Source organism: Acinetobacter sp. ANC 4204 (assembly GCF_002135205.1).
Taxonomy (GTDB): Bacteria; Pseudomonadota; Gammaproteobacteria; order Pseudomonadales; family Moraxellaceae; genus Acinetobacter.
In genome coordinates, this window is the sequence record NZ_NEFZ01000006.1 from 1 (window position 1) to 230,686 (window position 230,686).

The 230,686-nt window shown below is 40.8% G+C and carries 212 protein-coding genes, 1 rRNA gene and 1 pseudogene (1 of these 214 cut by a window edge); 100 read left to right on the plus strand and 114 right to left on the minus strand.

The genetic code is table 11. The features are described 5' to 3' along the window. A 16S ribosomal RNA gene (locus B9T36_RS12570) occupies positions 1–172 on the minus strand; the annotation flags it as partial. Positions 173–723: 551 nt separating this feature from the next. Here B9T36_RS12570 and B9T36_RS12580 point away from each other — a divergent pair. The 6 genes from B9T36_RS12580 (at position 724) to B9T36_RS12605 (ending at position 8,316) form a co-directional block, all read left to right on the plus strand. Further along, entirely contained in the window at positions 724–1,623 is a 900-nt protein-coding gene (locus B9T36_RS12580; protein ID WP_086209817.1) for a VacJ family lipoprotein, read from the plus strand. 98 nt (positions 1,624–1,721) lie between these two features. Beyond that, the gene (gene gigA / locus B9T36_RS12585) at positions 1,722–2,690 is read left to right on the plus strand and encodes an RsbU family protein phosphatase GigA (RefSeq protein WP_086209818.1); all 969 of its coding nucleotides are present in this window, start codon (positions 1,722–1,724) and stop codon (positions 2,688–2,690) included. A 112-nt stretch (positions 2,691–2,802) separates the two neighbouring features. Beyond that, positions 2,803–3,324 (plus strand): anti-anti-sigma factor GigB, encoded by a 522-nt coding sequence (gene gigB / locus B9T36_RS12590; protein WP_086209819.1) that lies wholly within the window; start codon positions 2,803–2,805, stop codon positions 3,322–3,324. Positions 3,325–3,347: 23 nt separating this feature from the next. Further along, entirely contained in the window at positions 3,348–4,172 is an 825-nt protein-coding gene (locus tag B9T36_RS12595) for a carbon-nitrogen hydrolase family protein (RefSeq protein ID WP_086209820.1), read from the plus strand. A gap of 347 nt (positions 4,173–4,519) precedes the next feature. Further along, on the plus strand, positions 4,520–4,945 hold the full coding sequence (locus B9T36_RS12600) for an organic hydroperoxide resistance protein (protein ID WP_086209821.1): 426 nt from the start codon (positions 4,520–4,522) through the stop codon (positions 4,943–4,945). Between the two features lie 179 nt (positions 4,946–5,124). After that, on the plus strand, positions 5,125–8,316 hold the full coding sequence (locus tag B9T36_RS12605; protein ID WP_086209822.1) for a sacsin N-terminal ATP-binding-like domain-containing protein: 3,192 nt from the start codon (positions 5,125–5,127) through the stop codon (positions 8,314–8,316). 64 nt (positions 8,317–8,380) lie between these two features. Here the strand turns inward: B9T36_RS12605 and gspE are convergent, their stop codons facing one another. Then, positions 8,381–9,868, minus strand: coding sequence for a type II secretion system ATPase GspE (gene gspE, locus B9T36_RS12610; RefSeq protein ID WP_086209823.1), 1,488 nt, complete (start codon positions 9,866–9,868; stop codon positions 8,381–8,383). Between the two features lie 114 nt (positions 9,869–9,982). On the opposite strand from gspE, the gene B9T36_RS12615 reads away from it, so the two are divergent. Together B9T36_RS12615 and B9T36_RS12620 are read left to right on the plus strand one after the other, a co-directional pair. Continuing rightward, positions 9,983–10,795: a hypothetical protein gene (locus B9T36_RS12615; protein WP_086209824.1), complete on the plus strand. Its 813-nt coding sequence runs from the start codon at positions 9,983–9,985 to the stop codon at positions 10,793–10,795. A 9-nt stretch (positions 10,796–10,804) separates the two neighbouring features. Next, positions 10,805–11,728 (plus strand): mechanosensitive ion channel family protein, encoded by a 924-nt coding sequence (locus B9T36_RS12620; protein ID WP_086209825.1) that lies wholly within the window; start codon positions 10,805–10,807, stop codon positions 11,726–11,728. Positions 11,729–11,777: 49 nt separating this feature from the next. Here the strand turns inward: B9T36_RS12620 and B9T36_RS12625 are convergent, their stop codons facing one another. After that, a complete protein-coding gene (locus tag B9T36_RS12625; RefSeq protein ID WP_086209826.1) occupies positions 11,778–14,483 on the minus strand; it encodes a DUF2339 domain-containing protein in 2,706 nt (901 codons plus the stop codon). Between the two features lie 162 nt (positions 14,484–14,645). Between B9T36_RS12625 and polA the strand changes: the two genes are divergently transcribed. Further along, positions 14,646–17,411 carry a DNA polymerase I gene (gene polA / locus B9T36_RS12630; protein WP_086209827.1) on the plus strand — a complete coding sequence of 922 codons (2,766 nt, stop codon included), beginning with the start codon at positions 14,646–14,648 and terminating at the stop codon, positions 17,409–17,411. A 143-nt stretch (positions 17,412–17,554) separates the two neighbouring features. On the opposite strand, the gene B9T36_RS12635 is transcribed toward polA, so the two are convergent. The 5 genes from B9T36_RS12635 to ppx are packed head-to-tail and all read right to left on the minus strand — an operon-like array spanning position 17,555 to position 22,670. Continuing rightward, positions 17,555–18,124, minus strand: a complete 570-nt coding sequence (locus B9T36_RS12635; RefSeq protein ID WP_004979206.1) for a YggT family protein — start codon at positions 18,122–18,124, stop codon at positions 17,555–17,557. A gap of 25 nt (positions 18,125–18,149) precedes the next feature. After that, entirely contained in the window at positions 18,150–18,980 is an 831-nt protein-coding gene (gene proC, locus B9T36_RS12640) for a pyrroline-5-carboxylate reductase (protein WP_086209828.1), read from the minus strand. A gap of 28 nt (positions 18,981–19,008) precedes the next feature. Then, positions 19,009–20,355 (minus strand): tRNA lysidine(34) synthetase TilS, encoded by a 1,347-nt coding sequence (tilS, locus tag B9T36_RS12645; protein ID WP_086209829.1) that lies wholly within the window; start codon positions 20,353–20,355, stop codon positions 19,009–19,011. Further along, positions 20,292–21,116 carry an acetyl-CoA carboxylase carboxyltransferase subunit alpha gene (locus tag B9T36_RS12650; protein WP_086209830.1) on the minus strand — a complete coding sequence of 275 codons (825 nt, stop codon included), beginning with the start codon at positions 21,114–21,116 and terminating at the stop codon, positions 20,292–20,294. The genes tilS and B9T36_RS12650 overlap by 64 nt, the downstream gene beginning before the upstream one ends. A gap of 30 nt (positions 21,117–21,146) precedes the next feature. Continuing rightward, on the minus strand, positions 21,147–22,670 hold the full coding sequence (ppx, locus tag B9T36_RS12655; protein WP_086209831.1) for an exopolyphosphatase: 1,524 nt from the start codon (positions 22,668–22,670) through the stop codon (positions 21,147–21,149). A gap of 263 nt (positions 22,671–22,933) precedes the next feature. Between ppx and trxA the strand changes: the two genes are divergently transcribed. The 3 genes from trxA (at position 22,934) to B9T36_RS12670 (ending at position 25,527) form a co-directional block, all read left to right on the plus strand. Next, complete coding sequence (gene trxA / locus B9T36_RS12660) at positions 22,934–23,260, plus strand: thioredoxin (protein WP_086209832.1); 327 nt, start codon at positions 22,934–22,936, stop codon at positions 23,258–23,260. A 331-nt stretch (positions 23,261–23,591) separates the two neighbouring features. Beyond that, positions 23,592–24,860, plus strand: a complete 1,269-nt coding sequence (gene rho / locus B9T36_RS12665; RefSeq protein WP_004692266.1) for a transcription termination factor Rho — start codon at positions 23,592–23,594, stop codon at positions 24,858–24,860. A 409-nt stretch (positions 24,861–25,269) separates the two neighbouring features. After that, on the plus strand, positions 25,270–25,527 hold the full coding sequence (locus B9T36_RS12670) for a hypothetical protein (RefSeq protein ID WP_086209833.1): 258 nt from the start codon (positions 25,270–25,272) through the stop codon (positions 25,525–25,527). 134 nt (positions 25,528–25,661) lie between these two features. On the opposite strand, the gene B9T36_RS12675 is transcribed toward B9T36_RS12670, so the two are convergent. From B9T36_RS12675 to pheS, 3 genes are all read right to left on the minus strand, one after another. Beyond that, complete coding sequence (locus tag B9T36_RS12675; RefSeq protein ID WP_004649746.1) at positions 25,662–25,958, minus strand: integration host factor subunit alpha; 297 nt, start codon at positions 25,956–25,958, stop codon at positions 25,662–25,664. Continuing rightward, positions 25,955–28,336, minus strand: a complete 2,382-nt coding sequence (gene pheT, locus B9T36_RS12680; protein ID WP_086209834.1) for a phenylalanine--tRNA ligase subunit beta — start codon at positions 28,334–28,336, stop codon at positions 25,955–25,957. Before pheT ends, B9T36_RS12675 begins: the two co-directional genes overlap by 4 nt. A 154-nt stretch (positions 28,337–28,490) precedes the next feature. After that, entirely contained in the window at positions 28,491–29,471 is a 981-nt protein-coding gene (gene pheS, locus B9T36_RS12685; RefSeq protein ID WP_086209835.1) for a phenylalanine--tRNA ligase subunit alpha, read from the minus strand. A 157-nt stretch (positions 29,472–29,628) separates the two neighbouring features. Here pheS and B9T36_RS12690 point away from each other — a divergent pair, with 157 nt between their 5' ends. Next, positions 29,629–30,645, plus strand: coding sequence for a hypothetical protein (locus B9T36_RS12690; RefSeq protein WP_086209836.1), 1,017 nt, complete (start codon positions 29,629–29,631; stop codon positions 30,643–30,645). A 63-nt stretch (positions 30,646–30,708) separates the two neighbouring features. Here the strand turns inward: B9T36_RS12690 and B9T36_RS12695 are convergent, their stop codons facing one another. From B9T36_RS12695 to rpmI, 4 genes are all read right to left on the minus strand, one after another. After that, a complete protein-coding gene (locus B9T36_RS12695) occupies positions 30,709–30,921 on the minus strand; it encodes a KOW motif-containing protein (RefSeq protein ID WP_086209837.1) in 213 nt (70 codons plus the stop codon). Positions 30,922–31,065: 144 nt separating this feature from the next. Continuing rightward, on the minus strand, positions 31,066–31,605 hold the full coding sequence (locus B9T36_RS12700; protein ID WP_086209838.1) for an adenylate kinase: 540 nt from the start codon (positions 31,603–31,605) through the stop codon (positions 31,066–31,068). Between the two features lie 269 nt (positions 31,606–31,874). After that, positions 31,875–32,234 carry a 50S ribosomal protein L20 gene (gene rplT, locus B9T36_RS12705; RefSeq protein WP_004692276.1) on the minus strand — a complete coding sequence of 120 codons (360 nt, stop codon included), beginning with the start codon at positions 32,232–32,234 and terminating at the stop codon, positions 31,875–31,877. 11 nt (positions 32,235–32,245) lie between these two features. Further along, on the minus strand, positions 32,246–32,440 hold the full coding sequence (rpmI, locus tag B9T36_RS12710; protein ID WP_004278281.1) for a 50S ribosomal protein L35: 195 nt from the start codon (positions 32,438–32,440) through the stop codon (positions 32,246–32,248). A 221-nt stretch (positions 32,441–32,661) separates the two neighbouring features. Here rpmI and B9T36_RS12715 point away from each other — a divergent pair, with 221 nt between their 5' ends. Both B9T36_RS12715 and B9T36_RS12720 read left to right on the plus strand, forming a co-directional pair. Continuing rightward, positions 32,662–33,915, plus strand: a complete 1,254-nt coding sequence (locus B9T36_RS12715) for an MFS transporter (protein ID WP_086209839.1) — start codon at positions 32,662–32,664, stop codon at positions 33,913–33,915. A 105-nt stretch (positions 33,916–34,020) separates the two neighbouring features. Next, positions 34,021–34,752, plus strand: a complete 732-nt coding sequence (locus tag B9T36_RS12720; RefSeq protein ID WP_086209840.1) for an energy transducer TonB — start codon at positions 34,021–34,023, stop codon at positions 34,750–34,752. A gap of 101 nt (positions 34,753–34,853) precedes the next feature. Here the strand turns inward: B9T36_RS12720 and B9T36_RS12725 are convergent, their stop codons facing one another. From B9T36_RS12725 to B9T36_RS12735, 3 genes are all read right to left on the minus strand, one after another. Continuing rightward, the gene (locus tag B9T36_RS12725; RefSeq protein WP_086209841.1) at positions 34,854–35,282 is read right to left on the minus strand and encodes a YqaA family protein; all 429 of its coding nucleotides are present in this window, start codon (positions 35,280–35,282) and stop codon (positions 34,854–34,856) included. A gap of 1 nt (position 35,283) precedes the next feature. Beyond that, the gene (locus tag B9T36_RS12730) at positions 35,284–35,577 is read right to left on the minus strand and encodes a hypothetical protein (protein ID WP_086210013.1); all 294 of its coding nucleotides are present in this window, start codon (positions 35,575–35,577) and stop codon (positions 35,284–35,286) included. 114 nt (positions 35,578–35,691) lie between these two features. After that, positions 35,692–36,312 (minus strand): glutathione binding-like protein, encoded by a 621-nt coding sequence (locus B9T36_RS12735; RefSeq protein ID WP_086209842.1) that lies wholly within the window; start codon positions 36,310–36,312, stop codon positions 35,692–35,694. 119 nt (positions 36,313–36,431) lie between these two features. On the opposite strand from B9T36_RS12735, the gene B9T36_RS12740 reads away from it, so the two are divergent. After that, on the plus strand, positions 36,432–37,070 hold the full coding sequence (locus tag B9T36_RS12740) for a class I SAM-dependent methyltransferase (RefSeq protein WP_086209843.1): 639 nt from the start codon (positions 36,432–36,434) through the stop codon (positions 37,068–37,070). Between the two features lie 89 nt (positions 37,071–37,159). Here the strand turns inward: B9T36_RS12740 and infC are convergent, their stop codons facing one another. Continuing rightward, on the minus strand, positions 37,160–37,657 hold the full coding sequence (gene infC / locus B9T36_RS12745; RefSeq protein ID WP_395579355.1) for a translation initiation factor IF-3: 498 nt from the start codon (positions 37,655–37,657) through the stop codon (positions 37,160–37,162). Between the two features lie 59 nt (positions 37,658–37,716). Further along, complete coding sequence (gene thrS, locus B9T36_RS12750; protein ID WP_086209845.1) at positions 37,717–39,639, minus strand: threonine--tRNA ligase; 1,923 nt, start codon at positions 39,637–39,639, stop codon at positions 37,717–37,719. A 509-nt stretch (positions 39,640–40,148) separates the two neighbouring features. Between thrS and B9T36_RS12755 the strand changes: the two genes are divergently transcribed. Next, complete coding sequence (locus tag B9T36_RS12755; RefSeq protein ID WP_086209846.1) at positions 40,149–41,792, plus strand: acyl-CoA synthetase; 1,644 nt, start codon at positions 40,149–40,151, stop codon at positions 41,790–41,792. Positions 41,793–41,870: 78 nt separating this feature from the next. Here B9T36_RS12755 and yjgA read toward each other — a convergent pair whose 3' ends face one another. The 9 genes from yjgA to mazG all read right to left on the minus strand — a co-directional run bounded on the left by yjgA (position 41,871) and on the right by mazG (position 48,514). Beyond that, complete coding sequence (yjgA, locus tag B9T36_RS12760) at positions 41,871–42,404, minus strand: ribosome biogenesis factor YjgA (protein WP_086209847.1); 534 nt, start codon at positions 42,402–42,404, stop codon at positions 41,871–41,873. A 2-nt stretch (positions 42,405–42,406) separates the two neighbouring features. Beyond that, a complete protein-coding gene (locus B9T36_RS12765) occupies positions 42,407–42,676 on the minus strand; it encodes an HPr family phosphocarrier protein (protein WP_086209848.1) in 270 nt (89 codons plus the stop codon). Further along, the gene (gene rapZ / locus B9T36_RS12770; RefSeq protein ID WP_086209849.1) at positions 42,673–43,524 is read right to left on the minus strand and encodes an RNase adapter RapZ; all 852 of its coding nucleotides are present in this window, start codon (positions 43,522–43,524) and stop codon (positions 42,673–42,675) included. Before rapZ ends, B9T36_RS12765 begins: the two co-directional genes overlap by 4 nt. 26 nt (positions 43,525–43,550) lie before the next feature. Next, positions 43,551–44,393 carry a pantoate--beta-alanine ligase gene (gene panC, locus B9T36_RS12775; RefSeq protein WP_086209850.1) on the minus strand — a complete coding sequence of 281 codons (843 nt, stop codon included), beginning with the start codon at positions 44,391–44,393 and terminating at the stop codon, positions 43,551–43,553. A gap of 3 nt (positions 44,394–44,396) precedes the next feature. Continuing rightward, on the minus strand, positions 44,397–45,206 hold the full coding sequence (gene panB / locus B9T36_RS12780; RefSeq protein ID WP_086209851.1) for a 3-methyl-2-oxobutanoate hydroxymethyltransferase: 810 nt from the start codon (positions 45,204–45,206) through the stop codon (positions 44,397–44,399). A 4-nt stretch (positions 45,207–45,210) separates the two neighbouring features. After that, positions 45,211–45,732, minus strand: coding sequence for a 2-amino-4-hydroxy-6-hydroxymethyldihydropteridine diphosphokinase (gene folK / locus B9T36_RS12785; protein ID WP_086209852.1), 522 nt, complete (start codon positions 45,730–45,732; stop codon positions 45,211–45,213). Continuing rightward, complete coding sequence (pcnB, locus tag B9T36_RS12790) at positions 45,729–47,198, minus strand: polynucleotide adenylyltransferase PcnB (RefSeq protein ID WP_086209853.1); 1,470 nt, start codon at positions 47,196–47,198, stop codon at positions 45,729–45,731. Before pcnB ends, folK begins: the two co-directional genes overlap by 4 nt. A gap of 137 nt (positions 47,199–47,335) precedes the next feature. Continuing rightward, the gene (locus B9T36_RS12795) at positions 47,336–47,734 is read right to left on the minus strand and encodes a ComEA family DNA-binding protein (protein ID WP_086209854.1); all 399 of its coding nucleotides are present in this window, start codon (positions 47,732–47,734) and stop codon (positions 47,336–47,338) included. An 18-nt stretch (positions 47,735–47,752) separates the two neighbouring features. Then, positions 47,753–48,514: a nucleoside triphosphate pyrophosphohydrolase gene (gene mazG, locus B9T36_RS12800; RefSeq protein ID WP_086209855.1), complete on the minus strand. Its 762-nt coding sequence runs from the start codon at positions 48,512–48,514 to the stop codon at positions 47,753–47,755. Between the two features lie 118 nt (positions 48,515–48,632). Here mazG and B9T36_RS12805 point away from each other — a divergent pair, with 118 nt between their 5' ends. Beyond that, positions 48,633–49,400: an SDR family oxidoreductase gene (locus tag B9T36_RS12805; protein ID WP_086209856.1), complete on the plus strand. Its 768-nt coding sequence runs from the start codon at positions 48,633–48,635 to the stop codon at positions 49,398–49,400. A 40-nt stretch (positions 49,401–49,440) separates the two neighbouring features. On the opposite strand, the gene B9T36_RS12810 is transcribed toward B9T36_RS12805, so the two are convergent. The 4 genes from B9T36_RS12810 to cysM are packed head-to-tail and all read right to left on the minus strand — an operon-like array spanning position 49,441 to position 54,948. Beyond that, entirely contained in the window at positions 49,441–51,747 is a 2,307-nt protein-coding gene (locus tag B9T36_RS12810; protein ID WP_086209857.1) for a RelA/SpoT family protein, read from the minus strand. Positions 51,748–51,780: 33 nt separating this feature from the next. After that, on the minus strand, positions 51,781–53,169 hold the full coding sequence (rlmD, locus tag B9T36_RS12815; RefSeq protein WP_086209858.1) for a 23S rRNA (uracil(1939)-C(5))-methyltransferase RlmD: 1,389 nt from the start codon (positions 53,167–53,169) through the stop codon (positions 51,781–51,783). Between the two features lie 6 nt (positions 53,170–53,175). Continuing rightward, the gene (locus B9T36_RS12820) at positions 53,176–53,997 is read right to left on the minus strand and encodes a 3'-5' exonuclease (RefSeq protein ID WP_086209859.1); all 822 of its coding nucleotides are present in this window, start codon (positions 53,995–53,997) and stop codon (positions 53,176–53,178) included. 21 nt (positions 53,998–54,018) lie between these two features. Beyond that, positions 54,019–54,948, minus strand: coding sequence for a cysteine synthase CysM (gene cysM / locus B9T36_RS12825; protein WP_086209860.1), 930 nt, complete (start codon positions 54,946–54,948; stop codon positions 54,019–54,021). Positions 54,949–55,101: 153 nt separating this feature from the next. Here cysM and B9T36_RS12830 point away from each other — a divergent pair, with 153 nt between their 5' ends. The 5 genes from B9T36_RS12830 (at position 55,102) to rsfS (ending at position 61,024) form a co-directional block, all read left to right on the plus strand. After that, positions 55,102–57,915 carry an ATP-binding protein gene (locus B9T36_RS12830; protein WP_086209861.1) on the plus strand — a complete coding sequence of 938 codons (2,814 nt, stop codon included), beginning with the start codon at positions 55,102–55,104 and terminating at the stop codon, positions 57,913–57,915. 118 nt (positions 57,916–58,033) lie between these two features. Beyond that, positions 58,034–58,822 carry a crotonase/enoyl-CoA hydratase family protein gene (locus B9T36_RS12835; protein WP_086209862.1) on the plus strand — a complete coding sequence of 263 codons (789 nt, stop codon included), beginning with the start codon at positions 58,034–58,036 and terminating at the stop codon, positions 58,820–58,822. A 36-nt stretch (positions 58,823–58,858) separates the two neighbouring features. Beyond that, positions 58,859–59,734 (plus strand): NAD(P)-dependent oxidoreductase, encoded by an 876-nt coding sequence (locus tag B9T36_RS12840; protein ID WP_086209863.1) that lies wholly within the window; start codon positions 58,859–58,861, stop codon positions 59,732–59,734. A 15-nt stretch (positions 59,735–59,749) separates the two neighbouring features. Further along, on the plus strand, positions 59,750–60,544 hold the full coding sequence (locus B9T36_RS12845; protein ID WP_086209864.1) for a hydroxypyruvate isomerase family protein: 795 nt from the start codon (positions 59,750–59,752) through the stop codon (positions 60,542–60,544). 75 nt (positions 60,545–60,619) lie between these two features. Then, positions 60,620–61,024, plus strand: a complete 405-nt coding sequence (gene rsfS / locus B9T36_RS12850) for a ribosome silencing factor (protein WP_086209865.1) — start codon at positions 60,620–60,622, stop codon at positions 61,022–61,024. A 45-nt stretch (positions 61,025–61,069) separates the two neighbouring features. Here rsfS and B9T36_RS12855 read toward each other — a convergent pair whose 3' ends face one another. The 9 genes from B9T36_RS12855 to B9T36_RS12895 form a co-directional block, all read right to left on the minus strand. Further along, the gene (locus B9T36_RS12855) at positions 61,070–61,678 is read right to left on the minus strand and encodes a hypothetical protein (RefSeq protein WP_086209866.1); all 609 of its coding nucleotides are present in this window, start codon (positions 61,676–61,678) and stop codon (positions 61,070–61,072) included. 16 nt (positions 61,679–61,694) lie between these two features. Continuing rightward, positions 61,695–63,029 (minus strand): ammonium transporter, encoded by a 1,335-nt coding sequence (locus B9T36_RS12860; RefSeq protein ID WP_086209867.1) that lies wholly within the window; start codon positions 63,027–63,029, stop codon positions 61,695–61,697. Positions 63,030–63,382: 353 nt separating this feature from the next. Beyond that, positions 63,383–64,789: an efflux transporter outer membrane subunit gene (locus tag B9T36_RS12865; RefSeq protein WP_171264470.1), complete on the minus strand. Its 1,407-nt coding sequence runs from the start codon at positions 64,787–64,789 to the stop codon at positions 63,383–63,385. Then, positions 64,789–67,920 carry an efflux RND transporter permease subunit gene (locus B9T36_RS12870; RefSeq protein WP_086209868.1) on the minus strand — a complete coding sequence of 1,044 codons (3,132 nt, stop codon included), beginning with the start codon at positions 67,918–67,920 and terminating at the stop codon, positions 64,789–64,791. The genes B9T36_RS12865 and B9T36_RS12870 overlap by 1 nt, the downstream gene beginning before the upstream one ends. An 8-nt stretch (positions 67,921–67,928) precedes the next feature. Beyond that, the gene (locus tag B9T36_RS12875) at positions 67,929–69,104 is read right to left on the minus strand and encodes an efflux RND transporter periplasmic adaptor subunit (protein WP_171264471.1); all 1,176 of its coding nucleotides are present in this window, start codon (positions 69,102–69,104) and stop codon (positions 67,929–67,931) included. Between the two features lie 71 nt (positions 69,105–69,175). After that, positions 69,176–69,799, minus strand: coding sequence for a TetR/AcrR family transcriptional regulator (locus B9T36_RS12880; RefSeq protein ID WP_086209870.1), 624 nt, complete (start codon positions 69,797–69,799; stop codon positions 69,176–69,178). Positions 69,800–69,976: 177 nt separating this feature from the next. Further along, positions 69,977–71,431, minus strand: a complete 1,455-nt coding sequence (locus B9T36_RS12885; RefSeq protein ID WP_086209871.1) for an NAD(P)(+) transhydrogenase (Re/Si-specific) subunit beta — start codon at positions 71,429–71,431, stop codon at positions 69,977–69,979. A gap of 3 nt (positions 71,432–71,434) precedes the next feature. After that, positions 71,435–71,758: a proton-translocating transhydrogenase family protein gene (locus tag B9T36_RS12890; RefSeq protein ID WP_086209872.1), complete on the minus strand. Its 324-nt coding sequence runs from the start codon at positions 71,756–71,758 to the stop codon at positions 71,435–71,437. An 11-nt stretch (positions 71,759–71,769) separates the two neighbouring features. Further along, entirely contained in the window at positions 71,770–72,897 is a 1,128-nt protein-coding gene (locus B9T36_RS12895) for a Re/Si-specific NAD(P)(+) transhydrogenase subunit alpha (protein WP_086209873.1), read from the minus strand. Positions 72,898–73,959: 1,062 nt separating this feature from the next. On the opposite strand from B9T36_RS12895, the gene B9T36_RS12900 reads away from it, so the two are divergent. Beyond that, complete coding sequence (locus tag B9T36_RS12900) at positions 73,960–75,150, plus strand: MFS transporter (protein WP_086209874.1); 1,191 nt, start codon at positions 73,960–73,962, stop codon at positions 75,148–75,150. 52 nt (positions 75,151–75,202) lie between these two features. Here B9T36_RS12900 and B9T36_RS12905 read toward each other — a convergent pair whose 3' ends face one another. The 4 genes from B9T36_RS12905 to B9T36_RS12920 form a co-directional block, all read right to left on the minus strand. Beyond that, on the minus strand, positions 75,203–75,847 hold the full coding sequence (locus tag B9T36_RS12905; protein WP_086209875.1) for a HEPN domain-containing protein: 645 nt from the start codon (positions 75,845–75,847) through the stop codon (positions 75,203–75,205). Between the two features lie 173 nt (positions 75,848–76,020). Then, on the minus strand, positions 76,021–77,571 hold the full coding sequence (locus B9T36_RS12910; RefSeq protein WP_171264472.1) for an arylsulfatase: 1,551 nt from the start codon (positions 77,569–77,571) through the stop codon (positions 76,021–76,023). 128 nt (positions 77,572–77,699) lie between these two features. Next, on the minus strand, positions 77,700–78,962 hold the full coding sequence (locus tag B9T36_RS12915) for an anaerobic sulfatase maturase (protein ID WP_086209876.1): 1,263 nt from the start codon (positions 78,960–78,962) through the stop codon (positions 77,700–77,702). A 299-nt stretch (positions 78,963–79,261) separates the two neighbouring features. Beyond that, entirely contained in the window at positions 79,262–80,251 is a 990-nt protein-coding gene (locus B9T36_RS12920; RefSeq protein ID WP_086210016.1) for an NADP-dependent oxidoreductase, read from the minus strand. 820 nt (positions 80,252–81,071) lie between these two features. On the opposite strand from B9T36_RS12920, the gene B9T36_RS12925 reads away from it, so the two are divergent. The 4 genes from B9T36_RS12925 to B9T36_RS12940 are packed head-to-tail and all read left to right on the plus strand — an operon-like array spanning position 81,072 to position 86,085. After that, complete coding sequence (locus B9T36_RS12925) at positions 81,072–82,007, plus strand: hypothetical protein (RefSeq protein WP_086209877.1); 936 nt, start codon at positions 81,072–81,074, stop codon at positions 82,005–82,007. An 8-nt stretch (positions 82,008–82,015) separates the two neighbouring features. Next, entirely contained in the window at positions 82,016–83,977 is a 1,962-nt protein-coding gene (locus B9T36_RS12930; RefSeq protein WP_086209878.1) for a hypothetical protein, read from the plus strand. Continuing rightward, complete coding sequence (locus B9T36_RS12935; RefSeq protein WP_086209879.1) at positions 83,974–84,891, plus strand: hypothetical protein; 918 nt, start codon at positions 83,974–83,976, stop codon at positions 84,889–84,891. Before B9T36_RS12930 ends, B9T36_RS12935 begins: the two co-directional genes overlap by 4 nt. Positions 84,892–84,894: 3 nt before the next feature. Beyond that, positions 84,895–86,085 (plus strand): class I SAM-dependent methyltransferase, encoded by a 1,191-nt coding sequence (locus B9T36_RS12940; protein WP_086209880.1) that lies wholly within the window; start codon positions 84,895–84,897, stop codon positions 86,083–86,085. Between the two features lie 74 nt (positions 86,086–86,159). On the opposite strand, the pseudogene B9T36_RS12945 reads toward B9T36_RS12940, so the two are convergent. From B9T36_RS12945 to B9T36_RS12980, 8 genes and pseudogenes are all read right to left on the minus strand, one after another. After that, positions 86,160–87,077 (minus strand): annotated as a pseudogene (locus B9T36_RS12945) (IS5 family transposase). A 129-nt stretch (positions 87,078–87,206) separates the two neighbouring features. Continuing rightward, entirely contained in the window at positions 87,207–88,388 is a 1,182-nt protein-coding gene (locus B9T36_RS12950; protein ID WP_086209881.1) for a maltoporin, read from the minus strand. Between the two features lie 90 nt (positions 88,389–88,478). Continuing rightward, positions 88,479–89,546: a maleylacetate reductase gene (locus B9T36_RS12955; RefSeq protein WP_086209882.1), complete on the minus strand. Its 1,068-nt coding sequence runs from the start codon at positions 89,544–89,546 to the stop codon at positions 88,479–88,481. A gap of 9 nt (positions 89,547–89,555) precedes the next feature. After that, the gene (locus tag B9T36_RS12960; protein ID WP_086209883.1) at positions 89,556–89,921 is read right to left on the minus strand and encodes a nuclear transport factor 2 family protein; all 366 of its coding nucleotides are present in this window, start codon (positions 89,919–89,921) and stop codon (positions 89,556–89,558) included. A 253-nt stretch (positions 89,922–90,174) separates the two neighbouring features. Beyond that, a complete protein-coding gene (gene pcaF, locus B9T36_RS12965; protein WP_086209884.1) occupies positions 90,175–91,389 on the minus strand; it encodes a 3-oxoadipyl-CoA thiolase in 1,215 nt (404 codons plus the stop codon). A 152-nt stretch (positions 91,390–91,541) separates the two neighbouring features. After that, the gene (locus tag B9T36_RS12970) at positions 91,542–92,195 is read right to left on the minus strand and encodes a 3-oxoacid CoA-transferase subunit B (protein ID WP_086209885.1); all 654 of its coding nucleotides are present in this window, start codon (positions 92,193–92,195) and stop codon (positions 91,542–91,544) included. A 13-nt stretch (positions 92,196–92,208) separates the two neighbouring features. Further along, positions 92,209–92,889 carry a 3-oxoacid CoA-transferase subunit A gene (locus B9T36_RS12975; RefSeq protein WP_086209886.1) on the minus strand — a complete coding sequence of 227 codons (681 nt, stop codon included), beginning with the start codon at positions 92,887–92,889 and terminating at the stop codon, positions 92,209–92,211. Next, entirely contained in the window at positions 92,889–93,764 is an 876-nt protein-coding gene (locus B9T36_RS12980) for an intradiol ring-cleavage dioxygenase (protein WP_086209887.1), read from the minus strand. The genes B9T36_RS12975 and B9T36_RS12980 overlap by 1 nt, the downstream gene beginning before the upstream one ends. Positions 93,765–93,883: 119 nt before the next feature. On the opposite strand from B9T36_RS12980, the gene B9T36_RS12985 reads away from it, so the two are divergent. From B9T36_RS12985 to B9T36_RS12995, 3 genes are all read left to right on the plus strand, one after another. After that, complete coding sequence (locus B9T36_RS12985; protein ID WP_086209888.1) at positions 93,884–94,804, plus strand: LysR family transcriptional regulator; 921 nt, start codon at positions 93,884–93,886, stop codon at positions 94,802–94,804. Between the two features lie 180 nt (positions 94,805–94,984). After that, entirely contained in the window at positions 94,985–96,058 is a 1,074-nt protein-coding gene (locus tag B9T36_RS12990; RefSeq protein ID WP_228147003.1) for a Gfo/Idh/MocA family protein, read from the plus strand. A 57-nt stretch (positions 96,059–96,115) separates the two neighbouring features. Beyond that, on the plus strand, positions 96,116–96,406 hold the full coding sequence (locus B9T36_RS12995; protein ID WP_086209890.1) for a putative quinol monooxygenase: 291 nt from the start codon (positions 96,116–96,118) through the stop codon (positions 96,404–96,406). 122 nt (positions 96,407–96,528) lie between these two features. On the opposite strand, the gene B9T36_RS13000 is transcribed toward B9T36_RS12995, so the two are convergent. From B9T36_RS13000 to iolG, 4 genes are all read right to left on the minus strand, one after another. Then, entirely contained in the window at positions 96,529–97,719 is a 1,191-nt protein-coding gene (locus tag B9T36_RS13000; RefSeq protein WP_086209891.1) for an MFS transporter, read from the minus strand. A 264-nt stretch (positions 97,720–97,983) separates the two neighbouring features. Beyond that, positions 97,984–98,847 (minus strand): sugar phosphate isomerase/epimerase family protein, encoded by an 864-nt coding sequence (locus B9T36_RS13005; protein WP_086209892.1) that lies wholly within the window; start codon positions 98,845–98,847, stop codon positions 97,984–97,986. Positions 98,848–98,877: 30 nt separating this feature from the next. Beyond that, complete coding sequence (locus tag B9T36_RS13010) at positions 98,878–100,149, minus strand: sugar MFS transporter (protein ID WP_086209893.1); 1,272 nt, start codon at positions 100,147–100,149, stop codon at positions 98,878–98,880. Between the two features lie 109 nt (positions 100,150–100,258). Beyond that, positions 100,259–101,284: an inositol 2-dehydrogenase gene (gene iolG, locus B9T36_RS13015; RefSeq protein WP_086209894.1), complete on the minus strand. Its 1,026-nt coding sequence runs from the start codon at positions 101,282–101,284 to the stop codon at positions 100,259–100,261. A gap of 592 nt (positions 101,285–101,876) precedes the next feature. Here iolG and chvE point away from each other — a divergent pair. The 4 genes from chvE to B9T36_RS13035 all read left to right on the plus strand — a co-directional run bounded on the left by chvE (position 101,877) and on the right by B9T36_RS13035 (position 106,373). Then, positions 101,877–102,941, plus strand: coding sequence for a multiple monosaccharide ABC transporter substrate-binding protein (gene chvE, locus B9T36_RS13020; RefSeq protein ID WP_086209895.1), 1,065 nt, complete (start codon positions 101,877–101,879; stop codon positions 102,939–102,941). A gap of 103 nt (positions 102,942–103,044) precedes the next feature. After that, on the plus strand, positions 103,045–104,589 hold the full coding sequence (gene mmsA / locus B9T36_RS13025) for a multiple monosaccharide ABC transporter ATP-binding protein (RefSeq protein WP_086209896.1): 1,545 nt from the start codon (positions 103,045–103,047) through the stop codon (positions 104,587–104,589). Continuing rightward, positions 104,576–105,790 (plus strand): multiple monosaccharide ABC transporter permease, encoded by a 1,215-nt coding sequence (gene mmsB / locus B9T36_RS13030; protein ID WP_086209897.1) that lies wholly within the window; start codon positions 104,576–104,578, stop codon positions 105,788–105,790. Before mmsA ends, mmsB begins: the two co-directional genes overlap by 14 nt. Positions 105,791–105,875: 85 nt before the next feature. Beyond that, positions 105,876–106,373, plus strand: coding sequence for a heme-degrading domain-containing protein (locus B9T36_RS13035; protein WP_086209898.1), 498 nt, complete (start codon positions 105,876–105,878; stop codon positions 106,371–106,373). Between the two features lie 99 nt (positions 106,374–106,472). Here B9T36_RS13035 and B9T36_RS13040 read toward each other — a convergent pair whose 3' ends face one another. The 5 genes from B9T36_RS13040 to B9T36_RS13060 all read right to left on the minus strand — a co-directional run bounded on the left by B9T36_RS13040 (position 106,473) and on the right by B9T36_RS13060 (position 110,388). Then, a complete protein-coding gene (locus tag B9T36_RS13040; protein WP_086209899.1) occupies positions 106,473–106,703 on the minus strand; it encodes a helix-turn-helix transcriptional regulator in 231 nt (76 codons plus the stop codon). A 90-nt stretch (positions 106,704–106,793) separates the two neighbouring features. Then, positions 106,794–107,690 (minus strand): hydrolase or metal-binding protein, encoded by an 897-nt coding sequence (locus B9T36_RS13045; RefSeq protein ID WP_086209900.1) that lies wholly within the window; start codon positions 107,688–107,690, stop codon positions 106,794–106,796. Between the two features lie 183 nt (positions 107,691–107,873). Further along, on the minus strand, positions 107,874–108,917 hold the full coding sequence (locus tag B9T36_RS13050; RefSeq protein ID WP_086209901.1) for a YqaJ viral recombinase family protein: 1,044 nt from the start codon (positions 108,915–108,917) through the stop codon (positions 107,874–107,876). Between the two features lie 143 nt (positions 108,918–109,060). Continuing rightward, the gene (locus B9T36_RS13055) at positions 109,061–110,107 is read right to left on the minus strand and encodes a DUF932 domain-containing protein (RefSeq protein ID WP_086209902.1); all 1,047 of its coding nucleotides are present in this window, start codon (positions 110,105–110,107) and stop codon (positions 109,061–109,063) included. 65 nt (positions 110,108–110,172) lie between these two features. After that, complete coding sequence (locus B9T36_RS13060) at positions 110,173–110,388, minus strand: hypothetical protein (RefSeq protein ID WP_086210017.1); 216 nt, start codon at positions 110,386–110,388, stop codon at positions 110,173–110,175. A gap of 301 nt (positions 110,389–110,689) precedes the next feature. On the opposite strand from B9T36_RS13060, the gene B9T36_RS13065 reads away from it, so the two are divergent. From B9T36_RS13065 to B9T36_RS13100, 9 genes are all read left to right on the plus strand, one after another. After that, the gene (locus B9T36_RS13065) at positions 110,690–111,178 is read left to right on the plus strand and encodes a sigma-70 family RNA polymerase sigma factor (protein WP_086210018.1); all 489 of its coding nucleotides are present in this window, start codon (positions 110,690–110,692) and stop codon (positions 111,176–111,178) included. A 36-nt stretch (positions 111,179–111,214) separates the two neighbouring features. Beyond that, positions 111,215–112,219, plus strand: a complete 1,005-nt coding sequence (locus tag B9T36_RS13070) for a FecR family protein (protein ID WP_086209903.1) — start codon at positions 111,215–111,217, stop codon at positions 112,217–112,219. 126 nt (positions 112,220–112,345) lie between these two features. Beyond that, positions 112,346–114,820, plus strand: coding sequence for a TonB-dependent siderophore receptor (locus B9T36_RS13075; protein WP_086209904.1), 2,475 nt, complete (start codon positions 112,346–112,348; stop codon positions 114,818–114,820). Positions 114,821–115,344: 524 nt separating this feature from the next. Then, positions 115,345–115,485, plus strand: coding sequence for a hypothetical protein (locus B9T36_RS19090; protein WP_171264473.1), 141 nt, complete (start codon positions 115,345–115,347; stop codon positions 115,483–115,485). A gap of 68 nt (positions 115,486–115,553) precedes the next feature. After that, a complete protein-coding gene (locus B9T36_RS13085; RefSeq protein WP_086209905.1) occupies positions 115,554–115,832 on the plus strand; it encodes a hypothetical protein in 279 nt (92 codons plus the stop codon). Between the two features lie 11 nt (positions 115,833–115,843). Beyond that, entirely contained in the window at positions 115,844–115,993 is a 150-nt protein-coding gene (locus tag B9T36_RS19095) for a hypothetical protein (RefSeq protein WP_171264474.1), read from the plus strand. Between the two features lie 56 nt (positions 115,994–116,049). Continuing rightward, entirely contained in the window at positions 116,050–116,469 is a 420-nt protein-coding gene (locus B9T36_RS13090) for a hypothetical protein (RefSeq protein ID WP_086209906.1), read from the plus strand. Positions 116,470–116,481: 12 nt separating this feature from the next. Beyond that, positions 116,482–116,787, plus strand: coding sequence for a hypothetical protein (locus B9T36_RS13095; protein WP_086209907.1), 306 nt, complete (start codon positions 116,482–116,484; stop codon positions 116,785–116,787). A gap of 79 nt (positions 116,788–116,866) precedes the next feature. After that, positions 116,867–117,376: a hypothetical protein gene (locus tag B9T36_RS13100; protein ID WP_086209908.1), complete on the plus strand. Its 510-nt coding sequence runs from the start codon at positions 116,867–116,869 to the stop codon at positions 117,374–117,376. Between the two features lie 42 nt (positions 117,377–117,418). Here B9T36_RS13100 and B9T36_RS13105 read toward each other — a convergent pair whose 3' ends face one another. Continuing rightward, positions 117,419–118,363, minus strand: a complete 945-nt coding sequence (locus tag B9T36_RS13105) for a YagK/YfjJ domain-containing protein (RefSeq protein WP_086209909.1) — start codon at positions 118,361–118,363, stop codon at positions 117,419–117,421. A 710-nt stretch (positions 118,364–119,073) separates the two neighbouring features. Here B9T36_RS13105 and B9T36_RS13110 point away from each other — a divergent pair. Then, complete coding sequence (locus tag B9T36_RS13110; protein WP_086209910.1) at positions 119,074–119,940, plus strand: hypothetical protein; 867 nt, start codon at positions 119,074–119,076, stop codon at positions 119,938–119,940. 20 nt (positions 119,941–119,960) lie between these two features. On the opposite strand, the gene B9T36_RS13115 is transcribed toward B9T36_RS13110, so the two are convergent. Continuing rightward, positions 119,961–120,851 (minus strand): hypothetical protein, encoded by an 891-nt coding sequence (locus tag B9T36_RS13115; protein ID WP_086209911.1) that lies wholly within the window; start codon positions 120,849–120,851, stop codon positions 119,961–119,963. A gap of 149 nt (positions 120,852–121,000) precedes the next feature. Here B9T36_RS13115 and B9T36_RS13120 point away from each other — a divergent pair, with 149 nt between their 5' ends. After that, on the plus strand, positions 121,001–121,276 hold the full coding sequence (locus B9T36_RS13120; protein ID WP_086209912.1) for a pyocin activator PrtN family protein: 276 nt from the start codon (positions 121,001–121,003) through the stop codon (positions 121,274–121,276). On the opposite strand, the gene B9T36_RS13125 is transcribed toward B9T36_RS13120, so the two are convergent. Further along, complete coding sequence (locus B9T36_RS13125; RefSeq protein WP_086209913.1) at positions 121,260–122,408, minus strand: site-specific integrase; 1,149 nt, start codon at positions 122,406–122,408, stop codon at positions 121,260–121,262. The two genes, B9T36_RS13120 and B9T36_RS13125, sit on opposite strands and share 17 nt — an antisense overlap. 133 nt (positions 122,409–122,541) lie before the next feature. On the opposite strand from B9T36_RS13125, the gene dusA reads away from it, so the two are divergent. Next, the gene (dusA, locus tag B9T36_RS13130; protein WP_086209914.1) at positions 122,542–123,561 is read left to right on the plus strand and encodes a tRNA dihydrouridine(20/20a) synthase DusA; all 1,020 of its coding nucleotides are present in this window, start codon (positions 122,542–122,544) and stop codon (positions 123,559–123,561) included. A 138-nt stretch (positions 123,562–123,699) separates the two neighbouring features. Here the strand turns inward: dusA and B9T36_RS13135 are convergent, their stop codons facing one another. The 9 genes from B9T36_RS13135 to B9T36_RS13175 form a co-directional block, all read right to left on the minus strand. After that, on the minus strand, positions 123,700–124,809 hold the full coding sequence (locus B9T36_RS13135) for a DUF695 domain-containing protein (RefSeq protein ID WP_086209915.1): 1,110 nt from the start codon (positions 124,807–124,809) through the stop codon (positions 123,700–123,702). Positions 124,810–124,908: 99 nt separating this feature from the next. Continuing rightward, positions 124,909–125,676, minus strand: coding sequence for a ThiF family adenylyltransferase (locus B9T36_RS13140; protein ID WP_086209916.1), 768 nt, complete (start codon positions 125,674–125,676; stop codon positions 124,909–124,911). A 129-nt stretch (positions 125,677–125,805) separates the two neighbouring features. Then, positions 125,806–128,559: an aconitate hydratase AcnA gene (gene acnA, locus B9T36_RS13145; protein WP_086209917.1), complete on the minus strand. Its 2,754-nt coding sequence runs from the start codon at positions 128,557–128,559 to the stop codon at positions 125,806–125,808. Between the two features lie 127 nt (positions 128,560–128,686). Beyond that, positions 128,687–129,502, minus strand: coding sequence for a TatD family hydrolase (locus B9T36_RS13150; RefSeq protein WP_171264477.1), 816 nt, complete (start codon positions 129,500–129,502; stop codon positions 128,687–128,689). 12 nt (positions 129,503–129,514) lie between these two features. After that, the gene (locus tag B9T36_RS13155; RefSeq protein ID WP_086209919.1) at positions 129,515–130,465 is read right to left on the minus strand and encodes an RsiV family protein; all 951 of its coding nucleotides are present in this window, start codon (positions 130,463–130,465) and stop codon (positions 129,515–129,517) included. Positions 130,466–130,512: 47 nt separating this feature from the next. Then, positions 130,513–131,331, minus strand: coding sequence for a hypothetical protein (locus B9T36_RS13160; RefSeq protein WP_086209920.1), 819 nt, complete (start codon positions 131,329–131,331; stop codon positions 130,513–130,515). A 90-nt stretch (positions 131,332–131,421) separates the two neighbouring features. After that, positions 131,422–133,011 (minus strand): peptide chain release factor 3, encoded by a 1,590-nt coding sequence (locus B9T36_RS13165; protein ID WP_086209921.1) that lies wholly within the window; start codon positions 133,009–133,011, stop codon positions 131,422–131,424. Positions 133,012–133,180: 169 nt separating this feature from the next. Beyond that, positions 133,181–135,259, minus strand: a complete 2,079-nt coding sequence (locus tag B9T36_RS13170; protein WP_086209922.1) for an EAL domain-containing protein — start codon at positions 135,257–135,259, stop codon at positions 133,181–133,183. 265 nt (positions 135,260–135,524) lie between these two features. Beyond that, positions 135,525–137,720: a carboxy terminal-processing peptidase gene (locus B9T36_RS13175; RefSeq protein ID WP_086209923.1), complete on the minus strand. Its 2,196-nt coding sequence runs from the start codon at positions 137,718–137,720 to the stop codon at positions 135,525–135,527. 241 nt (positions 137,721–137,961) lie between these two features. On the opposite strand from B9T36_RS13175, the gene nagZ reads away from it, so the two are divergent. Together nagZ and B9T36_RS13185 are read left to right on the plus strand one after the other, a co-directional pair. After that, positions 137,962–138,978, plus strand: a complete 1,017-nt coding sequence (gene nagZ / locus B9T36_RS13180; RefSeq protein ID WP_086209924.1) for a beta-N-acetylhexosaminidase — start codon at positions 137,962–137,964, stop codon at positions 138,976–138,978. 155 nt (positions 138,979–139,133) lie between these two features. Then, positions 139,134–140,003, plus strand: coding sequence for a class I SAM-dependent methyltransferase (locus B9T36_RS13185; RefSeq protein ID WP_086210019.1), 870 nt, complete (start codon positions 139,134–139,136; stop codon positions 140,001–140,003). Positions 140,004–140,070: 67 nt separating this feature from the next. On the opposite strand, the gene B9T36_RS13190 is transcribed toward B9T36_RS13185, so the two are convergent. Next, positions 140,071–141,402 carry an alpha/beta fold hydrolase gene (locus tag B9T36_RS13190; protein WP_086209925.1) on the minus strand — a complete coding sequence of 444 codons (1,332 nt, stop codon included), beginning with the start codon at positions 141,400–141,402 and terminating at the stop codon, positions 140,071–140,073. Between the two features lie 306 nt (positions 141,403–141,708). On the opposite strand from B9T36_RS13190, the gene B9T36_RS13195 reads away from it, so the two are divergent. The 5 genes from B9T36_RS13195 (at position 141,709) to B9T36_RS13215 (ending at position 148,749) form a co-directional block, all read left to right on the plus strand. Beyond that, on the plus strand, positions 141,709–142,974 hold the full coding sequence (locus tag B9T36_RS13195) for a glutamate-5-semialdehyde dehydrogenase (protein ID WP_086209926.1): 1,266 nt from the start codon (positions 141,709–141,711) through the stop codon (positions 142,972–142,974). Positions 142,975–143,540: 566 nt separating this feature from the next. Then, positions 143,541–144,761 carry an acetate/propionate family kinase gene (locus tag B9T36_RS13200; protein WP_086209927.1) on the plus strand — a complete coding sequence of 407 codons (1,221 nt, stop codon included), beginning with the start codon at positions 143,541–143,543 and terminating at the stop codon, positions 144,759–144,761. 55 nt (positions 144,762–144,816) lie between these two features. Then, entirely contained in the window at positions 144,817–146,958 is a 2,142-nt protein-coding gene (gene pta / locus B9T36_RS13205; protein ID WP_086209928.1) for a phosphate acetyltransferase, read from the plus strand. A gap of 205 nt (positions 146,959–147,163) precedes the next feature. Then, positions 147,164–148,177 carry a hypothetical protein gene (locus tag B9T36_RS13210; RefSeq protein ID WP_086209929.1) on the plus strand — a complete coding sequence of 338 codons (1,014 nt, stop codon included), beginning with the start codon at positions 147,164–147,166 and terminating at the stop codon, positions 148,175–148,177. A 155-nt stretch (positions 148,178–148,332) separates the two neighbouring features. After that, the gene (locus tag B9T36_RS13215; RefSeq protein ID WP_086209930.1) at positions 148,333–148,749 is read left to right on the plus strand and encodes an NUDIX hydrolase; all 417 of its coding nucleotides are present in this window, start codon (positions 148,333–148,335) and stop codon (positions 148,747–148,749) included. A gap of 95 nt (positions 148,750–148,844) precedes the next feature. On the opposite strand, the gene B9T36_RS13220 is transcribed toward B9T36_RS13215, so the two are convergent. Beyond that, positions 148,845–149,348 carry a DinB family protein gene (locus B9T36_RS13220; protein WP_086209931.1) on the minus strand — a complete coding sequence of 168 codons (504 nt, stop codon included), beginning with the start codon at positions 149,346–149,348 and terminating at the stop codon, positions 148,845–148,847. A gap of 109 nt (positions 149,349–149,457) precedes the next feature. Further along, positions 149,458–150,363 (minus strand): DMT family transporter, encoded by a 906-nt coding sequence (locus tag B9T36_RS13225; protein WP_086209932.1) that lies wholly within the window; start codon positions 150,361–150,363, stop codon positions 149,458–149,460. 180 nt (positions 150,364–150,543) lie between these two features. Between B9T36_RS13225 and B9T36_RS13230 the strand changes: the two genes are divergently transcribed. Further along, positions 150,544–151,404, plus strand: coding sequence for an AraC family transcriptional regulator (locus B9T36_RS13230; protein WP_086210020.1), 861 nt, complete (start codon positions 150,544–150,546; stop codon positions 151,402–151,404). Positions 151,405–151,435: 31 nt separating this feature from the next. Here B9T36_RS13230 and B9T36_RS13235 read toward each other — a convergent pair whose 3' ends face one another. After that, entirely contained in the window at positions 151,436–151,714 is a 279-nt protein-coding gene (locus tag B9T36_RS13235) for a hypothetical protein (protein WP_017397121.1), read from the minus strand. An 861-nt stretch (positions 151,715–152,575) separates the two neighbouring features. On the opposite strand from B9T36_RS13235, the gene B9T36_RS13240 reads away from it, so the two are divergent. Further along, a complete protein-coding gene (locus B9T36_RS13240) occupies positions 152,576–154,102 on the plus strand; it encodes a fumarate hydratase (RefSeq protein ID WP_086209933.1) in 1,527 nt (508 codons plus the stop codon). A gap of 103 nt (positions 154,103–154,205) precedes the next feature. Beyond that, positions 154,206–154,754 (plus strand): DUF2059 domain-containing protein, encoded by a 549-nt coding sequence (locus tag B9T36_RS13245; protein WP_086209934.1) that lies wholly within the window; start codon positions 154,206–154,208, stop codon positions 154,752–154,754. A gap of 5 nt (positions 154,755–154,759) precedes the next feature. On the opposite strand, the gene B9T36_RS13250 is transcribed toward B9T36_RS13245, so the two are convergent. The 4 genes from B9T36_RS13250 to tig all read right to left on the minus strand — a co-directional run bounded on the left by B9T36_RS13250 (position 154,760) and on the right by tig (position 159,103). Then, positions 154,760–155,476 carry a DUF2846 domain-containing protein gene (locus tag B9T36_RS13250; RefSeq protein ID WP_086209935.1) on the minus strand — a complete coding sequence of 239 codons (717 nt, stop codon included), beginning with the start codon at positions 155,474–155,476 and terminating at the stop codon, positions 154,760–154,762. Between the two features lie 158 nt (positions 155,477–155,634). Beyond that, positions 155,635–156,945 carry an ATP-dependent protease ATP-binding subunit ClpX gene (clpX, locus tag B9T36_RS13255; RefSeq protein WP_086209936.1) on the minus strand — a complete coding sequence of 437 codons (1,311 nt, stop codon included), beginning with the start codon at positions 156,943–156,945 and terminating at the stop codon, positions 155,635–155,637. A gap of 28 nt (positions 156,946–156,973) precedes the next feature. Further along, positions 156,974–157,579 (minus strand): ATP-dependent Clp endopeptidase proteolytic subunit ClpP, encoded by a 606-nt coding sequence (gene clpP / locus B9T36_RS13260; RefSeq protein ID WP_086209937.1) that lies wholly within the window; start codon positions 157,577–157,579, stop codon positions 156,974–156,976. A gap of 192 nt (positions 157,580–157,771) precedes the next feature. Continuing rightward, positions 157,772–159,103, minus strand: coding sequence for a trigger factor (gene tig / locus B9T36_RS13265; protein WP_086209938.1), 1,332 nt, complete (start codon positions 159,101–159,103; stop codon positions 157,772–157,774). Between the two features lie 274 nt (positions 159,104–159,377). Between tig and B9T36_RS13270 the strand changes: the two genes are divergently transcribed. From B9T36_RS13270 to rdgB, 11 genes are all read left to right on the plus strand, one after another. Then, on the plus strand, positions 159,378–161,516 hold the full coding sequence (locus tag B9T36_RS13270) for a TonB-dependent receptor domain-containing protein (RefSeq protein ID WP_086209939.1): 2,139 nt from the start codon (positions 159,378–159,380) through the stop codon (positions 161,514–161,516). A 342-nt stretch (positions 161,517–161,858) separates the two neighbouring features. Then, positions 161,859–164,096 carry a TonB-dependent receptor gene (locus tag B9T36_RS13275; protein ID WP_086209940.1) on the plus strand — a complete coding sequence of 746 codons (2,238 nt, stop codon included), beginning with the start codon at positions 161,859–161,861 and terminating at the stop codon, positions 164,094–164,096. Between the two features lie 119 nt (positions 164,097–164,215). Further along, the gene (locus B9T36_RS13280; protein ID WP_086209941.1) at positions 164,216–164,899 is read left to right on the plus strand and encodes a Fe2+-dependent dioxygenase; all 684 of its coding nucleotides are present in this window, start codon (positions 164,216–164,218) and stop codon (positions 164,897–164,899) included. Between the two features lie 375 nt (positions 164,900–165,274). Next, positions 165,275–167,599: a catecholate siderophore receptor Fiu gene (locus B9T36_RS13285; RefSeq protein WP_086209942.1), complete on the plus strand. Its 2,325-nt coding sequence runs from the start codon at positions 165,275–165,277 to the stop codon at positions 167,597–167,599. 124 nt (positions 167,600–167,723) lie between these two features. Then, a complete protein-coding gene (locus tag B9T36_RS13290) occupies positions 167,724–168,407 on the plus strand; it encodes a Fe2+-dependent dioxygenase (RefSeq protein WP_086209943.1) in 684 nt (227 codons plus the stop codon). Continuing rightward, on the plus strand, positions 168,404–169,510 hold the full coding sequence (locus B9T36_RS13295; protein WP_086209944.1) for an alpha-hydroxy acid oxidase: 1,107 nt from the start codon (positions 168,404–168,406) through the stop codon (positions 169,508–169,510). The genes B9T36_RS13290 and B9T36_RS13295 overlap by 4 nt, the downstream gene beginning before the upstream one ends. A 357-nt stretch (positions 169,511–169,867) precedes the next feature. Beyond that, a complete protein-coding gene (leuA, locus tag B9T36_RS13300) occupies positions 169,868–171,565 on the plus strand; it encodes a 2-isopropylmalate synthase (RefSeq protein WP_086209945.1) in 1,698 nt (565 codons plus the stop codon). Positions 171,566–171,666: 101 nt separating this feature from the next. Next, positions 171,667–172,827: a homoserine O-succinyltransferase MetX gene (metX, locus tag B9T36_RS13305; RefSeq protein WP_086210021.1), complete on the plus strand. Its 1,161-nt coding sequence runs from the start codon at positions 171,667–171,669 to the stop codon at positions 172,825–172,827. Continuing rightward, on the plus strand, positions 172,827–173,420 hold the full coding sequence (gene metW / locus B9T36_RS13310; protein WP_004979039.1) for a methionine biosynthesis protein MetW: 594 nt from the start codon (positions 172,827–172,829) through the stop codon (positions 173,418–173,420). The genes metX and metW overlap by 1 nt, the downstream gene beginning before the upstream one ends. Beyond that, on the plus strand, positions 173,417–174,007 hold the full coding sequence (locus B9T36_RS13315) for a tetratricopeptide repeat protein (protein ID WP_086209946.1): 591 nt from the start codon (positions 173,417–173,419) through the stop codon (positions 174,005–174,007). Before metW ends, B9T36_RS13315 begins: the two co-directional genes overlap by 4 nt. 104 nt (positions 174,008–174,111) lie before the next feature. Continuing rightward, on the plus strand, positions 174,112–174,738 hold the full coding sequence (gene rdgB, locus B9T36_RS13320) for an RdgB/HAM1 family non-canonical purine NTP pyrophosphatase (protein WP_086209947.1): 627 nt from the start codon (positions 174,112–174,114) through the stop codon (positions 174,736–174,738). Positions 174,739–174,796: 58 nt separating this feature from the next. On the opposite strand, the gene B9T36_RS13325 is transcribed toward rdgB, so the two are convergent. Next, on the minus strand, positions 174,797–175,678 hold the full coding sequence (locus B9T36_RS13325; protein ID WP_086209948.1) for a permease: 882 nt from the start codon (positions 175,676–175,678) through the stop codon (positions 174,797–174,799). A gap of 185 nt (positions 175,679–175,863) precedes the next feature. Between B9T36_RS13325 and tatA the strand changes: the two genes are divergently transcribed. The 4 genes from tatA (at position 175,864) to B9T36_RS13345 (ending at position 179,452) form a co-directional block, all read left to right on the plus strand. Next, positions 175,864–176,082 carry a Sec-independent protein translocase subunit TatA gene (gene tatA, locus B9T36_RS13330; protein ID WP_086210022.1) on the plus strand — a complete coding sequence of 73 codons (219 nt, stop codon included), beginning with the start codon at positions 175,864–175,866 and terminating at the stop codon, positions 176,080–176,082. A gap of 12 nt (positions 176,083–176,094) precedes the next feature. After that, the gene (gene tatB / locus B9T36_RS13335) at positions 176,095–176,517 is read left to right on the plus strand and encodes a Sec-independent protein translocase protein TatB (protein WP_086209949.1); all 423 of its coding nucleotides are present in this window, start codon (positions 176,095–176,097) and stop codon (positions 176,515–176,517) included. Then, positions 176,514–177,290: a twin-arginine translocase subunit TatC gene (gene tatC / locus B9T36_RS13340; protein WP_086209950.1), complete on the plus strand. Its 777-nt coding sequence runs from the start codon at positions 176,514–176,516 to the stop codon at positions 177,288–177,290. The genes tatB and tatC overlap by 4 nt, the downstream gene beginning before the upstream one ends. 185 nt (positions 177,291–177,475) lie before the next feature. Further along, entirely contained in the window at positions 177,476–179,452 is a 1,977-nt protein-coding gene (locus B9T36_RS13345) for a PhoX family protein (protein WP_086209951.1), read from the plus strand. 40 nt (positions 179,453–179,492) lie between these two features. Here B9T36_RS13345 and B9T36_RS13350 read toward each other — a convergent pair whose 3' ends face one another. Continuing rightward, entirely contained in the window at positions 179,493–180,275 is a 783-nt protein-coding gene (locus B9T36_RS13350; RefSeq protein WP_086209952.1) for an NRDE family protein, read from the minus strand. Positions 180,276–180,368: 93 nt separating this feature from the next. Between B9T36_RS13350 and lgt the strand changes: the two genes are divergently transcribed. The 3 genes from lgt (at position 180,369) to B9T36_RS13365 (ending at position 182,037) form a co-directional block, all read left to right on the plus strand. Further along, positions 180,369–181,181, plus strand: a complete 813-nt coding sequence (lgt, locus tag B9T36_RS13355; protein ID WP_086209953.1) for a prolipoprotein diacylglyceryl transferase — start codon at positions 180,369–180,371, stop codon at positions 181,179–181,181. 100 nt (positions 181,182–181,281) lie between these two features. After that, entirely contained in the window at positions 181,282–181,665 is a 384-nt protein-coding gene (locus tag B9T36_RS13360) for a hypothetical protein (RefSeq protein ID WP_086209954.1), read from the plus strand. A gap of 3 nt (positions 181,666–181,668) precedes the next feature. Further along, positions 181,669–182,037 (plus strand): hypothetical protein, encoded by a 369-nt coding sequence (locus B9T36_RS13365; RefSeq protein ID WP_086209955.1) that lies wholly within the window; start codon positions 181,669–181,671, stop codon positions 182,035–182,037. Between the two features lie 29 nt (positions 182,038–182,066). On the opposite strand, the gene B9T36_RS13370 is transcribed toward B9T36_RS13365, so the two are convergent. After that, positions 182,067–182,576 (minus strand): CHAP domain-containing protein, encoded by a 510-nt coding sequence (locus B9T36_RS13370; protein ID WP_086209956.1) that lies wholly within the window; start codon positions 182,574–182,576, stop codon positions 182,067–182,069. A 485-nt stretch (positions 182,577–183,061) separates the two neighbouring features. On the opposite strand from B9T36_RS13370, the gene thyA reads away from it, so the two are divergent. From thyA to msrA, 5 genes are all read left to right on the plus strand, one after another. Continuing rightward, positions 183,062–183,904, plus strand: coding sequence for a thymidylate synthase (gene thyA / locus B9T36_RS13375; RefSeq protein ID WP_086209957.1), 843 nt, complete (start codon positions 183,062–183,064; stop codon positions 183,902–183,904). A gap of 107 nt (positions 183,905–184,011) precedes the next feature. Beyond that, a complete protein-coding gene (locus B9T36_RS13380) occupies positions 184,012–184,524 on the plus strand; it encodes a dihydrofolate reductase (RefSeq protein WP_086209958.1) in 513 nt (170 codons plus the stop codon). A gap of 25 nt (positions 184,525–184,549) precedes the next feature. Further along, positions 184,550–185,605 carry a DUF4105 domain-containing protein gene (locus B9T36_RS13385; RefSeq protein ID WP_416202565.1) on the plus strand — a complete coding sequence of 352 codons (1,056 nt, stop codon included), beginning with the start codon at positions 184,550–184,552 and terminating at the stop codon, positions 185,603–185,605. Between the two features lie 92 nt (positions 185,606–185,697). Beyond that, positions 185,698–186,156 (plus strand): META domain-containing protein, encoded by a 459-nt coding sequence (locus tag B9T36_RS13390; protein WP_086209960.1) that lies wholly within the window; start codon positions 185,698–185,700, stop codon positions 186,154–186,156. Positions 186,157–186,270: 114 nt separating this feature from the next. After that, on the plus strand, positions 186,271–186,798 hold the full coding sequence (gene msrA / locus B9T36_RS13395; RefSeq protein WP_086209961.1) for a peptide-methionine (S)-S-oxide reductase MsrA: 528 nt from the start codon (positions 186,271–186,273) through the stop codon (positions 186,796–186,798). A 60-nt stretch (positions 186,799–186,858) separates the two neighbouring features. On the opposite strand, the gene B9T36_RS13400 is transcribed toward msrA, so the two are convergent. The 5 genes from B9T36_RS13400 to B9T36_RS13420 all read right to left on the minus strand — a co-directional run bounded on the left by B9T36_RS13400 (position 186,859) and on the right by B9T36_RS13420 (position 190,527). Continuing rightward, complete coding sequence (locus B9T36_RS13400) at positions 186,859–187,263, minus strand: ExbD/TolR family protein (protein ID WP_086209962.1); 405 nt, start codon at positions 187,261–187,263, stop codon at positions 186,859–186,861. After that, a complete protein-coding gene (locus tag B9T36_RS13405; protein ID WP_086209963.1) occupies positions 187,263–187,886 on the minus strand; it encodes a MotA/TolQ/ExbB proton channel family protein in 624 nt (207 codons plus the stop codon). Before B9T36_RS13405 ends, B9T36_RS13400 begins: the two co-directional genes overlap by 1 nt. Before the next feature lie 19 nt (positions 187,887–187,905). Then, on the minus strand, positions 187,906–188,673 hold the full coding sequence (locus B9T36_RS13410) for an energy transducer TonB family protein (protein WP_086209964.1): 768 nt from the start codon (positions 188,671–188,673) through the stop codon (positions 187,906–187,908). Positions 188,674–188,887: 214 nt separating this feature from the next. Continuing rightward, on the minus strand, positions 188,888–189,754 hold the full coding sequence (purU, locus tag B9T36_RS13415; protein ID WP_086209965.1) for a formyltetrahydrofolate deformylase: 867 nt from the start codon (positions 189,752–189,754) through the stop codon (positions 188,888–188,890). A gap of 71 nt (positions 189,755–189,825) precedes the next feature. Continuing rightward, the gene (locus B9T36_RS13420) at positions 189,826–190,527 is read right to left on the minus strand and encodes a TetR/AcrR family transcriptional regulator (protein ID WP_086209966.1); all 702 of its coding nucleotides are present in this window, start codon (positions 190,525–190,527) and stop codon (positions 189,826–189,828) included. Positions 190,528–190,643: 116 nt separating this feature from the next. Here B9T36_RS13420 and B9T36_RS13425 point away from each other — a divergent pair, with 116 nt between their 5' ends. From B9T36_RS13425 to B9T36_RS13440, 4 genes are all read left to right on the plus strand, one after another. Further along, positions 190,644–192,092 (plus strand): coniferyl aldehyde dehydrogenase, encoded by a 1,449-nt coding sequence (locus tag B9T36_RS13425; protein ID WP_086209967.1) that lies wholly within the window; start codon positions 190,644–190,646, stop codon positions 192,090–192,092. 162 nt (positions 192,093–192,254) lie between these two features. Continuing rightward, entirely contained in the window at positions 192,255–192,491 is a 237-nt protein-coding gene (rpmB, locus tag B9T36_RS13430) for a 50S ribosomal protein L28 (RefSeq protein ID WP_000048256.1), read from the plus strand. Between the two features lie 12 nt (positions 192,492–192,503). Further along, complete coding sequence (rpmG, locus tag B9T36_RS13435; protein WP_003654787.1) at positions 192,504–192,659, plus strand: 50S ribosomal protein L33; 156 nt, start codon at positions 192,504–192,506, stop codon at positions 192,657–192,659. A 146-nt stretch (positions 192,660–192,805) separates the two neighbouring features. Further along, positions 192,806–194,521 (plus strand): cation:proton antiporter, encoded by a 1,716-nt coding sequence (locus tag B9T36_RS13440; RefSeq protein ID WP_086209968.1) that lies wholly within the window; start codon positions 192,806–192,808, stop codon positions 194,519–194,521. A gap of 58 nt (positions 194,522–194,579) precedes the next feature. On the opposite strand, the gene B9T36_RS13445 is transcribed toward B9T36_RS13440, so the two are convergent. From B9T36_RS13445 to B9T36_RS13510, 14 genes are all read right to left on the minus strand, one after another. Next, positions 194,580–194,858 (minus strand): hypothetical protein, encoded by a 279-nt coding sequence (locus tag B9T36_RS13445; protein ID WP_086209969.1) that lies wholly within the window; start codon positions 194,856–194,858, stop codon positions 194,580–194,582. A 105-nt stretch (positions 194,859–194,963) separates the two neighbouring features. Then, entirely contained in the window at positions 194,964–195,467 is a 504-nt protein-coding gene (locus B9T36_RS13450) for a DUF6586 family protein (RefSeq protein WP_086209970.1), read from the minus strand. A gap of 75 nt (positions 195,468–195,542) precedes the next feature. Continuing rightward, positions 195,543–195,905 (minus strand): ASCH domain-containing protein, encoded by a 363-nt coding sequence (locus tag B9T36_RS13455; RefSeq protein ID WP_086209971.1) that lies wholly within the window; start codon positions 195,903–195,905, stop codon positions 195,543–195,545. A 42-nt stretch (positions 195,906–195,947) separates the two neighbouring features. Then, complete coding sequence (locus B9T36_RS13460; protein WP_086209972.1) at positions 195,948–196,208, minus strand: RNA recognition motif domain-containing protein; 261 nt, start codon at positions 196,206–196,208, stop codon at positions 195,948–195,950. A gap of 98 nt (positions 196,209–196,306) precedes the next feature. After that, a complete protein-coding gene (locus B9T36_RS13465) occupies positions 196,307–198,295 on the minus strand; it encodes an ATP-dependent helicase (RefSeq protein WP_086209973.1) in 1,989 nt (662 codons plus the stop codon). 154 nt (positions 198,296–198,449) lie between these two features. Further along, positions 198,450–199,601 (minus strand): glycerate kinase, encoded by a 1,152-nt coding sequence (locus B9T36_RS13470; protein WP_086209974.1) that lies wholly within the window; start codon positions 199,599–199,601, stop codon positions 198,450–198,452. A 109-nt stretch (positions 199,602–199,710) separates the two neighbouring features. Beyond that, complete coding sequence (locus tag B9T36_RS13475; RefSeq protein ID WP_086209975.1) at positions 199,711–200,283, minus strand: HdeD family acid-resistance protein; 573 nt, start codon at positions 200,281–200,283, stop codon at positions 199,711–199,713. A 118-nt stretch (positions 200,284–200,401) separates the two neighbouring features. Next, positions 200,402–201,160, minus strand: coding sequence for a hypothetical protein (locus B9T36_RS13480; RefSeq protein WP_086209976.1), 759 nt, complete (start codon positions 201,158–201,160; stop codon positions 200,402–200,404). Positions 201,161–201,207: 47 nt separating this feature from the next. Further along, entirely contained in the window at positions 201,208–201,654 is a 447-nt protein-coding gene (locus B9T36_RS13485) for an NUDIX hydrolase (RefSeq protein ID WP_086209977.1), read from the minus strand. Positions 201,655–201,750: 96 nt separating this feature from the next. Then, a complete protein-coding gene (gene topA / locus B9T36_RS13490) occupies positions 201,751–204,393 on the minus strand; it encodes a type I DNA topoisomerase (protein WP_086209978.1) in 2,643 nt (880 codons plus the stop codon). Positions 204,394–204,429: 36 nt separating this feature from the next. Further along, a complete protein-coding gene (locus B9T36_RS13495; protein ID WP_086209979.1) occupies positions 204,430–204,879 on the minus strand; it encodes an ammonium transporter in 450 nt (149 codons plus the stop codon). A 70-nt stretch (positions 204,880–204,949) separates the two neighbouring features. Further along, the gene (locus tag B9T36_RS13500; protein WP_086209980.1) at positions 204,950–205,939 is read right to left on the minus strand and encodes a hypothetical protein; all 990 of its coding nucleotides are present in this window, start codon (positions 205,937–205,939) and stop codon (positions 204,950–204,952) included. A gap of 64 nt (positions 205,940–206,003) precedes the next feature. Continuing rightward, a complete protein-coding gene (locus B9T36_RS13505) occupies positions 206,004–206,819 on the minus strand; it encodes a hypothetical protein (RefSeq protein WP_086209981.1) in 816 nt (271 codons plus the stop codon). Between the two features lie 12 nt (positions 206,820–206,831). Then, the gene (locus tag B9T36_RS13510) at positions 206,832–207,077 is read right to left on the minus strand and encodes a SlyX family protein (RefSeq protein WP_004692513.1); all 246 of its coding nucleotides are present in this window, start codon (positions 207,075–207,077) and stop codon (positions 206,832–206,834) included. Positions 207,078–207,112: 35 nt separating this feature from the next. On the opposite strand from B9T36_RS13510, the gene B9T36_RS13515 reads away from it, so the two are divergent. From B9T36_RS13515 to B9T36_RS13530, 4 genes are all read left to right on the plus strand, one after another. Next, on the plus strand, positions 207,113–209,014 hold the full coding sequence (locus tag B9T36_RS13515; protein ID WP_086209982.1) for an ATP-binding cassette domain-containing protein: 1,902 nt from the start codon (positions 207,113–207,115) through the stop codon (positions 209,012–209,014). A gap of 164 nt (positions 209,015–209,178) precedes the next feature. Then, a complete protein-coding gene (locus tag B9T36_RS13520) occupies positions 209,179–209,691 on the plus strand; it encodes an FUSC family protein (RefSeq protein WP_086209983.1) in 513 nt (170 codons plus the stop codon). Between the two features lie 208 nt (positions 209,692–209,899). Continuing rightward, on the plus strand, positions 209,900–210,127 hold the full coding sequence (locus tag B9T36_RS13525; RefSeq protein ID WP_228147004.1) for a hypothetical protein: 228 nt from the start codon (positions 209,900–209,902) through the stop codon (positions 210,125–210,127). Positions 210,128–210,447: 320 nt separating this feature from the next. Next, complete coding sequence (locus B9T36_RS13530; RefSeq protein WP_086209985.1) at positions 210,448–211,395, plus strand: lauroyl acyltransferase; 948 nt, start codon at positions 210,448–210,450, stop codon at positions 211,393–211,395. Positions 211,396–211,673: 278 nt separating this feature from the next. Here B9T36_RS13530 and B9T36_RS13535 read toward each other — a convergent pair whose 3' ends face one another. Next, on the minus strand, positions 211,674–212,783 hold the full coding sequence (locus B9T36_RS13535; RefSeq protein ID WP_086209986.1) for an endonuclease/exonuclease/phosphatase family protein: 1,110 nt from the start codon (positions 212,781–212,783) through the stop codon (positions 211,674–211,676). Positions 212,784–212,968: 185 nt separating this feature from the next. On the opposite strand from B9T36_RS13535, the gene asd reads away from it, so the two are divergent. The 5 genes from asd to truA all read left to right on the plus strand — a co-directional run bounded on the left by asd (position 212,969) and on the right by truA (position 218,811). After that, a complete protein-coding gene (gene asd / locus B9T36_RS13540) occupies positions 212,969–214,087 on the plus strand; it encodes an aspartate-semialdehyde dehydrogenase (RefSeq protein WP_086209987.1) in 1,119 nt (372 codons plus the stop codon). A 140-nt stretch (positions 214,088–214,227) separates the two neighbouring features. Continuing rightward, positions 214,228–215,622, plus strand: a complete 1,395-nt coding sequence (locus B9T36_RS13545; protein WP_086209988.1) for a FimV family protein — start codon at positions 214,228–214,230, stop codon at positions 215,620–215,622. A 65-nt stretch (positions 215,623–215,687) separates the two neighbouring features. Continuing rightward, the gene (locus B9T36_RS13550; RefSeq protein WP_086209989.1) at positions 215,688–216,983 is read left to right on the plus strand and encodes a hypothetical protein; all 1,296 of its coding nucleotides are present in this window, start codon (positions 215,688–215,690) and stop codon (positions 216,981–216,983) included. A gap of 49 nt (positions 216,984–217,032) precedes the next feature. Next, positions 217,033–218,001, plus strand: coding sequence for an asparaginase domain-containing protein (locus tag B9T36_RS13555; RefSeq protein ID WP_086209990.1), 969 nt, complete (start codon positions 217,033–217,035; stop codon positions 217,999–218,001). A 12-nt stretch (positions 218,002–218,013) separates the two neighbouring features. Then, entirely contained in the window at positions 218,014–218,811 is a 798-nt protein-coding gene (gene truA, locus B9T36_RS13560; protein WP_086209991.1) for a tRNA pseudouridine(38-40) synthase TruA, read from the plus strand. Between the two features lie 86 nt (positions 218,812–218,897). Here truA and B9T36_RS13565 read toward each other — a convergent pair whose 3' ends face one another. Then, positions 218,898–219,905: an AraC family transcriptional regulator gene (locus B9T36_RS13565; RefSeq protein WP_086209992.1), complete on the minus strand. Its 1,008-nt coding sequence runs from the start codon at positions 219,903–219,905 to the stop codon at positions 218,898–218,900. Positions 219,906–220,135: 230 nt separating this feature from the next. Between B9T36_RS13565 and infA the strand changes: the two genes are divergently transcribed. The 3 genes from infA (at position 220,136) to B9T36_RS13580 (ending at position 221,435) form a co-directional block, all read left to right on the plus strand. Then, positions 220,136–220,357, plus strand: coding sequence for a translation initiation factor IF-1 (gene infA / locus B9T36_RS13570; RefSeq protein ID WP_004692529.1), 222 nt, complete (start codon positions 220,136–220,138; stop codon positions 220,355–220,357). Between the two features lie 156 nt (positions 220,358–220,513). Further along, on the plus strand, positions 220,514–220,888 hold the full coding sequence (locus B9T36_RS13575) for a hypothetical protein (protein WP_228147005.1): 375 nt from the start codon (positions 220,514–220,516) through the stop codon (positions 220,886–220,888). A gap of 118 nt (positions 220,889–221,006) precedes the next feature. Further along, on the plus strand, positions 221,007–221,435 hold the full coding sequence (locus tag B9T36_RS13580; RefSeq protein WP_086209994.1) for a hypothetical protein: 429 nt from the start codon (positions 221,007–221,009) through the stop codon (positions 221,433–221,435). 52 nt (positions 221,436–221,487) lie between these two features. Here B9T36_RS13580 and leuB read toward each other — a convergent pair whose 3' ends face one another. The 4 genes from leuB to leuC all read right to left on the minus strand — a co-directional run bounded on the left by leuB (position 221,488) and on the right by leuC (position 225,386). Further along, on the minus strand, positions 221,488–222,567 hold the full coding sequence (leuB, locus tag B9T36_RS13585) for a 3-isopropylmalate dehydrogenase (protein WP_086209995.1): 1,080 nt from the start codon (positions 222,565–222,567) through the stop codon (positions 221,488–221,490). A gap of 37 nt (positions 222,568–222,604) precedes the next feature. Next, the gene (locus tag B9T36_RS13590; RefSeq protein ID WP_086209996.1) at positions 222,605–223,165 is read right to left on the minus strand and encodes a hypothetical protein; all 561 of its coding nucleotides are present in this window, start codon (positions 223,163–223,165) and stop codon (positions 222,605–222,607) included. 100 nt (positions 223,166–223,265) lie between these two features. Next, positions 223,266–223,916, minus strand: a complete 651-nt coding sequence (leuD, locus tag B9T36_RS13595) for a 3-isopropylmalate dehydratase small subunit (protein WP_086209997.1) — start codon at positions 223,914–223,916, stop codon at positions 223,266–223,268. 21 nt (positions 223,917–223,937) lie between these two features. Beyond that, positions 223,938–225,386: a 3-isopropylmalate dehydratase large subunit gene (leuC, locus tag B9T36_RS13600; RefSeq protein ID WP_086209998.1), complete on the minus strand. Its 1,449-nt coding sequence runs from the start codon at positions 225,384–225,386 to the stop codon at positions 223,938–223,940. Positions 225,387–226,000: 614 nt separating this feature from the next. Between leuC and B9T36_RS13605 the strand changes: the two genes are divergently transcribed. Both B9T36_RS13605 and B9T36_RS13610 read left to right on the plus strand, forming a co-directional pair. Beyond that, positions 226,001–226,237, plus strand: a complete 237-nt coding sequence (locus B9T36_RS13605; RefSeq protein ID WP_086209999.1) for a DUF2061 domain-containing protein — start codon at positions 226,001–226,003, stop codon at positions 226,235–226,237. Between the two features lie 153 nt (positions 226,238–226,390). Continuing rightward, positions 226,391–227,248 (plus strand): LysR family transcriptional regulator, encoded by an 858-nt coding sequence (locus B9T36_RS13610; protein ID WP_086210000.1) that lies wholly within the window; start codon positions 226,391–226,393, stop codon positions 227,246–227,248. Between the two features lie 63 nt (positions 227,249–227,311). On the opposite strand, the gene B9T36_RS13615 is transcribed toward B9T36_RS13610, so the two are convergent. The 3 genes from B9T36_RS13615 to B9T36_RS13625 all read right to left on the minus strand — a co-directional run bounded on the left by B9T36_RS13615 (position 227,312) and on the right by B9T36_RS13625 (position 229,003). Further along, entirely contained in the window at positions 227,312–227,818 is a 507-nt protein-coding gene (locus B9T36_RS13615) for a DUF2628 domain-containing protein (protein WP_086210001.1), read from the minus strand. Between the two features lie 73 nt (positions 227,819–227,891). Further along, complete coding sequence (locus B9T36_RS13620; RefSeq protein WP_086210002.1) at positions 227,892–228,137, minus strand: DUF2789 family protein; 246 nt, start codon at positions 228,135–228,137, stop codon at positions 227,892–227,894. 215 nt (positions 228,138–228,352) lie between these two features. Then, positions 228,353–229,003 carry an HAD family hydrolase gene (locus B9T36_RS13625; protein ID WP_086210003.1) on the minus strand — a complete coding sequence of 217 codons (651 nt, stop codon included), beginning with the start codon at positions 229,001–229,003 and terminating at the stop codon, positions 228,353–228,355. A 182-nt stretch (positions 229,004–229,185) separates the two neighbouring features. Between B9T36_RS13625 and B9T36_RS13630 the strand changes: the two genes are divergently transcribed. Both B9T36_RS13630 and ptsP read left to right on the plus strand, forming a co-directional pair. Next, a complete protein-coding gene (locus B9T36_RS13630; RefSeq protein WP_004692547.1) occupies positions 229,186–229,668 on the plus strand; it encodes an RNA pyrophosphohydrolase in 483 nt (160 codons plus the stop codon). Positions 229,669–229,747: 79 nt separating this feature from the next. After that, positions 229,748–230,686, plus strand: partial view of a phosphoenolpyruvate--protein phosphotransferase gene (gene ptsP / locus B9T36_RS13635; protein ID WP_086210004.1) — the beginning only. Its footprint extends 1,359 nt past the window's final position; only the first 939 of its 2,298 coding nucleotides appear in the window; the start codon lies at positions 229,748–229,750; its stop codon lies beyond the right edge, outside the window.

Below are 230,686 nucleotides of genomic sequence, written 5' to 3' on the forward strand. Positions count from 1 at the left end.
GCGGTATTAGCATCCCTTTCGAAATGTTGTCCCCCACTAATAGGCAGATTCCTAAGCATTACTCACCCGTCCGCCGCTAGGTTAGGTAGCAAGCTACCTCCCCCCGCTCGACTTGCATGTGTTAAGCCTGCCGCCAGCGTTCAATCTGAGCCATGATCAAACTCTTCAGTTAAAATCATTTAGTGACTTAAGGTCACAATTCTGGCTCATCAATTTTCTGACTAAAAATTCGCTCAAATAAACTTCGAGTAATTTCTACCATCAATCAATGAAATATTTTCGATCAATCAATCAGTAAAAATCCACACAAGTTGTTCTTCATAATCTCTTAATGATCTTCTCAATGGTTCGTCACCATCAAGCTAGGTCGGCTATATTACTCTCAATCTCTTAAAAGTCAACTGGTAATTTAAATTATTTTAAACTCTCTTTCTAAAACCCAACTCAATCAATTTTAACTAAGTTGCTGTTTTATCAGAAGTTTTAATCTTCATCACCGCCGATGGATGTGCATTCTACAGCATTTCTATCCCCTTGCAACCCCCTTCTCTCAATTATTTATAAAAAAACTCCCACTTGTTTATTTATTCGACAAAAATACATCTTTTTACTAACATTTCTTAAAATTTGATTTAACAATGAGCAATTAAGAGCTGTTAATATAGTTAAAAGATTATATTTTTAATTCAATCTGCTGATTATAAAGTTCCGGAACTCTTTTATATGCAACACATTCGCCATTTATGTGCAGGTCTTCTGTTTATAGGCTTCACGACTTTTGCATTTGCTGAAGATGTAACTACAGCTTCAAGCGAAATAGATACCAGTGCTGATCCACAAGCAGCTTCATCTTCTTCGCTTAAAGAATTGAAGAACATTAAAGCGAAAGATTTAAAAGTAGATGCCAATGCAGCACAACCCGATAGTGTAAAAGATCCACTTCAACCCTTAAATCGGCAAATTTTTGCTGTTAATGATGCATTAGACCGTGCAATCGTTCGCCCTATTGCTGTTGAATATAAAGAAAAGATTCCCTCAACTGTTCGTGATTCGTATAGTGGCTTTCGTAAAAATCTTGGTGAGCCTTGGAATGCAGTCAACCAATTAATTCAGGGAAGACCTGGTCGTGCGGCAAAAACATTAGGTCGATTCACTATTAATACAGTGACTACTTTAGGCTTTGCAGATCCTGCTTCGCGCTTAGGTTTAGAAACGGAAGATGAAAACTTTGGTACAACACTTGGCTATTGGGGCGTGCCTTCTGGCCCATACCTCGTACTCCCAGTTTTTGGACCTAGTACTTTCCGTGATGGTTTTGGTTTGGTCGTTGATGGTTATGCACGTCCGCAACGGTACATTCTAGAAGATGAAGAAGGCCTATATTGGTCCGAACAAGTTTTACGTGGTATTGATGTTCGCTCACAACTCATTGATATTGAAGGTGCGATTCAAGGCGACAAATACTCTTCAATTCGTGATATTTATTTACAACGTAAAAACTTCATTATTGCTGAGAAAAAGGGTGTAGAAGCTGAAGGTATGTTTATTGACGATGTTGGTGACGATGACTCTACCGACTCCCCTTCTTCTAATCAATCACATCAAATGTTAGATACGGAATAACAATGGGTTACAGCTAGAGCTGAATTTTCTTTCTCTAGCTGTAATTTGCTTGTTATAGTAAAGCTATAGCTTAATGCTAAGGATAAGCCAATTTTTTTATGTATTTCATTCAACCCTCTCGCCATATTCCATATTTAGAACAGGTGCTAGACACACTGCCCAGTGTGCAAATGATTCGCATAGAAGATATTGATCTTTATGACCCAACGATTATTGCGATTGCTGATATCCAAGATTATTTAGAGCACAAATGGGTACTCCCAACGATCGTGCTTGCCTTTGAAAATGAAGGAAGTGCTTTAGCTCAAGCTTGGGAGCTCGGTGCATTAGCTGGTTGGATGTGGAATAAACTGCCCAGTAACCCACAGCAATCCTTACTTAAGATTGATGCACAATATAAACGTAACCAAGATAGTCGAGATCTACCTTCTGCAGCCGAATTGCAAAAACGACTTTTGCCTAATCCCATAGAATTACAAAACTATACCGTTGAAACCTTTTTTCAGCCTTCTGCTTATTTGTCTGGCGATTGGTTTGATTACTGGAAAATTAGTGACAAAGAACTGATGTTCTATTTGGCTGATGTTTCTGGACATGGTGTCACCAGTAGTTTATTAACCTCTTGGATGGCGGCTTTTCATGGTCGTGCCAAAACACCACGTGGGCTCATTAAGAAACTTAATGGCATGTTGGTGCAAGAAAATATTGAAAAGCACATTACCATGATTGCAGGAATTTTAAACCTCGAAACCCACCAACTACGATGGTCGAGTGCAGGACATTATCCCCCTGCCATTGTGTTTGAACCAAACCAAGCACCTAAAATATTAAACACCAGCAGTTTTCCTCTTGGCCTTACCGAAGAGCTAGAGGTTGAAGAGCATGAATGTGTGCTCAACCGTCATGCCCGCTTCATTATTTGTTCCGATGGAGCTCTTGAACCGTTCAGTGGTGGACTAAATGATCAATTCACACAATTGGTCTATCATTTGCAAAATCAATCCTTTGAAGCACCAGAGCATGTTGCAGACGATATTGCTATTTTAAGTTTACGTCGAATGAATTAATCAAATTATCAATAACTTATTACAATATCCTAGTTTCTAAGACTGTTAGATACTTGAGTAAGTATTTGCCCTATGGGATAATTTCCTATCCTTCTCTGCAAATGGCATTTATATGTCAACAGGTCATGTTGAATATGCAAGCTTGAATGGAACGCATATTTTTAAGCTTATTGGCGAAGTGCGTGCCCAATCTTGTATCAGTCTAGACAAACTTTTAAACCGTATTGAACAACAGTCAAATGTTGTTGGTGCAATCGTAGATTTAACTCAAACTACATTCATTGACAGCACTGTGTTAGGCATTTTGGCGAAGTTAGGCTTAAAGCTTAAACAGATCCATAATATCCAAGCTGTCATGTTGTCCACCAACTCAGATATCACGACCTTGGCCAATAGTATGGGGCTAGGGCAAGTTTTTGTGATTTTAAATTACTGCGGTGATCCAAACGTTTGCACCCTTGAACTTACAGAAGAACATATCACGCATCGTAATATGTTAACTACTGTGTTGGATGCACATAAAACGTTAATGGAACTCAACCAAAGTAATCAAAACATGTTTGAACCTTTAGTTAAACAATTGCAAAAAGAACAAGACAGCCTCGACCAAGTGTCGCAGCAACAAAACGCATAACAACAAATTCTACAGGCCCATTTATGACTTTACTTTCTGCTGTACAGATGAATTCTCAAAATGACATTGACGCAAATTTCATTGTCATTGAGTCTCTGATTCAACAAAGTAAAGCAAATGGTGCTGAACTCATTGTGTTTCCAGAAAACTTCGTGTGTTTTGCAGCAGGCAAACAGCGTGAGACTGCGGCACAGTTCGAAGATATTCAAAAACGTTTAGAAAAATTGGCGCATCAATACCAAACGTGGATTGTTGCCGGAACGTTGCCATGCCCCTTTCGTCCAGATGGTTCAGTGATTAAGGATGGTCGTGTACGTACAGTGAGTCTTTGTATTAGTCCTGAGCGTACCGAAGCACGTTATGACAAAATTCATTTGTTTGATGTGCAAGTTGGCGATGCTGTAGGTGGTTACCAAGAATCTAAATTTTTTGAACCTGGTACAGATGTCGTTGTAGCGAAAACACCTTTTGGTGATATCGGCTTAATGGTGTGCTATGACTTACGCTTTCCTGAACTGGCTTTAACTTTACGCGCGAAAGGTGCAAATATCTTGACGGCGCCTGCTGCATTTACTTACACCACAGGTCAAATGCATTGGCAATTATTATTACAAGCACGTGCGATGGATAGCCAATGCACTGTATTAGGCGCTGCGCAACAAGGTTGGCATGGTGAAAAAAGACAAACTTGGGGGCATACGGCAGCAACCAATAGCCGTGGTCAAGTTTTGGATTTGATTCATACTCAAGGTGCTCAGCTAATTACCGTCCCTTTTGACTTGGCAGAACAAGCTCATATCCGTGAAAGTATGCCATTGATGCAACACCGAAAATTAATGCAGTTTTAAATCAAGTCACAATCTTTAAAAACTACTGACTTCTTCGCACCAAATTATCTTGATGAACATCTACTGTTCTTCTACGGAAGAAATCTCCAATACTAAAAATACATAACTCTATTTACCTTTAAATGGTGAATAATGTCACTGATTACATTCCGTTTGCGTTCACATGAATAAGCCACAGCTAGGAAAGCTTTGAGAACTAGCAATCGAACCTATATGATTGATTTTTAATAGACTAAAGTCTCAATTTAATCATAACGATTTTCTGTGTAAATTTACAAAAACACTGCTTATTCTTTCTATGATTTAAGACAGGATAAGGACTCAAATACAATATTTAGGGAATCAAAATGTCTTTAGAAAAAGTCGTTTATACAGCACACGCAAAAGCAACAGGTGGTCGTGATGGTAGCGCAACGTCATCAGACGGCATTTTAAATGTTAAATTAGCAGTGCCTAAAGAAATGGGCGGTGCAGGTGGTGGCACCAACCCTGAACAGCTTTTTGCCGCAGGTTATTCTGCATGTTTTCTGGGTGCGATGAAGTTTGTCGCAAACCGTGACCATTTAAAAATTACACCTGACGTATATATCGAAGGTGATGTTGGGATTGGTCCGATTCCAACAGGCTTTGGTATTCAAGTGACTTTAAATATTCATTTAGAAGGTTTAGAGCAAGCCGAAGCGCAAAAATTGGTGGATGCAGCACATATCGTTTGTCCTTATTCAAATGCAACGCGTGGCAATATTGATGTGACATTGAATGTAATTGTTTGATTTTTCTCATAAGAATCTACCTAAAAATACAATTTTATTTTTAGGTAGAAATAATTTTATTTTGATAGAACAGCACATCACTATTGAAAAATATAGCTTATATTCATGAAAGTTTATATATTCACAAACAATACAGTAAAGAATACAAAATCTAAACTTCAAAATAACGTGAAACAAAAATGAGTGAAATGCAAAATATAAACCGTAATGAAATATTAGAAAATGCAAAGACAGAATCAGAATTATCAGATTTGAAACAACACGCAGACAAGATGATAAGAGGTTTTGAGAGTTTTAATAATTTTTCGTCAAATCGTGCTGTATGGGAGCTGGTTCAAAATGCTTGCGACCTTACAACGGAATGTGAAGTCGTTTTAGATTACAAGGACGGGTTTTCATTTACTCATAACGGAAAACCATTTACGACAAAATCGTTCATTTCTCTAATAAAGCAAGTAAGCGGAAAATACGGAGAGGAAACAAACATTCCAGAAGTTGGAAAATACGGAACAGGTTTTTTGACGACACATACATTCGGGCGTAAATTTCGTATCAATTCAACTCTTGAAGCAAACAACACATTTTTTGAAATTAAAGATTTTTTAATCGACCGTAGCCCGAAAGAGTGGAAAACGTTAAGTGAAAACATTAGAACGCAAAAAGAAAATGTTTATGAGCTTATACAAAAAGGTGCAATTCTTGCCAACCCTGAAATAAAAACGACATTCACTTTTTTACCCGAAACCGACCAAGAACGAAATTACATTGCAGAATCAAGTAAAGACTTAGAAGACTACATTCCTATTGTTTTAACGATAAATGACCGACTCAAAAAAGTAAAAATCGTTTTAAATGATTCTGAAACTTCGTTTGAACGAATTAAAAAAATAAAAGTAGAAAATGACAAAGGAATAGAATTATACAAAACAACTATTTCAAAAAATGGAACAAACAAAATAATTTATTCAATCATTGAAACTGACGACCAAATTGAAGTAATTCTTCCAATCAACGAAAATCTCGAATTGTTTCAGTTTTCAGAAAGAATTGCCCGATTATTTTTATATTATCCTCTAATTGGTTCAGAGGATTTTGGTTTAAACTTCGTTATCAACTGTAATAAGTTTTTGCCAACAGAACCAAGAGATGGAATACATTTAAAAAGCAACAAAGACCAAGTAAAGGAGCAAGAGGAAGCAAACCGAAAAATAATAGAAAAAGCATCACAACTAATTTTTGAATTTTTAAAAAGTAACCTATTAAACGTTTCAAATCCGCTTTTATATGCTCAAATAAATTTCCAAAGAAATACAAACAATAGCTTATTAAACGAGTATTTTGAATCACTGCAAAAAGTTTGGATAGAAGAATATAAGTTTTTGCCTATTGTTGAAACCTCTGACGGTTTTAAACCCGTTAACCAAGTTTATTTTTTTGACGAGGAACTATTAAACAACACAGAGTTTTTTTATGACATTTACACTTTGGTTTCGACATTTTATAACAACATTCCGATAAAAGAAAAAATTGTTTTATGGAGCAAATTTGCAAGTGAATGGACAAACGAAAAAACAAAAGGAAAAGCTGACTTTATTGGACATAAGGATTTAGTTGAGAAAATATCAAAAGAACATTTATCTAAGTTTGACAAATATTGCTTAATCAACTACTACAAATATCTAATCATAGAAGAAAAGATAAATTATTTTTCAGAACATACTTTATTACCAAACTTAGACGGGAAATTATGTTTTCTTTCGTTGCTACTTACGCCTAAAAATTTAAACGGAACACTTATTGAGATTGGGAAGTCTTTAATCCCAGATTCTATTGAACGAATAATTCATAAAGATTTTTGCTTTGAATTCCATTTTGACAAATTCAATAGAAAAGACTTTTCAAATAGCGTTAAAACAAAATTGGACGAAATGCAGGCTTCAACTGGTATCTATTTTCCTGAAACTATCAATGAACAAATTTACAATGTTCAATCATTTGACAAAACTCAAAAACTTAATGCTAATTTCTTTGAAAGTTTATTGAAGTATTGCAAGCTGAACAACAATGTAAATTCACAAAGCAAACCTTCATCATTAGTAAAAATCATCAGCAAGTATTATTCTTTTGGAGAAAATTTAATTCAATTATCTAACATTGAAAACCAAGAAGAAAATTTAGACATTCGTTCATCAAGGAAGATATTAGTTCAAATTTTCTTCAACTTAATTCAATATCACAACGAAAATTGGGTAAAAGAAAACATTAACTTGTTACTTGAAATTGCAAACTGCAATGAAGACAGCCTTAAAGAGGTTTATTTGGCTTCAAAAATTTATCCTAATCAAATAAACCAACTAAAAAGCATTAGTGAACTAAAAAGAGATCTTGAAATAATTCCTGAAATTAAAGGCCTTTACAATAAGGTGGCAAAGAACGAAATCAGAAAAGAATTGGTTTACATAGAATTTAATGAATTTGTTGCGGAGGATAGATTTGTAACAAGCAAATATCTAACCACAGAAATTGAAGACATTTTCTTTGGGACAGACATTAACAACATAAACGAACACCCTTTCAAAGTTGAAATACTAAACATCATAAAATCCTTGAGAGAAAAAAAATATGCAGAACTTTTTCCAAGACTTGATGATAAAAAGGCAAATGTAATGTTGGAAGTTGTTACTAATGAAAATACCAAAGACGATATTTTTTCAATTGTGACTTTAGGAGAATCAGATCTAAAAAAACTCGGAAAACTTGTGCAAGAAAAAAATTTTTCAGCGATTTTAAACGCTGCAACCATCTTGCTTCAACAGCAAAGGGAAACTGAAGCCGATTTTCACCATAAATACGAAATTGGAACATACATTGAAAAGCTAATTAGAGAAAAATTATCTAAGGAATTGCAAAACAGAGTTTCATTTGGCGACAATGAAACAGAAACAACCAATATACAAGGCGGTCAAGACATCGTTATTTTCCTTGACAAAAATCCCGTTTATTTCATAGAGGTAAAATCGAGGTGGAACTCACAAAATTCCGTTTCTATGAGTAAACTACAATTACAAAGAGCAGTTGAAGAAAATAGGCGTTATGCTTTGTGTACGGTGGACATTACACGCTATCCAGGTAAAAACGATAGATACAAACTTTCAACAGATGAAATTTTACCACTTACAAAATTTGTAACGAACATCGGAGACACAATAAAACCGCTAATTGAAGACAACTTAGAGGCAGAAAAACACCAAGAAAAATCAATACACCTGATCGAATACAGAGGTATAATTCCTCAAGACATTATTCAAAGAGGTAACGATTTTAAAAGTTTCATCGAAATCCTTTTTACAATAATTACTGAAAAAACATGAAGTAAGTAAATGATCATAAATATTAACTTCTTGATCAAAATATCAACAAAATAAATAAAGTGGCTTATTCAGCCGCTTCATTGGTCACACGCAATACTTCTTCCAACGTAGTCTTCCCTGCCAATACTTTACGCAAACCATCATCGCGAATAGAGCCTGAATGTTGTCGTGCATAAGCTTCTAGCTCAAATTCAGCTGCGTTACCATGAACTAAACGTCGCATTTGATCATCCACAGGAACAATTTCATAAATTGCGGTACGCCCTGTAAAACCTGTATGTGAGCAACGCTCACAGCCATTTGGTTGTGGCAATTGTAGTACTGCTTTGGGATTCAAATGCTGAAATAATTGTGTTTCAAACGCATCGGCTTCATGCCAAGTGGTACAATGGCTACATAATGTACGTACTAAGCGCTGTGCGATAACACCAATCAAAGAACTCGATAACAAAAATGGCTCAATGCCCATATCTTTTAAACGAGTGACCGCCCCAATGGCTGTATTGGTATGCAGTGTAGATAATACCAAATGCCCTGTGAGTGACGCCTGTACCGCAATTTCAGCCGTTTCTAAGTCACGGATTTCCCCCACCATCACCACATCAGGGTCTTGGCGCAGCATGGCCTTTAAGGCTCTCGCAAAAGTCATATCGACTTTGGTGTTGACTTGCGTCTGTCCAATTCCTTCCAGTTGATATTCGATCGGGTCTTCGGCGGTCAAAATATTTTTAGAGCCGTCATTGAGGTCTGAAAGTGCTGCATAAAGTGTCGTGGTTTTACCCGAACCTGTCGGCCCTGTGACCAAAATAATACCGTGTGGTCGATGCACCAATTGAGTCAAACGCTCATAGTCAGGCTTCAATAAGCCCAAATGAGTCATATTCAAACGACCCGCTTGTTTATCGAGTAAACGCATCACCACACGTTCGCCATGTGATGATGGCAAAGTTGATACCCGCACATCGACTTCACGCCCAGCTAAACGCAATGAAATACGTCCATCTTGTGGAATCCGTTTTTCCGCAATATCCAATTTAGCCATGACCTTAATACGTGATACCAACAGCGGTGCCAACTCACGGCGTGGTTGGACAATTTCACGTAATTGCCCATCGACACGTAAACGCACCGACAGTTTCTTTTCAAAGGCTTCAATATGAATATCAGATGCGCCAACACGAATCGCTTCAGACAATAAGGCATTAATTAAACGAACAATTGGAGCATCATCTTCTTGATCCATCAGATCTTCAGCTTCAGGCACTTGGTCGGCTAAGCTGAGTAAATCAGGATGATCTTCTAAACCTGCGGCCACTTGCTGTGATTCACCACTGTCGCCTGCAAAGCTACTACTCAAAAGCTGATGAAACTCTTCATCACTACACAATTGATGTTGTGCTGCCACACCTAAAAAACGACGTGCCTCTTGCAAAGCCAACAAAGGGGTACTTTCACGGCGCACAATATAAGCTTGATCGCCTTCGTAGCGTAGTAGCACGCCATGTCGTTTAGCAAAACTATAGGGAATTTGTAATTGTTTAAGCACTTGCATCTTAAAATTATAATAATGATGAAAAATATTATTTTGAGTGTACTCTAAGCGTATGACAGCGTGAAGTCTGTTTTTCACTGATTTGCAATATAAGGAAATGTGCTGTTGCCTAATATGAATGAACTGTTTGAATCGGATAGCCCCAATTTAAAATGGTGGGGCGAATACAACTTTGAGCTGAATCAAGCCCGTGCATGGCAATTTGGCTCATTACTCTTTCGCCTCACTCGTGGTCTACAAGAGTGGCGTTTAGAGTTTCATCGTCCTCAAGTTCAGTATGACTATGAGCAAAAATGGCATGCGATAGAAGACCCACATTTCGCCTTTCCACACCCTGTCGAAATCAAACGCTACATGTTTAAAAACACCCACTCTACGATTCAACTGATGCCACGTTTAGCTGATCGTTCAGTGGTGATTAAGCCTGTCGATCCGATTTACATTCCTGCGGGGCAACGTGGGACACTTTATATCAGTACACCTTTGTCAATTTCAGGTTTTATTGAAGGCCAGCGTGACCCTTTATTTGATATTCCTGTGATTTTACCCAAAGAAACGTGGTTTGGCCCAAATCATCGTACTGGGGAAATTGCTTATGCGACAGCCGTCGATGGGAGGACTGAATTACATCAGTTAAAACCACGCGCTTTCCGTGCAGTGACGCCTATTGAGTTTCAAAACACCAGCCATTTACAACTACGTTTTGATCGAATGAATGTCCCCGTTCCTGCATTACCACTCTTCTATAGTGAAAGTACGGGACGACTTTGGACTTCACAAATTAAAGTCATGCATGAAGGAATTGATCGACCACCTCGTATCCGTATCGAAAACCGAACACCACCACATGCAGGTAAAGTCATTTATATGCATCCGCCACGCTCTTCGGCAAGTGCACTGTTTAATATGTTTGATTCATTCTTCTAGGGGGAACATATGCCAAATTCAAATATTCCCCAAGAGATTAGCAGTAGCCTAAAAGGCATTTTCACCAACATCAACACAGAGCGATTAACCGAAATACTAATTGCCTTAGTATTGTGTTTTGTTGGTTTTGTCTTGGCACGTTTAGTTTCCAATACTTTTATCCGCACCATTGGGACTAAGTTTAACGCCCATCAACGACTAGTTTGGCGGCGGGGTATCTTTTACTTCATTTTCTTGATCTTTGTGATGGCAAGTCTCAAAGAAGCAGGTTTTAAACTGAGCGTCTTTTTAGGCGCCGCGGGTATCTTAACAGTAGCTTTGGGTTTTGCTTCGCAAACCTCTGCATCCAACTTAATCAGTGGTTTATTTCTTATTGGTGAAGGTTCTTTTGAAATTGGCGATACCATTCAAATTACCCTCATTCGCGGACATACCATTGAGGGTGAAGTCATCTCAATTGACTTACTCTCAGTTAAACTATTGACTCAAGACAATATTTACGTTCGACTCCCCAATGAACAACTGATTCGGGCACCTGTCCACAACCTCTCCAAGTTTCCAATACGGCGTATTCCGATCACCTTAGCGATTAACTTTCATGAAGACATCATTAAAGTCCGTGAAGTACTGATTGATGTTGCCAACAAATACCCTTTGGTGCTTGCAGATCCCAAACCTGCTGTGACCGTCACCGCCTTTCGCGAATCGTCAATTGAGTTACTGTTTGCTGTGTGGTGCCAGCAAGATCACTATCTACAAGTCCGTGATGAAATGCAGGAACGGGTTCGTAATGGGTTCTTAGAGAACCAAATTGAAATTCCTGTACCAAAAATGGGTTTTGTTGATCACCCACTTTCACGTCCTTTGTCTCATGAAGATATTGATCAATATACCAATGCCCAAGCTCTAAAACGTGAGCCGAATATCAAATAAATCAATGCAGCTCCTTATGATTCATACCGACATAAGGAGCTGAACTTGTTTAATTAGTCTTTTCTTCAAGTTCAGGCATCGGCGCAATATACGCGATTACCAACATCACCAAACCTGCACCTAAAAATGAAATCACGCGGGTGAGTGTCCCAATGTGAGATAAGTCAAACAAGACCAATTTCAGCGTCACAAGAACTAAAATACACCCACCAAAAATCCACAATGAACGTAAATTACGCTTGGTTGCCGTCAGCATACAAATGAATGCCAAACTGACCCAAAGCAAAGTAAAGCTCAATTGCACCAACGCATTTTCCCACATTTGCCAGTCATTATAAGGTGTTAGGAAGTAGACATGCAGCGCACGTAGCACCACATAACTACTCAGCCAAAGGAGACTCGACATCATCAAAATAGCACCCAGACTTTTTTCCAAGCCTGCTTTCATCTGTAAATTCAGCATCCAAATAAACCCGATCAGCATCGCAATACTGATCAAGTCGAATGGGTTGAATATCGGCAACCAATATAGTTGAAAAGCTTGCTGGCTAAAGATCTGAGAACAGACGATCCAAAACAGCATAAGCACTAAGGTATTACGCGCCTGCCAAAACTTTCGCCACAAGTTTGGAGTGGGCTGCGCATAACACCATACGGCAAAGGCGAGCGGTAAAATAACGATGCTCAGATATGGCATACTTGGAATGAAGGTTAAACTGGTCAGCGCCAAACTCAATAAAGCACCCAAACTCACCCATTCCAGCTCATCCTCCACACCCTGTAGCGGGCGTAACCACAGCAAGGTGAGTAATCCGCTCGTTAAAGCAAACAATAGACGGTCTAAGCCAGAATGCCACATAATGATGCCATCATGGCTCAGGTCAACCAAGAAAATAAAGGCAACCGCATACAACGGAATCAGGCCAACCCATTTGGGCAATAGCCATGACCAACTTGCTTTGCGGTAGAGTAGCCACTCATTCAACACGCTATATAAAAGTGTAATGATCAGTAGCGCTATTGTTACCTGACTTTTACTGTCGATTTCATCTAAAAGCAAAATAAACAACATGCTGGTTGCTGAAAGCAGTTGTAAGCAAAAAAAGGCAATCGTGGCAAAAGACAGCTGTTGTCTAAAACGCTCTACACTGTTGGCAACGGCAACCACAGTAAAATAACTCAGACACAACGCCCAATAAACTTCCGTTGGAAAACGATTGAGCTCGACCACATAGTAGAGACTCGACAGTCCTGCTACCGCCAATAAGCCCATTGCCAAATATCGACTCAAGCTCGAGGTACGATACAAAGCGTAGATAAAGATCAGCGCACCCTCGACACTCCAACCCACCACACCCCACTGATCAGGCAGTAAAATGGGAGGTATCAACGCCAAAAAGACCAAGGACAAACTGAGATAACTTTGTGCAATCAGCTCAACACTGTGAGCTCTTTTTATAAGTTGATAAAACATGGCATAGAGCGCTGCGAAGCCTAGACTGAAGCCTGCCTGCCAAGTCGTTTCCTCAAAATACATCACATACAAAAAAGCAAAAGCAACAATGGGTGCCGCAAAAATTAGAGCCACATCCAAGATCGGGTTCAACTTGAATTGAGTTAAATCCTCACGTGCCAACAGTTGACTATAACGAAAACTCAGCCAAATAAAGACGGCACTATGGGCCAAAACCAACAAGGCAAGCATGTCACGCTCAGGCGCTTTGCCTTGATAAAAAGCATACGCTCCACCTACGACCACTGTCATTAAAAAGGCAATTTGGTTAAGGACTTTCCACGGTCTGAACGTGCTTAAAACAGCAACCGCAATATTGATGACCAAATAGTAGGCCACCAGCTCTATCGCAGTGGCATTCCGTACAGGTAAGGTAAAAGGTGCTAAATATGCAATGACCATCGCCATTAACGCTAGTTCAATCGACTGCTGTCTTAAACTAAGCCAAAGTGTCACTGCCATCACCACCACAAAGCACAGGCTTGCAATTGCTAAACTTGCAATCACGGCGTTGTAGTAAGCAAAAAACAAAGTCAAAAATAAACCTGACAGTCCAAGTGCTTCCAAAGCCAAAGCAAAACTGCGGTTTTTGTGTTGAAGCACATAACCAAAGACCACGACACCTACACTTACCGCAGCAACGAGGCTGAGCTTGACCGCAAGACTCAACTGCCAATGCTCGGTGGCAAAGCGTAATAATAAAATAAGCCCTATCAGCAGTACCACAATCGCGACTTTTAACACAGGATTGCCCCGCCACAGCCAGTGTTTCACTTGTTCAGTGAGACTTAAATCATCTGTGTTATTTAGAACGGTGGACTTCGTGGGTAAAGGGAGAGAGTTTTCAAATTCTGGGAAACGGTCGGATATACCCTGATGTGGCTGTGCTTGCACAGATAACAATAGATATTCTAGGCGACGCAACCAGCGAAAGAAAAAGAACAACCAACCACTGATCCCCAACCCAATGAGTCCGCCCCATTGCCCCACCATCCCGATTAAAATAATGAAAGACGCAAGGTAAAGCGGCACTTTTGACGTTGGCTGAAAAGCAATGCCCCGTTGTTCCGCCAACGTCGTACTGGGTTTTTCAATACTATCAACATAGTGCATGACACTCATGACCCAAGCGATTCCACACAATGCACTTAATAGTGGCACAGCTAAAAACCATGCTGCAATTGCAACAATGGTCAGCCCCATCAACCACATCATGCGAATTTCACGCTGTCCAGTTTGCATCCGTTCTCAATCTCTTTTTCTCATCTTCAAATAATACATCAGCTTGGCGTCACTATTTAAGCGCTGAACGGTAACCATCTATGCCAATCGGTACATCAATACACTTTGTTCTGTGGCAAAATCACGTACAATGAACAGGTTATTTGGATAAGGAATCTTGCAATGCCACCATTTGTCTTGGTCGATGGCTCATACTTTTTATTTCGTGCTTTTCATGCTTTGCCACCGCTCACCACGTCAACTGGCTTACATACCAATGCAATTCGTGGGGCAATTTCTGCGATCCAGAAACTGATGCGTCGTACTCAACCAACGCATATGGCTGTCATTTTCGATACCCCTGAACCGACTTTCCGTCATGTGCTGTCGCCCATTTATAAAGGTGACCGCCCAAGCATGCCTGATGAATTATCGGAACAAATTCCATACTTGCATGCCTTGATTCGTGCCTTAGGTATTCCTTTATACATGCTCCCAGGTGCAGAGGCAGATGACATCATCGGGACTTTAGCCAAACGTGCAGAAGCCGCAGGACAGCAAGTGCTGATTTCCACAGGCGATAAAGACATGGCTCAACTGGTGACAGATAAAGTCACCTTAGAAGATAGCTTTAAAGACAAGCCGATGGATGTGAATGGCGTGTTTGAAAAGTTTGGGGTGTGGCCAAACCAAATTATTGACTATCTGACCCTAATGGGCGATGCCTCTGACGGCATTATGGGCGTTCCAGGTGTTGGTGCCAAAACCGCAGCAAAACTGTTAACAGAATATGGCTCGATTGGTGGCATTTTAGAAAATGTCGATAAAATTAAAGGCAAAGTCGGTCAAAACATCAAAGAACATGCCGATGGAATTGCCCTAGATCACCAACTGGCAAGTATTGTCTGCGACTTAGAAACAGGACTAACCTTTGACGATCTTAAACTGCAAGATCCGAATACCGAAGCCTTACGTTCACTATATACCGAACTGGAATTCCGCCAACAGTTGCAATCGCTCGATCATCCAAACAATCCTAATAGCGCAACCTATAAACAAGCGACGCAAGAAATTGTTAAATCAGCACAATCTGAAACCGTTATCAATACGGAAGATCAAGCCGTCCAAAGCAGTGTCGATGACCAACTGGGTCAAGCGAACTACCATACTGTGCTCAGTGCAGAACAGTGGGCATCCTTATTCAAACGTTTAAGTACAGAAAAACGTTTTGCCTTTGATACTGAAACCACCAGTTTAGACTATCGCGTAGCGCAAATTGTCGGTTTTTCAGTCGCATTTGATGCGCAAGATGCCTATTACGTTCCACTTGCACATGATTATGAAAATGCACCTGTGCAACTAGAGCGTGAACAGATCTTGGCACAAATCAAACCGATTTTAGAAGATGAGTCGGTTCAGAAAATTGGTCATCATTTGAAATATGATGCGCATGTCTTAGAAAATCATGGCATCGAGCTAAAAGGCTGGTACTTCGATACCATGTTGGCATCTTATGTACTCAATGCTGTGGCGACTCGTCACGGGATGGATGACGTGTCACGTCTCTACCTCAGCCACTTAACCACCACGTTTGAACAGGTGGCAGGTAAAGGTGCAAAACAGAAAACCTTTAACCAAATTGAGATCGAAACCGCCGCGCACTATGCTGCGGAAGATGCCCATGTAACCTATCGCCTGTTTGAAGTGCTCGATGCCAAACTGCAAAAGCATCCCGAACTGGTCAATATTTTACACAATGTCGAAATGCCAGTGGCCCGTGTCCTGACCACCATGGAAGAAAACGGCATTGAGCTCGACTTAGACTTCCTCGACCAACTCGGTGTTGAGTTTGCCAATACCATGGCCAATCTTGAAAACCAAATTACCGAACTGGCCGGACAAAGTTTCAATGTCAGCTCGCCGAAGCAAGTCGGTGAGATTTTGTTTGATAAACTCGGACTCAAGGGTGGCAAAAAAACCGCAACTGGTCAGTACAGTACATCAGAAAGCGTTTTAGAAAAAATTGACCACCCGATTACCGAGCTGATTTTGGACTATCGCGGTTTATCGAAACTCAAAAGCACCTATACCGATGGCTTATTAAAACAAGCCAATAACGATACCCATCGTGTGCATACCAGCTACCACCAAGCACTGACCGCAACAGGCCGTTTATCTTCGACCGATCCAAATCTACAGAACATTCCTGTGCGTGAAGAAATTGGACGTCAAATTCGTAAAGCCTTTATTGCACCGCAAGGTCGCGTGTTATTGGCAGCCGATTATTCACAAATCGAACTGCGTTTAATGGCGCATTTCTCACAAGATGAAGCCTTGGTTGATGCCTTTAATCATGGGCAAGATGTACACCGTCGTACTGCGGCTGAAGTCTTAGGTATCGCCCTCGAAGATGTCACGTCAGACCAACGTCGTCAGGCCAAAGCAGTCAACTTCGGTCTACTCTACGGCATGTCTGAATTTGGCTTAACCCGTCAACTCGGTTTTAGCCGCGAAGAATCGCGTGGCTATATTGCGAAATACTTCCAACGTTATCCGGGCGTGCTCGACTATATGGAACGCACCCGCCAAATTGCACGCGAACAAGGTTTTGTCGAAACCATTTTGGGTCGTCGCTTGTACACGCCAGATATCATGGCAAGCAATAAAATGATCAAACAAGCGGCCGAACGTGCTGCAATTAATGCACCACTACAAGGTTCTGCTGCGGATATTATTAAAATGGCGATGGTTGCAGTTGATCAAATGCTACCGAAAGATCAAGCCAAAATGCTACTACAAGTACACGATGAATTGGTTTTTGAAGTCGATGAAGCTATTGCAGATGAATTGGCACCACAGCTTGCTAAAGTGATGCAATCGGTCTTGAATATTTCAGTCCCTCTTGTAGTTGAAGTTGGCAAAGGTCGAAACTGGGATGAAGCCCACTAAAGCATTTGCGCCTTCCTCCTCCAAGGAGGAAGGCTGGGATGGAAGTCATTTGCCTCCTAGAAGAAAGATCAACGTCTTCACCTAAAAAATTTCAGCCGTAAAAAAAGGACTCACAATCGAGTCCTTTTTTATTCGCTACAATCTTATAAACCAGTGAGCAGAACAATCGCTACTTCATTCATAATCATTTCAGCAATATACAGCGCCAAGAACGCTACAATTGGAGAAAGGTCAATCATGCCCATATTGGGCAACAAACGGCGAAACGGTGCCAATAATGGTTCAGCAAGCTCTTGAATCACCTCAATATAAGGCGAGCGTGACTGCGTAAACATCACTACCCAACTTAAAATAATTGTTGCAAAAATCAAATAACGACAGAAACGAATCAAGTCCTGAATCATGGTCACAAAAGTTAAAATAACCAAATGCACAGGACTATTTGGCATCGCTCCAGAGAGATACATGACACCAAAAATTTTCAGTAAGTACAATAAAACCAAAAGCACTAAAGCCGCTAAGTTAACGCGGCCTTTCGCTACATTTGGAAAAATACGACCAAACATATCCACAATTTTTGTGGCTTTTACGGTCGACATCACCACTGGGTTATAAAAGTTAACCGCTGCCAATTGCATGAGAAAGCGGAAGAACACCAGTAAAATTGCAACGTTAATAATGATGCCAAAAATTAGCGCAGAGTTTGCACCCATACTTGAACTTTCCTAAATAAAACGATTATTTGCTACTTTCACTTAGCTCTTGAGCAAGTTCCTGACTGCGTTTTTGAGCAGCAGCCAATGCAGCTTGGATATTTTGTGAAATTTGTGCACGATCAAACACTTCAAGTGCCGCTTGGGTTGTACCATTCGGTGAAGTGACATTTTTACGCAATTCAGCTGGTGTATTTGAGCTGGTAATTGCCATTTGCGCCGCACCCAATGCAGTTTGCAACGTCAATGCCGTTGCCACTTTTTCATCTAGGCCGAGGTTTTTACCTGCACGGATCATGCTTTCCATCATATAGAAAAAATAAGCAGGACCTGAACCAGACACCGCAGTCACCGCATCAATCTGCGCTTCCTCACCTACCCATAAAGTTAAGCCAGTCGCAGCAAGTACTTGGCCCGCCAAATCACGGTCTTCTTTATCTACAGCCTCAGTGGCATATAAACCATGCGCACCTGTTTGTACTAAAGCAGGCGTATTTGGCATTACACGCACAATACGATCACTGCCAGCGAGTGCAGCAATCGTGGCAATTTCAGCACCCGCAACAATTGAAATAATCAACTTGCCGTCAAATAAACCGTTTAATGGTTTTAAAACATTGGCTAAAACTTGAGGTTTAACCGCTAAGACCACGACATCGGCTTCACGAATAGCAGATGCGTTATCCTCAGTCACCACCAAGTCTTTTTCAGCCAATAAATGACGAACTTGTTCAACAGGATCAGAAACCGTAATGCGAGTTGAAGGTAAACCACGTGAAATCAAGCCACCAATGAGGGCTTGAGCCATGTTACCACCGCCGATAAAACAAATATTACGATTCAGCACTGCGCTCATGATTATTTCTCTATCTCGAATTTTTTAACTAAGCAATTAAATTTGGTTGCCATCCACCCGCTTCACAATAAGCTGACTCGATCAACCAAAATCCTTTAGGCGTAAAAACACCAAGCATAACATTATCTATGCTTAATATTTGTATTGTGTGACGTTGCCATGGAAAAATTTGTGCACTTTGAATGGCTTTTTTCAATGGCCAAGCCCCAACACGCCCATGTAAATGTAATTTTTCCCCGCCTAAGCGTGGTTTTATTTGTAAAGGCTGCTCTAATAATTTAGCAGACAGCCCATATTTTTGTGTTTCAATCTGATATTGCCCAGATGCCAGATTATAGCTTTGATGTAGGCTAAAATGCTGTTCAATTGGTTCAAGTGTCTGAGATTGCTCCGCCAAATACTCGGTCTTATGGACTCGAAAGAGTTGCTGTTGATAACGCACATAATAGTATTGATTCCAATGCAAAGCGGCCTGAGCATCGACTTTGGATTCAATCACCTCATCAAATAGGCGTTGCACCATATCAAAAGCAGGACGATATAAGTCCTCACCTTTCATCCAAGCAGACAACAGCTGTCGCTGTCTCGGTGCTGATAACTGACGAAATGAAGTTAAATTTAAAACCGAAGCATCCCCACAACTGGCCCAGTCTTGCGCCAACACATCGGTCAAAATGGATTCAGCATCTTGCATCAAATAACTGGTACGTGCCAAAGCTTGCTGCATTTTCGGAAAGCGTTGTTCTAAGATTGGCCATAATTCGGCTCGACACCATGCCCGATCATAACTGGTATCAAAATTGGTTTGGTCTTGAATATTTCTCAGTTGCATATCAGCAGCCCACAGCTCAATTTGCTGTCTGGACAAAGCCAATAGCGGGCGCCAAATTGTAAATTGCTCTCGTATGTCGAGGCTCTGCATGGCGGCAAGTCCATGAATCCCTGCACCAGAGAGTAATCGGAGTAAGATAGTTTCGGCCTGATCTTGTTGATGATGCGCGAGAACTAAAATTTCATTGGCAAGAAGATGCTTCTGAAAGGCAGCATAACGTGCACTGCGGGCTTGGCTTTCTACATTGCCTGTATCAACATCGACCGCTTGAATCACACAGGGAACATCCAAGACATAGCACTGTTCTTGAACAAAGCTGCCCCACTGTGGACTGACATCCTGCAATTGATGATCAATATAAATGGCGCGAGTGCGCTTGGGAAATAAATGAGACATCAAATGGAGTAGTAACATGGAATCCATGCCACCACTACATCCGATTAAAAAATGAGGCTGTTCAGGTGTATCCTGAAACTCAGTTAAGACGCTAGTCCTAAATTGTCGCTGCCAAACTTCATTAAACGTTGGTAACGTGCTTCGCATCGTTCATTCGCATCCATCGGTTGCAACTCAGCCAAAGCATCTTTTAAAACAGTTTTTAAAGCATGCATGACCTGTTCTGGGTGGAGGTGAGCACCTTCACCTTCATCGACCACGTATTCAACAACACCCATTTTCTGTAATTTTTCAGCAGTCAATGCCAAAGCTTCACTAGCTTGCTCTGCTTTTTCAGCTGTTTTCCATAAAATAGATGCACAGCCTTCAGGTGAAATGACTGAATAAATACTATGGGACAACATCACCACACGGTCAGCCACACCAATACCCAGTGCGCCACCTGAACCGCCTTCACCAAGTACGGTTGCAATCACTGGCACTTTCAAGCTTGAAAGTTGTGCCAAAGACGTGGCAATTGCCTCAGCCTGACCACGTTCTTCTGCACCCACACCTGGATATGCACCCATGGTGTCAATAAAGGTAAAGACGGGTAGATTAAAACGTTCAGCCATATCGAGTAAACGTTGTGATTTACGGTAACCTTCTGGGTTACTCATACCAAAGTTATGTTGTAACTTTTCACGCGTACTACGACCACGGTGTTGACCCACAATCATGACTGGCTGACCATCAAAGCGAGCTAATCCACCGATCATTGCACCATCATCACCAAATAAGCGATCACCATGCAAAGCATCAAATTCGGTAAAAATTTCACTCACATAATCTAAAAATTGCGGACGCTCAGGATGACGTGCAATTTGAACCGTCGTCCATGCTTTGGATTGCGCAGCTTTATTCTTCATAGCTCAACCATAAATCCCTAATTGACCAATTTATTCATCGACAAATTGTTCTGATTGGATATCCAGCTCAACATCCCAATGCTTAAATTGCGCTTGCTCATCATGCAAGTCTGCAACCAGCAAAGGCCATTGCGCGGCATTACCAGAAACACTCAGCTGCCATTGTTGCGCATTGCCTACTGTTAATTCAATGGCAGGAAGCATCTGATCGCTACGACTATGATTGAGTAAAACAGCAAGGCGAAGTAGCAAACACAGATAGACTAATTTGTTGCCGCCGACTTTCATCACATCGACACGGGCGTCACTGCGCAGCTTACGGCGATGATGCGCTACCAAATGCGACAAATGGTTTTGATCAATTTGCGAGAAGCCCGCAATGTCCGAATGTTGCAATAAATATGCGCCATGACGATGGTAGCCGGCATGGCTAATCGCCAAACCAATTTCATGCAGATAAGCCGCACGACGCAGTAAATCACTGTCTTCTGTGGTTAATTTTAGTGACTCTGCCACGCCATCAAACAAATGTTGAGCCATGTTCACAACTCGTTCCGCTTGTTTTGGATCGGCGTTATAACGGCCCATCAACGCTTGTACAGAACGATCTCGGATATCTTCATGTTGAAAACGCCCCAGTAAGTCGTACATGACCCCTTCGCGCAGGGCACCATCTGAATACACCAACTTATCCAGTTCAAGTACATCAAAAATGGCGTAAAGAATAGCAATCCCGGCTGGCAAAACTGCTCGACGGTCTTCTTTTAAACCATCAAACTCCATCTCGGAGACGTGTTTATATTTGAGCAATTTTTCTTTGAGCTTATCTAAACCGTCACGGGTCAGTTCTTCTTTTTCATTACTCCAGCCCATATTTACGGTAATTTGACGACACGCTTTGATGGTTCCACTCGAACCGACCACCGTATCCCAACCCGCTTCTTTATAGGTATTGGCAATCCCTGACAGCTCCTTACGTGCTGCAACCACCGCTTTATCAAAACTTTTTTGGTTTATTTCACCATCGACAAAGAAGGCTTTGGTAAACGCCACACAGCCCATTTGTAAAGATTCGGTATGAATCGGCTCAAATTCTTCACCAATAATCAGCTCAGTTGAACCACCGCCAATATCAATCACAAGGCGACGTCCACTGTTCTCCATGGTGTGGGATACGCCCAAATAAATCAAACGTGCTTCTTCACGGCCAGCAATAATTTCAATATGTTTAGGTAAAATTTCTGCCGCTTTTTGAATAAACTCATGACCATTTTTAGCTTGACGCAGCGCGTTGGTCGCCACAATTCTTAAACGGTTTGGTTGAACTGAACTTAAACGACCAACAAAGCGGGATAAACAGGCCAAACCACGCTGCTGTGCAGCTTCTGTTAAATTTTTATTTTCATCTAAACCCGCAGCTAACTGTACCTTTTCTGACATTGACGCAACTTTTTTCACTTCGCCATGATCCACACGTGCAATTGCCAAGTGGAAACTGTTCGACCCCATATCGATGGCAGCAAGTAACTCTTCATCAATCAAAAAATCAGACATGATTTAATATAAACCTATACAGAATTGTCCTTAGATTAATTCACCTCCATGCAATTTAAAAGCCATTTATGGTTAGAAATTGACGAGCTTTTAAAATTTCAGCATATATGACAATTGTGTTACACGATCAGTAACATTGAGAGCTCCAATTAGACAAATTCAAACTAAAGGTTGAAAATTTAGTAATCCATCTACTCAGTGATAGCAGGCTATGACATACTATTAGCCATAAAACTATCCAAAAATTGAAACTGGAGCTATCCATGTCTGGCAATATCGTAAATACAACTGATACTAACTTCGACGCTGATGTACTTCAATCAGACGTTCCTGTGCTTGTTGACTTCTGGGCAGGCTGGTGTGCGCCATGTAAAGCGATTGCACCTGTATTAGAAGTATTGGCGAACGAATACGAAGGTAAAGTGAAAATCGTTAAAGTTGACGTAACTGCTTGTGAACAAACGGCTGTGAACTACAACATCCGTAACATTCCTGCACTATTGATGTTTAAAAATGGTGAAGTTGTGGCTCAACAAGTGGGCGCTGCACCAAAATCGAAACTAACTGCTTTCATCGACGAAAACATTTAAACCTCGATTTAGAGCACATCATGAAATACGCTGTTTAAACAACAGCGTATTTTTTTCGGCTATAAATTGACAAGTTTGACTTTCTCTCTTATATTGCTTGCTCAAGAGATAAAGGATTATCCAATCCTGTCATTTTCTTAAAAGACACAACACATAAGATCGCCGCTCGGCAATACAAATTGTTTTGACACGCTTCTCTTCAAACAATGAATCAGTCCTCTGAATTGTTATTGTGCAAATACAATTGCGTTACTTCATTGCATGTCCGCGGCTAAATGTTGCTTCCTTTTCATCCTGTATCCTAGAATTTTTGATTCTTATCTGACCTCCTATGAATTTAACCGAACTCAAGAAAAAACCGATTGGCGAACTCATCAAAATTGCTGAATTTATGGGCCTTGAAGGAATGGCTCGTAACCGTAAGCAAGACATTATTTTTGCCATCTTAAAGCGCCATGCGATGAATGGCGAAGAGATCTTTGGTGATGGCGTTTTGGAAATTCTGTCAGATGGCTTCGGCTTCTTACGCTCTGCAGCAGGTTCTTACCTTGCAGGTCCAGACGACATTTATGTTAGCCCATCTCAAATTCGTCGTTTTAATCTCCGTACTGGTGACACCATTACGGGAACGATTCGCCCACCAAAAGAAGGCGAACGTTATTTTGCACTGTTAAAAGTGAATCAAATTAACTACGACACCCCTGAAAACTCTCGTAATAAGATTTTATTTGAAAACCTAACGCCATTATTCCCGACTGAACAGTTGGTGATGGAACTTGGTAACGGCACCACTGAAGATTTAACTGCACGTGTAGTCGACTTAGTTGCACCCATTGGTAAAGGTCAACGTTCAATTATCGTTGCGCCGCCAAAAGCGGGGAAAACCATGTTATTACAAAACATCGCCCAGTCGATTGTACGTAATAACCCAGAGTGCTTCCTCATCGTTCTTCTGATTGATGAACGTCCTGAAGAAGTAACAGAAATGGAACGTACAGTTCGTGGCGAAGTGATTGCGTCAACGTTTGATGAATCTCCTGCTCGTCACGTTCAAGTGGCTGAAATGGTGATTGAAAAAGCCAAACGTTTGGTTGAACACAAAAAAGACGTTGTGATTCTTCTCGACTCCATTACCCGTTTAGCACGTGCATACAACACCGTTGTGCCTTCATCAGGTAAAGTTTTAACTGGTGGTGTCGATGCACATGCACTTGAGCGCCCTAAGCGTTTCTTCGGTGCAGCACGTAATATTGAAGAAGGTGGTTCACTGACCATCATTTCTACAGCCTTGATTGAAACAGGCAGTAAAATGGATGAAGTGATCTACGAAGAATTCAAAGGTACTGGTAACCAAGAAATTACGCTAGACCGCCGTATTGCTGAAAAACGTGTCTTCCCTGCGATGAACATCAAAAAATCAGGTACACGTCGTGAAGAACGCTTAATGTCTGAAGATAACCTTCGTAAGGTCTGGATTTTACGTAAGTTACTTCATACCCAAGATGAACTCGCAGCAATGGAGTTCCTACTTGATCGTATGAAAGAAACTAAAACCAATGATGATTTCTTTGACCAAATGAAACGTAAAGCAACCAGCTAATCTGACTAATCTTATAAAAAGGCTGTCTCTAGGACAGCCTTTTTATTTGGTTGACACCACTTACACAATGAAACATTTCAAAGCACGGTATGTAAACTTATTTGCAAGTTTTTGATAAACAAAAATTTGAAATAAAAAAGCTCCATCTTTTTAGATGTTTATTCGGCATTTATCCAATATAAACCCTGCTATTAATTGTTATTTTCTGTTAAAAAATCACTGTTTTTAGACCATTTTTATCACTTTTTTCACCTTAGCTAGTAGCAATTCAAAATGCGCAGTGATAGCATATTTGCAGACCAGTTAGACTGCTCCTGCGTTGTTAGTCCCTAACAAAATTAGGAACAATAAAAGCATACAACAGACTAACGTCGGTTTTTTTTAATCTCATATTTTAGAGAGTGATGCCATGTTATTCAAAAAAATCGCTATTGCTGCTGCAGTTGCTACTACTTTAGCTTTCGTTGGCTGTGCTAAGAAAGAAGAAGCTCCTGCTGCTGCTGCTGCATCTGAAGTTGCTGCTGCATCTGAAGCTGTTCAAGCTGCTTCTGAAGTTGCTGTAGACGCTGCTGCTGCTGCTTCTGAAGCTACTGCTGCTGCTTCTGACGCTACTGCTGCTGCTTCTGACGTTGCTGCTACTGCTGCATCTGAAGCTAAAGCTCACTAATCACTTTCGATTAGTCAGTAAAAAAGAGAGCCCTTGGCTCTCTTTTTTTATGCTGAAAATTTAGTTTAAGACTTTGCTACCCATTATCAGTAGCAAGTCAGCTTAAACCTACACCTGAAGCAAAAAAAAGCAGATCAATCGATCTGCTCATTTCCCACACGCTGGCGGAATTTCTGCCCTGCGCGGAAGGTTACTACACGGCGTGCAGAAATCGGAATTTCTTCACCCGTTTTCGGGTTACGACCTGGACGTTGACGTTTATCACGCAACTCAAAGTTACCGAAACCAGAAAGTTTAACTTGCTCACCAGAGATTAGCGCTTGGCTAATCTCATCAAAAAACAACTCGACCATTTGTTTAGCTTCACGACGGTTTAAACTCGTGAGCTCACTTAGATGGTCAGCCATTTCCGCTTTTGTTAATGCTGTCATGAAGCCCTCAATGTCGCCTGATAAGTGTTTTCCAACACGTGTAAAATATGATCCATACCGGATTTAATTTCAGCATCTTCAAGCGTACGTGATGGGTGCTGCCAAAGAAGTGCAAATGCCAATGAACGCTTACCTTCTTCAACGCCTTGCCCAGTGTACACATCGAACAACCAAGTCGAGTCTAAAAGCTCACCACCTGTTTTTTCGATAAGTTGCTGAATTTCACTTACATTTATCTTATCACTAATTAAAAGCGCAATATCACGTCTAACCGACGGAAAACGTGATAATTCTGTAAAATTAGATACATAAGTTTGCAAAACAGCCGATTGATCAAGTTCAGCCACCCAAGTTGTGCTCAAATCCAGTGCATCTTCTAAAGATGGATGTAATCGACCAAAGTAACCAATAGATTGACCATGGACTAAAACCTCAGCAGACTGACCCGGATGCAACCAACTACGTTCAGAGCGAACATATTCAACCTGCACACGACCTGCTGCCAATACTTCTTCAATTTCGCCTTTGAAATCAAAGAAATCCATAGCTTGAGGTTTAGCATGCCAAGTTTCTGACGTTTTTGCACCTGTTGCAATCACTGCAAGGGTAGGAATTTGTTTCAAATCATGAATAGATTCAGCATCTTGATAGTCGAAACGTAAGCCGAGTTCAAAGAAACGCACACGACTTTGTTGGCGGTTTACGTTATATTGCACACACGGAATCAAACTAGAAAGCAGTGTTGAACGCATCACTGCTAAATCGCTTGAAATCGGGTTAGCCAAAGCCAAAGGATTCACAGCCGCATTGAGTTGCTTCTCAAGCTTTAAGTCTGCAAAGCTAAAGCTAATTGCTTCTTGATAACCCAAAGTCACAAGGGTTTGACGAAGCTGAGCCACTTCAAATTGGTCTTGATATTGAGCCAATTGCGCTTCAATTTTTGGCAAACTGATTTGAATATTGTCATAACCATGAATACGCGCAACTTCTTCAATCAGGTCTTGGTAGATCGCCATATCATAACGGTGTGAAGGCGGAACCACTGACCACAGACCTTCTGCTTTAACCGTCACAGCACAACCTAAACGGGTCAATGCATCCGCAATAAATCCAGCATCTACGCGATAACCAAGCAATTGATCCACTTGCACTTGTTCCAGCTCAATCGCTTCACGCTTCGGTAAAACTGCCGTTTGTTCTACAGTTGTAATCGGACCGAACTCACCACCCGCCAATTCTGCAATCAATTGTGATGCACGATGCATCGCGAGCATTGGTAATTCAAAATCGACACCACGTTCATAACGCTGCGACGCATCCGTATGTAAACCAAAACTACGCGCACGGCCCGCAATAGCTAATGGAGCAAAGAACGCAGACTCTAAGAAAATGTCTTGGGTTTCATCACTAACAGATGAAGACAAGCCACCCATGATGCCTGCAATCGCCAATGCTTTTTCATCATCCGCAATCACCATGACTTTTTCATTGAGCTCAACTTCTTGTTCATTCAGTAGAACCAATTTTTCAGTTGCATTCGCTTGACGAACTTGAACCGAACCTTGAATTTTCGCCGCATCAAAAGCATGTAACGGTTGACCCAACTCCATCAGTACATAGTTGGTAATATCAACCAAAATACTGTGCTGACGAATCCCTGAGCGAACCAAAGCACGTTCCATCCACTCTGGGGTTGCTGCTTTGGTATTCACATTTTTAATCACACGACCTAAATAGCGTGGGCAGCCTTCCGTGCTCACCACAACTTTTTTCTCATCGGCAATAGTTGCAGCTACAGCATTAATTTCAGGTGCAGTCAGGGTCAGTTGATTAATCACCCCAATTTCACGGGCAATACCACGAATACTGAAACAGTCACCACGGTTTGGCGTGATACTGATATCAATCACATGATCATCAAGCTGTAAATACTCACGAACATCCACACCGACAGGTGCATCTGTAGGCAATTCTAAAAGACCATCAATTTTATCTTCTAAATCAATTTCAGACGCACCGCACAGCATACCTTGTGATTCAATACCACGAAGTTTGCCTTTTTTGATTTTGAAATCACCCGGAAGCACCGCACCAATGGTTGCCACAGGGGCTTTCATACCGACACGTACGTTTGGCGCGCCACACACAATTTGCAATGGTTCACCTGAACCAATATTGACGGTTGTCACACGTAAACGGTCTGCATCAGGATGTTGTTCTACGGTCAATACCTCGCCAACAACTACGCCAGTGAACGGTTTTGCCGCAGGCGATAAGTCATCGACTTCTAAGCCCAACATGGTTAGTTGGTCAGATAACGTATTGCTATCAACGGCTGGGTTCACCCATGTACGCAACCAATTTTCGCTAATTTTCATAAATTCAATTTCCTTAATCTCCCCCTAACCCCTTCTGTATAAAAGAGGGGAAAACCACGTACTCTATTTTTGACTGTGGAAGTCCCCCTTTCTTAAAGGGGGATTTAGGGGGATTTCTATAAACCTTTAAATTGTTAAATTTGTATTTAAACCATTAAGCAAATTGGCGTAAGAAACGCACATCGTTTTGGTAGAACATACGTAAGTCATTGATGCCATAACGAAGCATCGCAAAACGTTCCACACCTAGACCAAAAGCAAAGCCTTTGTATTTTTCAGGATCAATACCCGCAGCTTGCAATACATTCGGATGCACCATGCCACAACCGAGTACTTCTAACCATTTACCACGCTCGTCCATAATGTCCACTTCAGCACTTGGCTCTGTGAATGGGAAATAAGATGGACGGAAACGTACTTTTAAGTCTTTTTCAAAGAATTCGTTTAATAGATTGACCAACAAACCTTTCAGTTCTGCAAAGCTGGTATTTTCAGCGACATACAAACCTTCAATTTGATGAAACATTGGCGAATGCGTTTGGTCAGAGTCACAGCGATATACACGACCCGGACAAACAATACGAATCGGAGGTTGCTGGGTTTCCATAGTACGAATCTGCACACCCGAAGTATGGGTACGTAGCAAATGGGTCGCATCAAAATAGAAAGTGTCGTGCATTGCACGTGCAGGGTGATGCCCTGGAATATTTAAAGCTTCAAAGTTGTGATAGTCATCTTCAACTTCAGGACCAGTTTCAATCACAAAACCTGCTTTGGTAAAGAACTGACAAATACGCTCTTGCACTTGAGTGACCGGGTGAATACTCCCAATCGTTTGACCACGACCTGGTAGAGTAATATCAACCGTTTCACTTGCGAGTTTCTGCGCCAACGCAGCTTGTTGTAATTGTGTTTGGCGTTCAGTTAAAGCACTGGTAATCGCTTCGCGGACTGCATGAATTTGCGCACCAAAAACTTTACGCTCTTCAGGGTCCATTTTACCTAAAGCTTTCGATTGCTCAGCGAGCTGGCTTTTCTTACCCGTAAACTGCACTCGTACTTGATCGAGTGTAGCAAGGTCCTCTGCTGCTGCAATCGCAGCGAGCGCTTCAGTGGTCAGGGCTTCCAGTGACATAGTAACTCTCAAAGCAACAATTTATAAAATTAATAAAACCCCATATTCTATCAGTTTTTAAGCGTGTTGATGAAGCTCTACGATCAGGAAAATTTGTTTAGTACATGGTTTTATAATCAGGTTAAGATAGGGCCATCACAGAAGAGAACAACAAACGATGTCGCTTGATCCTATTTGGCAACAACAACTTACTTTAGTGACTTATGGCAATGAATATTTGCGTCACAACCTAAGTTTCCAACGTTGGTTAGAACACGCCATTTTTGACCGACATTGCTTTCAGTTTCGTGATCTGAATAGCCAACATTTACTGGCTCAGCATTTTCAAGTATGGCTTGAAGCCTTAAAAAAACAAGGGGTCAAACAACTCAGTCTACATAGTTCAACATTGCTAGCAGATGAAAAGAACCCCAATCCAAATATTGAACTGCTTGCTACACCACATATTATTGTGAGTCATCAAGCACAGCAAAAAACTGCTTGGATTTTCGGTAAAGAACTGGCTGAGTGGTACAGCGCCGAACAAGATTTTATAATTCCAAAAGCACAACAAAGCTCAATCCGTAGCGAAAATTTATGGCGTTTTGAACTGAATCATAAACTCAGCAAACGCATTGAAGCGGATTTACAAACGCCGAAATGGGATGAAATCGAAAACTTTACCGAACAAGAACTCTTTAGTGCGCCATTTGCGCAAGGTTTGGTCGAGCCTGATGCTGTAGACTTACCTTACTATGGACAACAAGATGCCATAGATGAAGCCCACCATCTCTCTCTTTTACCGACAGACTACGCTGCTGATTATGCACATCAAACGCTGTATCGTTTAGATGCCCTATCAGCATTGATCCAGACCAAGATTCAACATCCTTACAATGCAGAAGGCCAAGTCCTCACGCCAGATGAGCAATTGAACCTACGTCATTTTGAGCAAAAGATTGATGATTTAAAGACCAAGTTCATCGTAAAAGTAGCCAATCACTATCAAACCGCACAGCTAAGCCCCAAAAATACACCTACACCACTTGATGCTCGCAATCATTCCGCAGCTAAATTAAGTCCGATAGAAACCAAGTCTCATGAAACACAGCATAAATCTGGAAAAACTGGGGTGTTTGCTTTAATTGTGATTACACTTTTAATTTGCGTATTGGGCTATTACTTTGGGTTATAACCCTCGCTAATATAAAAAGCGCCAAACTTATCCGTGGGCGCTTTTTTATTTCCCCACACTAAATCATGCTGTAATTAAATAATTAAAAGGCTGAATCTTAATTTGTATTTTATGTTCATCGGCATGTTGATTAATATAATGATTGACTGAAACCACCTCGCCTTCTAGCTCTGCATCAGGCCCATACATAATTTTGACCGACTCACCTTTCCTTGGAACCATTTGTAACTCTACAGCAATACTGCCTTGTCCCATCCCTGTAATCTCTACAAGCATATCCTGATCCTTGTCTTATCAATCTTTTTATTTATTAGGCATCTATCACATTTCAGATTAAAGCAGATTTATGTAACCAAAGTTCAGCTATGGTTTTACATATAAGACTTCATTTTTTCATGTTTCATAAATTTAAGCTGTGCTCTACTCAACCACCAATTGATTTAAAAAGTTTTTCACCTGTTTAGGTGTCTTTAAATGAATCCACTTTATATGCTGATATTCGGGCATCTGCATCATGTTTAAATATTTTTTTCTATTTTTAGCATGGGTTTTCACCATCCACCAAATGATTGAATCACGACCAAACATACGCAAGAGGCTTTCACGATTATTGGAGTTTTCCCATAAATCTTGTTGCGCCCATGCACGTTGAACAGCACGTTTCACAGAACGATACAGATTGACTGGAAATGGTAAGTCCAACCAAATAACCGTATCAATTTCCGCCCATTTCACAGGAATGGCTCGGGTATAGTTACCATCAATGACATAACCTTGTGTCGCTTTTTGTGTTTCAGACTCAATTTTGGCAAAAAATACTTCATCTGGACATTCCTGCCAATCATCCAACCAAAATAAGTTATCTAATTCAATATAATACAAGCCTAGCTTCTCAGCCAAAGCTCTGGAAAAGGTCGATTTGCCCGTGGCTGATGTACCAACTACGTTTATTCTTTTCATTGTTGTATCCAATTCCAATCCAAGCTTTTTCGCTATACATCATCATGGTTGTATCGCACGCTAATGTCTAGTCTATGATTTGCTTTGATGCATCCCGCTCAAATCACATAATCATAATATCCAACGCTCACCCGCCCGATGGAATATTTTTAGTTTTTGATGAATACCTATAACGCTCTAATTTTGAAACATCAAAACTCTCAATGGGATTAAAAGAATAGGCAATAAAAAAGACCGCTAAAAAGCGGTCTTTTTTAAGTCTTAAAGACTTATGCAGCTAATGCATCTTTAGCTTTAGAAGCTAAAGCAGCAAATGCAACTGCGTCATGCATAGCGATGTCAGCAAGTACGCGACGGTCGATAATCACTTGAGCTTTTTTCAAGCCAGCGATCATACGGCTGTACGATAAACCATTTAGACGAGCACCAGCATTAATACGCGCAATCCATAAAGCACGGAATTGACGTTTTTTCTGACGACGGTCACGGTAAGCGTATTGACCCGCTTTGATTACTGCTTGGAACGCTACGCGATATACGCGTGAACGAGCGCCGTAGTAACCTTTAGCACGAGCAAGAATTTTTTTATGACGGCGATGAGCCTGTACACCACGTTTTACACGAGCCATTTATAATCTCCTTAGATGTATGGGCACATACGACGAACTGAAGCAACGTCACTCACGTGAACCATTACACAGCCGCGTAATTGACGAATACGCTTAGCAGATTTTTTGGTCAAAATGTGGCGTTTGAACGCTTGTTTACGCTTGAAACCGTTTGCAGTCGCTTTGAAACGCTTAGCTGCACCACGGCGAGTTTTCATCTTAGGCATAACAACCTCTTTTGAACACCTGTTCGGAACGTTTGCACCATTGCAAAACGACCTGCAGGTAAGGGAGCGAATATTCTAATCGAACTTTGTCTAAAACAAAAGCAAATAATCAACAATAAAAGTAAGCTTAGTCTATTTCCCGATAAGCTTTAAGCGATGAATTTATAAACACACGCACATCCAAGCCGTATAATGCCTCATCCATCTAATATTATATCCTTATGAACGTCAAACAGGATGCGTTTGCTGCGCTCCGCTACCGAGACTTCTCGATTGTTACACTGAATCAATTTTGCCTGACACTCGCTATTTTAATTCAGGAAATTATTGTGGCATACTCCTTGTACACCCTCACTAAAGATCCTCTGACTCTAGGTTTAATTGGTTTAGCAGAAGCAATCCCCTTTATTGCACTTTCCTTATGGGGTGGTTATTTTGCCGATCGTTTTAATAAACAAAGTATCATGAAAATCTGCTTATTCTTTGCCATTCCACTGCCCTTGGTGCTATGGGGATTATTTCATGCTTATGGCTTAAAGCACATCGAGCTCTCCACCCTGTCATGGGGTGTATATGCAGTGATCTTTGGTCTAGGAACGATTCGAGGTTTCTATAATCCATCCGCAACGTCTCTCAAACCCTTTTTAATTCCACGAGACATTTATGCCAACGGCGCCACATGGACCACCATTGGTTGGCAAAGTGGGGTGATTATTGGCCCGATGCTGGGTGGGTTGATGTTGGCTTTTTTAGGTCGTGAAACCAGTTTAATCAGTGTAGCAGTGCTACTTGGTCTGTGCTTTTTACTCGTCAATCTTTTAAGTAAACGCACGTTTCCTGAAATTGAAACAGAACATGTGCTGCAAAGCCTAGGTGAAGGCTTTCGCTTTATTGCTAAAACTAAAATCGTCCTCTGGGCCATCTCACTCGACTTAGTCTCGGTACTGTTCGGTGGTGTGATTGCTTTACTCCCGATCTTTGCTGAAGATATTTTAAAAATTGGTCCAGAAGGATTAGGCTATTTACGTGCAGCACCGTCAATTGGTGCGCTTATCACCATGATTGCGCTAACTCGTTTTCCACCCACCCGACATGCTTGGCGCAATATGCTGCTTGCTGTTGCAGGTTTTGGGCTATTTACACTTTTGTTTGCTTACTCAAACTCCTTATGGCTGTCTTTGTTTGCTCTGGCTATGACAGGGGCTTGCGACAGTATTTCAGTGGTAATCCGTCAGACCATTTTACAAATTTATCCTCCTGAGAATATGCGAGGTCGTGTTGCGGCAGTAAACGGTATGTTTGTATCGAGTAGTAATGAATTAGGGGCATTTGAGTCAGGTCTTGCAGCTAAATATTTAGGTCCTGTGATTGCAACAGTTTTTGGCGGCAGCATGACCTTATTGGTGGTCGCACTGAGTTGGGCTAAAACCAAAGACTTATTTGGCGTCGACATTACTCAAGCCGAGCAGAAATAGTTTTTAATTTAACAATATAACTTGCGAGTCTTTTCAATTCAGGAAATACTCGCAACCATTATTTAAGTCATACGCACTGGATGCGTTATAAAAGAAATTGATCATATGAAACCACTCTTATTGCTTGCATTATCAACATTGCCCGTTCATTTAAGCCATGCAGCTCAGCCACCATTAGAACTCACCATTCAAAAAAGTTCAGCTCAATCAGCACATTTGACCACGCGTATTCAATGGGTCGATTTTCCCAAACCCCAATATAAAAATAGCGATTTAAATCAGCAAAACCGTGCAGCGATTATTCGTATCTATGCAGATGAAACAGGCGATGTGACCAAAGCCACCGTACAGGAAAGTACTGGGCTCAAAGCTTTGGATGAAAAGTTGGTGAATGCTGTGCTTCAAGCCAAAGTAAAACCTTTTGTTGAAGATGATACTGCTTCTGCCGTCATTGGTTATCAAGTTTTTAATTTAAAACTAACGCCAGATGACGCCGAAGCATGTAACTACACCTTTGACTCTAAGAACTGGCTTGCGCAACAACAGCAACAAAAAGTGCCTTTTCAATATCAGGCTCAACCTACGCTTGCGCTAGATTCAACGCAGTTGAATGGTCATGACCGTCAAATTAAATTTAGCTTTAAAGCCGATAAACACGGTAACATTAAGAAGCCCAAAATTACCAAAGGTTCAGGTATTTACGAGCTTGATCAACAAGTTTTACAAGCCGTTGCAAATAGCAAAGTCAGTGTTAAACGCACAGCAAGCACATTGTGGCTCTATAAAAAATCTAAATTTAAAGATGTGATTGAATTTGACCTTGAGTCTTGTCACTAAAATCTAAAAGGACACGAGTTTTCGATAGCTCGTGTCCTGACTTCTTACAAAGCTAAAAACCATTAAAAATCTGTTGGTCAATGACAGCATTTGAAGACCGATTAGAATTGACTAAACATCCAATACACAAAAAGATAACGCCCTATTTTTGCAATGCTCACCATCAATAAGAAACGAACAAAGTTTTCTTTGAGCAATCCTGCAATCAGAGTAATCGGATCACCAATGATGGGCACCCAACTAAGCAATAAAGACCAAAAACCATATTTTTGATAAATGCCCTGTGCCTGCAACATCTTTTGCTCTGAGACTGGAAACCATTTTTTGTTTTTGTATTGCTCAACTTTAAGACCCAGCCACCAATTGACACAACTACCTAGAACATTGCCTAAACTGGCGACAGCCACTAGTAACCAAACTGGATACTGCGTCTGAGCCAACAATCCCACCAAGACTGCCTCTGACTGTAACGGTAGCAGTGTCGCAGCTCCAAAAGCAGAAAGGAAAAGCAGTCCTAAGGTCCACATCATTTTATGATTTTAAACCCAGTTTTTTCTTGGTTGAGTTATAGGTGTAGCCTGACCAGACCAATGTTAAAATCAACAAAAACCAACGTGACCATGAATACTTATCGGCAATCGGTTCAATTGCAGCACGGAGTACCGCCTGATCTTTGGTATTGAGCAGTTCAATGATTTTTTGAATGTGTACCGCTTCAGCTACAAAAAGCATCAAACATCCCGCAATCCCCACAATAATACTGAGATAGATTTTAGGATTTGCTTCAATAATGCGGGTTAAATTGAGGAAAAACTCTTTTTTCATTACGCTGATGTCCAAACAACCTTCAACAAAAAAGCCACCCATCGGTGGCTTTAAAGAATGGCTTATACCTTGAAGGCACTAAGCTTAACACAATTCAAGTCATTACTTTTGTACCTAATTAACTCGAATCGCCAGTGCTCGTTGTACTGCAGGGCGTGCTTGAATACGCTCCATATAAGCTTTGACATTAGGATAATCATTTAAATCAATTTGTTGCCATTCATAACGCAAAATCCATGGGAAAATAGCCATGTCTGCAATTGAATACTCTCCTGCCACATAATCTTGCCCAAAAAGTTGCTTGTCTAATACAGCATATAGACGTTTGGTTTCATTAACATAGCGTTCAGTTGCATAGGCAATACGTTCAGGAGCAAATTTACTAAAATGATGGTTCTGTCCAAGCATAGGGCCAAAACCACCCATTTGCCACATTAACCACTGCTCAACTTCAACACGGAACTGCTCATCCCGTGGATAAAACTGCCCTGTTTTACGCCCTAAATACTGCAGAATTGCTCCTGACTCAAACACCGAAATAGCTTCACCTTTGGGGCCATCTTGATCCACAATCGCAGGAATTTTATTGTTAGATGAAATACGAAGAAAATCAGGTTGAAATTGGTCATTTTCTAAAATATTAATGGGAAAGACTTGATACTCCAAACCCATTTCTTCTAATGCGATGCTAATTTTATGTCCGTTGGGTGTTCCCCAATAGTACAAATCAATCATTCTTATTTCCTAAGTTTATTCGCTTATTTTAGATACACGATATCATAATTAAACGTGATTATTTTTATGTAATTTTATATATTATTTAGCACATATTTGAATAAAAACCACCCAACAAAATGAATAAAATCATTGATATTCCAAGCCCGATCAATTTAAAAGACCCGCTTGAAGCGACTCAATGGGCAAAAGAAGCGAATATTAAACGTCCTTACCGGTTAGAGTTCTTCAAACACTATATTTCACAAATTCTAAGCCACCCAAAGCCTGATGTTCGTATTTTAGAACTAGGTTCAGGGCCAGGTTTCTTGGCGTATGAACTTCTAGATAGACGCCCCAATATCAATTATACCGCCGTCGATTTTTCAGTAGCCATGCATAGCTTAGCCAAACAACGTTTAGCTACTATTGCTTATACGTCTGTAGATTTCATCATCGCTGATTTTAAACAGCAGGACTGGTATACCGCCCTTCTTAATCAACGCTTTGATTATGTTCTCATTCATCAGGCTTTACATGAACTTCGCCATAAAGCATATACCAACGATTTTCATAAAAGCATTGCGCAACATGTAATTCAGCCTAATGGTACATATTTCATCACTGACCATCTTGCTGAACCCGATGGACAGATGGGTAATCGAGAATTATATATGAATAAACATGAACACATTGAGAGCCTAAAGAATAGTGGCTTTGGTAATGTTGAAATTGCACTTGAAATAGATGGCTTATGTGCTTTTCAAGTTACTTTATAGCTAGATTAGATGCAGTTTATTAAAAATGGTTCATCGTTAGGTAATAAAAAAGCACTGCATAGGCAGTGCTTTTTTTAATCAATAGATTATTACTTTTTCTTTTTAGGACCAAGCAACATACCCATTTGACGACCTTCCATTTTCGGTGCTTGTTCTACAACACCCACTTCAACCACATCTGCTTCAACTTTTTGTAATTGAGCCAAACCAAGTTGTTGGTGTGCCATTTCACGACCACGGAAACGAAGGGTAATTTTTACTTTGTTGCCTTCTTCAAGGAACTTAGTGATTGCACGTAGTTTTACGTTGTAATCACCAACATCAGTACCCGGGCGGAGTTTGATTTCTTTCACCTGTACTTGATGCTGTTTTTTCTTCGCTTCTTTCTGCTTTTGCTTTAGATCAAACAAATGCTTGTTGAAGTCCATGATTTTACAAACAGGCGGTTCAGCGTTGGCTACGATCTCAACAAGATCAAGCTCAACACTTTCAGCAGCGCGTAATGCTTCTGCCAAGCTAACAATACCTTTTTGCTCACCATTTTCGTCTACAAGACGGACTTCTTTCGCACGAATTTCATCATTCAACGCAGGACGGTTTGATTTGTTACCGCCCTGTTGATTACGGTCAGGCTGTTTAATCGCTGTTACTCCACAATGTACCGGCCGCGTTCGGCAACGGCTGCTTTTACTAAGTCAACGAAAGCGTCGATTGACATAGTACCCAAATTTTTCCCAGAGCGGGTACGGACATTTACTGTACCTTCCTCTACCTCACGGTCCCCAAGTACCAGTAAGTAAGGAATACGCTCTAATGTACGTTCACGAATCTTAAAGCCGATTTTCTCATTTCTCAAGTCTGAAATCGCACGGAGACCGTTTTCTTTAAGTTTAGCGACGACTGACTCACATGCTTCCGCTTGTGAATCGGTAATGTTCATCACACATGCTTGGATTGGTGTCAACCAAGGTGGCATAAAGCCCGCATAGTGTTCGATTAGTATACCAATAAAACGTTCAAAACTGCCAAGTATTGCACGGTGCAACATCACAGGTTGATCACGATCATTGTCTTCAGTGACATATGACGCATCTAAACGTTCTGGCAGATTGAAGTCACATTGGATTGTACCACATTGCCATACACGGCCTAAGCAGTCTTTCAGTGAGAATTCAATTTTCGGACCATAGAATGCACCTTCACCCGGTTGAAGTTCCCACTCCAAACCAGCAGCATCTAAAGCATCTGCTAAAGATTTTTCAGCCATATCCCAAAGTGCATCATCCCCGACACGTTTTTCCGGACGAGTAGATAACTTCATCTGCACTTCTTCAAAACCAAAATCTTTATAAACATCTAAAGTCAGTTTAATAAAGTCTGCCACTTCAGGCCCAATTTGTTCTTTGGTACAGAAAATGTGTGCATCGTCTTGAGTAAAACCACGAACACGCATAATCCCGTGCAATGAACCCGATGGTTCGTTACGGTGACATGAACCAAATTCAGCTAAGCGAATTGGTAAATCACGGTAAGATTTCAAACCTTGGTTGAACACTTGCACGTGACATGGGCAGTTCATTGGCTTCACTGCATAGTTACGACTTTCAGAATGCGTCGTAAACATGTTGTCTGCATAGTTTGCAGCATGGCCTGATTTTTCCCACAGCGTAAAGTCTACGATTTGTGGTGTTTTAATCTCAAGATAACCATTGTCTTGCTGCACTTTACGCATGTATTGTTCAAGTACTTGGTAAATCGTCCAACCATTTGGATGCCAGAACACCATACCTGGTGCTTCTTCTTGCATATGGAATAGGTCTAAAGCTTTACCGATTTTACGGTGATCACGCTTTTCAGCTTCTTCAATACGTTTGATATAAGCCGCAAGCTGTTTCTTGTCTGCCCACGCTGTACCATAAATACGTTGAAGTTGTTCATTCTTCGCATCACCACGCCAGTAAGCGCCTGAAATTTTAGTCAGCTTGAACGATTTTAAGAATTTAGTATTTGGTACGTGCGGACCGCGGCACATATCCAAATAATCTTGATGGTAGTACAAGCCCATTTGTGTTTCTTCAGGCATGTCCGCGATCAAGCGTAATTTATACTCTTCACCACGTGCAGTGAATTCTGCAATCACTTCGTCACGCGGGGTCATTTTTTTGATGACATCATAATCTTGGTCGATGAGCTTTTTCATACGCTCTTCGATGGCCGCCATATCATCTAAAGTAAATGGACGTGGCATCCAGATGTCATAGTAGAAACCTTCTTCAATGACAGGACCAATCACCATTTTCGCTTCAGGGAACAATTGCTTAACCGCATGCCCCACCAAGTGAGCGCAAGAGTGACGAATAATTTCGACCCCTTCTTCGTCTTTAGGCGTAATAATTTGAAGGCTTGCATCCGTGGTAATCAGATCAGATGCATCGACTAAACGACCATCGACTTTTCCTGCAACTGTATTTTTAGCAAGACCTGGACCGATGCTCAGTGCAACGTCCATCACAGATACGGCTTGATCAAATTGTTTTTGATCGCCATTTGGCAAAGTGATAATTGGCATAAAAAATCCTTAAGGAGTGATGCCCCGTACCATGGAGCATGTCACCGCGAGATTATGATCGAGGTAAAACCTCAAAAGATAAAAACGGTGGATAAATAAAATCAGTCGAATTTTACACGTGTTATCCACAGGATTAAACCTTTTCGCCTAGAAAATTCGCTTTTCGGCGCATTTTGAATTCATTTGCCAGTCCATCACATCCCTCAAATAAGGGATTTGCTGTTAAACCTGCATATCACCACAAAGCTCAGAATAACGATTGCATCTATTTTTATTAAAAAATACCGTAACACAAGGAGACACAAACCGATCAAAAAGCAAGCTAAAATCGAACTACAGATGGATCAATTCCGTAAAATTAATACATTCAGTTTAGATAAACTAAACAAAAAAATTCAATAAATTCATCCAAAAAGAACAACTCGACTAAAGCATAAATGCAAGATGGCTTGAAAATGCATATCTTTTAAGCAATGGAAAAAATAATACCAAATTCAGGAGTGATCAACATGGTGAGTGCGTATGATGAGTTACCAAGAACCCCCGCAAACTTTGTGGCTTTGTCACCATTACGTTATTTAGAACGAGCTGCTTATATTTACCCTCATCAAGATGCCATCATTCATGGGCACCGCCATATTTCATGGCGTGAAACTTACCTTCGCTGCCGCCAATTTGCCTCACAATTACAAAAACTGGGAATCACAAAAAACGATACTGTCTCTGTTTTGCTGCCCAATGTTCCAGCAATGATCGAAGCACATTTTGCAGTCCCAATGGCAGGTGCTGTGCTCAACACATTGAACACGCGCTTAGATGCCAAAACCATCGCATTTATGCTGAATCATGCAGAAACCAAAGTCTTATTGGTGGATCCAGAGTTTGCATCGGTTGCACAAGAAGCCTTGGCTTTGGTCGGACGCGATATTTTCGTGATTGATGTAGATGATGCTGAGTACGAAAACTGTTTTGCAGCCCCGATTGGGCAAATCGAGTATGAAGACTGGTTAACCGAAGGCGATGAGAACTTTGAATGGCATTTACCTCAAGATGAATGGGATGCCATCAGCCTTAACTACACCTCTGGCACCACAGGCAACCCCAAAGGCGTGGTTTATCACCACCGTGGCGCTTATATCAATGCGGCCAGTAACATCATTGCTTGCGGCATGACACCACGTGCGACCTACTTGTGGACCTTACCTTTATTCCACTGTAACGGCTGGTGCTTTGCATGGACCATGGCAGCCAATGGGGGCACCAATATCTGCCTGCGTAAAATTGATCCTGAACTCATTTTCAAATTGATCGCTGAGCATAAAGTCGATTATTTCTGTGGTGCGCCAATTGTGTTATCCATGCTGATCAATACCCCTGAAGAGCAACGGGTTCACTTTGAACACCGCGTTGAAGTAATGGTGGCAGGTGCTGCGCCTCCTGCTGCAATCATTGAAGGCATGCGCCATATTGGTATCAATGTCACCCATGTCTATGGACTGACTGAAACCTATGGGCCTTCTGCGTTGTGTGCCTCTCAAGCGGGTTGGTCAGACTTATCTATTCAGGAACAAGCGCAGCTGCACTCACGCCAAGGTGTACCTTACCCACTGCAAGATGGTATGAAAGTGCTGGATCCAGACACGATGCAACCTGTACCGCATGACGGTCAAACTATGGGTGAAATTATGTTCCGGGGTAACATTGTGATGAAAGGCTATCTCAAAAACCCAGAAGCCACGGCAGAAGCCTTTGCTGGTGGTTGGTTCCATACAGGCGATCTTGCCGTTTGCCAACCTGATGGTTATGCCAAAATTACTGATCGCTCTAAAGATGTCATCATTTCTGGAGGCGAGAATATTTCATCACTCGAAGTGGAAGAAATTCTGTATCAACACCCTGCTATTTTAACGGCTGCAGTGGTCGCGAAACCCGATCCACGTTGGCAAGAAGTACCCTGTGCATTTATTGAACTCAAAGCAGGTAAGGAAACCACACCTGAGGAAATCATTGAGTTTTGTAAGCAACATCTGGCACGTTTTAAAGTCCCGAAAGATGTGGTAATTACTGAAATTCCAAAAACCTCGACAGGCAAGTTACAAAAATTTGTCTTGCGCGATTGGGCGAAAGAGCGTGCAATGGGTGAGTTTAGCTAAACATTCAGCAGTCTGCACAAGCAAAAGTCCTCACATAAAAAAGCGACCTCAAAGGTCGCCTTTTTACATCTAAATGACTTAATTATCTGAAATTAAAGCCACTTGCTGAATGTAATTAAACAACTTTAAACGTGAAGCTTTAAGTTGTTCTTCATCCGCCTGTTGTTTCATATCACGGTGAATACGCAAAACATGTTGGCGAATGGTATGACGCTCAGCTGCATTATAGGTTTTGGAAAACTCATTAATCACAGGGTCACCATCTTTGATCATACGATCAACCCAACGTAGCAATTGAGCGGTTTTTTTCGCGCCTTGTTGCGGTGTCAAATAAGACAAAATCACTGTTTCGTCTTCATTACGCAGCAACTTGCCAATGCGTAAAAATTGGCGACGACGTGCTTCATTTGATGTAATCAGTTTCACATCCAAAAGTGCTTCAATCAAACGCTCTTCAACAGGTAAGTTTTGAATTTGTTTAGTGTTCAACTCTGCCAGTTGCGCACCCAAAGACGCCATACGTTGTACGGCTTTTTTCTGTTCGGTTTTACTTGCACGTCCTTCTAAAGATTCAAAGTCTTCTTCAGTAAAACTATGCGGTCGACGTGCCACGATTAATCTGCCTCGTAAAATTTTGCTGCAAAAAGTGCCTGAATTTCAGATAAAGCTTGTTCTTCATCTGCACCATCAAGCATTAAGCGTAAAGTGGTGCCCTTCCCTGCGCCTAGCATCAGAAGGGACATAATATTTTTGGCATCCACCAATTTGTCTGCTTTCCCAATTTGGATAGAAGAACGGAATTTTGTGGTCACTTCAATGAGCTTGCCAGATGCACGCGCATGTAACCCTAGTTTATTAATTACGTCAACAGTTGTGTCAATCATGACCAGTGCTTCATTTCTCGATGGAGGACCTGAACAGACCATTTTGCCTCAAGAGCTTTTTTTAGTCTATCCACAATATATACAGAACGATGCTGCCCGCCCGTACAACCAATAGACACAGTCATATAATGACGATGCCCCTCAGCAAAAGCAGGTAACCATTTATCTAAAAACTTATAAATATCTTGGAACATTTCATGCGTTTGCCCACTTTGCTCCAAAAACTGTTGCACGGATGCGTCTAGCCCAGAGTGCTTACGCAGTTCCAAATCCCAGTGTGGATTGGGTAAATGGCGTACATCAAAAACATAATCTGCATCCAGTGGAATACCATGTTTAAAGCCAAAAGACTGTAAAATCAGGATCAGATTATCTGACTGTCCTAACTTTGAGAGTAAGGTGTGCTTTAAATCGTGCACACTTTTATCGGTGGTATCAATATGCACGGTAGAGCGCAAGTTAATCGGCAATAAAAGTGTTTTCTCTTCCTGAATACACTGATTCAGGCTTTGAAAGCGCGTTGCTAATGGATGTGGACGACGTGAAGCACTAAAACGTGCAATCAACTCTTGGTCACGGGTGGTCAAATAAATAATATCGACCGTACCATGTCTTTGCAATTGTTCAAACACCAAGTCAAATTCTTGCAAATCTGCACGGGTACTGCGGACATCCACACCCAAGGCTAATTGTTCAAGATTATTTTCTCGATCCAGTTTCGCCACGATTTCAGGAAGTAAAGCCAAAGGCAAATTATCAATACAGTAATAACCTAGATCTTCCAATACTTGTAATGCAGAGGATTTACCTGAACCAGACTGTCCTGTAACAATTAAAATGCGCTTCATCTTAATCCTTTGTCATCAAACCCGAACTAAATGTGTTTCACTTTCAAGTTATCAATTAAACGTGTTACATCAAGCTTTGCCGCAACAAACAACACTACATCTTGATCAAACGCATCTACTTTTTGTAAAGCTGGGGTACGTGCTTCCACATAATCCACAACAAAACCCGCTTGTGTCAATGTCGCCTTTATATTTGTTAACACATCAGCTAAAGCGATACCCGTTTGTAGTGATTGCTCCGCTGCTTTTAAGCTTTGATAAATGCTTGGTGCTTTTTGGCGATTTTCTTCACTTAAGTATCCATTACGTGAACTCAAAGCCAAGCCATCTTCTGCTCGTGCAATCGGAACGCCAATCACTTCAAGTGGCATATTTAGATCACGGACAAACTGACGAATCACCGCCAGCTGTTGGTAGTCTTTTTCACCAAAGAAGGCAAAATTTGGTTGCACAATATTGAACAGTTTTGTCACCACCACCGCCACCCCATCAAAATGTCCTGGGCGTTGTAAACCACATAAATCATTGGTGATATCAGATACAGTAATGTTGGTCAAACGTGGATTTTTACCATACATTTGTTCAACCGATGGTGCAAAAACGATGTCACACCCTACATCAGCCAACAAACGCTGATCTTGCTCTAAGGTACGTGGATAGCTATCAAAATCTTCATTTGGACCAAATTGAATCGGGTTCACAAAAATACTGACCACAACCACATCACAAAGCTTTTTGGCTTCACGTACAAGGTTTAAATGCCCTTGGTGCAAGTTCCCCATGGTCGGTACGAAACCAATACTCTTTCGAGCCGTTCGCGCAGGGTTCAATGATGCTGAGAGGCCTTGGATCGTGGTTTCAGTTTTCATGTTTTACAGCTCGACTTGAAATGTTTGTTCTTTAGCTGGGAATGAACGATCTAGTACTGCTGTATGGTATGCCTTGAATGCATCCAAAATCGCAGTTTCCCCTGCTTGTTCTTTCATAAAGTTACGTACAAATTTTGCAACACGACCAAAAGTCAGTCCAAGCATGTCTTGTACCACCAAGACTTGACCATCGGTATCCACACCTGCGCCAATGCCAATAACGGGTACATGCGGGAACAACTCACTAATTTCTTTACCGAGCTGTGCAGGCACACATTCCAATAACAACATTGCAGCACCCGCATCCACAACCGCCTGACAGTCGGCAATCAACTGGTCTGCGGCTTCACGTGTGCGCGCTTGTAATTTATAACCGCCTAGCACATGAACAGACTGTGGGGTTAAGCCCAAGTGTACACATACAGGAATACCATTTCGTGTCAAAACCTGAACTGTTTCAGCAAGCCATGCACCGCCTTCGACTTTGACCATTTGCGCACCTGCCTGCATCACAACTTTTGAGCTTTGCAGAGCATCATTTAAAGTGGCATAGCTCATAAAGGGCAAGTCTGTCAAAATGAAAGCATGTTGATTACCACGACATACTGCTGCTGTATGGTAAGCCATATCCTCAACCGTAACAGGCAAAGTGGAATCACGACCTTGAATGGCCATCCCTAGAGAATCTCCAATTAAAATAGTATCAATTTCAGCTAGTTGCATTGCTTTTGCCATACTTGCATCATAGCAAGTTAGGCAGGAAAATTTGCGACCTTCTGCTTTAAATTTTCTTAAGTCATTTAAACTAATCATCAAACTATTCCTTTTCAACATTTTGAGCATTGCTCAATTCAATCGCGGCCCAATTACCTGCATCAAGCACACTTAATGTCGCTTGTTGTACAACAGGCAACTGCTTCAACGCAATACCATCAATGTGTAAATCAGGATCTAAATCCAACAGTGGGATAAGCACAAAATCACGCTCCATTACCCCTACATGTGGCACAGTTAAACGTTCATGCTGAATTTTTTCTTCGGCATAAAGCAGTAAATCTAAATCTAAAGTGCGTTCACCCCAATGGCGTAAACGTACACGTCCTGACTCTTGTTCAAAACGTTGTAGCTCATCCAGCAACGCCAAAGGTGCTAAATCTGTACTGAGTTGTAATACGGCGTTTAAATAGTTGGGCTGATCTTGCGGTCCCATCGGTGGACTTTGATATAACTTGGAGATCTTCACGTCCCCGAGACTGGCCAACTTATGCACTGCTTCAGTTAAAATCAATTTAGAGTCGCCTAAATTGCTCCCTAAACCGATGTACGTAATGATGCTCATTGTGTTGGCCCAAAAATGACGCTGCTCAAGTCACGCTTCACACGCTTGCGTTTTAAAATTGGATGATCTAAGCCTATTTCCGCAGAGCCAGTTGTAGTCACCGCGCCCACTTGAGATCGAGCTTCAGACTGCTGTTTGGTCTTACGCGTGCGACGACTGCGTGGTTCTTGTTCTTTTACCAGAGGCTCTATTTCATGGCTTACGGTTTTAGCAACAGCAGCTTCTTCAGCACTTGCTTTGCCACTGCGACGTGCTTTTGCACGTTGGCGATTATATTGACTAATGGCACGCTCTTTTTCATCGGTGCTCATTAATTGATATGCATCCCACCATTGACCCATACCTTGCGTACTATCATCACCCGATTTTTCACGCAGCAATAAAAAGTCAAAGCCTGCACGGAAACGTGCATGGGTTGATAATGCTTGAATTTGCTGTGCTTTCGGGTTAAGTAAACGCGTTTGCATTTCCCACACTTCACGAATAAACGTTTCAGCAAAGCGCGGAATAATCGTCCGAGTGGCTTGGCGTTTTAATACATCAAGTCCCGCTTGTGCACGAGCTTCAGCAGCAACCACACCTTTACTGCTATAAAACTCACAACGCTCTAGGAACGGTTTCCAGAGCAACACCGCATAGAAAAAGGCAGGGTTAATGGTTTTGCCGACTTGAATACGCTGATCCGTATTTTTAGCCGCACGCTCAATAAATGGGCTGATATTCGGCTGAATGTCCGCAAATAGTTGTTTCCAAATTCCGAAGTCAATCAGCATTGGCAATACACGATTCAGATGACCCATTGTAAACAGCTTCTGAGATTCATCATACAGGCGGTGCGGAGAAACATCGCGAAGCAGTTGTGTCATTTCAAGACTGAAAACATCTAAAATTTTCTGATCAATTGAAAAACCTAATTTTGCAGCAAAACGTAAAGTACGCAACATGCGCACAGGATCTTCTTCAAAACGCGTTTGCGCATCACCCAATAGACGTAATGTTTTATCTTTAATATCGTCTACGGCATGACAAAAATCCAATACAATGCCCTTGCGTGGCTGATAGTACATTGCATTAATTGAAAAATCACGACGCGCAAAGTCTTGCTCAATCGTTCCCCAATTGTTATCACGCAAAATCATGCCTTGCGCCGAGGTGACTTCTTTCTTCGGCGGTGCACGGAAAGTTGCAACTTCAACCAACTCACGACCTGAATAGACATGAGCCAGCTCAAAACGGCGCCCGATAATACGGCAACGTCGTCCGAAAACTTCTTTTACCTGTGACGGTGTTGCATTGGTCACTGCATCAAAATCTTTAGGATTTAGGCCAAGCATCATGTCGCGGACACCGCCTCCGACGATATAAGCCTCATAGCCAGCCTTAGTTAATGCATCGATCACATCTAAAATGTAAGAAGGTAATTGAGCGGTTGATAAACCACATTTTGACGCGCGCAAAGTTTGCAAAAGCCGCTGTCTCCTACGCCTAAACGTAAAATTCTAAGATGACGCTAATGATATCTCTAACACAATCAAAGGGCAATTTGATTCTCGAAAGCAAAACAGAATTCTGAGCAATTCATGAAGAAAAGTATTCCATTTGACTATAAACTCAAACGTGCTTTATTTTTCAGAAAAATGGCAGGCCCAATCCCTGTCACCTGCTGTAATTCATCTATGGATTTGAATGCACCCTGTTTTTGTCGATAGGCCACAATTGCTTGGGCTTTCTTTAGACCTACACCCTGAAGCTGTTGTAACTGTTCAACACTGGCTTGGTTTAAACTAATTTTATCCGCATCAGTTACAGACTGAGGCTGAACTGGAGACACAGCACGTTTCATGCTCTTGGGCACTTGAATACGATTATCCCACGCTTGCTGTTCAGCTTTCCAGCTCAGGTAGTTCTGATCAAAAGACTGTGCATAACTGGTCGGCACCCAAGCCAATAAACTCAGTAATAACAAAGCAATGATCAACAAACTTACTTTTATTTTTATCAATTCAAACCACCATTTTTATTATTTCAATTGTAATTTGGCTTGCTCCCACAGATGATCCATTTCAGCTAAAGACATTTGCTCAATATTTTTGTTTTGTTGCAAAGCTTGATCTTCAATGAAAGCAAAACGAGTCCGAAATTTATGAATCGTACTCAAAAGCGATATTTCGCTTGAGACGCCCAGTTTACGTCCAACATTGATCATTGAAAATAAACAATCGCCAAATTCATCTGCTATTTCATCGGAATTTTGCTGCTGAACCGCATGTTTCAATTCAGCTAATTCTTCTTCAAGCTTGGCATAAGCACCTGCCACATCAGGAAAGTCAAAACCGATCTGTGCTACATTTTTTTGAATCTGTTCCGCCTGCTGTAAGGCAGGCCCGTGTTTGATACTGGCAAGTCTAGACTGTGCCTGACCTTGCTTTTCCTGTTGTTTAATTTGCTTCCAAAGTTCGCCCACCTCTTCAGCAGACAACACCGAAAACTGCTGTGCTTGAAAAACATGTGGATGACGACGAATCAACTTTTCGGTGATGGCATGCACCACATCTTGAAAATTAAAAGCCCCTTGCTCAGCATACATCTGCGACTGGAACACCACCTGTAGCAGTAAATCCCCCAACTCATCACGCACCTCATCAGCCTCACCTGAACGCACGGCATCTTCAACTTCATAAGCTTCTTCAATGGCATAGCGGGTTAAACTTTCTGGGGTTTGCTGTTGATCCCATGGACATTTTTCACGTAACTCACGCATCACGTTCAGCAATTGTTCCATGTTTATCTCTCTTCAAAAATCATATTGATAATAATTACATTATGACGGCATACATTTGTTATGCTCAATCCAATCACAACAATAACATTAAGAAAAAGAGCAACAAGGAGCAGTTTCAATGCGCAGTATTTTGATTAGTGGTGCAGCTCAAGGGATTGGTGCAGCCATCGCCCGCTTATTTTATACACATCATTACAAAGTAGGGATTTATGACATCAATAGCGCTCAAGCCGAACAGCTGGCAGCTAGCCTCGGCCCAAATGCCAAAGCAGGACAGCTCGATGTTTCCAACTATCAAGACTGGCAAACTGCTTTAGCCGAGTTTGTCACATGGGCAGGCGAGCTCAATGTCTTGGTCAATAATGCAGGAATTCTATTCTCAGGGCCTTTTGAACAAACAGAGATCGGCGCACATCACAAAACCATGTCGATTAATGTCAATGGCGTACTGAATGGCTGCCACGCTGCATTGCCCTATCTCAAACAAGCAAATTTTGCTCGTGTCATCAACCTTTCATCGGCTTCAGCCATCTATGGTCAAGCTGATTTGGTCTCGTACTCTGCCAGTAAGTTTGCAGTACGCGGTATCACCGAAGGCTTAGATACCGAATGGCAAAAATATGGCATTCGCGTGCTCGATGTCATGCCACTATTTGTACAAACTGCTATGGTGCAGGATATGCAAGCGAAGAGTATTCAAAACATGGGAGTACACTTAACTGCGGAAGATGTAGCACAACACGTTTTTCAACGTGCTGTTGAAAAAGATACGGCTTTAACTCCAACCCATCAAGCCGTGGGCGCTAAAGCCAAGCTTTTATTTCAACTGAGTAAAATCAGTCCCCAATGTCTGAATCGCCTGACCAACTTATATCTTTCTAAATAAAAAAAGAGCCTGCAATTGCAGGCTCTTTTTTTCAATTCGCTTAGTTACCTTGCACCAAACGACGCGCACTAATGATGCCTGGTTGTTGCTCTAACCGCGCCAACAGTTTTGATAGTTGCGATAAGCCTTTGACCTCAATCAACAATTTCATATTGGCAATACCATCTGCTTCAGAAATCGTATTAACCTGACGAATATTGATTTGGTCAGAAAAAATCACTTGGGTCAAATCTTTGAGCAAACCACGGCGATCATAAGCTTCCACCACAATTTGCACACTCTGACCACGTGTTGGCTGCATTTCCCAATCGGCTTCTACTGCACGTTCAGGTTCATTTTGAATCATGCGCAAGTAATCTGGACATGCAATTTTATGAATGCTCACCCCACGATTCAAGGTGATATAACCTGCAATCGACTCGCCATGCACAGGCTGACAGCATTGAGCTACATGCAGCTCAACGTTATCCAAACCATCAATCAAAATGCCATGTGCTGACAAAGTATGGCTAGCACGTGGGTTCAAGGTCGGCTTCAGCACCAGCTCAGGTTCATCCTGATCCAAATGCATATGACGATTCACCTGATTAATCAGCGCATGTAGACTAATGTCACCATTCACCAGTGCAATCAGGATGTCTTCACCCGCTTTGACATTGAAATGATTGCAGTAATCATTTAAATCAATACTTTTCGGATGAATCGCTAAACGTGAAAGCTCTTTATTGAGTAGCTCACGGCCTACTTCCAAGTTTTTACTACGATCTTGTTGGCGGAACCAATGACGCAACTTGTCACGCGCACGTGCCGTCTTGATATAACCTAAAGAGTTCACCAACCAATCGCGGTTTGGCTCACGGTCTTTCTTGGTTAAAATCTCAACTTGCTCGCCCGTTTTTAAGGTATAAGTCAGCGGAACATAGCGCTGATTCACCCGTGCGGCATAGCATTTGTTACCAACTTGGGTGTGTACATGATAAGCAAAGTCAAGCACGGTCGAACCACGTGGAAGTTCTTTGATATCGCCATCACGACTAAAGACGTAAATCTTCTCAAAATCTTCAAAATCCTGAATTTGTTCAAAATTTTCAGAATCATCATCTGACTTATGTACATTGGCATCATTCCGTTCTTGATAATGCTCAAGCACAGCACGCAATGAATGTAAACGGTGGTTAAAAGAGCGGTCGGTATTCTTGCCGCCTTCTTTATAATTAAAGTGTGAACATACCCCTAGCTCAGCTTCTTCATGCATATTTTTGGTCCGAATTTGTACTTCAAGTGATTTATTTTCCGCAATCACAGCAGTATGCAATGAACGATAACCATTGGCTTTCGGGTTGGTAATATAATCGTCAAATTGATGCGGAATATGACGCCAAATTTGATGTACGATCCCCAAAGAGTGATAACATTCAGGGACGGTCTTCACCAAAACCCTGACGGCACGTATGTCATAGAGCTGATCGAAACTCAGGTTCTTACTTTTCATTTTTCGATAAATCGAATAAATGTGTTTTACCCGACCACTGATTTCAGCCTCTATACCATGTTCAGCCAAAGCTTCACGCAACTTATCTATGACAAACTGGATATACTGCTCACGCTCCAGTCGCTTTTCATTCAACAGCGTCGCAATTTCTTTATAACGATCAGGTGCTAAATAGCGAAAGGCCAGATCTTCAAGTTCCCACTTTAACTGCGCAATCCCTAAACGGTGTGCTAGTGGTGAGTAAATGGTTAAGATCTCGCGTGCTACACGCTCTTGACGTTCTTTAGAAGAAGTCGCCAATTCACGCAGTGCATAGGTTCGCTCTGCCAGTTTGATCAATACAACACGTACGTCTTCGGTCACAGAAATCAACATTTTATAAATGCCGTTTAAGTGCTCGCGCTGGTTGTTATTAAAATGATCTTCGAGGCGTTTATTCTGCTCGATGAGGTCAGACAACTTCCCCATGGACAAAGTGCCTTTGACCAAGGCATGTACTTGTTCACCAAAGTGCTCTTGCACTTCCGCCAAAGGAATGACCCCTTCACGCACACCACGATAGAGCATCGCAGCAGCTAAAGTATCTTCATCGACATGCAAATGGGCCAGAATATCCGCCATCTCAATACCTGTATAAAAGATATTGGAACGGTGGTTTACTGTGGTTTCTAACTCTTTTTGTAAAGTCAAATTGGCAACTTCTTCGAGTTGCTCAAGCTTCGCATCATCTAATATGCTTCGAACACGATCTAACCATTCAGCCAAATCATGTTGAGCTTGTTCGGCATGCTCTACAGTCGCCTCCTGAGACAACTCATTAAGTCGCCCAGGTAGTTGCTCACGTACTGTGACCATACCCATCTCCTACATTTTTACGCTTCATATTCTTTAATCGTTTATCTCATTATCTTTTTCAAACAATGCTATCGACTCAACATGACCAGTGTGCGTAAACATGTCCATCACACCAGCTTTAACCAACCGATAACCCTGCTGTACCAACAGCCCCGCATCCCTTGCGAGTGTCGCTGGATTACACGACACGTAAACGATTCTTTTTGCACCAAAGTTAGGCATATAATGCATTATTTCCTCTGCGCCTGCACGTGGAGGATCTATCAATAATGCATCAAATCCTTGATTTGCCCAAGAATGATGCGAAAAATCTTTTGTTAAATCTTGTGAAAAGAACTTCAACTGACTCAATGCATTGTGTTTTGCATTTTCCGCACCACGCTGAACCATCTCCTCACTACCTTCAACCGCAATCACCTCTCCCATCGCACCAACACATCGAGCCAAAGGCAAAGAGAAATTACCTAAACCACAGAACAAATCGAGCACACGCTCTCCTTGTTGTAATTCTAGCAAGTCACATGCCAATTTCACCATTTGTGGGTTGATGGTTGAGTTGACTTGAGTAAAGTCCTGAGGGTTAAAACCAAATTCCACATCAAAATCAGTTAAACGATAATGTAAACGCATCGCTGCATGTTCATCATCGACACGCTTTAAACTTTCTGGGCCCTCAGCCTGTAAATACAACTGCCACCCTTTGTCTAACGCAAATTGTTTTAATCGGTTGACATCCTCTGGGTTTAATTTTTCAGTATGTCGTACCGTAAGGGCAATATCACTGTCCCCCATCGCTAATTCTATATGACCAATCGCGGCTTTGGCTGTTAGACTTTGGAGTAACTGCTTCAGTCGTGTGATCGAACCAAACGCTTGATCCAACACCAAACAGCGGTCAATTGAAGTCAGTTTATTGGTTTGGCGCTCGCGAAAACCGACCACCAACTTATCTTTATTGGGAATATAGCGCACCCCAATGCGTGCTTTACGGCGGTAGTCTTCACGTAAAGAGCGCAAAGGTGGCAACCATTCTTCAGGTTGAATACCTGCAAAATGCTGCAAATGCGATTGCAGTACATTTTGCTTTAAACGAATTTGCTCATCGGGATGAATGTGCTGCATATTACAGCCACCACAGCTTTTAAAATGCAGACACTTTGGTTCGACACGAAAAGCAGAAGCTTCACTGAGGAGTTGAACAGCATCGGCTTCCTCTAAACGCTTTACCGCGTGGGTAATCTGCGCTTTCACCGTTTCCCCAGGCAGAGCATAGCTAATAAAGACTTTTTTGCCATGCTTTTCTACAGGATGATCAGGATGTGAACCATAGTGTGCTATACCACGCCCTTCATGCGAAAGAGACTCAACCTGAAAGATATAACTCGGCTGTTGAGTGGGACGAGGTTTGGCTCTATGTTTCATGTGTACCTAAATATGGGAAGAAGAAAAATCAGCAGCGGTAAAAGCTGTATGTTGCGAGGTCTCACGCCACACCGTTAAGAAATCTTGATGCTGTGGCTGGGTTTGTAAAAACTGAATGGTTTGGTGAACCAAATGACGATGGTCTTGCGTCAACAACTGCCCTTTGAGCAAGAGCCAACGCAAATACACCAGCCATGTATTCAGCACATCACCTTCACAATAACTAGTGAGTTTAAGCCATTCCTGCGCCCGAACATATTCAGGCACATGATAAGCCCCATCGCCTCGTTTGCCGGGATAACCCAACAAATGTGCAACATCATCCAGTTTTTGGAAATGACGTCCATTAAACATTGCCATCACATCCATAAGGTCGATGTGGCGCTGATGATAACGGTTCTGATAGTTATTATAGCGCTTTTGTGTGTCAATTTCGCCTTGATCGAACAAAGCAGGTGCAGTTAAACCATGATACATGGCACGAAGCATGATCACTGGTAAGTCGAACTGCGCACCATTCCAGCTCACTAAAGTTGGTAAGCGCTTATCAAATATAGATAAAAACTTACTCAGAATTTCTGCTTCAGAGTATTGTTCGCGACTAAAAGAAAAGAGTTTCATCTGGCCTTGATCATCCAACCACAAGCCTGAAATACACACAATTTCATGCAAAGCCAAACGTTGAAAATCCATGCCTGACTCTTGGCGACGCAATTTGGTCAGTGCAGCCTCCAAATCAGCCTCAGGCAAATCCAAACCATATAAATGCGCCCCAGATCTCAAATCAGTCATGGTTTCAATATCAAAGGTGAGCACAGGTAGGCGCATATATCAGACTCTATTTTCGTTTTATTCAGGATCAACCACAGAGAAAAGTCCCGTCGATAAATAACGGTCACCACGGTCACAAATAATGCATGCAATGATAGCACCAGGGTTTTCTTCAGCAATTTTAATTGATGCCCACACCGCACCACCTGAAGAAGTTCCTGCGCTAATGCCTTCTTTTTGTGCCAATTTACGCATGGTTTTTTCTGCTTCAATTTGCGGAATATCAATAATCTGATCAATCCGACTGCGGTCAAAAATCGTCGGCAAATATTCTTCAGGCCAACGGCGAATCCCCGCAATACTTGAACCATCCGATGGCTGTAAGCCAATAATTTGAATCTCAGGGTTCATCTCTTTGAGATATTTCGATACGCCCATGATGGTACCTGTCGTGCCCATTGAACTGACAAAGTGAGTAATTTTCCCACCTGTTTGCTGCCAGATTTCAGGCCCTGTCGTTAAATAATGCGCTTCAACATTGTCAGGATTACCAAACTGGTTGAGTACAAGCCCTTTGCCTTCCTCTTGCATTTGCAACGCTAAATCACGTGCACCTTCCATGCCCTGCTCTTTCGTCACTTCAATCAGCTCAGCGCCATAAGCACGCATTGCATCTTTACGCTCTTGGCTCATGTTATTTGGCATGATCAGTTTCATTTGATAGCCACGCATCGCGGCAACCATCGCCAGTGCAATGCCTGTATTTCCACTGGTCGCTTCAATCAAGGTATCGCCTGGCTGAATTTGCCCACGCTTTTCCGCTTGCATAATCATGTTATATGCGGGACGGTCTTTAACAGAACCTGCAGGGTTATTGCCTTCTAACTTTGCCAATACTGTTGCTTGAGTATGACGAGCCAAACGCTGTAAACGCACTAGTGGAGTTTTTCCAACATAGTGATCTAACAAAAATTCGTCTGCTTGAAAATCAGTGGATGTAGTACTCATTGTTTGCACCTTGATCGAGGTGCGCCTATTGTATGGAAAAATGCCTGCCCCTGCACCCATTTAGCGTGCTTTTTCGTGAAAGTGATTAAAGCACCGTCGATTTTTTATAAAGCATGCTACACTTCAAAGCATAGGGAATAAATCGCTTGCATCATGTCAAATATCAATAAAAAGTTATTTAATCGTCTGCACTTAAATCATGCTTATGGACAGCTCATTGCCCTTATTTTCGTGCCGATTATGATTTTGGCATGTGTCGGTGCATTGTTGGTGATTACCGAAACTTCAAATGCAGCCAAAGCTCAGCAACGCCAAATGGCGATTGCAATTTTAACGCGCTATCAACTCGATGCCGAAGCAGCCATTAATTTATTGAATGCTTCGCCTTGGCAATATGAAAATGCACGTTATCTCATGCAAAAAATGCTGGATGAAAAGCATCTGATCCGTGCCGCAATTATTGATGACAAAGGCAATAATAAACTCAGCATTGGTTATCAAGATCAGGCGCCATGGCCTGCGCTGAAAAAAGGCACCGATTTTTTTGGCCCCTTGTCTTTTAACGGCAATACGGTCTATGGTCTTCCCATCAACCAATTTGCTGGCTCACCTGCTCAGTTAGTGATTGAAGTTGACAATCAACCCTTACAAATTGCACGTTATCGTGTGTTGATTGTGTTGATTGCGACAGGCTTGTTAACACTCTTATTGCTTTTATTGTGTTTGAATTTTTACTCGCGTCGTTGGATCGCGCCCATGTATGAAATTCGCATGCAGTTACAACGTTTAAATGCCGACACCCTTGATCAACACATGATCATCAACAGTACCGGTGAATTACGTTTATTGCAGCGCGACATTGCCAATGTGGTGAAACGCTTACACTTTAGTTTTTTAGAACTAAAGGAACACACTGAGCAGACAGAAGACGATTTGCGCCGAACTCTTGACACATTAGAAGTGCAAAACATTACCTATCGCCAAGCACGTGACCAAGCCATTTCAGCAAGTCAGTCTAAATCTGTTTTCCTAGCCAACATTAGCCACGAACTGCGCACCCCACTAAATAGTATTGACGGTTTTATCCATTTGCTGTTGCGTCAAGACAACTTGAGCAACGACCAAAACCTATATTTACAAACCATTCGCAAGTCTTCTGCACACTTATTGGCACTGATTAATGATGTATTAGATTTTTCAAAAATTGATGCAGGTAAGCTAGAACTCGATACTGCCACTTTTGACCTTGAAGAAGCCATTTTTGATGTAATGGATATGCTATCCCCACTCGCAGCACAAAAGCATATCGACATGGCTTTTTACTATGCAGACAATGTGCCGAAGCATGTGGTCGGCGATACCTTACGTTTTAAACAAATTTTGACCAACCTAATTTCCAATGCCATTAAGTTCACCCCTGATGGTGAAATTATTGTGCGCGCAAGACTTGAACAAGATGATATTGGACAGTGTTTATTACATTTTAGTGTACAAGACAGTGGTATTGGTTTGAGTGGTACCGACCGTAAGAAATTATTTGAATCCTTCTCCCAAGGCGATGCATCTGTCACTCGCCAGTTTGGAGGGACAGGATTGGGCTTAGCGATTTCTAAACAACTCGTGCACCTGATGCAAGGCCAAATTGGCTTTGAAGACAACCAAGAACGTGCTCCAACAGAAAAAGGCTCCACTTTTTGGTTTACAGCCATGTTTATGGTCAATGAGGAAGATGAATTCATCGAACATCCTCAATTTAGCAATATTCAAGTCGTATCTTATTTAGCGCATCCTGCAACTGCCAATATTTTACGCCACTATCTAGAAGACTATGATGTCAAACACATTGAATCCAGCTCAATTTTGGATTTGTTTAGCCATCTGAATAAACTACCTCTAGATGTCGAAAACACCTGGCTGATTGTAGATCATAGCGGAGATACTGAGGCCTTATTGAAAGAAATCCGTCAACGCTATAATGGTAATCTTGCAGTTTACGGCTATCAAATGTCACTTGATCTAAACATGTTGAATGACTACCGCGCACGGCCTTTATACCAACCACTCAGCCGCAGTGCCTTGATTCAACTACTCAGCAATCAACCCTTGTTTGAAGATAACGAAATGGAGTCTTTCAATGGTCAAGGTTTACATATTTTGGCAGTCGATGATCACTTACCTAACCTCATTGTACTTGAAGCATTATTGGGTGAATTGAATGTCACTACCACCAAGGCCTTGAGTGGGCAACAGGCTTTAGAAATTTTACAAGAACACTTTGAACAGGACAGCAAGCCTTTTGATTTGATCTTTATGGATATTCAAATGCCTGTCATGTCAGGTGTAGATACTACACGCGCTATTCGTGCCTTAGAGTCAACTCTAGAAAATAATAAACGCTTACCGATTATCGCACTAACTGCACATGCTTTAGCTGATGAAAAGCAAAAACTCCTGCAAGTCGGTATGGATGACTATGTCACTAAACCAATTCAAATTGATCAAATTATCCAAATTTTGACTCACTGGACTACAGAACGTTTCAACAAAACCTCCGCGGTTGAAAAAGCCATCATGATTGAGGCGCTGGATCCGAAAGTACTGGACTGGCAACAAAGCTTACAATTGGCAGCAAACAAAGAAGATCTTGCTGTTGATCTGCTACGCATGTTGATGGATAGTTTCGACACGGAACTAAATGAAATGAAACAGTTGATAGAAATGGAAGACTTTCCGCAACTTGAACACGTTCTACACCGCCTATACGGGGCAACGCGCTATGTCGGTGTACCGAACTTGCAAGAAGCAACCGGCACATTTGAGCAGTTTGTTTCGACCTTGCGTAAAGAGCGACGTAAAGCCGATGAACAGTTCATTCAAGAAACCATAAAACGTTTTAATGAACTCAAAGTTGTCATTGAGCAAGTGCAACATGCTGCACAACAAATTTTAATCAAACATAATTCTTAAAAATGGCAGAAACACGACTAAAGTCAGTACTGTCTATCTTTTGATATGACTGCACTGTCATGTATCCTAACAAGGTGCATGTTATGCTCCATGCAAGCAAAAAATAAGAGTTTTCATCATGGCTTTACTTCGCATTGAAAAAAATAATGGCATCGCGACTGTTTCACTCAACCGACCAGACAAGCGTAATGCCATGAGCTTCGCTTTATTGCGCGAACTGGTGCAAACCGCTGAAAAAATCAAAAAAGATCGGAGCATTCGCTGTGTGATTCTGACTGGTGAAGCCCAAGTATTTAGTGCTGGTATTGACCTTGCTGATTTAAACAATCCCAAAAATCGCGCCTATGCCGCATGGGAACTGATTAAACCTGGGCAAAGTCTATTTCAAAAAGCGTTTCTTATTTGGCAAGAACTGCCTGTTCCTGTGATCGCAGCAATTGAAGGATTTTGTTTTGGTGCCGGCATGCAATTGGCTTTGGCTGCTGACATTCGTGTCGCTCACCCTGCAACTAAAATGTCGATTATGGAAAGTCGTTGGGGACTTGTGCCAGATATGGGGCTTACTCGCTCTTTAAAAGGCTTAGTGGGACTCGATCTTGCGAAAGAACTCACGCTTACAGCACGTATTTTTGATGCTCAATATGCCAAAGAAGTCGGTTTAGTCACACACTTAGATGAATCACCTCTTGCAAAAGCACAGTCTATTGCAGAAGAAATGCTACAGCGTTCACCTGATGCGCTCATGGCCTCTAAATACGTACTTGATGCCATGCAGCATGAGCCAAAAAAATCTTTGCGCATGGAAAAAATTTGGCAACTCAAATTACTGTTAGGTAAAAACAGCCAAATCGCGCGCAAAAAAGACAAACAACCCGATGTCCAATTTGTACCACGCCAGTACAAATAACAGCATTTAACCGCATTCAGTTTAGAAGAGAGTCCCATGAGTTTCGATCGACACACTAAAATTGCATTTCTTGGTATGGGGCTCATGGGAAGCCGAATGGCGACCCGATTAATTCAAGCAGGTTTCGAAGTCGCGGTCTGGAACCGCACTCCAAATGCCAAGGATGCACTCATTGATTTGGGAGCAACAGGCTTAGCCCTGCAAGACATAGCCCTCTATCCCGTTATCCTCACCTGTTTAGCTGACGACAAAGCGGTTGAAAATGTTTATGAACAAATAGAGCCGTTTTTAACAGCCAATCAAGTACTTGTCGACTTTTCCAGTCTTTCGGTTGAGCAAACGATTAAACTTGCTACACGTGCTGAACACAAACAGGTGCAATGGATTGATTCGCCTGTGTCTGGAGGAACTGTAGGTGCAGAGCAAGGAACGTTGGTGATTTTTGCTGGCGGTGATGTTCAAACCATTCAGGACTTGTCTTTAATTTATAATATTCTGTCACAGCGCGTTACTTGCATGGGCGCTACAGGCACAGGACAAGCCACTAAAATTTGCAATCAACTGATTGTGGCTGCCAATAGCACCTTGATTGCTGAAGCGGTGGCTTTAGCTGCTAAAGCTGGCGTAGATACTCGTCTACTTGCACCTGCACTGGCAGGTGGTTTTGCAGATTCTAAACCCTTTCAAATTTTAAGCCCACGTATGGCCACACACCAATTTGAACCCGTACAATGGAAAGTACAAACCCTCTCTAAAGATTTAAACAATGCTGTGCAACTCGCAGCCCACCATCAACTCGATATCCCCGTTGCAGCACGAGCACTTCAGCAATTGCAAGCACATCAACAACAAGGCTATGCTGAAGCTGACCTTGCCTCGGTCATATTACAAGTAGGACAGAAAGCCAAATAACAAAAGGAGAAAATCATGACCAAACTTGCTGTAAATTTATCCATGATTTTTACCGAAGTACCGCTGCTTGAGCGTTTTGCTTTAGCTCAAGCCGCAGGCTTTAAACATGTTGAGATCCAATTCCCCTATGAACTGAGTATTGAACAAGTTCAAACTCAACTAACACTACATGACTTAAGCCTCTGCTTGATTAATGTTCCCGCGGGAGACCTCATGACAGGTGGTAATGGTCTAGCAGGTGTCCCTGGCAAAGAACTGGAGTTTCATCGGGCCCTACAGTTGGCTGTGCAATATGCCAGCGCACTCAAAGTACCAAGCGTGAATATCCTTGCAGGCAAACAGCCATTGGACGCTGACCTCCTGCCTTGTTTAAACACCTTGGCTAAAAACTTAAAGTTAGCCTGCCACATGTTCACCGAACATCAAATTCAACCTGTCTTTGAAATGATCAACGGCACCGATATGCCACGCTTTTTAGTACAAAATATTGCCCAAGCACAAGAAATGTTAGAAGCCGTAAAACACCCTGCACTTAAAATGCAATACGACTGCTATCACATGGCAATGATGGGTGAGGATGTCCTTCAAGGCTTACAAGAAAATATTCAAGATATTGGACATATCCAGTTTGCCGACTGTCCGGGCCGGCACGAACCAGACACTGCACAAATAATGTATGCAAATATTTTTGAATGGTTACAACACAGCAACTATGATGGTTTTCTTGCGGCTGAATATCGACCAAAAACTGTTTCAACTCAGTCCTTTGCATGGAAGGCAAAATACTTTGCCACGCATCCTCAAAGCTAAGCCTTGTCAGATTTGAATTTTTCGGCCAAAAACTCTATACTATAAGGTGAGTTATTGTCCGGAAAAATTCCCTTTATGAATTTAGAACCATCGCCCAGCGCTTCTAATTCTCACGATCTCGCAATGAATACACAAGCTGCCGACGTACAAGCTTGCTTAAAAGTTGTACACGAAGCCCTTGAAGATGTAAAAGCAAAAGATATTTTAGCGCTTGATGTCAGCTCAATCAGTAATGTTGCTGATGCAATTGTAATTGCAAGTGGTACATCTACGCGTCACATTAAAGCACTTGCTGATAACGTTGCTGAAGAAGCACGTAAAGCAGGCTTCCGCCCTCTCGGTGTCGAAGGCGAACGTGATGCTGAATGGATCTTGATTGATCTTGGCTTTGTTGTTGTGCATGTGATGTTGCCAACAGCACGTCGTTTCTACGACCTCGAAAGCCTATGGCGTGCAGCCCCAGAAGAAACTGTAGCCTAATCAAAAAAAGCGACCTAAAGGTCGCTTTTTTATACGCTATATTTTCTAAATGAGCCAATGCAAATCCACTGACGGATAATGTGTTTTAACCTGTCTCTTGATACTGGCATAAACCTGATCAGCTTTTGCAGGGCCGTAAAATTCACAGTACTTTTCATAGCAGGCTGTCAACATCTGAGCATACTGAGCCATCAGTAAAGTATTTAGAAGCATCCGATCATCCAACCTTTGGTTTGCAGACATCAAAATAGATAATGCTTCCAACTCCACCTTTACTTCACTTTCAAAATCCTGCATATCAACATCTTTTACCGACTGACAAATACCTTGCATAAAAAAGATGAAAGCATCCAATAATTGCTCTTGTGTCTGTTCTGCTCGGAGCTCTTGGGCTGTAGGCTTGAGTAATACTTGTTTTTCAACTTGTGCCATCTCTGCTAAGACATTTCTGAGCATATCTTTGCGGTGATAACGCAATTCTTCGGTAGTGCAAATTTCACTCAAAAAACGATTTAAAACAAAGGATGGTTGATCACCATATTTGGCTTCCCAGTGATTCAACACTTGCTCCAAAAGTGTCCCCGGTAAGTATTGACTGAGGCCTCGTTCAATCGCTTGACGTTTTTGCAAAATACTTAATGTTTCAGTCGACATGAGCTATCCTCTTCATTTAATGACGTTTAGTCATATCATCTGTTTCAAAAGTCACATCATGCTGAAACTCCGGATAGGACAGTTCGGCATGTTCGGTATAGTCTAAACCACGTTGTTCATGTTGTTTACTTACACGTAGACCACCCAATACTTTATCCAAGACTTTGAACACAATAAAAGCCACACCAAACCCCCAAATAAATGCAGCCATAATACCTAAAATTTGTACTGCAATTATTTCTGAATTAAACATTCGCCCTTCAAAAAATAGCCCTGCTGCCAACGTCCCCCACGCACCACAAAAGCCATGCACAGTCACGGCATCAACCACATCATCCAAACGAAGTTTTTCCATCAATACAGGTAAAATACTGACCAGAATTCCAGCAAAGGCTCCACTCATCACTGCAAAAAGTGGGCTCATGGTTGCACAGCCTGCGGTGATTGCAACCAACCCACCTAAAGACGCATTAATCGTGCCTCGCATTAAAATCGCTTTACCTCGAATCAGGGTATAGACCATGTAGGCAACGGCCGAAGCACACGCCGCTAAATGCGTGTTTAGGGCTATACGCCCAATACTCACTTCAGCTTTAACGGTAGAAGCAGCATTAAAACCAAACCATGCTAGCCATAAAATAAAACCACCTAGCGCCACCAGCGGTAAATTATGTCCAGCCAAATAGTGAACTTGCCCATTGCGACCAAAACGTCCGAGTCGTGGCCCAAGCACAATAATACCCGCCAGAGCCACCCATCCACCAATCGAGTGCACAACAGTTGAACCTGCAAAGTCGATAAACCCTAGAGCCTTCAACCAGCCCTCGCCGTCAAACAAACTTCCCCAAGCCCATGCCCCAAAGATCGGATAAATCAAACCGCTCACTACTGCCGCACTGACAATATAGGCTACAAAGTGAATACGCTCTGCCATTGCGCCACTGGCAATAGTGGTGGCAGTTGCAGCAAACATCATTTGGAAGAACAATAAATTCCAATGCCATCCATCCATTTCATTGGGTGCAAAATGAGAAGTTCCGATCCAGCCAGTTTGGTTTACCCCAAACATTAAGCCAAAGCCAATCAACCAAAACACCAAGCCCCCTAAACATGCATCCATATAGTTTTTCATGAGTACATTAATCGTATTTTTAGAACGAACTGAACCACTTTCAATCAGTGCAAAACCCGCTTGCATAAAAAACACCAAGATACCACCTAGCACCACCCAGACACTGTCTAAAGATAGGCGAATTTCTTGTATATTGGCTGCACTCACCACAGGTTCAACTGCCCAGGTTGAGCTAGAACACAATAAATATAGCCCTGCTAAAATTTGAAGTTTTTTCATCATTATCCCCCAAAGAACCGAAATAAAAATTGCAACAAATATGCCAATTTCTAGGGATATACTTAATTTTCTATATATATTTCAAAACATTTATTTGATCAAAAGTTCCAGTAACTCAACCTTTTTCAACCTTATTTTCACATAAACAATCTTTCTAAAATTTAAAACCCATTTCTCTTATTGCATAGAAAACACATACATTCTGCCTTACATCACGCGTACTCGAGCTAATGTCATTCAAATATTAAAACGATGTTGCTTTGAGACCCTTTTCAGAAAGACGCCAAACCTCTCACATAAAAAAAGTGACCCGAAAGAGTCACTTTTATAAAACAACGAACCCATTCAATTTTTTATTGTGCGTCAGCCCCCCCGCCTAAGACCTTATATAACGTGACACGATTGGTGGCTTCCTCTAGAACCAACGTAACAAGTTCTTGCTGTGCACTATAATATGTTCGCTGCGCAGTCAGGGCCGTCAAATAGCTATCCAAACCTTCTTTGTACCGGGCAGTAGATAAACGATAACTACGTTCCGAGGAACGGACTAGGTCTTTTTGTGCATCAAGTTGCGCTTCAATATTCTGACGCACAGCCAAAGCATCTGCTACATCAGAAAAAGCGGTTTGAATCGCTTTCTCATATTGTGCAATATAGATATTTTTCTGAATTTTGGCTGAATCTAAAGAAGCTTTAAGCTCCCCTCCTTGGAAAATAGGCACAGAGATCGTTGGTATAAACGACCATGTACCAGTTCCAGCACTAAACAGCTTTTCTAAATCGCTACTGCTTCGCCCAGCCGTGGTGGTTAATGAAATGGTTGGAAAGAAAGCTGCTCTTGCGGCTCCGATGTCAGCATTTGCCCCCTTTAAGAGATGCTCTACATATAAAACATCGGGGTGGTTTTGCAGCATGCTCGAAGATAAGTTTGCAGCAATTGGAGCCAGACGTATGGATTGCAAATCTATATCATTTGAGGGAAGAAACTCAGCTGGTACAGCAGTGCCTACGATTAAGTTCAATGCATTCTGCGCTTGAGCCAAAGCCTTCTTGTAACTGGCAATATCAGCCTTGGCACTATCGACACTGGTTTTAATTTCCTCATAGTCTAGGGCAGAAGATATACCTTCTTTATATTTGGCATAAGTGAGTTTGAGTGTTTTTTCCTGACTGGCCAGCGTGCTTTCTGCGATGCGCAATTGTTGCTGATAAGCTGCAATCGTCAACCAATCACTGGCAACCTCTGCAACCAAGCTCATACGCGAACTACGTTGTGTTTCAGCGGTTGCAAAATAGCTTTCTAAAGACTCAGTATTCAAACTTCGAATACGACCAAACAAATCAAGCTCCCAACTGGTAAATCCTACAGAAAACTCACTAGAGCGACTGATTTGGCTTTGCCCCGATGAGGATTGTGCTTTAGATGCAGATTGAGATACAGATGCACTTACACTTGGATATAAGTCTGCTTTCTGAATGCGATATTGTGCTCTAGCTTTATCAATATTCAACATCGCCATACGCAAGTCACGATTATTATCTAAAGACATCGCAATGACTTTTTGTAAGCGAGTATCAAGAAAAATAGTGCGCCACTGTATATCTGCAACTGGTTGAGAAGAGCTCTCCCCCACAGCCTGATTATTAAATGACGTTGCGACAGGCGATGTTGGTTGACTATATTCTGGATTGAGATTCATGCACCCCGTCATTCCCAGAAAACACAGCCCCACTGCGCCATATTTATAGTTCAACAACATTATGAATGCTCCTGTGGTAATTCAGCTGTTTTCTTTTTGGAAAAAATGCTACGGATAAGAACATAGAATAAAGGGACAAAGAAAATACCAAGTGCCGTAGACAATAATGTTCCACCAAAAACACCTGTTCCTAAAGAGTGACGCCCGCCTGAACCTGCTCCCGTACTAATCACCAAAGGCAATACCCCGAGTAAGAACGCAAATGATGTCATTAGAATTGGACGCAGACGCATTTTAGTTGCATGTAAGGTTGCAGCTATTAAGGTTTCACCTTTTTCTTCTAACTCTTTAGCAAATTCCACGATCAAAATCGCATTTTTCGAAGCCAGACCGATGGTTGTCAGCAAGCCAACTTGAAAATAAATGTCATTAGATAAGCCTCGCAACGTTGTAAATAATAAAGCGCCCAACACACCAATCGGCACGACAAGTAAAACAGAAAAAGGAATCGACCAACTTTCGTATAAAGCCGCTAAACACAAGAATACAAACAGGATTGAAATAGCATATAGCAGGGGTGCCATATTGCCCGACTGCTGTTCTTGATAAGACAAGCCAGACCACGCATAGCCAAAACCATTTGGCAATTGTTTGACTAAGTTTTGCATTTCTGCCATCGCTGTTCCAGAACTCACTCCTTCTGCAGCTTGCCCTGAAATTTCCATTGCGGAAGAACCATTAAAACGAGCTAAAGAAGACGGCGCAAAGTTCCATTTACTTTCAGTGAAAGCAGAAAATGGCACCATATCATTATCATCATTTCGAACGTACCAGCGATTAATATCGCTAGGTAACATACGCGCAGACGCTTCACCTTGCACATAAACCTTTTTAACACGCCCATTATTTACAAAGTCATTGACATAGCTACTGCCCAAAGCAGTTGATAAAACATCATCAATATCACTTTGACTGACTTTTAAAGCACCTGCTTTGGAGTCATTAATTTTCAAGGCAAATGTAGGTGCATCTTCTAAGCTGCCATAGCGAACAGCCGTAAGCTTTTCATTTTGCTGAGCGAGTTTTAGAAGCTGATCACGGGCCGAAACCAATGCATCATGCCCAGCTCCACCCAAATCTGTCAGCTCCATGGTGAAACCTGAGCCTTGTCCCAAACCCGGAATCCCAGAGGGTGCCATGGCAAAAATCTGCGCATCTTTAAACTTAGAAGCCATATCTTTGGTAATACGGTTCCCAACACTTGTAGCATCGGTAGAACGTTCAGACCAATCTTTTAACTTAATGAATCCCATTCCTGAGTTCTGACCACTACCTCCAGTACTAAAACCAGCAACACTCATCACCGATTCCACTTCAGGTTGCTTTTCTACATAGTTAGCAACTTGATCCATAACACGCACAGTTTGTTGTTGCGTCGCACCTGATGGTAGTTTGATTGACACCATCAACATGCCCTGATCTTCTTCAGGTAAAAATGCTGTTGGAAGTTTCCAAAACAGCCCCGCAATAGAAACAACAATGAGTAAATAAGCCACCAGACCTAGACGTTTATGAGCAAGTATCCATTTCACACCACGGTTATAGCGCTCGGTATTGGTATTAAATGTCTGGTTAAACCACTGAAAAAATCGAGAAAGCACGCCTGTTTTTTTCTCAGTTCCATTTTGATGAATTGGCTTCAACAAGGTTGCACATAATGCAGGGGTAATCGTCATTGCAACAATCACCGAGAGAATCATCGCAGAGGCAATCGTAATAGAGAACTGGCGATAAATGGCTCCTGTAGAACCACTAAAGAATGCCATGGGAATAAATACCGCCGTCAGTACTAAAGCAATACCAATAAGCGCACCTGTAATTTGCCCCATTGATTTTTCAGCAGCCGCCTTAGGTGATAGTCCCTCCTCTTGCATGATCCGTTCAACGTTTTCCACCACAACAATCGCGTCGTCCACCAAAAGACCAATCGCCAACACCATGGCAAACATTGATAAGGTATTAATGGAATAACCCAAAATAGACAACACGCCAAAGGTCCCCATGAGCACAACAGGAACGGCAACTGCAGGAATTAAAGTAATACGCCAGTTTTGCAAAAACAGATACATAATAATGATGACCAGCGCAATTGCTTCAAATAAGGTCTTCACTACTTCTTCTATCGAAATTTTGACAAAGGGTGCTGTGCTATAGGCAACCTTATAGTTCACACCCGTAGGAAAGAACGCTTTGAGCTCTTGTAATTTTGCTTCTACCGCATTTGAAACATCTAAAGCATTTGCACCAGCTGCAAGCTCAATCCCCATGCCTGCTGCATTCTTACCATTGAACTTACTCAAGGCCGCATAGTCTTCACTGCCGAGTTCAACATTTGCCACATCAGATAGCCGAACCTCCGCTCCACTTTCATCTGACTTTAAAATAATATTTTTAAACTGATCCACTGTTTTTAAGCGACTACGTGCCGTTACCGTGGCACTCAATTCCTGCCCATTTACAGCAGGTAAAGCGCCAAGGGAACCTGCCGCAACATCGCTATTTTGTGCTTGAATAGCCGTTACAATATCACTGGGTACTAAAGAATAGGTTTTGAGTTTTTCTGGATTTAGCCAGATTCGCATGGAATACTGCGAACCCATCACTTGAACATTACCAACACCACTGACTCGACTCACTTGGTCTTTTACACTAGACACCATGTAATCTGCCAAGTCCGTACCATTCATACTGCCATCTTCTGAGATAAAACTCAGCACCATAAAGATACTACCTGAAGACTTGGTCACCGTCAGACCATTGTCCTGCACGGATTCTGGCAAAGAGGATTCCGCTTGCTTCAACTTATTCTGGACTTGAACTTGTGCCGTATCTGGGTCTGTCCCTGAAGCAAACGTTAAGGTTACCGAAGAGCTCCCTGAGGATGAACTACTTGATGACATATACAGTAAATTATCCAACCCCGTCATACTTTGCTCAATCACTTGCGTCACTGAGTTTTCTGTCGTTTCAGCTGAAGCACCTGTATAAGTTGCACTGATACTGACTGTTGGAGGAGCAATGTCAGGATATTGCTCAATAGGTAAAGTATATATAGAAAGTGCACCCGCCAAGGTGATCACAATTGCAATGACCCATGCAAAAATAGGTCTGTTAATAAAGAAACGAGCCATTGTTCATCCTATTTTTGATCTGAGGTCACTGAATTACTTGCAGTTGCTTGCTGTACCACTTTCACGGTATTCCCCGAAGAAACAGTACTCACACCTTCAACAATCAACTTCTCCCCAGCTTTTAGACCAGAGGTCACCACCCACTGGTTGCCTTGTGCATCCGAGGTTTCGACGGTACGTTCAACCACCTTATTGTCTGCACCGACCAACTTCACAACAGGATCTCCCTTATGATTTCGGGTCACTGCCTTTTGTGGAATCAGAATAGCCTGATGATTAACTGCTAATGGTAGCTCTGCCTTAACATAAGCACCTGGAAGCAATAGATATTTAGGATTTGGAACAATAGCTCTTAAATTTACCGTACCCGTTCCAGTATCAACGGACGTTCCAATAAATTCGAGCGTCCCCGTATGTTCATAAGTCGAACCATCTTCCATAATAATACTGACAGGCACCTTACCATTAGGGGCATTCAATGTTCCCTTATCAATTTGCTTTCTCAGATTAAGTAACTCAGTGCTCGATAGCGTGATATCAACATAAATTGGGTTTAATTGTTGGATCGTTGTCAATGCGGTCGTTTGCTCAGCCGTCACCAGTGCACCAGGAGTATATGTAGACGTGGCAATCCGTCCTGAGATCGGGGCACGTATTGAGGTATAGCCCAAATTAATTTTGGCTGTATTTAACGCCGCTTTTGCAGAAATAACGGCTGCTTCTTGTTCTTTTAAAGTTGCTTGAGCATCAAGGGCATCTTGCTGACTAACCGCTTCAATTGCGAGAAGGTTTTTATAACGTTGCGCTTTGGGCTTTGCGGCAAGCAAACTCGCCTCAGCTTCAACTAAATCACCACGCGCACTTTCATGTGCTGCTTGATACAGTTTAGAATCGAGCTGATACAATACCTGACCAGCTTGTACATAATCTCCTTCCTTAAAAAGCCGCTTTTCAATAATACCACTCACTTGAGGCCTGACATCTGAGGTCAAATAAGCCGTTGTCCGACCAGCCAAGGTTTGTTTCATGTCCATAGACTGAGGTTGGATCGTCATCACCTCTACTTCAGTTACAGACTTTTGTGGAGCGACCTGCTCTTGATCACAAGCAGATAAGGTAAGACCAAGACAGCATATAATCATTCCTGTCAGAAAAGCCTTTTTGAATACTACCGATTTTTTCATTGCACACGCACACCTAGATTTGAAAAAAGACTGAACCCACCACATTAAATTTAAGAAATAAAATATTGTATTTATTGAATATTATTTTCTTTCTCTTTCACTTCACCAAATAAGGAATCCATTGCTGTTAACATCGTTTCATAAATACGCTGTAAAATAGCCTGATCAACATCTTGCGAATACCCTTTCGCCGTTCTCAAAATGACGCCCTCCGTTAACGTGGCAACCACCTCAGCAATTGCTCTTATTTCTTGTGGAGACGCGGTTTTGTAATATTCTTTTAAAATATACAAACCTTGCTCCTGCATTTTTTTTTCTGATTTTTCAATAGTTTCGATTATTTTATTATTGCCACTAATATTGAGAACTTCATATAACAAAGATAATTCTTCAGAACTCATATTATTAGGATGCCCACTGGCAAGCTCCTGAGCCTTTATATGTACATCGTGTCGGTGAAAGCCAGGAGTGCAAATGCGCTTGTCCGTAATACTCAAAATCATATTTTCTATGATTTCATCTTTATCTTGAAAACAGCGATAAATTTGTCCGGGACCTAATCCACTGGCCTTTGCAATGTCTGCAATTGAAAGTTGATCTAAACCATGTGCTACAGTTAACTCTATAGCTTTATCAATAATAAGTTGTTTTCTTTTGTTCTGTTTTTCCGTGCGAGATAACGGGTGCAAGTCCATAATAAGGTTTAGCCAAATTGAGAATAATAATTCTCAATTTAAACACCTAAATACAAATCAGCATGCTGATTTCTTATACAAAATGTGTCTTTGTGAGGTTTTTTTGTAACTAAAGAGCTTTGGCCCTAAAACAAAAAAACCACCCGAAGGTGGTCTTTATACAATCCAGGAGGAGGATTAGTGTCCACCACCATTAATTGCTTTGGTCATATCTTCAACCACTTTTTTCGCATCACCAAAGATCATCATGGTTTTTTCATTGTAGAACAAGTCATTATCTAAGCCCGCATAACCTGTTGCCATAGAACGTTTGATCACCATGATGGTACGTGCTTTATGTGCTTCAAGAATTGGCATGCCGTAGATTGGAGATGTCGGATCATCTTTCGCCGCAGGGTTAACCACGTCGTTTGCACCAATTACCAGTACTACATCTGTTGCAGGGAAATCTGAGTTGATCTCATCCATTTCTAAGATGTCTTCATACGCAACATCTGCTTCTGCTAACAATACGTTCATGTGACCCGGCATACGACCAGCCACTGGGTGAATCGCGAAGCGAACTTTTACGCCCTGCTCTTTTAAGATTTCACACAATTCTTTAACTGCATTTTGTGCACGACCTTGCGCCATACCATAACCCGGCACGATCACAACGCTGTCTGCATTTGACATCAAGAAACCTGCGTCATCTGCTGAACCAGAACGGTGATTACGCTGTGCTTGTTCACCTTTATTCGCAGAAGCCACTGCTGCACCGCCCATCGCACCACCAAACAAAACGTTGATGATCGAACGGTTCATCGCTTTACACATGATGTAAGACAGAATCGCACCAGAAGAACCCACCAGTGAACCTGCAACGATCAACATATTGTTTTCAAGCGTGAAACCAATACCTGCTGCTGCCCAACCAGAGAATGAGTTCAACAGTGATACCACCACTGGCATATCACCACCACCAACAGGCGCAATCCACACCCAACCGAATGCAAGTGCAAGTGCAGTCATTGCCCAAAATGCAGTCATGTTACCCGTGGTGAAGAAATACACACCACATGCCAACATTGCAAGGAAAATCAGCGCTTGTACAGGTTTAACCCATGCACCAGAAATGGTTTTTGCCCATTTTTTCGCAGCCAACTTACCATAAGCAAATACAGACGCTGTAAAGGTAATCGCACCAACGAAACAACCCACGAACAATTCAAACAAATGAACCTTGCTCATGTGGGCATGTTGTACACCCGCAGCAGTTAATGCAGCTTCATTTTGTGCAAATAAAGCAGTGAGTTGGTTATTGTGTAGAATTGCAGCAATCGCAATCAATACCGCAGCCAAGCCCACCAAAGAGTGCATCAATGCAACCGTTTCAGGCATTTGTGTCATAGGTACAGTACGTGCACGGGCAATACCCACAAGTGCACCCAGTACCATTGCCCCGCCAATCATCCAAATCACTGGATGATCTGCCACAAAGAAAGTAGTGATCACCGCAATCGCCATTGCGATCATGCCGTAACGGTTACCTTGAATGGCAGTTTTAGGACCTGACAAACCACGTAAAGTTAGGATAAAGAGGACAGCACCAATCAGGTAGAACCAATCCGCATAGTCTCGAATGAATTCCATATATTAGCCCTCTTTTTTCTTTTGCTTTGGCTTGAACATTTCAAGCATACGCGCTGTTACTGCGAAGCCACCAAAAATGTTGATACTTGCTAAGAACACTGCAATCGCACCTAAGATGCTCACCACGTTAACGCTTTGGAATGCGACATTGGCATCAACCCCAATCGCAGGTAAGCCTACAGTTTGGATCATCGCACCCACAATAATGATGGATGACAAAGCATTGGTTACTGCCATAAGCGGTGTATGTAATGCTGGCGTTACGCCCCACACCACGTAGTACCCTACAAAGATGGCAAGGACGAAAATTGTAATTGTTTCAACCATGATCTATCTCCTTAACCACGCTTGAGCAGTACTTGACCGCCATGAGTTACTAGAAGGGCTTTTTGAATTTCTTCTTCAGGGTTGAGTGCAAAGTTTTTCTCAGCATCAAACAAGGTGTCAAGGAAATTCAATACATTACGTGCATACAAAGCAGACGCTTCTGTTGCAACTGTAGATGGAATATTTGGAATACCTAAAATGGTCACACCGTTATCAGTGACAACGTTTTCACCATTCTTCGAACCTTCAACGTTACCACCCGTTTCAACCGCCATATCAAGGATGATTGAACCTGGTTTCATTTTGGCAACAGTTTCTGCTTTGATTAAGCGTGGTGCGTCACGACCTGGTAATAGTGCAGTAGTAATCACGATGTCGGCATTCGACACAGCTTTATCTACAATGATGGCTTGATCACGGATATAGTCTTCACCCGGCATCCAACCATAACCATTTTTCGCAGCATCGGCTGCTTTTTGTTGTTCTTCTGCTGACATCGGTACGTCTAACCATTTGCCACCTAAAGACTCAACTTGGTCCTTCGCTGTTGGACGTAAGTCCGTTGCTTCAACCACAGCACCCAAACGTTTTGCAGTTGCAATCGCTTGTAATCCTGCAACGCCTACTCCCATGATCACCACACGTGCAGGTTTTACTGTACCTGCAGCCGTCATCAACATAGGGAACATACGTTGGTATTCAGCAGCAGCCAAAAGCACTGACTTATAACCCGCCAAGTTCGCTTGTGAGGACAACACGTCCATGTTCTGAGCACGAGACAAAGTACGTGGCAATAGCTCTAAAGCAAATGCAGACACGTTTTGCGATGCAAATTGATCAAGTTCAGTGTTGCGGTGCGGATCAAACATGGCAATAACCGATGTATTTGGCGCAAGCTTTTGAATCTCAGCACCCTGAGGGGCACGTACTTTCAAAACGATTTGGCTACCGGTATAGGCATCATCTGTAAGCGTGGCACCAACTTGTTCATAGGCACTGTCAATATAAGCAGCCTTTACACCTGCTCTACGTTCAATGACTACACTGTGACCAGCATTGATCAATTTTTTTACCGTTTCTGGCGTTGCGGCTACACGATTTTCACCAACAACCGTTTCGGCTGGAATTCCGATCTGCATGAGCGTCCCTCAAGCTAATTTTTCTTAAAGTAAACATCACGAGTTAGGCGATGTTTCCCCCAGGATGTTCTTATGAATTTTTGGATTCTAATGAAACTTTTTTAAAATACCACCCACTATTTATTTAATAAATACCCACATACTGAACTCGTGATTCATAAAAAATATTGTGTGATATATCGTTTATTTGCTGAAAATGACATTCAGAATTGATTTATTTCTATTCAGCACTTTCCCCTCATCGCCATTTAGCATAAAAATCGCACTTTTTTTGTACAAGACTGAGTGCTTTAATTCTTCCCTATTGATCTTTTTGACCAATTCACAAATTTAAAGCATCACATTCACATAAAACAAAACCTATCATTCATAGACCTTTTCCACATCTTGTCATGCAAACTTTGCAGACATTGACCCAAGTGACAGTTTCACGGCAATGACTCTGGCTTCAAATTGAATAACATCTATGTTGAATAGATCAAAAATACCCATACTCCAATTTCAGTCAGATGAAAAAGTGTATTTAAAAATGATTCTGTAAAAACCCTAAACAAAATTTGTCCTGTTCAATCTGATTTCAAGCTAGAGTTGGCTAACAAAAAACTTTTTTCAATATTTTATGGAGTGATAGTAAAGCCAATTGTGAGTCTGTACTTAAACCTAAATGCACCATAATCGACCACAAAAGCATCTACAAGGTGAATATTTCAACAATTTGATTTGGCTGTTTGCTGATGATTCTGATGAAGAATGATGGAATGCAACAATTACTCACAATTTTTCCCCATCAATTCAGAATTTTTTTCATTTTTCTCGGTGTTTTTTGACAGAAAATTAGAAATATCACTTTTTTTTGATTATATCTCAGTAAAGCATATCAAAAGAACATAAGAATGCGAGGTTATTACTCAGCCCTATAGCGATCCACTCGTACTTTATTTTCTGCACCATTTTTATGCTTTTAACCTCGCTTCGTATACAATTTCCCAAACGCTACATCATGATCATTCAACAGTGATGTTGTCGTTGTTTGCTCCTACCTCCCCCAATCAAAGGCTTACTATGAATACTTCCTTCGACATCAGTCGAGATAAATCACTGCTTTGGCTCATGGCAATTGTGTGTGGTTTATGTGCAGGGGCAAACTATTATTGCCAGCCTTTGATTTCATCAATACAACAAAGCCTTCAAGTTCCAGAAGAACAAGTCGCTTTAACAGTAACGTTTGCACAAGTGTCTTATGCACTAGGTTTGCTATTTATTGTGCCTTTAGGTGATATGCTCAATAAAGCCAAGCTTATTCCACTCCTGATGTTTGGTGCATCTGTAGGGCTTTTTATTTGTGCAATATCGACCAACTTAGCGATGCTCTGGATCGGGACAATTATTACAGGGTTATTCTCTGTCGCAGCTCAAGTGCTGATTCCTTTAGCTGCGATGGCAGTCAAACCTGAACGTACTGGCGAAGTGGTTGGTTTTCTCATGAGTGGATTACTGGTCGGCATCTTACTGTCTACCAGTGTGGCAGGCTTACTTTCTGATCTATGGCACTGGAAGATGATTTACATCCTCAGTGGCATTGCCATGTTTGTTCTAGCTTTCATTATGAAAGGAAAGTTGCCGCAACTACCAAAATTTAAAATCACTTATTTCACAATTTTCAAGTCCATGGGAAGCCTACTGAAACAAGAGCCACGCTTGGTGTTTCGTTCAATGACTGGTGGATTTGCTTTTGCTGCCATGAGTATGCTGTTTTCAACCATTGCCCTGCTGCTAACCTCTAAGCCATTCGAACTCTCCGATGTATGGGTGGGTATAGTGACCCTTGTTGGCGTTTTTGGGGCACTCTCGACTCAGTTCATTGGGAAATGGGCAGATCGTGGTTATACCCTAGTCCTGACTTGGGCAGGCTGCGCCATTTTAGCCTTGAGTTGGGTGTTTTTATATTTGGGTGCCAGTTCATTGCTCAGCTATGTCCTAGGCTATGCACTAATTAACCTTGGTTTAGCCACCACACATAGTTGTAATCAAAACGTGATTTTCCGTTTACGTCCCGATGCAAAGTCTCGGGTGAACTCAATCTATATGACTTTATATTTTATTGGTGGGGCGTGTGGTTCTGCGCTGGGCGTGTATGCATGGCATCATGGTGGCTGGAGCAGCACCTGTCTGGTCGGAATTTCATTGGTCATCTTGGCCAGTGTCTTTGCACTGATTGACACACTATATAGTAGAAAATATGGTATTGCCTAATACCGATAATCAGACAGCTTGCTTTAAAACTGTCTGATTTTTTATTCGTAAATTAGCTGACCTGTGCCACTGGATAATAGGGTTTCCCGTTATCTAGAGCATCTGCATTTTCCAGTAAAATATAAATCAAAGCAGGCAATAACGCGGATAAAACAAGACATGCGTCTTGGAGTTGCTCTCGGTTTAACGCGCTTTTATAGGAGCAACCACCCTGCATGAACTGATCGTTCAACGTGCATAAACGGCTAAATAAGATCAACAAAATATCTTCTGTATGTTTATTCTCTATGGCTTCTGTGACTTTCTTCTTCTCGTGTCCTCGTTGAGCTTTATACGCCTCTAGGCTAATTGCCTGATTTTGATAGTCCCAATAACTTTGCATACTATACGAACTGTTCAATAGGCGATAAATAGGCTGACTCGACCTCTCCAATAAAATTATCTCAAATTTGTGCTCAACATCATGCTGAAGCATTGTCTGTAAGAACTGGCTCAGATGCTGTTGGTTTTGAAGGTGTTCTAATTCTTGGGCATACAAAGCATGAAAAGAAATCCATAGCGTGATGAACTTCAAATCAAGATCATCATCCAATTGTGTGGCTTTTTTAAACCAGCTTAGGCCACGATGAATTCTTAAATTAAAGGCATCAGAATGCACTGCTTTTTTATCCTTAAAGACTTGCTCAAGTACAAACATATTTCCTCCATTTTTTTATTGTTATCTTCTATTTACCATAATCAATTTGAAGTCGAGGCTCAATCAAAAACAAAGATTGATGCGTTCAATAAAAATAGGTTGAAAAAAATGATGCCATATTAATAAAAAAGGCAACTCAGAAAACTGAGCTGCCTTATTCATCCAGAATGCTTTTATTTTTTCGTTGCCTGCATATTTTTAATCAGCTCACTAAAATCTAGTGTTGCTGCTTTTTGTACAGGAGGATAATCCATCAAGGATTTAATATGTGATCCAATCAAAGCCTGCAAAGGTTCAGAAATCCATTGTTTACTTTGGATAATTTCAGAACGGTCTCTTACACTATCAAAGGACTCAAATGGGTCTTGACGGAGATTGTACATGATGGGGAATTTTTGCTTTTGATAACTATCATAATAATTTTCACTGGTTTCAAAGTGAACTTTCCACTGCTTAATTCGAACAGCTCGCAGTGTTGATTCATGATAATAAAGAAAATTATTGCGCTTGCTTTCCTCTGATTTCCCTGTCCAGTAATCTAAATTATTCACCCCATCAATATATTGCTTACGATTATTTTTCATATCTTCGACAACATTTGGATTACCTGCAATCGTTGCCAATGTCGTGAAAAGATCCATGTTGGCTTGAATACCCGTTCTCACCTGCCCTGCAGGAATATGTCCTGGCCAGCGTACCATTGTCGGAACACGTACCCCACCTTCATAGGTCGTCATTTTTTCACCACGAAATGGTGTCGTACCACCATGATTTTTTGCGCTGTGTTCAGGACCATTATCCGTGGTATACACAATAATGGTATTGTCCAACACGCCCATTTTCTTCATATCATCCAACAATTGACCGACTTGCATATCGTGCTCAATCATCCCGCTGCCATACAAATCATCTTCTGAGGTTGCTTTTGCAGCCAAATAGCGATGAGACGCACGTAAATGCGTATACATGTGCATGCGACTTGGATTCAGCCAAACAAAAAATGGCTTATCCGATTTTTTACTGCGTTTCATGAAGTCAACACTGGCTGTAATAAACTCATCGTCTACCGTTTCCATGCGTTTGCGCGTCAATGCCCCTGTATCTTCACATTTTTGCTTCCCCATTTTTCCAAAACGAGAATCTGTAGTTTCATCATCTGTTGAAGAGGCATAGCAGTGTAAAACACCACGTGTGCCATATTTTTTATGAAATTCTGGATCTTTGGGATAATCAAATTGTTCTGGTTCTTCTTCGGTATTTAAGTGATATAAATTACCAAAGAACTCATCAAAACCATGCACAGTCGGTAAGTGTTCATTACGATCGCCCAAGTGGTTTTTCCCAAACTGACCACTCATATAACCCAAAGGTTTAAGCACTTCTGCCAAGGTTGGGGTCGCAGCTTGAATACCTAGTGGAGAACCTGGACGTCCTACTGTGGTCATGCCTGAACGAATTGGATATTGCCCCGTAATAAATGCTGCACGTCCCGCTGTTGAACTGGGTTGCGCATAATGATCGGTGAACATGATGCCTTCTTTGGCAATTCGATCAATATTGGGCGTGTTATAGCCCATAACGCCATGACTATATGCACTAACATTTGTGAAACCTACGTCATCAGACATAATCACCAAAATATTCGGTGGCTTTGCCATTAGACTCGTTGAAAGTAGTGCTCCACCCAGTACAGCGATTGAACTCGAAATCCTTTTTTTGTGCATATTCTTTTTCCTTTTATAACATTTTGCAAATTTGTCTTTTGTCTTTTGTCTTAGCAATATTGACAAAATTCGAGATAAATCCGTTTATTTAAAAGACTATTTTTAGTCTTTATTCGCAGTAAATTTCTTTAGGGTTTAAGCTGTTTCATAATTTCACTTTTGGATAAAAGTGCAGTATGAAAAAAGCGCTTTAAGCCAGAACACAGATAATGTAAACCTGCTTCTCCATCGGGTGTTTTCAAAAAGCGATCTTTGGGACAGTCACCCCAGCAATATTGTAAATAGGGGCATTGGCGACAGTATTGAGGCAAGCTATTCGACTTCGCATAAGCAAACTTTTTCTGTTCTTCTGAAAAGACTAGATCGCCTTGATGTATCTCTTGAATGTTACCGAGCTTGTATTCGGGATAGACAAAATGGTCACAGGAAAAGAGATCACCGTTATGCTCGATTGCCAGTGATTTCCCGCAAATCTGACCAGAAACACATTTCTGCGCGCCATAGCCAAGCATCATGGACACTATATTTTCAAACTGGTCGACAAATACCCGTCCAAAATCTTTCTTGATCCATTCCCCCCAAACCCGTGAGAGAAAATAACCCCAGTCATCAGCAACAATAGACCAATCAGTGACAACAGAGTCGTTGGTTCCTGGTTGTGCGGCAGAGCTGCCAAGTATGGGTAAATCATCAAGATTCCAATGCCCAGGCGCAGTGCTTTGGAACTGTGCACTTTCCATTCCCGGAATAAACTGGATCATCCGTGGCTGCACCTGATCACGGATAAAACGATATACATCGTTTGGGCGTTTCGCATTGTCTCGATTCACGACACACAGTGCGTTAAATGGAATCTGGTAACGATGAAGTAATTCCACGGCATGCATCACTTTGGCATGCGTAGGTTTGCCACCTTTGTTATAGCGATGTTTGTCATGAAATTCAGCTGGGCCATCAATAGATAAACCAACCAAGAAATTGTGTTGACTCAGAAACTCACACCATGCCTCATCAAGCAAGGTGCCATTGGTTTGTATGTCATTTTCAATACATTGCTTCGGCTTCTTATATTTATTTTGTAGCTCAACCACACGCTGAAAAAATTCTAACCCCATCAGGGTAGGCTCACCACCCTGCCAGCTAAAAACCACTTCATTACCTGTTTGTACTTCAATATATTGCTTGATATGCAACTCAAGCATCGACTCCGCCATACGTGGGGTTTTAGGTTGACGCAATAAGTCTTGTTTATGCAGATAGAAACAGTAACTACAGTCCAAGTTACATTGGGCACCGGAGGGTTTGAGCATCACATGATAACGATACATTTGCCCTTGAAGCTGTATACTTTTTAAAGGTGGAGACTCGGCTTGAGTAGGGATAATGCGCATGCTGATTCTATCCAGATTGTAATCATTGTTTTAATTTATGTGAGAACTCCCGGCCCCATAGCAAACCATGCTGACTTGGGGCTAAAAGAATAAGTTCTCGATTCGTCCATGTGATTTAAGTTTGATCGTCCACAAGAATGATACGATCTTCATCGCAATTTAAATTTCACTAAGCACAGCACCAACGCCGCCAGCATCCCCTTTGCATCTAAAACAGTTGATCCAATACACAAGGGACAGAACTTTTATAGTGAGCAATAAAATTGAATTGGCATTAACCTCCATGAGAGCCATTAAGATTAAAACTTAACGATAAATTTTCCTGTATTTTCACCTTTAAATAGCTTCATTAAGCCTTCAGGCAAAGACTCGAAGCCTTCAACTGTATAGGTTTTATATTGGATTTTGCCTTCTGCGAGATAACGGCCCAACACAGACATAGCCTCGTCTGCAAAAGACGCATAATCAGTTACAATAAAACCTTGTACACGCAGGCTTTTTAAATTGATATCTACCCAACTTGGACCTTTTGCAGGCATCTCATGGTCATAATCAGCCAACACGCCACAGACGATGACACGTGCATACCGATTTAACTGATTAAAAATAATTTCTTGGATTGACCCACCCGTATTTTCATAGAAAACATCCACACCATTTGGCGCAGCAACACGAAGTTGAGCTTCAAAATCCTCCGCTTTATAGTTAAGCGCAGCATCAAAACCCAGCTCTTCAACCAACCATTTACACTTTTCATCAGAGCCAGCAACACCTACGACTCTTAGACCTTCGGCTTTCGCCAATTGCCCTACTAATGAACCGACTGAACCTGCTGCACCTGTCACCACCAAAGTTTCACCCTTTTTAGGTTTTCCAACTTTCATTAAACCTGCATAAGCGGTCAGACCTGTGAAATAAAATAAAGCCAATATGGCCTCTGCTGGTATCGAGGCATCAATCACTTGCATGTCGGCATGACCTAAAACATATTCACTCCATCCAGTGACACCAACGACATGAGTACCGACTGGAAATTGAGCATTCAAGGACTCGACTACCACGCCGACTCCGTAAGAGCGCATGACTTCGCCTATTTGTACTGGCGGTAAATAACTGTCTTCTCTTGGTTGGAGCCAAGTGCGCATAGCAGGATCAAGTGACATATGTGTCTGCTTAACGAGAAACTCACCTTCTTTTAAAGTCGGTTGTGCCAAAGTGACTAGCTCAAAAATATCTGTAGTGATATGTCCTTGCGGATATTTTGATAACGTAAAGGCTTTATAAGTCATGATCTTTCCTACCATCATCCAAATTTGCTTTAACTCACCCTTGTGCAAACATATTTTCTCCATCAATTTAAAATTCAACGGAGCAAAATAAGGACCCGCTTACACAAGGGCATCGTTGGATTCAGAAAGTTATCAAAATTTAAATGCAGAAAAACCACTCTAAAGAATGGTAATTAATCTTTTCTCAAGAAACATGAGCGCTCAACAGTACATTAAACGGCTGTACAGAATAATCATTTACAAGAAAGTAAATAAGTACAGAACAGAACTCAAATTTCACAAAGTATAGGCAGCCCCCCACTAAACGTTGCACTTAGCAAAATGTGCGAATTTTATTTTTATGTTACTATTACATTCTGTTGGAAATTTCTGCGTGAACGTAAAGGCCTCCGCTTTACTCTTTCTTATCTCTCCAAAATTATCTCGAACATTTTTAGAACTCTTCAACGTCATCTGTTGTCGCCAATAAAAAGTTTGGCTTTGGTTTGATGGCTACTCGTTTACAGATAATTTCCTAAACATTTATTTGCATTCCATCTGCTTTAAAGTAACGAAGCCCTTTGTATAAAAAGCAGATAAACACTGATAAAGAGCCTGATTTTTAATGAATACTGACAAAACCATTGAAACCCCTCAATCTCCACGAATCAGTGTTGCCCCGATGATGGATTGGACGCCAAATAAAAAATAATATTTATATATCAACACCTTATTAATGAACTTAAAAATATCGGTGTAAATATGGTGTAAAAAATACTTATAAAAAATATATAAAAATGCTTATAATTCAAAACTAAACTAATGTCTTTACAATATAATCATGTCATTTGAACAATCTTTTTACAGTAAGTCCCGTACAAAAACTCATAAGCTTATACAGGCTGGTTTTTGGGGCGGTATTAATCAAAGTAGATTTAATAAATGGTGTGATGAATTTAGAACACGTGAAGAAGAAATTTTATTAGCATTTTTACTAGATTCTCTCGTTTATAGATCAAATGGCCAAATTTCAGGGCTTATACAACAGATGATAGATGTTAACCTATCATCTGCAATAGAATGGAAAAATTCTCTTGATGATGGTAATCGGTATGAAACACTATTTGATTTACTATCTGATAAATACCCAAGAAATTTACATCAAATGATATCTTTGGTACCTGTCATCAAAATTAATGACCCTCCAACTAAAAGCGGGCCACTATTAGCTAGAATAATTAGTAAACACAAAGTGAATACAAAATTTATGTGTTGGCCTTGGGATCTGCAGCGTCTTCACAATCCTGACTTAAAAATTGTTGTTTTTTTTGATGATTTTGTTGGAACTGGTGATCAATTCGTAGAATTTTTCACATATTTCAATAGCATGAAATCTTTTGAAAATGTTAATCAAGTACAGTATATATATATCGCTTTTTCTGGTACACAAGAAGGCATTTCGTTAATTGAAGAAAAAACTAATAATCAAGTAAAAGTCTATGTAACGGAGTTAATTAAGGAGTCAAGTAAATTTTTCAGTGGTTTTCCTATTCGATATAAGAAGTTAGAAAAATTAATAGATATCTCTGTAGAAGAGTATGCTGCAAATTTACAACATACCTATATTGATTTTGTTCAAAGAAAAGGGATTAGAAATGAAATACTTGGATATAGTGACTTAGAGTTAACACATATTTTTGCACATGGGACACCCAATGGAACTTTGCCCATATTTTGGTGTACTAATCAATCTTATACAGCACCTTTCACGAGATAAATACTAGTATGGAAATTGAGAAAGCTCTATCAAATATTAGAAGTGAACATTTTGGATTGGACGTTTGGAATGAGTTCGTAGTCCCTCTAAATATCCAAATGTCTGACTTCCACAACCTTCTGCCTACAAAACTGGAAGGAAGCCGAGGAAGTGGAAAAACAATGATATTAAGATATTTATCACACAACTCACAATTTTCACTTAACAGAAAAGATGTCCCCTTGTCTGCTCTCGATAATATTGGTATTTACTTTAAAGCTGATACACAGTTTTTTAGAATGTTTCAAAAGAGAGGCATCGATGAATTAGAATGGATAAATGTTTTCAATCATTACATAAATCTAGTAATTTTAAATGAAATAGCTGCTGCATTATCAAACATTGTTAAATCAAACATTGATAATGTAATTAAAGAGAAAATTAAAAAGCTTGAAATTTCTTGTCTTCAAATTTATCAACATGAATTAACAGGTTCAATTTCGCAGATTTCTAATGCACTAAAAATTCAAAAAAAAATTTGCGAGAAATCAGTGATAAATCCCAAATTTTTAAATGATTTAGTAGCATTACCTAATGCATCTGTAATAGATTTCATAAGTGAAATTAATGAATTATTAGATATAAACTCTCACTTTCATTTTTACTTAGATGAGTATGAAAATTTACTAGATTATCAGCAAAAAGTTATTAACAGTCGGATGAAACATTCTGAACCTCCTATTTGTTATAACATTGCTATTAAAGTAAATGGTGCTCAAATTATTGATGTTGATGGTAGTCAAGAAAAAATAGATTTGCAGCATGATTTTACTACAATCAATTTAGATAAAGAAATGCTGAAGAATTTTGATATTTTTGCTACTGAATTACTGATATCAAGAGTTTCTAAAGCCTATAAAGAACTTAATTTTGTTTTTAACAATGTTGATTTACATAGTGAAAGTGAGATTAACTCAAGAAAAGACGAAGCCTATGCTAATCAAATATTAGAGATAGGTAGATCTATCCTTCCAAATAGCTCGCATGATGATCTAGCTAATGAAATCTTTGATATTCCACTATATCGAAATCGTCTTCATCGAGAAGTTGAAAAGGCTCTAACTCACCACAATACAAAACTTACTGCAGATAATTTTATAGATGAAAACTATAAAAAACATAGTATTGTATGTTCATCTCTACTTTATCGTAGAATATCCCCTACCGCCATTTACGAACAACTACAAGCCTCAAAACAAGAGCTCCCAAATGATTTCGATGGATCCAAAGAATGGCTAAAGAATAATTTTATAGGTAGTTATTTAAAGTTAGCAAAAATACATAAACATAAATCTACCTTTTATTCTGGTTTAGACTCATTTACTAAAATTGCAAATGGAAATATCAGATACTTTTTGGAGTTATGCCGATCTACATTTGCTAATGCTTCCTATCATTTAAATACTGACCAAAAATTCATCTCTATAGATAAAAATATACAACATAATGCAGCTATAGAGACCAGTGAATTATTCTTCAAAGAACTTTCTAGCATTAAACCAGATGGCAGTTTTTTCAAAAATTTATGTACTAGATTTGGCGAATTATTCAGCCTTTTCCATGATAGACAATCTCAAAGTGAGCCAGAAATTACTCATTTCAATATTTCTGATCCTATTAATATAGATGAAGAATTGAAAAAACACTTAGATGATGCTGTAAAATGGGGTGTCTTATATCAGACTAAATCAACAAAAGAAAAAAGTAATGGTAATTTTTCGTCAAATGATGATTATGTTTTAAGTCCAATATTTGCACCTCATTTCTTTATAAGTTATAGAAAAATTAGAAAAGTATCTTTAACTACTAACCAAGTTCAAAGACTTTTGACCGGTACTAAAGAAGATTTTGATGCTTTCCTTGATGAGTTTAAGATCAGATTTACTTCTGAAAATAAGAACAATTTGATTCAAGAGGAATTATTCAAATGAAATCATCATATTTTGATCCTGATACCATCAACAGACATCTCAATAAACACTGGAATTTGACAATAATTAGTGAGTCTGATGAACAAAGAGCTGTATTTGCAAGAGAATTGCTAGGTAGCCGAACAGATAACTTAATTAGCTTATCTTACAATCCCGATGAGTTTAGTTTTCAAATGAAAATGAACGGAGAGGAAAACATTGTCTATACTCATGATATGAGTGAATTCCTAAATCAATATCAAAACAGTTCAATTGTTATTGAGGCAACCTCTTTTGATATTGCAGCTCTAACATTTTTATGTAAGACATTAAAAGATTTAAAAATTACAAATATAGATATTTTATACATAGAACCAGAAGATTATGAAATTCAACGTACCTTTGACGAAAATGACTATGATCCATTGTTGTCAGATAACACCTTAGGCTTCGAAGAAGCAGCTATTCCTGATATTACAAAACCAATAGATCAAAATGAATTAAATTATTTCATCTTTCTTGTAGGATATGAAGGTGACAGGTTAACTAACGCTTTCCAAAAGTTAGATTTCCATCTTCAAAAATATGAATTTATCTTCGGAGTACCAAGCTTTATATATAGTTGGGAACGAATTCCATTTACAACTCACGCAGAGATTCTTATTGAGAAGAATCCATCGACAGCAGATTTTATACATTATTGTGGTGCAAATAATATTATTGGCACACACCGCTTAATTAAAAACTTGAAAAAAGACATGAAATATGACAATGTTTTTCTAGTACCATTAGGAACAAAATTAATGGGGCTTGCAGCCATCAAGGCCGTTTGTGAAGATATCGAAAATACATTCATTTTATACGACTATCCAAGTAAAATGAGCGGCCGTACTACAGGTGCTCATAAAGTTCATTTAATTGAGTCCTTCATCTAATTTATGCACTTTTTTCATCCGACCCCTTTAGATATTGTCGAACAGTTTATTGCATCAACGACTAAAGGAAAATATTTTAGTCGCGTTCTAGAACCATGCGTAGGAAATGGAGCTCTTCTAACATCATTAGAAAATAATTTTGATAAGCTTACTATTATTGATATTGATATTGATAAATTAAAGGGATTCCTTAATGAAAATTACAATGTATATGCGGGGGATTTTTTAGATATACAATTGAATGAAAAATTTGATCTGATTTTATGTAATCCTCCATTTAACAATAAATCAATATCTGGCTTAAGCATTGAAGAACAATTTTTATCTAAATGTTTAAATCTTCTTGAACATGAGGGATATGGCATTTTTATTTTGCCCAGCTCAATTGTAAATGGTACTAAAGCAAAAAAAATAAGAAAATATTTAATCAAATATTTTACTATCTTATCTATTAATATCCTACCCAAAAATTCATTCAGTAAAATTGAAAGTCATTTTTATATAATTACTTTACAAAACATAAAACCTCTAAAAAAATATACTTTTGCAACTAATATGGGGGAAATGTGTATTCAAGATATATTAATTAATGATCATTTACCATTAAATCCTAAGATTTTATTTAACTCTAAAAATTATAATAAAATTCTCAATTCTTTTCCATCTTTCAATTTATCAAAAGAACCTATATTTAGAGGAACTACCCAAAAAAATCAAAGCCAAGTGCACACAACGCATTTTTCTTCTCACTTCTTCTGCCCAAAAAATGTTTTACCTTATATAAAAAATGGAAAAACAATTAAGAAATATGATCTTATATATAAGCGTGTTGGTCGTAACTGTCACAACTCCTTTTCAATCTACCTTGGACAGGAATCACTTGTAGTAAGTGATTGTGTAGTAGTAATCCCTAGCAATTCAGATAATTATTTTAACAATTTAATCCTACTTTTAAATATTCGACTTTCCATTCTTTTAGGCGCTAGTTGTAATTTTATGATTGATGGCTCTGGCGCTAACTATATACCTCTTGTAAAACTTAAAAATACAGAGTTTATCAACTTCAAAGATTTTCTCTCTAAAAAAACAATAGAAGATTATTATTTTCTTTTATTAGAAAATAATATTAACAACTTATTAATATTTGAAAATAGATTAAAGAGCACTATTCTAACAAAAATAGGCACTAAATAATTACATTTAGCTAACTCTTAATGGCTTTGTTGCACAAAGATTTGAAAGGCAACGCGTCCCTAATTGAGCCAAATTTAAGGCGTAACTTGAGTAAGTGGTCGACCTAATTCTGTCAATTTATTTAAAATGACTATACGGGCATGTACCTCATTGACTTGGCTTTGAAAGTTCCTAGCGCTGAGTTTATCTCCTAATAATTTGATACAATGCATCCTGGTTTCGACCAAACTTTGGCGATGATAGCCTGACCATTTTTTCCATAGTGTCCTACCGAAACCTTTAACTGTTCGAAGTAATTCATTTCGCTCTCGCGAATGAACTTTGTTATCTTTCCAAGGTTTTGCATTTTTTCTGGGCGGAATCACCGCATGCGCTTGCCGATCTGCAATCACTTGACGGCATTGCTTGGCATCATAAGCACCATCGATATAAACATAGTCAATCTGTTCAGCTTGTGGAATTTGATCGAGTAAATCATCAAGTATCTGTGAACCATTGACATTATTCGTCGTGAGCTGAACTGCCCATTAGCATCTATACCAATATGTAATTTACGCCATTGCCGACGGTATTCAGGTTGATGTTTCTTGCGTTTCCATTCACCTTCACCTAAAAATTTCAGACCAGTTGAGTCTACGAGTAGATGTAGTCCAGCATGACTTTGTTGATAGCTTGTCGCAATATCAATTTGCTTTTGTCTTCTGCAGAGCGTGGAATAATCTGGTGCCGTCTAACTTAAACCACAGAGTTGAATAAGGCTTTGCACAAAGCCTATCACCATGCGTAAAGAAAGACGAAATAGAGATTTGATCATCAAACAACATTGAATTGCTCTATCAGAATAGGTTGGGTACAACCTTGTTTAAGATTTGGCTCTGCATACCACTCTGTATTTGAATCAAACCAAATGGTGATATTTCCGCGATTGATCAAGCACGATTGTAGGATGACCAATTTGTTGTACGATAAATTTTAGGTGTAGGCTTATTCATCTAAGAATTATATTGCTGAAAAACCTTCAGTGCTAGGTTTGTGCAACAAAGTCGTCTCCAATTATCATAGTAATTGGAGACTATTGAGCTATTCCTTTTTAAAGACCCAAGTTCAATTTAAAGGTAAAATCACCAAGAATGTTCTAATTGGATTCCAATATTTGAACCATTAGATGTGTTATAAAAGCTACTATCTGAATTAACCAAATCTCTCATCCGTTGTTCGGCCGCATTCCAAAATGCATATGTATAGTAAAGTCTCAGCTCAGGTCGATCATTATATCCATTCCCATGGAGAGTAAATGTTGGCGCAAATGTGATCTTCGTCAAATCACGTGTTTCACTGCCCTGTTTAATTTGATCGTAACCAATCTCGCCAGTTAACTTGAAATGTTCGCTTAAAACATATGATGTTCTTGTACCGACAGATAACCACTTCGCATCATCTTGCTGTTCGTAATCATTAATTTGATAAAGAATCTGAGCCTGCCCATTAAGTACTTTATTCGAACTTTGCCAATCCAATACATCAAGCATACGGATAGAAGTATTATCACTACTTAGGCTTACATCCCCAGTATAACTTAACCCTGTGCCAGGTCCTTGACCATATTGAAATGCAACAGTGTTTTTACCATTAAGAACATTTGACGTGATATTCTGAATAGTGAATGCCCAACCATCATTATCATGATCAATATAAGACACACCAAAATTCAATTTATTTTTTTCACTTAACTTAATGTCACTCACTGTGAAATCATGTCTATTGACATATTTGTCCTGAAACAAGTCATCTTTTCTAGAAAATACATAGCTCAGAGCAAACTTATCTAACTTGTAACGGTCTATCCCGAAACCAGTTCCGCTTTCATTCCAATAAAAGAAATCAGACATGTTGATATCATTTCGATTGTAGTAGCGTCGCCCAGCCCAAAAATTACCGCCATTCAAGAATGAAACATTCGTCCAATCCAGATAAATCTGGTTCATCCGAGTGTATCCACTATCCCCGCTAAATTTTAAAGATTTACCATAATCATTGTAGAATTGAACCATACCATTGATATTAATTTTCGAATGATCCGAAAGCTCAGCTAACTCTTGTGATGCAAATACCTCACCATATTGCTCACATTCGTTGCCTAAACGGTATTTTGATGGAGCACCTGTCAGCTTAAAACACTCTTGCATGTCACCATGATCTGTACCCCCCATACCCATACGGAAGTATCCATTTACTTCTACTGCAGATACAAATTGTGAAGACATAAGTAGTGCGGCACTATACATCCATAGCGTCTTTTTCATTTTAAAATTCCATTTTTTAGACAAAATTATCCAACTGACCTAAATAAATAGGTCAACGGTAGTACACTCGTTAATTAAGAATTGACGAATTTAGTTAGGGCGAATCCCTTCAAATGCATTCTGTAATAAATGACGAATTGCATTTTTTTCGATAGGTTCTGGATTCCAGTACGGGTTAGATAATGCAATCTCCGTTGCCTTATCTAGACCAGCTTCGGTTAAACCTAGCTCAGATAATGTAGTAGGTCCTTCTAACTCAGAAACGAGATCGAATAATGCATTTGCAGCGGTACTTTCAGTTGCGCCTAATGCTCGTTTAATTCGCTCCATTGCCTCAGGTACTGCTTTTTCGTTGTATGCAATAGCATGAGGAAGAACTACTGTATGAGTCTGAGCATGGGGTAGATTAAAACTGCCACCCAATGTATGGCAAAGCTTATGATGAATCGCCATACCTACATTACCGAGAACATAACCACACAACCATGCGCCATATAGACATAAGCTACGTGCTTCAATATCTTGGTCATTTTTCTTTAAGAGTCTTAGTCCATCTGCTAATGCCTTAATCCCTTCTTCAGCCAATAAAGACATAATAGGATTACCATTTTGAGCATATAGGCCCTCAGCAGCATGAGCGATTGCATTAATACCACTAGTAATAGACATATTAAGAGGTAAACTTAAAGTCAGTTCAGGATCATAAATTACTGTTTTCGGTAGAACTCTTGGATCTTTACCTGTTTTCTTGATTCCATTTTCAGTTATTCCATATACTGGAGTCATTTCCGAACCAGCATAAGTTGTCGGTATAGCAAGTATTGGTAAGTCATACTCAAGTGCAATTGCTTTACCTAAACCCGTGGTTGAACCACCACCCACTGCAATTGCGCAGTCAGCACCTAACTCTCTCGCTACAGCTACTGCTTCTTTCGCAGTTTCTACTGGAACATGCATGACGGCCTTTGGAAAAATACCAACGGATGAACTACCAAGCAATTCTGATATTTTCTCAGCTAATTCAACTTGTTCAGGTGTTGATAAGATTAAAGCCTTTTGTGCTCCTAAAGCCTTAATCTCAGCTTTCAAGTTTTTAAGAGATCCCGCTCCAAAAATAACTCGGCTTTGTGGAATATCGTAAATAAACTCATTTTTCATAAAATTTCCTTATGGTAATGGTGTAGGTTGGTACGCATAAAAAAGCCATGCATTGTTTTCCTTACGCCAAATTGCTAATGACTTATTTTTTAAACTTTTCTGAATATTTCCAGCAACTAACTCGGAGTGCATTTCACCAAACACAAGTGCAACTTCGCCGATAATTTGAATTTTAGAAATTGGATGTTCTATCCATTTATAATCATAGAAACCTCCAAATAACTTATCCAAATAAGACTCCTTCGAATCTGTAACTCCACTTGTATGTGTGTATGTCATTTCTGGATGAGCTAGTTTTGCAAAATCTTCATAGCGCCGTTCAACAATTGATTTGAAGCGCTCTTCTTCAAGATTTTTAATTAAAATATCTTCCATTCGATTAATCACACTCTAGATAACTCAAGGTATAATTCATCGTAGCTTTTATAAAAAATTTAAAAAACAACGATTTAGGAAATAATATTTTCATAAATGAAAGAATTATTTTAAGTTCATTTATTCATTAAAAATCAATATTTTATGTTCTATTAAATTTAATACTACCTCTATTCTATAAATTATTTTTTATAATTCTAAAAAAAGGCCCTTAATTAATAAGGACCTTTATATCTACTTTAGTACCTCTTGATTAATTAGCCACTACTCTTTTAATAATCATTGCAATACCTTGACCAACACCAATACACATCGAACATAGCGCATAGGTTCCACCCGTTTGTTCTAATTGATTTAATGCTGTAGTGACCAAACGTGCACCCGATGCACCCAGTGGATGACCAATCGCAATCGCCCCACCATTTGGATTCACCTGTGTCGTATCGTCTGCCAGACCGAGATCACGGGTAACGGCCAATGCTTGTGCTGCAAAAGCTTCATTCAACTCAATCACATCCATCTGCTCTAATGTCAGATTGGCTTGTTTCAGTAACTTTTTGATGGCAGGTGCAGGTGCAAAGCCCATGATGCGCGGTTCTACACCCACTGCTGTTGAAGCTATGATTTTGGCACGGGGTTTAAGCTGGTACTGTTCAACCGCTTGTTCCGAAGCAATCAGTACAGCAGCCGCACCGTCATTGATGCCTGATGCATTCCCCGCAGTGACGGTGCCTTCTGCTGTCACGACTGGCTTCAGTTTGGCCAAAGCTTCTAAGGTGGTCGATGCACGTGGATGTTCATCCGTGTCGACCACAATCGGATCACCCTTACGCTGTGGAATATTCACAGGGATGATTTCATGTTTAAAAAAGCCTTGAGCTTGCGCGGTTGCGGTGCGCTGTTGACTCGCCAAGGCAAACTGGTCTTGATCTGAGCGATCAATATTAAATTGTTGTGCCACGTTTTCAGCGGTTTGCGGCATGGTGTCTACACCATACATCGCTTTGAGCTTAGGATTAATAAAACGCCAGCCCATAGTGGTGTCTTCAATCTTCTGGCTACGGCCATAAGCTGTTTCTGATTTACCCATCACAAAGGGTGCACGAGACATACTTTCCACACCACCTGCAATGATCAGATTGGCTTCACCTGCTTTAATCGCACGGGCTGCCATCGCAATCGCATCTAGGGATGAACCACATAAGCGATTCACAGTCGTGGCTGGGACTTCAACGGGTAAACCAGCAAGCAATGCAGACATACGACCGACATTACGGTTATCTTCACCTGCTTGGTTGGCGCAGCCATAGATCACGTCATCGACTTGTGTCCAATCCACGCTGGGATTACGTTGCATCAAGGCTTGAATCGGCACTGCACCCAAGTCATCGGCACGTACTGGAGCGAGTCCACCTGCATAACGTCCGAATGGGGTACGGATGGCATCGATGATATAAGCATTTTTCATATTTAATTTTCCCTTTGAATCCCCCTTGATCCCCCTTTACTAAAGGGGACTTTCTCTGGGAGCATTCTTTCATTTTTTCAATCCCTCCCAACCTCCCTTTTTAAAAGGGAGGAGTTCCCCCTCTTTTTCAAAGAGGGGTTAGGGGAGATTTATTATCCTTGTGTCGCATCCACTAAAGCTGCACCGGTCATTGCCTGTAATTCTGCAAAGCTTAGACCGTCGACTTTTTCAATCACTTTTAAACCCTCTGCAGTGACATCAATCACACACAGGTCGGTGTAAATACGATCGACACATTTCAAACCTGTTGCGGGATAAGTCAGTTCAGCCACAATCTTCGGCTCACCTTGTTTGGTCACATGGTCAGTGGTGATAAAGACTTTTTTAGCACCAACGGCTAAGTCCATCGCACCACCTACCGCTGGAATTGCATCGGGCGCACCCGTATGCCAGTTGGCCAAGTCACCATTGGCTGCCACTTGAAAGGCGCCAAGGACTGCGATATCTAAGTGACCACCACGCATCATGGCAAAAGAGTCCCCATGATGGAAAAAGCTACCACCTTGCAGCATGGTCACATATTCTTTCCCTGCGTTGATCAGTTCAGGGTCTTCTTGACCTTTTTCAGGTGGTGGACCAAAAGCCAATAAGCCATTTTCAGAATGTAAGAACACGTCTTTGTCACTTGGTAAGTAACTGGCAATCTTGGTCGGTAAGCCAATACCTAAGTTGACATACGCACCATCGGGAATATCTTGTGCGACACGTTCTGCAATTTGGTTACGGCTGAGTTTTTGATAGCTCATGATGTTCTCCCGATTACACAGCAACAGGTTCAGGTTGAACCTGTACCACGTGTTGAACAAAAATACCTGCGGTGATGATGTGTTCAGGGTCTAATTCACCCAAGTCCACCACTTCAGAGACTTGGGCAATGGTTACACCTGCCGCCATGGCCATAATCGGGCCGAAGTTACGTGCCGATTTGCGGTAGACCAAGTTACCCCAACGATCGCCTTGCTGCGCTTTAATCAAAGCAAAGTCAGCTTTGATTGGATATTCCAGTACATAATCTTTACCATCGATGTGACGGGTTTCTTTGCCTTCGGCCAATAAGGTACCGTAGCCTGTTGGGGTGAAGACTGCACCGAGTCCCATACCTGCGGCTTGAATACGACAGGCCAAATTGCCTTGCGGCACCAGTTCCAATTCGATTTTTCCTGCACGATAGAGTTCATCGAAGACCCAAGAGTCGGACTGACGCGGGAACGAACAGATGACTTTTTTCACGGCACCGGCTTTGAGTAGTTTGGCTAAACCATAGTCACCATTACCCGCATTGTTGCTGACGATGGTAAGGTCTTTAATGCCGAGTTGAATTAAGCCATCGATCAGTTCAGCAGGTTGTCCTGCAGTACCAAAACCACCAATCATGATGGTTGAGCCGTCGGTGATTTGGGAGAGCACTTCCGTGAGGGATGCTGCACTTTTATCTATCATTAAATAACCTCAACCTTCTTTTTGTTTAAAATAAAGTCAAAATCTAATGTGTAAAAAGGATTATCTTGGTGCACACCATTAGGCGCTACACCACTTTCATGCTTAATCCACTTTGCAATTAAAGAAGTACGCACACCAAAAACAGCATCAGAATCTAGATACTCGCCTTCATCTTTAAAAACATGAGTCACTAAGCGCTCATAACCATGAGCCGAAATCATGAAATGTAAATGAGCTGGACGCCACGGATGTCGGTTTAACTCTTCAAGCATTTTTCCGACAGGACCGTCATGTGGAATTGGGTAAGCTTCCGGGACAATTGTTTCAAAATGATATTTACCTTCTTTATCAGCATGAAAAACAGCTCGCCCCTGATAATCAACTAAATTCTCTTTCTGTACATCATAAAAGCCTTCATCGTCCGCTTGCCAAACTTCGATGACAGCATGAGGAATAGTTTTACCGTCTATGCCTTTGATTACACCATTTACGAACCATGAAGTACCTTTCACCCCTTCACTCATATTACTGCCTAACTCTAACTGCGGAGCATCTTGAACATGAAATGGCCCAAATACTGTTGCTTCAGTACAACCGATTGGTTTTTTGTGATTTTGAGCAATGACTAATGTTGACAGACCTAGTGTGTCAGATAAAAGAATGAATTCTTGACGCGTTGGACTACAAATTTGCCCAACATCAGTTAAAAACTTCACACCTATTTCCCACTCTTCTTCAGTAAGTTGGACTTCTCTAGCAAATGAATGTAAATGCTGTACTAAAGAATGCATAACATCTTTGAGGCGTTCATTTGAAGACGAAGAGTTTCTCTCTATAACAGCTTGCGTGATTGTTCTTTCATCTAAATTCTTCATAATTTTTCCATAAAATGAATCTAACTCCTATGAATCTCATGCTAAGCTGTTAATTATTGAAATAAAATGTTGCTTGAGAAAATCTTTATTTCATATTGGAAATAATAGGAAGGGATTGTATGGACAGATTGACGAGCATGGAGTTATTCGTTGCTGTTGCAGAACTAGGTACACTCAATAAGGCCGCTGAGAAATTAGATATATCTAATGCTGCTGCGACTAGACATATTGCCTCTTTAGAAAATAGGCTGAATGTCAGATTAATCGAACGTAGTACTCGCCGCCTATCCTTAACCACTATTGGTATTGAATATTATAAAAAATGTAAAGAGTTACTTTCTGAAATTGATCAAGCAGAATCATCAATTAGTTCATCTGCAGTTGAACCTGAGGGAACAGTAACTATCACCTCTTCAATTTCATTTGCGATTATGCACATTACTCCTTTAATTCCTCAATTTAATAAACTTTATCCTAAAATTAAAATCAACTTAGTTGGTGCAAATCGCTACCATGACATTATTGATAGCAACATTGATATTGCTATCCGGACTCGTGAGTTTGAACCAGATTCCAATCTAACTATTCGGAAACTAGCAACTACACACCGCATTTTAGCTGCCTCTTACGACTACATAAAACGTAAAGGCAAACCTAAAACGATTGAAGAACTCCAAAATCATGACATTTTGCTCTACAGTCATGCAAATAACCCAAGGGTTTTAAGTTTTAGTAAAGATGATGAAGTTAAAAACTTTGCATTAGATCCAATTATGGAAACGAATGACGGACAAATTGTAAGGTCAGCAGCTTTGAATGGTGCTGGGATTCTCATTCAACCGCTATATATTATTTACCAAGATATTGTAGAAGGAAGGCTTATTCCGATATTAACAGATTGGAAGTTGCCAGAGCTTACGGTAAACATTGCTTTTCAGAGCAGGCAGTTTATGCCTATAAAAAATAGACTGTTTATAGATTTCTTGCTAGATGATTTCAAAAATAAAGAATACGAACGCTATTGGAGTTCTATTCAATAGCTTTATTTCGGTCTTATGGGGGCAGACTTATCATTTCCCCAAACCAACATTGGTACTACATCCACAAATGATTATTTCAAAATTGAAATAATCATTTCCCTAAAAGTTCTTTATACACAAATTAGAAAAAGCTAACTTGCATCTATTCAAAACTGGAAAGTTGTTTACAGGAGTTTTATTTTGCAAAAAGATAAATTAAAAGTTGCGTTATTAGGTATCACCCACCCGCACACTTCAGGACGAGTAAAAGCACTACAGCGTCGTCAAGATATCGAGATTTATGGTGCAGCAGATCATAGCGAACTTTTAAAGCCTTTTTGTGAGGCTTTGAATCTTGCCGAACGCTCTAAAGAAGACATTTTAAGTAATCCAGATATTGATATTATTCTAGTTCATTCAAAAAGCTATGAAATGGCTGATCTAACTATTGCAGCATTACAAGCAGGAAAAGCTGTATTAGTTGAGAAACCCGCTGGCAGAGGTGTAGCCGATACACAACGTATCGTTGATGCTGTAAATGAATTTAATGGTTTTGTTCAGGTTGGCTATTGTTGGCGATTTGCTCCTTCAATCAACGTAATGCATGATGTTATTCAGCAAGGTAAAATTGGCAAAGTTTTACAAATTCGCGCTCATGCAGGCTGCTCGCATAATGAAGCTGAAACTGCACATATGAGACAGCCTGGCGATATTGGTGGAGCATTCTTCGTTATTGGTTGTCATTTATTTGACCGCGTACTACATCACTTTGGCATGCCAAAATCTGTAAATGCACGTATTACCAAATTCAAAGATTTCAAAGGTGAAGAGTCTCGCGAAGATGCTGCAGGTGCGATTCTTAACTATGATGATAAGATTGTTGTTGTAGACTTCATGTCTTGGGATGTTCTTCCTTGGACTGAAAGCTGGGATATGACAGCTTATGGCACTGAAGGTATTATGTCTTCTCGCTCATTACCTTCATCTTACAAACTCTATCAAACTGGTAATATCGAAGGTACTACGGAAGGTTGGACAGAATGGCATGAGACAAGTTTCCCTGAGATTTGGGCTACGAAGAAAACTGAATACTCTCCAGATATTGCTGAAATTGGCAACCCAGTCTATTTCGATCGTGAATTGAATGCATTCTTAGATTCATATCAAAATGGTAAGCCTTCTCAAGTACCAGCCACTCAAGCACATAACATTTCTGTTTTACTTGCAGCATTATTTGATTCTGCAGGAAAAGATGGCAGTGAAGTCTTTCTATAATCATTAAGTAAAAATGCAACTATAAGTAGTTGCATTTTTACTTCTATTTGAGATTTTATGAATAAAGAAATTAGAGTTGTTGCTAAATTAGAAGTTCAACGAGAACACATTAATCAGGTTATTGAAGTGTTTAAAGAGCTTGTTAATGAGACCCGTAAAGAGTTCGGTTGCTTACAGTATGATTTACATCAAGAAGTACATGATCCTGCTACATTAATCTTTTTTGAAAAATGGCGAACAATGGATGACTTAAATAAACATTTAAAAACAGCGCACTTTATCGCCTGTTTTAAAGAAGTTGGAAGTATGGTTAAACATAATGAAACTCGCATTCTAGAAAAAATATAATTGTGTATCCAACGTGTAAGTCTGAAGATAAGTACATAAACTAAAGAATAGTTAAGCCCCAACCCTAATATTTATAAAACCACCTTTTAGCGTTATAAGATAAGAGGTGATCTTTTCTGAAATTAAATTTCGTGATTAGATTTTTCAACAAAGAAAGCGATTAATAAAATAAATAATCCACCTAAGCTTAATATTGATCCAATCCAGATAGGAGCCAACCACCCCATATCATGTGTCAATACCCAGCCACCTAAAAAAGCACCGAGGGCATTGGCTAAATTAAATGCAGAGTGATTAAGTGAAGCAGCTAATACCTGTGCATCACCTGCAACATTCATAAGACGCATTTGTAGGGTATTACTTAATCCAATAATTATCATTCCGATTGCAAATAAACCAGCAATAGCTGTATAAATGTTATTCATAAAAAAACTCACTAAAATAAACGTGAGTGCAGAACTGATTAAAATACCAATAATAGTTTTATTTAGATTTTTATCAGCGAAATAGCCAGCTAACAGCCCTCCGATCACCATTCCAACTCCCCAAATCGCAAGTGCAATAGGTACGATTGAAATATCAGCATGAGTATATTCAGTGAGGATTGGAGAAATATAGGTATATACAGAAAACATCCCACCAAATCCAACAGACCCAACAGCTAGGGTCAACCACATATTGATGTTTCTAAGACCTGCTAACTCATTCTTTATACTTGCTGTTTTATGAACAGAAATATTAGGAACAAAAATGATAATCGCAATAAGTGTGATAAAGGCGATTGTAGCTGAAACTTCAAATCCTGATCGCCAACCAAATTGTTGCCCCATCCACGTTGCCAAAGGAACTCCAACGACAGTCGCGGTGGTGAGTCCCATCATCATGAAAGCAACGGCTGTAGATCGCTGCTTAGGATTTGCAAGTTGAGCCGCGACCAAGGCACCTACACCAAAATATGCACCATGTGGTAGCCCTGCAATAAATCGCGATAATAATACTGTTTCTGGGCTCTGAGCTAAAGCTGTAAAAGCATTTGCAATGCCGTAAAACAACATGAGTATAAGGAGTAAAGTCTTACGAGGAAGCTGGGCACACAAGATAGCAATAATGGGAGCACCAATCACCACACCTAAGGCATAAGCACTGATAAAATAACCAGCATCAGGAATAGAGACTTGTAAATCTTCCGCTATTTCCTGAATTAGGCCCATCGCTACAAACTCAGTTGTACCGATACAAAACCCTCCAATTGCAAGAGCGAAGATAACGGCAAAAAGTGAATATGAGTGAGGTAAAGTAGGATCAGATGTCATAATAATAAAAGAGAATATTGAATTATAGTTTAAAGATAAAACGAGCCTAGAAAGTTAATTCTTAAATCCACATAAGCTATCAGCAAATTTTGGATAGCATTCTTGAATTATGTATTGATTCAACATAATGCTTTCAAAACTGTTACACCTCTTTTTTAAATTCACCGAGCTTTGATTAAATATCTTATAAACAAAATAAAACGACATTTTTAAACCGTATTTATAACCCCAATAGTTTAAAAGTTACTATTGGGGTTAAAACTATTAAGCTGTTACAGAATTAAATGCACTAATTGTTGTCTCATAAGCCCGTTTTGCCATTTCATCAAGCGGAAGCACTCGATGCTCCTGTGAAATCAACTCAACGCCATAATACGGCTGGTTAAAGCCCGCCTTCTTAATTTCATTTAAAAACAATGGAATGTCATATGATCCTTGACCACAAAGTTTTCGATGGTGTGTAGAGTCGTTAAATAAATCACCTTGAACTTCATCTGCTGCATCATTTAATTCAACTGATTTAATTAAGTGTTCTGGCACCATACTAATTTTTTCAAAATCAATATTACCACGTGCTAAATGCCAGATATCTAAGCACAATCCACCATTAGCATCACCAGTATCAACGACTTTCAAGCCATCTTCTAAAGTAGCTAAACGTGAAAATGGCATAATTTCTAGAGCAACATTTGCATTCACTTGAGCCACTTCTTTACACAACTTAGAGAATTCCTCAGCCATGTTTTCCAAGCTATTTGGAGAATTTTCAAATGGCTTAGCACCAATTTTCAAATTACACATTCCAAGCTCTGCACCGAGCTCAATCATTTTAGAACGCTCATAATCCGAGACTTTACGAGCATCGCCAGTTAAATACCAATCTAATAAAATTTCTAGTTCGAAGTATTTAATATCATTGTCTTTAAATAACTGACGAATACTTGCTATGCTGTTTTGCTCAAGTGTTACTTGCAAATCGCTAAGTACAAGACCAACTCCTTTCCAACCCGCTTTAGACGCAGCTTCAACACGCTGCTGTAATGTAAATGGGCTAATTTCTGTTGGAGCACCCGGGTATACGTTTCCAGCTAAAGTCCAATAAGCCGCTAATAAGTCTGGTTTGTTCATAACATATTTCCTTTGTTTATTTTATGAAATTTACGCTTTCGTAAATTTATATCCGGTTAAATCTTGAGTAATTGCACACCAGCAAATTAGCGCGTAACAAATTGCAGGAACAATAAATGCTGTAGAAATGCTTGTTATATCTGAAAGATAGCCCATAACTAGAGGTAAAATGGCACCACCAACAAACATCGTCACCATCAAAGATGCAGCCATTTGTGATTTTTTACCTAAACCACGTACACCCATTGAAAAGATCGTTGGATATAAAGTTGATTTGAATAGGAACATGCAGATAAGAACGATGACTGAAACATATTGATAGCCCAACATCACAAATAAACATGCTATAACACACACTGAGCTATTTAGAATTTGAAGTTTTCTTGGGTCAATATATTTCATTACGAAGATACCCAGGAACCGACCACTCATATAACAAAACATTGCCATTGATAGGAAATATGCTGCTTTACTTGGAGTGATACCATCCCAATGTTCAATAACGTAATTAATGAAAAATGCCCCAATACCAAAATGCGCACCGTTATAACAAAATTGTGAAAGCATCGCTTTACGTACATTTTTATTCTTTAATAGTGGGATATTTTCATAAACTGTGTCTTCTGGGCTAGGTTCAATACTATTTTCTTCTTCATGATTAGTTTCAGGAAGTTTAATAGAAATGATGTAAACAACTACACACAGCACTAAAAGAGAAAGTACCGCATAGGTCAGTGTTGCTGGCTCTATATAGAATCCTGCGACAGTCCCAGCGGGAATAAAGAATACAGCCCCTCCAACAAGAGGACCACACATACCCCCCATGCCACCAAAGGCTTGGGCCATAGTTAAACGACGTGTAGCTCCTTTTGGGTCACCTAACTTTGTAGCATATAAATTACAGACAATCTCTAAACAAGCTAACCCCGTTGCCAATACAAAGATTGCTGTCAAAAATGCAGAAAAAGTGCCTATTTGAGCAGCGGGAACAAAGCCCATACAACCTACTGCGAAAAGCAATAAACCAACAATAATTGAGTTTTTATACCCATATCGTTTCATTAACAAGCCGACAGGGATTGCCGAAAGAAAATAAGCTCCTAGATATGCAGTCTGAATAAACGCTGATTGACCATGTGAAATTTGAAAGACATCCTGAAAATGCTTGTTTAGAATGTCTAACAACGTGTGTGAAAATGCCCACATGAAATTGAAAGCAATGACGATGATCATCGTTGCTTTTAACGATAAAACGTTCTTACTCACTGGTGCATTCGCGATTTTACTTAAACTTGCGTCCATTGCGAGTTTCCTTGTAAAGAGGTAATAGCATCTCTAATGAAGTATGTATAAACATACTTCATTCACTAATATTGTTTTGAGTGTCTTAATCTTATTTATATATTAAGGATTAAGCAGCAAGAGATTTTGAGGGGCCTTCAGGGTTTATAGTAATAGCTTTATTACTTTCAACTGATTCCATGGCACAAACAGCTAGATACAGGGCTTGTAAGCCATCAAATAAGCTCGTTGGGAATTCTTGACTATTTACTAAACAAGCAACAAAAACATCCAACTCTTTGCGATAAGAATCTACATAACGCTCTAAAAAGAAATTTAATAAAGGTTGCTGAGACCCTGTGAAATCTTGCGTGTATTTCTTTAAAGTAGATGGTCGATGATTCTGAGTTTTTAATAGCCCCTGTGATCCTAAAACCTCTATACGTTGGTCATAGCCGTACACAGCTTCTCGACAATTATTGATGATACATTGTTTACCAGATTTGGTTTTAAGCGTAATACTACAAGTATCATAGTCGTTAATTGTTTCTAACTCTTCATCCACTAAACGACTTGCTGTAGCAAAAATTTCAACTGGTTCTTCACCAAGAATGTGGCGCGCTGTATCAAAATCATGAATTGTCATGTCTTTGAAAATCCCACCAGAAGTTTTCATATATTCTACAGGCTGCATGCCTGGATCACGACTTGTAATGATAACTTGACGAACATTTCCAATTTCATTGTTCATAATTGCATTTTTGATTGCAATTGTATCTTCATCAAAACGACGATTAAATGCCAACATGACTTTACCATTATGGCTTTGAATCTCTTCAACTGCAGCGATTGAACGTTGGAAATCCAAATCGATAGGCTTTTCACATAACACTGGCTTTTTATGCTTAACAGCATGAAGCATTAAGTCGACATGCAGATCAGTTGCAGTAGCGATTACAACAGCATCGATATCATCACGTGTAATTGCTTCATAATAGTCATAACCTGCTTCACAATTTAGCTCACTTGCCAATTTATCAACACCTTCTTTCCAAGGGTCAGCAATAAGCTTAAGTTCACATTGTGTATTTAAAAATGCACTCTTAGAATGGATCTGAGCGATGCGTCCAGCACCTAGAATTGCTACTTTTAACATACTAATACTTCCTTTTAATAACGATACTTCAAAAATTACTTATTCTTGATGATTCTTAGGTTATACAAGCCAATTTTGAAAGAAAATAACGATTTCTAAAAACACTTTTTCATTTTTGAAATTAATGCAATTTCTCCCGTTATCACTTTTAAACTTGAATTAAAAGCCCTTTACTCTCACCAAATTTGAAAAAAACATTTTCAATATTTGACATTTTTTTCCCATTTTTACGCTTCTATACTCCAAATCAATTGATAAGAACCATAGCCAATACTCGAACATTGGAAAAATTCTGATTAATCGACAGGAGCGTCGATGTTATGAGGAGAAATCGATTAAGGAAAATTGAAATATGGGGTGATGCGTCAAGTCATGCTTTGAACACTTTGATTTCCTAAACACAGCTAAGTTTAGACCGATCAATAGCTGTAAAAAGTGAGTTTGATCGCTCATCTAGATAAAAAATGAAATTAACACCTAATCTTATGCCCTTCAAAGGGCTATTGAATCACAAGCAATCTAGCAGTTTTTAAATGGAATTTAAAAAGTATCTGCAGATGTAAATCATGCTTAAAATCGAAGGAAATATGCCATGAAAATGTATAAAACACTCACTACTTCTGTTGCTACACTTGCCTTAGCTACATTTGCTAATTGTACTTTTGCAGCTGGTGAATTAATTGGAATCGCGCTGCCAAATAAAACAGAAGCACGCTGGATTATGGACGGGAATAATATTGTCAAAAATCTAAAAGCTAAAGGTTATAAAACAGATTTACAATATTCAACACTTGATGTACCTACGCAAATTTCTCAAATAGAGAACATGATTACTGCTGGTGCAAAAGTTCTTGTTGTTGCTCCTGTTGATGGTGCGACTGTTTCAAATGTATTAAGCAAAGCCAAGAAAAAAGGTATTAAAGTCATTTCATACGATAAATTGATTATGAAAACCAAAGATGTGGACTACTACGCAACATTTGATAATTATCAAGTTGGTGTATTACAAGGTACCTCTATTGTTAAAAAACTTGGGTTAGATACAGGCAAAGGCCCATTTAACATAGAGCTCTTTGCTGGCTCTTTAGATGACAACAATGCCCACATGTTTAATGCTGGCGCGATGTCTGTTTTAAATCCTTACATCACCAAAGGCAAACTTGTCGTGCGTAGTAAGCAAACTACTCTTGCTAAAGTTGCAACCCTTCGTTGGGAAGGTGCCACAGCGCAAGCGCGAATGGATAACTTATTAAGTGCATTTTACGGTGGTGCTCGTGTAAATGCTGTTTTAGCACCAAATGATAATCTCGCGACTGGTATTATCTCTTCTCTTAAAGGGGTAGGTTATGGTCGTAACAATCAACCAATGCCAATAATTACAGGTCAAGACGCCCAACCAGCCAACATCAAAGCAATTATCAAAGGTGATCAAACATCAACAGTATTTAAAGATACTCGTTTACTGGCTAGTGCTGCCGCGAATATGGTTGATGCAATCATTAAAGGTCAAACCGTTCCTGTAAACAACACTAAATCCTATAACAATGGCGCTAAAGTTGTCCCAACCTACCTAGTTAAGCCTCAATTAGTTGATAAAAATAACTGGAATGCAGTTCTCGTAAAATCAGGTTATTACACAGCTAATCAACTGAAATAAGTTATCAAAAATTCATTAACTTAAATCTTAATCAGTAAAAGTTTAGGCGATTAAAAACAGATTTATGTTGGTCGGTAATCACTGACCAACAGAGGATTGCTGTATGGAAACAATACTAGAAATGCGTGGCATCAAGAAGTGTTTTGGACATGTTCAAGCACTTAGTCATGTTGATATGGTTGTCAAAAAAGGAGAAATTCATGCAATTTGTGGTGAAAATGGTGCTGGTAAATCTACATTAATGAAAGTATTGAGTGGTGTTTACCCTCATGGTTCTTATGATGGAAGTATCTTCTATCAAGGTGAAGAACAAAAATTTTCTGATATTCATGACAGTGAAAAAAAGGGAATTATCATTATTCATCAGGAGCTTGCTCTTGTCCCAATGCTGTCCATTACTGAAAATATTTTTTTAGGTAATGAGCAATCTCAATTAGGCATTATTAACTGGAATAGCTCTTATCAGAAAACTAAGAAAGTATTGGCTAAGGTAGGGTTATCCGACTCCCCTGATACTTTAATTAACGATCTTGGAATTGGCAAACAGCAGTTAGTTGAGATTGCAAAAGCATTATCAAAAGAAGTCAAACTACTTATTCTGGATGAACCGACAGCAAGTTTAAATGACAATGATAGTGATAGATTATTGACCCTTCTATTGGAGCTCAAGACTCAAGGCGTTACATCAATCATTATCTCACATAAACTAAATGAAATTTCTAGAGTAGCAGATAGCATTACGATCATACGTGATGGCTCTTCAGTAGATTATCTAAATTGTCGTGAAGAAGAAGTTAGCGAAGATCGCATTATTAAAGCAATGGTCGGTCGAGATATGGAAGACCGTTATCCTCAAAGAACACCGAATATTGGTGAAATTTTATTTGAAGTCAAAGACTGGCGTGTTGATCATCCAAATCATGCGTCTCGTGAAGTCATCAAAGGTATAAGTATAAATGCGCGTAAAGGTGAAATAGTAGGAATTGCAGGCCTTATGGGCTCTGGACGTACAGAACTTGCAATGAGTATCTTCGGCAAATCTTATGGTAAGAATATTCGTGGCAATGTCTCAATCCACGGCAAATCAATTGATGTATCTACTGTCAGAAAAGCCATTGATAACGGATTAGCTTATGTAACTGAAGATAGAAAAGGATATGGCCTCTTACTCGAAGAGAGTATTAAAAAGAATACCTCTTTAGCGAACCTTTCAGGCATCTCAAACAAATTGGTCGTCAATGATTATCGAGAGACAAACACTGCAAATGATTTTAGAAGCAGGTTGCGAATTAGAAGTGCTGATGTAGAACAGCATACGGGCAACTTGTCAGGTGGAAATCAGCAAAAGGTCGTGATTAGTAAATGGTTATTCACCGCACCAGATGTACTCATTCTTGATGAACCTACACGAGGTGTTGATGTTGGTGCCAAGTATGAAATTTACACGATTATTGATCAAGTCGTCCAAGAAGGTAAATGCATAATCATGATCTCTTCCGAAATGCCAGAGTTATTAGGCATGTGTGATCGGATTTATGTCATGAACGAAGGAAAGATTGTTGGTGAGTTTCTGGCAAAAGATGCGAATCAAGAAGCCATTATGCGATCTATTATGAAGAATGGAGAGAACGAAAATGAACAATACTAATAGTGCAGAAATTTCCAACAAAAGTAATAATAAGACAAATAAAGGTTCATATAACAACTTCATAGCTCATGGCTTAAAAGAATACGGCTTGTTATGTGCATTGATTATTATTGTGATGTTTTTTCAATTTGCTACGAATAATGTTTTACTCCAGCCTTTAAATCTAACGAATTTGCTTTTGCAGAACAGCTACATCGTCATCATGGCTCTTGGCATGCTCATGGTAATTGTAAGTGGGCAAATTGATCTCTCGGTCGGATCTGTAGTCGGTTTAACTGGGGCTTTAGCAGCCACTTTAATGGTCACGCACGAAATGCCATTTATTCCAGCAATGTTTATTTGTATTTTAGCTGGAGCAGTAATAGGCGCAATTCAAGGCTATTGGGTTGCGTATTGGAAAGTACCATCTTTTATTGTTACTTTGGCGGGAATGTTGGTTTTTCGTGGATTGACATTAATTTCTCTTGATGGTCAATCTGTAGGTCCATTTGAAGATGGATTTAATGCTTTTAGTTCTGGCTTCATTCCAGACTTTTTTGGAATTGAAGGTATCCATACTACCTCCCTACTTGTTGGGATAGTGGTTAGTGTTGCATTTTTTATTTTCGAACTACGTCACCGCAAACAAGCTGCACTGCATGGAATTGAAAATAACTCGAAAGCGCTATTTATTTTAAAAAATTTAGGATTGAGTGCAGTGATTATCGCATTCTCTTACTTATTAGCACTCTATCAAGGCATGCCAATTGTTTTGATTATTATGGGTATATTAGTTGTATTTTATACCTTCATCATGAACAAGACGACTATCGGTCGTCGCATCTATGCAGTTGGTGGAAATGCAAAAGCAGCTAAACTTTCTGGTATCAAAACTGAACGCGTTATTTTCTTTGCATTTGTAAATATGGGAATCCTTGCGGCATTCGCAGGACTTATTTTTGCAGCACGCTTAAATAGCGCTACACCAAATGGTGGTTATGGATTTGAATTAGATGTAATTGCTGCTTGCTTCATTGGTGGGGCATCTGCTTCTGGCGGCGTAGGCAAAGTGTTTGCCGTTGTGATTGGCGCATTTATTATGGGTGTAATGAACAATGGTATGTCAATTATGGGGATTGGAGTTGACTACCAACAAGTGATCAAAGGATTAGTATTACTTGGTGCTGTTCTTATCGACGTTTATACCAAAAATAAAGCATAAACCTATCGCCTTTGGTGTGATGTAAAAATCATATCAAAGGCTTAATTTAAATAATGCTAATACACTATTTCAAATAGGTTTTACGATGACAACAAATAATCTTTCGGTATTGGTACGCCAAGAGGAAATACTACAATTCGATGTTTTTAATGAGGATATAGCTTGGCAATTAGGTACAATCATTTATGAGCGTGGCAAATTAGATTCTCTTCCTATCGTGATTGAAATAAAAAAATTTGATCAAACTCTTTTTTTGGCTGCCAGGTCTGGTGTGACCTTCGATCATCATGATTGGATTCGACGTAAGAGGAATTCTGTCCAACGGTTCCTGCGTAGCTCTTATCGACTAGGGCATGAATTAGCTGCTGAAAAATTAGATATTACCCAACGTTTTCATTTATCTACTCACGATTATACTAGTGCTGGTGGTGGCTTTCCGATCATTGTAAAGAATATTGGAGTTATTGGAAGCATTGCCGTTTCAGGACTTCCAGAGCGAGAAGATCATCAACTAATAGTTGATGTCTTGGCTGATTATCTTGTTAAAGATAAAAGCAAATTACAACTTCTAGATAATACTTAAATTATTACCAATCAAAAATGATAAAAAATAATCATTAAGAATCATATGAAATGAAAAAATTATAATGGAAAATGATTATAGGGAGCTAAGCTCCCACTACTATGTACGACGACAAAGTTTAGATTCAATCCATTGATGAATTTCCCAAACTGACCATCCAACCCTACCTACAGTCAAATGAACTTGTTTCGGAAAAGTTGGATCATATTGCTTATGTCGTTCATTCATAATGTTATAGATTGTTGCACAGCTTAAACCTGTAACCTGTATAACATCTTTCAAGTTTATAATTTGATTCATTAAAAAAGTTTGGCCTGTGATCACATTCATGATGTTTACTCCTGATTTTTAATGCGAGCGACAATTCGCTCAAATGATTGAGCGATTCGTAAAAATTAACTTTCGCGTTTTACTTAGGCCTCAATTCACTACGCTGACAGACTGCTGCAAACCTTTCTGAACATCCTGCACTTGCTTGAAGTCATGAACTTGTTTCTGCTCTTGCTGTGGTGAATTTTCAACATAAAATTCATCAACAATCACCTCGCCTTCCTCCCCATCTACTTCAAATTGCGCATTGCCATAACCTTGCCGAGCCATTTGATCTAAAGCAGCCTGATTAAAACCTGACAGCTTACTCTTCTGATCAATTTCTTTGGCGGTTTGAATCGCTTCTTGTAAATGAATGCCTTCGTGCAAAGTCAGATCCACGTAATACACTGGCGTGCGATAGCTTTGTGTGGTGCTCTTGCCTCTCAGTGTGAGTTGTAGAGGTAGGCATGAAAGTAAGCCATTGGATGCAGCATGGTAGTAACTGAGCCGAGCAGCTAAGGTACGAATACTATTAAAGCCAGTGGTTCTAAAAACGAAAGTCCCAAATTCATCCGATTCATCGAGATTCACATAGAGACGACCATAGGGTTTACAGTTACCTCCTTGTGCCAATGGACATAAATCAGGGGATGGGCATGGATGTTGTTCTACACCTTGATTGGTTAAGCGCTGGCAAGTTTCACCATTGCCGATACACACGGGACGCCCTGTCTGTCGGTCAAATAAGCTGTACTCTGCACGTAAGTTCAGCTCAGGATCATTAAAGATCATGCGGACTGGAATGCTTCTGAGTTTTTGATTTTGAGCTTTAGCTCGTAGTTGCTCATCTAAGGGGTGTTTGACCCAACCCTCTTTATTTTGGATTTGGCTGGTAATGGTGAACTGATCATCCTTTTCAGGGACACGTTTACCATTCTTCTCCACCATCTTACCGATGCTAATCCGACCTAAGATCGGTGGTGTAATCGCTAAACCTTTAATCATATTGATGTCCTCAAAGTTATTTCTGACTATTGTCTGGTTAATATGTAGAAATCATTTATTTTCAGATGCATAAACATCAGCGCAATTCAGTCCATTTTGTTCTCTGTCCGTACTTCGGTGCTGACAGAGAACGGGGGCTGTTTTGCGATTTTTTGCAGATATGCGCTGAGTTAAATAAAGCCTTTAGTCATCATGACAATAGATGTTGAAGCGCCGTGTGCCCTGCTTGCTTTGTGGGTACTGACTGAGATATTCAGGGTGTGACTTAAGTAAAGCCTTGCTATCCAAGCTGATCGAATCTTTTGACTTCTTCCATGTCACTGAGCCAGCCTTAAAGGTGGCTCGCTCAGCCTCTTGCATCTGGCCTTGCAATTGGTGCTTGAGTAAGTCAAATTGCTGTTGGTACTTCTCAACTTGATTACGTACTCGAATCAGTTGTTCAAACTGTTGATTGGCTTGCTCATCTTCAGATAAGTCTGTCGTACTGAGTGGCACATGTTCGGGATAAAGCAGTTGTAGAGCTTTGGCTGCCGATTCACTGGCATCTGCTTCAGGTGGGGTATCTTTCTCAACACATTCCCAGAAGTAACGTTCTGTATTGACGATATGCTGAATCACCGATTCTGAACGCATCACTTTAAAAATGCGCGTTTCATGTCCACAGATCAGTACACAAATGTGCGCTGCTTGTTTGCCTGTGACTGCTAACTGATGTTGTACTTGGCAAAGGACATAGAGCGGTACGCCATCTCGCCACAGCTTAGCCCCATATTCCCCTGCGGTTTTGCATTCCAGAATTTGGACCTCGGCATTACCCACCACGGAATAGTCCAAGTTAGCCAACATGAAATGCTTATCGGGATCAGGATGTTGCAAGACTGCATTGACCCGACGAACTTTATGCTGGGTGTGCATGCTGTAGTATTCAGCAACGAGCGGCTCTAACTGCTTGCCCCAATACAAAGGTGCATGGCCTTCGCTGTCATCTTCAATGTTTTGTTGAATCCGACCTGTCTTAATCATCCATAGTTCCAGCATCGACATATACGGATTGAGTCCACAAGCAGCAGCACAGTCACTGCTACCAATGCCCTTGCGTCTGACTTCCAGCCATTCGGCTTGAGTCATATTTTTAGTCTCTACGAAACGTTTTGCGGTAAACAGCTTTGGACGGTCGGCATGGATATTGGGTTTGGTATTATTTGGATGAATTACGGCTGAGTTCATAATGTTTTCCTGTAATTGTTAAATTTTGGGCATAAAAAAAGCCACATCTGGAGATGTGGCAAAGAGGTGTCTGGGTTTAAGAAGAGTTACAGGATCATATTGATCTCATGTCCTGATCTTAAATCCTGAATCTGAATTGAAGCTTAAACAACTAAACGGAGTGCTTGTTCGAGTCCACGTTGCTTAAGACCTGCGCCTGCCCCGAACCAAGCAGAATCGAGACGGTGATCCTGACTCATGGCTCGACGTTCATGATCAGCGAACTCGGTGATACTACATAACAGACCATATGCGGTATCTTTGGCTGAACTCAGTTCTGCGCCACGACCATGCCCGTTAAACATGGTCATGACTTTAGACATCGCTCGGCCATTTGGTTCAGTCTTGTTGTCAGATTTGGCTGTGTGGTTGGCTTGGCTGGCGACATTACGGTAGAACTGAATAATGCCTTCGTCTTGGTCCGAATTGCTTAGGCTAGTGTTGTTAAACACCGCATCGAAATACGCTGCTGCTTCAGTCTGCGTAACTTTACGCTGACTGAGTTGTTTCATTTCATACATATGATCCTCCCATGTACGGACGGATATACCCAGTTGCTGTTTAATCTTCTGTGCATCAAACTTGGTGCTGTGCGGGACTTTGACTACACCTGCACTTGAGTTCTGACCTTTCAAAGCAATCGCTAAGGTGTTGTTACAGACCACACGAATACTGGTGAATTGCGCGGTGGTTGCCAGTGTGCCGTCACACGCTGTAGCCAAGAGGATGTAGCCATTACTGACATCTCTACCCTTTAAAGCAGAAGTCTGTCCTGTTCGTGCCAATGCCCAGAACTTCTTACCGCCTTTCAGTACCCCTGCGGTTTCCAGTTTAAAGCCTGATTGTTCAGTCAAGTCTCGATAAAATTCCAAGATTTGTTTCGGTTGTACTTCCTGATAACGCTGACTGACCACAGATAAAGGTGCATGCGTATCGGAACGATACAATACGCGCTGTTCCTCATAGGGCATGATGATGTTTTGCCCACGTTGGTTTTGGGCCATGTAACTGACGTTGGATGATTCAATGCGCCAATCCATGCCTGCCTGCTGTGCCCAGACCTCAATCGGTTGGTTTTGAGTCAGTGGGTTGCCTAGACCATGCCAAGGTGTTTGGCCGACATAAGCCATTTGTTCGAGTTGATGTGCCATAAAAGATGTCCTCATTTAAAATCATGAATATGTTTTTGATATACAAAGTGATGTAAAGACTACGTTTAAGACTTACTAAAAGGTGGTCGGACTGGCGCACGGGTTTGATCAGCAATCACCAGAATCACACCACCCAACATGGCCCCTGCGACCCCACCAATAAACGGTGAATAGCCCAATGACTTAGCCAGTGACATGCCCAATACCGCTAAAGTGGTCGGTGAATTGCTTAAACCTAAGCCCTGCATCAACGGCTTAACTGTTTCAGGACGGCTGAACATTAAATCTTCGTCTTGGTCAAAATCTCGAAACGGCATAACTAAACTCCTGAAAAGATATAGGTGCATGAACAGAGCATCCGCTTGCTTAAACGGATACTCTGCTTCTGCTTCATTCAGGTGTTATGTATCTGAAATTATTTGCAATCTGATCGCTGATTAATTTTTAGAGTTTTGATCATAAAAAGAAATGCAATGAAATTAATCTAGTCAACCTCCCCCGGAAATCTTAGCGTCGTATAATTGCAAAAAAATATGAATATAGTTATTATTGATAATGATTATTATTTATAGTATTTCAATTATGGCAAATCTTGTTGAGCATCTTTATAAAGATCATCATCAATGGCTATATCGTTGGTTATCCAAAAAAATGCCAAATCAACAATATGCCGAAGATATAGCCCAAGATACTTTTGTCCGTTTATTAACAAAGAAAAAAACCATCACCCCTCAAGAGCCTCGCGCTTTATTACTCACTATTGCAAAAGGGATGGTCAGTAATTTTTATCGTCATCAAAAGATTGAAGAAAGTTACCTTGAATTTATTGCAAGCCTTCCAGAGGAATATGCGCCATCACCAGAAACTCAACTCATTTTATTGGGTGCTATTGTTGAACTGGATCGTCGTTTAAATGGTTTGGAGCCAACGGTAAAACAGGCATTTTTATTGACCCAGTTAGAAGGCTTGACGCAGGCGCAAGTAGCAACACAACTTAATATCTCAATTGCTACCGTGCAGCGCAATATCATCAAGGCTTTACACCAATGTTGTTTTACAGATTTAATCTAGAATATGATCTTATTTTCTTTTGATATTGTCTGATTTATGCCAAATAAATCAATTTTTCCAGAAAATCCTTCTCACATTCCTATAGAGGTGAGCCAACAGGCAACGGAGTGGTATGTGCGTTTACAAGCAGATGATGTAAGTGAACAGGAGTTTTCTGAATTTCAAACATGGTTCAAACAAGATCCACGTCACCAAGACGCATGGAGATGCCTTGAACAATTTGGGTTATCTATTGCCAATATTAAGCATCCTCTTTTACATCAAGCAATAGTAGCCGTCGAACAAAAAGAAAAAAAATTACAGCTCTACAGCCTAAAATCTATTATTTGGTTATTAGTATTTGGTACAAGTATATTTGGCTTATATCAGGCTGAGCAGCAACAACTTTGGCAACAATGGCAAGCTGACTATAAAACCAAAGTAGGTGAACAAAAGCAGATAAATTTACCCGATGGTTCACAGATTACTTTAAATACCGATACAGCAATTAATGTTAATTATAATGATTCAAAACGTCAGATTGAATTAATCAAAGGTGAAATTCAGATTGATGTAAGACATGATATACATCATCGACCATTCTTAGTTCAGAGTCGTGACGGTATCACGCAAGATGTGGGTACACGTTTTAATATTCGGCAGAATCATCACTCAACTGTACTTGCCGTAACAGAAGGTGAAGTACAGATCACCACTCATACATCAAAAGAAAAGGCAAATATTCTGGCTAATCAACAAGTCTCATTCGACCGACAGAGCATTCAAAATATCGAGCTTCTTCACTCAAAATATCGTTCATGGACCAATGGCACACTCAATGTCTATAAAATGCCACTCACAGAGTTTCTTAACGAATTTGAGCGTTATCATCATGGCAAACTACGCTACGGCAGTAGCATTGCTGGATTAGAAGTTTCGGGGGTTTTCCCAATACAGGACAGTGAAAAAGTCTTAAATTCTCTGGAGCAACAATTGCCGATTAAAGTTGAATCGGAATTTTATTACTGGAAAAAAATCTCTTTAAGCAAAAATAAAGAATAATTAATCTTAATTCAAATCAATATCTTAAAAAATAAATAATATTATTTTAATTTTTCGTGAGGCGTTTTTTATTCTCAAGGGGCATAGGTAATAAGAAATCAATTTTTTTACCTATGGGGATACATAATGAAACACACAGGATTTAAAGCAAGCTTACTCAGCATGGCTATCAGGCATAGCCTATTAGCAGCTACAGTACTCAGTGCAAATATTAGTACGGTAGCTGTTGCTGGTACTGCAAGTATACAAAATGTTCAAATTGCGTCAGGGCCACTCGCTCAAGTTGTAAATCAATTTGCGGAGCAAGCAGGTATTTTACTCACTTATGATGCCAAATTGGTTGAAGGTAAACAAAGTACAGGTTTAAAAGGATCGTATAGTTTAGATAGTGGCTTTACTACCCTACTTTCACAACATAGCTTACAACTACAAAAAACAACGAATGGCTATACGATTATGCTCAATACCGCCCCCCAAACCCAGGATGTCGGGCAATTTAAGAGCACTAATGTAACTACCGAAAAATCAGCAAATAGCAATATAACGCAATTACCAGTCATAGCCGTAAAGGCAAGTACAACAGAAGGCACTGGTTCCTACACAACAGGAAACATGAGCACTGCAACCAAACTCAAGTTATCAATACGAGAGACGCCGCAGACCATTACGATCGTGACTCGCCAGAAAATCGAGGACAAATCTTATGAAACGCTGGATCAGGCAGTTACGGACACACCAGGTCTGATTGCTAATCAGAACTTTGGCGATACACGTTATCAATATTGGTCACGCGGCCTAATCATCGACAATATGCAATATGATGGTATAGCCAACCCAGTACAGTATTATGCCCGCGATAGCGATGGCGCCGACGATATGGACATGTACGACCGAGTTGAGGTACTGCGTGGAGCATCTGGTCTTGTCACAGGTGCAGGTAACCCCTCAGGCGCCATTAACTTGATACGTAAGAAACCTCTCGATGAGAAGAAGACCACAATTACTGCAAGAGCATCCTCTTGGGGAAGTGCAAAGGCTGTCATTGATCATTCTGCGCCACTCAACACCGAAGAAACTATACGAGGTCGCATTGTAAGCTCATATAACTCAGGTCAAACTTACAAGGATGATTCGTTTAACAAAGATGGGCTCTTTTACGGTACGATCGAAGCGGATATCACAGACGATACGACCGTCAACGTAGGATATAGTTACCAGAAGCAGAAAATTGACGGTTACGATTGGGGTGGACTTCCAGTTAAAACCGATGGCTCGTTTTACAATTTTTCAGCATCGGATTTCATCGGGAATGCTTGGCAGTATGTTGACCGCGAGCAACACACCGCTTTTGTCGAATTGGAACATCGTTTCGACGAAAACTGGAAGTTGAACTTTGCTGGCCGCTCCTCTTGGTCAGAGTCAGAAATGGGGGCTTCCTTCTCAAGCTATTCTTCTTCCGATTTGTATCTCTATGACCGTCTGTTCAACTATGACAATGACGTATATGCATTCGATGCCAATCTGAACGGTTCGATCGAAGCATTTGGCCGTAATCATGATCTGGTATTTGGAGTAAATGCTAACCGCACTAATTTAACGATTTTGAATTCACTAGGCACGACAACACTCATCAGCGACCCGTTAAACTGGAACTCGTCTTCTGGCCTCAATTATTCGAATTTTACCCCCTTCAGCCAGCTACAATATAAGACTGAGCAAATTGGTGCTTATGCTGCTGGAAGGTTTTCACTTACAGACTCTCTTAAGCTAATTACGGGCGCGAGATTGTCCTGGTATGACTACGACTCTGCAACCACAATACTTTCCACAGGGAAAGTCACTGAAAATCAGATTCGGGAAACTGGTATATTTACGCCTTATGCAGGTCTCGTTTATGACATCAATCATGTACTTTCCGCCTATGCTAGCTATACCAGTATTTTCCAGCCTCAATATAATTTCGGGCGGGATGGAAGTCTACTCGACCCCATCACTGGAACGAATATTGAAATGGGCTTGAAGGGTGAGTTTTTCGATCAGCGGCTCAATGGAACATTTGCTGCTTTTCAGGTCATGAGAGACAATGTCGCCTCACAACTTTCCGATATTAGTTATTGCAACCCGACAGTCCGGGCATGTTACGAAGGTGTAGACGGAGTGCGTACACGTGGCGCCGAACTGGAACTGAGCGGCTTAATCACAGACGAGTGGCGTATGACGGGCGGCTACACGTATGCTGTTTCCAAATATGCTGAGGGTGTTTCGGCTGGAGAAAAGTTTGCTACCTATCAATATCCTGAACAGGTTTTTAAACTATTTACATCATACACCTTACCCACAGAGCAATTTACTATTGGTGGAGGGTTGAGAGCGCAAAGCAAACTCTACTATAAGACATCGGTACTGGATATTGAGCAACCAGCATATGCGGTATTTGATATGATGGCAAAGTATAACCTCAGCAAGCAGACATCTCTGCAACTCAATGTGAATAATATTTTCGACAAAGAATATTATTCGGCACTCAATACGACTGCAGGATATGGTTTCTTCATGGGTGCCCCGCGCAATTTCAAACTGACATTGAAACACTTTTTTTGATTGTTAATATATCCAGTGTGCAAATAGCATACTGGATTCCTCCAAACGGTATAACAGAGTCTGAAATAACTGTACTTACTGATTTCTGAACTAGTCAGGATATTGTTGATCAAGCGCTAATAAAATAGCAAAACATTATTTTTTATCAATTAAATATACTCACAGCTAAATCATTTAATTGACTAAGCTTACCCTTACTTTTATGATTCATGTGCTGGCCTACATTGCCAGTCGGTTTTAGCAGACCGTTTCCTAAGTACACTAAAAGATCCCTTCTTTTGGTGTGTGCCCTCGTGCTCCCCTCTGCGGTAGAACGGGAGGGGGACACCTTCGGGTGTGCTGATTCTTAGGTTCAGTCTGCTAACCCCTTTTCGTTCTGCCACCATTATTTAGCAGTGATGCGGTAGAACTTCTTAAATACCTAAGGAGTCAATCATGACTGTTTCCAATTTTCTTATCAAAAGCCATACCCCCATTACATCGCCTCTCTCTAAGCTAAAGGATCATCCTTCTTTGCTTGAGCAATGAAGATTCTTGCACGTCTGATTCTTATTCTTGGGGTAGTGATCTGGCTAAGCCCTGCTGTGATTGGCTTTGTCTTGATCATGATGATCTTTTGGCTACTGGTTTCATTCGCAGGTTGGGACAATCCACCGCGTCGCTAAAAATCACATCACTCCAATTTTTATTGCGAATCAGGCACTGATCTTCCTCTACTCAGACGAGAATCATCATGTCTATTTTATCTGCAATGCCTATTCTGGGCAGTGTCATGCTGCTTGCCGTTTCCTTGGCAGGCTGTGAAAGCAAATCCAAACGTGAGTTCAATGCAGGCTGCCAATCTGGTGGCACAGATCGCTCAACCTGTTCCTGTGTCTATGACCAACTCGAAGCTCAATACTCGCCTGCGGTCATGGAAAAGCTGGGGGATCAAAACCTCAGCAACTTTGACCTGCCACAGGACTTCGTTGAGAACATGGCGCTTGCTGCGCAGTACTGCCAATCTCGCTAAAGGAGAAAATTGTGCAAATTAAACATTATGTGATTGGGGGCTATATCGCGATTGCCCTGCTGTTTTCTTTCTACTTAAAGGGATGCAGTGACACCGCACATCAAAGCTATGCCTACAACTTAGGTAAAGCTGTGGTTTGGCCGATCTCGATGTTCAACTGAGTTTAGCTTGTCATCCACCACCCACTATTTTTAAAACAATCTGGGGATTTTTTAATATGAACACTTTGATAAAAACAGTTTTTCACAGCAGTGCCTTGTTGGCCTGTTTATTCACCGCAAGCGTCAGTCATGCTGATGTAAAAAGCATGACGCAAATTTATAACAACCCACAAAGTGCGCCTAAAGTTCAGCGCTGCAAAGGTAATCAGAACTGCAATGCCTTTCATGCGCTCTCTAAGCAATGGCAATCCATTCCTGAGAATTTCAAAATCAGCGGAATAAAGTTAAAGCCATATGCCAAATCGGGTGATGGTTATGGGCTTTGGAAAGGCTTCACACTGAATAGCACTCGTGCCGTAGCCTTCTCGGATGCAGGTGATGCTGTGTTTTACAGTGGTGGGAGTAGTTCCGCAGCCGATGAGCGTATCTTTGCGCAAGGCTTAGCGGTTTTACTTTATCTAGAAAATAAAAAATAACAGGACCATGACATGAAAAAAATCTTTCTTGCACTCAGCCTTATGGCATTCGCCCCTCTTACTCTAGCTAAAGCAACCCAAGTCACCGTTGTCGTTCAAAAGATTGAAGGTTTTGGGGAATCAGGTGACGCCTTTACTTTTAAAGCCAAATCAGGCAAGCGCTATATGGTGTACAACGCAGGTGGTGCAAGCCCGATCAAAGGTGAAGCTTTAATTCAACAGTCAGCGAAATCTAAGCAGAAGATTTGTTTAGAACTCGATGCTTATTCAAATGCACCTCAAATGGTCGATGCTGTAAAGAAAGGCGCATGTAAATAACCCGAGTCTGGCCTCTGACCAAACAGCTTGATTAAAGGTCTGAGGCTTCAAGCTTCACTTTTGAATAATGGACAGTCCGATGCATCTTTTTAAAACATGTTTACTGGCAAGCCTCATATTCACATTATGCGCTTGTCAGGATAAAGCTGCTGAATCTAACTCAGCAAACAGCTCTACTGCTGCCTCTGACCCTGAGTTAGAAGCCGTACTCAATACGCCAGTCAGTGAAATCGATGAAGCAAGCGTTGCACATTGGATGACTGAAGAAACTAAAACTGTAGATGAAGAGATGGTTGAACCTGAAACTCAGCATGAGGAAGAATTTGAACTACGTGTCTACCGTGAAGAATCCCAAGGGACCATGACCGGCTACAGCGATAAGATTGATATTCTCTCGCTCAACGATCACCCGACAACCATTAAAAGTGTAGTGGTCAATCGGGGAAATTGTCGAGTGATTAGTTTGTATGATCACCAAAATATGCGCTACGGTTCGGTTGCTCTCGCATATCCGCGTTGCAATGCAGCACATATTCGGGAAGTCAGTGTGAATACCAATTCAGGCACTTACACCTATAAGTTTCATTAATGACTATGCAGAGCCTCAAGGGGTTCTGCATAAGCTGACCTATTAGTTTGATTCAATGACTTTACGCGCTGCTGAATCCTTACACTTGCGCCTCCAACTCACATCATAAACACCTTTGCCAAATGTACGCATACCCTTGGTCCTCACCCGTAGATATTGATCTTCTTTTTCAGGGTTCACTAGATACATCGCAGCGTTAATTGCATTATCGACTTGCAATATATTATTACGGCAAATCATACCGATACCTAATGAGCCTTGCTGTTCAAATCTCCTTTTATATTCTGGCGTATTGGATAGAAAGAAATAGCCTTTCTCATCTGTGATCTTTTTCCAACACATGCCAACTTGCATACCTAAGCCATAGTCAGACTGATGTTTATGCCCATCGTAGATTAATAACACATGACAGTGATAACCTTTCTTTTCCCCTTGCTCAACGGCCCATGCATAACCATGTAGGTTATTAAAGCAAGTATCCTTATTCTGCATTCTGTTGATAAAGGTTTTTAGATATTGATGAAAGACCTCAATATTCACCTCATGCTGAAATTCCTGCTGAATAGATAAATCAACTCTGACAAACAGCAACTTTGAATAGTGCCAGATCAAATCTTTTAAATACTCCTTCAGACTATTCTTATTCTTATGTTCTTGTACCTTTAAAGACTGCAACTCCCACCGCACATTAATACCATCATATTGAGCTTTATCTGTTAGGGTGAGAAGTTCTCCTTTGGGTACATGATCAATATCATAGGTGTCCGCTAAAAGGTCTAAGTCAGAGACCATTTTCTGGAATAACATCACACTATGACTGTATTTTAAATTAGGTCGATAGATGGACTTAAATAGAGGTATAAGCTCTTTCAACTTTGGCCTAAAGTGAGCATTATCAAATATATAATATTCACAAACTGAGCGTATGAACGAATCTATAGCAATCAGTACTTGTGATTCATTGGTCTTACATGGTTCTAAATTCATTATTATCTCTTAAGTGATGGTTTAGTTCATATCACTCGTCTTGAATTCATCTTTTACTGACATATAGATCATATGCTAGATAGCGTTATAGGTTATTTCTTAATGATTATTAATATAATCATTATATTAACAACCCACTTAAAAAAACAAAAAAAAGAACACAATATATCTTAGGTTCCGTATAAAAATAAATAATATATTTAAAAAAACAAGCTAAGGTTAATTGAAAATATGCCTAATTAAAATTTAATTAAACTAAACCCTGCTTAAACCGATATTTCTATAATAATTTTGTTATTTTGGTGAAATATCCAAATATAACAAGCTGAGCTACGTTTCAGGTGTTGAAGGTTCTGTTTTAAACAATTTCCCATATATTGATTTTAATTTTAGCAAAAAACATCAGTGATGCTAATAATTAGACAATATCTAATCTAACATAAGGATTAGAGTTGTGGGTTAGTGTGTTAACTTAACTTATTACCCCAGTCTTTTCTTTTTCTCAAGTAGACACACTATCAAGATACAAGCTAGCCAGATCAGACCAGAAACAAAAAAAATAACTACATCTTATTGTTTTTATTTTATTTTTAATGTTAAGAAAATACTAATATATCCCTATTATTCTGTAAATAATACTCTAGTTTATTGTTGAAATATTTTAAATATATCACTTATAATACTACAAATAATTCTACATGGTGATCTACATGGCTGTACATAATGGAAGTAATAACAGGCTACGATATAAAGATGAATTCGGTTTCACAAATAGAGATATCAATTGGATTTGGAGCACATATCAGCTTTACCTATACAATCCTTTGACTGGAAAAAATTCTATACATCAAAAAAGTGAAATTATAAAATATTATATTAACTCGCAACAAAATAAAGATTACGTCTTAAACAAGATACTAATAGACAAGGATAACCAATTAGTAAATGAAAATGAATTTAAATGGATATCAGAAACAAATTACAGATTAATAATATCACTTATAAATATAATAATTAAAAAATACAATATAAACCAAACAAACATATCAACAACCCAAAACTATGAATATTTTATAAATATTTTTGACTGCATAAACCTAAATAAGGATGAAAAAATATACTTATTAAATGACTTAAAATCCATTTGGTCGAATACTGAATTAAATGAAAATGATGTAAACTGGTTAACCCCACTGGATCAAGGTCAGATAATCTGGGCTTGGAAATATTTAGAAAAAAATAATAAACTTGGATATTTTCCAACATCTCCAGTATCGATTATTGAAAGGCATCAATTTATATGTGCTTTTTTAGATTTAATTAGTATCTTCAATGGACAGGATTCAAAAGAATTATTCCTATACAAAATGAAAAAAACATGGTCTCAGAAAAAATATAGAGATAATGATAGAATTAAAAAACCTTACCATTTACCTTTAAGCAAGGATAGCCACAATAAGCTTACACATTTATGTGAAATATTTAATAAATCTCAGTCAGATGTTTTAGAGTTTACTATTAATAAGATATATAATGATTACACCAAAGACAATGAAGGAAAAAATAAGTTTAATTAAAATACTTTAGTTTTTCCATATTAATAATCTTCAATTATTTCCCTGAGTATATTTGGTTGCCTTCTTATTAAGTTCTTAATAATTTCAGGTTGATAATCTGTATTAAATGCTAATTCATTTTTTAATACTAATGAATGATCATCCATTTTCAGGGCTTCATTTAACTCGCGACATCGTACTTTTAGTTCAATAATTCGATTACGGTAGGTCTGATGGCGAGTATTAGTTCGGATTACGCCCGGCTCATAGCGGGGTGGATTCTTTTTATATTCATCAAACTCTAACTGAATAGACTCCAGCTGATTACTTTTTTCTACCAATTGAATTGAAATCCACTCCTTATCAAAAAGCTTTAACTTTTCCACAAGTTCTGGAAGCGTACTCTCAACAGCTACATTCAAATTTTTCCATTTACCATGCTCTTTAGCTTTATCCAGCATAAAATTAAAAATAAATTCTTGTTTTTTATAGAGACCTTTTGAATATCTTTTTTCTATGGCTCTTATTCCCCTAATTCTGCTCATCAATTTTTTACTAAATAAAAGATCAACTTTCATTGCCGCATAATCATGAAGTAAATTCTGATATATGCTTTTTATTTCTTTTTCTGAAATTTCATTAAACTCTTCTTTTAACTTTAACAGCCTCTCTAAAATTCTTAAAAAACAAAGATTAGAATAGATAACGCTATCTCTCTCAACTGGGTATGCTTGAGTCATAATTTGTATGATTTTTTGTATCTCAGAGTCTGTCAATGGTCTAACAGGTACAAATACATGTTTAATATCAAGTTCATCAAGTAAAGGGGCATTTACATCAAATTCAGACCCAGACTTTGTACAATAATTAAAGAACCCATGACAAACCTCTAAAATAAAGTCTGATAATTCAGAAATCTCAACATAAGCCATAAAACACCTTTTAAACTTAATATATAACTATCAATAACTTAAATTATAGAATCAAAAAGTATTTTTTTACTTTACTACAATTATTTATTTCAAACAGCTGAATTCCTATCATAAAGACATACAACTTAGAAAACATATAGGTCCATTTAATGGGAACAAATTTGAAGTTCAAGACAGAAGACTACTTGTTTATGAAATATCGCGGCATGGCTGTTGAACTGATGGATATAGTTGGAGACTATTACCCTCACCTTAGTAAAGCTGAAGCATTGAGAAAGGCAAATAATCAGGAATTCCCTTTCTCCGTGTTTAAAATTGATCAAAGTAAACGTGCACCATTTTTGGTACACGTTAAAGACTTAGCAGATATTTTAGATAAACAGTATTCGGAAGCTTTAAAAGATTTTGCTACGTTTCATCGATGAGGCGTAGCACTTCATCCAACTGCATAACATTCCTTCTTGCTTTAACTGACACATAGCGCTGTAAACTACTCCAAGAATCATGCAGGCTTACTTTCTGAATTTCTGGAATAGTAAAACTCTGTTCAGCTAGTCGAGTACAACCCTCATGCCTCAAGTCGTGAAAGCGTAAATCATCAATATCCAACATTCTGCATGCTTCCCTAAACTCTTTACCTAAGCTTTTAGGATTCAATGGCAGCAGCAAGTTTTCATCATACCCAAGCATCAACATCCGTTCACGAACTTCTGACTGCTCTAATCTCTTAACCATTTCCTTACAAGGATCAAGAACATCAAATGATTTATGATTTCCCTTAGAGCCATTTGGATTCTTTAGATCATGCACTTTCCATGTTGAGTGATGTGAATCGTAATCCCGAAGATATAAACGAGTTAATTCAGCTTCTCTTCTGCATGACGAAATAGCAAACCACATAATCAAATGCATTGGATACTTAGAACCGTAACGGTTTAGCTTCCATCGCTCTGTAAAATACTTCGTCAATGCAATCAACTCATCCCTTGAAGGAAGTCGGTCTCTTTTTTGACTAGAGGATATTTGACGTGTTTTTCTTAACTGAGCTGTAGCCTTATCAAAACCATTTAAATCGATATCCATTTCCCACATAACAGCAGCATGAGAAAGTACACCACGGATATGTAAAAGCTCATGTTGCTGAGTACTAGTTGCGATTGGCTCAAGTTTGAGATGAGGGACTCCTCCCTTCCTTAATGCAACATGCTCAGCCAAATGTACTGATTTTATTTTTGTGATAATATTACGCGCAATTGGTAGCTTCTTAATTAAGAGCAGAGAATAGCGTTTCGTCCTTCCGTACTCGCTCCCGACTTCATCCAAATATTTATCTATGGCATCTGATAAGGTCAGATCAATCAGCTTTTCTTTGCCAAGCAAAATATCAGGATTTTCTTGAATTTCGACTTCTCGTTTCTTAACCCAGTTTTCGGCTAACTTCTTTGAGTGAAATGTTTTACTTTCAGAGAAAGTAGGAAAGCCCTTTCGATTAACTCGAATCGCAGCACGATAGTTAACTTTACCATCTGCACCTTTCCTTGCTGTAATTGACCCCATAATTTACACCATAACTCGTTTTCTTGATTATGGTGTAAAATTTGGTGTAAATGCAAACCGATTAACCCACCTAAACACCGGTTAAAACAGATTCGCGCAGGTTGCGAAATACAGATTAAAGGTATGATTTTTAATGACTATTGTCAAAAACATTGAAAACACTCAATCTCCGCGAATCAGCGTAGCCCCGATGATGGATTGGACCACAAAAGACTATCGTTTTTTTGCCCGTTTATTTAATCCAAACGTAATTTTATACACCGAAATGGTCACTACAGGTGCCATTCTATTTGGTGGTGCAAATCGTCATTTAGACTATAACAATGAAGAGCACCCAATTGTTTTACAACTTGGCGGCTCAAATCCTAAAGACTTAGCTACATGTACCAAAATGGCTCAAGACTGGGGCTATGACGAAGTTAACCTCAATGTTGGCTGTCCAAGTGACCGTGTACAAAACAATAAAATTGGTGCATGTCTTATGGCAGAGCCAGACCTCGTCGCAGAATGTATCGCTGAAATGCGCCATGCTGTGGATATTCCCGTGACCGTGAAACACCGTATCGGCATTGATGACATGCATTCTTATGAAGAAATGCTACATTTTGTTGATACCGTTGCCAAAACGGGTTGTGATAATTTCATCGTACACGCACGTATTGCCTTGCTTCAGGGACTTTCTCCGAAAGAAAACCGTGAAGTGCCCCCCCTACGCTATGAAGATGTCTATCGTTTAAAGCAAGAGCGTCCAAATCTATTGATTGAGATTAATGGCGGGGTCAAAACCTTTGCAGAAACGCAAGAGCATCTCAAACATGTGGATGGTGTAATGATCGGACGTGAGGCATATCACAATCCCTACTTTCTGGCTGAACTTGGTCAGTTGTGGAATTTAGAACTTCCAGACCGCTTTGACATTATCAATCAAATGCTGCCGTATATTGCCCAGCGTATGGCTGAGGGTGCTCCGTTATCAATTATCACTCGTCACATTTTAGGTTTATTTCAAAACCTTCCGGGTGCTCGCAAATGGCGTCAGGCCTTAAGTGGTGGTAATGCTAAGACTTTTGCTGATGTGGAAAATGCAATTCTCAACATTAAAGACGCGATGCAACGCACCGAAGATTATTTAAAAGAACACACTCTAGCTTAGTAATTTAGAATATTAATCTAAAAGAAAAAAGCGAAGCATCTGCTTCGCTTTTTTCTTTTATAGTCTGATACAAGGCTTTACTAAAGAACGTTTTCAATATTGGTCACACACACATTTCATTTTAAATTCATTAGGTGATTAACCCGTAAATTTACTCAGAGCGCGCCAGTATTTATCTTTGAACAGGCTGACTTCTATTTCAAAGTTGTCTTTATATTTTTCAATCACTTGATCAATGACTTTAGATGGCTTCCTAAACTCTTTACACACAAAATACATGGTTCTTAAGTGATTACCCGTTTCACGTCCTATATTTAAATAGCCATCCACATCTTTCAACTCTTGCAATAATTCGTCTTCAATCAGATTCAGCAACTCATAATCTGTAGAAGCAGGCATACCATTTGAATGATGACCATCATAGGAGATTTCAATCAGCATCATCCACGGATGTGAGGCTTTTTGATCCCATGTTAAAAGTGTACGATTTAGAGTTGCCAGCAAAGGTAGGCCTTCATTGGTTTCGCCTTCCAAACTAACAAATTCATCGGCATCTGTATTTGAACGGGTAATTTTGTCTAATCTTGAAATTTCACTACTTTTTAAAATTAAAATGTTTTTGAGCAAGTTAATCGGTAGCAATTCTTTTTCGGCATCTTGTTTAGACTGGACAGAAACATTGTCCAATTTGGTGACCGCATCATACTCGCCCAAATAATTATCGAGAAAAATATACACAGCCTGTAAAAATGCATCTTTTTCAGCGACATTATATTCATCATGTACCACAACCAGATCAATCTCATCGGGATATTCAGCTTGCTGGTTAAAATAAAAAGACAAAGTCTCCTGACTAAACTCATAACCATGCATATTAATCCCAACACGTTCAATATCACTTTCAGGTTTAAGCGCAGTGAACTTCCACCCTGCAATCTCAGGTGCAGCCACAATCAACTCTTCCACAAAAACAATATTTGGAATGATGCCATCAGGGGTAAGAATTAATTCAGCTGTTTGTGGGGTTAACATGCCCGTCAGAAAAAAGATACCGCTATGGACTTTTTCCAATTCAGGCGTCAGTCGATCAAAGAAATCTCGCTCGATTTCAGTTTTACTGCCTTGATCCACAATGTGGTGAAAATGCTGTTGATGCTGCTGAAACCATTGCCAAAATGCAGTATATACATTTTCATTCGCAGGCATTTTTTGCTTTTGAGAACCCCATAATTTTTTTAAAAAACTCATTTTTCTTTTCTCTTTTTTCTATTGATTTCAATATTTTTTGTGGTCTATGGACTGTATCAATATATCGATTTATACAGTCCAATTAAACCTAAAACAGTCTTATTGTTTCGCTTTCATTCCATCTAATTTTTTCAGCACTTCCGCGACTGCCACCATCGCAAAGCTTGAAGTCACTACCACCGCAGAACCATAGCCACCACAGCGTAGGCCTGCACTTGGACACACATCTGCACTGGAAAATGGATTATCAATCGAATAGACACAGCTAATGCCAAACTTTTCTTTTGGTTTTTTACAAATCCCCATTCCACGCAACTGGGTTCGAAGTTTTGCTAACATTGGATCTTGTTCGGTTTTAGACAGATCAGCCACTCGGATTTTCAATGGGTCGAGCTTGCCCCCCGCTCCCCCTGAAACAATCAATGGGATCTTATTAAAACGACAGTGCAACATCAGTGCTAATTTAGCTTTGACGTCATCAATACAATCTAAAATTAAGTCTGGTCGATGTTCTAAAATTTCTTTGACGTTTTCTGGAGTCAAATAGTCATCAATCACATTCACTTTCATTCTTGGATTGATCTGACGGCAACGCTCCGCCATGACTTCGATTTTTTCTTGTCCAAGTGTCGAACTCAGCGCAGGCAATTGACGGTTAATATTCGAAGCCGCAATCGAATCCATATCAACCAGTGTTAATTCGCCGACGCCTGTACGCGCTAAAGCCTCGACTGCCCACGAACCCACACCACCAATCCCGATCACCATCACATGACTTTTTTCATAATATGAAAAGGCCTCGTCTCCATAAATTTTGGCTACACCAGCAAAACGGCGGTCATATTCATCATGTTGCAGATCAGTCATGCGTACATCTATATCGGTAAAATCGTGTTCATTTTACCTGAATACGACCGTGGATTACATGCAGGCTGAGAGATTTCATCACTACAAACAATAAAGCCCTGCTGCTGACAGGGCTTTATTCCATAGAGATTATGTTGCAATTAAATTACGCAGTACATAATGTAAAATGCCGCCAGCTTTAAAGTATTCCACCTCATTCAAGGTATCAATACGGCACAACACCTTAAATTGGTCTTGACTGCCATCTTCTCGAAGCACCTGAATTTCCAAGGTTTGATGCGGCTGGATATCATCCGATAACCCATGAATCGAAAGCACTTCACGACCTGTCAAATTTAAGGATTGGCGGGTTTGCCCATCCACAAACTGCAATGGCAATACTCCCATACCGACCAGATTGGAACGGTGAATTCGTTCAAAACTTTCGGCAATCACCGCTTTAACCCCCAGTAAGTTCGTACCCTTGGCAGCCCAGTCACGTGATGAGCCTGTGCCGTACTCTTTCCCAGCAATAATGATTAATGGCGTATGTTGCTGCTGATACAACATGGAAGCATCATAAATCGGCAGCTTTTCTCCTGTTGGAATATAGATTGTATTTCCACCTTCTTCACCACCCAACATTTCATTCTTAATGCGGATATTAGCAAAAGTGCCTCGCATCATCACTTCATGGTTGCCACGTCGAGATCCATAAGAGTTGAAATCTTTGGCTTCAACCCCTTGTTCTTGCAAATAGCGTCCTGCGGGGCTGTCTTTCTTGATATTACCAGCAGGGGAAATATGATCGGTGGTCACTGAATCTCCAAGCACAGCCAAAATACGTGCTTGTTCAATATTGCGAATCGGTTTCGGCGGCTGACCTATCTCTTCAAAAAAAGGCGGATGACGAATATAAGTGGAATTTTCTTGCCAAGCATAGGTCTGACTTTGAGGAATCTGAATCGCCTGCCATGCTGCATCACCATCAAAGACTGCCGCATATTCTTTATGAAACATCGCCGTATTGACACTCTGTAGCGCTTGATCAACTTCAACTTGACTCGGCCAAATATCTTTCAAGTAGACCGCCTGCCCATCTTTGCCTAGACCAATCGGTTGTGTCGTTAAATCTGTACGGATATTGCCAGTTAAACCATAAGCCACCACCAAAGGCGGCGAAGCCAACCAATTGGTTTTCACGAGCGGATGCACACGCCCTTCAAAGTTACGGTTACCTGAAAGAACTGACGCGACATTGAGATCATGACACTGAATGGCTTCTTCAATCGGTTCAGGCAGCGGTCCAGAGTTCCCGATACACGTGGTACAGCCATAGCCAACCAAGTTATAACCCAACTCATCCAAATACGGCGTTAAACCTGCCGCAGCCAAATAATCGGTTACCACTTTAGAACCGGGCGCAAGGGAACTTTTTACCCACGGTTTACGCTGTAGCCCTTTTTCAATGGCTTTCTTAGCGAGGAGTCCCGCAGCCAACATCACGCTCGGATTGGAAGTATTGGTACATGAAGTGATCGCTGAAATGACCACATCACCATGGTTCAAGGGATAAGATTTTCCATCAATGGTACAAGATGGCTCCTCATGCGGTAGATTGGCTTTTTTAGCTTCAACAGCTGTGCCACCACCTTCATTTTCTAAACGCTCTTTGGCTTCTTTGGCTGGCTTGAGATTTAGTTCCATCAAGTCATGAAAAGTTTTAGGTACATCTGACAGCAAAACACGATCTTGCGGACGTTTAGGGCCTGCCAAACTGGCCTGCACGGTGTTCATGTCCAAACTCAGTGTATCTGTAAAAACGGGTTCATCACCTGCATTTCGCCACAAGCCTTGCGCTTTACTATACGCTTCAACCAAATCAATGCGTTGTTGCTCACGACCTGTCAACGCTAAATAAGCCAAGGTCACATCATCAATCGGGAAGAAACCGCAGGTCGCGCCATATTCAGGAGCCATATTGGCAATCGTGGCACGATCCGCTAAAGGTAAATCTGCCAAACCATCGCCATAAAATTCGACAAATTTACCCACTACGCCTTTTTGGCGTAGCATTTGTGTGATGGTTAAAACCAAATCTGTTGCGGTAATCCCTTCATGCAGTTTCCCTGTGAGTTTGAAACCGATGACTTCTGGAATCAGCATGGATACAGGCTGCCCGAGCATCGCCGCTTCAGCTTCAATCCCGCCAACACCCCAGCCCAGCACGCCTAAGCCATTGATCATGGTGGTGTGTGAGTCTGTTCCCACCAAGGTATCAGGGAATGCAAAAGTTTGTCCCTCATCTTCGCCTAGCCATACCGCTTGAGCCAGATACTCTAAATTGACTTGGTGGCAAATCCCTGTCCCTGGCGGAACAACACGAAAGTTATTAAATGCAGATTGCCCCCAACGTAAGAACTGATAGCGCTCACCATTACGCTGCATTTCAATTTCGACATTTTCAGCAAAGGCATCTTCATCGGCAAAATGATCGACCATCACCGAATGGTCAATCACCAAATCTACAGGGGACAAAGGATTAATCAAATTCGGATCACCCCCTGCTTGAGCCATCGCAGCACGCATCGCGGCAAGGTCAACCACGGCGGGAACACCTGTGAAATCCTGCATCAGCACACGTGCAGGTCGATATTGGATTTCCTGATCTGAGCTTCTATTTTTTTGCCAATCGACTAAGGCTTGAATATGCTCTACTTTTACACTTTTTTGATCTTCAAAACGGAGTAAATTTTCAAGTAAGACCTTTAAAGACTTGGGTAATTGATCAATATTACCCAATGTTTGAGCGGCTTGTGGGAGATTAAAAATTTGATAGGATTTTGTACCTACCGTAAGTGTTTGTAAGGCATTAAAACTATTGATTTTGCTATATCTGGCCATTCGGTTGCCCTCCCAGTATTGGCGAGTTTATTTATTATGATGTTCTTCCTTTAATGTAAGCCTGTTTAGAAAAGAGTGTGTTCCCTTTTGGTTATCTTATTTTTATCGAGATTATTGTCTTATTCTTCTAAAATTTTAAATGCAGAGCAGCCAATGAGTTTTGCCAAAGTTGAGTTGCAAGCGACTGTGTAGATTGACCTAGTGTCTGTGCCAACCCCTCCAACACATAAGGCAAATTGACAGGGGTATTACGGGTTCGATGCTCAGTCGAGGTTTGACAGCACAACGGCGTCATATCAGGGCAATCTGTTTCAATCACCAAATGTTCAGTACCAATCGCCTGTACCACTTGATGCAATTTTTTGGCATTCGGATTAGTAATTTGTCCAGTCACCCCAATTTTAAAACCTAGCTTGATCAGTGCTTTAGCTTCTTCTACACCACCACTAAAAGCATGAGCGATGCCACCTAATTTAAATTTTTGTGCTTTTAAAATGGCAATAGTTTCCGCATGTGCTTTGCGAATATGCAGTAATACAGGCTTTTGATATTGTGTTGCCAATGCCAATTGTTCAATAAAATAATACTGCTGTTTGGCGAAAAGTTCGGGCTGTTTATGTTGTTTTAAAAACGTATCTAAACCAATTTCACCCACCGCCACACAGTCATGTTGTTGCAAGATCTGCTCAAGTCGCTGTAAATGTTCAGTTTGATGTTGTTCGATATAAAACGGATGTAAGCCTGGCGCTAGATAAGAGGACGGAACATTATCCCAGTTTGTTAACTGCTGATGGATCTGAATCAGCGCATCAAATCGCGATTCCAGAAAACCAATCAGTACCAGTGCATCAACCCCTACTCGTTTTGCTTGCTCAGCCAATTGTTGCCGATCCAAATCAAAATCGGCAACATCAAAATGAGTATGGGTATCAAACAGAGGCAAGCTCATGCTTAATTAACTCTTGGCTTCTGAAGCAGCCTGTGCGCTCTGTTTGGCTTTGGGTAAATACTCAGGCTTTAATATTTTCTGGAGCTGATCATACCCAATGGTTAAGCGCGGTAAGCCCACCACATAAGGGCCAATTTCATACTCGCCATATTGCAAAATCAGCCCTTCAGTACCCAAGTAATAATTGTTACTCAAGCTAAACTTCCATGCTTGCTCATATTCATCGACATTGGTCGCTAACTTCGTGTCCACAATCCAAGTACGAAAGGCTTCATGTGCGACTTTATTCAACGCTGCTTTTTGATTGGGCAACAATAGATCATCCAAGCTCACGAGCTTCTGCTGTTTTAAATCAAAATTGTAATAATGCTGTGATGATGAACCATGTGCACCACCTAAGTAGCTACTGGTATTCAACACCACCGTCGCCAGAGGGTCTTTGGCATTTAAGATTTTCGGTTTAATCATCAAACTGATTTGATGGTTAGAACTTAGGTCTTTTAGTTCCTGATCTAAAGCAAGAAAGGCGGCCAAATAGGGTTGAACTTGTTTCTCTAATTTCAGTTTCGGTGTGAGGACTTGGCTCACTGTTGTAGGCTCTGAACTGGCAACAGTTGAACTTGCTACTGTTGCATCATGGCTACTATGAACAGGTGAGATATCAATGATCTGTGATAAATCGTCAATGATTTTCTGATCAATAAAAGCATCAATAAATGCCTGATTACTTTGTAAACGATCAATATTTAATTCAGGGCAAGCATTACCATCACATTCAGGCAATTCAAATTGTAATTTTTCAGTATCCCCCACCAGTTTCAATACCGTTTCTGCCTCAGAAGCGGCTGTGGTTTGGGTCGCAGGCGTTTGTGGTTCTTTGTCTTTCGGTTGGCAGGCCGTCAGACCGATTAAGGCTGCAAGTACGCTGATTGTCAATATTGTTTTGCTTTTTAACATAAATAACCTATTAGCTGTTGAAGCCAACTCTTGCTTAGACCAATGCTTTAAAATAACTGGGTGTAGACATCGGCTTTTAATACCTGTTGAGTTTGTGCTTTCGTCAAATAAATATCAAGCTGAGTCCCATCTTTTACAATTTCATGGGTTCGATAATGTAAACCGATGCCCTCTTGGTCAAAGAACCAATCTGCTTGCCCCCAGTATAATTTTGCAGGTGCAACGTTTCTGACTTCTGGTTCTTGCTTCTTCAACCAATCTTGATACGCTTTTTGCACCAGTACATTCATCGCAATTTGCTGTTTAGGATGAATTAAATCTAATAATGCCACCGCCTTTTGACTTTTGCGATCCGCAACAAAGAAATAATACCGTTCCTTAACATTAACATTCTCTTGATTGGTATCCACCCCAATTTGCATCAACACAAACTGATTGCGCTGATACGGTATACGCGTATACATCGCTAAGCTATAGGCTTTGTTTCGGCTAAATTCAGCCTGCCAAGTATCTGACTTTTTCACGTAGGCATTGATGGCTTGTTGTAAACTCATATCTTGTTTCAAGCCAATTTGGTCTTGAATGACCCGAGCCTGACTTTTGGCAATCCATTGGTTTAACCAAGCATCTTTTGTTTTTAAAGTCTGAATGTCTAATTCGATACAGTTCTTAGTCTCACAAAAGGGCTGTGCGATATCCGCTGCTTGTTGTTGAATATTTAAATACGGCAAGACTTCAGCCTGCTCTGTTTTAAACACCGAGCTTTTGGCATCTGTATCTGTTTCAGATTGTTTAGAGGAGTCACATGCTGTCAGTAAGACAGTCAAACTCACTAATGTTGTATAAATAGCCTGTTTGTGCAACATGCGCTTTCCATGAATTTCATGATTAAAATAAAGTGTCTTACTTAATAAAACAGCTTCATGAAGAAGCTGTTTTATTTTTTAAAATTCCGATTAGTGTTCGCGAGTATTGCGGAACACGATGTCTGGATAACGCTCTTGCATGAGTTGCAAGTTGACACGACTTGGTGCCAAGTAGGTTAAGTGACCACCACCATCAACCGACAACTGGTCATGTGCCTTTTTCTTGAACTCATTAAATTTTTTGTCGTCATCACAAGACACCCAGCGCACCGTATTAATGCTCACAGGCTCGTAGACGCAATCGACTTTGTATTCTTCTTTCAAACGGTATGCCACTACTTCAAACTGAAGCACACCAACAGCACCCACAATCAGATCATTACTATTCTGCGGCATGAAGACCTGTGTTGCACCTTCTTCTGAAAGTTCTTTGAGGCCTTTTTGTAACTGCTTCGACTTCAATGGATCTTTCAAACGTACACGGCGGAACATTTCAGGAGCAAAGTGTGGAATACCTGTGAATTGCAGTTTTTCACCTGAAGTAAAAGTATCACCAATTTGAATCGTGCCGTGGTTATGTAAACCAATAATGTCACCCGGCCATGCTTCTTCTAGGTGCTGACGATCACCCGCTAAGAAAGTCAAAGCATCACTAATACGTACATCTTTATCTAGACGCACATGCTTCATTTTCAAGCCTTTTTCATATTTGCCTGAACAAATACGCATAAAGGCAATACGGTCACGGTGTTTCGGATCCATATTGGCTTGAATTTTAAAGACAAAGCCCGTAAAACCTTCTTCTGTGGCTTCAACCAAACGATTTTCTGTTGGGTGGGCTTTCGGTTCAGGCGCATAATTACTAAATGCATCTAACACATGGTCTACACCAAAGTTACCCAAGGCTGTACCAAATAAAACTGGGGTTTGTTTGCCTTGTAAGAATAACTCTCGGTCAAGTGGCTCATTGGCCATTTGCACTAGTTCTAAAGACTCTTCAAATGCAGCCCAAGCTAGCTCACCGACTTTTTCACGTAAGTCAGCATAGTCATAGCCATCACGAACTTCAATATCGGTAATGGTTGAACCAAAACCAGCTTTATAAACATAGAACTTTTCTTCGATTAGGTTAAATACCCCAGCGAAGTCACGGCCCGTACCAAGTGGCCAAGTAATCGGCACGCATTTGATTTTGAGAACGTTTTCAATTTCATCCAACAGTTCTAAAGGCTCACGGATTTCACGGTCCATTTTGTTCACAAATGAAATAATTGGGGTGTCACGCATACGACACACTTCCATCAATTTGATGGTACGGTCTTCGACCCCTTTTGCACCGTCAATCACCATTAAAGCCGAATCGACCGCCGTTAAGGTACGATACGTATCTTCTGAGAAGTCTTCGTGCCCTGGTGTATCCAGTAAGTTGATCATTTTGTCTTTAAATGGAAACTGCATTACAGAGGTGGTAATCGAGATCCCACGCTCTTTTTCCATTTCCATCCAGTCCGATGTCGCGGCACGGTCAGATTTACGGCTTTTTACCATCCCCGCAACCTGAATCGCTTGTCCCCATAACAATAGTTTTTCGGTCATGGTGGTTTTACCCGCATCGGGGTGGGAAATAATCGCAAAGGTGCGACGCTGCGCAACTTGCGCGGCTAATTCATTTTTAAACATAAATTAAATCTGCAATTGATACATAGCCTGAATGATCGCCCCGATCAATAAAGGCTATACAGGAAATTCTAAATTGGGCTAATTGTATCCGAATACCGCTTGGGCTTCTATTGTCTTTTATCAAGCCCTGTTAGAAAGCCCCCTAACCGAACTGCAAATGCCAAAACAGCTAATTAAAATAGGTCGAGGATGCATACTCAAACTCTTCCAAGCGCTTCACATCCATAGGCATACCCAAGAGATAGCCTTGTAACTGCTGGCAACCTAAACGGGATAAAATTTCCATTTGCAAAGGGCTTTCAACACCTTCTGCTGTTACGACCAACCCCAACCGAATCGCCAAATGGACAATACTTTCTAAGATCATTTCATCTTTAGAACCAACAGAAAGCTCATGAATAAAACCACGATCAATCTTTAACTCATCTACAGGCAAATCTTTCAAATATAAAAAGCTAGAATGACCTGTACCAAAATCATCAATCGCTAAACGAATCCCCATTTCACGTAAGCGCTGAAGCGTACGAATACTGCCCTCAATATGGTGCATAGCCGTGCTTTCTGTAATTTCTATAATTAAATGATTCGGGTTAACTTTGTACTTATCAAAAAGATGTTCTAAATTATTAAATAAATGCTTATGCTCAAACTGTACTGCTGATAAATTCACAGCGATTGGATACAGTTCAACTTTATCTCGCTCCCAAATTTGCAGTTGTTTACAAGCCTGCTCTAAGGCCCAATAGCCCATCTGAATAATCAGCCCAGTCTTTTCTGCCCCTTTAATAAACATATTTGGAGTCAGTAAACCTAAACTTGGATGCTTCCAACGAATCAACGCTTCCACACCACAAATTCGCTGATCTTTAATGGTGAATTTCGGCTGGTAATATAAAACAAACTGTTGCTCTTCGACCGCTTTGTATAAGTCATTAATCAGTTTGGTCTGACTTTTGGCTTCTTGTTGGTCAATACTGTAATTGAAAATAGAAAAAGTATTTCGCCCTTGATACTTTGAAGTCAGCATCGCTGCATCAGCATTGATCAATAAATCCTGTAAATTATTGCCATGTTCAGGATACATGGCTATACCAATACTTGCAGAGACATTGATTTCCTTACCCGCAATCAAGAAGCTCTCTTGAATTAACTCTAAAACTTGTTCCGCCATATCACATGCATGGTCAGGCGTTGCTTGTTCAAGTACCATCAGAAACTCATCGCCACCAATTCTCAACATTTTTTCATTTTTGCCGAGGTGGTGATGAATACGCGTGGTGAGTTGGACCAATAATTGATCCCCGACATGATGTCCAAACACATCGTTTACCGCTTTAAATCGGTCTAAATCAATATATAAGAAGGCAATACTTTCATCACGAAAGCGATGGTCTGTAAATAGAAAATGCGCATATTCAGCCAAATACAGACGATTTGGCAATTTGGTTAAATTATCTTGTACAGCCTGATTTGCTAATTCTCTATTCGCTTGGGATAGCTGTTTATTGCGTTCCTCTAACCGTTGCTCCAAGACCGCCACAACAAAAGCCGCAACCAAAACTAGGCTTGTGATGAAGATCACTACAAATAAAATAATACTTTGCCCAGCCTCTAAGGTCATGACCAAACGATCACTATCCGCTGGATAAAAAGAGACCGCCAGCATGCCTGTATAATGCATGCTCACGATAGTCAAAGCCATCATTCCTGCGACATACCATTGGAATAAGGATTTTTTATTAACCGCATTTTTATATTTAAAAATCAACCAAAAAGTCAAACCAGAGCCACTGATAGCCAGTAGAATGGAGAAAATCGTGAGTAAAGGATCATAGACACTATGATAGCCTTCAATCATTAGCCCCATCATCCCCGTATAGTGCATCCCTGAGATACCAAGTCCCATCAACACAGCACCTAAAACCAGTCGGAGAAAAGGTAAAGTATTACGCGTGGTCAACCAAATTGAAAAAATAGACGCAAGAAATGCGATAAAAAAAGAAAGAATAGTCAGTGCTGGATCAAAATAACTATGTATTGGCAAATCACAAGCCAACATACCCACAAAGTGCATAGCCCAAATGGCACAGCCTAAGAAAAAACCACTGAGTAAAATTAGCCCTGCTTGAAACTTTTTTCGCCATGCACGAAACAATAGACGTTCAGTTGACACTGCAAAAAAACAAGCCAACAATGCCACAATAATTGAACCTAATACCAAACTAAAATCGTAATGCACATGCATCATATAAAGTGTCCGTATTAATTGCTCTTTTTCTTCATTTATATATCCTTTTTATCAAAGGCGAAAAGCATTGTTACCTGATTAAGAATCTTATACAAATAGTTTCAGGTCAAGAAAAAAACGTAAAAATCTTATTAGAATTTATAGATTTATTTTACAGTTCAGATCGGTTAGATTGTAGATAAAACTGACATTTGTGTCTTAAGTCACACTTTAAAATAAAAAGCCAGTTGAAACTGGCTTTTTATTTTATTTGTCCAAAAAAGAACTACTTCACTGTACCTTTTTGCAACTTCGCATAATCTAACAAAACGTTCGCTGACTCTGTGACGAACGCTTCATCTTCAGGTAAAGCTGGTCGTTGATTTGCCTTCATTTTGGCACGTTCCTCAACTAAGGCTTCCATCGCGGCTTGATAGCTTTCCCAGTTTGCATATGGTTTTTGCCCTGCAATCTGACGGCGCTTATTTTCAGCATCCAAAGTTTGCTTTTCAAGTGCAATCAATTCAGCTTTACGTTGATCAATATCTAATACAACACGCTTTTGCTCTTCAGTCTTTTTCGAAATTTCTTTGCGTTGTTCCAAATAGTTAAACTGCGGATCCACTTTAACCCGTGCTTGAGACAACTCACCTAAACGTTTCACATAAGGAATAATACTGCCTTCACGTTTAAATGGTGCTGTCGGAATGGTATCCCACTCCAACGCATTTTTGGCTTTACGCTCACCAAATTCGTCATTATAGATATCCACCAGTTTAACGTCTGGAATCACCCCTTTGTTTTGGGTACTGCCACCCGTGACGCGATAGAACTTGCGCTGCGTCAATGTCGCTTGACCATGTGCCAAATTATCGAGCTGAACTTGAGCCGTTCCTTTACCTGTGGTGGTACTACCAATCACAATCCCACGCTCATAATCCTGAATCGCAGCAGAGTAAATTTCACTGGCAGATGCAGATGCCAAATTCACCATGACTGCCAATGGACCTGCATAGGTTTGCGCACCATTATCATCGTCTTCGAAAACGCTGACATTGCCATTACCATCTCGAATTTGCACTACAGGGCCTGACTTAATCACCTGTCCAAGCATACGAGCCACTTCTTCCAGTGACCCTCCAGGGTTATTACGCAAATCAATAATAATTCCCGATACATTTTTAGCTGCTAAGGATTTTAAAGCATTATTGGTATCTTCAGACACTGAACGATATTCTGTACCCGCACGGCGTGCACGATAGTTCAAGTAGAATGATGGAATTTCAATTACGCCAAAGGTGTACTGCTGTCCATCACGAGTTATATTCACGGTACGGGAACGTACACCTGCATCTTCTTCTTGAATCACATCTCGAGTAATGGTCACACTACGTGCTTGGCTCATAGCAGCGCCAGCACCCAATAAACGGATCGTGACTTTAGTACCACGTTTACCACGAATAAGCCCAACAATCTCATTGCTTGGCCAGCCGATAACATCCACCATTTTTTCGCCGTCTTGCGCCACACCAATGATACGGTCACCAGACTTCACTTGTCCTGACTTACTTGCAGGACCACCTTCTACAATGGTTTCAATCTTGGTGTAGTCTTCATTGCCCCGTTCAGGTCGAATCGACACCCCAATCCCTTCAAGTTGTAACGTGGTTTGACGGTTTAACTCCATCGCATCGACAGGCGGGAAATAGTTACTGTGCGGGTCATAGGTTAAAGTCATTGCATTGAGTGTTTTATCTAACACATCATCACTTTTCACCCGCGAAATACGTTCTAACTGTCGGGTATAACGCTTGGTTAAGGTTTGTACTGGGGTTAAATCTTCAGGACTCGTTAGGTCTTGACCATTGGCCAATTCTGGATTGGCTTTCAGTGCTTTTTGCTTCGCTAACTCTTCTTCTTTACTAATCGTCAAGTTGATCAACTGTGAAACTAGCATTTTGTTCCAATGCTGACGCTGCGCTGCTTCATTGGCAAAATACGGTGCTTTTTCACGATCCGTTTCAATATAAACATCAGCTTGTTTCAAGTTCTGCGGTTTTTTCAGCTCATCCAGCATATAGGTATAAAACTGGGTTAAACGTTCCCGGTATTGTGCATGAATCGCATACGGGCCGCTTAAATCACCTGCCTTTAAAGCCACACCAAAGGTTGAGCCATATTGACGTTTATAATTTTCTATTTCAGGGGCAAGAAAGAGCGAATGATCTGGATCTAGACTGTCTAAGTAAAAATCAAGAATCCGTGCCGATGTCTTCGCATCTAAACGCTGATTAAGATAATGTTGACGGTCAACCAAGGTCGCCAGTTGACGAGACACCAAAGCCTGTTCCTGCGACGGAACAATAGCTTGTTTGGTTACAGCACTTGGTTCAGTCGCTGCAATGGCTTCATTAATGGCATGAGTGAAAAAGAATCCACCCGTTGCAATTGCAACCGCACAAGCAATGGTTTGAAGTTTCATAAATAATTCTTAGTTCCTTGGTTTTTGACCAAAATTACAATGTCATTTTTCGACATGAATTGAGAATATTCAAAATCTTAAACAACTTAATCTGTTTATGTCGTGTAGTTTTATCATAATCTGTGCTGACAAAATGTAGCAAATCATTGCAAAATTCGGGTATTGTTTTCGACGACCTGTTTCGCTCTCCTTTCAGAGCCAAAACAGTCACTGACCAAAAAATCAAATATGGACACCCAATATGATTGGCGCATTGATGCTCGACATCGCAGGCACAGAACTTACTCAAGAAGATATTGCACTATTACAAGCACCGCAAGTCGGTGGCATGATTTTATTTGGACGAAATATTGAATCTCCTGCCCAAGTTCGCGCTCTGACCGACCATATGCGTCGAATCCGCCCTGATATTTTGATTGCAGTCGATCAAGAAGGTGGACGTGTGCAACGCTTAAAACAGGGTTTTAGCCTACTCCCTGCTATGGGCAAGTTTGGCGAGCTATTCTTAAGCGAACCTGAAAAAGCTTTAAACTTGGCAGAACAATCTGGCTGGCTGATGGCGACAGAAGTACTCGCAGTTGGCATCGACTTTAGCTTTGCCCCTGTGCTGGATTTAAATGATATCAGTGATGTGATTGGTGACCGTGGCTTTGCCAAAAATATTCAAGATATCGTGCCACTGGCTAGTGCTTTTCTCAAAGGGATGAAAACCGCAGGCATGGCGTCGACAGGCAAACATTTCCCTGGTCATGGTTCAGTCAAAGCAGACTCGCATGTCGCAGCAGCCATCGACTCACGCACGTATGATGAAATTTATGCCAAAGATATGCAGACCTTTATCCAACTCATGCCACAGTTGGATGCACTCATGCCTGCGCATGTAATTTATGACCAAGTTGATTCCAACCCTGCGGGTTTTTCACCGTATTGGATTCAAACTGTTTTGCGCCAACAACTAGGCTTTGATGGTGTCTTATTCTCAGATGATTTAAGCATGCAGGCCGCATGTGTCGCAGGTGGAGCCAATGCACGCATTCAAGCCGCACTCCATGCAGGCTGTGACATGGGGTTAGTGTGTAATGACCGAGCTGCAGCATGTGTGGCTTTGGAAGGGATCAGTCAGCTTGCCCTACCAAACCAAGCTCGCTTAGAGCGCATGCGTGGTCAGATTCCAAACATCAACGTTCCATCGACGCTGCATCTAGGTGAGAGTTGGGCCAAAGTCCGTGACCAAGTCGAGCTGTTCCGCTTAGGTTAAACACTTATATCCTAGGCCATGTCTAACACGATATTTCGGACAAAGGGACATCACAAGATGTCCTTTTTTCATTATGATAAATGCTAAATAAAATGGCTTGCACTGCATTGCCCACACAACAGTACGAAAACAATAAAATCTCAGGTACGGATACCATGACAGACGCCCTATCGGTTCACCGCCACATCTCTTTTACTGCACATTATACGGGTTATATTTGGTATAGCATGGGCATCTCACATCCTGTATTTGCCACCAGCAAAGGGAAGTTTCTGGCCAAACTGGTACATCCACTTGAAAGTTGGGCGGAGAAACATGTCGGTGGCAGTATGCGCACCACCTTGAAACAGCGTCACCAAATGATAGATGAGCAACTTGGGGCACTCATAAAACAACACCCGAACTTACAAATTTTAGAAATTGCCAGTGGCCTATCGCCTCGGGGTTGGAGTTTCCGCCAACAGTATCCCGACATTGACTATCGAGAACTTGATTTACCCGATATGGCACAAATCAAAACCCAAGCCTTAAAACAGATTGATCAGACCAGTCCAGCCGTGCTTTCTGCCGACTTGTTTAGCGCAGATTTTGCTCGTGCTTTTGAAGTGTTTGATCCAAACCGTCCATTGGTGGTGGTGAGCGAAGGTTTAATCAACTATTTTAATAAAGACATGCTGACTCAATTGCTACAAGGCATCGTAGAATATGGGCAACAGTTCGATCAGTTATATTATCTAACTGACCTCTACCCAGAACCTGTGAAAAATAAGCTCGCTAACTTTATCTGGAGCAGTAGCAAACTGTTAAAATGGATGTCACGTAGCGCCTTTGGCTTTCACTTTGTCAGTCCACCTGAAGCTACTCAGTTTTTCAAACAAGCGGGCTTCCATACCGTTGCCGTTCACCAACCAACCTTAACACTTCATATCGCTCAGAAGACATATCAACATTTGGATGCACAAGAACACTTAGGCGATTTGGTCTGGATCATTCATAGCAAATGGCAAAAACCGAATTCAGTCTAAGACAGAGGCTAAAATCATCCATAAAAAAAACAGCGCTCTAACGCTGTTTTTTTATTTTAAACAAGAACTAACTTACAGCTTCAAGCAATGCCAGTTCTTGTTTTTGGCGCGCAACGAAACGAAGTAAACGCTCAGCAAGTTCAAAACTGCCATGTTTAAATAAGGCTCTGAGATACGGGCCATCTTCAGCAAAAATTAAACATTCGATCTGAAACTCACCTTCTTCATCACTTAAGTGTAAAGCCAAATCACGTGGATATTCAGCCGCTACAGCAGCCAAGTCTGACCCAAAGCGTAAAAGCACCCCAAAATAGTTTAAGTCCACCACTTCCGTTGAAATGACCAAATCTGAATGGCGATAGCTTAAAAAGGTTTCAGGTTGTTGAATCTGAATTCGCACTTCGCCCCGACGTTCCATCGTCAGCAGTTGTGCTCGACTAAATGGAATAATGCCCTCTAAATTTTGAATCGACTCATCCTTTAGGAAGGTCGCAAACAAGTGCATGGTTTCTTTACGCCGTTGCAACTGTGGCACGTGGTCTGCATTGGCAATCTGTGCATATTCCATATTAGGGCATTGCAAAGCAAAATTGGCATTTTCATGCGGTAAGGTAAAGCTGTCATATTGACCGCAGGCCACCAATACTTTGCACTGCGGAATTGGCACATCCGTTAAACGGAGCAAACGATTACAGTTGATTTCATAGCGCTCTTGCTCAGTTCCAGTAAAGTCAGCCATCTGCCTAAAGAACAAACGTTTGGCGGTAGGTGACATTCGGGTTTTATCCATTTGAGCATGGTTGACCAAATACAAGATCACTGCTTGACCAAACTCATCCATGCGTTGTTCACGCATCAGGTGTAAGGATTCTTCTAGCAACATCCGCCAGCTTTTACGGGTCTTTTGCATCACACCCATCAAAATCATGCGATCTATCAACTCAGGGCGTTGATCCGCTAGGCAGGATGCCACCACCGACCCCAGCGACATGCCCATCACTGACACTTTATCTAAGCCCTCAATATCTAACCAAAGTCCGAGCATTTGTGCGAGATCACGCAGTTCTAAGGTACCCGCAGACAGACTGGTATCAATATTACGAATTTGTTGATTTGCCCCCATCGACGGCAAATCAATCAGAATAATTGGACCTGCATCTAAAAGCTGTTCCACACAATACTTATAAGAGTTAAAATTTTGAAATGCCCCACCAATGATTACAATAGGTGTGCGATGGAATGACTCTGGTCGAGCAATCGCCATATATTCAATTTTCCAGCCCTCAATCCATGTGGTTCGCGCAGGATCTTTAAAACTATTCCGATGGTAAATATCAAAAAAACCTAAACGTAAATTAGATTCATCTAGCTCGGCATCCATTTGAATAATAGAATTCATGTTCCTTCCCTCTTACTCTTGCCTATACTTTTTGTTTTGCAAGAAATTCACTGGCACCTTGACCATGATCAGTAAGGTTTCAATGTTGTAATAATTATACGAGGACTTCATGTCCTAAAATTCATTCTATACAGAGCACTCTTTTACGCGCAACAGGTTGTGCAACCGCTCATCATGTTTTAGATAAAAAACAATTTCAAAATATGTATAGGTTCCCTTATCTGCTGGATTTTTCATGTAGAGACTATGCGGTCGGGTATTAGACTGTTACTATCTTTAGTGAAATTTCTAAGTGATCAAACCGCTATGCAAGAGTCGATTGAACAATACATGCACACGGTAGGACAGCAAGCACGTCAAGCTTCTCGTATTTTGGCGCGCGCCTCTACCGAAACTAAAAACAATGCTTTGTCAGCTATTTATACTGCTTTAGTCAACAGTGAGCCCGCAATTTTAACGGCAAACCAAGCAGACATGAATAAAGCCCACAGCAACAACTTAGACAGTGCCTTACTTGATCGCTTAGAACTTACCCCCGCACGCTTCAAAGGCATGTTACAAGGTCTCAAAGATGTCATTAGCCTGAAAGACCCAGTCGGTGAAATCACTGATATGGCCTATCGCCCTTCTGGAATTCAGCTCGGTAAAATGCGCGTTCCTTTAGGCGTGGTCGGCATGATTTATGAATCTCGCCCTAACGTGACTCTAGAAGCAGCTTCATTGGCACTGAAGTCTGGCAATGCCATTATTTTACGTGGTGGCTCTGAAGCACTTGAGTCCAACAAAGCAATAGCTGAAGCTGTTCAACGCGGTTTAAAACTGGCAGGTTTACCTGAACATGCGGTTCAAGTCATTAACACCGCAGACCGCGCAGCTGTGGGTCAACTGATTACACTCACTGAATTTGTTGATGTGATTGTTCCACGTGGAGGCAAAAGCCTGATTGAACGTATCAGCAATGAAGCCCGTGTCCCTGTGATTAAGCACTTGGATGGGAACTGTCACGTTTATGTTGAAGCGCAAGCTGACCTACAAAAAGCCCTCCCGATTGCACTCAATGCAAAAACTCACCGTTACGGTGTATGTAATGCAATGGAAACTTTGTTGGTCGATGAAAAAGTCGCGGATGAGTTTTTACCCCGTGTCGCTGAGCTCTATACAGAAAAACAAGTGGAATTACGTGGCTGTGCTGAAACTCAACGAATTTTAGGTTCAGACGTCAAAACAGCGACAGAAGAAGATTGGTACACCGAATATCTTGGTCCAATCTTGGCCGTGAAAGTGGTATCGGGTATGGAAGAAGCGATTGAGCATATCAATAAATATGGCTCACATCATACCGATTCAATCATTACCGAAAACTACTCTCTAGCTCGTGAGTTCTTGGCCGCTGTTGATTCAAGCTCTGTCATGATCAATGCCTCGACCCGTTTTGCCGATGGTTTTGAATATGGCTTAGGTGCTGAAATTGGCATTTCAACTGATAAAATCCATGCACGTGGACCTGTTGGATTAGAAGGCCTGACTTCACAAAAATGGATTGTATTTGGTGATGGTCAAATTCGCCAATAATCACTCCGACTGATATTTAGGCAAAATGTTCAGCCCTCCTCGAAGGGCTGAACATTTTTTTATATCTGAATAATTCCCTAAAATATAAAACTCAAAAGCACCATCTATATCAGAAGTGCCTCTCATTCTTTGTCGTTGACTAGAGCTTTGGAACTGAGGAGAACCATGGTTGAGATATGACATGGTCTAACTAAAGTGATGTCATGACTTTTTATGATTGCACTCATTGTATTGAAGTTGTGCTGATCTTCGATGCAATATCAAAAACAAACAGGAATGCCACAAACTATTTAACTGCTTTGGGTATACAGCATGCTATTTTTGAAAGGCTGAACGTGAATAATATTTCGGCATCATTTCATGAATAAATGAAAATTATGAACCGATAAATTTTAATTATTATTCATCAGACGGTCGATAGTGCTTAAGTCTAATCACCTAAAGTCTATCTAGGACTAAAAATATACACATGATACAACATAAAAAATGATCAAGATTGCATAAGAACGTACTGCATGAAGATCAGTTCTAGGACGGATAATTCAATTAGAATCGGGTATTAAAACGTGTCTACATCAGTATTAGTAATTAACTGCGGATCTTCATCAATCAAATATGCACTCGTTTCTGAACGTCGTGAAGATCGTATTTTTGGTTTAGCTGAGAACTTAGGTTCTGCTGAAGCTCGTATCAAAGGCATTACAGCGGGTGGTCAACCCCTTGAATTGTCGATTCCACACGCCGATCATGAAAAAGCATTGGAAACGATCTTAGAACGTCTTTCACACTATAACCCTCAAGCCATTGGTCACCGCGTCGTACATGGCGGTACATTGACCAAAGCTGAGCTTTTAACAGAAGAAATTGTAGAACGCATTCGTGCAGCGACACCACTTGCACCACTCCACAACCCAGCTCACTTGGTTGGGATTGACGCAACTATGCGTTTATTTCCAGAACTACCTCAAGTGGCTGTGTTTGACACGGCTTTCCATCAAACCATGCCTGCGCATGCATACCGCTATGCTGTACCAAAGTTCTTATATACTGAGCACAATGTACGTCGCTATGGTTTCCACGGTACGAGCCATGCTTATGTGTCTGAACGCGGTTCAGAACTGGCAGGTAGCTTTAAACAAGGAGGCTGGTTAACAGCACACTTGGGTAATGGTAGTTCTACTTGTGCAATTTGGAATGGGCAAAGTGTTGATACCTCAATGGGCTTAACGCCACTTGAAGGTGTCGTGATGGGCACCCGTAGCGGTGATGTCGATCCAAGCTTACATAGTTTCCTTGCCAACAACTTAGGTTGGGATATTTATAAAATTGATAAAATGCTGAATAGCCAATCAGGCTTACTCGGTTTGTCTGATCTTTCAAATGACATGCGTACGTTGATCGAAGCCTCTGAACAAGGTGATGAAGATGCAACTTTAGCCATTGAAGTGTTCTGCTATCGCCTTGCAAAATCTTTAGCTGCACTGAGCTGTGGTTTACCACGACTGGATGGTCTATTCTTCACTGGCGGTATTGGTGAAAACTCTGCATATATTCGCGAGAAAACGATTGCTTACCTCCCACACTTTGGTTTCAACTTTAGCAAAGAAGCCAATGACAATCTAAAGCGTGGTACTGAAGGTCGTATTGATGCAGGCACAGGTCCACAGATCTGGGTTGTACCAACCGATGAAGAAGGCCGTATTGCGAAAGAGACTGAGCATGTTGTAGCCAATGAGGTGATTCAAACTGCTGCAAAAAAGTCTGAAGACAATGTAGCGATCGCTTAAGCGGTCGTTACATTCGTTCAAGTCTGTTTTAATTTCTTGTATGACGAATAAATATATGAAAACAATTTTACTTGTGCCGACTGGGGAAGGTGTAGGCTTAACATCAGCCTGCCTAGGTTTGGTTTATGCACTGGAATGCCAAGGTGTTAAAGCTGGCTTTTTAAAACCATTCTCTCAAGAACTCACGGCGGGCGCAGACCGTACAACGGCGCTCTACCACCATGTGTCTAAAAACGAAACTGTTGAACCCATTAATTATCACACTATTTTGCAGCAACTTAGCGCAGGTGAAAATGATGAGTTACTTGAAGATGCAGTTCGCCTACACCGCACCATTGCACGTAAGCATGACCTGATTATCGTTGAAGGTTTAGTCCCAAACAACCGTGATTCTTTTGCGTCTGAACTAAACGCGCAACTTGCCCAAGCGCTCGATGCTAAAGTGATCATCGTCAGCAATGCAGACATTAATAAACCAAGTGCGACGGCTGAGAAAGTTGATAGGCAACTCCGTTATTTTGGTGGTGCAAGTTCAGAGCGAACCGCAGGTGTGTTATTAATGCGTACCAAGGGTTTACCTGATGACTCGGCACATATTCCTGTGACGATTGACCCAAGTCTCCGTTTAGTTAGCGATACCAATAAGTTCATTATTGAACTCCAAAAGACCCATCCAAAACTCGGTTCAGACAAACTGCCAGTAATTGGTCTAGTTCCGTTTAGTAATACGCTTAGCGTACCGCGTATGTCGGACTTAGCTACGCATATTCAGGCAGAATGGATCAATCAAGGCGATGCAACACAACGTCGTGTATTACATAGCAGTTTAATTGCATCGAATATTGAGCACGAACTTCATAAGTTTGTCGCAGGTGAGCTCATCATTAGTGCATCAGATCGTATTGATGTGCTATTAGCTTCAAGCTTAGCCAGCAGTAACGGTATACCATTAGCAGGGCTCGTACTGACCGAGCACCATACACCAAACGAGCAAGTGCTCGCGTTCTGCCAAACAGCGATTAAACAAGGCTTGCCGATTTTACATACATCACTCAGCACGTTTGACACCGCGCAGAGTTTAGCCAATCTCAGCAACGAAATTCCGGTCGATGATACTGAGCGTGCAGAACAAGTTACCCGTTTTGTATCAAGCCATATCAATGAGGCATGGCTCACTGAGATGTTGAACGGATCGTACCAACCACGCCTTTCCCCTTCAGCTTTCCGCCATGAATTGGTTCAAAAATCAATTGCTGCGAAGAAACGTATTGTTCTACCCGAAGGTGATGAACCACGTACAGTTCAAGCTGCTGCCATTTGCCAATCTCGTGGTATTGCCCACTGTATCTTATTGGCGAAACCTGAAGCCGTGGTTGAAGTGGCGAAAGCACGTGGTATTGAACTTCCACATGACTTAGAAATTATTGACCCAGATCTGATTCGTGAAAACTATGTTGAAAAAATGGTGGACCTACGAAACGGCAAACTGAATGAGCTACAAGCACGCGAACAACTGCAAGACACGGTCGTTCTCGGCACCATGATGCTAGCACTCAATCAAGTTGACGGCTTAGTTTCAGGTGCAATACACACCACTGCAAATACCGTACGTCCAGCATTTCAGCTCATTAAAACCGCGCCTGAGTATTCATTGGTCTCTTCCGTGTTCTTTATGCTGTTACCTGATGAAGTCTATGTCTATGGTGACTGTGCCATTAACCCAGATCCAAACGCAGAACAACTCGCTGAAATTGCGATTCAATCGGCTGACTCAGCAAAAGCTTTCGGTTTAGACCCACGTATTGCAATGATCTCATACTCAACGGGTACCTCTGGTGCTGGTGCTGAAGTAGAGAAAGTCGCTGAGGCAACACGTATAGCGAAAGAACGTCGTCCTGATCTGTTGATTGATGGGCCGCTTCAGTACGATGCAGCATCGGTTGAAAGTGTCGGACGCTCGAAAGCACCTGATTCTAAAGTTGCAGGTCGTGCAAATGTATTTATTTTCCCTGACTTAAACACAGGAAATACAACCTATAAAGCTGTACAACGCTCTGCAAATGTTGTGAGTGTGGGCCCAATGTTGCAAGGTTTGAATAAACCAGTAAATGATTTGTCTCGTGGCGCTTTGGTGGATGACATCGTGTTTACGATTGCACTCACTGCAATTCAAGCGGAACAGCAAGCAACCGCTTAAATCGAGTTGATGTGATCCAAACCATCCAGCTAAACAGTTGGGTGGTTTTTTTATTTTATAGCGCATAACAATATGAAGCCAAAGCTTAACTGCTTTATATTTATGGGCATAATCAAAACACAGAAAAATGGTAAGGCTTTACTTTTCAGATACTTAAACAATATACTCAAGCCATATAATTAAATTCTAAATCATTGGTCTCATAATGAATAAAAAATGGCTTCCAATTCTACTGACAGCAACATTTTCTCTGACAGCATGCAGTGAGTCTAATCAACAGCAACAAATATCATCAGACTCAACACCAACACATAAAAACTTAAGTACAGCCAATCCAACGGATATTAAAACTGATCTTGATGCATTGGATCAGATTGCGAATAAAAACTCTCAAGCTATTTTGAGTGCACAAGACGCACTTAAAGAAGCTCGTCAAAATAAACAAGTCGATGCCCTACCTGCTCTACTTGAGCAACTGAAAACCCACTCACTTGAGTTTAACGCTGCACTAGATGCAACACACTTCAAAAGCCATGAGGTTGCTGCGCTCAGTGAAAAATTTAAGCAAGTCCATCTTCTGGGAGTTGAGCTCGCACAAGAAAATACTAAAAATCCACCACAGATGGATCGCATCACTGGATTAGAAGCGCAAATCAGCGTGATACAACAAAGTTCTGTCAGTGAAATGAGAGCCTTACAACACATGATTTACCCTCAACTGAATTCAGGGGCATTAAACAACACGCGACAACAGGTAAAATCAGACCCTGAGCTCAATGTTACAGCTCATACTCCACCCCATAGCACCTCACATCTGAGTCAAGATAATGCCGCAGACATCAAACATGACCTCATTGCACTCAGAGCACAATCAAGAGCAACCAAACAAGAAGCTGAAAGCTCAATGATGGAGATAAAACATGCCTTGGAAACGCATGATATGAATGCGTTGACAACTGCAATTGAAAAATCAAACAAACGCATTCAAAGTCTGAATCAAAATTACGATGCTGTGTCTCTAAAAAGCGCTGAAGTCACAGCCGCTCGTGAAAAGTTGAAAGAAGAAAATAATCTTCAAATTGAAATGGGTAATATCATCCTATCGGACTCACCAGATCGACAGAGGTTTGCTGAGTTGAGTAATAAACATGACAATTCTCAAAAAATGGTTGAGATTGAGATGGAAGCGCTTCGGATTAAAGCTAATACAGCATCATGATGAATGCATGTGTATTTGGTGAATGCTATTTTTAGTCGAAAAACGCCCTAATAGCTTTTGATAACTAGATGCTCCAATATAGCCCGCGACCATATCCATGACCCTATCTACCTTTTAAGTAGTGTACCGACTTGCCTCTTGGATAAAATTCAAAAATGACATTAATCGAAAAAGTCGTCCCAGTTATATTTCGAAATATCAATCAAAAAACAGAAATATTAGTGTTTAAGCATCCAATTGCGGGTATTCAAATCGTAAAAGGTACAGTTGAAGTGAATGAAGAGTTGGAAACAGCGGCTCTGCGGGAGCTTTACGAAGAGTCTGGTATTTTATCTGCACATATTCACTCATATTTAGGTTTACATCATCCATCTGAGCAAGGCCCGAACTGGCATGTATTTATCTGCCATAGCACAGAAGCTTTAAAAGAGCATTGGACACATTTTTGCAATGATGACGGTGGATTAGAATTTAATTTCTTTTGGCACCCTCTGTTTGAGTCACCAAGCGCTGAATGGCATCCATTATTCCAAGAGTTACTAACGTTTATTAAATCAAAAATTGAACCCTAATTTGGAAAAGATTTTATATTCGTTAGAACTAAAATAGTGTTTATTAACAAAGACTTTATGTCTATTTTTTAACGGTGATAACTATTCTGTTTAATTTACTGACGGTCTTCGATCAACATATACACCATATCAATCTCTGGACATGGATAGCCCATTGAAGTTAAAGCTGCTGTGACTTGCCCCCGATGATGCGTTGCATGGTTAAACACATGCAATAATGTAGCAGCATAGGGTAGGCTCATTTCTAGTCCAGCCGATGTTTTGTAGTGTAAATCATGTCCAAATTTTTCCACATCAACATGTTTTAAAAAGTCTATCCAATGGTGAGCTCTGCTTTCTAACTCAAACATGAGTTTATCTTTATCCCTCTCTACGATGGTATTTAACTTCAGTAGAGGCGATGGTTTCGATGAAAACCGAGGAAACCATAGATAATGCTCCCCCACAAGCAAATGATTCAACGTTCCAGAAATAGTTTTGAAGAACAGTCCGCATTCAGCATTAAAATCTTCATCAGAGACATTTTTTAAAGCTTGGTTTAATTTTTGAGTAGACCATACGTTGTAACGAGCGAATAATTCAAACGTTTTTAAATCCATTTATAAAGCCATACATGAAGTTCTCTAAAATGAGCATAATACACAGGATGAAAAACACCTAAGCCTTTCATTTATAGTGCAGAATATCTTTTAATTTTCTCATACACTCTCAGCTTCGCTTCAACATTTGACTCAGCCTCAAATTGGGTGCCTTGATAAAGAAAATTGCATTACCACATAAAATCAAAATCACCCCAATGACCGCATTTATATGCCATTGATACCCTTCCCAAAGGGTCGAAATCACCAAAGCCACCAACGGAAATAACAAGGTACTATAAGCTGCCTTGCCTGCCCCAATCCTTCCGACCAAATAGAAATAAGCAGTAAAGCCAATCACTGAACCAAAAACAGCCAAATACAATAAAGCACTCACTGCACTAAATTCCATAGCGGGGAAAAACTCGTCGTGTTTAAATCCAGCAATCAACGCCATCAGAAGTGAACCATATAGCATGCCATAAGCATTGGTCGTGAAAATATCCAGACCGTGTTTTTGATGACGCGCACTGATCATATTGCCCAGTGAAAAACCATAAGTGCCCAACACACAAAGACCAATCCCTATCAGCGTATGGTTGTTTAAGGTACTTCCCACCACATCATGCCAAAACAAGGCAATAATCCCCAATCCACCCAGTAAAGCCGCAGGGTAAAAACGTGTAGAAACCTGTTGTCCAAAGAATAGTTTGGCATTGAGGGTATTAAAAATGACCGCCATCGAAAAAATAACGGCCTCCAAACCGCTACTAATATATTGCACCGCATAGTAAAAACAGACAAAGTTAAAACCAAAAATACAGCACGCTTGTAACATACAAAACAGATGATCTTTTACAGCCAATTTTTGCAGTTTTCGGCACAACACAACAAAAGCAAAGAGCACCAGAGCTGAAATAAAGAAACGCCAAAACACTGCCACATTGGTCGATATTCCACTTTGTTGTTGCAGACTTATCGCAATCCATGTTGTTCCCCAAACCACGACCACCAAAGCATATAACAGCGCATTCATACTCTTTCAATCCAACTTAAACCACTCACACTATTGTGCTTGGTTTAGCTGTTCCATTGCTTGCACCTTCTTGTGGTCACTATCATGAACTTGTGGTTTTTTTACTGGTTTTCGGATATAGATGACAAAATGAAATCAAAGTCCTACACTCATTCTTCCATTCGGCACTGCGTATAGATGATGAAATATCAGATTCTAGATCAATTACAACAACATAAAGCCCAACTCCTCGACTCGGTCGAGTTAGGTTCAGGCATGCAGTTGGCCATGTGGCAAAACAACCAAGACCGCGTCAGTGTTTGCAGTAACCACCATACCCTTAGCATGTACATTCAAGGGGGATATCACAGTTATCAAAAGACAGCTCAAGGCTGGCATAATGGCGGTGGGCCAGATCATATGTGCTTGATGCCACAAGATTTTGAGTCAACTTGGGATTTGCGTGACCCCCTGACTTTTGTGCATCTGTACTATACTGAGCAACATCTACAACGCGTCGCCGAACAGGTGTGGGATCGTGAGCCAAGCCAAATCATTTTAAATCCACAAAGTTTCGTGGCCGACCCACAGATTGCTATGATCTACCGACACTTTTTACTCAATGGGGCTTGGCAGAACAGGGAAAATCATTTGCAGATGAGTACTGCCACGACACTTCTGCTCAATCATTTGATTAAAAATTATAGCCATACCGAGTGGCAAGCCCCTGAAGTCAAAGGCGGGCTGTCTCCATATAGCCTGAAACAATTATTAGAATGGATTGATCAACATATTCAGCAAAGCTTGACTCTGTCAGATTTGGCCGAGCAAACGCAGCTCAGTGAATATCATTTTGCCCATATGTTTAAGCAATCCATGCAAATGCCACCACACCAATATGTGATGCAACGTCGACTGGAACTGGCACACCAAGCTCTACAGCAGACGACTGCCAATATGACGGAGATTTCGGAACAGTATGGATTTAGCTCCAGCAGCCATTTTAGTCATCGCTTTAAAAAGCACTTTGGCTACTCTCCATCCCAAATGCGGAAAAGTTAGAAAAATTAGATCGGATAAACTCACATTCAGCTTATTTATCTAACATCAAAATAAAGCTCATCATTAGACTCGACATTAAAAAACCGAAAAATGCACTCATCAAATAAGCTTTCCGACGCTCTTGAGCAGATTGGCTCAGGACTTGATGGCGCATTTCCATATGTTGCTTTTCTTCAAAAATCGTCATCTCGACATCGTTTTTAGGCGGAGCTTTTTTCAAAAGCAAAGGCAACATTGCAAGCATCATGCAGTAAAAATTAAATTTAAATATATCTTCGACAATGACATTGCCTGCATGCTTTTGAGCCATTAAATAAAACAGGAAAATAGACCACAAGAAAAAGCATCCGATAAATAGCAAGGCTGAAGTCGAGGAATAATATTTCATTGTATTTGTTTTAAGATTTGAAATCTGGAATCTTAAGGCGTTAAACAATCTTTAGCTAGTTGAAGATTTAAAGATTTAAAGATTTGAAGATTTGAAGATTTGAAGATTTGAAGATTTGAAGATTTGAAGATTTGAAGATTTGAAGATTTGAAGATTTGAAGATTTGAAGATTTGAAGATTTGAAGATTTGAAGATTTGAAGATTTGAAGATTTGAAGATTTGAAGATTTGAAGATTTGAAGATTTGAAGATTTGAAGATTTGAAGATTTGAAGATTTGAAGATTTGAAGATTTGAAGATTTGAAGATTTGAAGATTTGAAGATTTGAAGATTTGAAGAGAGCTTAAAACAAAAAAAGAAGATAAAACTTAAGCCTGATCTTCTTTTTGACCGTACATCCAAGTCGCTGCGATATATACACAAAAGCCCGCAGCCATCACTAAACCTGTCAACATGTTCGATGTCCTGTAGTTTGATAAGTGCATTATGCGAAAGTTTTATGACAAATTTATGACAATATTGTCATATTTTAAATGTTAGTATTTTTTCAATATATTCAAAATCTTAATATAAAAATTATACCTATTGATTCACTTTTAGCATGAAATATTTCATTCAACTTAGGCAATTTTGTCATATTTACAACCTTATATGACCTCACTTTCTCGTCAATTTTGTTCAACTATTAAACTTTCGCCCAAAGGCTGCGTAAAACATCCACAACCTCGACATTTTGTCTTATAATTTAGCCCGCTAGCTATCAGCCCGCTCAAGAGATATTTGTATGACCACTATTATCAAGCAAGATGATTTGATCACATCGGTCAAAGACGCGCTTCAGTTCATTTCTTACTATCACCCACAAGACTTTATCCAAGCGATGAGCCGTGCGTATGATCGTGAAGAGAACAAAGCTGCGAAGGATGCGATCGCGCAAATCTTAATTAACTCGCGTATGTGCGCAGAGGGCCACCGCCCGATCTGTCAAGATACAGGTATCGTCAACGTATTCGTTGAAGTGGGTATGGATGTTAAATTTGATTTAACCATGAGCTTAGACGATGCAATCAACGAAGGCGTACGTCAAGGTTACTTAGAAAACTCAAATGTACTGCGTGCTTCTGTATTGGCTGACCCAGCTTTTGGTCGTAAAAATACCAAAGACAACACCCCTGCTGTGATCTATCACAAACTTGTTCCAGGCAACAAAGTGGATATTACTGTTGCAGCAAAAGGTGGTGGTTCAGAAAACAAATCTAAACTGGCTATGCTCAACCCATCAGACTCAATCGTGGATTGGGTACTAAAAACTGTTCCAACCATGGGTGCAGGTTGGTGTCCACCAGGAATGTTGGGTATTGGTATTGGTGGTACTGCTGAAAAAGCCATGATGCTTGCAAAAGAATCGCTCATGGAAGAAATCAACATGGACGAATTACTTCGTCGCGGCCCTGAAAATAAAATCGAAGAACTTCGTATGGAAATCTTCGAAAAAGTAAACGCACTCGGCATTGGCGCGCAAGGTCTAGGTGGCTTAACCACAGTTCTAGACATTAAAATTAAAGATTACCCATGTCACGCTGCGGGCAAACCAGTCGGTATGATTCCAAACTGTGCAGCGACTCGTCACGCACACTTCCAACTTGATGGTACAGGTGTTGCACACATTCAAGCACCAAAACTGGAAGACTACCCATCTGTCACTTGGGATTCATCAACTTCTAAACGTGTTGACCTCGACAACATCACCCAAGAAGAAATGAACACTTGGCAACCAGGCGACACCTTACTTCTGAACGGTACCATTTATACGGGTCGTGATGCTGCACACAAACGCATGGTCGACATGCTGAACAATGGTGAAGAGCTTCCTGTCGACTTAAAAGGTAAATTCATTTACTACGTTGGCCCTGTAGATCCAGTCGGTGATGAAGTGGTTGGTCCTGCTGGCCCAACAACAGCAACACGTATGGACAAGTTCACACGTCAAGTACTTGAAGCAACCGGTATGTTCGGCATGATCGGTAAAGCAGACCGTGGTCCTGCTGCTGTTGAAGCAATCAAAGACAACAAAGCGACTTACTTGATGGCTGTGGGTGGCGCAGCTTACCTTGTGTCTAAAGCGATTCGTGAAGCTGAAGTGGTTGCTTTTGCTGACTTAGGCATGGAAGCGATTTACAAATTTGTAGTGAAAGACATGCCTGTATCGGTAGCAGTTGATGTGAATGGTACCTCTATTCACGCAACAGCACCAAAAATTTGGCAAGCCAAAATTGGTAAAATTCCAGTAGTCGATGCTGCAGCTGGCTAAAACTTAAGTTTTACTTTTTTGGATACCCTTAACATGCTAAGTTCATGTTAAGGGTATTTTTTTACCTACTTTTATAGACTTAATCAAAAGATATAGACCAACAATGAAAAAATTAAATCACATGCTTTACGGTATCGCCTTATGTGTCCTCAGCACAGCTTCTTTTGCAAAACCCGCGACCGAAGCATCGGTAGAAAAGGCGCTTAAACTAGGCGATATTAAAGGCACTTTAGCGCAGTCTCAGCAAGAGATGCGCCCTGTCTATGACCAACAAGCCGAAGAAATTATTAAGAATATTTTTAAAACATCTACACTTAATCCTGAACAACAAAAAGCAGCCAAGCAAATCGCTGAAATCACCGCATCGTTTAGCAGCAAATTGATTTCAGATCCAAAATTTATGCAAATGCTAAAAGATGTCTACATGCAGACCTTTACCGAAGAGGAAGTGTTGGCCAACATTCAGTTTCTCGAAACACCTCTAGGTCAGTCTATCAATAAAAAAAGCAGTAAAATGATGAGCGAAATCATGCGCAATAGCATCGCCATGTCTGCGGAAATGATGCAAGATCCTGCTATTCAGCAGGAAATGAATCGTCAAATTGAAAAGACCCTTACACCATTATTTGATCAAGCCAAAAAAGCAAAATAGTTTACTTACCAGGTTAAAGGATTCCACAGCTTAAACGGCTTCATCAGTTGAACATCTTCATTTGGGTCATATTTTGCAGGTTTAAGTTTTTGCGCTTTCTTTCGTAACTCACCCGTGTGTTGATCTTCAGCTACAAAGTTATAACTGTTGGACTTTAACTGGGTAAATGCAATTTCCTGAATCGCAATTTTTTCAGGGATAACCGCCAAAGGCCCTGCAACCTCTCGTCGGGTAGCCAAGTTCTCTTCATCATACTTGATGAAATAAGACTGCCCCGCTTCTACACTAAAATCGAGATATTTTGGCTTTTGGAAATGATTAATGCCCAAAGGCCGACTGCTCGATAAACGATAAGTTCCCGCGGGCAATTCGACCCAATAGTAATGATTGTTAAGCAGGCTTGGAATACGTTCTTTATTGATAAATAAGCTCGAAGCCACAATTTCTTGACGATTCCATTTTGAATCTGGACGGTATAGATAGACGATCGCTGCTTGTTCATGTTGAGGTTGAACACGCTGAAAACGCTGTCCTAATTTTTGATTGACCCAACCACCTACGCTAAACACCCCAATACGATACTGCTCAATCATGCTAGGGTCGTGATCAAAATCGACCTCATGACTGAGGGTTGATGTTAATTCAGGTTGCTCCACTGCAACTTTCCCATGACAACCCAATAAAATTAAACTGCTTAAAAGCGTAATCGTCATTGCACGCATGACTATTCCTCACGGCATATTTTTTATTTTGATACTGAATTTTTAGTTTTAATCTAGGCATCCCAGCCTATGATGCAGAGTAACATTCCCTCTTTTTTTTGAATACAAAAAAACGTGTGAAAATACTCGATTTTCACACGTTTCAGATGAATAACAACTTAAGCGGACTTTGAGTTAATCACTTTTAAATCAACTTTAGCTGTATCTTTCTGTTCGATTCTTGGTAAACGCTCTGGCTTAAATAATGGCGCAGCCGTGCCGTTAATCACGTCTTCATTCACCACAACCGTACCAACATCGGTACGACTTGGTAAATCATACATGGTTTCAAGCAGCGTATTTTCCAAAATAGAACGTAAGCCACGTGCACCCGTATTGCGATCTAGCGCTTTTTTCGCCACAGCGCGCAGTGCCGAGTCTTCAAAAACCAGATCAACATTTTCCATATCAAACAAATGTTGGTATTGACGTGTCAATGCATTCTTCGGTTCAGTCAGAATTTGCATCAAGGCTTCTTCATCTAATTCTTCCAAAGTCGCAATTACAGGTAAACGACCAATAAATTCTGGAATCAGACCAAATTTCACCAAATCTGTCGCTTCAACTTGACGGAACAAATCAGACAATTTCTTGCCTTCATCTTTCTTCTTCACTTCAGCAGTGAAGCCGATGCCGCCTTTTTCTTGACGCTGTTGTACGATTTTCTCAAGACCTGAGAATGCTCCACCACAGATGAACAAGATATTTGAAGTATCAATTTGAATAAATTCTTGCTGCGGATGCTTACGCCCCCCTTGAGGTGGAATAGAGGCAACCGTACCTTCGATCATTTTCAGTAAAGCTTGTTGTACGCCTTCACCCGACACATCACGCGTGATCGACGGATTTTCAGACTTACGGGTAATCTTGTCGATTTCGTCGATGTAGATAATACCTTTTTGCGCTTTTTCTACATCGTAGTCTGCTTTTTGTAGAAGCTTTTGCACGATATTTTCAACATCTTCACCGACATAGCCTGCTTCGGTAAGTGTCGTTGCATCAGCCATAGCAAAAGGAACATCGAGCAGACGTGCCATCGTTTGCGCAAGTAAAGTTTTACCCGAACCTGTTGGCCCTACCAATAAGATATTACTTTTCGCAATTTCAACAGCCTCATCGTGCTTATGCCCACCATGGCTCGCTTTAAGGCGTTTATAGTGGTTATAGACAGCAACAGACAAGGTTTTCTTTGCCACATCTTGACCAATGACATATTGATCTAATGCCGCACGAATTTCGTGAGGTTTAGGCAATGGTTTTGCAGCCCAGTCACCCGACTCAACTTGTTGACTGGTTTGCACCAAGTCTAAGCATACGTCCACACATTCATTACAGATGTACGCGTCCTCGCCTGCAATCAGTTTCCCGACCTCAGACTGCGTTTTACCGCAAAATGAACAATGCTTTTGTCCTTGAGGATGTTCGGACATATTCACTCCAATTCTAAACTTTTAAAACTTATGGACGTTTAGATAACACTTCGTCCACGAGACCATATTCTTTTGCAGCTTGTGCTGTCATAAAGTTGTCACGGTCAGTATCACGTGCCACAGTCTCAAAGTCTTGACCACTGTGCTCTGCCATTAAACGGTTTAAACGCTCTTTAATAAACAGAATTTCACGTGCATGAATTTCAATATCAGATGCCTGACCACGGAAACCGCCTAACGGTTGGTGGATCATAACACGTGCATTTTCAAGGCAATAACGTTTACCTTTCGCACCAGCATTCAACAAGAATGCACCCATTGATGCTGCCTGCCCCATACAATAAGTCACAACGTCTGGCTTAATGAATTGCATGGTATCGTAAATCGCCATACCTGCAGTCACTGAACCACCTGGTGAGTTGATGTAAAGGTGAATGTCTTTATCTGGGTTTTCCGCTTCTAAAAACAACATTTGCGCGACAATCAAATTTGCCATGTTATCTTCAACTTCACCAGTCAAGAAGATGACACGCTCACGCAACAAACGTGAATAGATGTCAAATGAACGCTCACCACGAGATGACTGTTCTACAACCATTGGAACTAAAGCATTTTCGATAGTTGGAATATACATACGTTTATTTATTCCTAAATTTTTTGTTACTCAACTCATAGTCACAATATGAGGGATAATTGCTGAAAATGCAAAATATTCCCAAGTAAATAACAGATATTTTTTGCATAAGCTTTGTGAACACAAGACCTTTTACAAACCTAAATCACAATAAAAAAGGCGCTCAAAGCGCCTTTTTTACTTTAGCTAAACTTAGCCTTGTTGACGAGCTTGTTGCTCTTTCAATAAGTCTTCGTAGCTTACAGCAGTATCCGTTACTTTAGCAGATGCCAAAATGTGATCAACCACTTGGTCTTCCAACACAACAGCTTCGATTTGCGAACGTTGTTGTTTGTCATTTTTGAAGTATTCGATCACTTCAGCTGGATCTTCGTAAGAAGAAGCCATGTCTTCGATGTAAGCATCAACACGTGCTTGATCTACTTCGATTTTAGCATCAGCTAAAACCTTGCTTACCAGTACGCCTAATTTTACAGATTTTTCAGCTTGTTCTTTGAACAATTCATCTGGAAGCATGCTTGAGTCAAATGCTTTCGCACCTTGAGCACCAAACTGCTGTGTGAACTGTTGAATCATTTGTTGACGTTGACGGTCAACTTCTTGAGCAACCATAGATGCTGGAAGTTCAACTTCGTTTGCAGCAACAAGCGCATCAAAAGTAGCACCCTTCACTTGGTTACGTAGACCATTTTTCACTTCACGTTCCATGTTTTTACGAACGTCAGCTTTTAATTTTTCAACGCCTTCTTCTTCAGTTAGACCAAAAATTTGAAGGAATTCAGCATCAACTTCAGGAAGTTTTTGCTTTTCAACAAGCTTCACAGTGATTTTGAATTGTGCAGCTTTGCCTGCAAGGTTTTCAGCTTGGTAGTCTTCAGGGAAAGTAACATCAATCACTTTCTCTTCGCCTTTCTTCATACCAACGATGCCGTCTTCGAAGCCAGGAATCATACGACCTGAACCTAAAACAAGTTTAAAGTCTTCAGCAGAACCGCCTTCAAACTTCTCACCATCTACAGAACCTTCAAAGTCAAAAGTGACTTGCATGTCTTTTTTAGCCATGCCTTTTGTTTCAGTCCAAGAAGCACGTTGCTTTTGAAGGTTTTCAATCATCTGGTCAACGTCTTTGTCGTTCACTTCAGATGCTTTACGTTCAACTTCTAAACCAGCAAATTTAACTTCAACTTCTGGATAAACTTCAACAGTCGCTTCATATACAAGCGCGTCGTCTTTTAATTCAGATTTTTCAATGTTTGGCATACCAACAGCATTGATTTTTTCTTGTTGGATTGCTTCGAATACCGTGTCACGAATGATGTCGCTTACGACTTCTTGGTAGATACCCGCGCCATATTCACGACGAACAACATTTACTGGCACTTTACCTGGACGGAAGCCGTTGATCTTCACAGTTTTAGCAGTGCGTTTTAAGCGAGCTTCGAACTGCTCGTTAACACGGCTCGTCGGTACAGATACATTTAAACGACGGGTAACACCCGAAACCGCTTCAGAAGTTACTTGCATGGCTTCCTCAATATTTTGGTAATAACAATTTTAAAAAGTGCCACATTATATGACAACATTGAACGATATACAAAACACCTGATTGAAACCATATATTTTTTAATTCTTTTAGCAGTTTTTTATTTTCCCCTCATCTCCACATTCCCACCAAATTAAGTACAAAGTATTATATTTTTTATAGTTTTTGTTGCAAATGATAAATACTACCATTAAGATTTGCACCATAATTGAACATTTTTTCTTTTTTTTCTCGTCCGTCATTGGAACTCTAGTTATGAGTAAGTTTAATCTACACCCTCTTTCACTGGCATTGCTCGGGGCAATAGCCACTCCTGTTTTTGCAGAAACAACAACTGAAGATTCATCCACCCACCAGCTTTCCACCATTGTGGTTTCAGCTGCTGGCTTTGAACAAGATATTAAAAATGCACCTGCTTCTATTAGTGTCGTGACTAAAGAAGATATAGAAAAGAAAAATGCGACCAGCATTGCCGACCTATTGGCTGATGTGCCGGGTATTGACGTTCGTTCTGGTGTGGGAAAAACATCAGGATTGAATATCAAAATGCGTGGCCTAGGCAATGACTATAGCCTGATTTTAATTGATGGTCGCCGCCAAACCACCTCATCAGATGTTACTCCAAACGGCTTTGGCGAAACATCAAATGGTTTTTTACCACCTTTAGCCTCTATTGAACGTATTGAAGTCATCCGCGGACCAATGGCAACACGCTATGGTTCCGAAGCGATGGGTGGTGTGATTAACATCATTACCAAAAAAATAAGTAATGAATGGAATGGTAACGTCACTGTCAGTGGCAATGTCATGGAAAGTAATGCTGAAGCTGACTCATGGAAAACCAGTTTTGTCTTGAATGGCCCAATCATGCATGATCGTTTAGGCTTACAACTCCGCGGGAGTTATTTAGATCGTCAACGTTCAGAACGCATTGTGGCGGGTTCAACCTCTCGCGACCCACGTCCAAGCAAAGCTGAAAACTATGATATCGGTGGAAAGTTACAATTTACATTAGATGATAAAAACTCTTTCTGGGTTGATGGTTTTACTTCAAACCAAACCTATGACAACTCTGACCAGCGATTAGGTAACTTTTTTAGCCGTGGTGGCATTGCAGGCTATGAAGATGAGTTAGAGTTCAATCGTGTGCAAATCTCAGCAGGACACGATGGTAACTACGATTTTGGTCAATGGAAAACGTACATTAGTCAAAATAAAACTGAGACCAAAGGTCGTACTATTCCAACTGATGCCTTCCCTACTTTAGCAGGCCTACCACGCACCTTAGAAAATATAGATTTAGTTTTTGATTCACATTTGGTTGCTCCAATTGCGAACCATAAACTCACTGTGGGTACAGAATATAAAGATGTCACTATTGCTGACGATATTGCAGGTATGGGCAAAGAGTTTACTCAAGATACATGGTCAGTCTATGCAGAAGATGAATGGAGTTTATTAGATAACTTACATTTCACTTTCGGTGGTCGTTATGAAGATCATTCAGGATTTGGTGGTCACTTTAGTCCACGTGCATACCTAGTATGGAATACAACGGATGCTTTAACGCTTAAAGGTGGTGTAAGTACAGGTTATAAAACACCATCAGCCAAGGACTTATACAACGGTATTATTGGCTATAGCGGTCAAGGTACAACACCAAGCCTTGGTAATCCGGACTTAAAACCAGAGACATCTGTTAACTACGAACTCGGTTTAAACTATCAACCTACAGATACTTTAGACTTTAATGCTACTGCATTTTTTAATGTCGTCGAAGACAAGATTGTGTCTAGGAATTTTTCATGTGCAACCAATGATTGCTCAAACTTCAATAGCAATGTGACTTCTTATGGCAAAAGTTTCAATGCCGATGAAGCAGAAATTTATGGCTTAGAAACATCGCTTAAATATCAAATCATTCCCGAATGGGATGTCAAAGCGGCCTATACTTTTACCGAATCTGAAATCACTAAAGGTGCAAATAAAGGTTATGCGCTTGAGTCAACGGCTAAACACTTATTTAACCTAACATCGACTTGGCATATTAATGATCGCCTTGATGTCTGGTTACAACACGAATATCAGTCAGGACGTCCTCGCTATCTAGCAACACCAACTGGTGGAGAAATTAGTATTGAACGACATACAGACAATAAATTTTCTGCTTACAACCTATTCAATTTAGGGACAAGCTATCAATTAAATCATCATGTCCGCATCAATGCCGCTGTAAATAATCTATTAGATAAAGACTTTACCGAGTATATGGATTATGTCGATACCAACGGCAATGTTCAGCAAGCCTATAAATATTTATCTATTGGCAGAAGCTCTGAAGGAACCTATTTACCTGGTCGTAACTACTGGCTATCCATTTCTTATGATTTCTAATGATACTTAGCATCATGTAAAAAACCTGCTTCGGCAGGTTTTTTGAGAAGCTACATGGAGCATATAGATCCAACACAATTCCTTCATATTCATCAGACATTTTCAAAAATATGACTGATAAAAATATAGATTCTAAATTTCAATAATATTACAAAAATACAATCTACTTTTCCAATAGATATAAAAATCAATTAAATATGTTGATTTTATTATATTATTACATTTATTTTTCCAGTTTAATTCATTCTTAACATCTAAAATTTCAATGTAACAATTAGGAAACAAAAAATAAGAATCATTATTATTCGCATACTAATTTACAACGCTAGAACTAGACTCGTTATGGCCTTCATCAAAACACGTAAAAAGCTGGTTTCTTCAGCAATCGCTTCAACACTTTCAGTGATTGCAGTCAATGCTGTTGCACAAGATCAAGTTACGCAACTAGAAACAATTCACACGGAAGCGGCAGCAGAACAAAGTTTGAAAGTCGATAAATCTGCAAACAGCAAATTTGTTGCTCCTCTACTGGATACTCCAAAGTCTGTTGCTGTTATTTCTAAACAGTTGATTGAAGACACTCAAGTTACAACGTTAAGCGATGCTTTACGTACCGTACCAGGTATTACCCTCGGTGCTGGTGAAGGCGGAAACCCAAATGGAGATCGTCCATTTATCCGTGGTTATAGCTCTGAAAGCTCAATTTATGTGGATGGTATTCGTAATTCAACTTCTCAAAACCGTGAAATGTTTGCAGTAGAGCAAGTTGAAGTAACGAAAGGTTCTGCATCTACTATGGGTGGTGCAGGTTCAGTTGGCGGAAGTGTCAACATGATTTCTAAAGTGGCTAAAAAAGGCGACTCTCTAGAAGGTTCTGTTGGTGCGGGAACGGATAACTACCAGCGTATCACGCTAGATGGTAACAAAGACTTCGGCAATGGTATTGCAGCTCGTGTTGCAGTGATGGGACACCATAACGAGAAAGCAGGCCAAAAAGATGGAGCTGAATATGCTCGTGTTGGTATTGCACCAAGTATTACATTTGGTTTAGATAGCGATACGCGTGCAACCTTAAGTTATTATTATTTAAAATCTGATGATACCCCTGATTCAGGTGTACCTTATTGGAATTCGTCAAATAATACAGCAACAGGTAAACCTTTAAATGTTAAACAAGGTATTTACTATGGCTGGAAAGATCGTGATTTTCAAAAACAAGAGAATCAAATTGGCACAATTAAGTTAGAACATGATCTGACTGAAAACCTTACGATTAGCAATACAGCAATGTATACCAAGTCCAAAAATAACTATATTTGGACTCAACCAGATGATTCTAAAAAAAATATAGCAAATGGTAGTATTGCTCGTCGTGCAAATGGACGTATTACAGATACCAATGGTTTCACAGATCAATTAAGCCTAAATGGTAAATTCAATACTGGAACAATCAAACACAGTTTCAACACAGGGGTGGAATACAGCGAGCTTAAATCTGACAAAGGTAATTACCAAATTAAAGATTTAGGAACAACCACAACTACTCTGCCTGGTGCAGCAGCAACACATAATTTAAATGCGAGCGGTGGTTGTAATGGGCTGATTGGTGCAGCATCAAACTATTGGTGTACAGATGCATACAATCCTAATTCAAGTGATCCTTGGTTAGGTAGCTATTCTGCTAATAAAGCAGTAACGACTTCAACAGCAAAATCAACTGGTATTTATTTACTTGATAACATTGAATTTACGCCTAAATGGTTACTAGATATTGGGCTTCGTTGGGACAAATTTGATACCGAATTAAAAACAAATGCAACAGGCGTAAGCATTGAAAATAATACTGACTTCTTTAGTTATCAAGCAGGTCTAACATACAAGCCAACTGAAAACAGCAGTATCTATGCAAGTTTTGCAACTTCCGCAAATCCTGTTGGTATTGATGCAGGGGATGGCTCTGAGACATCTCTTAGTGCAACAACGAAAGACCTAGAGCCTGAAGAAGCTCGAACGTACGAAATTGGTACAAAATGGGATGTACTCAACAATCGCTTAAATTTAAGTGCTGCAATATTCCGTACTGAAAAGCAAAATACGCGTATTTTATTAGATGCGACTACTTATACCAATGCAGGATCAAGCAAAGTTGATGGTATTGAGTTAGGTGCTAATGGTAAAATTACTGACAAATGGGCTGTTAGTGCAGGCTACACCTATTTAGATAGTGAGTTAACAAAGGCTGCGTATAATGCAACGGCGAACGAAGGGAAACAACTTCAAAACGTTCCTGAAAATAGTGCAACTCTTTGGACCACCTATCAAGTTATGCCTCAGTTAACTTTAGGTGCTGGCGCAATCGCTATGGACAAAGTCTTTGGTGATGCTGCAAATACCAAATGGGTTCCAGGCTATGTACGCTACGATGCTATGGCACGTTATAATGTAAATAAAAATGTTAATTTACAATTAAACGTAAATAACCTTTCAGATAAACGTTATTTCACTAAAGCGTATGCTTCTCACTATGCAACTGAAGCTGAAGGTCGCAATGCAGTATTGTCTGTGAACTTCAAATACTAAGTGAACCGACTGAATCTCATGCATTCATGATCGAATTATATAAAAATAGCCTCTCTTTGAGGCTATTTTTATATATGTTTAAATATTAAAGATGTTTTTCCTTTTCAGCAGGCCGTATTGTGATCCACCATATTCCCCATGTGTTAAGCAAAGAACAAGTACAATACTTTCGCCATGAAATGGCAAAAGTCGAGTGGATTGATGGTAAAAAAACCACAGGATCGCTCTCAAAAAATGTAAAACAAAACCAACAACTCCCTGAAGATCACCCTCTCACTCAACACTTAGGCAATATCATTCTAGAAGCACTCGGAAAGCATCCATTATTTCTATCCGCCGCCCTACCCTTAGATATTTTGCCACCTTATTTTAATCGCTATGAACAGGGGGAAACCTTTGGCTTCCATGTCGATAATGCCATTCGTTGGATTGCTGGAAGCAAAGATCGGATTCGTACCGATTTATCCTGTACTGTTTTTTTGAGTGAGCCTGACGAATATGAAGGCGGAGATTTGGTCGTAGAAGATACTTATGGTTATCATGAAGTAAAACTACCTGCTGGAGATATGATTCTATATCCATCGACTAGCGTACACGAAGTCACCCCTGTAACTCAGGGTTGCCGCGTGGCTTCATTCTTTTGGGTTCAAAGTATGATTCGTGATGATGCTGATCGTCATATCTTGTTTAATCTTGACCAAACTATCCAAAACCTACGTGTGCAACTGAGCGACCAACATGAAGAGGTGGTAAAGCTCACTAGCCTGTATCATAATCTGATGCGAAAATGGGCTGAGCTTTAAGTAAAACTAATAGAATTAGTCCATTTTGAAGCATGGATTGACTATGCTTCAATGGAAGCCATACACTTTTCATATAATTATAAGATATTGGTTTAACTATATTTTTACCATTTGTTTTAATTCACCATTATATTTAGTTTACTTTTCACCAATCATTATTGTTTTCCTTAATTAATAAAGATTTATTAAACATTATTTCCATACATACAAGTGAATTTTTCAGCCTAAAAACCATTGTTAACGATAATTATTATCAATAGAATTCGCAACCACAGTTACATAGCTTAACAATACCTCCATGATTACTGCACTTTATGGTTCGACCCGAACTGAGCAGTGATGGAACTCTGTCGTATATTATTTGGGACACCGACAATGGCAAAAATCAAAAGCCGTAAACATAACCGTACTGCACAATTTGTTGCATTAGCAGCTTCTCTCCCACTGATGGCACATGCAGCAACGCCAACAAAAGATGATTCAACTGTGCTACCTACCATTACAGTGAAGTCGGAAGTCGAAAGTAAATACAAAACAGACAAAGTTAGTTCTGCAAAATACACCCAACCTTTAGTTGATACACCACAAACGATTTCTGTAATTAAAAAAGAATTACTCAAAGAACAAGGTGCAACATCTCTAACTGAAGCATTACGTAATACACCAGGAATTACGTTACAACTTGGGGAAAATGGTAATACCAGTGCAGGCGATTCTTTTCAAATGCGTGGATTCGACACCAAAAACTCAATTTATGTCGATGGCATTCGTGATATTGGCGCCGTGAGCCGTGATATCTATAATCTTGAGCAAATTGAAGTCGTTAAAGGACCATCAGGGGCAGAAGCTGGTCGTGGTGGTGCGGGTGGATATATTAATCTCGTCAGCAAATTACCGCATTTAGAAAACAACCAAGAAGTTTCTGCAACTTACAATACAGCAGAACATGCACGTCTTACTGCAGACATCAACCAAGCCCTTTCTGAAGGGTCTGCACTTCGTCTAAATGTAATGGGTCAGCAAGGCGGAGTAGATGGTCGTGACTATGTAGAAAATAATGGTTATGCCATCGCTCCATCTATTGCCTTTGGCTTAGATAGCGATACACGTTTTTATTTATATTCACAGCATATAGTACAAAACAATATCCCAGATGGTGGTATTCCAACCATTGGCATGGACGGCTTTTACTACAACAACACGGATACAAAACTAACCCAAGCTCAAAGAGACATCATCAATACTGCTGTGAATGCAGCAGAACCTGTTGATCGTGAGAACTTCTACGGTAGCGTTAATGATTATGAAGACGTTGAAGCCCACATGTTTACAGCCAAAGTTGAAAGTGATCTAAGCAAAGGTGTGAAACTCACCAATATTTCAAGATTTGGTAAAACTGAAATGAATCGCGTCTTAACGGGAGTGAATGCTTTAGTCATTAGCAATCTTGCAACACCTAAAGATCCAGACTCATGGTCTGTAGCTCGAACTCGCCAAGGGGTCGATCAAGAAAATAAGATTTTGACCAACCAAACTACACTCAACATCAACACTCAAACGGGTGCGATTGAACATGACATCGTTGCTGGTTTAGAGCTCTTACGCGAAGAACAATACAATAAAACATTAAGCACACAAACCCCAGGGAAAGCTGCTCCAAGCATTACATCTGCAAGTTTATACACACCTAACCCTTATCAAAATTTACCAGACCTCGTCTACACGGGGGCATATGCCAATGGCCAAACAGATACTGTCGCGGCCTATTTATTTGATACTTTAAAATTTGGCGAACGTTTCCAGCTTAATGGTGGGGTCCGTGTCGATTATTACGACACCCAATCCGATGCTTTAACCGTCACGACGAATTCTTCTACTTTAGCCGTGACCCGCACACCAAGCCAGTTGAGTACGCATGGTACACTGGTCAGTTGGAAACTCGGTTCTGTGTTTAAACCAACCCCTGCAAGTAGTGTGTATGCTTCTTATGCGAAATCATTGACACCACCAGGTACGGCATTCGTTCTCAACAATAGTGCCAGCTCAGCCGCAAATGCTGCGAATGATCCAACTGTTAAGCCACAGGAAACCCATCATTATGAAATTGGGACAAAATGGACATTCAATGAAGACAAACTCATTTTAACTGCTGCGGCTTACCATACAGAAAATGAAAACCAAATTACTCAAGATCCGATTAGCTTACTGTACATTCCTGAAGGAAAAACAACAGTTAAAGGTTTAGAGTTAGGTGCTGTTGGTCAATTGACACGTGCGTGGAATGTCTCAGCAGGTGTTGCCTTTATGGACACAGAACAAGAGAACCAGCAAACCTATAATGCAACGACTAAAGTGTGGACTGAAAATGATTCAGTTCGCTGGTCGCCTGACTGGACTGCAACGTTGTGGACGACTTATAGCGTAGCTGGTTTTAGAGCGGGTCTTGGAGCGCGTTATGTAGATGAACAAAAGCGTGCAATTAGCACAGGTTCAACCGCAACAACAACCATGCCTGTTATTCCAAGTTATGTCGTATTTGATGCCTTACTAGGTTATACCTTTAATGAACATGCCTCATTAAATCTAAACATCTACAATCTTGCAGATAAAGATTACATTAGTACGCTTAATAATAGCGGTGCACGATTAGTAATGGGACAACCACGCTCTGCGGCACTGACCTTTAACTATAAGTTCTAAGAACCAAACTAAAACGCGTTTAGACCTCAAACAAATGTAGTGTATTATCCCAATACACTACATTTTTACATTCAAATCTATCTTAGCCCATGGCCAGCTTGTCCCAAGGGGAGCCTAAAACGATATGATGCTACATATTCCAGCTGTGTTAACCAAACAACAAGTAGCGCAAATTCGACACCAACTGGATCATAGCCATGCATGGGTTTCAGGACAGGATAGCGCAGGTGCACAAGCACAAAAAATTAAAAGTAACTTACAAATTGATGTACATAGTGCAATTTATCAAACACTTCACCCTATACTTTCACAAGCCATCCAACAAAACACTTTAATTCGATCTGCAACTTTGGCAAAACATGTATTAACCCCGATGTTTAATTGCTATCAATCCCTTGGCGCATACGGCAACCACGTGGATAGTGCAATACAGTTTAGCTCGGATGCAGGACAAGCAATTCGTACCGATGTTTCCATCACCGTTTTTCTGTCAGAACCGCATGAATACGAAGGCGGTGAATTAATCATTGAAGATCATTATGGTAGCCATGAAGTCAAACTCGACGCAGGCGATGCGATTATTTACCCTGCAACCAGTCTACATCGTGTTGAACCCGTGACCCAAGGGAAACGGATTGCTTCATTTACGTGGATGCAAAGTATGGTCAAAGATGATTGGCAACGCAGTATGCTATTTAACTTGGACATGACCATCTTAAAACTACGCCAACAGCTCGGGGACAGTGAAGAAGTGCTGAATCTCACTCACCATTATCATAATTTATTACGTCAATGGGCTGACTTATGAACCCTGCACCAATCTTAGCACCACTCACCCAAATTCCTGCCTCCCTGCAAACCGTTGCAGACTATGAGCGCCAAGCAGAAAAACATCTGCCAGAAATGGTTTGGCACTATTTGCAAGGTGGTTCAATGGATGAGCTCAGTGTTCAGAATAACCTCGCTCAATTCCAAAACCTGCACTTAATACCACGCATGTTAAGAGATCTCACTCACGGCAATACGAGCTGTGAAATCTTAGGACAAAGCTTTCCACATCCTATTTTTGTTGCACCGATTGGTCATCAACAGCAGTTTCATCCTGACGCAGAAGCTGCAACCGCGTTGGCGGCTGAAGTACTCGGCAGTAATATGATTTTGAGTACTTTTACCAATACCGATATGCGCACATTTAAATCAGAGAATCCCTACAAATGGTTTCAACTGTACTGGCAAGGTGACCGCGATAAATCTTTGGCTTTGCTTAAACTCGCTGAGGGACAAAATTTCACCGCCATTGTCATCACTGTAGACTCACCACATACAGGGATTCGTGACCGTGAACGTCGTGCATTTTTTCACTTACCTGAAGGCATGCAACACCCACATACCCCTGCTCATATTCCGCTACCTGAACTGCAAGAAGGTGATCATCCCGTGTTTAATGGCCTAATGAAAATTGCCCCTACATGGGAAGATATCGCGTGGATAGTTCAACAGACTGATTTACCCATTCTGTTAAAAGGCATCGTCAGTCCACTCGATGCGCAACTGGCCATTCAACACGGCGTACAAGGCCTGATTGTCTCCAACCACGGTGGTCGCGTTTTAGATACCTGCATTCCCCCATTGAAAGCCTTGCAGCTCATCAAAAAGACCGTACCTAGTGACTTCCCGCTTTTATATGATGGAGGTATTCGTCGCGGTTCAGATGTATTTAAGGCGATTGCCTTAGGTGCTTCCGCAGTTTTAGTTGGGCGACCGTGTATTTATGGTCTGGCCACCGCAGGTGCTTTAGGCGTTGCCCACGTGCTTAAAATCTTAAAAGAAGAGTTTGAAATCACCATGGCTTTGATGGGCACTGCAACTCTTGCAGATATACAGACAGATATGGTTATAGAGTTTTCATAACCCTCTATAAATAGCGAATGAAATGAATCAAATTCGTTATTTATAGAAAAATATCAAACACATTGAAAACATATGCGGAAATATTTCCCCTATAGCGCCCAATAGCGGGAAATATTTTTTCAGATACGACTAAAAGCCATAAAAAAAGAAAAATCTTTTCGACTTAACTGCATTAAACTCTTCAATATAAGCTTACAAGGTTACTCACGGTAAATCTAAGTCGTATCAAACATTTATGTTTACGCACTCCCTGAAGACTCCCTTGTAAATAGAGCACATAGACACAATCTATATAAATAGTAGGTTGCTTTTTCTTACCCACTCAAATGCAACCCATACTATGTAAGGAGTTACCTCATGATGTTAGCTGATCCAAGTAAAAAATATCGTCGCATGTACCAACGTGTTGACTTGCCAGACCGTCAATGGCCAAACAACGAAATTACAAAAGCGCCTATTTGGATGAGTACTGACCTACGTGATGGTAACCAAGCAATTTTTGAACCGATGGATATGGAACAAAAATTTAAAATGTTCCAAATGTTGGTCAAAATTGGTTTCAAACACATTGAGATCGGTTTCCCTTCTGCATCTCAAATTGACTTTGACTTTACTCGCAAATTGATCGAAGAAAATCACATTCCAGACGATGTCTATATCGAAGTTTTGGTTCAAGCACGTGATCATTTGATCCAACGTACTTTTGAATCTTTAGTCGGTGCAAAACGTGCAATTGTGCATATTTATAATTCAAACGCCCCAACCTTCCGTCAAAAAGTTTTAAATGTCGATGTTGCTGGTGCGAAAAAATTAGCAGTTAATGCAGCGACCAAAGTTAAAGAATATGCAGCACAATATCCTGAAACGGAGTGGATATTCCAATACAGTCCAGAGTGTTTCTCTGCAACCGAATTAGACGTTGCAAAAGACGTGTGTGATGCAGTCACGGAAATTTGGGAAGCATCTCCAAGCAATAAAGTAATCTTAAACTTACCTGCAACAGTTGAAGTTTCAACACCGAATGTTTATGCAGACCAAGTCGAATGGATGCACCGTAACATTGAACGTCGTGATGGTGTCATCATTTCGGTACACTGTCACAACGACCGCGGCTGTGGGATTGCGGCATCAGAATTGGCGATTATGGCCGGTGCAGACCGTGTCGAAGGTTGTGTGTTTGGTAATGGCGAACGCACAGGTAATGTCGATGTTGCTGCAATTGCCTTGAACATGTATACCCAAGGCGTTACACCAAACTTAGATTTCTCAAATATTAATGAAATTATTGCAACGGTAGAAGAATGTACAGGCTTGCCTGTTCACCCTCGCCACCCTTATGCAGGTGACTTGGTCTTCACAGCGTTCTCTGGTTCACACCAAGATGCCATCAAAAAAGGCTTCGAGTTCCAAAAGAACGAAGAAATTTGGGATATGCCGTACTTACCTATCGACCCGAAAGACTTGGGTCGCGACTATGATGCTGTAATCCGCGTCAACTCACAGTCAGGTAAAGGTGGTATTGCTTACTTGTTAGAAGCAAATTACAACGTGGTCTTGCCACGTCGTATCCAAATTGAATTCTCTCAAACCGTACAAAAACGTACCGATGAGGAAGGCACTGAAATTACCGCACAAGAAATTTGGAAATTGTTCAAAGAAACCTATGTGAACACCAAAGATACACATTATTCAACCAAAAACTACCGTTTATATGACAACAACGGCAAGCAAGTGGTTGAACTTGATGTTGAAGTAAATGGTGAAACGCAGCAATTACGTGGTGAAGGCAACGGCCCGATTTCTGCAATGTTAGATGCTTTACAGTTACCAATTGATGTCTTGAGCTATGAAGAGCGTGGTATTAGTTCGGGTGCCAATGCAAAAGCACTGGCTTTGGTTGAATTACAAGTCAAAGGCACTGGCAAATCAGCCTTCGGTGCAGGTATTCACGACAACATTGTGACCTCATCTATCGAAGCGATTATTGCGTGTACCAACCGCTTAATTGATCAAGGTGTGTTAAGCACAGATCAAGTCATTGCTGCTGCGGTATAAGTATTAGCAATAATAATTAGCACTAAAATGACTTTAGAAGGATACCCTCAAGTGGTATCCTTTTGTTTATTAATCCCAAAGATTTAAGGCGTATTATTCCTGTGTCTTTTCCTGCTGACTCCGTGGGTATCGTTACTCCACAAAAGTTTACTTTTGAAGAGCCGTTAGAGCTCGAATGCGGTCGTATTCTTCCTCGTTATGAATTGATGGTTGAAACCTATGGGGAACTCAATGCAGATAAATCCAATGCGATTTTAATTTGCCATGCGCTATCAGGACATCATCACGCCGCGGGTTATCATCATGCCGATGATAAAAAACCGGGTTGGTGGGATGCTTGTATTGGCCCAGGTAAAGCGATTGATACCTCGAAATTTTTCGTGCTTGCACTGAACAATATTGGCGGTTGTAATGGTTCTACGGGTCCAACTTCGCCAAACCCTGAAAATGACAACCGCCCTTATGGCCCAGACTTTCCTTTAGTCACCGTCCGTGACTGGGTTAAAACCCAAGCCATTTTATCTGATCATCTGGGCATTCATGTCTGGAGCGCGGTGATTGGCGGTTCATTGGGTGGTATGCAAGCCTTGCAATGGTCGGTTGATTATCCTGATCGCTTGCAAAAATGCGTGATTATTGCCAGTGCGCCGAAATTATCGGCTCAGAATATTGCCTTTAACGAAGTCGCACGCCAGTCAATTTTGTCTGATCCAGACTTCCATGATGGTCGCTATCTTGAAAATGACAGCTATCCAAAACGTGGCCTAATTTTGGCACGTATGGTCGGCCATATTACCTACTTATCTGAAGAAGCCATGAAGCAGAAATTTGGTCGTGACCTAAAGTCAGGCAAATTTATGTATGGTTTCGATGTCGAGTTCCAAGTCGAAAGCTATTTGCGTTATCAAGGTGAGCAATTTAGCCGTAACTTTGATGCCAACACTTACCTGATTATGACCAAAGCTTTGGATTATTTTGATCCTGCGCGTGAGTATGAGCAGTCTTTAGTTAAAGCCATGTCACAGACCAAATGTCAGTTCCTCGTGGTGTCCTTTACCACCGACTGGCGTTTTACCCCGCAACGCTCACAAGAAATTGTGGATGCGCTGATCACCAACCACAAACCAGTGAGCTATTTAGATATCGACGCTGAACAAGGCCATGACTCATTCCTGTTCCCGATTCCTTTGTATGTAAAAGCATTACGTGCATTTCTGGGCGGTTCTGAACACCTTCAAGCAACATCTCAGGGGGCTGTGTAATGCGTATTGATCATCAACTGGCAGAAAAATGGATCAAACCTGATTCCAGCGTACTCGATTTGGGCTGTGGTGACGGTGAATTACTGGCCCATATGAGCAAAAAGCACAATATTCGCGCATATGGACTGGAAATTGATCAAGAAAAGATTGCAATTGCGGTCGGTCGCGGGTTAAATATTATCCAACAAGACTTAAACTTGGGTTTAAGCCGTTTTGCAGACCAGTCTTTTGACTATGTCGTTATGGCACAAGCCTTGCAAGCGGTAGATGCACCAGATGTTTTATTACGTGATATGGTGCGCGTAGGGAAACAGGCAATCATTACATTTCCTAACTTTGCCCACTGGAAGACCCGTTCTTTCTTGGCACTGAAAGGAATGATGCCCGTTTCTGAAGCTTTGCCGTACATGTGGTATAACACACCCAATATCCACTTATGTACTTTCCGTGATTTTGAAGCACTTTGTGCGGAAAATAACATCAGAATTATTAATCGACTCGCTGTAAATGGGGATCAACAAGATAGTTTACTCAGTAAACGTCTCCCGAATTTGTTTGGTGAAGTCGCAATTTATCGAGTGAGCGCTCTATGAAAAAACTATTCTTAAGCACGACGCTACTGGTTGGACTTTTGAGCATTCAAGCTCATGCAGATTATGTTTCCCCAACCACGTCTGTTGCGAGTCAAGCTGCACAATATTCTGTTATGGATATCAATAGCTTAATTAAAGCAGCAAAAGCAGGCCAGCCTGCTGCACAGTTCTATCTTGCAACCAAGTACCAACAAGGCAAAGACATTGCTGCAGATGAACGACAGGCTTTTGCTTGGTATAAAGCTGCTGCTGATCAAGGTCTTTCGGCGGCTCAGCTGAATGTGGGACGTATGCTTGCAGATGGTCTAGGCACCAAAAAAGATGAATCTTTAGCACGTCAATACTTTGAAAAAGCAGCCAGCCGTGGTGATAACCGCGCAAGCTTTAACTTAGCCATGATGGAAGAGCAAAAGAAAAATTATATGGGTGCTTACCAATGGTATGAACTTTCAACCCGTGATGGCATGCTCGACAATAAAGTAATCACGCTTTCTGAAGGCAAGAAAACAGCCTTGGCAGCAAACTTAACCCAAGATCAAATTCGTCAAGCACGTGACCGTGCAGACAAATGGATTCAAGCTCAATAAGCTTTTATTTCCATACTCAGCACCTTCGGGTGCTTTTTTATTGCCTATCCATGAGTAGGACTTGTTAAAATAACCGCATAATTTTTAAAGCACGGATCTTTCACATGGCATCAACTGATTGGTTATCTCAAGGCACGTTAGTCCTCGCAAGCAATAACAAAGGCAAAATTGCTGAATTTGAAAAATTATTTGCAGAACTCAACTTACCTGTCGAAGTGATTGCTCAAGGTAAATTGAATATTGAAGATGCCATTGAAGATGGTTTGAGCTTTATTGAAAATGCCATCATTAAAGCACGCCATGCCTCTAAAATTTCAGGAAAACCTGCCATTGCAGATGACTCAGGGATTTGTGTTCCAGTTTTAGGTGGTGCACCTGGGATTTACTCTGCGCGTTATGCAGGTGAACACGGCGATGATGCTGCCAATAACCAAAAACTATTGGCTGAACTCAAGCCATTGCGTAAAGACGATCAAGTGATTGAAGGCATGTTTGTATGCGTTTTAGCCTTAGTACAACATGCCGATGATCCCCTTCCTCAAATTTTCCAAGGCATTTGGAAAGGTGAAGTACTCGAAGCTGCTCGCGGTGAAAATGGGTTTGGTTATGACCCACTGTTTTGGTTACCGAACTTAGGGCTCTCAAGTGCAGAAATGAGCAAAGAAGAAAAAAATAAAATCAGCCATCGTGGTCAGGCGATGCAACTGTTTAAAGCCAGTTTGAAACACTAAAATCTAGCTTTACAATAGATCCCTCTCCTCCTTTTCAAAGATCAGGATGAGGGATTCTTTATAAACTCGGAATCAAAGCATGGATCAGTAAACCATAAGCACCAATCAATATCGCACTGGCAATCGTACCTGATGCAATGTATTTCGCAGAATGTCCTGTACCTTGATAATATGTTTCTAAAGCCACAATATTTGCCGCTGGTGGCAATAAAAAGAACATCAACATAATGGCATAAGTCAAAACCACATGCGGAATGGGTAACCAAAAATACGCCACAGTACACAATAAAACGGCAATTAACATCCGACTAAAAATCAAAACGAGACTCTGTTTTAAGTCGATCCAATGAATCCTGACTTTACTGAGCCACATGCCCAAAACACACATCCCTGAAAACGTCACCAAAACTTTATTTAACTGATACAGAAACTGAATCACTGGATGATGTTCCCACAGACTTAAATCCCAAACTGACAGTAGAGCGGCGACACAAAGCGCAACTACAGGCGGAGAAAGCAGGACATTTTTTAAAATAAACTTTGGATCTTGCTTGGTTTCACTCACTGCAATTACGGCACAAATATTACCAAAAAGTGACCCTCCAATATACAAAGCGACAATCGTGCTACTGGCTTCGGGACCAAATATCGCCAAGGCAAATGGAAAACCCAACCATGCGCCATTTAAATAACTCAAGCACAGTACACGTAATTTATCTTTAAGCATGGCATAAAAGATAACAAAGAAAAAAATAGAGCTAAAAAAGCTAAATGCAATCAGCCACAGACTTCCCTCTTTGTAAAACACCATGTTGTAGATAATGACAACAGGAATCAGCAAACGTGCCAATAATGAAGCTAAAAGTGCACGAAACGATTTTAGCTTTTCGGCTCCCCAGTACCCGATCAGAAATGAAATGAGAGGAAGAATGAGCGCCATTGAGTTATTTTTTCATATAGAGAAAGGCTAAATCCTAGCACAGTCATAACGATCCAATAGGTGAAAGTTCACTTTTCTAAATGTCTTTTTATCGCATGTTGTCTTGAAACTGAAATATGACCGTCACCTCCATGTCATACAAGCCTGTTGATATAGGGAAAATGAAAAATGATGAGGAACGACCCATGGCGGGATTATCAATTTGGCATGTACTAATTTTTGCAATTGTTGTGATTCTTCTTTTTGGTACAGCCAAACTCAAAAACTTAGGTAAAGACGTTGGTGGTGCTGTAAAAGACTTTAAAAAGTCGATTCGAGATGATGAAACAGAACAGGCACAGTTAAATGAGCCAAAAACAATTGATGCTCATGTCAAAAGTACAGAAAGTACGATCAAAAGCTAAGCGAGCATTGCCATGCTAAATGTCGGTATGACAGAACTATTATGCTTCGCTATTGTTGCATTATTAGTTTTAGGTCCTGAAAAGCTACCTGAAGCGGCACGCTTTGCAGCCAAATGGTATGGCAAAGCCAAACGCTTTATCAATAGTGTTCAAACAGAAGTCGATCGTGAGCTGAAGCTTTCTGAATTTCGTCAAGAAATCCAAAAAGAAATTGAACGCATGACTGAGTTGGAACAGCGTCTACAAAAGCAGCTTGATCATCTCAGTCAATCTGCTCCAACGGTCAAAGTTGAAAATGCAATAACCTATAAATATCAGTGGCTAGCCCCTTCTCCTTTAGCCCCATTTTCAATCAACCATCTTAAACAACATGCTACACCTATGCCCAACGCAGCGAATGTACCTATCCAACCTGAATTGAAGATCGCAGTATGAATCAAGTGTCAACAAGGCCCGACTCAAGCACAGGCCAAGATGAACAATTAGAACAAATGCCTGTCATGCAGCACTTAATTGTACTGCGTAAGTACCTATTTAAAATTGTTGGTATTACCCTGTTGTTGTTTTTTTGCCTACTGCCATTTCGTAATACAACCTATCAATTGCTATCAGAGCCATTACGCCAACAACTCCCCGTCAACTCCACCATGATTGCGACAGATGTCACAGCAACATTTATGGCGCCATTTAAATTAAATTTATTTGTTGCGCTGATGTTGGCTATGCCAGTTATCATCTATTTACTTTGGTCATTTGTTCGACCCGCACTGTATGAGAAAGAGCGTTTTTTGGCCATTCCTTTGCTCGTAGGGAGTATTGCACTGTTTTATATTGGCGTAGCCTTCGCCTATTTCATTACCCTTCCAGCCATATTACATTTTTTTATCAGTGTCTCACCTGAAAGTGTTGCACCGATGACAGATATCAATAGTTATCTCAGTTTTTGCCTGAAACTTTTTTTAGTGTTTGGACTCACTTTTGAAATTCCAATTATTACCCTCATCCTGATTTTAATTGGTGTGGTTAGCACTCAAAGTTTGGCTGAAAAGCGTCGCTTTATCGTAGTCGGATGCTTTTTCATTGCCATGTTTGTCACACCTCCTGATGCACTTTCGATGATTATGCTTGCAGTACCAATGTGGTTATTATTTGAAGTTGGTTTATTTTTCGGAAAACTATTAGAAAAAAGAAAAACTATAAGCCACTAAAGCTTAAAAAGAATCAGTTTCTCTTCTCTTTCCTCCAACACTGTATGGAGGATTTTTCATTTGTAATTTAAAGCATCATCCTATCAACTTCTGTCTTTAAATTGACCCAAAACTGTAAATAAAACGTCATTTGCGCTTCCTACAATCTAGCTCAACTTACTTACAATTATTGATATGGACTTACTATGACAGCCACAACAAATCAGCCAAGTCGTCGTGATCTTTTAAAATGGTTTGCGGGAATTCCTTTTTTACCGCTTGGGGCAATGACAACCGCAGCAGCATTAAGCGGTTGTAATGACAGCGACAACGAAACCAATGTAACACCACCAGTGACAAAACCTGCAAACTTAAAAACAGCAACATTTACAGCAATGGCAGCACCGATTGTAATTGCTGACCGTGCTAAAACTTCGGTCAGCTCAAAACTCAAAATCGACTGGGATGACTCGACCAGTTCAGAGTACCAACTCGGCTATCAAAGCTTTTTTGAAACGGGTAATACAGTGCCTAAATGGGGCGGTGGTGAAATCATTGCTGGGGGCTATTTTAATGCCAAAGGTGAAGCCATTATGGATACATCTGTTCCAAGCTCACCACGCCAATTCTTTTCAGACTGCCCAGATGGCTCATCACTGATTCATTTAGAAGGTGCTCAGGTTGAAGGTGTAAGCAATCCAGTGTTCCATGTGGTGCAATTTGAATATGCATCCCTAAACTTAGCTGGCGTGAGCGAGTATGGCAACTTACCCTCCCCAATCGCGATTTTAACGCTAGACCAAAACCAAACGACAGGCCATTTAGAGCTTAAAAAATACTTTAATGTTGATACATCGGCAGTTCATGGACTATGGATCACGTGTGGAGCAAGTCTGTCGCCGTGGAACACACATTTATCGAGCGAAGAATATGAACCTGATGCATTTGAACAAGGTATTGGCGGGCCAAGTCCAAAAGGAATCAGCAAAAACTTCTTTGGGGATGAAACGGTCGCTAAACCATATAACTATGGTCATTTACCTGAGGTGATTGTCAACAAAGACGGTAGCGGTAGCATTGTAAAACACTTCTGCATGGGGCGTATCTCGCATGAGCTTGTACATGTTATGCCTGATAACCGTACCGTGATTATGGGCGATGACTACACCAACGGCGGTTTCTTTATGTTCATTGCCGATGTCGCAAAAGATTTGTCGGCTGGTAAGCTTTATGTCGCTCAATATGTATCTGAACTGACAGAGAGTAGCACAGGTCAAATCAAATGGATTGAACTTGGTCATGCAACCAGTCAAGAAATTGAAAACATGGTGAATGTTAACAATATTCAACCTAGCGATATTATGGAAAGTTTAACCACCAATCCAAATGACACGTCATACACCGAAATTATCTTAAATAAAAAGAAACTTTGGGTAAAAGTAAAACCGGGTATGGAAAAAGCAGCAGCCTTCCTTGAAACCCACCGTTATGCAGCACTCAAAGGTGGCAGTATGGCCTTCACCAAAATGGAAGGCACCACCATCAACATTAAGGATAAAGTGGCGTATTCTGCTTTAGCCAACATTCAAGATTCAATGATCAAAGACAATGCGGCATGGGTTGCTGCGCACAATGTTTCATTTACGAAAAAAATCACCGCAGGTGGCGTGCTGGCACATGATTTAACAGCAGGACAGAACACAACCGATGGTCAACCAATCGACAGTGAGTGGGTTCCACATCAATCTAAAATGTTATTGATGGGTGAAGACATCACAGTAGATAGTTTAGGCAACACTGCAAATCCAGATAAAATCGCAAGCCCTGACAACTTAAAGTTCTCTGAAACGCTACGTACGTTGTTCATTGGTGAAGACAGTGGGAACCACCCAAATAACTTCCTATGGGCATATAACGTTGATACCAAAGCAGATCCTGTACGTTTACTCTCGACCCCTGCTGGTGCAGAGTCAACTGGTTTACATGCGGTAGACTCTGTGAATGGTTGGACTTATATCATGAGCAATTTCCAGCATGCGGGTGATATGAAGAGCTTATCAGCAGATTTGAAAGCCGCAACCTTAGCCAATTACAATAATGGCTATAGTGCAAGTGTGGGTTATTTAACAGCAGACTTGATGCCATCTATTGAAAAGAAAAAGACTGAAACCAAAGCCTCTTAAAACCGACCTTAAAAAAATGCCGACAACGAGTCGGCATTTTTTAAGTCTTAACGACTACCCTCTGCTCAGTAATAAGCCCTTTCAACTCGCCCTGTTGCTGCTTTTCCAGCCAAGAGCAATGTTCATGAGTCATGCGCAGGAAGTTAGAGCAACGTGTGCCATAAATTGGGCTTTGAATAAAAGTCGAAGACAATAACTCCTCCATGTCCTGACTAATCCCCGTTTGTGGTAACAAGTCGGGGATAATCTTACGCTCATCTTCCAAAATATCCCATGCAGCCATCTCCACATCACTTTGTAAAATATGGCTTTGTTGCAACATTGGTAAAAACTCTTGAGTAAAGCGTTTGCGTAAATGTTTGGTCTTCTCCCAATGTTCGGTCATTAAACCATTTGACACTACATATACGCCTTTAGGCAAAATCTGTGGTGCCTCACCACGATTACTCATATAAACAGCTTGATGACGATCACCCATAAACAAGTTAAAGCCCGCATAGTCACATTGTTGTTTCTCTAAGTCTTGTGCAAAACGAATTGGCGTTTGTTCCGACTCTAAAAAGGATTGAATCAAATGCCCACGAGATGTGGGATAACTGGTTTGATCACGACCATCACGAAAGTTAGTCAAAACCGCCCAGCGCCCTGTGGGTGTAATACCCATCCACGTACCACCAGACTGCAAATCTTGCCCTGCAATAATCGGACTATTTTCCCACTGTTTTAAAGGACTCGAAGGACGCTGATAGAACTCATCTCGATTTGAAATCAAACACAATGGCAGATCATCCAAGACCTGCCATGCAATTGCCACAATGCACATAAACGATACTCATCATCTTTACACATTGAATGTACAACATTTTTCATCTCTTTCAGCTAAAATCTGTTCAAAACATAATGACTAGGAATATGCATGCTGACCTATCCAAATATTGACCCCGTCGCAATAGCACTTGGCCCTTTACAAGTCCATTGGTACGGACTGATGTATTTATTGGCCTTTTTGTTTGCTTGGGGACTGGCAAGCTATCGCGCTAAAGAGCGTGGCTGGACACCCGATATGGTCTCTGATCTGATTTTTTACGGTGCTCTCGGTGTAGTGATTGGTGGTCGTGTCGGTTACGTCCTCTTTTATGGTTTTGAGCAGTTCCTTGCCAATCCGATTTGGCTATTCCAAGTCTGGACAGGCGGCATGAGTTTCCATGGCGGCTTCTTAGGTGTAATGCTTGCCATGCTGTTCTGGTGTAAGAAGTACACCATGACATGGTTCCAAACCCTCGACTTCATTGCTCCCTGTGTACCTACAGGTCTTATGTTTGGACGCTTTGGTAACTTTATTGGTGGGGAACTCTATGGACGCCCTGTAAGCGACCCGAACTTTGCGCTCGGCATGATCTTTCCAACCGACCCATTACAACTGGTTCGTCATCCCTCTCAACTCTATCAAGCCTTTTTTGAAGGCTTACTGCTGTTCATCGTCTTGTGGTGGTTCAGCTCAAAACCACGTCCACGTATGGCTGTGTCTGCCCTCTTCCTGATTGGTTATGGTATAGCGCGTTTCATCGTCGAATTCTTCCGGGAACCAGACAATGGTCAACTGTTCATCGCATGGATGAGTAAAGGTCAGTTCCTTAGCCTACCAATGATCTTGGTCGGAATCTGGATGATGTGGTATGCCTACCAAAAGAAAATCTATGATTGGGGTCCACAAAAGAACAATGGTTAATTAACCGCTATGATTCAATATTGGGGGCATCATCGCCCCCTTTTTTATGGCTAAATTATGCTAAAGTGGTGCTTATCTCAGTTTAAAATACATCATCCCCATGCTTGAATTTTGGTTTAATCCCTCGATTTCTGTTCTAAAAAAATTATTTATTTTTGTCGCGATTGCGATCGTAACAGGCCTATTGTATTGGATGGAACCATTGCGTCTTGATGCAGTCTTGATGTTCTTGGGCACAGGGATTATTTTTCTGATTTGTCGTTATTGTAAAATTCATTTTGCAGGGAAAAATCCTACAGGTTTTTTATATCGCTTACTCACATGGATTCCGATTGCTCTACTCTTAGCATTGATTTTTATGAATATTAAAGATGGCGAGCTCCTTATTCCTGGTGCACAAGGTGTGGGCTTTATGGCATTAGGTATTTGCTTATTCTCACCCTTATCTCTTTTGCATAACAACACTGCATCTGAGTCCAAATAAACCATGTTGAATTTTTGGTATTCTGAACGCTGTACCCGTCAAATTAAACTGATCGTGTCTATTGCAACTTGTGTGATGATTTTTATGGCAGCACAAGTTCAGCAGCTTGGCACGATTTTTATTGGTTTGAGTCTAGTGATTGGTATTACAACGCATCTGTTACGCCTTATCCCATTGAGAATGGTACCAGATCACCCTTATCGTGAAGGTTTTTCACGCTTAGTGACATTCTTTCCCGTCATTGCACTGATTTGCTTAATCGGCTATTTACCTCATCAGCATAAAATCGTGCTTGCGCTTCAGTGTATCGGCTTTAGCGGAATTGGTTTATTTTTAGTGTCAATCTATGCACAACGCGAAAGAAGATTTTAAGCAGAATATTGGAGGGATATTTATATCCTTTAATCCATTCGATAGTAGCTATAGTTCACATTCTGATTACGGTAAACTGCATAACCACTTTGTTTAAAGTCTGAAACCCAGCCATTACCTGAATAAGCGGCAATATGTCCATAACGATTTTTTGCAGTCCGGTCAATAATATAGATATCGCCTTTTTTAGGCTGATCAAAAGACAGGTTGATTTTGCGGTAGCCAATACTGGTTAAGGTTCTCCCCCAATCCGCCGCAGCAACAGGATGATTTTTAAACTGAGCACCCGCAGACTCTAGACCTAAGCGAATGCTTTTCGCACATTTCTGAGTACTGGTTTGACGAGTAATATTTTTTAGAAACCCCGTAAATTTTTCAATATCTACGCGTTGATTACTATTGATTGCTCTTTCTCTTGCCTTCTTCGAGGTCAGGATTTCAGAAGCTGTAACGTTTCTCTCTGACTGGGAACGTATTATGATATTGGTTTGCGCAGGCGCATAGACTTCGTTCATATTCACGTTTTGATCATAAGGCATACTAAAACCAACACTCCTCCCAATCATCAGGGTCTTACATCTTTTCGAGTTGGAAATACTAACCGCTCAGCATTGAACTTTCATGTTCTAAATGTAATATTTTTTTTCAAAGAACCAAGCCACTTTTCTAAAGTTCTATTTTCACTGTATTTTTTGAAATAAAGATTCATTTAAAAAATTAATTATCAAACAATCTATCAGTTAAAAGTCTCCTGTGGGCTATCATTTTTCGCTCAAATTTCCTGCATATTGAACTCTATATAGATCCAAATGAGTACGTCTTGCGGCACAAAAATAGCTATATTCTTTGGTTTCAACCCTGAAGAAAACCTCACATTGAAGCATCAGAATCCTTTTTAATGGCAAAAAGTGAAGCATGCCAAAACAGCAAATAATCGCACTAAGCTCAAATCCCGCGAAGTTCCATCCTCAGTAAAAAACAGCTAGAATGCGCATAAGTGATTACCCAAAAATATGAGAGAAATATGCGTCAATATTTGGACCTTTTACAACACATCCTCGACAACGGTGGCGACAAAGGCGACCGTACTGGTACGGGAACGCGGTCTGTCTTTGGTCATCAAATGCGCTTTGATCTTTCTAAAGGCTTTCCTTTATTAACCACTAAAAAAGTGCACTTTCGTTCGATCGTAATTGAACTGTTGTGGTTTTTAAAAGGGGATACCAATGTTCAGTATTTAAAAGACCATAAAGTTTCTATTTGGGATGAATGGTCTACCGCAGAACAAACTGCACGTTTCGGTCGCCCAGAAGGCGAATTAGGGCCTGTCTATGGTCATCAATGGCGTAACTTCGGCGCAACGAAAAAAGCCGATGGTCTATATGAACAAGATGGTTTTGACCAAATTACTTGGTTAGTGAATGAAATTAAGACCAATCCCAATTCACGCCGTTTGATTGTATCGGGTTGGAATCCACAAGAAGCAGGGCAAGTTGCTCTTCCTCCGTGCCATACCCTCTTCCAGTTTTTTGTCCATAACGGCAAACTGTCTTGTCAGCTCTATCAGCGCAGTGCAGATGTATTTTTAGGTGTGCCTTTTAATATTGCCAGTTATGCGCTCCTTACCCACATGATCGCGCAAGTCTGTGGTTTAGAGGTTGGTGACTTTGTCTGGACGGGTGGTGATACGCATTTGTATACCAACCATTTTGAGCAAGCGAAGCTTCAGTTAAGCCGTGACCCTTTAGGACTGTGCCAACTGCAACTCAATCCAGAAGTTAAAGATATTTTCGACTTCAAGTTTGAAGATATTGAAATCGTTGGTTATGAGTCGCACCCTGGGATTAAAGCTCCTGTTGCTGTTTAAACAGACTCATTGAATCTCGCTCAATCAGCGAGATTCGCATTTATAAAGAGATATTCTTCCTCTGCTTGAGGAAAAATAAATAATAAAACTTCACATTCGAGCACCTTATGGCCTTTCAAAACTTAGAAGTTGTACATGTCGTTGCCATGGATCAACAGCGTTGCATTGGTAAAGGCAATGACCTGCCTTGGCACATTTCCGCTGACCTCAAACACTTCAAAGAAATTACGCAAGGTGGTGTCGTCATCATGGGACGTAAAACACTGGAGTCTATGGGGCGTGTTTTACCTAAACGTGTCAATTGGGTGATTACTCGCGACAGCACTTGGTCATTTGAAGGAACCAAAGTGGCATATAGTATCGAAGAGGCTTTAACACAAGCTGTTGCGGATGTTCAAGCATCAGAAAAGCCGAATAGCCTTTACATCATTGGAGGTGGTGAAATTTTTAAACAAACCATCGACATTGCTGATCGTTTAGAACTCACGCATGTTGAGCTCAATGTGCAAGGTGATGCGTACTATCCTACCATTCCGTCAACATTTAAAAAAGTCGCGTCAGAACAACATATTGATGACAAAACAGGGATTGCATTTGAGTTCGCAACCTATCAAAAATAAAGCATATTCTTCTTGCTAAAACATGATGCAGAACATGACAAATGAAGAATTTTGGCGAACGCTAGGTTTTGGATTAATTCACACCCTGTTTAGTATTTTTGTTTTGCTCAGTTCTATTTGGCTATGTTTTGCACTTTGGATTCAACAGCCTTTCGGCTGGCTCATTAGTCGTATTTTGATTGGAACATGGATTGCTTTTGCACTCAGCGTATTAGGCATCTACATTAGTCACAACTTTTTTGGCCGCCGCCGCGATATTGTTATTTATATTCTTAGTTTTTTACTGAGCTTATCTTGGTATTTTGGTTTAGAGGCCCGCCAAGATCGTGACTGGAACCCAGAAGTCGCTAAAATTTTGTCCTATGAAAAACAAGGCGACCTTGTCACCTTACACAATGTTCGTAATTTCACTTGGCATTCAGATGGCTCATATACTGAACAGTGGGATACACGTAGTTTTGATTTGAATCAAATTACAGGTGTCAACATCATCACCTCCTACTGGATGGGACCGCAAATCGCGCATACTCTCGTCAGTTTTGACTTTGCCAATACTGCACCACTCACATTTTCTATTGAAATTCGTAAAGAAAAAAATGAAGAATTTTCAGCCATCGGTGGTTTTTTTAGAAAATATGAGTTGAGTTTAATCGCCTCAGACGAACATGATATTGTGTATACCCGCAGTAATATTCGTCATGAACAGGTTTATTTCTTTCCCATTCGCCTTGGACAGTCTGAAAGCAAAGCACTGTTCGCCGAGTATTTACGTAAGGCGGATGAGTTAGCCGAACATCCTAAATGGTATAACACCCTCACCAGTAATTGCACAACCTTGGTGTTTGATATGGTTCAAGCCATTTCCCAAGAGCAATGGCCAACAGACTATCGTATTTTAGCCTCGGGCTATTTACCGAATTATCTATATGATTTAGGGGCGATCAGCCCACAATGGGATATGAAAACGTGGTATCAAAAAGCCCATATTAATCCACGTGTAAACAGTCATACACCTTTAACCAGTTCACAGTACTCTCAACTGATCCGCCAAGGTTTACCTGTAGACCAAACAGGTAAATAGATACAACCAAAAGTCATCAAGTTAAAACTAGCAATTCAAAACAAAATTTGCTTTGATAGTTCTCAGCATACATCACAATAAGAGTCTGACCCATGTTAAAAAAACTGATTGCAAGCAGTCTTTTAGCGAGTAGCTTAATTATGTCTGGCTGCCAAACTACACCTGCCCCATCCGATACCATTGAAATAGCCAATATTCAACAACTCCAGCAAAGGGCTTGGATTTTGACACAGATTGGCAATACTGAAATTAAAACAGCGCCAAATGAACGTAACATCCCAAGCCTTCAATTTTCAGCAGATAACCGCATCAGCGGAGCAGATGGCTGTAATCGTATTATGGGTAGCTATACCGTAGGACGCGATACGCTCACCTTGAGCCAACTCGCAACTACACGTATGGCTTGTTTAAACAACAGTACAGTTCCACAACAATTTCAGGAGGCACTTGCAAAAGTGACTCATTACCAAGTGTTTGGCAAGACGCTGAAACTACTCGATCGACATGGCAACTTGTTGCTACAGTTTGGTTCAGCGATTCAACCACGTTAAATCGTTGCTAAGAAAAGCCTGTAAACACAGGCTTTTTTAATCCGTAACGAACAACATTGTAGTGAACCAATCTGCCCTGATATCAACAGATATAAACACAATTAGGATTTTAAAATGCAACAGGCACTTTTTGGCGGTGGATGTTTTTGGTGTGTAGAAGCTGTGTATTTAGAGCTTCAAGGCATACATAAAGTGACCAGTGGTTATGCAGGTGGACATACCAATAACCCAACCTATGAAGACATTTGTCGTGGCGATACCAATCATGCAGAAGTCATTTTGATTGACTTTGATGAAATGCAAATCAGCTATGCGCAATTGCTCGATGTGTTTTTTGCCACCCATGACCCAACAACACTTAACCGTCAAGGTAACGATATTGGAACACAATACCGTTCTGTCATTTATTATTTTGACGATGTTCAACGTGCTGTAGCGGAACAGGCGATTGCTGACTTAAAAGCTGAAGGTCTCGATATTGTAACGGAACTCAGCCCAGTACCAACCTTCTATGCCGCAGAGGATTATCATCAGAATTTTTATGCGCGGAATCCATCCCAAGGTTATTGCAACTTTGCTATCCCCCCAAAACTCATGAAACTCCGTTCTAAGTTTCAGGCTTTATTGAAAGACAGCAAATAACTCAATAACTGACCATAAAAAAAGCGACTTCAAGAGTCGCTTTTTTTATCATCTACATTTTTAGTTATCGCTAACAAAAGCAATATCTGCCAGTCCAGCCTCACTTGCACGAGACATCACTTGCGCGACCATATCGTAACGAGATTCTTTATCTGCACGAAGTTGAACTGTTGGCTTGGTTTCTAACGCACCCGCTTCATTAAAGCGAGTTTGCAGCTCTTCCAAGCTAATCACTTGATTATCCCAAGCCACTTCGCCCTTCGCATTAATACTAACAGTAATCGCTTTAGGCGGCGGGTCGATAATATCCGCTGTCGTTTTTGGTAAAGTTAATGGAATTGATGGGTTGGCAACGGTCGCTGTCACCAAAAAGATGATCATCAATACCAACATAATGTCGATCAGCGGAATGAGGTTCATCTCATTCATGCCAGCATCGTTATCGTCACCCAATTGAAAAGCCATTAAGCTTGACCTCCAACTAAACCTGATTGAGTTGTTTTCGCCTCAGCACTTGCTGGTGCTGAATCTTGCTGCAACATAGTGTCAATCAACAAACCATGAGCTTGATCTTGAAGTTCATGTGCTAAGGTACGGTTCACACGTGCGCAGATGTTGTACGCTAATACAGCAGGAATCGCAACAGCCAAACCTAAGCCCGTCATAATCAGTGCTTCGCCCACAGGTGTTGCCACTTGTGCTAAGCCTGCTTGACCGCTTTTACCGACTGCAACAAGGGCATGGAAAATCCCCCATACGGTCCCGAACAAACCAACGAAAGGCGCAAGTGATGCGATAGTTCCTAAAATAGAAACCCCTTTCTCAGCATTTGCTTTTTCTGCAGAAATCTGACGAAGCAAAGCTTGTTCAGCAACAGCTTTGCGTTGATCAAAGTTTAGTGTAGCAATCTTTGATTTTAACTTAGCTAAAGCCTGTGAAAGTTGAGCATAAGCTTGTTGTTTCAATTGACGTGTACCCATAATACGTAAAACAAAAATGGTCCACGTTGCAATCGACATTGCCAACAAGATGAAATACAGTGTTTTACTGACTGCATCAGCATGTTGCCAATAAACTGAAAAGTTCATACTCGAACTCCTGATAAAGTTAGCGTTTTGTATTCAATTCTAAATCAAATGGTTGTACGGCCCGAATTGGGTAAGCCACACCATTCTCTTTATAAGGTTTAAACTTAGCGCCTTTGACAGCTCTTAAAATCTTTTCATCTAAAGCAGGAACGCCACTTGAACGCGTAATGCGGGCACTTACAATGACCCCTTTCTCATTTGCTTCAATCTGTACGACTACTTGACGGTTTTCACCTTGTAAATCTTGATTACTATAAACTGGTTTTGGAGAGCGGCTCCATTGCACACCTGAACCACCAATCGACACCGACTTAGGTGAAGTATCAGCAGGTTCAGCTTGCGTGACAGGTTTCGCTTGTTCTGGTTGTACGACAGGTTTTTCGACTTTTTTCTCTGAAATGGTCGTGGTAACTGTCGGCTTAATAGGAGTCTCTGTTGGTTTAACAACAGGCTTGACTACTTCCGCCTTTTTAACTTGTTGAACCTTTTCTACCTTTTTCGGTGGAGTCGGTTGTGGTTTTTCCACAATCTTCACTTCCTTCGGCTTAGTCGGTTCCTTTTTAGGTTCTTCCTTCGGCTTAGGCGGTAGCGGTTTTGGTGGTTCTTGAATTTTAACGAAACGAACCTTCATGGGTTCTTTTTCGATGGGTCTGAGTTCAGGAGCTTTCATGTGGCTCACCGCCCACAATACACCCATATGCCCCACCACAACCGCAACCAAAGCAGCAACAACTTTCTTTTTCATGGGGTTAGGTGTTTGCATAGGAGAAGTAACTGTTGAACTCATTAAAATCTGTTACCTAATTTAAGCTTAGCAGAGACATTGTCGGTTTCCACTATCATGCTTATCGGTTAGTACAATAAAGTAGCGCAATGATAAATGAGAAGTGTTTTCATTTGCAACTATTAATTTATCACTTTTTATGGTTTTTTCGAATAAAACAAAAGCAAAAAAGGCATACTTAATGTATGCCTTTTCTAATCATGTCCGCAATCTATTTTTATTGGAAAACGACTGTTTTGTTACCATCCACAATAATACGGTCTTCTAAGTGCCATTTCACTGCGCGTGCCAAGACATTACGTTCAACATCCTGACCTAATTCACGTAATTGATCTACCGTAAAGTCATGATTTACACGTTCTACGTCTTGTTCGATAATTGGGCCTTGATCCAAATCCGCAGTGACATAGTGCGCAGTTGCACCAATCAGTTTGACACCTTTTTCATGTGCTTGCTTATATGGATTTGCCCCCACAAAAGCAGGAAGGAAGGAATGGTGAATATTGATTACTTTCATTTCCCACTTTGCCACAAACTCTTCATCTAGAATTTGCATATAACGCGCAAGTACCAATAAATCGTTACCCTGCATTAATTGATCTATTTCTGCATAAGCTTCGCGTTTATTGTCTTTGGTCACAGGCACCACTTCAAATGGAATACCAAAGTTTTCAACGGCTTCACGTAAAGTCTCGTGGTTAGAAACCACTTTGGTAATTTCACAAGGTAAACCACCGCGTGAATGTCGCCATAAGAGCTCCAATAAAGCATGGTCGACTTTAGAGACCAAAATCCCAACTTTCTTGACATCACTCACTAGCGCCAAACGCCATTGCATTTCATAACGCTCTGCAACATTTGCAGCAAAGGTTTGGGTGATACTTTCTTTACGCGACTGCAAATTGTCTAGTTCAAACTCAACACGCATGAAGTAACGTCCGCCCTGAGCTTCGGTCGCGTATTGATCAAGCGCAGTAATATTCGCGCCTTGATGATACAAAAAGCTCGATACAGCTTGCACGATCCCTGGCTTATCTTCACAAGTAATCAGTAACCGTGCTGTGTTAGCAGTTGTCATATTCATGTCAGTTTAAATCAGTAAAATGAAAATCAAGCCGAGTATTCTAGCGCTTTTTACTCGGCTGTCAAAACACCTTATGGCTTATCATCTGATTTAAATGCGGCCAAACTCGAAAACAGCTCCGAAGGTCCCATGGTATCTAATAAACGCTCATAGGTTTCACGACTCTCACCACGTAAATATGCCCCTTCTAAGAACACCATTTGACGTAGCGCCTGCCAGACCCACTTTTCTTCTAAATGGTTTGAGTCAGTAATATGCCCTGACATATAAAGGAAGTTAGTCCAGTTGGTCAGTACAATCCATAAATTGATAATCAAGGCTTCAATTTCAGAGGCGGTCATTTGCATCAGACCTGCATCCACAAAGGCTTGATAAATCTTTTGCCCTTGCTGCATTACTTGCCCTGCAAAACGCGGGTACATCTTACGAAAATCTTCATTATTTTCAACCAAATGATAGACATCTCGATGTAAAAAGCGATATGCCCACAATTGGCTACTTAACACCTGAAAATAACGAATTTTATCATTCGCATCCAATGCTCGGTCATCAGGAAGTGCAAGCATTTGCAAGGTCTCACCCTGATATTGCTCCATTAACTCTTTGATAATTTCACTTTTATTACGAAAGTGATAATACAAATTGCCTGGACTCATATTCAATTCAGCAGCAATATGGTTAGTCGTAACAGAACGTTCTCCACGCTCGTTAAAAAGCTGCAAGCTGAGCTGCAAAATACGTTCTTTGGTTTTCAACGTTTTAGTTTGGGACATCCTAAAATAACCATTCATTCAGTGCATTAGAAGACTAACACATAAAGTAACTTGACTAATTAGAGTAATTGCTCTAAAAATTAAACATAAATTGAAATGTGAAATGGTAGTGCGGTATGAACAGTCAAACAAAAACAACTTCATTGACACCACATTCTTATGATATTCAGCATCTGCATGATGTGCTTGAACAGCAAAAGTACGCTTATTTACGCTACCCACTGCCAACTGCAAAAGAGCGTATTGACCGTCTAGCACGACTTAAGCGTATCTTAGTTAAGTATCAAGATCAATTTGCAGAGGCAATTAATCAAGACTACGGCAACCGTTCAACCAGCGAGACTAAAATTGGCGAATTACTGACGTGCCTTGAGCATATTAAATATTATAGCAAGCATTTGAGCTCATGGATGAAACCATCGAAACGTCATGTTTCAATCATTCACCAACCAGCAAAAGCGTGGGTGCAGTATCAACCTTTAGGGGTGATCGGCATTATTACCCCATGGAACTATCCTTTATTACTCTCGATTGGACCCCTGATTTGTGCTTTGGCTGCAGGCAACCATGCCATGATCAAAATTTCTAGCTCATCGGCTAATTTTGGTCGTATTCTTGAAAAAGCACTCTCTGAAGCTTTCCCTCAAGAATTGGTTTCAGTGACCAATGGCGGGGGCGCAGTCTCCGATGCATTTTGTCGTTTAGCTTTTGACAAACTGATTTTCACAGGTTCAACCAATGTCGGTAAAACGGTCATGGCTGCTGCGGCTGAAAATCTGGTACCGCTAATCTTAGAGCTTGGCGGTAAGTCACCCGTATTAGTGCATCCTTCTATTCATTTAAAAGATGTTGCGCAACGTATTGCTGCAGGCAAACTCTGGAATGCAGGTCAAACTTGCGTGGCACCTGACTATATGTTCTTGCCTAAAGGTAAAACCGCAGAGTTCATTGATTACTTCCAAGCATGCGTAGAAGAAATGTACCCAGACATTCTGCATAATCCTGACTATACCTCGATTATTAATGCACGGCAGTACAATCGCTTACAAGGCTATCTTGAAAATGCCCGTGAACAAGGTGCACAAGTGATTGAAATCAATCCAGCCAATGAAATATTCACAGAGACACGTAAAGTTCCCCCTACCTTGCTAACAGGGGTCACGCCTGAAATGCGCATTATGCAAGAAGAGATCTTTGGCCCGCTGCTTCCCATCATGGAATATGATCAAATAGACGATGTTATCGAGTTTATTAATAGCCGTCCGCGTCCACTTGCTTTATACTACTTCGACTTTGATCAGGCGCGTGCAGATTATGTTGCACAGCGTACTCATTCAGGGCATTTCGGACAAAACACGGTTTTAACCCATGTCGCACAGGACGATTTACCATTTGGTGGTGTCGGTGCATCAGGTATGGGGAAATATCATGGTCCAGAAGGTTTCTTCAGTTTGTCGCATGAACGGTCAGTGATGTCGAATCCCAAGTTATATAGCTTGAAGTTCATTCTTCCGCCGTTTAACAAGCCAATTCACAAGTTGATTTCAAAGACCCTTCTTCGTTAAATGATCAAGGCATGATCTATCACACTCGATCATGCCTAGTTTTAATGAAAATCGCTTGTCTTTTAAGCGCATTTTTGGTATAAAACGCCCCTTGAATGATTTCATCCGTTTACTTTTAATGACTAGCCGCACAATCGGTGCTGTCTAGCAATGGAGTTCACCATGTCTAAGGTTTGCCAAGTTACCGGCAAGCGTCCAGTCGTTGGCAACAACGTCTCGCACGCCAATAACAAAACCAAACGCCGGTTCGAGCCGAACCTGCATCACCACCGTTTCTGGTTAGAAAGCGAAAAACGTTTTGTACGTCTTCGCCTAACTACAAAAGGTATGCGTATTATCGACAAATTGGGTATCGAAAAGGTTGTTGCTGACCTACGTGCTCAAGGTCAAAAGATCTAAGGAGTCTGAACCATGCGTGATAAAATTCGCCTAGTTTCTACTGCTGGTACAGGTTATTTCTATACCACAACTAAGAACAAACGTACTATGCCGGAAAAAATGGAAATCAAAAAATTTGATCCAAAAATCCGTCAACACGTAATCTTCAAAGAAGCTAAAATTAAATAATTTTAGTTTTTTGGAAAAAACGACCTGTATCAGGTCGTTTTTTTTTGCTTTTTTTTCATTCGACTTGTTAAACTTTTAATCTCTTTTGGCACCGTTTGTGCTTTGCTTATTTTTCACCCTTAACTTTTTTGCTTAAGGAGTTTTTAGTGCCTCATGACGTAGATCTCATTATATTACTTGCTGTTGGCTTTGGGCTTGCGCTCATTTTCGGCTATCTTGCCGTACGCTTACGCCTCCCTCCACTCATTGGCTATCTGATTGCCGGTATTATCATCAGCCCCAACACCCCTGGTATTGTCGCAGACATGCATCTAGCAAACCAGTTGGCTGAACTTGGAGTCATGTTCCTCATGTTCGGTGTGGGCATGCACTTCTCTCTGAATGACCTATTACAAGTTCGACGCATTGCCTTACCTGGTGCAATTTTACAAATTGCTGTGGCAACTCTACTTGGTATAGGTGTCAGCATGCTCTGGGGGTGGAGCTTTGGTTCTGCACTGGTTTTTGGTCTCAGTTTATCCTGCGCAAGCACAGTGGTATTACTCAAAGCCCTAGGAGATCGCGGTCTACTCAATTCAGTTAACGGTAAAATCGCTGTTGGCTGGCTTTTGGTTGAAGATCTAGTCATGGTCTTGGTGCTGGTTTTATTACCTGCAACAGCGGTCTTACTCGGTGGCGAAGCTTTTGCAGGCAGTGAAAATACCAACATTTGGCTTACCCTCGGCACCACCCTACTTAAAGTGGCTGGTTTTATCGCTTTTATGCTGATCATCGGGAAACGTCTGGTTCCAATGATCATGCAGTTCGTCGCTCGCCTTGGTTCACGTGAGCTCTTTACTTTAACCGTAGTGGCTGCCGCGGTATCCATTGCTTTCGGTGCTTATAAAATTTTTGGTGTTTCCATGGCGCTGGGCGCTTTCTTTGCAGGGATGGTCGTCAAAGAATCTGACTTTAGCCATCGTGCAGAAGAGGAAACTCTCCCTCTACGTGAAATTTTTGCCATTTTGTTCTTTGTTGCAGTGGGCATGTTATTTGACCCACGCATCTTAGTAGAACAACCTGTGCATGTGCTTGCTGTCGTTGCCATTATCATGATTGGCAAAACCATTGCAGCTATGGCACTGGTGCTCTTCTTCCGCTATCCCATCAATACAGCTCTCACTGTAGGGGCTTCACTGGCACAGATCGGAGAATTTTCCTTCATCTTGGCAACGCTTGGGGTTTCACTCAAACTTCTGTCTTTAGAAGGACAAAACCTGATATTGGCAGGCGCTTTGATCTCCATCACTTTAAACAGTTTTGTGTTCTCTGCCATTGAACCTGTACAACGTTGGATTCGTGAACGCTCTCATTTAGCCCGCTTACTGGAACGTAGTGGGGATCCACTAGCAATGTTGCCTGATGAAGTCTCACAGGACTACTTACGTGACCAAGTGGTGATTGTTGGGCATGGTGAAGTGGGACGTCGTATTACCAAACAGTTAATGGCCGAAGACATTAAAGTGGTGATTGCGGAAGAAAACCGTGAAATTGTAGAGAACCTCCGTGAGAAAGGCATTGCGGCTGTTTCTGGTATAGCAACCGATCCTGGAGTACTGATTCAAGCCCATATTCAACATGCGCGCCTGTTGGTACTTTCTCCAATGGATATTTTAGATATTCATAAGATCGTAGATATTGCCAAAACTCTCAATCCTGAGATTCAGGTCTTGGTGTGTGCAGAAAGTAAAGAAGAAGCCGAAGTAATTCGTCGTGACAACATTGGTGAAGTGTATTTTGCCAAAGAAGAAATGGCAAAAAATATGAGCAATCATATTTTAAATCAAATTCAGATTGCGCATCATCAGGCACCCACCCACTAAAGAACAAACACGAGATACAAAAAAAACGCACTGTTCAGTGCGTTTTTTCTTATTCAGTTTAGCTCAAGAACTGTGGTTTTTCGTCTACAACTTCAGCTTGCCACTCACCCACTTGCTTTTCAAGTAAGGCGTATAAAGCCGCTTGCACCATATGCTGTGCAACCACAGTTGCTTGATCACCCAATAGGGCTTTAACTTCATCATTAAATTGTATCGTGACTAAAGGCGCACTTTCAGAACCTGCGTTACGTAGTGCCAATTCGCCACCTTCAAGTTGAACCAATTCCAAAATGGCCTCTTGATTTCCAAATAATTCTTTCAACTGTTCTATAGACATATTTCCTCCATGTTCAACATGGTGGCAAAGGCAGTTGCACTTTGCTTCGCTTAGACTTATTGATATAAGGACAAATTTTCAAACTTCAAGCGCTGGTCATCGCTTTTAGAACTCGACCATCTCATTCCGGAAGCCATCAATCAAAGCCGTCAAGTCGCGGTGCCACTCTCTTAGAATTTTGGTATCAGGTAACCATGCTTGCGGTGTTTGCGTCACTTTAATGATCAAGTTCGATGATGTTTCAGACTCTGGTTCAGGACTCGTTGGTTCTGGCGCATACTGGCATAAACGATAAGCACGCTTTAACTCTGCGATAAACCCTTCTTTTGATAACTGCTGCAACACCGTTACCTCAGGTGAAACTTGTCCTTTAACTGCCATTTGTTCCTCAATAGATTTCAAGGTCGGGTTAAAGTCATTTAAGCGGTAGTATCTTACCAATTCCTGTAAAAAGGCCAGTACAGCACCGTGTAAATGAAAGACGGCTGCTTCACGGTGCGCCTGCGCTTGCTGCACATGATCGTTCTGCTCAGCTTGTTGACAGGCAAGGCGAGCAAAATAGAGTTTTTGATTGGTACGATCTGCATGATAGCGGGCAACACGGGTCATGAATGGTGTTCCTAATGTTTGGCGTTTTTTACAAAGCCAAGATTAAACTTTATGCACAGCAGTGCATAATGAAAATTATGCATGATCTATTTCAATAAAATAAATCTTTCTTTTGGCCATAGCGGGAGTCTGGACAAGCATTGGACGTACATTACTTAATACCCAAGCCCAATATCCTTCGTCCCAATATGATGCCTTAGCCACTTCAAGCTCATCCTCTTTCCACGGATGAATCGCCTCAACATCGACCATAGCCACAGCATATCCTAACTCTTCATCACCCTCTTGTGTCAAATAATGCTGATTTTCAACAATCAATAAATCTTTCAACGGCAAATGTGTAGGGCGCCAAGAACGTATTTCTAAAGTCTTTTTTCCTTGTGCAATGTATTGCCCCATCGGAGCAACAATAGATAATGCTGGGTAGATTTTTTTCATGCTTGACTCAATAAAAAAGGAGCATCAATTGCTCCTTCATACTTATGCTTCTGGCTTCTCAGGCTTATCTTCCGCCTGTTTCACACGAATACCGCTACCATGCAAACGCAATGTGTTTAAGCCTTTAATAGCTTTAATCGCCTCACGTGCATGTGGCATGTCCACAAAAGCGAAACCTTTCGATTTACCTGTAGCCGCATCCAGCACTAAAGTACATGATGCAACTGTGCCGTATTGTTTAAACAACTCAAGTAATTCTGCTTCTGTTACTGTACGTTCTAAACTACGAACTAAAATTTTCATTCAACAACCTTCAAAAATAGGCAAAATCATCAAAAAGCAATCGCCTACGCTACTTTCTGAACATTGCACAACAAATACCACAATGTAATCAGTTTAGTTTAATCGAGATTAATCCCAAAATCTAAATTAATCGACTGTCGTTCAATCAGTGCACTTTTAACGGTTTGCTGACGGGGCTTATGATGGGTTTCCATCGTACATAAATTCCGAGTCAAATCGTTCAAAAAATAACTTTCGACTTTCCGTCCTTGCTCATCAATCATATCTCGCGCCCACAGACTTAAATTTTGCTTGGTCAAAATCAGCTCATTCTGGGCACGGGTCAGTGCCACATACAAGACCCGACGCTCTTCTTCAACATCATTAAAATCACCTTGGGCACGAGCATGCGGATATTGCCCTGGCGTGACATTAACGACATAACATACTTTTTGCTCTGTACCTTTGGCCGAGTGAATGGTAATTAATGTGACGACATCCGTATCCGACTGTCGTTCGATTTCAGAAATAGACACTGGATCAAGTACATATTCCTCAAGAAATTCACTCAACTGGGTATGTTTAGATGCCAATTGCTTCACTAACTCAAAGTCACCTTGGCGACGGTTCCAGTCTTTTTTATAATTTTCTGCCAATTGCGCTTCAATCGCCTGAATACCCAAACTGACGCAAGCCTGCACTTCCTGTTTTAGTACCGTCATTTGCTTCATGATCAACACGCTTTCAGCTGGAATTCGCCCAAATTTCTCTAATTTATCAAAGATCAAATCAAACTCAGGCTCCAGTAAAAGTTGCTGAGCGAGACGACTTGCCCCCACATCCCCCACCCCATTCCACAGGGTGAGAAAACGCATCCACGCAATATCATCTAGAGGATTAGCAATCACACGCAACAAGCTCAGTAGATCTTTCACATGCGCGGTTTCAAGCAGTTTCATGCCCCCAATAAAACGATAGGGAACATTGGCCGCAATACACGCTGCCTCAATATGCCGTGCTGCAAAGCTGGAACGCACCAAGACCATGTGATCCGACCAGCGCTGTCCTTGTAAATAATGGCGCTCTTTAATGTCGATCGCAATCCATTTTGCTTCATCAAATTCATTTGGGAAAATGTGCATGCGAGGCTTTACACCCTCACCCCGATGAGCATCTAGGCGTTTATTATATTGAATCTCCGATTGATCAAGCAGCCAATTAGAAAGGTCTAAAATTTCTTGAGTGGAACGATAGTTTTGCTCCAATTTAAACACCTGAGCATTCGGCACACGGTCTTTAAAATGGTGAATATTTTCAAAATCTGCCCCACGGAAACCATAGATTGACTGCGCATCATCCCCCACACAAAACAGGCTCACTTTGTCTTTAAGCGGTTCAAGCAAGGCCCACTGCAAAGGATTGGTATCCTGCATTTCATCGACCAACATGTGTTTGCAGAGCGATGCTACATAGTCGGCTAAACCGTCTGACTGATCGAGTGCTGAGGCCACGATTGCAAGAATATCGTCATAATCTAAAAAACTACGGGCACGTTTTCGTGTCTCATACTCTTTCATGATTTCTGCAATTTGAACTTTAAAAGCCAAATGCTCAGGATGCTGTTTTTCTAAAGCATCACTCAACTTTTGACGCGTATTTCGTGCAAAAGAATACAGATCACACAGTTCTTGCGGTTTAGGCAACTGATTGGGATTTTTTTTATCATCTTTCCCCCGAATCAGGCGGAACATCATCAGCTGATCATCACGATCAATAATTGAAAACTGTTCTAAACCAAAGGCTTTTGGTACGCGGCGCAACAAATACATACAAAAAGTATGAAAAGTAGATGCGCGCAGACCTTTTGCCTGCTCACCTAAAGCCAACTCCACTCGCGCCACAATCTCGCTGGCTGAACGACGGGTAAAGGTTAAAATCTGGATTTGGTTGGCTGGAATCCCTTGATCAATCAGGTACGCCGCTCGCGCCACAATAGTTTTGGTCTTGCCACAGCCAGCCCCTGCAAGCACCAGACTGTGTTGTGACTCAGTCGTGGCAGCTTGTTTTTGTTGCGGGTTTAATTCATCAATTAGGCTGGCTAAACTCATAATCACTCATCAATTCGTGGATGCTACTAGTTTAACAAATCTATGACGTCAATATGAGCCTACAACAAAGATTATCCATTTCTGTCTGGAATACATCTTCAAATTTAGGCCAAGGCCTTATGCTCGAATCAATTACCGACTCAAATATTTTAAATCAAGCTTGCTCAACATGATTTAAAAGCAAAAGTCGAGTGATGTCCTCACAGCTGTTTTGCAAATGCTGTTCTGCATTTTTCAATGCTGTGGCTAAATCACAGTCGGATTCATTGATCGAAACAATTTGACTAAACCCTTCATCAAATAATGACTCAATATCCTCTCCAACACGTCCAGCAAAGGCAATCACTGGTTTATTCAACTGTTTGGCTAACTGAGCCACCGCCCACGGCGTTTTGCCAAACTTGGTTTGGAAGTCGATACTGCCCTCACCAGTGAAGACATAATCAGCTTGCTTTATTTTCTCAGCCAGTTGGGTTTGCTCAATCACCCACGTCGCACCTGACTGAAGCTTAGCACCTGTGAATGCCATTAAGCCAAAGCCTAGTCCACCTGCGGCCCCTGCCCCTGCAACATTACGTATCTGCATATTCAGCTGTGTTTCCACCACATCTGCAAAGTGACTCAAGTTTTGATCTAACTGCTCAACCATCTCTGCACTCGCCCCTTTTTGCGGGCCAAACACATACGACGCACCCTGTGCTCCACACAGCGGATTAGTGACATCGGAGGCAATCAAAACTTGAACCTTTTGCAAGCGAGGGTCTAAAGCCTGCATATCCATCCGTTCAATCTCTTGTAAATGACCACCACCAACGGCCAGTTCAGCCCCTTGTACATCTAAAAACCTGATTCCAAGCGCTTGAGCCATGCCACTGCCTGCATCATTGGTGACACTGCCTCCGAGTGCCAAAATAATTTTTGACACACCTGCGTCCAAGGCATGCCGAATCATTTGCCCCGTTCCCAAAGTTGTGGTTAGGAGTGGATTCCGCTGCGCAGATTCAAGCAGATGAATCCCATTGGCTTTGGCCATTTCAATAACAGCCGTTTGCCCACCATCAAATAAACCCCAATACGTTTTAATTCGTTGTGATGGCAATGGCCCTGTTACCTCACATTCGACTTTTTGACCCGCTAATGATGTGAGTAAGGCATCAACCGTACCTTCACCACCATCTGCCATGGGTACATGTATACATACAGCATCAGGAATTATTTTTTGAATCCCACGTTGCATAGCTGTACAGGCCTGCTCCGCAGTCATGCTTTCTTTAAATGAATCGGGCGCAAGTACAAAAGTTTTCATCGTGTGAAATATTCCATAAATTATATTTGCCAGCTCTCAAACTTAAATAAAAAGAGTGTTGAAATATAAAAAGAGTGCTAAAGCACTCTTTTTTGTTCAGATTGATCATTTAGGCATCTGCTGAACTTTTCGGGACTTCTCTTTTGATATAAGAAGCTAAAGAAAGATAGTTAATCCCTTGGAATAAAATATCGAATGCTAAAAATAATCCCAACACCCAAAATGGAGCATCTGGGGTAGTTAAAATCATAATCCCAGCGATTAGGGTTAAAATACCTGAAAAAAGTGTCCACCCCCAACCTTGGAATGTACGAAATAGTATCGCATTAAAAATACGAATCACGCCTGCAATGACCAGGAATACGGCCAAAATACTGGTCAATACAACGGCTGTTTTGACTGGTGTTGTGAAAGCATAATAACCCGCAACCCAGTACAGCACACCAAACAGCGCCCATAACCAGCGAAAACCGCCCTCAAAAATCTTAAAAGCCGCAATCAAATGCAAAACACCGCCTAACATCATCAATACACCAAAGATAAAGACTGCAGATAAAGTCGCGAGAGGTAGCGATGCAAAAAGGATTAAACCAAACAAGACCAATAAAATCCCTAAGCCCAGATACCACTTACGGTTTTCATGCAGTTGATGGCGAACTAAATCATTACCTACTGTTTTCATATTCTTCTCAAGTCTGATTTCGTTCATTTAGTTTTAACATGTTTTTCAACAGACTTGTAGGCATGAATTTATCCACATAAGCACACTGGATTGTGGATAAATTCGACATTATCCACAGTTACTTTTTCCAGCCAATTTCTATCGCGGTGATCTCATTCACCAAGGTATCATCAATCGTTTCTGGCATTTTACTTTGTGTTTGCGAAGTTGGTATGTGTCCAGCCATAAGCTCAGCTTTGGCTTGTGGGAACAAGGGCTGCTGATTTGGATATGCATAACCTACGGGATACATCGGTTGCCCAGTAGCTAAGTCATATTTATCACTGGCACCAAAGGCATGTAAAAGCTCATGTGCAAGCACCACTTTGTTTTGCTCTGTTTGCTTGGTCGATGCAAATAAATTCACTGAACCAATACGCCCTTTTTGCAAAGCTGTTGAGTGTTTCAGTTCTTTGGTCAGTGCAGGGTCATAATAGTTCAAATACAAAGTAACAGCTGGTGCGCCATCTGAACCTTGATGATTTTTCCACGCATAATAACGGAACTTTAAACTCCACATTACAGTATCCAACAAGCTCGCCTGCTCGGGTACTTTAGGTGGTAACTGCTTGAGCTCGCGTCCAAGTTGGAAATAAATTGAAATCGGCTGGCCACGATATTGTGCTGACATCTGCTCTAAATAGCCTTGTACCCCTTGTAAGTTTCCAAGGTTCAGTTGCTGAATATATTGCTGAGTTGTAGCCTGTCCATCTGCATTAACTGGATGGAGTAATACAATAATGGGCTTGCTCCAATCTTGATTCTGATCCCGATAAGCATTCACAGCAACCACCAATAGAATCAGCAGTAAGATTAAAATACGAAGTTTTTTCCACATCTTTGATCCCCAATTTTTAATAATTTTTTATCACAATGATCAGCACATTACGTAATTTCTAAATGTATTACAGGTTGTTGTAATACAAAGTTTTCCCAAATAAAGTCGTATAATTTTCTTTGATTTGAAAATACAGCCAAAGTTCTAGCTTCAGATAAGCTGCACCATCGATATTCAGTATGCTCATGATTCAATAGAACAGGTTGGTTTTCAGCACAAAAACCAACAAATGCGGGAATCATTTCAATCACATTCAAGCTTGGCTCATAAAACTGCTCGATGTAATCTGCACTAAATAAACGTTGAGGCTGAATGGCGGTTTCTTCTTTGATTTCGCGAAGTATCGCTTGGCTGGCGGTCTCATTTTCTTCAACCTTTCCCGCGACATGACACCAATAATCACCTTTAACACGCTTCATCAATAACAGTTTAATTTCACCCTCAATTTTTGACAATAAAACAGCGGATACAACAATAGAGCGAATAGGAATCATACATTAACCAGAATTTTTTTTATTTATCGCTATGCATCATATAAAAAATGCCCACCAAAGTGAGCATTTTATTGAATATTTCTAAGCAATTAAAACTTAGGCTTCAACCCATTTTCCATCATTGAACACCAATGACCACTTGGTTTGCTTACCTTCAGGCGTTTCAGAGCCAATATATTGCGCTTGATTCTTACGACTAAACTTCACAAGTGTTGGATTGCCTTCTGGATCAACATCAGGTGCTTGCAAAATAAACTGATACTTTGGATCAAGCTGATCAGCCACCGTACGCAATTCAGCAACCTTCGGAGCACGTGTTTCACGTACTTTCGGGAACTTACTTGCAGCTAAGAACAGACCCGCCGCACCATCACGCAGGACAAAAAAGTCATCATGCTTGGTTGAACGTAGATGTTCCATTTTAATCGGGTCGACACGCGGAGGTGCAGGTTGACCACTTTTCAGTACTTTACGCGTGTTGTCACAGCTGTTACAAGCAAAGTAAGGGCCAAAACGCCCTGTCTTTAACTGCATTTCGCCATCACACTTATCACATGGAATGGTTGGGCCATCATAGCCTTTGATTTTGAACTCACCTTCTTCAAGCTCAAAACCAGCACAATCAGGGTTATTACCACAGATATGTAATTTACGACCACCATCAATCACATAGCTGTCCATTGCGGTTTCACAAATCGGACAACGCTTTTTCGACATCAAGTCTGCTGTTTCTGCTGCATCATCGTCCGAGAGTGCTGCAAGTGATTCAACTGGTGTTAAGTTCAACGTGCCTTTACAACGCTCTTTCGGTGGCAAGTTATAACCTGAACACCCTAAGAACACACCTGTAGTTCCTGTACGAATCTGCATAGGACGGTCACATTCTTTACAGTGAACGGCTTCGACTTCAACAGGTTGGTTACGGCGCATACCGCCCTCACCTTGAGCATTGGTCAGTCGGTTTTTGAAATCACCATAAAAACTGTCAAGCAACTCTTTCCAATTACGCTCACCATCTGCCACTTTATCCAACTGACCTTCTAGATCCGCGGTAAAGTCATAATTCATGAGGTTATTGAAACTTTCATCCAAACGATCTGTAACAATCTCACCCATTTTTTCTGCATATAGACGGCGGTTTTCTAGTTTGACATAACCACGATCTTGAATGGTTGAGATAATCGCCGCATACGTTGATGGACGGCCAATCCCTTTCTTCTCAAGCTCTTTCACCAGTGACGCTTCGGTAAAGCGTGCAGGTGGCTTGGTAAAGTGTTGCGATGGATCGAGTTTTTCAAGTTTGAGGATTTCACCCACTTTGACCGCTGGCAATAACACATCGTCATCTGACTTGTTTTGACCGCGGACTTTGGTGAAACCATCAAATACCAGTGTGCGACCTTTAGCTTTGAGCTCAACACCGTTTGCATCGACTAAAATAGTTGATGACAGGTATTCTGCTGGGGTCATTTGACACGCGACGAATTGACGCCAGATCAGGTCATACAACCGCTGAGCATCACGCTCCACACCCACTAAACTGTCACCTTTTAAAGCCACATTTGATGGACGAATCGCTTCATGGGCTTCTTGTGCACCCGCTTTGTTACCATAGCGGTTCGGCTTAGCAGGCAGATACTTTGCCCCAAACTCTGTCTCAATATGATGACGCACCATATTCACCGCATCGTCGCTCAAAAAGGTCGAGTCGGTACGCATGTAGGTAATAAAACCCGCCTCATACAAACGCTGCGCCAACATCATGGTTTTCTTCACTGAGAAACCCAGACGTGTACTCGCGGCTTGTTGTAAAGTCGAGGTGATATACGGCGCACTCGGATTCACCTTGGTCGGTTTATCCTCACGTGCTGACACTTTGTAATCTGCGTCTTGAATGAGCTTCAGTAAAGCATCGGTATCGGCTTTATTGCGTAATTTTAGGGTTTTACCCGCTTGCTTGACCGCCTCTAAACGAATGTCATCCGTCTGTGATTTGGTATCTGCAAAAACTTGCCAATATTCTTCTGGGACGAACGCACGAATTTCACGTTCACGTTCAACCACCAGTTTCACGGCAACAGACTGAACACGACCAGCAGACAAACCGCGGGCAATTTTTTCCCAAAGTAAAGGGGAAATCATAAAGCCAACAACGCGGTCTAAGAAACGACGGGCCTGTTGCGCATTGACTTTATCAATATCAAGACGTGCTGGATGTTTAAAAGCTTCTTGAATGGCGTTTTTGGTAATTTCATTAAAAACGACACGTTGATAACGAGAGTCCGCACCACCAATGACCTCTTTAAGATGCCATGCAATGGCCTCTCCCTCACGGTCCAAGTCCGTTGCGAGATAAACCTCGTCAACCTGCGAAGCAAGCTTTTTCAGTTCAGCAACCACATGCTCTTTGCCTGGAAGCACTTCATAATGAGCTTTCCAGTCATGTTCAGGGTCAACCCCCATACGATTGACCAAGGCATTCTGTGCTTTTTCAGCTTTCTGAGCATCGGTCAGTTTGGTTCGTGTCGCTGGCTTTTTTTCTGCAGTCTTACTTGAGCCACCCGTCGGTAAATCACGAACGTGACCAACGGAAGACTTCACAATGTAATTCGAGCCTAAATATTTATTGATTGTTTTCGCTTTTGCAGGCGACTCCACAATTACTAAAGCACGTTTTTTCCCAGCCTCAGGAGAATCTGCTGTAGTACTTTTGGATGTGGAGCGAGGAGCTTTCGCCATATTAACCGTTAATCCTGTTTCAATGGGTCTGTAAAATTAAAGTTCAGCCAAAGACTGTAAATATGCTTTCATGGCATCTAACTGGGTTGCTCTTAAGTCAGAATGTTCATCCCAATAGATTCCCACGCAGTTTGCTTGCATATCAATAGCATAAATACCCTTTAATTCAATGGGTAAATGTTTAAACTTGTCATCACCTGTAATGAGCTCAAGCTGCTGATCAACAACACGAGCACGCATTAAAGGTAGGCGTGCATCTGGAATCAGGACACTGTAGTACGCCACCATACTGGCACGGTTCTCCGATGCCATCGGTATTTTCGTCCATTCAGGTGCCGCAACTAAACGTGGGTGCAAGCCCATCTTGCGGGCTTTTTCTCGCATCTCCCCCAAAGCTTTTTCTCTTGGACTCACACGAAGTCCAAAAATCGAGCCGAGAACGAACAAGATAATAAATCCAGCAACCCAAATTCCAATATTTTCCATAGCACAACCTTTTTATTCCTTTATTAGAGTTGCATAAGCACAATATAAAACGCAAGTTTGAACGATAAAATTAATTTAAGAACATTTCATGACTATATAAAACTTCATGTCCATTCCAATAAATATAGCCTTTATCAAGCAACTCTTTCAGTAACATACGTACATCTGACTTCGGAAACATTTGCTCAAGCAAATCACGGAGTGCATAAATATCTTTAGGTTTATTGGTTTTGAGCTCACGCAATTTGCGTGCGACCTCAAGCTGTACGGGGTCAATTTGAGCAAAATTTTTAAACAACGCTTGTTGTGCTGACAAAGTTTCCACAACAGGTTCAACAGTATCGCTCTCATCATCTTTTTTTAATTGCTGCAATACCTGTTGTAACGTTTTCGGTTCAGTAGCCGAGTCTTGTTTTTCGATATTCAATGCCAACCATTGTTTCAATACTTTTTTACGGAAACTGATTTGCTCATCATAACGCTTCACAATTTTTAGGTTGATCAGCATACCGACCACTCGTTGGGTCTTTTCAGGTACGAGTTGCAAAATATTACTGATTGAGTTTTTTAAACCATCCAGTGTGGTTGGTTTACCTGACATTTTGCCCAAAGCATCACAATATTTTTTGACCATTTTCAAGTAGGGCTGGTTTTGAATAGTCTCTAAACTTGGAATCAGTCCTTTTACCGTTTGCAAGTCTGTCTGAATTTGGATCAAATGACAACTGATCTGAGAAGAATGCATCAATGCCAACAATAGCTCGGCTGTACTGACAGCAGAAATAAGTTCAACATGCGTCTCAGGTTCAAGTAAAGCCATTAACTGCCCCACAACAACCGCATATTCATATTCTTTTTGTTCGGCTTTTGGCGTTTCTAATACCACCACTTGACCGCTACTGATCCAACTTGCCAATTCAGTTAAATCGGACAATGCATATTCAAATTGACCTTGGCAATTAAACAAATACACAGTTGGATAGTGCTCCATTATTTCGCGCAAAAGCTTTGCCGTAGGAACATTATTTTCAAGATCAAGAAGTACAACTTTTGAAGTCATAGGGCCATTTTTATGGGATACACCAGAAAGCACGTATTAGAGTCGGAACTGCATCAAAGGTCAATTATTTTGGCTCAATTTTTATAACAATGTTATTGCTGTAAATTACAGCCTTATTAAAATTGTCTGTTTCTTTAGAGATAACTAGATAACCTTCTCTTGTTTTAAAAAGTAAAATACTTGGAACAGGCTTGATCTTTTCATCTCCCATTTTTAGATAAACCCAATGTCTAGCATCTGCTTTTTTGAGATTTTCAATATATTTTTCAGCAGTTGTGCCAAATAAAACAATCCACTTTAACCAAACAATTAGCAAACCCAAAGCGACCACTATCCAAAAACTACCCTTTTCATAATGTTTATACCCTTCTTCTATTTGGTATGTATTTTTAATCTGATTTTGCTCCGTTTTCGAGTGTCGATCCAAATATTTGAAAAGTTTAGTAACTATATCTAAAAACCAAATACATGATTTATAAAGCCAATCATTTAACATCCAATTTACAACAACTAAAATTGCTACAATTGGCATTAATAATGATTGCAAAAGCAACAATACCAAACCTTTAAAAAACTTTAGTAAAATTAAATATAAAAAATGAAAAATGCCCAAAATAAAATTAAATGCTTTTGGAAAAAACTCAAAAAAAATAAAGAGTATTATAAAAACACTTACACTATACCCTATGAGACCAGAGTGATTTACAATTAAAAATTGTACTAATAAGCTATAAAAATCAATATCTAAAATAGATATATTGTATTTTAGGCCTTTAGTGAAAGAATCAAAAAATATTAGGCCACTCAACGTTATAGAAACGATAAGAAATGTTGCAAAACAAGTAATGTGACCAATTGCTTCACTAAACTTTTTCAGCATATCTCATCCTTTCTAGTAATGTGGCGGACGATCGGCCATCGGGTCAAATGTCGCAATTCCATCAGACAAATCTGAAGATTCAACACGTTGATACAAAATTTGCATTTGTTTTTTTAAATCAGCAATTTCCAGCCCTTGAATCACCAATTGTTCATTGAGTTGTTCAACTAAATCATCTAAAAATGCAATTCGGACTTGCAAATCTTCAATGGGTGCGGACAATGGCGCTTGATTATCAATATTTTGTTGTTTAGACACTTCAAGTCCTCATTTGAGATTTTTCAGGAAACATTATGGCCTATATTACTTTAAGGGATGTCCAACTTGCGTTTGGTGGACCTGCCTTGCTCGACGGCGCGAACTTTTCATTGGAACGCGGTGAACGAGTGTGTTTAATTGGTCGTAATGGTGAGGGTAAGTCTACTTTACTTAAACTGATCGAGGGAAGTTTATTAGCCGACTCTGGCGAAGTTTCTCTACAAAACGGCATCACCATTTCCATGTTGGCGCAAGACGTACCGATGGATTCGGGCAAAGTGGCGGATATCGTGGCAGACGGCGCAGGTGAAGCCGCGGATGTACTCAGAGCATATCATGAAGCCAGTGATGCTTGTGTGCTCGGAGACATGGAAGCGTGTGATCGCATGGGTAACCTACAACACAAACTAGATCAGTTGGATGGCTGGGCTTTAGAAACCAAAGTCAATTCTATTTTAAGTAAAATGGGCCTAGACCCAGATGCTGATTTGGCCGATTTATCGGGTGGTCGTAAGCGTCGTGTGCTGCTTGCTCGTGCACTCCTTACCCAACCCGATGTGCTATTACTAGACGAACCAACCAACCATTTGGACGTTGAAAGTATTGAATGGCTCGAAAAGTTTTTACTCGATCAAAATAATTTAACTTTACTGTTCATCTCGCATGACCGTTCATTTGTGGACAGCATTGCCACTCGAATTGTTGAACTCGACCGCGGCACTCTGCGCAGCTATGAAGGTAACTACTCACGTTACCTCGAACTGAAAGCACAGCAAATGGAAGCAGAAGAAAAGCAGAATGCACTGTTTGATAAACGCTTAGCTGAAGAAGAAGTTTGGATTCGCCAAGGCATTAAAGCCCGTCGTACGCGTAACGAAGGCCGTGTTCGTGCCTTAAAAGCACTGCGTGAAGAGTCGAAAGCCCGTCGCTTCCAGCAAGGCAAAGTCAGCATGGCGACCCAAGAAGCCAATCGCTCAGGCAAAGTCGTCTTTGAAATTGAGAATTTAAGCGTTCGCTTTGGCAATGATGCACCTATCATCAACGACTTCTCAGCATTGGTGTTACGTGGTGATCGGATTGGTCTGGTAGGTGACAATGGTGTCGGTAAAACCACCCTCATTAAAGCCATTTTAGGTGAGCAACAACACACGGGTACTGTGAAAACCGGTACGCAATTGGAAGTGGCTTACTTCGACCAATTACGTAATGCTCTCGACCTTGAAAAATCAGTCAAAGATAACGTATCAGAAGGCTCTGACCATGTCGATGTGAATGGAAACCGTCGTCATATCTACAGCTATTTACAAGATTTCTTGTTCTCTCCAGAGCGTGCACGTACACCGGTGAAGGCCCTTTCAGGTGGTGAGCGTAACCGTATTCTTTTAGCAAAATTACTACTTAAACCCTCTAACTTAATTGTGATGGACGAACCAACCAATGACTTGGATATGGTGACACTTGAGCTGTTAGAGGAAATGTTGTCCGACTACAAAGGCACCTTACTGCTTATTTCACATGACCGCGCATTTATGGACAATGTCGTGACATCAACGTGGGTGTTTGATGGTAAAGGCAATATTGACGAATACATTGGCGGTTACCAAGACTATTTACAGCAACGCCCAGACCAAACTGTAGTAGATCAGAAAAGTGCGGTGAAAAAGGCTGTGGCAAAAGCCGAAGCTGAGGCAGAGCCTGCAGCACCAAAGAAAGTAAAACTTAGCTATAAAGATCAACGCGCACTCGAACAACTGCCTGCTGAAATGGAAGCATTGGAAAAAGAACAAGTGGAAATTAATGCTGTATTGGCAGATGGTTCGCTCTTTATCTCCGATGCAGACAAAGCACTTAAACTGTCTAATCGTTTGAGCGAAATTGATGACTTATTGCTTGAAAAACTTGAACGTTGGGAAGAGCTAGACAACCTAACGAAGTAATTTATTTTTTTCTTCAAAAACGCTGCTGAACGCAGCGTTTTTTTATCGAAAAATATATCTACAAATAAAGATCAGATACGAAAATTTAAGTTAGACCCAAGAATTCGCCTTATAATTCAGCACAGTTCTTCAACTTTATTTATCTATCTGGTTTTTGCATGATAATGAACCGAAACCACCTGAGCAATGCACTCTATCTTTTTAAAATACTTGGATGTGCAGTCGTCATTGTCATTTTAGCGCTCTGTTTTGATAGTAATAAAGATACCAATTTCTTTCTATGGGCATCATTGACAGCCTTTTTAACCATTCAAATGGACTCAGGTAAAAAGATTAATTTTAACCAATTGATAGGGAATTTTATTGGCTCTGCTGTCGGCATCCTGATCTGGCTCGCCATGGATCACTCTGCATTTATTCATAATTTTAGTATTAATTTAGAATATCTTTTTTTAATTACAGGTATTTTTATGACCAGTTTAGTTTGCGTCCTTTTTAGAGAAGGAGCCTATACAGGCATTGCATTATCGAGTTTCTTAATTGTGACGATTTATGATGTCGGGCATCGCACCATAGACGGTGCGCTACTCCGGATTGTTTATTGTTTCATTGGTTGTAGCATTGCATATCTAATTGAGAAATTTTCTGTTTTTCTATTTAAAACCAGCTACAAATAAAGCTGAATGTCCAAAACACCCAAACAACATTAAAATTAATGATTTCTTAAAAAAACGAGATACTTACCATAATACTGAAAGCTTACAATTATTCATTTCAATCGCACTATTTTTCTCTACATTGGCTCCATGATCTTTCCATACAAATCCTTGAATATATACCTATCGAATCTAATCAGATATCGAAACACTCAAAGAGAGAATGATCATGAAAAAAGTAGCATCAATTGTATTAGCAGCATTTACTACCGCAATTTTTGCAGGTTCTGCAATGGCCGCAACTTCTGCACCAAATGAAACTCACAAAGCCACAGAACAAAAAGTAGCCACCCATCAAATCCACAAGAAACAGCAAACAGATCATGCAAAAAAACAGCACGTGGCTAAAACGACAACCAAAAAAGTAGAGGGCCAAACTTCCGCTGCTAAATCATAATCTTCATGAATTCTTTATTCCCTCATTAGTCATTAAAGGCTACTCACGATGTAGCCTTTAATATTGATTCCTTTCCCGCCCCATTTCTTCGTTGTTTTAATTTCTATTTTGAAATCTTATAAATTTCTTTTATAATCAAAATTTTAGTTAATAAAAATAAATTCTATCAGTACACCTGTCTTTTCAAAACCCACCTATCAAAGTCTCTAAACAATGATTATCCGCAATTTTGAATGGCGGTGGCATCGAGCACAGCTTGTCCCTTCATACATGCTTCATGCTAAACTCAGAACATTCTTTTTCAGCACTTATCGCAATTTATGAGTTCTCAGCCAGACTATCAACCCGGTGAATTTCAATGGTCTTTCCTGCAACCTAAATATTGGGGTATATGGATTGGTATTGTATTCCTTATGATACTGGCAATTCTGCCTTGGGCAATTCAACACCGACTGGCCACCCTCTTAGGCAACCTCAGTTTTAAGTTTCTCAAATCGCGCCAAGACACCACCATTCGTAATCTCGAAGTCTGCTTTCCTGAATGGTCTACCCAAGAAGTGCGTGAAAATGCACGTTTAGTTTTTGTCGACCAAATGCTGGGCGTATTTGAAACGCTGAATGCATGGTATAGCCCAAAATGGTTTACTGGTCGTGTCAGTATTGAAGGTTTAGAGCACATTGAAAAAGCACAAGCAGAAGGTAAAGGTGCGCTGCTTTTAGGGACCCATTCGACTTTGCTTGATGCAGGCGGTTACCTTTGTGCACAGTATTTTGAGCCAGATGTGGTCTATCGCCCACAAAATAATCTACTGTTGGATATGCTGATTTACCGCTGCCGTTCCACCATTTACGCAAACCAAATCGACCATGATGACATGCGCGGTTTGGTTCGCAACTTAAAAAATGGGCATGCCATTTGGTACAGTCCAGACCAAGACTTTGGTTTAAAACAAGGCGTGATGGCACCCTTCTTTGGTGTTCCTGCAGCAACGGTTACGGCACATCGTCGCTTATTGAAAATGACCAAGGCTGCGGCTATTCCATTGTATTTTTATCGTGATGGGGACATTCGAAACCCACACTATAAAGTGCTGATTGAACCTGCGGTCGAAAACCTACCTAGCGAAGACGAGCTGGATGACGCAACGCGAGTGAATCAAATTATTGAAAATCAACTCCGCATTGCTCCGACTCAATATATGTGGTTTCACCGCCGCTTTAAAACGCGTCCAAAAGGTCATGAGAAGATTTATTCTAAGAAACGCTAAATATAAAAAGTCATCACCCGAGTTCTGCGTCCTGCAAAACTCGGGTACATGAGGTTGTGCTTTCAATGTTATTCTTGTTTTATTCGGTGGCGTTCCATACCTACATCATATCCATGATGATTTCCATCAGCGTCAACTTCCATACTGGGATGATCCATTCCCGCTCCATGTGCTGATGAGCTTAGAATAAAGCCATACCGAGTGACTCACCATTCGTCAGGTTCCCAAATCCCTGTAAGCCATATCTTACACTGATGAAATCCAAGCACCTGATGTGTTTATTGGTAATCTTTGGCAATTTCATCTGTAACCTGCTTACCTTCTCGTTCTGCTTTCTCAATTCCCTCTTCGATCGCCTCCTGCGCCTCTTGCTCATCGGCTTCGGTCTGTTCCAGCTCTTCTTGTACTTGCTCAAACACCCAACCTGTTTGCAGTACTACATATACGGGGAAATGATCTGAACCAATATGGGGTAAACGCTGCATCTGTACTAAAGCAAAATCCGTACTGTGGAAAACATGATCCAGTGACCAACGCAGTAAAGGATAGTCAGCATGAAACGTATTGACAAAGTGACGTCCAACTCGGGGGTCTAGCAGCCCACTAATCCGTTGAAAAAGGCGTGTGGTACGAGACCATGCCACGTCATTCAAATCCCCCATTACAATGCAACTCTCATCCAAATCTTTAATCTGATCACCAACAATCAACAATTCAGCATCACGTAAAGTGGAGTCTTTGGCTTCGGTCGGACTCGGTGGTTTCGGATGTAAGCAATATAGCTGTACTGGCTGACCTGACCTTAGAATGGCTGTGGCATGAATTGAAGGAATTTCATCGCTCAAAATAAACTTAACGTCAATATTTTCAAGCACTAAACGACTATATAAGTGCATGCCATACAAGTTATCCAAAGGCACTGCAACCCGATAAGGATAGTCATTTTCCAGTTCACCCAAAGCTTGTTCCCAATGTCCATCTGACTCTAAAGTCAAAATCAAGTCAGGTTGATGCTGATGAATCTGTTGCAGTAATAAATGGTATTGGGTATTGGGCGTCAGTACATTCGATACGATTAAAGAAATCTGGCGTTCTGGCTGTAACTCTGTTTTGGCAACCGTTTTAACCTGCTTTTTCCATACAAAGGTATAAGGCAACACCATTTTGAGTTGATACGCCACTGCCGCAATTAATCCCAGAAAAATGACTTCACGTACCCAATCCCAAGGTGCATCCCAAAGCAACATCAAAATAAATGCAATCAGTCCCAATACCAAAATCTGGAGCCGTGGAAAATCTGCACCACGAAACCACCATTCATCACGTGGAATCAGTGACCAGAAGCTTAACCAAATCACAATACATGCCAGCAACTCAACCCAGATCATAAGCAACAACTCTTATATTCTTAATTTTTTGTAGATTCATAAATTAATATCAATTTTGCATGTAACATAAACAAGATATATTGCACAATATAATTGCTGTTTTCATTGTGTAGTGCTTGCAGTTAAGCGCTCTTTTGATACACTCGAATCCCCTTTTAATTTTTAACGCACCGAGGCAAAGTGACATGAAAGTAGGTCTGGTCGGTTGGCGCGGGATGGTTGGTTCCGTCCTTATGCAACGTATGGTTGAAGAGAATGATTTTGCTCATTTTGAGCCATTTTACTTCTCTACCAGTAATGCTGGCGGTGAAGCGCCTGCGTTTGGCGGTAAAACTGCCCCAGCACTTATGGATGCATCAGACATTAACAGTCTGAAGCAAATGGATGTCATTATTACCTGCCAAGGTGGCGACTATACCTCAGAAGTTTTCCCGAAGCTTAAAGCGGAAAACTGGACAGGCTATTGGATTGATGCGGCATCTACACTGCGTATGGAAGATGAAGCCATCATCGTACTTGACCCTGTCAACATGAACGTAATTAAAGATGGTTTAGTGAACGGCACCAAAACATTCGTGGGCGGTAACTGTACTGTTTCACTGATGTTGATGGGCTTAGGTGGTTTATTCCAAAACAATTTAGTGGAATGGGCAACCTCGATGACTTATCAAGCAGCGTCAGGTGCTGGTGCGCAAAACATGCGTGAACTGATCTCTGGTATGGGCTATTTGTACAACAACACCAAAGATTTGTTAGATGACCCACGCTCTCCAATTCTAGACATCGACTCTAAAATTGCGGAATTACAACGTGGCGAAGGTTTCCCTTCTGCTAACTTTGGCGTGCCATTAGCAGGCTCACTCATTCCTTATATCGACAAACAATTAGACAGCGGTCAGTCGAAAGAAGAATGGAAAGGTCAAGTTGAAACCAACAAGATCTTGGGCAACCAGCAAATCGTTCCGATTGACGGTCATTGTGTACGTATTGGCGCGATGCGTTGTCACTCTCAAGCTTTAACCTTAAAGCTGAAGAAAGACGTGCCACTCGATGAAATCGAAGATATGTTACGTCGCGCGAACCAATGGGCAAAAGTGGTTCCAAATACCCGTGAAGCATCTATGACTGACTTAACACCTGTAGCGGTAACAGGCACATTAACAGTTCCTGTTGGCCGTCTACGTAAATTGAATATGGGCAAAGAGTACTTAGGTGCTTTCACTGTCGGCGATCAATTGCTTTGGGGAGCTGCAGAGCCCTTACGTCGTATGCTCCGCATCCTGATTGACTACAAAAATACTTAAGCATTTACCGCTAAAGTATTAAGCCGATCACACTTGATCGGCTTTTTTTTGTAACCCCGATGTTAACGTTTTACAAATAACACACAACTCGCTAATCTATAATTTTCGCTTTGCGATCTGTGACCGAGCTAAAGATTAAGATGACCGTAAATAACAAATTAAAGATAGCCATTTTAGCCATTATTGCTTCGCAAAATGTGAATGCGATCACTGTCGATCCTATTCAAATTCAGTCTGCACCTGGGGAACTGTTATATGCAGAATTGAACTTTCACGATGCCGATCCAAATACTCCCATTCAAGCCAGTCTAGCCAGCGCAGAAGATTTAATGTCTCTGGGTGTCATGCATCAGCCGCCCAGTAATCTGAACTTTTTTACCCGTCGTACCAGTGCCAGTACAGGTGTGATTACAATTACCTCATCTCGCCCATTGACTGATGCAGAACTCAACATTGTGGTCAAAATCAAAGAAGGTAATGCGGCACGACTGCAACATATTAAAACAGCCAATAAACGCTCGGCATCACTTCAAGCACGCGCAAATAATAATGAAAAAGCGTTAAAACCTATGGTGATCGTCAATGAAAAAGATATTGCGTTGAACTTACCAGTTAGCACACAGTTTAATAATTTAAAAACAGCAACAGTAGCAACGACAAGCAATACACCGTTGAAGCTCAATGGTCATACACCACCGAGCATGAGTACCACGACCACTACAACACCAACACAGGTCATCTCAACAGCTACGACACAAATCGCGACAATTGCACAAGCGCCAACCCAACACATTGAAACCACCACACAAAACAAGAAATCGTCAGATCCCTTGGTGCAAAAGTATGCCAACTCCCTTAAAAAAGCGGAAGCACCGATAGCAACACAAGCTAGCCCTCAACCTGTACCCAATTCAACTCAGGCATCAAGATCTGTACCATCTACAACTCAAACATCGAAAACGGTCACACCCAAAGCGGCTGAGACATCAAGCACGCCTGCCCACATTGTTCAATCCAATGAATCCTTATGGGGAATTGCATCGCGTATTGCCACAGAACAAAACCGTCCTGTTGGTGAAGTCATGCAACAAATTAAATCCAAGAATGAACATGCATTTATTCAGGGGGATGTCAACCGTTTACGACGTGGTGCAAATCTTAATTTAACGGGTCTACAAACAGCAAAAACAGAGCAAAAAGTCTCCGTTTCTTCACTGCCAAAACATAGCTCACAGCAATCAGGCAAAGCCAAGTATCGCCTCAATCAAGCGGAAATGAGTTTGGTTGCAGAGAAAGAGCAAGATTCAAACAATGGTTCTGCCAAGAAGTCGACAGAAAAAAATCAAACATCGAACGAGTTGTCATTAAAAGTTATGACATCCCGTGAAAAAACCGTTAAATTACAGAGAAACGTAACGCAATTAGAACTGGCACTTAATCAGAAAGATCAGAGAATTCAATTACTAAACGCTCGTCTTGCACAATTGCAACAACAATTGAAAGCACAACAAACTGATAAAAAGCCAACACACTAAAGTGTTATTTTGATTATTTGATTTTGGATGAACTTGCACAACGACAAGTTCGAAAGGGGTAAAACATGCTGATTTATGTGATTCCATTTATCTTACTATTGGTTGTTGCCATAGTCTTAAAAAAGCGTGAGGCGAGTAAAGAAGCAGAGCCAAAAACTCAAAAAGCAGTGGCTGCAAAAAATAAAGCCAAAAAAACTAGCCCGTCTAAAAAAACACCTCAACAAACTCAAGTCGTTGAAGATGTGGTCACTAAAAAAGCCACAACACCTCTTGCAACCGATCTCCGCAATAAAATTGAAGGGCAAATTCGTGATCGCAATTTCTTTTCAGCTGAAGCGCAGATTAACCAAGCATTAAATAAAGACAATTCACAACACGAATTATATTTACTGCTATTGGATATTCACTTACTACAAAAAGATGAATTTGCAATTAGCCAATTGCTGAATCATTTACGTTCTTTAGAGCTCGATGATATTTTAGCGCAAGCAGAATCCAAAAAATCGGATTACGACCAATTACATCAAAATAGCCGTGACACGATCGAGTTTAAACCAACTGAAATTGCACCACCTGCACCAAAACCTGTAGAAACACCAAATACTGCTGATTTCGATGCACTAATGTCATCAGACAGCACAACACTACCTCCGGTACAAAGTATTACTGTTGAACCAGTTCAAGACATTAAACCACTAGATTTTGATACCTCAGCATTCACAACAACTCAACCCGAACCAGAAACACGTATTGAAGTACCTACTTTAGAATTTGATACTTCCAGCCTAAGCACCATAGCAACTGAACCATCTCAACCAATTGGGGAAATTAAACCCCTTGATTTTGGTTCGTTGTCATTGGACCCCACCCCTGCTCAAACGGAACTTCCTACAGAAGATATCAAACCTTTAGATTTTTCGTTCAATCTCGATGCGCCTTCTACAACAACTGAAGCTGAAACTTCGTTGATTGCGACACCAGACGAGCGTCCTGAATTTACATTTGATTTTTCAAACCAACCCACAACTGAAGCGACAACAGATATTTCTCCTGTTTCTTTCGACACTATTAGCCCAAATGCAGCAATAGTAGACGAAACACCTGCAGTTATTACGCCAAGCCTCAGTTTTAGTCTTGAGTCTACGATACCTACCCATAAGACTGAAAGTGATCCTCTGGTACAATCTTTCCCTCAACTAAGCGAAGTTAACGAAATCCTCTTAAACTTTGAGTTAGCTGAGCAATATATTCAATTGGGTGCTTTTGAAGCTGCACGTGAAATTCTGGCTGAACAAGAAGCAAACTACAGCGTTGAACAACGAGATCAAGCTGAACAATTGCTAGGTCGCATAGCATCCTAAGTCATTTCGTTTTAAACTAAAGCAGTCATCACCGACTGCTTTTTTTATAATGAAAAAAATTGCGCTTATTTATATGGGTGGAACCTTTGGCTGTATTGGTGAACCTTTACAACCCATGCCTGCCGAAGACTTTATTCCCAAACTTACCCATGTCTTGCCGATTCATCTCGACATAGAATGTTTTGTTGCACCTGTCATTAAGGACAGTAGTGCATGCACAGCCGCTGATTGGTTATTGTTGATTCAACAGATCCAGCACTTACAGTTGCAACAGTTCCAACATTTTGTCGTGATTCACGGCACAGACACCTTGAGCTATGCCAGCGCCGTGGCAGCACACTTTATCGCTGACTCAGCTCATGTGATTTTCACAGGTAGTCAGTACCCCTTACTCAATGTACAAGGAACTGACACCCGTGAATTTAGTGATGCCATCAACAATTTGAATTTTGCCTTAGATGCCGTAGTGAAATACCCTATCGGCGTTTATTTAGCATTCCATCAACATTTGTTTCACGCCCAAACCGCTATAAAACGACATACCACTGAACTAGATGCCTTTAGTGGTCTGCCTGCTGAACAATCTATTTCGCACAATTTAAAAGCACATATTGTACAAACACGTGATGTAGAACAATCACAACAGTTCAACTGTCTTAATCTAATGATGCAACCTGTTGGCTTAGAACAGCAAATGCAGAACTTAAGAAACCTCTTAGTGGCCCCACCCCACTTTCTCATTTTACAAGGTTTTGGGACGGGTAATTTAGCCGTGAATGCCGAGTTGACTGCGCTTTTCGATGACCTTTATGCACAAGGCTGTGTTGTTATCTTAAGCACCCAAGTTCCTTTCGGCCGCACTGATCAGCGCTATGCCGTTGCCGCGTGGACAACCCAAGCCAAAATAATTGTCAGTGATTGCCTCGGGCATGCAGATCTGTATGCCAAAGCCCTCAAAATGTATTTACAATACCCCACCGCTGAAGCACGCTTCAGCCATTGGCATGATTTGGGTTAATTTGAGGTACATATGCAACGTTTTGCGATCGGCATTGAATTTTGTGGGACACATTATCGTGGCTGGCAAACTCAGCAAACTGGCGTGATCAGCGTACAAGAGACGATTGAAAAGGTGCTTTCGAAAATTGCCAATGAACCGATTAGTCTACATGGTGCAGGCCGTACCGATGCTGGCGTTCATGCAACCAATATGGTGGCGCATTTTGATAGCTCCGCGCTTCGCTCCGAACGTAGCTGGCTAATGGGTAGCAATAGCCAACTACCCAAAGATATCTCGATCCAATGGATCAAAGCAATGGATCAAGACTTTCATGCGCGCTTTAAAGCACAAGCACGTCGTTATCGTTATGTGGTCTATAACCATCCGCAGCGACCTGCCCTGATGCATAAACAAGTCACGCATGCTTATTATGCACTAGATGTGGCGAAGATGATGCAAGCTGCGCAAAAGTTTGAAGGCACGCATAACTTTGAAAGCTTTCGTGCTGCAGCATGCCAGTCTAATCAACCTGTACGCCATGTGAGCCATTGTCGCTTAATTCAACATGGTCCATATCTAGTGCTCGACATTCAGGCTGATGGCTTCTTACACCATATGGTCCGCAATATCATGGGCTGCTTACTAGAAATCGGGCAAGGTATGTATGAAGTCGAACATATTGAGGCTATTTTCGCAGCAGAAGACCGTAAAGCTGCTGGCATTACTGCGCCTCCTGATGGACTATATTTTATTCATGCCGACTATCCAGCACAGTTTGAATTACCTAAACAGCCCCTTGGACCGCATTGGCTGAATATGCCAGAATAATTTATTTTTCAATCTCTCCCTAGTCACTCCTTTTTCAAAGGACATGAGACTCCTCCCTTGATAAAAGGGAACTTAGGAAGAATTGTTTAACGCTGCTTCCGCTTGCGATATTCCACTGGGGTTTCATTGGTCCAGCGTTTAAACGCACGATAAAAGGTACTTGGCTCTGAAAAACCAGTCAAATATACAATACGTTCTACACTTTCAGCCGTATTGGCCAAGAGCTTTTTCGCCAAACGACAACGGTAATCGGACAAAATCTGTTGAAAGCTAGTATTGGCTTCAGAAAGCTGAGTCCGTAAACGCCTTGGGGTAATACTGAGCTGAGAAGCCACCGTTTCCAATGTGGTCTCCCCGCTCTCAAGAGTTGAGCCAATGGCTCGACGCACTTCACCAACCAAGTCATAACGTGCTAATTCTTGAAGTTTTTCAATCGCTAACTGCTCATGCAGTTGCAACAGTTCGGGCTCTGCCTGCCACAAGGGATAAGCCAAAATACTTGGATCAAAATATAAACGTGTTTCTTTTTGCCCCAAACTTACTGGGCATTCATACACCCGAAAATACTCATCATCGGATGCGCCTTTCGTGAAATTAAAATCAATATAGATCGGCTCAAAACGCCCTTCCGTAATGAATTTAAAGAAACGCAAGATACCTGACATTGCACATTCAGAAAAATGTCGATTGACTAAATTTTCAGCCCAAGGCTGTTCACCGTTAGTCAAATAACACCGGTCATCCTCAATCACCAATTTGGCATGAAACGCATCACTAATCAGACGTTGATAAGCCAATGCACGCTTTAAACCTTCACCAAAATTTTCAGATGAAATAAATAAATGTTCAATTACTTGACCACGGTATAAAGGTAGATTTTCTCCCAAATGTAGACCGATATCAGGATCGCGGCTCACCTCTTCAGCCGCCACCCAAAAAGCATATTGAGCGTTCAAAGGCGTACGGTCATTGGTTTCAACTTGGTTTAAAGCCACACCCGCCTTTGTTAAAATTTCTTCTGTTGGCAACCCTGAACGACGAATCGCTTGGTAGCCTAATCGCAATACAACCGATGCATCCGTTAGCTGACCCACGCTAGAACCTTCCTTGTATGTTCTTCATTTATACATAAAACATTAAAATTAGATTAACTTCGATTGACCAAACTGACAACAACTTATGCAGTTTTTTTGTTGAAAATCTTTATTACTCTTGTTCGCTTATTTTACTGACAGATGATCATGCAACCGCCCATTCCGCCTTGTTTTATGCAAAAAAATTGACTATAATTTGCGCCTTTCCAATTTATTCATTCAGGTAGGCTATGGCCAATAAAGAGGAACTCATCGAGTTCGAAGGCGTTGTCACCGAGACGCTTCCTAATACTATGTTTCGTGTACGTTTAGAAAACGGTCATGAAGTGATTGCTCACATCTCTGGTAAAATGCGTAAACACTATATTCGTATTTTGACTGGCGACAGTGTTAAAGTAGAAATGACACCTTATGATTTGTCTAAGGGTCGTATCACTTATCGTGCGCGCTAAGTTTTAGCGAAGCAAAAAAGCCACTTTTCAAGTGGCTTTTTTAATGTCTGCGCTTAGACTAAACGTTATACATCGACTATATTTAAACCAATAATCAAACTATAATTAAATGCGATAACAACTAAATACACCAAAACAATAATGAAGACGACTTTAATGAAGCTCGCAATTTTACTGTTCCCCATGCTATGTGTTGCCTGTGCCACAACCAACCAAACTCAGCTCAACCAAACCTTACAACACTATATCGGACAATCTTCAGATCAAGTTCAAAACCAACTCAACCTCAATAGCATGGGTTATAAAGTTCTCGGTGCTCCTGTACATACACCCGAGAAACTGACCTACACCCTATTACGCAATATGCCTATTCCGATGGGAACACCCAACCTTGGAACCAGTGTCACTATGGGTGCGCCCATTCCAACACCTTCTAGCGGTAGCCTGAATATTGAAATGAAATGTAAAATTGAGTTCAGACTGCATGATGATCTTGTGGAATCTATTCACTACATCGGTAAAGCGTGTTAACGGCTGTGTTATGTTGAGCCACCTACATACCGTTTATCTCAAATTACTCGAACCATACTCAAACGAATATCCAGATATAGAATACTAAAAGGGTGTCTCTCTGCTTAGGGGGATAATCATGAAGCCCTTTATTGTCAGTTCCTTGAGTTCCATCTGCTTTCTACTACTTCAAGCTTGTAGCAGCGCTCCAGCGCAAAATCACACCGTCATTTCACCCACTAAAATTGCGCTCCCCGACTATTTAGATCAATATATCGGCCAAGATGTATCGAGCATACGGCGTCAGCTCAACTTACACAGACTCGGTTATGAAACCTTAGGATCACCAATTCAAACATCAAACCAACTGAGTTACACCATCGTCAGACGGATTCAAATTCCAACCCCTATGCCCACTATGCGAAGCGACAGCAGTGTCGGCGCGATTCCTATTCCAACAGCAACCCCATATTATGATGTACAGTTAGAATGCCAAGTTCATTTCTTATTAAAAGACAATATTGCCCAATCTGTTCAATACCAAGGCAAAGCCTGTAAAGGTGATTAAATCTTGGGCAAAAAAAACGCAGCGAATGGCTGCGTTTTCCAGTGTATCTAACTTAGTTCAGTGCAACCACAACCGCCTGCCCCATTTCCGCAGTACCCACTTTGCTCATGCCTTCAGACATAATGTCAGCAGTACGTAAACCTTGATCCAACACACTTCCTACCGCATCTTCAATCGCTTTTGCAGCAGCTTCTTCACGGAAAGTATAGCGTAGCATCATTGCAACAGACAGAATGGTCGCCAATGGGTTAGCAACGTTTTGACCTGCAATATCTGGTGCAGAACCATGACATGGTTCATACATACCTTTGCCACTTTCATCCAAAGATGCCGACGGAAGCATGCCAATCGAACCCGTTAACATTGCTGCTTCGTCAGACAAAATGTCACCAAATAAATTACCTGTCACAATCACGTCAAACTGTTTAGGCGCACGTACCAATTGCATTGCAGCATTATCGACATACATATGCGACAAGTTAATGTTTGGATAGTCAGCTTCTTTCATCGCCGTTACGGTTTGCTTCCAAAGCTCTGTCACTTCAAGTACATTGGCTTTGTCTACAGAGCACACTTTACCGCCACGTAAGCCTGCAAGTTCAAATGCGACTTTGGCAATACGCTTGATTTCAGACTCTGCATATACGTCGGTGTTAAAACCTTGTTTTTCGCCATTTTCCAGTTCACGAATACCACGTGGTTGACCAAAGTAGATGCCACCAGTCAATTCACGAACGATTAAAATGTCCAAGCCTGCAACAATTTCAGGCTTTAAACTTGATGCATCTGCCAATTGCGGATACAAAATCGCTGGGCGCAAGTTTGCGAATAAATTGAGCTCACTACGAATTTTTAATAAACCACGTTCTGGACGAATTGAGCGTTCAATGTTGTCCCATTTTGGTCCGCCAACTGCACCAAGTAAAATCGCATCTGCATTTTTGGCTTGTGCTGCAGTTACCTCTGGATAAGGTGAACCATGTGCGTCAATCGCAGCGCCACCCAGTAAACCTTGTTCCCACGTTAAACCTAAATTGAATTGATCGTTTACTCGTGTAAGCACTTGTTCTGCGGCTTTTACAATTTCAGGACCAATGCCATCACCCGCCAAAATCAAAATATGTTTAGACATGAAAAATTCCATTGTTGGTGAGTTTTAACTCACACGATTAAAGTTTTTGTTCTACAAACTCACCCAAGCCATTTAGGACATTGTACGGTTTGCAAAAACGACGAATTGTTCTTTGGTTTTGCTTTAAATCGACACATAAAGGGTCAGGTGCAGACATATTCAATAAACTTCCCTGATGTCGACTGCGCGCACGAAACATTCTAAAAGTATAACGTTCAGCAGGCTTAAAGCGATGAATCACATGTAAGGTTTCTGCTCGGTCTGCTGAGACTGGATAGAAGCGAATGACCAGTTCATGCTGCCCAGCAGGCACCGACAAAAACAGTGAATTTGCATCATTCAAATCATCTCGCTTCAAACGAACAATTTGTTCTCGAATTGCATCACGGCTCACACGATGATTGTCTGCATTGACGATTTTGATTTTATTCAATCGCTCAAACTCACAGTTCACTGTACCTGTACAATAAATTTGTGCATTGTTTTTACTTGCTGGGGTTTCATGAATACGCTTTATACTTGCCGTATTCATACTTTGACAGGCAGTTAATGTGCCTATCAAAGCAAGTAGAGCGATACGACCATAACTCGTCACCATTGTTCAAGTCCAACCTTTACCAGTAGCAAAACGATTAAAATTCTTTTGCTCTGATATTAACAAGAGATAAACCGCAGCACTAGTTATATCGTTTCTTCAATTAAGCATGAATTTCTGAAAACACCCATGGACGCGCAGCTTTGGTCTTTTCTTCATAAGCACGAATCTCATCTGCTGCTTGTAAGGTCAAACCAATATCATCCAAGCCATTTAACAAACAATGCTTACGGAAAGGATCCACTTCAAACTTGAAAGCTTCACCCGATGGTGTACGCACTTCTTGCGCATCCAAATCAATCGTCAGTTGATAGCCTTCATTTGCTGCACATTCTTTGAAGAGTTGGTCAACAATCTCTTCAGACAAAATCACAGGCAACATGCCATTTTTGAAGCTGTTGTTAAAGAAAATGTCTGCATAACTCGGTGCAATCACAGTACGGAAACCATATTCTTCCAGTGCCCACGGCGCATGTTCACGGCTAGAACCGCAACCAAAGTTCGCGCGAGAAATCAAAATCGAAGCACCTTGGTAACGTGGCTGATTCAATGCAAAATCGGGGTTTTTAGGACGTTTTGAATTATCTTGTCCTAAAAAACCTTCATCTAAATAACGCAATTCATCAAATAAGTTTTCACCAAAACCCGTGCGCTTAATGGATTTCAAAAACTGTTTTGGAATGATCAAGTCTGTATCGACATTGGCACGGTCTAAAGGTGCAACGATACCCTGTTCAACGGTATATTTTTTCATGTCTATGCTCCCAAGCCCGAATTAAAATGAACGCACATCGACAAAGTGACCTGCAATCGCTGCTGCCGCTGCCATCGCTGGACTCACCAAATGCGTACGACCGCCATTGCCCTGACGACCTTCGAAGTTACGATTGGAGGTCGATGCGCAGTGCTCACCAGGTTGTAATTTGTCTGCATTCATGGCTAAGCACATTGAACAACCTGGCTCACGCCATTCAAAACCAGCTTCAATCAAAACTTTATCTAAGCCTTCCGCTTCAGCTTGAGCTTTCACTAAACCAGAACCCGGGACCACCATCGCCTGTTTAATGGTACTTGCCACTTTTTTGCCTTTGGCAACTTCCGCCGCTGCACGAATGTCTTCGATACGCGAGTTGGTACATGAACCAATAAAAACACGGTCTAACTGAATGTCTGCCAATGCCTGACCTGCGGTTAAACCCATGTACTGATAAGCACGCGTCCAGTCATTACGCTGTACATCATCTTTGGCTTGTTCCAAAGTCGGCACCGCTTGAGAAACTGGAATCACCATTTCAGGCGATGTGCCCCAAGACACTTGCGGCTCAATCTCTTCACCTTGCAACACCACCACAGTATCAAAATGTGCGTCTGCGTCCGAATGTAAAGTATTCCAGTAAGCCACTGCTGCATCCCACTGTTCACCTTGTGGTGCGTAGGGACGACCTTTCACATAGTCAATGGTTTTATCATCAACAGCGACCATGCCCACACGGGCACCACCTTCAATCGCCATATTACAAACCGTCATACGACCTTCAATCGACATATCGCGGAAGACTTGACCACCAAACTCAATGGCATGACCAGTTCCCCCCGCTGTACCAATTTTACCGATAATGGCTAAAACGACATCTTTCGAAGTGACACCTTGACCTAACTTTCCATCAACACGCACTAACATGTTCTTCATCTTCTTTTGAACCAAGCACTGGGTTGCCAATACATGCTCTACTTCAGATGTCCCAATCCCGTGTGCCAAGCAACCAAAAGCACCATGCGTTGCCGTATGAGAGTCGCCACACACCACCGTCATGCCTGGTAAAGTTAATCCTTGCTCAGGTCCCACCACGTGTGCAATACCTTGACGCACATCATTAATGTCAAACTGCACTACATTAAAAGTTTTGCAGTTGTCGTCTAAGGTTTGGACTTGAATGCGTGAAGTATCATCTTCAATGCCTGCAATACCTTCTGATCGCTCTTTGCTTGAGGTTGGAACATTATGGTCAGGTGTTGCCACGTTCGCACTTAAACGCCATGGCTTACGCCCTGCAAGTTGCAAACCTTCAAAGGCTTGTGGCGACGTCACTTCATGTAATAAATGACGGTCGATATAGAGTAAAGCTGAGCCATCATCACGCTGTTTTACTAAGTGGTCATCCCACAATTTGTCATACAATGTTTTTGGAATTTGGGGTTTTGCTTGTTGGTTTTCGCCTGCCATGTCGATTGACTCCACTGGACTGGGTAATTCTTTCATTAAAAACGATTATAACGGTGATTTCACATAAATCTAATTTATCATTTTTATTAATTTAAAAACTTTTTGGAATTATTTTTAAATCACTCAAGTTCATGCTCTGCTACCGAGTTTAGACGCTTTCAGCCGATTTTACCTAAGCTCATAACACATTGTATACCGTGCTTTTTCTAAACTGAACCATCCTAAACCAACGTTTATTTTCTCCCAATTAATGCTTAAAATTATTTATGCTTGAATTAGACATAAAAGTAGCGCTGAGAATCCAATAGAGTCAAACAACAAAACAAACTCAGCTCGACATTGCCGACATAAATTCACTAGTAACATCCATTTTATGCTGAACGAACGCTCTTAATTCTTTGCATAACTTGAAGCTACTTGTATTTTTACAAAAGGATTGATGGTTCAAGCAAAAGCCTTAATCTCTGTTTTTTATAATGTTAAACATAAAACGAAGCACATTATTTCACTTGATTCAAAAATTCAATCGAGACCAATCAAAATTTCATTTTGACTTTACTAATGATAATAATTATTATTTACAAATGTAAAGTGTTATTGAGAGGACTTTTATCATGTCAAACATTCAAAAATTTGTAGCAAAAAATCAACGCATCTTCAAAAAAACTTTAAGCTACTACATCATGCATATTACGGTCGCTATGTTAGTTGCGTATATGGTCACAGGTAACTTATGGATGGCGGTTACCTTAAGTTTGCTAGAACCGACTGTTCAAGCTTTTGCCTTCTTCTTCCATGAGCGAATTTGGGAAAGAAAAAGCCGTAGCCCAGAAGAAAATATTCCGGCCTAAGCCCCATCTCCTCTCATTAACTTAAAAAGATCACTTTTAGTGATCTTTTTTTATCTCAATGCAGATGAAATAACACCCGATTTATTTTAAAGATCGCAATTCATATAAAATTATTTTATAATTCAATTATACTTTCATAACCAGATTATCCTTATGAATCTTGCAGCCTTCGAAGCTTTTGTAAAAGTCATGGAAACCGGCTCTATTTCTTTAGCCGCAGATCAACTCTTCATTACGCAACCTGCTGTGACCAAACGTATTCATAGTTTAGAAGAATATTTTGGTGTGAAACTGTTTGAGTCGGCAGGTCGTGGTGTACAAGCCACGCATGCCGCACATTCACTGCTGCCTAAAGTCAAAAATTGGCTCAATGAACTGGGTGACATTCATCATACCTTGAGTCATGAACAAGGCATGGTTCAAGGCAAACTTAAAATTGGCACCAGTCACCATATTGGTTTACATCACCTACCCAATCATTTACGTGAATATGTACAAACCTTTCCCAATGTCACTTTAGATGTACACTTTGTCGACTCAGAGCAAGCGCATGAAAAAGTACTGGCGGGTGACTTAGAATTGGCTTTTTTGACGCTTCCACCGAAGTTAGATGAGCGTTTGCAATATGTCACCATTTGGGAAGACCCCTTAGTTTTTGTAGCAGCGCCCTTTCATCCGCTGGCACAAATGCAAAACTTAAAACTCGAAGATCTGATTCAGTACCCAAGCTTATTGCCTGCGTCTCAAACCTATACCAGCCAAATCACACTGGCAGAATTTGAGAAACAAGGGCTAAAACCTAAAATTAGCATGAGTAATAATCCACTCGAATCAATTCGCATGTTGGCATCTATTGGATTGGGCTGGTCAGTGCTTCCCAAGACTTTGATCAATCAAGACCTACAACAGTTAAATATTAAATTTGAAATGAACCGCCAATTGGGTATGGTTTGGCATCCTGGGCGAACGCAGTCGCGTGCAGTGCAAGAACTGATTACGATGATGAAATAAGCGCTGCACCAAATAAAAAAACCATCCTGTAGGATGGTTTTTTTATTTGGTGCGAGGAGTGACTTAAGAACCGCCTATAGCCAATGCAATCAGTCCAAGCCAAATCGCTAACAAAATCGCACCGGCTAAGAGATTTGTACCACCACGATTTTCTAATTCTGTTTCGACATTGCCATTTCCGAACTGGCGGATTTTAGTAATCTGCTTATCGACGTGATGCTTATACAAAGTGTTACCCAGCATGCCAAATGCAACAGCCAAGCCGATATTTGCCCCCGAACTGTCAATCCCCAAAAGTGCTTCAACAATCCCGATGAACACAATCAGAGCTATGGACATAAAGCCATAACTGTACATTTTCCGATAAAACAACCAAATTACGCCCAAGAAAAAAGCCGCAACATTAAATCCTGCATATTGTTTCTTGGGTGTGATTTTTTCAAATTGAGCCTGATAGTACGACGCATATTTCTCCCCGATAAATACAGCACGACCTAGTTCGAGCTGATCGACTGAAGCCCGTCTCTCTAAAACACGAGGCGACGGAAAAGATTGTTGATCTAAAGACATAAATTGCTTCTTATTTTTTATTTTATTGAAGAAATGGGGGCAAAGCTTTTCAGCATCGCCCCAAAAATATCACTTATTTTTTAATCAATGAATCTTCATGTAAAGATTCATTGAGTTGATCCACAATAATTGCCCACTCACCATCCGATTTAATTTTTTCTGCCAAAAACTGACGTTGCGCTTCAGTCCAATATTCCGCATCAACAATCATGGTTTGCGCATTAAGCTGATGCGTTACAATAAATAAGGCAATCGCATCTTCATTTGCATCTAAACCGAGTTGCTCAAACAGATGGGTCATTCTTGGTCGTACACTCATGTTATTCTCCACGATACTGTTCTAATTTTTACATAGTCAAAATAGCTTTAGCCAAGTTTTAACATAGCATATTTAGTTAGTTTTCCAAGATTTGTCGTCCCATCACCGCAATATTTTATCAATAGATTTGCTTTCAATGAAATTGACTGACTCAATGTCTTTGCAATAAAAAAGACGACCCGAAAGTAGCCTTTTCAATATCGAAAGATAAATAATTAAATGGACCAGTCTTGGATTTCCCATGCCTGATCTTTAGCCAATGCTTCCAAACGATCATCAGGATTAACAGCTATCGCATGGTCGGCGTATTCCAGTAAAAAACGATCATTAATAGAGTCCGAATACGCCCAAGACTCGCTGACATCACGCCCTGCCAGCCACTGATCTAAACGCGTCAATTTACCTTTTTGGTAGCACGGCGTATTTATCACTTTGCCCGTGTATTTGCCATCAACCACTTCAGCATTGGTTGCAATGATTTCGCTAATCCCAAACTCGCGAAAAATTGGGGCGGTAATAAAGTCTGAAGTGGCCGTGATCCCAACCAAAGCATGCCCTGCCTCTTTGTGACGTTGAATGGCTTGAAAACCATCAGGACGCATTTGCGGGCGAATCACTTTTTGCATGAATAACTCATGCAGTTCAGTGAGGTAGGTATTGTCATGTTGAGTTAAAAATTCAAACACAAATTCATTATAAGCAATCGGGTCGAGTTGCCCTGCTTTGTAATCTTCATAAAATTTATCGTTCATGGCACGATGGCGAACTGGATCAACCAAGCCCTCATTCACCAAAAACTCTCCCCAAGAATGATCCGAATCGGTGTTTAACAAGGTGTGATCGAGATCAAATAGTGCCAATTTCATGAAAATACTCGTAAAAACTGAAATTTAAGAAAAAATTTGTAAATCTATCTCCGCTAGTCGATAGAAATTCGTTAAGATCATAGCAATTTTAACATTTTTAAACTTTGCTTTTTTCGAGTTGGATACAGAAATAAAAATCCCCGATCGCAAAGTCATAAATTACACAATATTTAGGTAGCCAAATGATCGATTCGGAAGGTTTCCGACCCAATGTCGGGATCATTTTGGCAAACGAGTTTGGACAAGTTTTATGGGCAAAACGCATTGGACACAATGCATGGCAATTTCCACAAGGAGGTATCCAATATGGAGAAACCCCTGAACAGGCACTTTATCGTGAGCTGAGAGAAGAAGTTGGCTTACTGCCCGAACACGTCCAAATAGTAGCGCAAACTAAAGGTTGGCTGCGTTATCGTTTGCCGCACCGATACATTCGTACAGATTCCGATCCCGTATGTATTGGACAAAAACAAAAGTGGTTTTTACTCAAACTCACTGCCCCCGCTCAGAATATTCGTTTGAATTTGTCTGATCCGCCCGAGTTTGACCAATGGCAGTGGGTCAGCTATTGGTACCCACTGGGGCAAGTGGTGAATTTTAAACGCGATGTATACCGCAAAGCGATGGTGGAGTTGTGCAATCAGCTCCCTCAAAAAAAGCCTTAAAAAATCTAGACGTCCTACAGATTTTTTAAGGTTCTCTTGTTATAAATAAGTTGGACGCACTTTTTTTGGAGTAGATGCGATGTCAAATATGCAACTGGATACCCTTAGACGTATTGTGCAAGAAATCAATGCGTCCACCAGTTTGCATGAATCACTCGACATTATGGTCAACCATGTGGCAGAAGCCATGCACGTTGACGTTTGCTCCATTTATTTATTGGACGAGCGTAATCAACGTTATTTGTTGATGGCATCGAAAGGTTTGAACCCCGATTCAGTCGGCCATGTTTCACTACATACCAGTGAAGGCTTAGTCGGCCTAGTCGGACAACGCGAAGAAATCGTCAACCTTGACAATGCCCCGAAACATGAACGTTTTATGTACTTACCTGAAACAGGTGAGGAAATTTATAACTCGTTCCTTGGCGTACCCGTCATGTACCGCCGTAAAGTCATGGGCGTGCTTGTAGTGCAAAATAAAGAGCCTCAAGACTTTAGTGAAGCGGCTGAATCCTTCCTTGTCACCCTCTGTGCACAACTTTCAGGGGTCATTGCGCACGCACATGCCGTGGGTAATATCGACGTTTTTCGTAAGCCCAGCAATTTACCCGCTTACAAAACTTTCCAAGGCGTCCCTGGTTCAGGTGGAATTGCCTTAGGCCGTGCTGTCATTCTCTACCCACCTGCAGATTTGGCGGCTGTTCCTGACCGTGAAGCCGATGATATCAGTGAAGAATTAGCCCTACTGGATCGTGCCCTAACCTCAGTGCGTGATGAAATCAAATCGCTTGATGACAAGATGCAAGACGCCCTTATGGCTGAAGAACGTGCCCTGTTTAGCGTGTTCTTACGCATGTTGGATGAAAATGCGCTACCTGCTGAAATTAAAGAGCAAATTCGCGAAGGTAACTGGGCACAAGGTGCAGTACGTATCGTCATTGATAACCATATTGATCTGTTTGAACAAATGGAAGATGACTACTTACGTGAACGTGCGGCAGATTTAAAAGATTTAGGT

Excerpts from the sequence above, each read along its gene's own strand:
- B9T36_RS12580 (WP_086209817.1), top strand. The coding sequence starts at position 724 with ATGCAACACATTCGCCATTTATGTGCAGGTCTTCTGTTTATAGGCTTC.
- gigA (WP_086209818.1), top strand. The coding sequence starts at position 1,722 with ATGTATTTCATTCAACCCTCTCGCCATATTCCATATTTAGAACAGGTG.
- gigB (WP_086209819.1), top strand. The coding sequence starts at position 2,803 with ATGTCAACAGGTCATGTTGAATATGCAAGCTTGAATGGAACGCATATT.
- B9T36_RS12595 (WP_086209820.1), top strand. The coding sequence starts at position 3,348 with ATGACTTTACTTTCTGCTGTACAGATGAATTCTCAAAATGACATTGAC.
- B9T36_RS12600 (WP_086209821.1), top strand. The coding sequence starts at position 4,520 with ATGTCTTTAGAAAAAGTCGTTTATACAGCACACGCAAAAGCAACAGGT.
- B9T36_RS12605 (WP_086209822.1), top strand. The coding sequence starts at position 5,125 with ATGAGTGAAATGCAAAATATAAACCGTAATGAAATATTAGAAAATGCA.
- gspE (WP_086209823.1), bottom strand. The coding sequence starts at position 9,868 with ATGCAAGTGCTTAAACAATTACAAATTCCCTATAGTTTTGCTAAACGA.
- B9T36_RS12615 (WP_086209824.1), top strand. The coding sequence starts at position 9,983 with ATGAATGAACTGTTTGAATCGGATAGCCCCAATTTAAAATGGTGGGGC.
- B9T36_RS12620 (WP_086209825.1), top strand. The coding sequence starts at position 10,805 with ATGCCAAATTCAAATATTCCCCAAGAGATTAGCAGTAGCCTAAAAGGC.
- B9T36_RS12625 (WP_086209826.1), bottom strand. The coding sequence starts at position 14,483 with ATGCAAACTGGACAGCGTGAAATTCGCATGATGTGGTTGATGGGGCTG.
- polA (WP_086209827.1), top strand. The coding sequence starts at position 14,646 with ATGCCACCATTTGTCTTGGTCGATGGCTCATACTTTTTATTTCGTGCT.
- B9T36_RS12635 (WP_004979206.1), bottom strand. The coding sequence starts at position 18,124 with ATGGGTGCAAACTCTGCGCTAATTTTTGGCATCATTATTAACGTTGCA.
- proC (WP_086209828.1), bottom strand. The coding sequence starts at position 18,980 with ATGAGCGCAGTGCTGAATCGTAATATTTGTTTTATCGGCGGTGGTAAC.
- tilS (WP_086209829.1), bottom strand. The coding sequence starts at position 20,355 with ATGCGAAGCACGTTACCAACGTTTAATGAAGTTTGGCAGCGACAATTT.
- B9T36_RS12650 (WP_086209830.1), bottom strand. The coding sequence starts at position 21,116 with ATGAAGAATAAAGCTGCGCAATCCAAAGCATGGACGACGGTTCAAATT.
- ppx (WP_086209831.1), bottom strand. The coding sequence starts at position 22,670 with ATGTCTGATTTTTTGATTGATGAAGAGTTACTTGCTGCCATCGATATG.
- trxA (WP_086209832.1), top strand. The coding sequence starts at position 22,934 with ATGTCTGGCAATATCGTAAATACAACTGATACTAACTTCGACGCTGAT.
- rho (WP_004692266.1), top strand. The coding sequence starts at position 23,592 with ATGAATTTAACCGAACTCAAGAAAAAACCGATTGGCGAACTCATCAAA.
- B9T36_RS12670 (WP_086209833.1), top strand. The coding sequence starts at position 25,270 with ATGTTATTCAAAAAAATCGCTATTGCTGCTGCAGTTGCTACTACTTTA.
- B9T36_RS12675 (WP_004649746.1), bottom strand. The coding sequence starts at position 25,958 with ATGACAGCATTAACAAAAGCGGAAATGGCTGACCATCTAAGTGAGCTC.
- pheT (WP_086209834.1), bottom strand. The coding sequence starts at position 28,336 with ATGAAAATTAGCGAAAATTGGTTGCGTACATGGGTGAACCCAGCCGTT.
- pheS (WP_086209835.1), bottom strand. The coding sequence starts at position 29,471 with ATGTCACTGGAAGCCCTGACCACTGAAGCGCTCGCTGCGATTGCAGCA.
- B9T36_RS12690 (WP_086209836.1), top strand. The coding sequence starts at position 29,629 with ATGTCGCTTGATCCTATTTGGCAACAACAACTTACTTTAGTGACTTAT.
- B9T36_RS12695 (WP_086209837.1), bottom strand. The coding sequence starts at position 30,921 with ATGCTTGTAGAGATTACAGGGATGGGACAAGGCAGTATTGCTGTAGAG.
- B9T36_RS12700 (WP_086209838.1), bottom strand. The coding sequence starts at position 31,605 with ATGAAAAGAATAAACGTAGTTGGTACATCAGCCACGGGCAAATCGACC.
- rplT (WP_004692276.1), bottom strand. The coding sequence starts at position 32,234 with ATGGCTCGTGTAAAACGTGGTGTACAGGCTCATCGCCGTCATAAAAAA.
- rpmI (WP_004278281.1), bottom strand. The coding sequence starts at position 32,440 with ATGCCTAAGATGAAAACTCGCCGTGGTGCAGCTAAGCGTTTCAAAGCG.
- B9T36_RS12715 (WP_086209839.1), top strand. The coding sequence starts at position 32,662 with ATGAACGTCAAACAGGATGCGTTTGCTGCGCTCCGCTACCGAGACTTC.
- B9T36_RS12720 (WP_086209840.1), top strand. The coding sequence starts at position 34,021 with ATGAAACCACTCTTATTGCTTGCATTATCAACATTGCCCGTTCATTTA.
- B9T36_RS12725 (WP_086209841.1), bottom strand. The coding sequence starts at position 35,282 with ATGATGTGGACCTTAGGACTGCTTTTCCTTTCTGCTTTTGGAGCTGCG.
- B9T36_RS12730 (WP_086210013.1), bottom strand. The coding sequence starts at position 35,577 with ATGAAAAAAGAGTTTTTCCTCAATTTAACCCGCATTATTGAAGCAAAT.
- B9T36_RS12735 (WP_086209842.1), bottom strand. The coding sequence starts at position 36,312 with ATGATTGATTTGTACTATTGGGGAACACCCAACGGACATAAAATTAGC.
- B9T36_RS12740 (WP_086209843.1), top strand. The coding sequence starts at position 36,432 with ATGAATAAAATCATTGATATTCCAAGCCCGATCAATTTAAAAGACCCG.
- thrS (WP_086209845.1), bottom strand. The coding sequence starts at position 39,639 with ATGCCAATTATCACTTTGCCAAATGGCGATCAAAAACAATTTGATCAA.
- B9T36_RS12755 (WP_086209846.1), top strand. The coding sequence starts at position 40,149 with ATGGTGAGTGCGTATGATGAGTTACCAAGAACCCCCGCAAACTTTGTG.
- B9T36_RS12765 (WP_086209848.1), bottom strand. The coding sequence starts at position 42,676 with ATGATTGACACAACTGTTGACGTAATTAATAAACTAGGGTTACATGCG.
- rapZ (WP_086209849.1), bottom strand. The coding sequence starts at position 43,524 with ATGAAGCGCATTTTAATTGTTACAGGACAGTCTGGTTCAGGTAAATCC.
- panC (WP_086209850.1), bottom strand. The coding sequence starts at position 44,393 with ATGAAAACTGAAACCACGATCCAAGGCCTCTCAGCATCATTGAACCCT.
- panB (WP_086209851.1), bottom strand. The coding sequence starts at position 45,206 with ATGATTAGTTTAAATGACTTAAGAAAATTTAAAGCAGAAGGTCGCAAA.
- folK (WP_086209852.1), bottom strand. The coding sequence starts at position 45,732 with ATGAGCATCATTACGTACATCGGTTTAGGGAGCAATTTAGGCGACTCT.
- mazG (WP_086209855.1), bottom strand. The coding sequence starts at position 48,514 with ATGGAACAATTGCTGAACGTGATGCGTGAGTTACGTGAAAAATGTCCA.
- B9T36_RS12805 (WP_086209856.1), top strand. The coding sequence starts at position 48,633 with ATGCGCAGTATTTTGATTAGTGGTGCAGCTCAAGGGATTGGTGCAGCC.
- B9T36_RS12810 (WP_086209857.1), bottom strand. The coding sequence starts at position 51,747 with ATGGTCACAGTACGTGAGCAACTACCTGGGCGACTTAATGAGTTGTCT.
- rlmD (WP_086209858.1), bottom strand. The coding sequence starts at position 53,169 with ATGAAACATAGAGCCAAACCTCGTCCCACTCAACAGCCGAGTTATATC.
- B9T36_RS12820 (WP_086209859.1), bottom strand. The coding sequence starts at position 53,997 with ATGCGCCTACCTGTGCTCACCTTTGATATTGAAACCATGACTGATTTG.
- cysM (WP_086209860.1), bottom strand. The coding sequence starts at position 54,948 with ATGAGTACTACATCCACTGATTTTCAAGCAGACGAATTTTTGTTAGAT.
- B9T36_RS12830 (WP_086209861.1), top strand. The coding sequence starts at position 55,102 with ATGTCAAATATCAATAAAAAGTTATTTAATCGTCTGCACTTAAATCAT.
- B9T36_RS12835 (WP_086209862.1), top strand. The coding sequence starts at position 58,034 with ATGGCTTTACTTCGCATTGAAAAAAATAATGGCATCGCGACTGTTTCA.
- B9T36_RS12840 (WP_086209863.1), top strand. The coding sequence starts at position 58,859 with ATGAGTTTCGATCGACACACTAAAATTGCATTTCTTGGTATGGGGCTC.
- B9T36_RS12845 (WP_086209864.1), top strand. The coding sequence starts at position 59,750 with ATGACCAAACTTGCTGTAAATTTATCCATGATTTTTACCGAAGTACCG.
- rsfS (WP_086209865.1), top strand. The coding sequence starts at position 60,620 with ATGAATTTAGAACCATCGCCCAGCGCTTCTAATTCTCACGATCTCGCA.
- B9T36_RS12855 (WP_086209866.1), bottom strand. The coding sequence starts at position 61,678 with ATGTCGACTGAAACATTAAGTATTTTGCAAAAACGTCAAGCGATTGAA.
- B9T36_RS12860 (WP_086209867.1), bottom strand. The coding sequence starts at position 63,029 with ATGAAAAAACTTCAAATTTTAGCAGGGCTATATTTATTGTGTTCTAGC.
- B9T36_RS12865 (WP_171264470.1), bottom strand. The coding sequence starts at position 64,789 with ATGTTGTTGAACTATAAATATGGCGCAGTGGGGCTGTGTTTTCTGGGA.
- B9T36_RS12870 (WP_086209868.1), bottom strand. The coding sequence starts at position 67,920 with ATGGCTCGTTTCTTTATTAACAGACCTATTTTTGCATGGGTCATTGCA.
- B9T36_RS12875 (WP_171264471.1), bottom strand. The coding sequence starts at position 69,104 with ATGAAAAAATCGGTAGTATTCAAAAAGGCTTTTCTGACAGGAATGATT.
- B9T36_RS12880 (WP_086209870.1), bottom strand. The coding sequence starts at position 69,799 with ATGGACTTGCACCCGTTATCTCGCACGGAAAAACAGAACAAAAGAAAA.
- B9T36_RS12885 (WP_086209871.1), bottom strand. The coding sequence starts at position 71,431 with ATGGAATTCATTCGAGACTATGCGGATTGGTTCTACCTGATTGGTGCT.
- B9T36_RS12890 (WP_086209872.1), bottom strand. The coding sequence starts at position 71,758 with ATGGTTGAAACAATTACAATTTTCGTCCTTGCCATCTTTGTAGGGTAC.
- B9T36_RS12895 (WP_086209873.1), bottom strand. The coding sequence starts at position 72,897 with ATGCAGATCGGAATTCCAGCCGAAACGGTTGTTGGTGAAAATCGTGTA.
- B9T36_RS12900 (WP_086209874.1), top strand. The coding sequence starts at position 73,960 with ATGAATACTTCCTTCGACATCAGTCGAGATAAATCACTGCTTTGGCTC.
- B9T36_RS12905 (WP_086209875.1), bottom strand. The coding sequence starts at position 75,847 with ATGTTTGTACTTGAGCAAGTCTTTAAGGATAAAAAAGCAGTGCATTCT.
- B9T36_RS12910 (WP_171264472.1), bottom strand. The coding sequence starts at position 77,571 with ATGCACAAAAAAAGGATTTCGAGTTCAATCGCTGTACTGGGTGGAGCA.
- B9T36_RS12915 (WP_086209876.1), bottom strand. The coding sequence starts at position 78,962 with ATGCGCATTATCCCTACTCAAGCCGAGTCTCCACCTTTAAAAAGTATA.
- B9T36_RS12920 (WP_086210016.1), bottom strand. The coding sequence starts at position 80,251 with ATGACTTATAAAGCCTTTACGTTATCAAAATATCCGCAAGGACATATC.
- B9T36_RS12925 (WP_086209877.1), top strand. The coding sequence starts at position 81,072 with ATGTCATTTGAACAATCTTTTTACAGTAAGTCCCGTACAAAAACTCAT.
- B9T36_RS12930 (WP_086209878.1), top strand. The coding sequence starts at position 82,016 with ATGGAAATTGAGAAAGCTCTATCAAATATTAGAAGTGAACATTTTGGA.
- B9T36_RS12935 (WP_086209879.1), top strand. The coding sequence starts at position 83,974 with ATGAAATCATCATATTTTGATCCTGATACCATCAACAGACATCTCAAT.
- B9T36_RS12940 (WP_086209880.1), top strand. The coding sequence starts at position 84,895 with ATGCACTTTTTTCATCCGACCCCTTTAGATATTGTCGAACAGTTTATT.
- B9T36_RS12950 (WP_086209881.1), bottom strand. The coding sequence starts at position 88,388 with ATGAAAAAGACGCTATGGATGTATAGTGCCGCACTACTTATGTCTTCA.
- B9T36_RS12955 (WP_086209882.1), bottom strand. The coding sequence starts at position 89,546 with ATGAAAAATGAGTTTATTTACGATATTCCACAAAGCCGAGTTATTTTT.
- B9T36_RS12960 (WP_086209883.1), bottom strand. The coding sequence starts at position 89,921 with ATGGAAGATATTTTAATTAAAAATCTTGAAGAAGAGCGCTTCAAATCA.
- pcaF (WP_086209884.1), bottom strand. The coding sequence starts at position 91,389 with ATGAAAAATGCTTATATCATCGATGCCATCCGTACCCCATTCGGACGT.
- B9T36_RS12970 (WP_086209885.1), bottom strand. The coding sequence starts at position 92,195 with ATGAGCTATCAAAAACTCAGCCGTAACCAAATTGCAGAACGTGTCGCA.
- B9T36_RS12975 (WP_086209886.1), bottom strand. The coding sequence starts at position 92,889 with ATGATAGATAAAAGTGCAGCATCCCTCACGGAAGTGCTCTCCCAAATC.
- B9T36_RS12980 (WP_086209887.1), bottom strand. The coding sequence starts at position 93,764 with ATGAAGAATTTAGATGAAAGAACAATCACGCAAGCTGTTATAGAGAGA.
- B9T36_RS12985 (WP_086209888.1), top strand. The coding sequence starts at position 93,884 with ATGGACAGATTGACGAGCATGGAGTTATTCGTTGCTGTTGCAGAACTA.
- B9T36_RS12995 (WP_086209890.1), top strand. The coding sequence starts at position 96,116 with ATGAATAAAGAAATTAGAGTTGTTGCTAAATTAGAAGTTCAACGAGAA.
- B9T36_RS13000 (WP_086209891.1), bottom strand. The coding sequence starts at position 97,719 with ATGACATCTGATCCTACTTTACCTCACTCATATTCACTTTTTGCCGTT.
- B9T36_RS13005 (WP_086209892.1), bottom strand. The coding sequence starts at position 98,847 with ATGAACAAACCAGACTTATTAGCGGCTTATTGGACTTTAGCTGGAAAC.
- B9T36_RS13010 (WP_086209893.1), bottom strand. The coding sequence starts at position 100,149 with ATGGACGCAAGTTTAAGTAAAATCGCGAATGCACCAGTGAGTAAGAAC.
- iolG (WP_086209894.1), bottom strand. The coding sequence starts at position 101,284 with ATGTTAAAAGTAGCAATTCTAGGTGCTGGACGCATCGCTCAGATCCAT.
- chvE (WP_086209895.1), top strand. The coding sequence starts at position 101,877 with ATGAAAATGTATAAAACACTCACTACTTCTGTTGCTACACTTGCCTTA.
- mmsA (WP_086209896.1), top strand. The coding sequence starts at position 103,045 with ATGGAAACAATACTAGAAATGCGTGGCATCAAGAAGTGTTTTGGACAT.
- mmsB (WP_086209897.1), top strand. The coding sequence starts at position 104,576 with ATGAACAATACTAATAGTGCAGAAATTTCCAACAAAAGTAATAATAAG.
- B9T36_RS13035 (WP_086209898.1), top strand. The coding sequence starts at position 105,876 with ATGACAACAAATAATCTTTCGGTATTGGTACGCCAAGAGGAAATACTA.
- B9T36_RS13040 (WP_086209899.1), bottom strand. The coding sequence starts at position 106,703 with ATGAATGTGATCACAGGCCAAACTTTTTTAATGAATCAAATTATAAAC.
- B9T36_RS13045 (WP_086209900.1), bottom strand. The coding sequence starts at position 107,690 with ATGATTAAAGGTTTAGCGATTACACCACCGATCTTAGGTCGGATTAGC.
- B9T36_RS13050 (WP_086209901.1), bottom strand. The coding sequence starts at position 108,917 with ATGAACTCAGCCGTAATTCATCCAAATAATACCAAACCCAATATCCAT.
- B9T36_RS13055 (WP_086209902.1), bottom strand. The coding sequence starts at position 110,107 with ATGGCACATCAACTCGAACAAATGGCTTATGTCGGCCAAACACCTTGG.
- B9T36_RS13060 (WP_086210017.1), bottom strand. The coding sequence starts at position 110,388 with ATGTTCAGCCGTCCTGAAACAGTTAAGCCGTTGATGCAGGGCTTAGGT.
- B9T36_RS13065 (WP_086210018.1), top strand. The coding sequence starts at position 110,690 with ATGGCAAATCTTGTTGAGCATCTTTATAAAGATCATCATCAATGGCTA.
- B9T36_RS13070 (WP_086209903.1), top strand. The coding sequence starts at position 111,215 with ATGCCAAATAAATCAATTTTTCCAGAAAATCCTTCTCACATTCCTATA.
- B9T36_RS13075 (WP_086209904.1), top strand. The coding sequence starts at position 112,346 with ATGAAACACACAGGATTTAAAGCAAGCTTACTCAGCATGGCTATCAGG.
- B9T36_RS19090 (WP_171264473.1), top strand. The coding sequence starts at position 115,345 with ATGAAGATTCTTGCACGTCTGATTCTTATTCTTGGGGTAGTGATCTGG.
- B9T36_RS13085 (WP_086209905.1), top strand. The coding sequence starts at position 115,554 with ATGTCTATTTTATCTGCAATGCCTATTCTGGGCAGTGTCATGCTGCTT.
- B9T36_RS13090 (WP_086209906.1), top strand. The coding sequence starts at position 116,050 with ATGAACACTTTGATAAAAACAGTTTTTCACAGCAGTGCCTTGTTGGCC.
- B9T36_RS13095 (WP_086209907.1), top strand. The coding sequence starts at position 116,482 with ATGAAAAAAATCTTTCTTGCACTCAGCCTTATGGCATTCGCCCCTCTT.
- B9T36_RS13100 (WP_086209908.1), top strand. The coding sequence starts at position 116,867 with ATGCATCTTTTTAAAACATGTTTACTGGCAAGCCTCATATTCACATTA.
- B9T36_RS13105 (WP_086209909.1), bottom strand. The coding sequence starts at position 118,363 with ATGAATTTAGAACCATGTAAGACCAATGAATCACAAGTACTGATTGCT.
- B9T36_RS13110 (WP_086209910.1), top strand. The coding sequence starts at position 119,074 with ATGGCTGTACATAATGGAAGTAATAACAGGCTACGATATAAAGATGAA.
- B9T36_RS13115 (WP_086209911.1), bottom strand. The coding sequence starts at position 120,851 with ATGGCTTATGTTGAGATTTCTGAATTATCAGACTTTATTTTAGAGGTT.
- B9T36_RS13120 (WP_086209912.1), top strand. The coding sequence starts at position 121,001 with ATGGGAACAAATTTGAAGTTCAAGACAGAAGACTACTTGTTTATGAAA.
- B9T36_RS13125 (WP_086209913.1), bottom strand. The coding sequence starts at position 122,408 with ATGGGGTCAATTACAGCAAGGAAAGGTGCAGATGGTAAAGTTAACTAT.
- dusA (WP_086209914.1), top strand. The coding sequence starts at position 122,542 with ATGACTATTGTCAAAAACATTGAAAACACTCAATCTCCGCGAATCAGC.
- B9T36_RS13135 (WP_086209915.1), bottom strand. The coding sequence starts at position 124,809 with ATGAGTTTTTTAAAAAAATTATGGGGTTCTCAAAAGCAAAAAATGCCT.
- B9T36_RS13140 (WP_086209916.1), bottom strand. The coding sequence starts at position 125,676 with ATGACTGATCTGCAACATGATGAATATGACCGCCGTTTTGCTGGTGTA.
- acnA (WP_086209917.1), bottom strand. The coding sequence starts at position 128,559 with ATGGCCAGATATAGCAAAATCAATAGTTTTAATGCCTTACAAACACTT.
- B9T36_RS13155 (WP_086209919.1), bottom strand. The coding sequence starts at position 130,465 with ATGTTAAAAAGCAAAACAATATTGACAATCAGCGTACTTGCAGCCTTA.
- B9T36_RS13160 (WP_086209920.1), bottom strand. The coding sequence starts at position 131,331 with ATGTTGCACAAACAGGCTATTTATACAACATTAGTGAGTTTGACTGTC.
- B9T36_RS13165 (WP_086209921.1), bottom strand. The coding sequence starts at position 133,011 with ATGTTTAAAAATGAATTAGCCGCGCAAGTTGCGCAGCGTCGCACCTTT.
- B9T36_RS13170 (WP_086209922.1), bottom strand. The coding sequence starts at position 135,259 with ATGATGCATGTGCATTACGATTTTAGTTTGGTATTAGGTTCAATTATT.
- B9T36_RS13175 (WP_086209923.1), bottom strand. The coding sequence starts at position 137,720 with ATGAAACTTCAAACCATTGCTTGTGCGGTTGCAATTGCAACGGGTGGA.
- nagZ (WP_086209924.1), top strand. The coding sequence starts at position 137,962 with ATGATTGGCGCATTGATGCTCGACATCGCAGGCACAGAACTTACTCAA.
- B9T36_RS13185 (WP_086210019.1), top strand. The coding sequence starts at position 139,134 with ATGACAGACGCCCTATCGGTTCACCGCCACATCTCTTTTACTGCACAT.
- B9T36_RS13190 (WP_086209925.1), bottom strand. The coding sequence starts at position 141,402 with ATGAATTCTATTATTCAAATGGATGCCGAGCTAGATGAATCTAATTTA.
- B9T36_RS13195 (WP_086209926.1), top strand. The coding sequence starts at position 141,709 with ATGCAAGAGTCGATTGAACAATACATGCACACGGTAGGACAGCAAGCA.
- pta (WP_086209928.1), top strand. The coding sequence starts at position 144,817 with ATGAAAACAATTTTACTTGTGCCGACTGGGGAAGGTGTAGGCTTAACA.
- B9T36_RS13210 (WP_086209929.1), top strand. The coding sequence starts at position 147,164 with ATGAATAAAAAATGGCTTCCAATTCTACTGACAGCAACATTTTCTCTG.
- B9T36_RS13215 (WP_086209930.1), top strand. The coding sequence starts at position 148,333 with ATGACATTAATCGAAAAAGTCGTCCCAGTTATATTTCGAAATATCAAT.
- B9T36_RS13220 (WP_086209931.1), bottom strand. The coding sequence starts at position 149,348 with ATGGATTTAAAAACGTTTGAATTATTCGCTCGTTACAACGTATGGTCT.
- B9T36_RS13225 (WP_086209932.1), bottom strand. The coding sequence starts at position 150,363 with ATGAATGCGCTGTTATATGCTTTGGTGGTCGTGGTTTGGGGAACAACA.
- B9T36_RS13230 (WP_086210020.1), top strand. The coding sequence starts at position 150,544 with ATGAAATATCAGATTCTAGATCAATTACAACAACATAAAGCCCAACTC.
- B9T36_RS13235 (WP_017397121.1), bottom strand. The coding sequence starts at position 151,714 with ATGGCTCAAAAGCATGCAGGCAATGTCATTGTCGAAGATATATTTAAA.
- B9T36_RS13240 (WP_086209933.1), top strand. The coding sequence starts at position 152,576 with ATGACCACTATTATCAAGCAAGATGATTTGATCACATCGGTCAAAGAC.
- B9T36_RS13245 (WP_086209934.1), top strand. The coding sequence starts at position 154,206 with ATGAAAAAATTAAATCACATGCTTTACGGTATCGCCTTATGTGTCCTC.
- B9T36_RS13250 (WP_086209935.1), bottom strand. The coding sequence starts at position 155,476 with ATGCGTGCAATGACGATTACGCTTTTAAGCAGTTTAATTTTATTGGGT.
- clpX (WP_086209936.1), bottom strand. The coding sequence starts at position 156,945 with ATGTCCGAACATCCTCAAGGACAAAAGCATTGTTCATTTTGCGGTAAA.
- clpP (WP_086209937.1), bottom strand. The coding sequence starts at position 157,579 with ATGTATATTCCAACTATCGAAAATGCTTTAGTTCCAATGGTTGTAGAA.
- tig (WP_086209938.1), bottom strand. The coding sequence starts at position 159,103 with ATGCAAGTAACTTCTGAAGCGGTTTCGGGTGTTACCCGTCGTTTAAAT.
- B9T36_RS13270 (WP_086209939.1), top strand. The coding sequence starts at position 159,378 with ATGAGTAAGTTTAATCTACACCCTCTTTCACTGGCATTGCTCGGGGCA.
- B9T36_RS13275 (WP_086209940.1), top strand. The coding sequence starts at position 161,859 with ATGGCCTTCATCAAAACACGTAAAAAGCTGGTTTCTTCAGCAATCGCT.
- B9T36_RS13285 (WP_086209942.1), top strand. The coding sequence starts at position 165,275 with ATGGCAAAAATCAAAAGCCGTAAACATAACCGTACTGCACAATTTGTT.
- B9T36_RS13290 (WP_086209943.1), top strand. The coding sequence starts at position 167,724 with ATGATGCTACATATTCCAGCTGTGTTAACCAAACAACAAGTAGCGCAA.
- B9T36_RS13295 (WP_086209944.1), top strand. The coding sequence starts at position 168,404 with ATGAACCCTGCACCAATCTTAGCACCACTCACCCAAATTCCTGCCTCC.
- leuA (WP_086209945.1), top strand. The coding sequence starts at position 169,868 with ATGATGTTAGCTGATCCAAGTAAAAAATATCGTCGCATGTACCAACGT.
- metW (WP_004979039.1), top strand. The coding sequence starts at position 172,827 with ATGCGTATTGATCATCAACTGGCAGAAAAATGGATCAAACCTGATTCC.
- B9T36_RS13315 (WP_086209946.1), top strand. The coding sequence starts at position 173,417 with ATGAAAAAACTATTCTTAAGCACGACGCTACTGGTTGGACTTTTGAGC.
- rdgB (WP_086209947.1), top strand. The coding sequence starts at position 174,112 with ATGGCATCAACTGATTGGTTATCTCAAGGCACGTTAGTCCTCGCAAGC.
- B9T36_RS13325 (WP_086209948.1), bottom strand. The coding sequence starts at position 175,678 with ATGGCGCTCATTCTTCCTCTCATTTCATTTCTGATCGGGTACTGGGGA.
- tatA (WP_086210022.1), top strand. The coding sequence starts at position 175,864 with ATGGCGGGATTATCAATTTGGCATGTACTAATTTTTGCAATTGTTGTG.
- tatB (WP_086209949.1), top strand. The coding sequence starts at position 176,095 with ATGCTAAATGTCGGTATGACAGAACTATTATGCTTCGCTATTGTTGCA.
- tatC (WP_086209950.1), top strand. The coding sequence starts at position 176,514 with ATGAATCAAGTGTCAACAAGGCCCGACTCAAGCACAGGCCAAGATGAA.
- B9T36_RS13345 (WP_086209951.1), top strand. The coding sequence starts at position 177,476 with ATGACAGCCACAACAAATCAGCCAAGTCGTCGTGATCTTTTAAAATGG.
- B9T36_RS13350 (WP_086209952.1), bottom strand. The coding sequence starts at position 180,275 with ATGTGCATTGTGGCAATTGCATGGCAGGTCTTGGATGATCTGCCATTG.
- lgt (WP_086209953.1), top strand. The coding sequence starts at position 180,369 with ATGCTGACCTATCCAAATATTGACCCCGTCGCAATAGCACTTGGCCCT.
- B9T36_RS13360 (WP_086209954.1), top strand. The coding sequence starts at position 181,282 with ATGCTTGAATTTTGGTTTAATCCCTCGATTTCTGTTCTAAAAAAATTA.
- B9T36_RS13365 (WP_086209955.1), top strand. The coding sequence starts at position 181,669 with ATGTTGAATTTTTGGTATTCTGAACGCTGTACCCGTCAAATTAAACTG.
- B9T36_RS13370 (WP_086209956.1), bottom strand. The coding sequence starts at position 182,576 with ATGCCTTATGATCAAAACGTGAATATGAACGAAGTCTATGCGCCTGCG.
- thyA (WP_086209957.1), top strand. The coding sequence starts at position 183,062 with ATGCGTCAATATTTGGACCTTTTACAACACATCCTCGACAACGGTGGC.
- B9T36_RS13380 (WP_086209958.1), top strand. The coding sequence starts at position 184,012 with ATGGCCTTTCAAAACTTAGAAGTTGTACATGTCGTTGCCATGGATCAA.
- B9T36_RS13385 (WP_416202565.1), top strand. The coding sequence starts at position 184,550 with ATGCAGAACATGACAAATGAAGAATTTTGGCGAACGCTAGGTTTTGGA.
- B9T36_RS13390 (WP_086209960.1), top strand. The coding sequence starts at position 185,698 with ATGTTAAAAAAACTGATTGCAAGCAGTCTTTTAGCGAGTAGCTTAATT.
- msrA (WP_086209961.1), top strand. The coding sequence starts at position 186,271 with ATGCAACAGGCACTTTTTGGCGGTGGATGTTTTTGGTGTGTAGAAGCT.
- B9T36_RS13400 (WP_086209962.1), bottom strand. The coding sequence starts at position 187,263 with ATGGCTTTTCAATTGGGTGACGATAACGATGCTGGCATGAATGAGATG.
- B9T36_RS13405 (WP_086209963.1), bottom strand. The coding sequence starts at position 187,886 with ATGAACTTTTCAGTTTATTGGCAACATGCTGATGCAGTCAGTAAAACA.
- B9T36_RS13410 (WP_086209964.1), bottom strand. The coding sequence starts at position 188,673 with ATGAGTTCAACAGTTACTTCTCCTATGCAAACACCTAACCCCATGAAA.
- purU (WP_086209965.1), bottom strand. The coding sequence starts at position 189,754 with ATGAATATGACAACTGCTAACACAGCACGGTTACTGATTACTTGTGAA.
- B9T36_RS13420 (WP_086209966.1), bottom strand. The coding sequence starts at position 190,527 with ATGTCCCAAACTAAAACGTTGAAAACCAAAGAACGTATTTTGCAGCTC.
- B9T36_RS13425 (WP_086209967.1), top strand. The coding sequence starts at position 190,644 with ATGAACAGTCAAACAAAAACAACTTCATTGACACCACATTCTTATGAT.
- rpmB (WP_000048256.1), top strand. The coding sequence starts at position 192,255 with ATGTCTAAGGTTTGCCAAGTTACCGGCAAGCGTCCAGTCGTTGGCAAC.
- rpmG (WP_003654787.1), top strand. The coding sequence starts at position 192,504 with ATGCGTGATAAAATTCGCCTAGTTTCTACTGCTGGTACAGGTTATTTC.
- B9T36_RS13445 (WP_086209969.1), bottom strand. The coding sequence starts at position 194,858 with ATGTCTATAGAACAGTTGAAAGAATTATTTGGAAATCAAGAGGCCATT.
- B9T36_RS13450 (WP_086209970.1), bottom strand. The coding sequence starts at position 195,467 with ATGACCCGTGTTGCCCGCTATCATGCAGATCGTACCAATCAAAAACTC.
- B9T36_RS13455 (WP_086209971.1), bottom strand. The coding sequence starts at position 195,905 with ATGAAAAAAATCTACCCAGCATTATCTATTGTTGCTCCGATGGGGCAA.
- B9T36_RS13460 (WP_086209972.1), bottom strand. The coding sequence starts at position 196,208 with ATGAAAATTTTAGTTCGTAGTTTAGAACGTACAGTAACAGAAGCAGAA.
- B9T36_RS13465 (WP_086209973.1), bottom strand. The coding sequence starts at position 198,295 with ATGAGTTTAGCCAGCCTAATTGATGAATTAAACCCGCAACAAAAACAA.
- B9T36_RS13470 (WP_086209974.1), bottom strand. The coding sequence starts at position 199,601 with ATGAAAACTTTTGTACTTGCGCCCGATTCATTTAAAGAAAGCATGACT.
- B9T36_RS13475 (WP_086209975.1), bottom strand. The coding sequence starts at position 200,283 with ATGAAAACAGTAGGTAATGATTTAGTTCGCCATCAACTGCATGAAAAC.
- B9T36_RS13480 (WP_086209976.1), bottom strand. The coding sequence starts at position 201,160 with ATGTGGAAAAAACTTCGTATTTTAATCTTACTGCTGATTCTATTGGTG.
- B9T36_RS13485 (WP_086209977.1), bottom strand. The coding sequence starts at position 201,654 with ATGATTCCTATTCGCTCTATTGTTGTATCCGCTGTTTTATTGTCAAAA.
- topA (WP_086209978.1), bottom strand. The coding sequence starts at position 204,393 with ATGGCGAAAGCTCCTCGCTCCACATCCAAAAGTACTACAGCAGATTCT.
- B9T36_RS13495 (WP_086209979.1), bottom strand. The coding sequence starts at position 204,879 with ATGGAAAATATTGGAATTTGGGTTGCTGGATTTATTATCTTGTTCGTT.
- B9T36_RS13500 (WP_086209980.1), bottom strand. The coding sequence starts at position 205,939 with ATGACTTCAAAAGTTGTACTTCTTGATCTTGAAAATAATGTTCCTACG.
- B9T36_RS13505 (WP_086209981.1), bottom strand. The coding sequence starts at position 206,819 with ATGCTGAAAAAGTTTAGTGAAGCAATTGGTCACATTACTTGTTTTGCA.
- B9T36_RS13515 (WP_086209982.1), top strand. The coding sequence starts at position 207,113 with ATGGCCTATATTACTTTAAGGGATGTCCAACTTGCGTTTGGTGGACCT.
- B9T36_RS13520 (WP_086209983.1), top strand. The coding sequence starts at position 209,179 with ATGAACCGAAACCACCTGAGCAATGCACTCTATCTTTTTAAAATACTT.
- B9T36_RS13525 (WP_228147004.1), top strand. The coding sequence starts at position 209,900 with ATGAAAAAAGTAGCATCAATTGTATTAGCAGCATTTACTACCGCAATT.
- B9T36_RS13530 (WP_086209985.1), top strand. The coding sequence starts at position 210,448 with ATGAGTTCTCAGCCAGACTATCAACCCGGTGAATTTCAATGGTCTTTC.
- B9T36_RS13535 (WP_086209986.1), bottom strand. The coding sequence starts at position 212,783 with ATGATCTGGGTTGAGTTGCTGGCATGTATTGTGATTTGGTTAAGCTTC.
- asd (WP_086209987.1), top strand. The coding sequence starts at position 212,969 with ATGAAAGTAGGTCTGGTCGGTTGGCGCGGGATGGTTGGTTCCGTCCTT.
- B9T36_RS13545 (WP_086209988.1), top strand. The coding sequence starts at position 214,228 with ATGACCGTAAATAACAAATTAAAGATAGCCATTTTAGCCATTATTGCT.
- B9T36_RS13550 (WP_086209989.1), top strand. The coding sequence starts at position 215,688 with ATGCTGATTTATGTGATTCCATTTATCTTACTATTGGTTGTTGCCATA.
- B9T36_RS13555 (WP_086209990.1), top strand. The coding sequence starts at position 217,033 with ATGAAAAAAATTGCGCTTATTTATATGGGTGGAACCTTTGGCTGTATT.
- truA (WP_086209991.1), top strand. The coding sequence starts at position 218,014 with ATGCAACGTTTTGCGATCGGCATTGAATTTTGTGGGACACATTATCGT.
- infA (WP_004692529.1), top strand. The coding sequence starts at position 220,136 with ATGGCCAATAAAGAGGAACTCATCGAGTTCGAAGGCGTTGTCACCGAG.
- B9T36_RS13575 (WP_228147005.1), top strand. The coding sequence starts at position 220,514 with ATGAAGCTCGCAATTTTACTGTTCCCCATGCTATGTGTTGCCTGTGCC.
- B9T36_RS13580 (WP_086209994.1), top strand. The coding sequence starts at position 221,007 with ATGAAGCCCTTTATTGTCAGTTCCTTGAGTTCCATCTGCTTTCTACTA.
- leuB (WP_086209995.1), bottom strand. The coding sequence starts at position 222,567 with ATGTCTAAACATATTTTGATTTTGGCGGGTGATGGCATTGGTCCTGAA.
- B9T36_RS13590 (WP_086209996.1), bottom strand. The coding sequence starts at position 223,165 with ATGGTGACGAGTTATGGTCGTATCGCTCTACTTGCTTTGATAGGCACA.
- leuD (WP_086209997.1), bottom strand. The coding sequence starts at position 223,916 with ATGAAAAAATATACCGTTGAACAGGGTATCGTTGCACCTTTAGACCGT.
- leuC (WP_086209998.1), bottom strand. The coding sequence starts at position 225,386 with ATGGCAGGCGAAAACCAACAAGCAAAACCCCAAATTCCAAAAACATTG.
- B9T36_RS13605 (WP_086209999.1), top strand. The coding sequence starts at position 226,001 with ATGTCAAACATTCAAAAATTTGTAGCAAAAAATCAACGCATCTTCAAA.
- B9T36_RS13610 (WP_086210000.1), top strand. The coding sequence starts at position 226,391 with ATGAATCTTGCAGCCTTCGAAGCTTTTGTAAAAGTCATGGAAACCGGC.
- B9T36_RS13615 (WP_086210001.1), bottom strand. The coding sequence starts at position 227,818 with ATGTCTTTAGATCAACAATCTTTTCCGTCGCCTCGTGTTTTAGAGAGA.
- B9T36_RS13620 (WP_086210002.1), bottom strand. The coding sequence starts at position 228,137 with ATGAGTGTACGACCAAGAATGACCCATCTGTTTGAGCAACTCGGTTTA.
- B9T36_RS13625 (WP_086210003.1), bottom strand. The coding sequence starts at position 229,003 with ATGAAATTGGCACTATTTGATCTCGATCACACCTTGTTAAACACCGAT.
- B9T36_RS13630 (WP_004692547.1), top strand. The coding sequence starts at position 229,186 with ATGATCGATTCGGAAGGTTTCCGACCCAATGTCGGGATCATTTTGGCA.